Source organism: Pseudomonas sp. GM17 (genome assembly GCF_000282175.2).
Classification (GTDB): Bacteria; Pseudomonadota; Gammaproteobacteria; order Pseudomonadales; family Pseudomonadaceae; genus Aquipseudomonas; species Aquipseudomonas chlororaphis.
Genome location: NZ_CP124732.1, coordinates 5,594,201 through 5,816,575, shown reverse-complemented (window position 1 = coordinate 5,816,575; position 222,375 = coordinate 5,594,201). Strand labels below are relative to the sequence as shown.

General features: G+C 62.2%; 217 protein-coding genes, 8 tRNA genes, 3 pseudogenes and 2 riboswitches (2 of these 230 only partly in view). Of the genes and pseudogenes, 124 read left to right on the top strand and 104 right to left on the bottom strand.

All coding sequences use genetic code 11. The annotated features are described in order from the left end of the window. The 3 genes in view from PMI20_RS25905 to PMI20_RS25895 are tightly spaced (at most 55 nt apart) and all read left to right on the top strand, a layout consistent with a single transcriptional unit that may run on beyond the window. Window positions 1–66, top strand: the final stretch of a protein-coding gene (locus PMI20_RS25905; RefSeq protein WP_007925146.1) for a YciI family protein. It extends 279 nt beyond the left edge of the window; the window shows 66 of its 345 coding nt (coding positions 280–345); its start codon lies off the left edge, out of view; it ends in the stop codon at window positions 64–66. Window positions 67–121: 55 nt separating this feature from the next. After that, window positions 122–613, top strand: coding sequence for an SRPBCC family protein (locus tag PMI20_RS25900; protein WP_007925148.1), 492 nt, complete (start codon window positions 122–124; stop codon window positions 611–613). After that, window positions 613–1,863 carry an RNA polymerase sigma factor gene (locus PMI20_RS25895; protein WP_007925150.1) on the top strand — a complete coding sequence of 417 codons (1,251 nt, stop codon included), beginning with the start codon at window positions 613–615 and terminating at the stop codon, window positions 1,861–1,863. The genes PMI20_RS25900 and PMI20_RS25895 overlap by 1 nt, the downstream gene beginning before the upstream one ends. A 251-nt stretch (window positions 1,864–2,114) precedes the next feature. On the opposite strand, the gene PMI20_RS25890 is transcribed toward PMI20_RS25895, so the two are convergent. Continuing rightward, window positions 2,115–2,969, bottom strand: a complete 855-nt coding sequence (locus PMI20_RS25890; RefSeq protein ID WP_007925151.1) for a LysR family transcriptional regulator — start codon at window positions 2,967–2,969, stop codon at window positions 2,115–2,117. A 90-nt stretch (window positions 2,970–3,059) separates the two neighbouring features. On the opposite strand from PMI20_RS25890, the gene PMI20_RS25885 reads away from it, so the two are divergent. Next, window positions 3,060–3,503 (top strand): multidrug/biocide efflux PACE transporter, encoded by a 444-nt coding sequence (locus tag PMI20_RS25885; RefSeq protein ID WP_007925152.1) that lies wholly within the window; start codon window positions 3,060–3,062, stop codon window positions 3,501–3,503. Between the two features lie 12 nt (window positions 3,504–3,515). Here PMI20_RS25885 and PMI20_RS25880 read toward each other — a convergent pair whose 3' ends face one another. Further along, window positions 3,516–4,163: a TetR/AcrR family transcriptional regulator gene (locus tag PMI20_RS25880; RefSeq protein ID WP_007925153.1), complete on the bottom strand. Its 648-nt coding sequence runs from the start codon at window positions 4,161–4,163 to the stop codon at window positions 3,516–3,518. 144 nt (window positions 4,164–4,307) lie between these two features. Between PMI20_RS25880 and PMI20_RS25875 the strand changes: the two genes are divergently transcribed. The 4 genes from PMI20_RS25875 to PMI20_RS25860 are packed head-to-tail and all read left to right on the top strand — an operon-like array spanning window position 4,308 to window position 7,813. After that, on the top strand, window positions 4,308–4,916 hold the full coding sequence (locus PMI20_RS25875; RefSeq protein ID WP_007925154.1) for a paraquat-inducible protein A: 609 nt from the start codon (window positions 4,308–4,310) through the stop codon (window positions 4,914–4,916). After that, window positions 4,916–5,530 (top strand): paraquat-inducible protein A, encoded by a 615-nt coding sequence (locus PMI20_RS25870; protein ID WP_007925156.1) that lies wholly within the window; start codon window positions 4,916–4,918, stop codon window positions 5,528–5,530. The genes PMI20_RS25875 and PMI20_RS25870 overlap by 1 nt, the downstream gene beginning before the upstream one ends. Next, complete coding sequence (locus PMI20_RS25865; protein WP_007925158.1) at window positions 5,523–7,211, top strand: PqiB family protein; 1,689 nt, start codon at window positions 5,523–5,525, stop codon at window positions 7,209–7,211. Before PMI20_RS25870 ends, PMI20_RS25865 begins: the two co-directional genes overlap by 8 nt. Further along, the gene (locus PMI20_RS25860; protein WP_007925160.1) at window positions 7,208–7,813 is read left to right on the top strand and encodes a PqiC family protein; all 606 of its coding nucleotides are present in this window, start codon (window positions 7,208–7,210) and stop codon (window positions 7,811–7,813) included. The genes PMI20_RS25865 and PMI20_RS25860 overlap by 4 nt, the downstream gene beginning before the upstream one ends. 239 nt (window positions 7,814–8,052) lie before the next feature. Here the strand turns inward: PMI20_RS25860 and PMI20_RS25855 are convergent, their stop codons facing one another. Together PMI20_RS25855 and PMI20_RS25850 are read right to left on the bottom strand one after the other, a co-directional pair. After that, the gene (locus PMI20_RS25855) at window positions 8,053–9,669 is read right to left on the bottom strand and encodes an inorganic phosphate transporter (RefSeq protein ID WP_007925162.1); all 1,617 of its coding nucleotides are present in this window, start codon (window positions 9,667–9,669) and stop codon (window positions 8,053–8,055) included. A 228-nt stretch (window positions 9,670–9,897) separates the two neighbouring features. Further along, window positions 9,898–10,920: a transporter gene (locus tag PMI20_RS25850; RefSeq protein ID WP_007925164.1), complete on the bottom strand. Its 1,023-nt coding sequence runs from the start codon at window positions 10,918–10,920 to the stop codon at window positions 9,898–9,900. A 274-nt stretch (window positions 10,921–11,194) separates the two neighbouring features. Here PMI20_RS25850 and PMI20_RS25845 point away from each other — a divergent pair, with 274 nt between their 5' ends. Further along, window positions 11,195–12,820 carry a methyl-accepting chemotaxis protein gene (locus PMI20_RS25845; RefSeq protein ID WP_007925167.1) on the top strand — a complete coding sequence of 542 codons (1,626 nt, stop codon included), beginning with the start codon at window positions 11,195–11,197 and terminating at the stop codon, window positions 12,818–12,820. A gap of 63 nt (window positions 12,821–12,883) precedes the next feature. Here the strand turns inward: PMI20_RS25845 and PMI20_RS25840 are convergent, their stop codons facing one another. Next, window positions 12,884–13,201 (bottom strand): PepSY domain-containing protein, encoded by a 318-nt coding sequence (locus PMI20_RS25840; RefSeq protein WP_007925169.1) that lies wholly within the window; start codon window positions 13,199–13,201, stop codon window positions 12,884–12,886. Between the two features lie 152 nt (window positions 13,202–13,353). On the opposite strand from PMI20_RS25840, the gene PMI20_RS25835 reads away from it, so the two are divergent. Further along, the gene (locus PMI20_RS25835; protein ID WP_007925171.1) at window positions 13,354–14,241 is read left to right on the top strand and encodes a sterol desaturase family protein; all 888 of its coding nucleotides are present in this window, start codon (window positions 13,354–13,356) and stop codon (window positions 14,239–14,241) included. A gap of 1 nt (window position 14,242) precedes the next feature. Here PMI20_RS25835 and PMI20_RS25830 read toward each other — a convergent pair whose 3' ends face one another. Then, window positions 14,243–14,923: a helix-turn-helix domain-containing protein gene (locus PMI20_RS25830; RefSeq protein WP_007925173.1), complete on the bottom strand. Its 681-nt coding sequence runs from the start codon at window positions 14,921–14,923 to the stop codon at window positions 14,243–14,245. Window positions 14,924–14,933: 10 nt separating this feature from the next. Beyond that, entirely contained in the window at window positions 14,934–16,058 is a 1,125-nt protein-coding gene (locus PMI20_RS25825) for a glycerophosphodiester phosphodiesterase (protein ID WP_007925174.1), read from the bottom strand. 250 nt (window positions 16,059–16,308) lie between these two features. Here PMI20_RS25825 and PMI20_RS25820 point away from each other — a divergent pair, with 250 nt between their 5' ends. Then, window positions 16,309–16,641: a DUF2025 family protein gene (locus tag PMI20_RS25820; RefSeq protein ID WP_007925175.1), complete on the top strand. Its 333-nt coding sequence runs from the start codon at window positions 16,309–16,311 to the stop codon at window positions 16,639–16,641. Window positions 16,642–16,736: 95 nt separating this feature from the next. Here PMI20_RS25820 and PMI20_RS25815 read toward each other — a convergent pair whose 3' ends face one another. Both PMI20_RS25815 and PMI20_RS25810 read right to left on the bottom strand, forming a co-directional pair. Beyond that, window positions 16,737–17,060: an antibiotic biosynthesis monooxygenase family protein gene (locus tag PMI20_RS25815; RefSeq protein WP_007925176.1), complete on the bottom strand. Its 324-nt coding sequence runs from the start codon at window positions 17,058–17,060 to the stop codon at window positions 16,737–16,739. Further along, a complete protein-coding gene (locus PMI20_RS25810) occupies window positions 17,057–17,776 on the bottom strand; it encodes a CTP synthase C-terminal region-related (seleno)protein (protein ID WP_007925177.1) in 720 nt (239 codons plus the stop codon). The genes PMI20_RS25815 and PMI20_RS25810 overlap by 4 nt, the downstream gene beginning before the upstream one ends. A gap of 88 nt (window positions 17,777–17,864) precedes the next feature. Between PMI20_RS25810 and PMI20_RS25805 the strand changes: the two genes are divergently transcribed. Continuing rightward, the gene (locus PMI20_RS25805; RefSeq protein WP_007925178.1) at window positions 17,865–18,752 is read left to right on the top strand and encodes a LysR family transcriptional regulator; all 888 of its coding nucleotides are present in this window, start codon (window positions 17,865–17,867) and stop codon (window positions 18,750–18,752) included. A 1-nt stretch (window position 18,753) separates the two neighbouring features. Here the strand turns inward: PMI20_RS25805 and PMI20_RS25800 are convergent, their stop codons facing one another. The 5 genes and pseudogenes from PMI20_RS25800 to PMI20_RS25785 form a co-directional block, all read right to left on the bottom strand. Further along, window positions 18,754–19,293, bottom strand: coding sequence for a DUF1003 domain-containing protein (locus tag PMI20_RS25800; protein WP_007925179.1), 540 nt, complete (start codon window positions 19,291–19,293; stop codon window positions 18,754–18,756). A gap of 87 nt (window positions 19,294–19,380) precedes the next feature. Next, window positions 19,381–19,818, bottom strand: a pseudogene (locus PMI20_RS31055) (methyl-accepting chemotaxis protein); the annotation flags it as partial. Between the two features lie 117 nt (window positions 19,819–19,935). After that, a pseudogene (locus tag PMI20_RS31050) lies at window positions 19,936–20,700 on the bottom strand (PAS domain-containing protein); the annotation flags it as partial. Window positions 20,701–21,012: 312 nt separating this feature from the next. Beyond that, window positions 21,013–22,089 carry a diguanylate cyclase gene (locus PMI20_RS25790; protein ID WP_007925181.1) on the bottom strand — a complete coding sequence of 359 codons (1,077 nt, stop codon included), beginning with the start codon at window positions 22,087–22,089 and terminating at the stop codon, window positions 21,013–21,015. A gap of 212 nt (window positions 22,090–22,301) precedes the next feature. After that, complete coding sequence (locus tag PMI20_RS25785; protein ID WP_007925182.1) at window positions 22,302–22,910, bottom strand: TetR/AcrR family transcriptional regulator; 609 nt, start codon at window positions 22,908–22,910, stop codon at window positions 22,302–22,304. Between the two features lie 202 nt (window positions 22,911–23,112). Between PMI20_RS25785 and PMI20_RS25780 the strand changes: the two genes are divergently transcribed. Continuing rightward, window positions 23,113–24,171, top strand: coding sequence for an MBL fold metallo-hydrolase (locus tag PMI20_RS25780; RefSeq protein ID WP_007925183.1), 1,059 nt, complete (start codon window positions 23,113–23,115; stop codon window positions 24,169–24,171). Between the two features lie 103 nt (window positions 24,172–24,274). Further along, window positions 24,275–24,832 carry an AAA family ATPase gene (locus PMI20_RS25775; protein ID WP_007925184.1) on the top strand — a complete coding sequence of 186 codons (558 nt, stop codon included), beginning with the start codon at window positions 24,275–24,277 and terminating at the stop codon, window positions 24,830–24,832. On the opposite strand, the gene PMI20_RS25770 is transcribed toward PMI20_RS25775, so the two are convergent. Then, window positions 24,814–25,131 (bottom strand): helix-turn-helix transcriptional regulator, encoded by a 318-nt coding sequence (locus PMI20_RS25770; RefSeq protein WP_007925185.1) that lies wholly within the window; start codon window positions 25,129–25,131, stop codon window positions 24,814–24,816. The two genes, PMI20_RS25775 and PMI20_RS25770, sit on opposite strands and share 19 nt — an antisense overlap. 96 nt (window positions 25,132–25,227) lie before the next feature. Continuing rightward, the gene (locus PMI20_RS25765; RefSeq protein WP_037034511.1) at window positions 25,228–26,010 is read right to left on the bottom strand and encodes an AraC family transcriptional regulator; all 783 of its coding nucleotides are present in this window, start codon (window positions 26,008–26,010) and stop codon (window positions 25,228–25,230) included. Between PMI20_RS25765 and PMI20_RS25760 the strand changes: the two are divergent. Continuing rightward, a pseudogene (locus tag PMI20_RS25760) lies at window positions 26,006–26,707 on the top strand (sulfite exporter TauE/SafE family protein); the annotation flags it as partial. The gene PMI20_RS25765 and the pseudogene PMI20_RS25760 sit on opposite strands and share 5 nt — an antisense overlap. A 3-nt stretch (window positions 26,708–26,710) precedes the next feature. On the opposite strand, the gene PMI20_RS25755 reads toward PMI20_RS25760, so the two are convergent. Continuing rightward, window positions 26,711–27,688 carry a hypothetical protein gene (locus PMI20_RS25755; RefSeq protein ID WP_007925189.1) on the bottom strand — a complete coding sequence of 326 codons (978 nt, stop codon included), beginning with the start codon at window positions 27,686–27,688 and terminating at the stop codon, window positions 26,711–26,713. Between the two features lie 143 nt (window positions 27,689–27,831). On the opposite strand from PMI20_RS25755, the gene PMI20_RS25750 reads away from it, so the two are divergent. Both PMI20_RS25750 and PMI20_RS25745 read left to right on the top strand, forming a co-directional pair. Beyond that, a complete protein-coding gene (locus PMI20_RS25750; RefSeq protein WP_007925190.1) occupies window positions 27,832–28,443 on the top strand; it encodes a phage holin family protein in 612 nt (203 codons plus the stop codon). A 365-nt stretch (window positions 28,444–28,808) separates the two neighbouring features. Further along, window positions 28,809–29,522, top strand: a complete 714-nt coding sequence (locus tag PMI20_RS25745) for an acid phosphatase (protein ID WP_007925191.1) — start codon at window positions 28,809–28,811, stop codon at window positions 29,520–29,522. A gap of 133 nt (window positions 29,523–29,655) precedes the next feature. On the opposite strand, the gene PMI20_RS25740 is transcribed toward PMI20_RS25745, so the two are convergent. Both PMI20_RS25740 and PMI20_RS25735 read right to left on the bottom strand, forming a co-directional pair. After that, the gene (locus tag PMI20_RS25740) at window positions 29,656–30,903 is read right to left on the bottom strand and encodes a ribonucleotide-diphosphate reductase subunit beta (RefSeq protein ID WP_007925192.1); all 1,248 of its coding nucleotides are present in this window, start codon (window positions 30,901–30,903) and stop codon (window positions 29,656–29,658) included. Window positions 30,904–31,776: 873 nt separating this feature from the next. Next, window positions 31,777–32,040: a DUF2790 domain-containing protein gene (locus tag PMI20_RS25735; RefSeq protein WP_007925194.1), complete on the bottom strand. Its 264-nt coding sequence runs from the start codon at window positions 32,038–32,040 to the stop codon at window positions 31,777–31,779. Between the two features lie 412 nt (window positions 32,041–32,452). Between PMI20_RS25735 and acs the strand changes: the two genes are divergently transcribed. From acs to astE, 14 genes are all read left to right on the top strand, one after another. Beyond that, window positions 32,453–34,408 carry an acetate--CoA ligase gene (acs, locus tag PMI20_RS25730; protein ID WP_007925196.1) on the top strand — a complete coding sequence of 652 codons (1,956 nt, stop codon included), beginning with the start codon at window positions 32,453–32,455 and terminating at the stop codon, window positions 34,406–34,408. Between the two features lie 695 nt (window positions 34,409–35,103). Next, a complete protein-coding gene (gene aotJ, locus PMI20_RS25725; RefSeq protein WP_007921537.1) occupies window positions 35,104–35,880 on the top strand; it encodes an L-arginine-binding protein AotJ in 777 nt (258 codons plus the stop codon). 91 nt (window positions 35,881–35,971) lie between these two features. Further along, window positions 35,972–36,661: an ABC transporter permease gene (locus PMI20_RS25720; protein ID WP_007921541.1), complete on the top strand. Its 690-nt coding sequence runs from the start codon at window positions 35,972–35,974 to the stop codon at window positions 36,659–36,661. After that, a complete protein-coding gene (locus PMI20_RS25715) occupies window positions 36,658–37,356 on the top strand; it encodes an ABC transporter permease (protein WP_007921542.1) in 699 nt (232 codons plus the stop codon). Before PMI20_RS25720 ends, PMI20_RS25715 begins: the two co-directional genes overlap by 4 nt. Before the next feature lies 1 nt (window position 37,357). Next, complete coding sequence (locus PMI20_RS25710; RefSeq protein ID WP_007921544.1) at window positions 37,358–38,470, top strand: succinylglutamate desuccinylase/aspartoacylase family protein; 1,113 nt, start codon at window positions 37,358–37,360, stop codon at window positions 38,468–38,470. 23 nt (window positions 38,471–38,493) lie between these two features. After that, window positions 38,494–39,258, top strand: coding sequence for an ABC transporter ATP-binding protein (locus tag PMI20_RS25705; RefSeq protein WP_007921545.1), 765 nt, complete (start codon window positions 38,494–38,496; stop codon window positions 39,256–39,258). A gap of 114 nt (window positions 39,259–39,372) precedes the next feature. Continuing rightward, window positions 39,373–40,353, top strand: coding sequence for a transcriptional regulator ArgR (argR, locus tag PMI20_RS25700; RefSeq protein WP_007921547.1), 981 nt, complete (start codon window positions 39,373–39,375; stop codon window positions 40,351–40,353). Window positions 40,354–40,680: 327 nt separating this feature from the next. After that, a complete protein-coding gene (locus tag PMI20_RS25695; RefSeq protein ID WP_007921549.1) occupies window positions 40,681–41,901 on the top strand; it encodes an aspartate aminotransferase family protein in 1,221 nt (406 codons plus the stop codon). Window positions 41,902–42,034: 133 nt separating this feature from the next. Next, window positions 42,035–43,054, top strand: coding sequence for an arginine/ornithine succinyltransferase subunit alpha (gene aruF / locus PMI20_RS25690; protein WP_007921551.1), 1,020 nt, complete (start codon window positions 42,035–42,037; stop codon window positions 43,052–43,054). An 82-nt stretch (window positions 43,055–43,136) separates the two neighbouring features. Next, on the top strand, window positions 43,137–44,162 hold the full coding sequence (gene astA, locus PMI20_RS25685; RefSeq protein WP_007921553.1) for an arginine N-succinyltransferase: 1,026 nt from the start codon (window positions 43,137–43,139) through the stop codon (window positions 44,160–44,162). Next, window positions 44,159–45,628, top strand: a complete 1,470-nt coding sequence (astD, locus tag PMI20_RS25680; RefSeq protein WP_177323774.1) for a succinylglutamate-semialdehyde dehydrogenase — start codon at window positions 44,159–44,161, stop codon at window positions 45,626–45,628. The genes astA and astD overlap by 4 nt, the downstream gene beginning before the upstream one ends. 207 nt (window positions 45,629–45,835) lie before the next feature. Beyond that, window positions 45,836–47,182: an N-succinylarginine dihydrolase gene (gene astB, locus PMI20_RS25675; RefSeq protein WP_007921558.1), complete on the top strand. Its 1,347-nt coding sequence runs from the start codon at window positions 45,836–45,838 to the stop codon at window positions 47,180–47,182. Window positions 47,183–47,245: 63 nt separating this feature from the next. Further along, a complete protein-coding gene (locus PMI20_RS25670) occupies window positions 47,246–47,533 on the top strand; it encodes a hypothetical protein (RefSeq protein WP_007921560.1) in 288 nt (95 codons plus the stop codon). 13 nt (window positions 47,534–47,546) lie between these two features. Beyond that, window positions 47,547–48,557 (top strand): succinylglutamate desuccinylase, encoded by a 1,011-nt coding sequence (gene astE / locus PMI20_RS25665; protein WP_007921561.1) that lies wholly within the window; start codon window positions 47,547–47,549, stop codon window positions 48,555–48,557. Between the two features lie 186 nt (window positions 48,558–48,743). On the opposite strand, the gene PMI20_RS25660 is transcribed toward astE, so the two are convergent. Beyond that, a complete protein-coding gene (locus PMI20_RS25660; RefSeq protein WP_007921563.1) occupies window positions 48,744–49,250 on the bottom strand; it encodes a 6,7-dimethyl-8-ribityllumazine synthase in 507 nt (168 codons plus the stop codon). 122 nt (window positions 49,251–49,372) lie between these two features. After that, a riboswitch (FMN riboswitch) is annotated at window positions 49,373–49,544 on the bottom strand. A 211-nt stretch (window positions 49,545–49,755) separates the two neighbouring features. Between PMI20_RS25660 and ltaE the strand changes: the two genes are divergently transcribed. From ltaE to mgtE, 8 genes are all read left to right on the top strand, one after another. Further along, window positions 49,756–50,760, top strand: a complete 1,005-nt coding sequence (gene ltaE / locus PMI20_RS25655; RefSeq protein WP_007921565.1) for a low-specificity L-threonine aldolase — start codon at window positions 49,756–49,758, stop codon at window positions 50,758–50,760. A 146-nt stretch (window positions 50,761–50,906) separates the two neighbouring features. After that, a complete protein-coding gene (gene alaS / locus PMI20_RS25650; RefSeq protein ID WP_007921567.1) occupies window positions 50,907–53,531 on the top strand; it encodes an alanine--tRNA ligase in 2,625 nt (874 codons plus the stop codon). 96 nt (window positions 53,532–53,627) lie between these two features. Continuing rightward, window positions 53,628–54,869, top strand: a complete 1,242-nt coding sequence (locus tag PMI20_RS25645) for an aspartate kinase (RefSeq protein ID WP_007921569.1) — start codon at window positions 53,628–53,630, stop codon at window positions 54,867–54,869. A gap of 185 nt (window positions 54,870–55,054) precedes the next feature. Beyond that, window positions 55,055–55,243, top strand: a complete 189-nt coding sequence (gene csrA / locus PMI20_RS25640; RefSeq protein WP_002554426.1) for a carbon storage regulator CsrA — start codon at window positions 55,055–55,057, stop codon at window positions 55,241–55,243. 62 nt (window positions 55,244–55,305) lie between these two features. Further along, window positions 55,306–55,396: transfer RNA gene (locus tag PMI20_RS25635), tRNA-Ser, on the top strand. Window positions 55,397–55,503: 107 nt separating this feature from the next. Next, window positions 55,504–55,580, top strand: a tRNA-Arg gene (locus PMI20_RS25630). Window positions 55,581–55,652: 72 nt separating this feature from the next. Continuing rightward, window positions 55,653–55,729: transfer RNA gene (locus PMI20_RS25625), tRNA-Arg, on the top strand. Window positions 55,730–56,203: 474 nt separating this feature from the next. Beyond that, window positions 56,204–57,646: a magnesium transporter gene (gene mgtE, locus PMI20_RS25620; protein WP_007921578.1), complete on the top strand. Its 1,443-nt coding sequence runs from the start codon at window positions 56,204–56,206 to the stop codon at window positions 57,644–57,646. Window positions 57,647–57,788: 142 nt separating this feature from the next. On the opposite strand, the gene PMI20_RS25615 is transcribed toward mgtE, so the two are convergent. Beyond that, complete coding sequence (locus PMI20_RS25615) at window positions 57,789–58,115, bottom strand: Arc family DNA-binding protein (protein WP_003178899.1); 327 nt, start codon at window positions 58,113–58,115, stop codon at window positions 57,789–57,791. 381 nt (window positions 58,116–58,496) lie between these two features. Between PMI20_RS25615 and phnN the strand changes: the two genes are divergently transcribed. Continuing rightward, window positions 58,497–59,081 (top strand): phosphonate metabolism protein/1,5-bisphosphokinase (PRPP-forming) PhnN, encoded by a 585-nt coding sequence (gene phnN / locus PMI20_RS25610; RefSeq protein WP_007921583.1) that lies wholly within the window; start codon window positions 58,497–58,499, stop codon window positions 59,079–59,081. Here phnN and PMI20_RS25605 read toward each other — a convergent pair. Both PMI20_RS25605 and PMI20_RS25600 read right to left on the bottom strand, forming a co-directional pair. Next, window positions 59,056–59,235 (bottom strand): PA3371 family protein, encoded by a 180-nt coding sequence (locus tag PMI20_RS25605; RefSeq protein WP_007921585.1) that lies wholly within the window; start codon window positions 59,233–59,235, stop codon window positions 59,056–59,058. The genes phnN and PMI20_RS25605 overlap by 26 nt on opposite strands. Before the next feature lie 25 nt (window positions 59,236–59,260). After that, window positions 59,261–59,503 carry a hypothetical protein gene (locus PMI20_RS25600; RefSeq protein ID WP_007921587.1) on the bottom strand — a complete coding sequence of 81 codons (243 nt, stop codon included), beginning with the start codon at window positions 59,501–59,503 and terminating at the stop codon, window positions 59,261–59,263. 297 nt (window positions 59,504–59,800) lie between these two features. Here PMI20_RS25600 and PMI20_RS25595 point away from each other — a divergent pair. Continuing rightward, a tRNA-Arg gene (locus PMI20_RS25595) sits at window positions 59,801–59,877 on the top strand. A gap of 98 nt (window positions 59,878–59,975) precedes the next feature. Continuing rightward, entirely contained in the window at window positions 59,976–61,154 is a 1,179-nt protein-coding gene (locus PMI20_RS25590; protein WP_007921589.1) for a formyltransferase family protein, read from the top strand. Between the two features lie 19 nt (window positions 61,155–61,173). On the opposite strand, the gene PMI20_RS25585 is transcribed toward PMI20_RS25590, so the two are convergent. From PMI20_RS25585 to PMI20_RS25570, 4 genes are all read right to left on the bottom strand, one after another. Beyond that, window positions 61,174–62,295: a DegT/DnrJ/EryC1/StrS family aminotransferase gene (locus PMI20_RS25585; RefSeq protein ID WP_007921599.1), complete on the bottom strand. Its 1,122-nt coding sequence runs from the start codon at window positions 62,293–62,295 to the stop codon at window positions 61,174–61,176. Beyond that, a complete protein-coding gene (locus PMI20_RS25580) occupies window positions 62,292–62,690 on the bottom strand; it encodes a sugar 3,4-ketoisomerase (RefSeq protein ID WP_007921600.1) in 399 nt (132 codons plus the stop codon). The genes PMI20_RS25585 and PMI20_RS25580 overlap by 4 nt, the downstream gene beginning before the upstream one ends. Continuing rightward, window positions 62,687–64,255, bottom strand: a complete 1,569-nt coding sequence (locus PMI20_RS25575; protein WP_007921609.1) for a glycosyltransferase family 61 protein — start codon at window positions 64,253–64,255, stop codon at window positions 62,687–62,689. Before PMI20_RS25575 ends, PMI20_RS25580 begins: the two co-directional genes overlap by 4 nt. A gap of 77 nt (window positions 64,256–64,332) precedes the next feature. Then, window positions 64,333–65,265 carry a phytanoyl-CoA dioxygenase family protein gene (locus tag PMI20_RS25570; RefSeq protein WP_007921611.1) on the bottom strand — a complete coding sequence of 311 codons (933 nt, stop codon included), beginning with the start codon at window positions 65,263–65,265 and terminating at the stop codon, window positions 64,333–64,335. A 387-nt stretch (window positions 65,266–65,652) separates the two neighbouring features. On the opposite strand from PMI20_RS25570, the gene PMI20_RS25565 reads away from it, so the two are divergent. Both PMI20_RS25565 and PMI20_RS25560 read left to right on the top strand, forming a co-directional pair. Further along, window positions 65,653–67,257: a tetratricopeptide repeat-containing response regulator gene (locus PMI20_RS25565; protein WP_007921613.1), complete on the top strand. Its 1,605-nt coding sequence runs from the start codon at window positions 65,653–65,655 to the stop codon at window positions 67,255–67,257. Continuing rightward, entirely contained in the window at window positions 67,254–67,946 is a 693-nt protein-coding gene (locus tag PMI20_RS25560; protein WP_007921615.1) for a sensor histidine kinase, read from the top strand. The genes PMI20_RS25565 and PMI20_RS25560 overlap by 4 nt, the downstream gene beginning before the upstream one ends. On the opposite strand, the gene PMI20_RS25555 is transcribed toward PMI20_RS25560, so the two are convergent. Together PMI20_RS25555 and speB are read right to left on the bottom strand one after the other, a co-directional pair. Further along, the gene (locus PMI20_RS25555; protein WP_219735409.1) at window positions 67,934–68,863 is read right to left on the bottom strand and encodes a LysR family transcriptional regulator; all 930 of its coding nucleotides are present in this window, start codon (window positions 68,861–68,863) and stop codon (window positions 67,934–67,936) included. The two genes, PMI20_RS25560 and PMI20_RS25555, sit on opposite strands and share 13 nt — an antisense overlap. A 50-nt stretch (window positions 68,864–68,913) precedes the next feature. Next, entirely contained in the window at window positions 68,914–69,870 is a 957-nt protein-coding gene (gene speB, locus PMI20_RS25550) for an agmatinase (protein WP_007921619.1), read from the bottom strand. Window positions 69,871–70,348: 478 nt separating this feature from the next. Between speB and PMI20_RS25545 the strand changes: the two genes are divergently transcribed. Continuing rightward, the gene (locus PMI20_RS25545) at window positions 70,349–71,590 is read left to right on the top strand and encodes a glutamine synthetase family protein (protein WP_177323775.1); all 1,242 of its coding nucleotides are present in this window, start codon (window positions 70,349–70,351) and stop codon (window positions 71,588–71,590) included. A gap of 70 nt (window positions 71,591–71,660) precedes the next feature. Then, on the top strand, window positions 71,661–73,043 hold the full coding sequence (locus tag PMI20_RS25540) for an MFS transporter (RefSeq protein ID WP_007921621.1): 1,383 nt from the start codon (window positions 71,661–71,663) through the stop codon (window positions 73,041–73,043). A 57-nt stretch (window positions 73,044–73,100) separates the two neighbouring features. Here PMI20_RS25540 and PMI20_RS25535 read toward each other — a convergent pair whose 3' ends face one another. From PMI20_RS25535 to flgA, 4 genes are all read right to left on the bottom strand, one after another. Beyond that, entirely contained in the window at window positions 73,101–73,847 is a 747-nt protein-coding gene (locus tag PMI20_RS25535) for a flagellar brake protein (protein ID WP_007921622.1), read from the bottom strand. 95 nt (window positions 73,848–73,942) lie between these two features. Beyond that, window positions 73,943–74,410, bottom strand: a complete 468-nt coding sequence (locus PMI20_RS25530) for a flagella synthesis protein FlgN (RefSeq protein ID WP_007921623.1) — start codon at window positions 74,408–74,410, stop codon at window positions 73,943–73,945. A gap of 50 nt (window positions 74,411–74,460) precedes the next feature. Continuing rightward, window positions 74,461–74,781, bottom strand: a complete 321-nt coding sequence (gene flgM, locus PMI20_RS25525; protein WP_007921624.1) for a flagellar biosynthesis anti-sigma factor FlgM — start codon at window positions 74,779–74,781, stop codon at window positions 74,461–74,463. Between the two features lie 150 nt (window positions 74,782–74,931). Further along, window positions 74,932–75,693, bottom strand: coding sequence for a flagellar basal body P-ring formation chaperone FlgA (gene flgA / locus PMI20_RS25520; protein ID WP_007921625.1), 762 nt, complete (start codon window positions 75,691–75,693; stop codon window positions 74,932–74,934). A gap of 73 nt (window positions 75,694–75,766) precedes the next feature. On the opposite strand from flgA, the gene PMI20_RS25515 reads away from it, so the two are divergent. The 6 genes from PMI20_RS25515 (at window position 75,767) to flgE (ending at window position 80,770) form a co-directional block, all read left to right on the top strand. Then, complete coding sequence (locus PMI20_RS25515) at window positions 75,767–76,699, top strand: chemotaxis protein CheV (protein WP_007921626.1); 933 nt, start codon at window positions 75,767–75,769, stop codon at window positions 76,697–76,699. A 44-nt stretch (window positions 76,700–76,743) separates the two neighbouring features. Further along, window positions 76,744–77,571: a protein-glutamate O-methyltransferase CheR gene (gene cheR, locus PMI20_RS25510; protein WP_007921627.1), complete on the top strand. Its 828-nt coding sequence runs from the start codon at window positions 76,744–76,746 to the stop codon at window positions 77,569–77,571. A gap of 244 nt (window positions 77,572–77,815) precedes the next feature. Then, window positions 77,816–78,223 (top strand): flagellar basal body rod protein FlgB, encoded by a 408-nt coding sequence (flgB, locus tag PMI20_RS25505; RefSeq protein ID WP_007921628.1) that lies wholly within the window; start codon window positions 77,816–77,818, stop codon window positions 78,221–78,223. A gap of 3 nt (window positions 78,224–78,226) precedes the next feature. Next, a complete protein-coding gene (flgC, locus tag PMI20_RS25500) occupies window positions 78,227–78,670 on the top strand; it encodes a flagellar basal body rod protein FlgC (protein WP_007921629.1) in 444 nt (147 codons plus the stop codon). Between the two features lie 15 nt (window positions 78,671–78,685). Further along, entirely contained in the window at window positions 78,686–79,414 is a 729-nt protein-coding gene (gene flgD, locus PMI20_RS25495) for a flagellar hook assembly protein FlgD (protein WP_007921630.1), read from the top strand. A 30-nt stretch (window positions 79,415–79,444) separates the two neighbouring features. Continuing rightward, window positions 79,445–80,770 (top strand): flagellar hook protein FlgE, encoded by a 1,326-nt coding sequence (flgE, locus tag PMI20_RS25490; protein WP_007921631.1) that lies wholly within the window; start codon window positions 79,445–79,447, stop codon window positions 80,768–80,770. A 368-nt stretch (window positions 80,771–81,138) separates the two neighbouring features. On the opposite strand, the gene PMI20_RS25485 is transcribed toward flgE, so the two are convergent. Then, window positions 81,139–84,030: a ribonucleoside-diphosphate reductase subunit alpha gene (locus tag PMI20_RS25485; protein WP_007921632.1), complete on the bottom strand. Its 2,892-nt coding sequence runs from the start codon at window positions 84,028–84,030 to the stop codon at window positions 81,139–81,141. 199 nt (window positions 84,031–84,229) lie between these two features. On the opposite strand from PMI20_RS25485, the gene PMI20_RS25480 reads away from it, so the two are divergent. The 3 genes from PMI20_RS25480 to PMI20_RS25470 all read left to right on the top strand — a co-directional run bounded on the left by PMI20_RS25480 (window position 84,230) and on the right by PMI20_RS25470 (window position 87,094). After that, a complete protein-coding gene (locus PMI20_RS25480) occupies window positions 84,230–84,397 on the top strand; it encodes a hypothetical protein (RefSeq protein ID WP_155738300.1) in 168 nt (55 codons plus the stop codon). Window positions 84,398–84,761: 364 nt separating this feature from the next. Continuing rightward, window positions 84,762–85,487, top strand: a complete 726-nt coding sequence (locus tag PMI20_RS25475) for a winged helix-turn-helix domain-containing protein (RefSeq protein ID WP_007931765.1) — start codon at window positions 84,762–84,764, stop codon at window positions 85,485–85,487. Further along, window positions 85,484–87,094: an ATP-binding protein gene (locus PMI20_RS25470; protein ID WP_007931766.1), complete on the top strand. Its 1,611-nt coding sequence runs from the start codon at window positions 85,484–85,486 to the stop codon at window positions 87,092–87,094. Before PMI20_RS25475 ends, PMI20_RS25470 begins: the two co-directional genes overlap by 4 nt. A gap of 27 nt (window positions 87,095–87,121) precedes the next feature. Here the strand turns inward: PMI20_RS25470 and PMI20_RS25465 are convergent, their stop codons facing one another. Then, entirely contained in the window at window positions 87,122–87,847 is a 726-nt protein-coding gene (locus PMI20_RS25465) for a 4'-phosphopantetheinyl transferase family protein (RefSeq protein WP_007931768.1), read from the bottom strand. 103 nt (window positions 87,848–87,950) lie between these two features. Further along, on the bottom strand, window positions 87,951–88,742 hold the full coding sequence (locus PMI20_RS25460; protein ID WP_007931770.1) for a dienelactone hydrolase family protein: 792 nt from the start codon (window positions 88,740–88,742) through the stop codon (window positions 87,951–87,953). A gap of 143 nt (window positions 88,743–88,885) precedes the next feature. On the opposite strand from PMI20_RS25460, the gene PMI20_RS25455 reads away from it, so the two are divergent. The 3 genes from PMI20_RS25455 to PMI20_RS25445 all read left to right on the top strand — a co-directional run bounded on the left by PMI20_RS25455 (window position 88,886) and on the right by PMI20_RS25445 (window position 91,627). Next, complete coding sequence (locus PMI20_RS25455; RefSeq protein WP_007931772.1) at window positions 88,886–89,488, top strand: hypothetical protein; 603 nt, start codon at window positions 88,886–88,888, stop codon at window positions 89,486–89,488. A gap of 118 nt (window positions 89,489–89,606) precedes the next feature. Then, window positions 89,607–90,284 (top strand): response regulator, encoded by a 678-nt coding sequence (locus PMI20_RS25450; protein ID WP_007931776.1) that lies wholly within the window; start codon window positions 89,607–89,609, stop codon window positions 90,282–90,284. Beyond that, the gene (locus PMI20_RS25445; RefSeq protein WP_007931779.1) at window positions 90,281–91,627 is read left to right on the top strand and encodes an ATP-binding protein; all 1,347 of its coding nucleotides are present in this window, start codon (window positions 90,281–90,283) and stop codon (window positions 91,625–91,627) included. Before PMI20_RS25450 ends, PMI20_RS25445 begins: the two co-directional genes overlap by 4 nt. Before the next feature lie 9 nt (window positions 91,628–91,636). Here the strand turns inward: PMI20_RS25445 and PMI20_RS25440 are convergent, their stop codons facing one another. Further along, on the bottom strand, window positions 91,637–92,635 hold the full coding sequence (locus tag PMI20_RS25440; protein ID WP_007931781.1) for an AraC family transcriptional regulator: 999 nt from the start codon (window positions 92,633–92,635) through the stop codon (window positions 91,637–91,639). Between the two features lie 346 nt (window positions 92,636–92,981). Between PMI20_RS25440 and PMI20_RS25435 the strand changes: the two genes are divergently transcribed. Next, window positions 92,982–94,316, top strand: coding sequence for a dicarboxylate/amino acid:cation symporter (locus PMI20_RS25435; protein ID WP_007931783.1), 1,335 nt, complete (start codon window positions 92,982–92,984; stop codon window positions 94,314–94,316). A gap of 151 nt (window positions 94,317–94,467) precedes the next feature. Continuing rightward, entirely contained in the window at window positions 94,468–95,649 is a 1,182-nt protein-coding gene (locus PMI20_RS25430; RefSeq protein ID WP_007931785.1) for a CaiB/BaiF CoA transferase family protein, read from the top strand. A 16-nt stretch (window positions 95,650–95,665) separates the two neighbouring features. On the opposite strand, the gene PMI20_RS25425 is transcribed toward PMI20_RS25430, so the two are convergent. Beyond that, window positions 95,666–96,157: a SprT family zinc-dependent metalloprotease gene (locus PMI20_RS25425; RefSeq protein ID WP_007931787.1), complete on the bottom strand. Its 492-nt coding sequence runs from the start codon at window positions 96,155–96,157 to the stop codon at window positions 95,666–95,668. Between the two features lie 144 nt (window positions 96,158–96,301). Continuing rightward, a complete protein-coding gene (locus PMI20_RS25420; RefSeq protein ID WP_007931790.1) occupies window positions 96,302–96,904 on the bottom strand; it encodes a Yip1 family protein in 603 nt (200 codons plus the stop codon). Window positions 96,905–97,183: 279 nt separating this feature from the next. Between PMI20_RS25420 and ttcA the strand changes: the two genes are divergently transcribed. Then, entirely contained in the window at window positions 97,184–98,008 is an 825-nt protein-coding gene (ttcA, locus tag PMI20_RS25415; protein ID WP_007931792.1) for a tRNA 2-thiocytidine(32) synthetase TtcA, read from the top strand. Between the two features lie 76 nt (window positions 98,009–98,084). Beyond that, complete coding sequence (locus tag PMI20_RS25410) at window positions 98,085–98,756, top strand: DNA-3-methyladenine glycosylase I (protein ID WP_007931794.1); 672 nt, start codon at window positions 98,085–98,087, stop codon at window positions 98,754–98,756. A gap of 111 nt (window positions 98,757–98,867) precedes the next feature. Here PMI20_RS25410 and PMI20_RS25405 read toward each other — a convergent pair whose 3' ends face one another. From PMI20_RS25405 to arsC, 3 genes are read right to left on the bottom strand one after another with little or no spacing between them, the layout of a single operon-like run. Continuing rightward, on the bottom strand, window positions 98,868–99,293 hold the full coding sequence (locus PMI20_RS25405) for a DUF2069 domain-containing protein (RefSeq protein WP_007931795.1): 426 nt from the start codon (window positions 99,291–99,293) through the stop codon (window positions 98,868–98,870). Then, a complete protein-coding gene (gene wrbA / locus PMI20_RS25400) occupies window positions 99,286–99,891 on the bottom strand; it encodes an NAD(P)H:quinone oxidoreductase (protein ID WP_007931797.1) in 606 nt (201 codons plus the stop codon). The genes PMI20_RS25405 and wrbA overlap by 8 nt, the downstream gene beginning before the upstream one ends. Beyond that, window positions 99,888–100,241: an arsenate reductase (glutaredoxin) gene (gene arsC / locus PMI20_RS25395; protein WP_007931799.1), complete on the bottom strand. Its 354-nt coding sequence runs from the start codon at window positions 100,239–100,241 to the stop codon at window positions 99,888–99,890. The genes wrbA and arsC overlap by 4 nt, the downstream gene beginning before the upstream one ends. Before the next feature lie 128 nt (window positions 100,242–100,369). Between arsC and PMI20_RS25390 the strand changes: the two genes are divergently transcribed. Beyond that, entirely contained in the window at window positions 100,370–100,834 is a 465-nt protein-coding gene (locus PMI20_RS25390; protein ID WP_007931800.1) for a TlpA disulfide reductase family protein, read from the top strand. Between the two features lie 116 nt (window positions 100,835–100,950). On the opposite strand, the gene PMI20_RS25385 is transcribed toward PMI20_RS25390, so the two are convergent. The 4 genes from PMI20_RS25385 to PMI20_RS25370 form a co-directional block, all read right to left on the bottom strand. Beyond that, on the bottom strand, window positions 100,951–101,355 hold the full coding sequence (locus PMI20_RS25385) for an META domain-containing protein (RefSeq protein ID WP_007927741.1): 405 nt from the start codon (window positions 101,353–101,355) through the stop codon (window positions 100,951–100,953). Beyond that, the gene (locus tag PMI20_RS25380) at window positions 101,352–101,789 is read right to left on the bottom strand and encodes a hypothetical protein (RefSeq protein ID WP_007927743.1); all 438 of its coding nucleotides are present in this window, start codon (window positions 101,787–101,789) and stop codon (window positions 101,352–101,354) included. The genes PMI20_RS25385 and PMI20_RS25380 overlap by 4 nt, the downstream gene beginning before the upstream one ends. 90 nt (window positions 101,790–101,879) lie before the next feature. Further along, entirely contained in the window at window positions 101,880–102,869 is a 990-nt protein-coding gene (locus PMI20_RS25375; protein WP_007927745.1) for a 2-hydroxyacid dehydrogenase, read from the bottom strand. A 66-nt stretch (window positions 102,870–102,935) separates the two neighbouring features. After that, the gene (locus PMI20_RS25370) at window positions 102,936–105,689 is read right to left on the bottom strand and encodes a response regulator (protein WP_007927747.1); all 2,754 of its coding nucleotides are present in this window, start codon (window positions 105,687–105,689) and stop codon (window positions 102,936–102,938) included. A 220-nt stretch (window positions 105,690–105,909) separates the two neighbouring features. Here PMI20_RS25370 and PMI20_RS25365 point away from each other — a divergent pair, with 220 nt between their 5' ends. The 7 genes from PMI20_RS25365 (at window position 105,910) to PMI20_RS25335 (ending at window position 114,257) form a co-directional block, all read left to right on the top strand. Continuing rightward, window positions 105,910–106,632 carry a response regulator transcription factor gene (locus PMI20_RS25365; RefSeq protein ID WP_007927756.1) on the top strand — a complete coding sequence of 241 codons (723 nt, stop codon included), beginning with the start codon at window positions 105,910–105,912 and terminating at the stop codon, window positions 106,630–106,632. Next, window positions 106,619–108,031: a sensor histidine kinase gene (locus PMI20_RS25360; RefSeq protein ID WP_007927758.1), complete on the top strand. Its 1,413-nt coding sequence runs from the start codon at window positions 106,619–106,621 to the stop codon at window positions 108,029–108,031. The genes PMI20_RS25365 and PMI20_RS25360 overlap by 14 nt, the downstream gene beginning before the upstream one ends. Window positions 108,032–108,111: 80 nt before the next feature. Next, a complete protein-coding gene (cysM, locus tag PMI20_RS25355; protein ID WP_007927760.1) occupies window positions 108,112–109,014 on the top strand; it encodes a cysteine synthase CysM in 903 nt (300 codons plus the stop codon). Beyond that, window positions 109,014–110,366: a 23S rRNA (uracil(1939)-C(5))-methyltransferase RlmD gene (gene rlmD, locus PMI20_RS25350; protein WP_007927761.1), complete on the top strand. Its 1,353-nt coding sequence runs from the start codon at window positions 109,014–109,016 to the stop codon at window positions 110,364–110,366. The genes cysM and rlmD overlap by 1 nt, the downstream gene beginning before the upstream one ends. 120 nt (window positions 110,367–110,486) lie before the next feature. After that, entirely contained in the window at window positions 110,487–112,730 is a 2,244-nt protein-coding gene (gene relA, locus PMI20_RS25345; RefSeq protein WP_007927768.1) for a GTP diphosphokinase, read from the top strand. A gap of 126 nt (window positions 112,731–112,856) precedes the next feature. Then, entirely contained in the window at window positions 112,857–113,690 is an 834-nt protein-coding gene (gene mazG / locus PMI20_RS25340) for a nucleoside triphosphate pyrophosphohydrolase (RefSeq protein ID WP_007927769.1), read from the top strand. Between the two features lie 27 nt (window positions 113,691–113,717). Further along, a complete protein-coding gene (locus tag PMI20_RS25335) occupies window positions 113,718–114,257 on the top strand; it encodes a DUF2058 domain-containing protein (RefSeq protein WP_007927770.1) in 540 nt (179 codons plus the stop codon). A gap of 103 nt (window positions 114,258–114,360) precedes the next feature. Here the strand turns inward: PMI20_RS25335 and PMI20_RS25330 are convergent, their stop codons facing one another. The 4 genes from PMI20_RS25330 to purM form a co-directional block, all read right to left on the bottom strand. Further along, window positions 114,361–114,540, bottom strand: a complete 180-nt coding sequence (locus tag PMI20_RS25330; RefSeq protein ID WP_007927771.1) for a hypothetical protein — start codon at window positions 114,538–114,540, stop codon at window positions 114,361–114,363. A gap of 329 nt (window positions 114,541–114,869) precedes the next feature. Next, the gene (locus PMI20_RS25325) at window positions 114,870–115,583 is read right to left on the bottom strand and encodes a DUF3108 domain-containing protein (RefSeq protein ID WP_007927772.1); all 714 of its coding nucleotides are present in this window, start codon (window positions 115,581–115,583) and stop codon (window positions 114,870–114,872) included. Window positions 115,584–115,591: 8 nt separating this feature from the next. Further along, window positions 115,592–116,242, bottom strand: coding sequence for a phosphoribosylglycinamide formyltransferase (gene purN / locus PMI20_RS25320; RefSeq protein ID WP_037035096.1), 651 nt, complete (start codon window positions 116,240–116,242; stop codon window positions 115,592–115,594). Window positions 116,243–116,253: 11 nt separating this feature from the next. After that, window positions 116,254–117,312, bottom strand: coding sequence for a phosphoribosylformylglycinamidine cyclo-ligase (gene purM / locus PMI20_RS25315; RefSeq protein ID WP_007927774.1), 1,059 nt, complete (start codon window positions 117,310–117,312; stop codon window positions 116,254–116,256). Between the two features lie 386 nt (window positions 117,313–117,698). Between purM and PMI20_RS25310 the strand changes: the two genes are divergently transcribed. The 6 genes from PMI20_RS25310 to PMI20_RS25285 all read left to right on the top strand — a co-directional run bounded on the left by PMI20_RS25310 (window position 117,699) and on the right by PMI20_RS25285 (window position 122,992). Then, window positions 117,699–118,730, top strand: a complete 1,032-nt coding sequence (locus PMI20_RS25310; RefSeq protein ID WP_007927775.1) for a DUF2066 domain-containing protein — start codon at window positions 117,699–117,701, stop codon at window positions 118,728–118,730. Between the two features lie 32 nt (window positions 118,731–118,762). Then, complete coding sequence (locus tag PMI20_RS25305; RefSeq protein ID WP_007927776.1) at window positions 118,763–119,836, top strand: AI-2E family transporter; 1,074 nt, start codon at window positions 118,763–118,765, stop codon at window positions 119,834–119,836. Between the two features lie 228 nt (window positions 119,837–120,064). Beyond that, a complete protein-coding gene (gene hda / locus PMI20_RS25300) occupies window positions 120,065–120,769 on the top strand; it encodes a DnaA regulatory inactivator Hda (protein ID WP_007898944.1) in 705 nt (234 codons plus the stop codon). A 213-nt stretch (window positions 120,770–120,982) separates the two neighbouring features. After that, window positions 120,983–121,606, top strand: coding sequence for a C40 family peptidase (locus PMI20_RS25295; protein WP_007927777.1), 624 nt, complete (start codon window positions 120,983–120,985; stop codon window positions 121,604–121,606). 165 nt (window positions 121,607–121,771) lie between these two features. Then, entirely contained in the window at window positions 121,772–122,305 is a 534-nt protein-coding gene (locus PMI20_RS25290) for a C40 family peptidase (RefSeq protein ID WP_007927778.1), read from the top strand. A gap of 24 nt (window positions 122,306–122,329) precedes the next feature. Beyond that, window positions 122,330–122,992 (top strand): class I SAM-dependent methyltransferase, encoded by a 663-nt coding sequence (locus PMI20_RS25285; protein ID WP_007927780.1) that lies wholly within the window; start codon window positions 122,330–122,332, stop codon window positions 122,990–122,992. Window positions 122,993–122,994: 2 nt separating this feature from the next. Here the strand turns inward: PMI20_RS25285 and PMI20_RS25280 are convergent, their stop codons facing one another. Together PMI20_RS25280 and PMI20_RS25275 are read right to left on the bottom strand one after the other, a co-directional pair. After that, window positions 122,995–124,314, bottom strand: a complete 1,320-nt coding sequence (locus tag PMI20_RS25280; RefSeq protein WP_007927782.1) for a PQQ-dependent sugar dehydrogenase — start codon at window positions 124,312–124,314, stop codon at window positions 122,995–122,997. A 72-nt stretch (window positions 124,315–124,386) separates the two neighbouring features. Next, a complete protein-coding gene (locus tag PMI20_RS25275; RefSeq protein WP_007927784.1) occupies window positions 124,387–124,968 on the bottom strand; it encodes a hypothetical protein in 582 nt (193 codons plus the stop codon). Window positions 124,969–125,131: 163 nt separating this feature from the next. Next, window positions 125,132–125,367: riboswitch (cobalamin riboswitch) on the top strand. A gap of 80 nt (window positions 125,368–125,447) precedes the next feature. Here PMI20_RS25275 and cobO point away from each other — a divergent pair. From cobO to PMI20_RS25205, 14 genes are all read left to right on the top strand, one after another. Further along, on the top strand, window positions 125,448–126,059 hold the full coding sequence (gene cobO, locus PMI20_RS25270; protein WP_007927786.1) for a cob(I)yrinic acid a,c-diamide adenosyltransferase: 612 nt from the start codon (window positions 125,448–125,450) through the stop codon (window positions 126,057–126,059). Beyond that, complete coding sequence (locus PMI20_RS25265; protein ID WP_007927788.1) at window positions 126,056–127,381, top strand: cobyrinic acid a,c-diamide synthase CobB; 1,326 nt, start codon at window positions 126,056–126,058, stop codon at window positions 127,379–127,381. The genes cobO and PMI20_RS25265 overlap by 4 nt, the downstream gene beginning before the upstream one ends. Next, on the top strand, window positions 127,378–128,028 hold the full coding sequence (gene bluB / locus PMI20_RS25260; protein ID WP_007927790.1) for a 5,6-dimethylbenzimidazole synthase: 651 nt from the start codon (window positions 127,378–127,380) through the stop codon (window positions 128,026–128,028). Before PMI20_RS25265 ends, bluB begins: the two co-directional genes overlap by 4 nt. Beyond that, window positions 128,025–128,933, top strand: a complete 909-nt coding sequence (gene cbiB / locus PMI20_RS25255; protein ID WP_007927792.1) for an adenosylcobinamide-phosphate synthase CbiB — start codon at window positions 128,025–128,027, stop codon at window positions 128,931–128,933. Before bluB ends, cbiB begins: the two co-directional genes overlap by 4 nt. Next, complete coding sequence (cobD, locus tag PMI20_RS25250; RefSeq protein WP_007927793.1) at window positions 128,926–129,918, top strand: threonine-phosphate decarboxylase CobD; 993 nt, start codon at window positions 128,926–128,928, stop codon at window positions 129,916–129,918. Before cbiB ends, cobD begins: the two co-directional genes overlap by 8 nt. Next, the gene (locus PMI20_RS25245; protein WP_007927795.1) at window positions 129,915–131,366 is read left to right on the top strand and encodes a cobyric acid synthase; all 1,452 of its coding nucleotides are present in this window, start codon (window positions 129,915–129,917) and stop codon (window positions 131,364–131,366) included. The genes cobD and PMI20_RS25245 overlap by 4 nt, the downstream gene beginning before the upstream one ends. Before the next feature lie 61 nt (window positions 131,367–131,427). Beyond that, on the top strand, window positions 131,428–131,949 hold the full coding sequence (gene cobU / locus PMI20_RS25240; protein WP_007927797.1) for a bifunctional adenosylcobinamide kinase/adenosylcobinamide-phosphate guanylyltransferase: 522 nt from the start codon (window positions 131,428–131,430) through the stop codon (window positions 131,947–131,949). Next, window positions 131,946–133,001: a nicotinate-nucleotide--dimethylbenzimidazole phosphoribosyltransferase gene (cobT, locus tag PMI20_RS25235; protein ID WP_007927799.1), complete on the top strand. Its 1,056-nt coding sequence runs from the start codon at window positions 131,946–131,948 to the stop codon at window positions 132,999–133,001. The genes cobU and cobT overlap by 4 nt, the downstream gene beginning before the upstream one ends. Further along, window positions 132,998–133,573: an alpha-ribazole phosphatase family protein gene (gene cobC / locus PMI20_RS25230; protein ID WP_007927801.1), complete on the top strand. Its 576-nt coding sequence runs from the start codon at window positions 132,998–133,000 to the stop codon at window positions 133,571–133,573. Before cobT ends, cobC begins: the two co-directional genes overlap by 4 nt. A gap of 2 nt (window positions 133,574–133,575) precedes the next feature. Further along, window positions 133,576–134,307 carry an adenosylcobinamide-GDP ribazoletransferase gene (locus PMI20_RS25225; RefSeq protein WP_007927802.1) on the top strand — a complete coding sequence of 244 codons (732 nt, stop codon included), beginning with the start codon at window positions 133,576–133,578 and terminating at the stop codon, window positions 134,305–134,307. Between the two features lie 82 nt (window positions 134,308–134,389). Next, window positions 134,390–134,794, top strand: coding sequence for a MarR family winged helix-turn-helix transcriptional regulator (locus PMI20_RS25220; RefSeq protein WP_007927803.1), 405 nt, complete (start codon window positions 134,390–134,392; stop codon window positions 134,792–134,794). A 51-nt stretch (window positions 134,795–134,845) separates the two neighbouring features. Next, window positions 134,846–136,048 carry an MFS transporter gene (locus PMI20_RS25215; protein WP_007927804.1) on the top strand — a complete coding sequence of 401 codons (1,203 nt, stop codon included), beginning with the start codon at window positions 134,846–134,848 and terminating at the stop codon, window positions 136,046–136,048. Beyond that, complete coding sequence (locus PMI20_RS25210; protein WP_007927805.1) at window positions 136,045–136,206, top strand: hypothetical protein; 162 nt, start codon at window positions 136,045–136,047, stop codon at window positions 136,204–136,206. The genes PMI20_RS25215 and PMI20_RS25210 overlap by 4 nt, the downstream gene beginning before the upstream one ends. Window positions 136,207–136,236: 30 nt before the next feature. Beyond that, window positions 136,237–136,788 (top strand): glutathione peroxidase, encoded by a 552-nt coding sequence (locus PMI20_RS25205; protein WP_007927806.1) that lies wholly within the window; start codon window positions 136,237–136,239, stop codon window positions 136,786–136,788. A 73-nt stretch (window positions 136,789–136,861) separates the two neighbouring features. Here PMI20_RS25205 and PMI20_RS25200 read toward each other — a convergent pair whose 3' ends face one another. From PMI20_RS25200 to PMI20_RS25190, 3 genes are all read right to left on the bottom strand, one after another. After that, window positions 136,862–138,148 carry an OmpP1/FadL family transporter gene (locus tag PMI20_RS25200; protein ID WP_007927807.1) on the bottom strand — a complete coding sequence of 429 codons (1,287 nt, stop codon included), beginning with the start codon at window positions 138,146–138,148 and terminating at the stop codon, window positions 136,862–136,864. Between the two features lie 145 nt (window positions 138,149–138,293). Next, window positions 138,294–138,776, bottom strand: coding sequence for a hypothetical protein (locus tag PMI20_RS25195; RefSeq protein WP_007927808.1), 483 nt, complete (start codon window positions 138,774–138,776; stop codon window positions 138,294–138,296). Window positions 138,777–139,049: 273 nt separating this feature from the next. Continuing rightward, complete coding sequence (locus PMI20_RS25190) at window positions 139,050–139,274, bottom strand: hypothetical protein (protein WP_007927809.1); 225 nt, start codon at window positions 139,272–139,274, stop codon at window positions 139,050–139,052. A gap of 941 nt (window positions 139,275–140,215) precedes the next feature. On the opposite strand from PMI20_RS25190, the gene PMI20_RS25185 reads away from it, so the two are divergent. After that, window positions 140,216–140,539 carry an SEL1-like repeat protein gene (locus PMI20_RS25185; protein WP_037035088.1) on the top strand — a complete coding sequence of 108 codons (324 nt, stop codon included), beginning with the start codon at window positions 140,216–140,218 and terminating at the stop codon, window positions 140,537–140,539. Between the two features lie 175 nt (window positions 140,540–140,714). Then, window positions 140,715–142,082, top strand: a complete 1,368-nt coding sequence (locus PMI20_RS25180; RefSeq protein WP_162136176.1) for a DNA recombination protein RmuC — start codon at window positions 140,715–140,717, stop codon at window positions 142,080–142,082. Between the two features lie 15 nt (window positions 142,083–142,097). Here PMI20_RS25180 and PMI20_RS25175 read toward each other — a convergent pair whose 3' ends face one another. Next, window positions 142,098–145,568 carry a hybrid sensor histidine kinase/response regulator gene (locus tag PMI20_RS25175; RefSeq protein ID WP_007927812.1) on the bottom strand — a complete coding sequence of 1,157 codons (3,471 nt, stop codon included), beginning with the start codon at window positions 145,566–145,568 and terminating at the stop codon, window positions 142,098–142,100. 196 nt (window positions 145,569–145,764) lie between these two features. After that, on the bottom strand, window positions 145,765–146,310 hold the full coding sequence (locus PMI20_RS25170; protein ID WP_007927813.1) for a TetR/AcrR family transcriptional regulator: 546 nt from the start codon (window positions 146,308–146,310) through the stop codon (window positions 145,765–145,767). 91 nt (window positions 146,311–146,401) lie between these two features. Between PMI20_RS25170 and PMI20_RS25165 the strand changes: the two genes are divergently transcribed. The 3 genes from PMI20_RS25165 (at window position 146,402) to PMI20_RS25155 (ending at window position 150,866) form a co-directional block, all read left to right on the top strand. Then, complete coding sequence (locus PMI20_RS25165; RefSeq protein WP_007927814.1) at window positions 146,402–147,607, top strand: MFS transporter; 1,206 nt, start codon at window positions 146,402–146,404, stop codon at window positions 147,605–147,607. 151 nt (window positions 147,608–147,758) lie between these two features. Next, window positions 147,759–148,907 carry a TDT family transporter gene (locus PMI20_RS25160; protein ID WP_007927816.1) on the top strand — a complete coding sequence of 383 codons (1,149 nt, stop codon included), beginning with the start codon at window positions 147,759–147,761 and terminating at the stop codon, window positions 148,905–148,907. An 84-nt stretch (window positions 148,908–148,991) separates the two neighbouring features. Then, entirely contained in the window at window positions 148,992–150,866 is a 1,875-nt protein-coding gene (locus tag PMI20_RS25155) for an MFS transporter (protein WP_007927817.1), read from the top strand. Window positions 150,867–150,930: 64 nt separating this feature from the next. Here PMI20_RS25155 and sugE read toward each other — a convergent pair whose 3' ends face one another. The 3 genes from sugE to rdgC all read right to left on the bottom strand — a co-directional run bounded on the left by sugE (window position 150,931) and on the right by rdgC (window position 153,376). After that, window positions 150,931–151,248 carry a quaternary ammonium compound efflux SMR transporter SugE gene (gene sugE, locus PMI20_RS25150; protein WP_007927818.1) on the bottom strand — a complete coding sequence of 106 codons (318 nt, stop codon included), beginning with the start codon at window positions 151,246–151,248 and terminating at the stop codon, window positions 150,931–150,933. A 118-nt stretch (window positions 151,249–151,366) separates the two neighbouring features. After that, window positions 151,367–152,332 carry a bile acid:sodium symporter family protein gene (locus PMI20_RS25145; protein ID WP_007927819.1) on the bottom strand — a complete coding sequence of 322 codons (966 nt, stop codon included), beginning with the start codon at window positions 152,330–152,332 and terminating at the stop codon, window positions 151,367–151,369. A 123-nt stretch (window positions 152,333–152,455) separates the two neighbouring features. Then, a complete protein-coding gene (gene rdgC, locus PMI20_RS25140; RefSeq protein ID WP_007927820.1) occupies window positions 152,456–153,376 on the bottom strand; it encodes a recombination-associated protein RdgC in 921 nt (306 codons plus the stop codon). Window positions 153,377–153,536: 160 nt separating this feature from the next. On the opposite strand from rdgC, the gene PMI20_RS25135 reads away from it, so the two are divergent. The 4 genes from PMI20_RS25135 to PMI20_RS25120 all read left to right on the top strand — a co-directional run bounded on the left by PMI20_RS25135 (window position 153,537) and on the right by PMI20_RS25120 (window position 154,066). Then, window positions 153,537–153,612: transfer RNA gene (locus PMI20_RS25135), tRNA-Val, on the top strand. A 19-nt stretch (window positions 153,613–153,631) separates the two neighbouring features. Continuing rightward, a tRNA-Asp gene (locus tag PMI20_RS25130) sits at window positions 153,632–153,708 on the top strand. Window positions 153,709–153,894: 186 nt separating this feature from the next. Next, window positions 153,895–153,970, top strand: a tRNA-Val gene (locus tag PMI20_RS25125). 19 nt (window positions 153,971–153,989) lie between these two features. Next, window positions 153,990–154,066: transfer RNA gene (locus PMI20_RS25120), tRNA-Asp, on the top strand. 129 nt (window positions 154,067–154,195) lie between these two features. On the opposite strand, the gene PMI20_RS25115 is transcribed toward PMI20_RS25120, so the two are convergent. After that, window positions 154,196–155,332 (bottom strand): catalase family protein, encoded by a 1,137-nt coding sequence (locus PMI20_RS25115; protein WP_007927821.1) that lies wholly within the window; start codon window positions 155,330–155,332, stop codon window positions 154,196–154,198. Between the two features lie 28 nt (window positions 155,333–155,360). Continuing rightward, entirely contained in the window at window positions 155,361–157,169 is a 1,809-nt protein-coding gene (locus PMI20_RS25110) for a di-heme-cytochrome C peroxidase (RefSeq protein ID WP_007927822.1), read from the bottom strand. A 259-nt stretch (window positions 157,170–157,428) separates the two neighbouring features. On the opposite strand from PMI20_RS25110, the gene bamJ reads away from it, so the two are divergent. The 5 genes from bamJ (at window position 157,429) to PMI20_RS25085 (ending at window position 160,136) form a co-directional block, all read left to right on the top strand. Next, window positions 157,429–158,142, top strand: coding sequence for a BamJ family beta-barrel-assembly machinery protein (gene bamJ, locus PMI20_RS25105; RefSeq protein ID WP_007927823.1), 714 nt, complete (start codon window positions 157,429–157,431; stop codon window positions 158,140–158,142). A 289-nt stretch (window positions 158,143–158,431) separates the two neighbouring features. Continuing rightward, window positions 158,432–158,887 (top strand): YkvA family protein, encoded by a 456-nt coding sequence (locus PMI20_RS25100; protein ID WP_007927824.1) that lies wholly within the window; start codon window positions 158,432–158,434, stop codon window positions 158,885–158,887. Window positions 158,888–158,994: 107 nt separating this feature from the next. Then, window positions 158,995–159,336, top strand: a complete 342-nt coding sequence (locus tag PMI20_RS25095; protein WP_081502448.1) for a helix-turn-helix domain-containing protein — start codon at window positions 158,995–158,997, stop codon at window positions 159,334–159,336. Beyond that, complete coding sequence (locus PMI20_RS25090; RefSeq protein WP_007927825.1) at window positions 159,333–159,704, top strand: hypothetical protein; 372 nt, start codon at window positions 159,333–159,335, stop codon at window positions 159,702–159,704. The genes PMI20_RS25095 and PMI20_RS25090 overlap by 4 nt, the downstream gene beginning before the upstream one ends. After that, window positions 159,705–160,136, top strand: a complete 432-nt coding sequence (locus tag PMI20_RS25085; RefSeq protein WP_007927830.1) for a hypothetical protein — start codon at window positions 159,705–159,707, stop codon at window positions 160,134–160,136. It abuts the gene before it with no gap. Here the strand turns inward: PMI20_RS25085 and PMI20_RS25080 are convergent. Together PMI20_RS25080 and PMI20_RS25075 are read right to left on the bottom strand one after the other, a co-directional pair. Beyond that, the gene (locus tag PMI20_RS25080; RefSeq protein ID WP_007927833.1) at window positions 160,072–161,898 is read right to left on the bottom strand and encodes a bifunctional diguanylate cyclase/phosphodiesterase; all 1,827 of its coding nucleotides are present in this window, start codon (window positions 161,896–161,898) and stop codon (window positions 160,072–160,074) included. The genes PMI20_RS25085 and PMI20_RS25080 overlap by 65 nt on opposite strands. Before the next feature lie 133 nt (window positions 161,899–162,031). Then, on the bottom strand, window positions 162,032–164,116 hold the full coding sequence (locus PMI20_RS25075; protein WP_007927834.1) for a carboxy terminal-processing peptidase: 2,085 nt from the start codon (window positions 164,114–164,116) through the stop codon (window positions 162,032–162,034). Window positions 164,117–164,254: 138 nt separating this feature from the next. Between PMI20_RS25075 and PMI20_RS25070 the strand changes: the two genes are divergently transcribed. Beyond that, window positions 164,255–165,217 (top strand): zinc-binding dehydrogenase, encoded by a 963-nt coding sequence (locus tag PMI20_RS25070; RefSeq protein ID WP_007927835.1) that lies wholly within the window; start codon window positions 164,255–164,257, stop codon window positions 165,215–165,217. A gap of 113 nt (window positions 165,218–165,330) precedes the next feature. Here PMI20_RS25070 and PMI20_RS25065 read toward each other — a convergent pair whose 3' ends face one another. The 6 genes from PMI20_RS25065 to PMI20_RS25040 form a co-directional block, all read right to left on the bottom strand. Beyond that, entirely contained in the window at window positions 165,331–165,984 is a 654-nt protein-coding gene (locus tag PMI20_RS25065; protein ID WP_007927836.1) for an HAD family hydrolase, read from the bottom strand. A 37-nt stretch (window positions 165,985–166,021) separates the two neighbouring features. Continuing rightward, window positions 166,022–167,011 carry an ABC transporter ATP-binding protein gene (locus PMI20_RS25060; RefSeq protein WP_007927837.1) on the bottom strand — a complete coding sequence of 330 codons (990 nt, stop codon included), beginning with the start codon at window positions 167,009–167,011 and terminating at the stop codon, window positions 166,022–166,024. After that, the gene (locus PMI20_RS25055) at window positions 167,008–167,808 is read right to left on the bottom strand and encodes an ABC transporter permease (protein WP_007927838.1); all 801 of its coding nucleotides are present in this window, start codon (window positions 167,806–167,808) and stop codon (window positions 167,008–167,010) included. The genes PMI20_RS25060 and PMI20_RS25055 overlap by 4 nt, the downstream gene beginning before the upstream one ends. Next, entirely contained in the window at window positions 167,795–168,658 is an 864-nt protein-coding gene (locus tag PMI20_RS25050) for an ABC transporter permease (RefSeq protein WP_164523771.1), read from the bottom strand. Before PMI20_RS25050 ends, PMI20_RS25055 begins: the two co-directional genes overlap by 14 nt. Then, entirely contained in the window at window positions 168,637–169,443 is an 807-nt protein-coding gene (locus PMI20_RS25045) for an alkaline phosphatase family protein (RefSeq protein WP_007927840.1), read from the bottom strand. Before PMI20_RS25045 ends, PMI20_RS25050 begins: the two co-directional genes overlap by 22 nt. 126 nt (window positions 169,444–169,569) lie before the next feature. Next, on the bottom strand, window positions 169,570–170,637 hold the full coding sequence (locus tag PMI20_RS25040) for an ABC transporter substrate-binding protein (RefSeq protein ID WP_007927841.1): 1,068 nt from the start codon (window positions 170,635–170,637) through the stop codon (window positions 169,570–169,572). Window positions 170,638–170,989: 352 nt separating this feature from the next. Here PMI20_RS25040 and phnR point away from each other — a divergent pair, with 352 nt between their 5' ends. Then, window positions 170,990–171,703: a phosphonate utilization transcriptional regulator PhnR gene (gene phnR, locus PMI20_RS25035; RefSeq protein ID WP_007927844.1), complete on the top strand. Its 714-nt coding sequence runs from the start codon at window positions 170,990–170,992 to the stop codon at window positions 171,701–171,703. Window positions 171,704–171,757: 54 nt separating this feature from the next. On the opposite strand, the gene PMI20_RS25030 is transcribed toward phnR, so the two are convergent. The 9 genes from PMI20_RS25030 to minC all read right to left on the bottom strand — a co-directional run bounded on the left by PMI20_RS25030 (window position 171,758) and on the right by minC (window position 180,930). Beyond that, window positions 171,758–173,104: an amidohydrolase gene (locus PMI20_RS25030; RefSeq protein WP_007927849.1), complete on the bottom strand. Its 1,347-nt coding sequence runs from the start codon at window positions 173,102–173,104 to the stop codon at window positions 171,758–171,760. Between the two features lie 108 nt (window positions 173,105–173,212). Further along, window positions 173,213–175,369 carry a mechanosensitive ion channel family protein gene (locus PMI20_RS25025; RefSeq protein WP_007927851.1) on the bottom strand — a complete coding sequence of 719 codons (2,157 nt, stop codon included), beginning with the start codon at window positions 175,367–175,369 and terminating at the stop codon, window positions 173,213–173,215. A 78-nt stretch (window positions 175,370–175,447) separates the two neighbouring features. Beyond that, window positions 175,448–175,624 carry a hypothetical protein gene (locus PMI20_RS25020; protein WP_007927853.1) on the bottom strand — a complete coding sequence of 59 codons (177 nt, stop codon included), beginning with the start codon at window positions 175,622–175,624 and terminating at the stop codon, window positions 175,448–175,450. 198 nt (window positions 175,625–175,822) lie between these two features. Next, window positions 175,823–177,112, bottom strand: coding sequence for a M18 family aminopeptidase (locus tag PMI20_RS25015; RefSeq protein WP_007928670.1), 1,290 nt, complete (start codon window positions 177,110–177,112; stop codon window positions 175,823–175,825). 105 nt (window positions 177,113–177,217) lie between these two features. Further along, entirely contained in the window at window positions 177,218–178,054 is an 837-nt protein-coding gene (locus PMI20_RS25010) for a hypothetical protein (protein WP_007928668.1), read from the bottom strand. A gap of 152 nt (window positions 178,055–178,206) precedes the next feature. Continuing rightward, on the bottom strand, window positions 178,207–178,842 hold the full coding sequence (locus PMI20_RS25005) for an RluA family pseudouridine synthase (RefSeq protein ID WP_007928667.1): 636 nt from the start codon (window positions 178,840–178,842) through the stop codon (window positions 178,207–178,209). A gap of 117 nt (window positions 178,843–178,959) precedes the next feature. After that, window positions 178,960–179,214, bottom strand: a complete 255-nt coding sequence (gene minE, locus PMI20_RS25000) for a cell division topological specificity factor MinE (RefSeq protein ID WP_007928666.1) — start codon at window positions 179,212–179,214, stop codon at window positions 178,960–178,962. Then, window positions 179,214–180,026: a septum site-determining protein MinD gene (gene minD / locus PMI20_RS24995; protein WP_007928664.1), complete on the bottom strand. Its 813-nt coding sequence runs from the start codon at window positions 180,024–180,026 to the stop codon at window positions 179,214–179,216. The genes minE and minD overlap by 1 nt, the downstream gene beginning before the upstream one ends. A gap of 166 nt (window positions 180,027–180,192) precedes the next feature. Next, window positions 180,193–180,930: a septum site-determining protein MinC gene (gene minC / locus PMI20_RS24990; protein WP_037035302.1), complete on the bottom strand. Its 738-nt coding sequence runs from the start codon at window positions 180,928–180,930 to the stop codon at window positions 180,193–180,195. Window positions 180,931–181,051: 121 nt separating this feature from the next. On the opposite strand from minC, the gene PMI20_RS24985 reads away from it, so the two are divergent. Beyond that, a complete protein-coding gene (locus PMI20_RS24985) occupies window positions 181,052–181,984 on the top strand; it encodes a lipid A biosynthesis lauroyl acyltransferase (RefSeq protein ID WP_038576968.1) in 933 nt (310 codons plus the stop codon). Window positions 181,985–182,177: 193 nt separating this feature from the next. Next, on the top strand, window positions 182,178–183,350 hold the full coding sequence (locus PMI20_RS24980; RefSeq protein WP_007928770.1) for a patatin-like phospholipase family protein: 1,173 nt from the start codon (window positions 182,178–182,180) through the stop codon (window positions 183,348–183,350). 90 nt (window positions 183,351–183,440) lie between these two features. Here the strand turns inward: PMI20_RS24980 and PMI20_RS24975 are convergent, their stop codons facing one another. The 9 genes from PMI20_RS24975 to puuE form a co-directional block, all read right to left on the bottom strand. Further along, on the bottom strand, window positions 183,441–184,295 hold the full coding sequence (locus PMI20_RS24975; protein ID WP_007928767.1) for a pirin family protein: 855 nt from the start codon (window positions 184,293–184,295) through the stop codon (window positions 183,441–183,443). 142 nt (window positions 184,296–184,437) lie between these two features. After that, a complete protein-coding gene (locus tag PMI20_RS24970; RefSeq protein ID WP_007928765.1) occupies window positions 184,438–185,223 on the bottom strand; it encodes an outer membrane protein OmpK in 786 nt (261 codons plus the stop codon). A 384-nt stretch (window positions 185,224–185,607) separates the two neighbouring features. Next, complete coding sequence (locus PMI20_RS24965) at window positions 185,608–186,393, bottom strand: outer membrane protein OmpK (protein ID WP_007928764.1); 786 nt, start codon at window positions 186,391–186,393, stop codon at window positions 185,608–185,610. 145 nt (window positions 186,394–186,538) lie between these two features. Further along, complete coding sequence (locus tag PMI20_RS24960) at window positions 186,539–187,897, bottom strand: nucleobase:cation symporter-2 family protein (protein WP_007928763.1); 1,359 nt, start codon at window positions 187,895–187,897, stop codon at window positions 186,539–186,541. A gap of 178 nt (window positions 187,898–188,075) precedes the next feature. Continuing rightward, window positions 188,076–189,395 (bottom strand): urate hydroxylase PuuD, encoded by a 1,320-nt coding sequence (locus tag PMI20_RS24955; RefSeq protein WP_101338764.1) that lies wholly within the window; start codon window positions 189,393–189,395, stop codon window positions 188,076–188,078. Between the two features lie 51 nt (window positions 189,396–189,446). After that, complete coding sequence (locus PMI20_RS24950) at window positions 189,447–189,950, bottom strand: ureidoglycolate lyase (RefSeq protein ID WP_007921785.1); 504 nt, start codon at window positions 189,948–189,950, stop codon at window positions 189,447–189,449. Between the two features lie 150 nt (window positions 189,951–190,100). Next, a complete protein-coding gene (gene alc / locus PMI20_RS24945) occupies window positions 190,101–191,096 on the bottom strand; it encodes an allantoicase (protein WP_007921784.1) in 996 nt (331 codons plus the stop codon). 77 nt (window positions 191,097–191,173) lie between these two features. After that, window positions 191,174–191,689: a 2-oxo-4-hydroxy-4-carboxy-5-ureidoimidazoline decarboxylase gene (gene uraD, locus PMI20_RS24940; RefSeq protein ID WP_007921783.1), complete on the bottom strand. Its 516-nt coding sequence runs from the start codon at window positions 191,687–191,689 to the stop codon at window positions 191,174–191,176. After that, on the bottom strand, window positions 191,686–192,612 hold the full coding sequence (gene puuE, locus PMI20_RS24935) for an allantoinase PuuE (RefSeq protein WP_007921782.1): 927 nt from the start codon (window positions 192,610–192,612) through the stop codon (window positions 191,686–191,688). The genes uraD and puuE overlap by 4 nt, the downstream gene beginning before the upstream one ends. A 420-nt stretch (window positions 192,613–193,032) precedes the next feature. On the opposite strand from puuE, the gene uraH reads away from it, so the two are divergent. After that, window positions 193,033–193,386, top strand: coding sequence for a hydroxyisourate hydrolase (gene uraH / locus PMI20_RS24930; protein WP_037033843.1), 354 nt, complete (start codon window positions 193,033–193,035; stop codon window positions 193,384–193,386). Window positions 193,387–193,570: 184 nt separating this feature from the next. Here uraH and PMI20_RS24925 read toward each other — a convergent pair whose 3' ends face one another. The 3 genes from PMI20_RS24925 to PMI20_RS24915 all read right to left on the bottom strand — a co-directional run bounded on the left by PMI20_RS24925 (window position 193,571) and on the right by PMI20_RS24915 (window position 196,388). Continuing rightward, window positions 193,571–194,197 carry a LysE family translocator gene (locus PMI20_RS24925; RefSeq protein ID WP_007921780.1) on the bottom strand — a complete coding sequence of 209 codons (627 nt, stop codon included), beginning with the start codon at window positions 194,195–194,197 and terminating at the stop codon, window positions 193,571–193,573. 64 nt (window positions 194,198–194,261) lie between these two features. Then, on the bottom strand, window positions 194,262–195,611 hold the full coding sequence (locus PMI20_RS24920; RefSeq protein WP_007921779.1) for an NCS2 family permease: 1,350 nt from the start codon (window positions 195,609–195,611) through the stop codon (window positions 194,262–194,264). 342 nt (window positions 195,612–195,953) lie between these two features. Next, window positions 195,954–196,388, bottom strand: coding sequence for a MarR family transcriptional regulator (locus tag PMI20_RS24915; protein ID WP_007932281.1), 435 nt, complete (start codon window positions 196,386–196,388; stop codon window positions 195,954–195,956). Window positions 196,389–196,469: 81 nt separating this feature from the next. Between PMI20_RS24915 and PMI20_RS24910 the strand changes: the two genes are divergently transcribed. Then, a complete protein-coding gene (locus PMI20_RS24910; protein ID WP_007932279.1) occupies window positions 196,470–197,636 on the top strand; it encodes an aminotransferase-like domain-containing protein in 1,167 nt (388 codons plus the stop codon). A gap of 12 nt (window positions 197,637–197,648) precedes the next feature. Next, the gene (locus PMI20_RS24905) at window positions 197,649–198,251 is read left to right on the top strand and encodes a glutathione S-transferase family protein (protein WP_007932276.1); all 603 of its coding nucleotides are present in this window, start codon (window positions 197,649–197,651) and stop codon (window positions 198,249–198,251) included. Window positions 198,252–198,357: 106 nt separating this feature from the next. On the opposite strand, the gene PMI20_RS24900 is transcribed toward PMI20_RS24905, so the two are convergent. The 5 genes from PMI20_RS24900 to PMI20_RS24880 form a co-directional block, all read right to left on the bottom strand. After that, window positions 198,358–198,729 (bottom strand): glutathione S-transferase N-terminal domain-containing protein, encoded by a 372-nt coding sequence (locus PMI20_RS24900; RefSeq protein ID WP_007932274.1) that lies wholly within the window; start codon window positions 198,727–198,729, stop codon window positions 198,358–198,360. A 100-nt stretch (window positions 198,730–198,829) separates the two neighbouring features. Then, the gene (gene folE, locus PMI20_RS24895) at window positions 198,830–199,375 is read right to left on the bottom strand and encodes a GTP cyclohydrolase I FolE (RefSeq protein ID WP_003204506.1); all 546 of its coding nucleotides are present in this window, start codon (window positions 199,373–199,375) and stop codon (window positions 198,830–198,832) included. 77 nt (window positions 199,376–199,452) lie between these two features. Next, on the bottom strand, window positions 199,453–200,010 hold the full coding sequence (locus PMI20_RS24890) for a Smr/MutS family protein (protein WP_007932272.1): 558 nt from the start codon (window positions 200,008–200,010) through the stop codon (window positions 199,453–199,455). A gap of 75 nt (window positions 200,011–200,085) precedes the next feature. Further along, complete coding sequence (locus tag PMI20_RS24885) at window positions 200,086–200,406, bottom strand: hypothetical protein (protein WP_007932271.1); 321 nt, start codon at window positions 200,404–200,406, stop codon at window positions 200,086–200,088. Window positions 200,407–200,547: 141 nt separating this feature from the next. Further along, window positions 200,548–201,138 carry a cysteine hydrolase family protein gene (locus PMI20_RS24880; RefSeq protein WP_007932270.1) on the bottom strand — a complete coding sequence of 197 codons (591 nt, stop codon included), beginning with the start codon at window positions 201,136–201,138 and terminating at the stop codon, window positions 200,548–200,550. Between the two features lie 237 nt (window positions 201,139–201,375). Between PMI20_RS24880 and prmB the strand changes: the two genes are divergently transcribed. Next, on the top strand, window positions 201,376–202,284 hold the full coding sequence (gene prmB / locus PMI20_RS24875; protein WP_007932269.1) for a 50S ribosomal protein L3 N(5)-glutamine methyltransferase: 909 nt from the start codon (window positions 201,376–201,378) through the stop codon (window positions 202,282–202,284). A 129-nt stretch (window positions 202,285–202,413) separates the two neighbouring features. On the opposite strand, the gene PMI20_RS24870 is transcribed toward prmB, so the two are convergent. After that, complete coding sequence (locus PMI20_RS24870) at window positions 202,414–203,202, bottom strand: hypothetical protein (RefSeq protein ID WP_007932268.1); 789 nt, start codon at window positions 203,200–203,202, stop codon at window positions 202,414–202,416. Window positions 203,203–203,300: 98 nt separating this feature from the next. Continuing rightward, window positions 203,301–204,254 carry an alpha/beta hydrolase gene (locus PMI20_RS24865; protein ID WP_037036160.1) on the bottom strand — a complete coding sequence of 318 codons (954 nt, stop codon included), beginning with the start codon at window positions 204,252–204,254 and terminating at the stop codon, window positions 203,301–203,303. 141 nt (window positions 204,255–204,395) lie between these two features. Here PMI20_RS24865 and aroC point away from each other — a divergent pair, with 141 nt between their 5' ends. The 5 genes from aroC to mtnC all read left to right on the top strand — a co-directional run bounded on the left by aroC (window position 204,396) and on the right by mtnC (window position 208,620). Then, on the top strand, window positions 204,396–205,487 hold the full coding sequence (gene aroC / locus PMI20_RS24860) for a chorismate synthase (protein WP_007932265.1): 1,092 nt from the start codon (window positions 204,396–204,398) through the stop codon (window positions 205,485–205,487). Between the two features lie 34 nt (window positions 205,488–205,521). Beyond that, window positions 205,522–206,670: an MFS transporter gene (locus PMI20_RS24855; protein WP_007932264.1), complete on the top strand. Its 1,149-nt coding sequence runs from the start codon at window positions 205,522–205,524 to the stop codon at window positions 206,668–206,670. Next, a complete protein-coding gene (locus tag PMI20_RS24850) occupies window positions 206,667–207,287 on the top strand; it encodes a methylthioribulose 1-phosphate dehydratase (protein WP_007932262.1) in 621 nt (206 codons plus the stop codon). The genes PMI20_RS24855 and PMI20_RS24850 overlap by 4 nt, the downstream gene beginning before the upstream one ends. A gap of 99 nt (window positions 207,288–207,386) precedes the next feature. Further along, window positions 207,387–207,932, top strand: coding sequence for a 1,2-dihydroxy-3-keto-5-methylthiopentene dioxygenase (locus PMI20_RS24845; RefSeq protein ID WP_007932260.1), 546 nt, complete (start codon window positions 207,387–207,389; stop codon window positions 207,930–207,932). A gap of 4 nt (window positions 207,933–207,936) precedes the next feature. Further along, entirely contained in the window at window positions 207,937–208,620 is a 684-nt protein-coding gene (gene mtnC, locus PMI20_RS24840) for an acireductone synthase (RefSeq protein WP_007932259.1), read from the top strand. Window positions 208,621–208,719: 99 nt separating this feature from the next. Here mtnC and PMI20_RS24835 read toward each other — a convergent pair whose 3' ends face one another. Next, entirely contained in the window at window positions 208,720–208,998 is a 279-nt protein-coding gene (locus PMI20_RS24835) for a DUF3509 domain-containing protein (RefSeq protein WP_009045039.1), read from the bottom strand. A gap of 657 nt (window positions 208,999–209,655) precedes the next feature. Here PMI20_RS24835 and PMI20_RS24830 point away from each other — a divergent pair. From PMI20_RS24830 to PMI20_RS24810, 5 genes are all read left to right on the top strand, one after another. After that, window positions 209,656–211,488 (top strand): long-chain-acyl-CoA synthetase, encoded by a 1,833-nt coding sequence (locus PMI20_RS24830; RefSeq protein WP_007932255.1) that lies wholly within the window; start codon window positions 209,656–209,658, stop codon window positions 211,486–211,488. A gap of 97 nt (window positions 211,489–211,585) precedes the next feature. Next, window positions 211,586–212,104 carry an ankyrin repeat domain-containing protein gene (locus PMI20_RS24825; protein ID WP_007932254.1) on the top strand — a complete coding sequence of 173 codons (519 nt, stop codon included), beginning with the start codon at window positions 211,586–211,588 and terminating at the stop codon, window positions 212,102–212,104. Window positions 212,105–212,218: 114 nt separating this feature from the next. Then, window positions 212,219–212,749 (top strand): hypothetical protein, encoded by a 531-nt coding sequence (locus PMI20_RS24820; RefSeq protein ID WP_007932253.1) that lies wholly within the window; start codon window positions 212,219–212,221, stop codon window positions 212,747–212,749. Between the two features lie 96 nt (window positions 212,750–212,845). Continuing rightward, window positions 212,846–213,037, top strand: a complete 192-nt coding sequence (locus PMI20_RS24815) for a PLDc N-terminal domain-containing protein (RefSeq protein WP_007932252.1) — start codon at window positions 212,846–212,848, stop codon at window positions 213,035–213,037. A 322-nt stretch (window positions 213,038–213,359) separates the two neighbouring features. Continuing rightward, the gene (locus PMI20_RS24810; RefSeq protein ID WP_007932251.1) at window positions 213,360–215,453 is read left to right on the top strand and encodes an LTA synthase family protein; all 2,094 of its coding nucleotides are present in this window, start codon (window positions 213,360–213,362) and stop codon (window positions 215,451–215,453) included. Window positions 215,454–215,534: 81 nt separating this feature from the next. Here PMI20_RS24810 and PMI20_RS24805 read toward each other — a convergent pair whose 3' ends face one another. Then, the gene (locus PMI20_RS24805) at window positions 215,535–215,687 is read right to left on the bottom strand and encodes a DUF3309 family protein (protein WP_003226960.1); all 153 of its coding nucleotides are present in this window, start codon (window positions 215,685–215,687) and stop codon (window positions 215,535–215,537) included. A gap of 304 nt (window positions 215,688–215,991) precedes the next feature. Between PMI20_RS24805 and PMI20_RS24800 the strand changes: the two genes are divergently transcribed. Together PMI20_RS24800 and PMI20_RS24795 are read left to right on the top strand one after the other, a co-directional pair. After that, the gene (locus PMI20_RS24800; protein ID WP_007932248.1) at window positions 215,992–216,807 is read left to right on the top strand and encodes an SDR family oxidoreductase; all 816 of its coding nucleotides are present in this window, start codon (window positions 215,992–215,994) and stop codon (window positions 216,805–216,807) included. A gap of 64 nt (window positions 216,808–216,871) precedes the next feature. Next, window positions 216,872–217,204 carry a YnfA family protein gene (locus PMI20_RS24795; RefSeq protein WP_007932246.1) on the top strand — a complete coding sequence of 111 codons (333 nt, stop codon included), beginning with the start codon at window positions 216,872–216,874 and terminating at the stop codon, window positions 217,202–217,204. 50 nt (window positions 217,205–217,254) lie between these two features. Here the strand turns inward: PMI20_RS24795 and PMI20_RS24790 are convergent, their stop codons facing one another. From PMI20_RS24790 to PMI20_RS24775, 4 genes are all read right to left on the bottom strand, one after another. Beyond that, window positions 217,255–217,482, bottom strand: a complete 228-nt coding sequence (locus PMI20_RS24790; protein WP_007932245.1) for a YheU family protein — start codon at window positions 217,480–217,482, stop codon at window positions 217,255–217,257. Between the two features lie 101 nt (window positions 217,483–217,583). Next, entirely contained in the window at window positions 217,584–218,768 is a 1,185-nt protein-coding gene (locus PMI20_RS24785) for an osmoprotectant NAGGN system M42 family peptidase (protein ID WP_007932243.1), read from the bottom strand. 99 nt (window positions 218,769–218,867) lie between these two features. After that, window positions 218,868–220,613 carry an N-acetylglutaminylglutamine synthetase gene (gene ngg / locus PMI20_RS24780; protein ID WP_007932242.1) on the bottom strand — a complete coding sequence of 582 codons (1,746 nt, stop codon included), beginning with the start codon at window positions 220,611–220,613 and terminating at the stop codon, window positions 218,868–218,870. Window positions 220,614–220,615: 2 nt separating this feature from the next. Beyond that, on the bottom strand, window positions 220,616–222,375 hold the 3' portion of the coding sequence (locus tag PMI20_RS24775; RefSeq protein ID WP_037036148.1) for an N-acetylglutaminylglutamine amidotransferase. 13 nt of this gene lie beyond the right edge of the window; the window shows 1,760 of its 1,773 coding nt (coding positions 14–1,773); its start codon lies off the right edge, out of view — the gene reads right to left on this strand; its stop codon occupies window positions 220,616–220,618.

Sequence of the window (222,375 nt, the reverse complement as noted above, 5' to 3'; positions counted from 1 at the left end):
GGCAACATTCCGGCGGCCCGGGTCGGCAGCGTCGAGGTACGCCCGGTGCGCGAGTTGAATCCCTGATCGCCACCCTGGAAAAACGAGCCCTGAAAAAACAAGCATAAGCAGGAGTTTCGCCATGACCGAGCACAGCGTGGGCCGTGCGCCCGCCCAATATGAGTTGTCCATCAGCCGCCTGATCGATGCACCGCCCGGCAAGCTGTTCCGTGCCTGGACCGAACCGCAGTTGCTGGTGCAATGGTGGGGACCCCACGGCATGACCACCCCGGAGTGCGAAATGGACCTGTGGGTCGGCGGCCAGTTTCGCACCCTGATGCGCGCCCCGGACGGCAACGAATACTCGACCATGGGCGTGTTCCTGGAGATCGTCGCGCCGCGGCGGCTGGTGTTCACCGATGCCTTCCTGCCGGGCTGGATTCCTTCGGGCAAGGCCTTCATGAGCGCCGAAGTGACCTTCGACGACCTGGACGGCAAGACTCTCTATACCGCTCGCGCCATGCACTGGAGCGAAGAGGATCGCCAGGCCCATGAAGCCATGGGCTTTCACGAGGGCTGGGGGCAGAGCCTGGATCGCCTGGAAAGCCTGGTGACCCGAGGCATGCCGGACTGATGCCGGCGGTGGCGCAAGACAGCGTCAAGGCGCTGGTGGAAACGGTCTACCGCAACGAGTCGCGGCGGATCCTGGCGACCCTGATTCGCCTGCTGGGGGATTTCGACCTTGCCGAAGAGGCCTTGCACGAGGCGTTCTTCGTCGCGGTCGAGCGCTGGCAGCGCGACGGCGTACCGGACAACCCGCGGGCCTGGCTGGTGTCGGCCGGGCGTTTCAAGGCCATCGACGGTTTGCGTCGGCGGGCGCGTTTCGCCGCGTCCCAGGCGGCGCTGGTCAGCCAGCTCGAAGAGCTGGAGCAGGCAGACTGGAGCGAGGAGGACCTGGAAGACGACCGCCTGCGCCTGATCTTCACCTGCTGCCACCCGGCGCTGGCGGCGGACGCCCAGGTACCGCTGACGTTGCGGGAAATCTGCGACCTGACCACCGAGGAAATCGCCCGGGCCTTTCTCTCGACGCCAGCCACCATCGCCCAGCGCATCGTGCGCGCCAAGGCCAAGATCCGCGATGCGCACATCCCTTATCAGGTGCCGTCCCTGGGCGAGCTGCCCGAGCGCCTGGACAGCGTGTTACGGGTGATTTACCTGGTGTTCAACGAAGGCTATTCGGCGTCGATGGGCGCCGAGCTGACCCGCGAAGACCTGACCCATGAGGCGATCCGCCTCGGCCGTCTGTTGCTGGAACTGCTGCCGGAACCCGAAGTGATGGGCCTGCTGGCCTTGATGCTGCTGCATGAGTCGCGGCGCCTGGCGCGGACCTCGGCCACCGGTGAGCTGGTGTTGCTGGACGAACAGGACCGCTCGCTGTGGGACTGCGAACTGATCGCCGAGGGTTGCGCCCTGGTGGAGCACGCCCTGGGCACCCGCCGTTTCGGCCCGTACTGCCTGCAGGCGGCGATCGCCGCGGTGCATGCCGAGGCGGCGACCGCCGGGGAAACCGACTGGCAGCAGATCGTCGGCCTGTATGACGTGCTGTTGCGCGTCATGCCCTCGCCGGTGATCGAGCTGAACCGCGCGGTTGCCATCGCCCAACGGGACGGACCGCTGGCCGGCCTGGAGCGGGTCGAGGCGATCCTCGCCCGGGGCGAGTTGCAGGATTACCACCTGGCCCATTCGGCGCGGGCCGAGTTCTGTCGGCAATTGGCCCGGGTGGAGCCGGCGCGCCAGGCTTATCTGCGCGCCCTGGAACTGACCCGCCAGGAACCGGAGCGGCGTTTTATCGAGAACAGGCTCGAAGCCCTGAAAACCCTCTGAACGCCTGTCGATCCGAAGACTGTGGTCGGCCTAGCGGTCGTGGTCTATTGACGATCGTTGAAGGCCTGCGGCCTTATCGCAGCCTACGGCAGCGGCTACAGGGATTGTGGCGCGAGCAGGGGCCGGGAGCGACCTCGGAAACGTCGCAACGATGCGCTTTTCTTCAGATCAGCCGAACCCTGTAGCCGCTGCCGCAGGCTGCGATCGGGCGCGGAGCGGCCGCCAGCGGGGCGAGCCTCTGCAAAAAACGCTTATTCCAGCATCCGCCCCAGCAACCAGCTGCCCGCCGGGCCTGGCGGATGCAGGCGCGACCACAGGGCATCGACCGCCACGTTGCGCGGCCAGCCACGGGCATCGAGTTCCACCAGGCTGTCGGCGCCGAAACGTTCCACCAGCCAGCGCGGCAGGGGCGCCCAGCCAAAGCCGCCCTGGGCCATTTCCAGCAGCATCAGGTAGCTCGGCGCCGACCACACCCGGCCCCGGGCCCGGCTGTCGTAGGGGTTGACGATGGTCGCCAGGCGCAGCTCGCGGTGCTGTTGCAGGCGTGCCTGATCGATATTTTTCAGTGCCGCCAAGGGGTGGTTGCGCGACACGAACAGGGCGATTTCGGTGCGCTCGTCCACCGTCGAATGGTCGAGGTCCGCCGGGTATTCGGGCTGCATCTCGGCAAAGGCGATCTGCGCCCGACCGCGCTGGACCAGCTCGATCAGGTCGTCGCATTCGGCGATCAGGCATTCCAGCTCCAGGTCCGGGTAGCGTTGTTCGAAGGCGCTCAGCGAGGTCTCGAAACGATCCGACTGATAGGTGTCGGACAGGGCCACCGTGAGCTTGGCTTCCACGCCCTGGGCCAGCTGGCTGGCGGCCATTTCCAGGCGGCTGGTGGCGGCCAGGATGTCTTCGGCCCGCTGCAGCATGACGTGGCCTTGCGGGGTGAGGGCGGGCTTGCGGCTGCTGCGGTCGAACAGCTGCAGGTCGAGGTCGATCTCCAGGCTTGCCACCGCTGCGCTGATGGTCGACTGGCTCTTGCCGAGCTTGCGCGCGGCCGCGGAAAACGAGCCTTGGGTGGCCGCCTGGACAAAGGCCAGCAGTACTTCGTATGAGGCCATGAGCTATCGCCTTGATCGATGGTTAATGATTATGAAGTATCGGAACATAAGGTGATCATGGCAACCACATTCACTGGCGGGAGCCGGATCATGAGCAACACCAAATCCTTGACCGAACGGGTTTTCCAGGCCGTGGGCTTCGAGCTGCTGGCGTTCGCGCTGTGTACGCCGCTGCTGGCCTGGATCATGGACAAACCCTTTGTCGACATGGGCGTGGCGACTATCGCCATCGGCCTGATCGCCCTGGCCTGGAACGTGGTCTTCAATGGTCTGTTCGACCGCCTGCTCAAGCGCCTGGCCCTGGCACCCAGCGGCTGGACCCGGGTCGCCCATGCGCTGCTGTTCGAAGGTGGCCTGGTGGCGGTAAGCGTGCCGCTGATCGCCTGGTGGCTGCAGGTCAGCCTGATGCAGGCGTTGATTCTCGACATCGGCGTGCTGCTGTTCTTCCTGCCGTACACCTATGTCTATCACTGGGGTTACGACCTGGTGCGGGAACGCTTGATGCTGCGTCGCCCGCTCGATCGCGCCAGTTGAAAACCGCAAGGGTCAGCGGGCGGCGTGGGGCCGCTCGATGGCCTCCAGGTAGGCTTTCATCGCCCGGGGGACTTCCTGCAACAGCAGGATGCTCTTGAGCTGACTATTCTCCAGAGCAACCTGGAACAGGCCGATGGGCAATCCGCGCATGGCCGTCACGTAAGCGTCGCGCTCCGCGGCGCTGGCGGTGGGCAGGCGCAGGGCGAGCATACGGTCGTAGGTTTCCTGGATGCGCGCATGCACGTCCGGGGCCTGGAGCTGGCCGGGGGCGAAGGTGGGGCTGATCATCTGCAGCAGGTCGGGATGGGTCTCGAGGTATTCCATGATCGGCATGATCATCCGGTCGATCACCTCCTGGCTGCTCGATTCGACCCAGGTGGCCGGGTCGATGGCCAGGAGGTTGGCGGTGATCCGGTCGATGGCGTCGATATGGCGCTGGCCCAGGGCATCGAGCACGCTCTGCTTGTCGCTGAAGAAGTGGTACAGCGAACCGATGGAGGTGCCGGCTTCGCGCGCGAGGCCATGCATGGTCAGGCTGGCCACTCCCTGGCTGACCAGCAGGTGGGCGCAGGCGTCGAGAATCGCCGTGACCCGTTCATGGCCACGAGTCTGTTTCGGCGAGCGCGAGTTTTTGGCCGGGAGCATTTTTGAATCGTTCATGGTCTGAGAGGCAGAAAGGGGCATACATTATGGCGCACCAGGGTGTTTGCAGTCCTCAGGTAAAACTAGACACCATCCTCTACTTTTGCAGAGAATACGCGCCATGGATTAGCGCCCTCCGCTGTCCCACCTGACTCGAAGACCATGACACTCTCTCCCAACTGGATCATCTGCGAGCATTGCGATTCGCTGTACGAATCCGTACCGCTTGCAAAAGGCCAGACCTCCCAGTGCTCGCGCTGCGGGGCGGTGCTGGAGCGCGCCCGGCACCTGAACGTGCAGCAGCTGCTTGCCCTGTCGATCACTGCGGCGCTGCTGTTCGTGTTCGCCAACGCCTTTCCGGTGATCGGCATCAGCCTCGAAGGCCTGAGCAACGAAGCCACCCTCTGGCAGTCGGTCGAAGCCCTGGCCCAGGGCCGCATCAGCCTGATCGCCGCCGTCACCGGCCTGGCCATCATCCTTGCCCCCGGCCTGCAGATTGCCCTGCTGTGCTGGGTGCTGGGCTTTGCCAACATCGGGCGCGCGGCGCCGGGCTTCAAGGCCTGCATGCGGGCCCTGGAACATCTGCGGCCGTGGAGCATGCTGGAGGTGTGCCTGCTGGGCATCCTGGTGGCCATCGTCAAGCTGGCCGGCATGCTCGACGTGCACCCGGGCCTGGGGCTGTGGTCGCTGGCGATGCTGACGGTGCTGATCATCCTGATTTCCGGCAAGGGCATCCGCCGCCTCTGGGACGACTTGGAGGGCCGTTACTGATGAATCAGCCTCCCTATGCCCGCGACCTGGGCCTGATGCTGTGCCACACCTGCGGCCAGACCTGCCCCCAGGACGCTCACTACTGCCCGCGCTGCGAGGCCGTGGTGCATGCGCGCAAACCCAACAGCCTGAGCCGTACCTGGGCCTTTCTCGTGGCCAGCCTGATTCTCTACATCCCGGCCAACGTGCTGCCGGTGATGTATACCCAGATCTTCGGCAGCGGCAGCGAAAACACCATTCTCAGCGGCGTGCTGGAGTTCTGGCAGCACGGCTCCTGGGACATTGCCCTGCTGATCTTCATCGCCAGCGTGGTGGTGCCGTGCAGCAAGTTCCTGGTTCTGGGGATGCTGCTGATCACCTGCCAGCGCCGCAGCCATTGGGCGATGCGCGAGCGCGCCAAGCTGTACCGCTTTATCGAGGTGATCGGCTACTGGTCGATGCTCGACGTGCTGGTGGTCGCCCTGGTGGCGGCGCTGGTGCAATTCCACGCCCTGAGCTCGATCGAACCGCGCATGGGCATCCTGTTTTTTGGTTTGGTCGTGGTCCTGACGATGTTCGCGGCCATGAGTTTCGATCCCCGGCTTATCTGGGATGTAGAGGTTGAAGATGTCTGATCATCCAGGTTCCAACGCTTCAAGCGCGCCAGCGAGACCGGGCACCCCCGCGGTCAGGACGCGCCGGTTCAATATCTCGCTGGTGTGGATCGTGCCCATAGTCGCGGCCCTGGTCGGCCTGTCGATGCTGGTGCACAAGTCGCTGTCGGCCGGGCCCGAGATCTCCATCAGCTTCCAGACCGCCGAAGGCCTGGAAGCCAACAAGACCCAGGTCAAATACAAGAACGTGGTGATCGGCAAGGTCACCTCCATCGCCTTGAGCAAGAACCGCAGCAAGGTGATCGCCAAGGTCGAGCTGGACCAGTCGGCGGAATCCTTCACCGCCGCCGACTCGATGTTCTGGGTGGTGCGCCCGCGCATTGGCGCGGGCGGTGTGTCCGGGGTCGACACCCTGCTGTCGGGGGCCTTTATCGGCGCCGACGCCGGCCAGGAAGAAAAACGCAAGAAGAGCTTCGTCGGCCTGGAAACGCCGCCCCCGGTGACTTACGGGCAAAAGGGCAAGCGCTTCACCCTGCGTACCGATGACCTGGGCTCGCTGGACGTCGGTTCGCCGGTCTATTACCGGCGCATCGAGGTGGGCCAGGTGATTTCCTACAAGCTGTCGGAAAACGGCAAGGGCGTGGACGTGCGGATCTTCGTCAATACCCCCAACGACCAGTTCGTCACCACCGACTCGCGTTTCTGGAACGCCAGCGGCGTGGACGTGACCCTGGGCGCCAACGGCCTGAAGGTCAACACTGAATCCATATCGTCAATCCTCGCCGGCGGCATCGCCTTCGTCGAACCCAAGTACAGCCCCAACGCCAAGCCGGCCGAGGAAAACGCCAGCTACCAGCTGTTCGCCGACCAGGACACCGCGCTGGCGCCGCCCGATGGCGACCCGTACTACATGCGCATGCGTTTCGACCAGACCCTGCGCGGCCTGGCGCTCAATGCGCCGGTGGAGTTCCTCGGGGTGAACTTCGGCCGGGTGGTGTCGATGGACCTGGATTACGACGAGCAGAAAAAGACCTTCTCCACCGTGGTCGGGGTGGTGATCTACCCGGCACGCCTGGGCAAGGTCCATCAGCAACTGGAGAAGCTCAGCGGCGCCGACGAAAGTCGCGCGGGTTACCTGATCGGTGCCTTCGTCCAGCATGGCCTGCGGGCCCAGGCGCGCAGCGGCAACCTGCTGACCGGCCAGCTGTATATCTCCATGGACTTCATCCCCAACGCCAAGCCGGTGGCTTTCGATGCGACCGCGCGGCCGTTGGAAATCCCCACCGTACCGGGCGGGCTCGACAAGTTGCAGGAGCAGTTGCAGCGAGTGGTGGAGAAGATCAGCAAATTGCCGATCGATACCATCGCCAACAACCTCAACGGCAGCCTGACCGAGATGCAGAAGACCTTGCAGAACGTCAACGGCAAGGTATTGCCAGAAATGCGTGACACTCTGGAGCAGACCAAGAAAACCCTGACCACGGCCAACGACAGCTTCTCCGAGGACTCGCCGCAGCGGCTGCAACTGGGCCAGGCGATGGACGAAGTGCAGCGCACCGCCCGTTCGGTGCGGGTACTCACCGACTTCCTCAGTCGTCATCCCGAAGCACTGATCCGTGGGCGGCTCAAGGACAATCAGCCGGACGCCTACAAATCCTCGACCTCGTCTTCTCGTGAGCCTGAATCGGAAGTCCAGCCATGAAAAAAACTCTAGTGTTGCTGATCGCGTCCCTGGGCCTGGCGGCCTGCAGCTCGGCGCCGACCCATTACTACACCCTGATGCCGCCGGCGCCCGAGCCGGCGGCGGCTGGTGGCACGGCGTCGGGCCTGCAGTTCGAGATGGCCGGGGTGCGCATTCCGACGCAGGTCGACCAGCCGCAAGTCGTGGTGCGCCAGGACGGCGGCACCCTGGCGATCCTGGAAACCGCGCGCTGGAGCGCGCCGCTGGTGGACGAGTTCCACGACGCCCTGGCCAGCCAGATGGAGCAGCAATTGGGCACGCGCAACCTGGAAGGCCTGCCCAAGTCCGCGGGGCAGCCGATCCTGTCGTTGCAGACCGATGTGCGCCGCTTTGAGTCGGTGCCGGGGCGTTATGCGCTGATCGACGTGGTGTGGAACCTGCGCCTGCGCGGCGATGGTGTCGATCGTCGCAGCCTGACCTGCAGCAGCCGCATCAGCCAGCCGGCCAGCGTCGAGCTGTCGAGCCTGGTCCAGGCCCACCAGCGGGCCATCGACGAGCTGGCCAAGCGCATTGCCGGCACCGCCAAACGCTGGGCGCAAAACCCTGGCACCCGCTGTTCCTGAATCTCCCGGCGCCGTGGCGTTCAACCGCTCAGGGTTGAGCGCCTGGCTCGGCAGGACCGCCCCAGACAGCCATAGTCCATGTAGCCGCTGCCGAAGGCTGCGATGGGCTTGGGCAGCATTCCGACGCAGCGGCCCCAAAACCTGACCCCGCGATTTTCCTGATATTGCACGTTGTCCCGTTGGCCAGTCCTGCGGACTGGATCGCAGCCTGCGGCAGCGGCTACGGGTGATCGCGGTGTTCAGAACAATTGGGTGAACAGCCAGTACAGGCTGCCGGACAGCAGGATCGCCGCCGGCAGGGTCAGTACCCAGGCCATCAGCAGGTTGCGGATGGTCTGCATCTGCAGGCCGCCGCCGTTGGCGACCATGGTCCCGGCCACACCTGAAGACAATACGTGGGTGGTGGACACCGGCAGGCCGAACAGATCGGCGGCGCCGATGGTCAGCATCGCCACGGTTTCCGCCGAGGCGCCCTGGGCGTAGGTCAGGTGGGTCTTGCCGATCTTCTCGCCGACGGTGACCACGATGCGTTTCCAGCCGACCATGGTGCCCAGGCCGAGGGCGATGGCCACGGCAATCTTCACCCACAGCGGAATGAAGCGCGTGGCGTTGTCGATCTGCTGCTTGAACAGTTGCAGCTTGCCCTGGGTGTCGGCGTCGAAATCGCCGACCTGGTTCTTGTCCATCAGGCGGATGGTTTCGCTGCTCAGGTACATGTCGTTGCGCACGTTGCCCATGGCTTCGGCCGGCACCTTGGCCAATGAGCCGTAGCCCTTCACTTCGTCACCGATATGACCGGTCAGGGCGGCCAGGGCCGGGACCAGCTGCGGCGTGGCTTCCTTGTTGCGCACATAGTCGGAAAGCACCGCGCGCGGGTCGGCGGGGGCCGGTTGCGGGGCGTTTTTCACCAGGGCTTGCTGGGTGACCTCGGCCACCGCGGCGAACTGCAGGGCCTGGTCGGCCGGCATGGTGCGATTCAGCGCGTAGGCCATGGGCAGGGTGCCGACCAGGATCAGCATGATCAGACCCATGCCTTTCTGGCCGTCGTTGGAACCATGGGCGAAGGACACGCCGGTGCAGGTGACGATCAGCATGCCGCGAATCCACCACGGCGGCGGGGTGTTGCCCTTGGGCGCCTTGTACAGCGCGCGGTTCTTGACGAACAGGCGCAGGGCCAGGAGCAGCAGGGCGGCGAAGGCGAAGCCGATCAGCGGCGAGAACAGCAGGGCGTAGCCGACCTTGGTGGCCTGGCTCCAGTCCACGCCGCTGGTGCCGTCGCGGCCGTGCATCAGGGCGTTGGCCACGCCGACGCCGATGATCGAGCCGATCAGGGTGTGGGACGACGAGGCTGGCAGGCCCAGCCACCAGGTGCCGAGGTTCCACAGGATGGCGGCGATCAGCAGGGCGAAGATCATGGCGAAGCCGGCCGACGAGCCGACCTGCAGGATCAGCTCCACCGGCAGCAGGGCGATGATGCCGAAGGCCACCGCGCCGCTGGACAGCAGCACGCCGAGGAAATTGAAGAAGCCCGACCAGACCACCGCGAAATGTGGCGGCAACGAGTGGGTGTAGATCACCGTGGCCACGGCGTTGGCGGTGTCGTGGAAACCGTTGACGAACTCGAAGCCCAGGGCGATCAGCAGCGCCACGCCGAGCAGCAGGAACGGGGTCCAGGTGGTGACCGTGGTGCCCAGTTCGTGCACGTCGTGCATCAGGCTGTAGGCGGTGAACAACAGGCCCATGGCGAGTACCGCGAAGAACACCACCAGGGTGAAGGGGCTGGCTTTTTTGTCCAGTTGCGGTCTGGCTTCGAGGGCGGGTGAAGGGGAGGTGGCGGTCAGGGAAGGGGTGGCCATTGCCGGACAATCCTGTGGCAGGGAGGAGTGTCGCCCATGATCGTTGCCAAATATTACAGAGAGGCTGCCTCAGGTCAGTGTTTGGGTGAATCCTTTAACCTCTGGTCGTAGGAGCGAGGCTTGCCCGCGATGAGGTCATGACAAACGCTACCGGGCCAGGCTCCTGGCACGGTTGGGTAATCACCGGCGCCATCGCGGGCAAGCCTCGCTCCTACGACATGCGGCGGCCTACATATCCTGGCGCTTGCGAAACGCCCAGCGGCCGGCGATGACGGTGAAGGTGGCGACCAGCGCGACGAGGATCCAGAAGCCCTCCGGGTCCTCGGAGAAGGGAATGCCGCCGACGTTCATGCCGAAGAAGCCGGCGATGATGTTGATCGGCAGCGCCAGCACCGTGACCACGGTCAGGGTGAACAGGGTGCGGTTGGTCTGTTCGTTGATATTGGCGGCGATCTCTTCCTGCAGCAGCTTGATCCGCTCGCCGAGGGCGGTGAGGTCGTTGATGATCAGGGCGAACTCCTCGGTGGACTTGCGCAGCTCCTTGACGTCCTCCTTCTGCAGCCATTGCGGCGGCCGGTTGAGCAGCCGCAGCAGCGAGCCCGGCTCCAGCGCCAGCAGGCGTTGCAGGCGCACCAGCACCCGGCGCATGGCCCCCAGCTCGGCACGGTTGGTGGCGATCCGCGCGGCCAGCAACTGGTCTTCGATCTGGTCGACGTTGAGGCTGGTCTTGCGCACGATCTGTGTCAGCACTTCGCCCTGGTCGCGCAGCAGGTGCACCAGCAGTTCCAGGGGCGAGCGGAAACGTTCGCCGGCCTTGACCGAGGAGCGCAGCTTGTCCACCGAGTGCAAGGGTTGCAGGCGCGCGCTGACGATCAGCCGGCTGCGCACACAGACCCACAGGGTGGAGATGTCCGAGGAAACCATGCTGCCAAAGTTGAACACCACGTCGTTGACCACCGCCAGCAGGGCCGAATCCACATGCTCGATACGGGTCGAGCGCGAGCCTTCGTGCAAGGCCTCGAAGAATTCCTCGGGCAGGGCCAGGTGCGTCTGCATCCAGCGTTCGCAGGCGGCATGGGCCAGGTTCAGGTGCAGCCAGAGAAACGCCTCGCCATCGTCCGGCTGTTGCAGGGCTTGCAGGGCCCTGGCCGAATCCAGTTCGCGACCCCGCTCGCCGGGGCGAAACGCAAAGCCGTAGAGCAGGCCGAACAGATCCGAATCGCGATGGGCATGGTCGATGCTGTGGTTCATGGAGGCTCGCAGGAGGGAAGGCACCTGTAGGCGGTTTTACAGGTTCACTTGAGCCCGATCATCGCAAGGCTTCATGACTGTTTTGTGACGATTCGAAGTGCAATATTCGGCGGTTATAACCGGTTGTCGGAGGCGCTCAAGAATGCCTCTTTCAGGCCGATCATGCCTACGACGACTGCGCGATCGGCTTGCCCCGGTTAGCCTGACAGGGATGTTCGCACGCTACCCATGCCCGCCTCGGGCGTGCTCTATCCCTGTTGAGAGATCTCATTCGATGTCCTTGCAAAAATCCCTGAGAGCGCAAGTTCTGGCTTTGTTGAGCGGCAGCCTGCTGGCGGTGCTGTTGATCGCGCTGGCGTGTTTTCACTTCCTGTCCAGCGGCGTGCAAAGTTATCGCGAACTGATCGAGGGGCCGTTGCGCACCTCGCAGTTGATCGATGAAGCCAACCTGCAATTCAAGGTCCAGGTGCAGGAATGGAAAAACGTGTTGCTGCGTGGCAAGCAGAGCGCCGACCTGAGTAAATACTGGCAGCAGTTCGAGGATCGCCAGCGCGATGTGCAGGGTATTCTTGGCCAGCTGGCGGCCGAGCCCGGCATCGATGCGGCGCTCAAGGGCCGTATCGAGCGCTTGCGTGAAGAGCACTGGGTGCTGGGCACGGCCTACCAGAAAGGCCGCGATGCCTTTGTCGCCGCCGGTGCCGATCCGGCCGCCGGCGATGCCGCGGTCAAGGGCGTGGACCGCGCCACCAGCGAGCAGATGAGCGAACTGGTGAGCGAGTTGCGCAAGCAGGGCAGCGAGCGGTCGCGCGACATCAGCGCCGCCGCCCAGCGCACGGTGTGGATCGGCCTGCTGGTGATGCTGGCCTCGGGCTTGTTGATCGGCCTGCTGAGCCTGTGGCTGGTCAACCGTAGCCTGGTGGAGCCGATCCGCCAGTTGATCGACTACGTGGCGCAACTCAGCCGGGGGCGGATTGCCGAGCGCGTGGCCAGCAGCCGTCAGGACGAGCTGGGCAAGCTGGCGGTGGCCGCCAACACCTTGCGGGATTTCCTCGCCGAAACCTTCAGCCGCCTGCAGCGCAGCGCCACCGACCTGGACAGCTCCAGCGGCGAGCTGAATGCGATTGCCACCCTGATGTCCCAGGGCACCAACGATCAGTTCAATCGCACCGACCAGGTCGCCACGGCGATGAATGAAATGTCCGCCACCGCCCAGGAAGTGGCGCGCCATGCGGCGGATGCGGCGCGCGCCGCCGATGACGCCGACCAGTCGGCCCAGCAGGGCGAGCAGGTGATGCAGGGCACCATCCACACCATCACCCTGATGCGTGGCGAAATCGCCAACACCGCCGAGGTGATCCGCCGCCTGGAAGCCGACAGCGGACGTATCGGCAAGGTGCTGGAGGTGATCCGCGGCATCGCCGAGCAGACCAACCTGCTGGCGCTCAACGCGGCCATCGAGGCGGCCCGGGCCGGCGAAGCCGGGCGTGGTTTCGCCGTGGTCGCCGACGAGGTACGCAGCCTGGCGCAGCGCACCGCGGCGTCGATCATCGAGATCAACCAGATTATCCAGAGCGTGCAGACCGGCGCGCTGGACGCCGCCCATGCGATCGAGAGTGGCCAGGCGCGCAGCGATGCCAGCGTCGAGCAGGTGACCCAGGCCGGCGCCATGCTGGAGCGGATCACCGAGGCGGTCGAGGCGATCCGCGACATGAACCGGCAGATCGCCACGGCGGCGGAAGAGCAGACCTCGGTGGCCGAGGACATCTCGCGCAACCTGACCGAGATCACCACGATCGCCAGCACCAACCTGGATAACGTGCAGCGCACCGAGCGCGCCAGCCAGAACCTGCACGAGCTGTCGGGGCAGTTGAACGAGGTGACGGCACGCCTGAGTGCCTGATGCGCCAGGGCATGAAAAAGCCGCGTGGCCTTTCGGTCGCGCGGCTTTTTTTGTCCTGAAGAATTACTTGTCTTGCTTGTTGCTCAGGACCTTGCCGGTCTTGGCATCCAGATCGACGTCCCACTCGACGCCTTTGGCGTCACGCAGTTCCACCTGGTAGACGTAGGCGCCGGCCGCTGTTTGCTCAAGCTCGGTGTCGGTGATGTTGGCGGCGGTGGTGCCAGGGTGTTCGGCCAGTGCTGCCTGGTTGAGTTTTTCCAGGTCCATGATGGTGCCGGCCTTGAGCAGGCCCGGGATCAGGTCCGGGCGCACGTCGGCCTGGGCCAGGCCGGCGGTCAGGGTCAGGGCGGTAGCGGCGAACAGGGCAGTCAACGTTTTCATAGGGTCTTTCCTTGGGGTGATTCGTTTAAGTGGGTTCAGGTTAGCCGGTACAACTTAATTCACCCTTAATTCAGCGCAAGCTTTGCGCCGTTTGTTCAATCACCGTCGCCCTCGGGTCTTTCAAGCTGTGCTCTCGAACAGGAGAGGCAGTGATGAAAGCAATGATCAAAGGTTTGTACGGTCCCGCGTTTTTCGCCGGCTTCATCGGCGCTGGCGTGTGGGTGATGGGCACGCCGGGGCTGGCCCCGGGCTGGTTGCTGCTGGTGTTCGCCGGGGCGCTCGGGGTGTCCTTTCTGGCGGAGTGGTGGTTGCCCTATGAGGTGGACTGGAACCGCCCGCGGCAGGATCGCTTGCGCGACGTGTTGCACGCGCTGGTCAATGAAAGCCTGAACGCCCTGGGGTTGCTGCTGTTGCCGGGGCTGGTGAGCCTGCTGGCGTTCGATGGCCTGTGGCCGCGCAGCTGGTCGCTGTGGGCGCAGTTGGCGCTGGCGATGGTCATCGCCGACTGCGGCCTGACCCTGGCGCATTACTTCAGCCATCGGCTGCCCTGGCTGTGGCGCCTGCATGCGGTGCATCACAGCGTGCAGCGTTTGTATGGCTTCAACGGCTTGATGAAGCACCCGCTGCATCAGTTGCTGGAAGCCAGCGCCGGACTATTGCCGCTGCTGTTCTTGGGAATCCCCTTGCCGGTGGCGCAACTGCTGGCGTTTGCCATTGCCATCCAGCTGTTGTTGCAACACTCCAATGTCGACATCCGCCCCGGTCCCCTGGGCTGGGTGTTTGCCTGGGCGCCGATGCATCGCTTTCACCACATGAAGTACGGCACCGCCGGCAATGTGAATTTCGGCCTGTTCCTGAATGTCTGGGACTGGTTGCTGGGCACGGCGTTTTATTCTTCGGCCTACCCGATCCGCCAGGGCGACCTGGGCATCGGCAGCCAGCCGGATTATCCGCAGGCGTATTGGCGACAATTGCTGGCACCCTTCAGCAGGCAAGCCGTGCAGGAGGAACCGCCGGTGCCCTTGCCGTTGCGTCGTTGAGTCAGTCCAGCAGGCGCAGCTCGATATGTTGCAGGGCCTGGCGCGCGGTGACGCCGAACAGGGTTTTCAGGGTGCGGGAGAAGTGCGCGGAGTCGGCAAACCCAGCGCCATGGGCGGCCTCGGTGATGGCCTGGCCCGCCAGCACCAGGCCCATCGCCAGGCGCAGGCGCCGCCACAGCACCAGGCGCCGCACCGGCAACCCAAGCTGGCCGCTGAACAGCCGTTCCAGCTGGCTCAGGGACAGGTGCGCGTGGGCTGCCAGGGCACTGGCCGAGACCTTGCCTGCCAATTGTCGGTCGAGGGCGGCCAGGGCCTTTTCGATCCGCCGGTCCTGCAAGATTCGGCGCGGGCAACGCCGCAGCGCCTCGGTCAGCGCCGGCAGCGTCAGCTCGACACCCAGCAGGCTGTCTTGCAGGGCCTGGGCGTCAATCGTCAGCGGTTCGGCGTAGAGGGTGAACAGGGTCCCGGGCGCATCGAGGATGGCATGCCGTTGCATGGCCGGGATAAACACCTGTCGGGCGGTGCAGGGCAGGCCGTCGAGGCTGACGGTGACCGGTGCGGTGGGGGCGAGGATCAGTTGATGGGCGTAGTGGGCGTGGGGCGCGGTACGCCCCAGCTCGCCCTGGATCAGTCCGTAGTCACGCCCGAGCCACAGCTGGCCTGTCCACTCGGGCGTGCGCACGGCGACCGGCTCAGTAGCCGTTGGCCTCGAGCAACTGGCTGACGCTGCCGCTGGCCGGGCGCTTGACGTACTTGAGCAGTTCCGCGGCGCGGTTGGTGAAGATGCCGTCGACACCGGAGTCCAGGACCTTCTTGAAGTCCACTGGCTCGTCGATGGTGTAAACGTGCACCAGCAGGCCCTGGTCGTGGGTGAACTGGTTCATCCAGGGTTGCACCAGGTCGAAATAGCTCTGGTCGCCACCGTTGGCCAGTGCCGCCGACGGGCCGGTGCCGATGGCGCCCTGGGCCTTGGCGTAGCTGACCCACTGCTCGAACTCGGCCTTGTCCTTGGGCTCCTGCTTGGCGTAGTAGGCCGCCTTGTCCTTCTCGCCGCTGTTGGCGAAGGTCACGTCGGACTTGGGCTGCATGCCGCCTTCACCGATCCACAGCAGGAGGATCTTCGGCACTTTCGGCATTTCTTTCTGCAGCAGTTCCAGGCTGCTCTTCTCGAAGGTCTGCAACACCACCTTGCCTTTGCCCTGGCCTACCGCCAGGTCGCTTTTCGCCAGCTTGGAGCCGGCCGGGCTGAGCCAGCCGCGGTCCTGGAGTTTTTCCTTGAGGTCGTGCTCGATGCCGGGGAACTGCTTGGGCTCCTTGGTCTCGATGTACAGGCCGGGCTTGTGATGCGGGTTGCTCTGGGCGATGTCGATGATTTCGTCGAGGGTCAGGATCTTCAGGCCGACGTAGCTCGCACGGGCACGGTCGGGATAGGCCTGGTTGAACCAGCTGCCGGCGTCGAGGGTTTTCAGCTCGGCCATGGTGAAGGCGTTGGCCGGGCTGTCCTTGCGCTCGGGAAACTTGCTGGCGACGTCGGTGGTGCGTTGCAGGTTGTTGTCGTGCAGGGCGAACAGCACGCCGTCCTTGCTGCGTTGCAGGTCCATTTCCAGGTAGTTGGCGCCCAGGTCGCGGGCCAGTTTGTAGGCGGCGGCGGTGGACTCCGGTGCATCGAAGGACGCGCCCCGGTGAGCGATCACCGCGGGGTGTGGAATGCCTTGGCTGACAGCCAGTGCGGTGGGGCTTGGGCTGGCGGCCTGTGCCTGGCCCAGGCCAAGCATCAGGCTCAGCATCAGGGCGCTTTTGGTGAAGGTGGCAGGCATGGTCGAGGTCCTTTCGTGGAGGGCGATTTTCAAAGGACTACCTTTTAACAATTGAATGGCCGTTGTGCTATCGCGAAACCGACATAAATCTGCACCTGCGGCAAATTTTCCGACGCTTTTGTGGGGTGCTTTGCAGTACGCTTGCGCCCTGAAGTTTCCCCGTCAGAGGGAAGCCCGAAAACATTTCCACTCTTGCCTGGCGTGTAAACCATCGATCACCTGTCCTTCGGGACACTCAGTGAGGTTTACCATGCGCATCACATCCGAACTCATCTGCCAGGCTGCCGACCAGCTCAAGGGGTTTGTCGGTTTCAACCGCAAGAGCGGCCAGCACATCGTGCGCTTCAGCGAAGACTCCTTCGGCATGGACGTCGCCGACGACGCCATCACCCCCGCCAGCGAATTCGTCTGGGCCAGCGCCGAGGGCCAGGTCATGGTGCTCAAGCGCGAGCTGATCCAGCTGCTGCTGGAACAGAACATCGACGACCGCATCAACATCAGTGAACCCTTGCGCGTGTACATGCGCCGCACCGACCTGCCGGAGATTTCGGCGGTGCGCAATCTGCTGCCGGCGGCGCAATAACCGGGATGCGCGGTGGCCGGGCTGGCGCTATCGCGAGCAAGCTCGCTCCCACAGGGGGCGGTTTCTGTAGGAGCGAGCTTGCTCGCGATCAGGTCTCAGCGTTCGAACAGGTAGGCGCGTTCGACCTTGCACACCCGGGTGTGGCAGGCCGCGTACCAGTCGCTGCGCCCGCGTTCGCGGGCGATGCGGTGTTCGGCATGCTGCTTCCAGGCGAGGATTGAGGCCTGGTCCCGCCAATAGGAGACCGTGATGCCGAAGCCCTCCTCGTTACGCGCGAACTCCAGGCCGAGAAACCCCGGTTGCTGCCGCGCCAGTTCGACCATGCGTTCGGCGGTCTGCTCGTAGGCCGGGTCCGGTTCGCGGCGTTGGGCGCTGAAAATCACCGCGTAATAGGGCGCCTCGGGTGTGCGGGCGATCATGCGTGACGCTCCAGGCAAGCGGCGAGCAGGGCGCTGACCAGGGGCGGCACGACGCCTTTGAGCGCTGCCCGTTCCGGCTGGAACAGGGTGGCGACAAAAAACCGCTGGTCGCACAGTTCCACCGCCCGCAGGTCGCCGGCCGAGTCGTAGCCGCTGGGGCGCAGGTTGTGCTTGAGCAGTTGCGCCGCGAACTGCGGATTGACCCCGTAGCGACAGCGATAACCTTCGCTGATCAGGCGCTCGCCATAGGCTTCGGCGATGCGGCTGCCTTCGCTCAGATGAATGCTGTCGGTGGCTTCCACCAGGGCGCAGGTCAGCGGCGTGAGCAAGGCGCGCTCGGCCTCGGGATGGGTTTCGCCGTGTTCGGCATCGGCCCAGCCCAGCACGTTGCGCGCGTACTCCAGCACTGCGTGCTGAAAACCGCCGCAGGTGCCGAGGAAGGGCCGCTGCTGTTCGCGGGCAAAGCGGATGGCGCGCAGGGCGCCGTCCATGCAGCGGTAGGGGCTGGCGGGCACACACCAGATGCCGTCGACCGCTTGCAGTGGCGCGTCGCTGGTCAGGCTGTCGGTGGCCAGCCAGCGATAGTGCACCTTGAGGCTGGTTTCCTCGGCGGCCATTTCCAGGGCCAGGGGAATGGCCTGGTGCGCGGTGACCTGAGGGTCGTAGTCGCCCACCAGGGCGATGTGCAGGGTCGGCGAATGTGCGATGTGCGGCATGGATTTCTCCTGGTAGGGCCAACGCTTGTCGGTTGCTGGATGCCACTATAGATTGGCGCTCACGCACTCAATATTGGCGTTTATCCAAGTGATCAATGCAGCCACGCACTATCGGCTCGACTACCCCGACCTGTCGCTGATCCTCGCCCTGGTGCGCGGCGGCTCCCTGGCCCGCGCGGCGGCGTTGTTGAAAGTCGATGTGTCCACGGTGTTCCGTGCGGTGCGCCGCCTCGAGGCTGCGCTGGGCCAGCAGCTGTTCGACAAGAGCCGCGCCGGCTACCTGCCCACCGGCCTGGCCCGCACCCTGGCCGAGCAGGCCGAACGCGCGGAACAGGCACTGGACGCGGCACGGGTCGGGGTGGAGCAGGGCGGCGCGGTGGTCAGCGGCACGGTGCGTTTGACCTGTACCGACTCGGTGCTGCAGGGCCTGTTGTTGCCGGCGCTGGCGCACTTCATGCCGCGCTATCCGGCACTGGCCCTGGAGCTCAGCACCTCCAATGATTTCGCCAACCTCAGCCGGCGCGACGCCGACCTGGCCCTGCGCCTGACACGCACGCCGCCCGAGCACCTGGTGGGCCGGCAGTTGCGGGCGGTGTCTTACCGGGTCTGTGCCAGCCCGGCCTACAGGCAGTCGGCCGCCTCGACGGATCTGGCCGGGCTGACCTGGATCGCCCCGGACGATTTTCTCCCGGACCACGCCACGGTGGCCTGGCGCCGGCAGGCGTTGCCCGGTGTGGTGCCAGGCTATCGCTGCAACAGCATGCTGGCGGTCAGCGAACTGGTGAAGGCCGGGCTGGGGGTGGCGGTGTTGCCGGATTTCCTGCTCGACGACACCACCGCCCTGCAATCCCTGAGCGACCCGCTGCCGGGGTGCGACACCGCGCTCTGGTTGCTGACCCGGGCCGACTGCCGGGCGCTGCGCGCGGTGGTGACGCTGTTCGACGAATTGAGCCAGCGTCTGCGCGCGCCGCAGTGAGTCATGCCTGGGGCGGGTCCTTGTGCAGGACGTGCCGGTGCATTTCCGAGGTCAGGCCCTCGATGCGTTCGCTCAGCTGTTTGGTCATCTCGGTCAGGCGGGTGTTCTGCTCCAGCAGTTCGAGCAGTTGCGCGCTGTGTTGCGCGGCTTGCGCCTGACGTTCGCTGTTGGCGATAGCGATGGCTTCGCGGTGCTGGGCATCGGCGTCGGTCTGGGCTTTGTCGCGCGCGGCCTGGCGAGTCTGGGCCAGCAGGATCAGTGGCGCGGCATAGGCCGCTTGCAGACTGAAAGCCAGGTTGAGAAGGATGAAGGGGTAGACGTCGAAGTGCGTCACCCCGCTCAGGTTGAGCCCGATCCAGATCAGTACGATCAGGGTTTGCGCGCCGAGAAAGGTCGGGGTGCCGAAAAAGCGGGCGAAGGCTTCGGCCTTCAGGGCAAAGCGGTCGGTGCCGAAGGTCGGGGCCAGATGGGCGTGGGGGCGGTGGAAACGCAGGTGGTCGACAGGGGCGGCTGAGGCTGTTTCGGATGGAGTCGGGTTCATGGCGGGCTCGGGGCGATGGGACTGCCGGTCACTATAGAGCCCTGTCGGCGTCGACGCCTTCCCTGGCATCGATTCAGAAACGCCGGTTCAGAACGCTGCACGTTCGTTGGCGAACATGCTCACGGCCTGTACCGCTTCGCTGGTACCGTCACGAATCTGCAGGATCACCGTGCCGGCCTGATCCGCCAGGTCGACGCCCTTGGCCGCCCGATCCCGGGTGCCGTCCATGCTCTTGATGGCTTGCTGGGTTTCGGTCTGGATCATGTCGATCATCTCGGAGATTTCCGCAGTCGAACCGCTGGTACGGGCGGCCAGTTGCCGGACCTCGTCGGCGACTACGGCAAAGCCGCGCCCCTGTTCGCCGGCGCGCGCGGCTTCGATAGCGGCATTGAGCGCCAGCAGGTTGGTCTGGTCGGCGATCGCCCGGATGGTGTTGACGATCGCGGTGATCTGTTCGGAGCGCTCGCCGAGCTTGGCGATCAGGGTCGACGACGCTTCGATGTTGGCGGCAATCTGGCGCATTTCGCTGGCCGCTTGCTGGATCACCTCGGTGCCCTGTTCGGCGACATGCCGGGTTTCGACCGAGATGTGATAGGCCTGGGTTGCGCTTTGGGCGTCCTGGGCATGTTTTTCCACCATCGCGGTGACGTCGGAGGCGTACTTGACCACTTTGCACAAGCGCCCGGCGGCGTCGTACACCGGGTTGTAGTTGGCTTCGAGCCACAGCGATTGCCCATATTTGTCGATGCGCTCGAACTGACCACTGAAGAACTCGCCCTGATTGAGACGCCGCCAGAAATCCTGATAGGCGCTGCTGTTCACCAGCTCGGGCTTGCAGAAAATCCGGTGATGTTTGCCCTTGAGTTCGGCGAGGGTATAGCCGAGGCGATTGAGGAAGTTCTGGTTGGCGGTGATGATGCTGCCGTCGAGATTGAATTCGATCATCGCCATAGCGCGGTCAATAGCATGCAGCTTGCCCTTGGACTCGCTCTCCTGCTGGACTTTCAGAGTGACGTCGAGGGCGTATTTCACCACCTTGATGACGTTGCCGTCGGAATCCTTGATCGGGTTGTAGCTGGCCTCAAGCCACACCGATTGCCCTTTGGCATCGATGCGTTCGAAGGTGCCCGCTTCGAACTGGCCGTTTTTCAGGCGCGCCCAGAGTTCGCGGTATTCGTTGCTGCGGGCAAACTCGGGGCGACAGAACTGGCGGTGGTGGTGGCCGACGACCTGTTCTGCGCGATAGCCCATGGTTTTGAGGAAATTGTCGTTAGCCCGCAAGGCTATGCCCTCCAGGTCGAACTCGATCACCGCCATCGAGCGTTCGATGGCATCGAGCAGGCTGGCTTGTTGGGCGATGGTGCGCTGCAAGGCGTCGATCCTTTTATTCTGGCGGCTAAATAGCATGATGGCCGGTACTCCGTGGGAAAAACCTGAAGGCAGTCCCTGTTGCGCGCCTGAATGCCGAAAGCCAAGGGACCTCGGCATTTTCCGCTCAATGCCAGCATTCCATGACTGGCAGATAAACGCTTAAGTGATACGTGCGTACTTTTGGATATCTGAACACTTGGAAAGACACTGTGACTTTGAGTGTAGAGGGTTTATTTTTTGTGACCGAAGGGTTTTATCTGGTTTTTGGAATAGTGTTAAGAACAATTATTCCGAAATGACCTGAATGATGCTGAGTAAAGTTATACCGAATGTTTTTTGTACAACTTCTCAGGAGTCATTCATTGCGGCGAGGAAGGCGTGGCTTTCCTGGCTGGCGCTTGCGACTTTGTTACGCCCGGAGTTTTTCGCGGCATACAAGGCTTTGTCCGCTTCGATGAGCCACATCGCTGCATCGCTCAGCCCCGGGTGCCAGGCGGCCAGGCCAATGCTCAGGCTGACCCTGAGTTGCGGTATGTCCGGATGGCGATAGTGGCTGAAGACCTCACGCAGCCGCTCCATGACTTCGTGGGCCTGCTGGAGTGAGGTCGCGGGGAAGATGACGCAGAACTCATCTCCGCCATAGCGACCGGTCAGGTCGCCTTGGCGCAGGTTGTGCCTGAGGTCGCAACTCAACTGATGCAGCACGGTATCGCCCAGGATATGGCCGTGGCAGTCGTTGATGCGTTTGAAATGATCGATGTCGATCAAGGCAATGGTGCCCTGGCAGCGTTGCTGCTGGCACTTGGTGAATTTGAGGTGCAGCAGATCTTTCCAGGCGCCGTGGTTGAGCAAGCCGGTGAGGCTGTCGGTGCGACTCAATGCGCGCAGGGCATGCTTGTGTTCGAACAGTTTGATCGCCAACTGATAGCAGACCATGCCCAGGGCCATCGGGTAGAGGGTCAGCATGGGCAGGCAAGCATAGATCTGCCACTGAGTGGTGTGCCCGGTGAAGGCCGGGCCGAGCAGCAACCAAGCGAGCAGCACACCGCCGAGCTGGGCGAAAAAGCCGCGGATGAACAAGCGCAGCCCTCCGGCCGCAAGGTTGTTCATGGCCATCATCGCCAGGATGGTCACCGTGGGTAGCGGATTGAACTGCATCGCTGCCGCCCAGAAGCCCCCGAACAGCGAGTCGCACCACAGGTTGCGGCGTTCAGCCTGGTAGGGAAACTCGGCCCGGGTCGAGATCAGGTACGCCAGGTGCGGCCAGAGAAAACCGTTGAACAGCAGGAGCGCCCAGACCCAGGACGGTTGCTGCACCGGGTACAGGCCGGCGAATACGCTGACGCAGCCGATTCCCATCCCGACCACCCTGGGCAGGTAAATACGTTTGGCAAACGACAGCCCTTTGCCTTGTTGGTTATCCATAAAATTCCGTGTCAGCCGGTATTGAAATACCTTGTGATGTTTTTACTGGCCGCCATCCTTCCGCGGGCGAGGCGGCGAACATTGTCATTTATTCCAGGAAGAATAATCAGTGTCCTTGCAGGCCATTTAATGGCACGGGCGTACGCAAACGCCCATTGCAGAGCGGTCGATCAGCACCGTTGCAGCACGGCGGATTCGCTGTCGAGGGGGGATCAGGCCTGATAGGTGGCCAGGAACATGTCTATCGCGGATTCGACGACACGGTGCCGTTCCTCCACGTCGAGAGGCGGCCGGTTCATGGTGATCTGCGGCCAGAAGGCAAAGGTCTTGAGCATGCCGTGGATCTGTTGGGCGGCGAAATCCGGGTCGAGCGGCTTGAGCTGGCCGTCCGCCTGGGCCGAACGAATCCACACCATCAGGCCTTCCTCGCGCTCGCCCATGCGCGCCACCATGTACTGGGCGCGCTCGGGGGAGTGGAGGGTGGCGGCAATGGCAACCTGTGCCAGGTTGAGGAAATTGTCGTCGGCCAGCAGTTGCAGCTTGGCCATCAACAACTCGCGCAACTGTTCACGCAGGCTTAATCCCGGACGGTAAAGAATGTCCGGTCGCGCCCTGATGCTGGCCCATAACTTGTGCAGGATCTCGGTGAACAACTCTTCCTTGCTGGGGAAATGGTTGTACACCGTGCGCTTGGAAACTCCGGCCGTCGCCGCGATCTTGTCCATGCTGGTGATATCGAACCCGCTGGCATGGAATTCGGTGATCGCCGCCTGGATGATGGCTTCGCGTTTGAGGTCGGTCAGGCGCTTCGGAGCTGTCATAAGTTGGGTTCGATGGCGGTCGTTGGCAGTTATCCGGGGGCAGTTTACTTAGTCCCGGGTTTGTTGCAATCTAGAAAAACTACACTGTGCAGTGTAGTTCATGACAGAAAAACGATGGTCGGCTGACGCTTGCGTGCATTGGCCTTTGTCGTTCCGCAGAGAATCACCGGAGCCTTTTCGGGTTCCTTGGAGTCACTGATTCATGGCCACTCTCTCTTCCCGTGCAGACAGCGCCTCACGTCCCGAAACGTCCCTGCAGGAACAAGGTGCGTTCCGTAATCACACGCCGGTCCGGCGTGCCGGGCTGGGCAAGACGCTGGGTATTTTCTGGCGCATGCTGTTCCACAAACCGCGCAACACTCGCCCCACCGGGGCCATTCCGGTGCAGCCATTGACCCACGAACAGCTGCTGGCGGCGCCGAACCAGAGCGTCTACCGCCTGGGGCATTCGACGGTGCTGTTGAAGCTGCATGACAAGTTCTGGATCACGGATCCGGTATTCGCCGAACGCGCATCGCCGGTGCAATGGGCCGGTCCCAAACGTTTCCACCAGCCGCCTATCAGCCTGGAGCAATTGCCACCGATCGAAGCGGTGATCCTGTCCCATGATCACTACGATCACCTGGACCACCAGACCGTGCTCAAGCTGGCGGACAAGACCCGCCATTTCCTCACCCCCCTGGGCGTGGGCGATACCCTGGTGAAGTGGGGTGTGCCGGCCGACAAAGTGCGTCAGCTGGACTGGTGGGAAGGCACGGAAGTCGATGGCATTCGTTTTATCGCCACGCCGTCCCAGCATTTCTCCGGCCGTGGCCTGTTCGATGGCAACAGCACGCTGTGGGCCTCCTGGGTGATGATCGATGGCGACAGCCGGATCTTCTTCAGCGGTGACACCGGTTACTTCGACGGCTTCAAGCGGATTGGCGAGCGTTATGGCCCTTTCGACCTGACCCTGATGGAAACCGGCGCCTACAACGTCGAGTGGCCGGGCGTGCACATGCAGCCTGAGCAGACCCTGCAGGCGCACATCGACTTGAAGGGCCGCTGGTTGTTACCCATCCACAACGGCACGTTCGACCTGTCGATGCATGCCTGGTACGAACCGTTTGACCGCATCCTTTCGCTGGCCTGGGAACGCAGCATCGCCATTGCCACGCCGCAGATGGGCGAGGCCTTCAACCTGTCGCACCCGCAGCGGGGGCACGCCTGGTGGATGGAGGTCGACCCCGTGGCCGAGCAGGTAACGGCAAGCGATCTGTAGACCCTTCATCGGCTACTCCCCGAGCCCGGCTATCGCCAGGTTGCCGTGTCCGGGCCTGGGGAGTATCTAGAGAATTCCCCCAATACCCTCGACGGACCTGGTGATGGCTTATCGGCTTCATCTGTTTGGCGCATCTGGTTCCGGCACCACAACCTTGGGCCAGGCGCTGGCCCAGCGTTTGGATATTGCCCACTTCGATTCCGATAACTTCTTCTGGCGCTCCAGTGCACAGCCTTTCAGCCTGCGCCGCCCCCGGGACGAGCGCATCCAGCTGTTGCAGCAGCAGGTGGCCGGGTTGGACAGCTGGGTGTTGTCCGGCTCCTTGTGCGGTTGGGGCGACCCGATGATTGAGGCTTTCACCCATGCCATTTTCCTCCGCCTGGACCCCGAGGTCCGCCTGCAGCGTTTGCGGGTGCGCGAGTTTCAGCGTTACGGCGAGCAGATCCATGAGGGCGGCGAACGCCATCTCGCGACTCAAACCTTCCTTGCCTGGGCGGCTGGCTACGACACGGGTGGACAAGGTACGCGCAGCCTGCGCCGGCATGAGAGCTGGATCACCGGGCTGAGCTGCCCGGTAATCCGCCTCGATGCCACTCACCGCTCGGTGCAGGCATTACAGGAAGAGGTATTGAGCGCCCTGGATCACTCGATCATGGCGTAGTCGGGCCGTTCCATCGGGTTGGGCGTCGCACCCTTGATGTTCATGCCACGCCCCGGAGCGAAACCGGGGAAGAACACCAGGCCTTCTGCTTCCAGGCGAAAGGCCAGGGCCAGTCGGGTCACGTCGAGCAATTCGCCGCCCGCCTCGAAGCGGTGAATGGCGGCAATCGAGACGCCGGATTCCTGTGACAGCTGTTCCTGGCTCCACCCCAGCATGGCGCGGGCCTGAATGCAGTGTTCTGGGGTGAACTGGAAGAGGGCGATACGTTCCAGGGTGACTTTCATCGCGAGTGAGGCCATGGGATTTCTCCGGAAGCGGGTGAAAATGAGTCAATAAAGTACTGTTTATTTGTACAGTTGTTTTGCTCCCGGATCAAACTCATTTTGCCGATCGCCTCAACGTCTTCGTGACAAGTCTTGTCCCGGCGCTATGTCCCCGGTTTCCAGGTAGGCGCTGGGCGGTTGCCCCGCTACCCGGCGGAACATGGTGGAAAAGGCGGCGGGGCTGTCATAGCCGAAATCGAGGGCGATTCGCGTCACCGACTCGCCTGCGGCCAGTCGGGGCAAGGCCCTGACCACGCAGGCGCGCTGGCGCCACTGGACGAAACTCATGCCGGTCTGCTCGCGGAACAGGCGGTTGAAGGTGCGCAGGCTGATGTGCAGCTGTTGTGCCCATTGCTCGGGAGACTGGTGGGCATCGGGTTGTTGCAGGAAGGCCTGGCACAGGGTGAGCAGGCGTGGCATTTCGGGCAGGGGAATGTGCAGGGGCAGGCGGGTGGTACGGCTCAGTTCATGCAACAACAGGCTGACCAGCACACCGTCGCGTCCGTTCTCGTCGTACGCCAGCGGCAGATCCACCGCCTCCATCAGCAACTGGCGCATCAGTGGCGACACGCTGATCACCTGGCACTCATCGTCCAGGGTCGGCATGGCCGCAGGTTCGATGTACAGGCTGCGGGTACTGACCCCGAGCATCAGCACCTCATGGGCCACCCGGGGCGGAATCCATACCGCACGCTGTGGCGGCACCACCCAGCGGCCATTCGTGGTGCTGACCTGCATCGCCCCGGTGGCGCCATACAACAGTTGCGCGCGACGATGGCTGTGGCTCGGCAACAGGTGGCCCTGGGGGTAATCGGTGCCGATCGCCACCACGGCGCGTGGGGTGTGATCCAGCAGCCATGGCGCTGACGATGCTGTCGCTCAGTCGGCCATGCATATAGCGGTCGCCACCTCGACCTGCGTGATGATCGTCAACGTGCTGATGGCCACCGGCAAACACCGCCGCGCGGGCAACCTGATTCGACATTATCTGTGGCCGCTGGGTGGCTACATCGGGCTGGGAGCTATAGCGGGGGCGGTCCTGGCAATGGCGGTGAGTGGTGAGGCGATGCGCTACGCCTTTATCGCCTACCTGGCGCTGACCATTGCCGATTGCCTGATGCGTCGTGGCTTTCTTGAACAGAGCGACACCCGTGCGCCGCGCTGCTTGGGGCGACTGGAAAACACCGGAGGCCTGGGCATCGGGGCCATTGCTACCTTCCTGGGTGTCGGCGGTAGTGTGATGACCGTGCCCCTGCTACGCCGTTGTGGCTTGAGCATGACCCAGGCCACCTCCATGGCCAACCCGCTGAGCGTGCCGGTAGCCCTGGCCGGGGCCTTGACCTATATGGCCATGGCCGGCTTCAGTCGCTTCGATCTGGGCCCCTGGTTTATCGGCTATATCGACCTGCTGGCGTTTGCCGTGCTGACCCTCGGCTCATTGCTGGGCATGTGCCTGGCCTCACCGTGGATCGGGCGCATTCCCGACCGGCTGCATGCGCGGGTGTATATCGGCCTGCTGGTGCTGGTAATGCTCGGCATGCTGGTTCGCTAAGGGTTAGCCCAGCGCCAACCCCGGCGCTTCACGAATGATGAAGTGGTCGAGGTTCTCGATGTTGGCGCTGAATACCCCGAACGTCTGTTCGGGGTGTTTTTTGCTTGGCACCTGTTTCAGCTCCGGGGTCACGCCATAAAAGAAGCAATACAGCTCTTGTTCGCTGTCGATCGCATGCTTGATCTCTTCGAGGAAGGCTTTGCGCTTGCGGTAGCTCTCGATCAGTTTTTTGCTCAGGTAGACATTGACCGAGTAGGGCTTCTTTTTCGCCTCGTCCGCCTGTTTGAACCAGACCTTCTGTTCGAAGTCGATGCGAAAGCTCTGGGTGTAGTCCTTGATCTCCTTGATCTTGCCCCAGTAGATCAACCCCTTGTTGTCCAGCAGGTATTCGATCTTCTTGAAGAACGAGGCATAGGACGCCGTGTGTTCGCCGATCTTCAGCGGCATGCGCTTGAGCAGCTCCTTGTCGTCGATATTCGACACAAAACACTCCACCGGATGAGCGAAGACACTGGTCTTGTCTGGGGTGCCGGCCTGAGCCGGGGCCGGCGTGCGCAGACTGGAGGAGGGGGCTGGCGCGGCAGTTCCTGGCGTATCGCCATCCGCTGCCGGGCTGGCGGGCTTGCGCACATATTCGCGGCGGGCCAGCAGCAATTCCGATGGGAAATGCTCCTCCCGATCATCCTCGCTACCCTCCACTCCGGCTGCCAGCGTCCTGCTGGTGCCATACGGGCAGCCTTCGATATGCCGGGTGCCAGGCAGGTTCTTAAAATGCGGGGTGCGGATGTAATTGACGTTCTTGGCATTGAAGGTCCCCAACTGATTGTCAGCGGCAAAGGTGGCGCGACAGGCATCGTTGGGGCACTGGAATTGTTCCTTGGCTGAGTCGAAGGCCATGGTCTCGTCGAAATTCAGATCGCGCACGTCATAGATCGACAGCTTGTCGTCGAGGCTGATGCAGTAGGCGGTGTCGAATTTCATGGGGGCTCGGGTCCTTGAGTGAAGAAGGCTATTAATAGCGGGTGGCGCAGGGGAGTGCACTGATCTTTTCAAGCATGGGCGCTGATCTCGGCATAACCTTGTAGGTAGCACGTTCCACTCATCACCGGAAAAGGCTCAGGTTCATGTCTGACGGTAATCGCATCAATATCGGCTCCATTGGTGATGCCAACCACATCAACATTGCCCAGAATCAGGCGCCTGAACGCACCAGCATTCAGTTCGTCATCGATCCCAGGAGTGTCGAGCGGGTTAGCCGGGGCAGCGTCATCAAAGGCGCGGTGGCGTTTTTTCTATCGCTGCCGGCGCTGGCGCTTTCGGTCATGTCGATCCTGGCCGACGCGTTGGGCATCCTTTCCTACTTCAATGTGGAGTCGCGGATCCTGGCCTACCTCATCATGGCCGCCGCCATGGGCGGGGTGATGCTGTGCAACGGCAAGCGCAAGATGGCCACCGCCAGCATTGCGCCTGACCAGGCCCGATTCATCGATGGGCGTTGGGTCGAGCGTGATGAAAGTGGCGATTACCTGCTGTATCGCAATACCGCGCCCTGCAATTACGAAAACTGCCACGGTACCGTGCGTATCCAGACGCCACCGCCGCGCGAACAGCATAACCACGATCTGATCGGCGTCTGCGATATCGGCGGCAAGCAACACACCTATCGCGTCGACTTCAATGGCGTCGGCGAACGGCAGCATTTCGACTGGCGTCCGCTGGAACAGAACAAGCCATGACCCCGTTCCAACCACGCCCTTGGTAGGGCGGGCGTGCTCACGAAAAATCCCCCGTCGGGACCAATCAAACTGACAGCCTTCCTGAGTCTTGCCAGGTCATGGCGGCTGCATGAGGGGCATGAAATTTCCTACAGTTCTAATTAACAAAACTCTCACCATATAGAGACGAGTCCTACGCGTTAAAGCTTGTAAAAACAAAAGCTTAGCTGTCTTGAACAGTCCTGGCAGAGAACGTCACACCTTTGGCAAGGAGGGACAAGTAAGCCTCGAACAAATGGCCGATAAGAAGGCGCCGGCCTCATGAATGAAGGCCCGGTGGGAACCAGCCAGACGGCTTTTCCCCTCACAATAACGAGGACCTCCATATGCCTGTTCTTGCGCGTTCATTGTTGTTTTGTCTGGCCCTGTCCGGCACCGGGGCCGTCCTGGCGGAACAGGCAGCCTTGCCTTATCTGCCGGCCAATCAGTTCCGGCTGGCTGACTACCTGCCACCACCTCCAACTGTTGATTCATCGTTGCAACAAAGCGATTTGACAGCCGTGCTGGCGGCCCAGGCAGCACGCAGTAGCGCTCAGGTGAGCCGGGTCCAGCAGGATGATGAATGGGAAGACAGCGTGTTCCACTTCGCCAGGGAATCCCTCGGCGCCGGTTTCAGCATTGAGCGCCTGCCCCTGACCCGGGCCTTCTTCCGGCGGGCCCAGGAAGACCTGGTGCAATTCCTGATGCCGGCCAAGCACAGCTATGGTCGGCCGCGCCCTTACGAAGCCTCGGCACTGGTGAAGCCGGTATTGCCGCCACCGGAGGGCGATTCCTACCCCAGCGGTCACTCGATGAATGGTTATCTCAATGCCACCTTGCTGGGCATGGCGCTGCCGGAGAAACGCAGCGAGTTGTTCAGCCGCGCACAGATCAATGCCGACAGCCGGGTCATCGCCGGTGTGCATTTCCCCAGCGACCTGGAGGGCGGAAAGATCAGTGCCGCGGTGTTGGCGGCCCGGCTGCTGGACGATCCCCGCGCGGTGGCGGATTTCGAGGCGGTGAAAAAGGAGATTCGTGGTGCCCTGGCCTCCGCCGATTGAGTTCCGCGTTGGATGATTTGCCTGGAGTCGGGGATACCGGGTCCCAATAAAAAAGCCCTGAGCAAGTCAGGGCTTTTTTGATCTTTCGTTGTGCCGATTCAGATCGAGATCGGCACAGGGCAGGAGCTCGGAATCAATCCCAGCTCAGCGCGCCGCCAGTCTGATACTCGATCACGCGAGTCTCGAAGAAGTTCTTCTCTTTCTTCAAGTCCATGATTTCGCTCATCCATGGGAACGGGTTGGTGGTGCCTGGGTATTCTTCTTTCAGGCCGATCTGCGACAGGCGACGGTTGGCGATGAACTTGAGGTAGTCCTCCATCATCGCCGCGTTCATGCCCAGTACGCCGCGCGGCATGGTGTCGCGAGCGTATTCGATTTCCAGTTGGGTGCCCTGGAGGATCATCTGGGTGGCTTCTTCCTTCATCTCGGCATCCCACAGGTGCGGGTTTTCGATCTTGATCTGGTTGATCACGTCGATACCGAAGTTCAGGTGCATGGATTCGTCGCGCAGGATGTACTGGAACTGCTCGGCGACGCCGGTCATTTTGTTGCGGCGACCCATGGACAGGATCTGGGTGAAGCCGCAGTAGAAGAAGATGCCTTCCAGAACGCAGTAGTAGGCGATCAGGTTGCGCAGTAGCTCCTTGTCGGTGTCGACGGTGCCGGTTTCGAACTTCGGATCGGAGATCGAACGGGTGTACTTCAGGCCCCAGGCCGCTTTCTTGGCGACCGATGGAATCTCGTGGTACATGTTGAAGATCTCGCCTTCATCCATGGCCAACGATTCGATGCAGTACTGGTAGGCGTGGGTGTGGATCGCCTCTTCGAACGCCTGGCGCAGGATGTACTGGCGGCATTCCGGGTTGGTGATCAGGCGGTACACGGCCAGTACCAGGTTGTTGGCAACCAGGGAGTCGGCGGTGGAGAAGAAGCCCAGGTTGCGCATCACGATGCGGCGCTCGTCGTCGGTCAGGCCTTCCGGGTTTTTCCAGAGGGCGATGTCGGCGGTCATGTTGACTTCTTGCGGCATCCAGTGGTTTGCACAACCGTCCAGGTACTTCTGCCAGGCCCAGTCGTATTTGAATGGCACCAGCTGGTTGAGGTCGGCGCGGCAGTTGATCATGCGCTTTTCATCGACGGCGACACGGGCGGAAGCACCTTCCAACTCGGCCAGGCCTTCGGCGATGTCGAGCTGGTCCAGAGAGGCCTTGGCACGGGCAACGGCAGCGGAATCACTGGCGGTTACGGCGCGGGCTTCGAGAGCGGCGGCACCACCGGCGCTGTCGAGTTTGTCCATGGCAGCTTCGGCAGCGTGGCCGGCGTTGGCGCCTTTAACGGCGACTTCGCCTTCTTCTTTGTCGAATTCGTCCCAGCTCAGCATGACGTGTCGTCTCCTGCGTGAGGGCCAGATGCCCGTGTGAAAACTGATGGTTGGCTTTTCACACGGCCGAACTGGCCGCGTTGGATCTTAAGGAATCGTTTGTTGCGGCAGCTAACGCAGGCAATAAACAAAAATATGTACGGGAGTTCCGAGGCGGTTATGGGCGCAGAGGACCGAGTCGACTCCTGCGCTGGCTTCGGATTGGCTGTTTATCCCTGTAAGGGAATATTGCAGGCCCGTTTTAAGGCCGCATTATAGGGATTTTTTTGCCGCTGTGGTGCGACGAAGTGGCTCACGATTCGGTTGGCGAGGGGCGTGATCGCGGCGGAGCGAGGGTTTACAAGGCTTTGGCCAGCAAAGATTTTTTTTCACCCGGTTTTGCGGTTTTTTGCCGCCTGGAAGCGATCCGAGACCTCGGCTTTTTCGCGCAATGCTCTGCAAGCCCCGTAGTACAAGGCTTACAGGGAAGGTCGTGGGCTTTGGTAGACAGGATTGTGTTCAATTCATGGTGCAAATTGTCAGTCGGATAATTTGCTCAAAAAATAAGCAAAAAAACGCTTTTGCCACTACATCTTGTGTTGGATGGTCAATTTTTGACCTTTGAAACACTACTGTCCCGGGTTGCCACCCGAGGTCGTTCTTGATGCTCGAGAAGGCATTTTCGGACCATCATCAAGCCCCTTGGGGCGATATGGAAACGCTCCCCGCAATGTGGCTCGACAGATGAAAAAGGGGAGTGCGAAAGCCGTGGTCGCACTGCATTGGGCGATGGCTTGCAACCAGTCTGGATTCAGTTATGCATCTGGCCATCTTTGCCGCAAGAAAGATCTCTTGCGGCCGGCAATTGTTGGAACTTGAAGAGCAACTTTGGTATCAGCCGTTAGAGCAGCCGTTACCCATGACGCGGTATTGCAGAATGTGCCGCAGACCTTTCGAGTCTTCATATTCCATACGTGCAGGTACAACTTCGCATACATTTGGAACTTCGCTCATGGATATAACTTTGGCGATGTCCAGGTCGGACGAATAAGAGTATTCCTCTACTGCCGGTTGCTGGCTTGCGACATCAGTCGGGATCTCGTCGGCCATTGCTGTAACGCAAAGACTGCTGAGGGCCAGAATTAATAAAGCTTTCATTTTGATTTCACCTTTCTAAGGTCGTGTAGGGTCACGCAGCCTTTGTGGGGCTGCGTGTGGAACTTGAGTAGAAGTCTGGATTAACTGCCTTCGTGGGGGCTGTAACTTGGTTAATCACATTGCCTTGTTGGCGAGGTTGATTTTAGGCGCCTGAGTAGGCGCTATACAGGCGTGCTTTTGATAAACACTATTGACGGTTTTTGTAACAATCCCGGTAAAAACGACCCCCAGCGGCCTGGCAGCGGTCTTCTACTTACTGCAGAAACTACCGCAAGTCCCGTAATAGAGGGGGTAAAGCACTTTTCAGGGGGGGCGGCTGGGGGTTGTTACTACCATCGTCGAATGGTTCTATAGGCCCGCCCCGGCTACAACGGGGTCATACAACAACAACTATGTCACCGAGGTAAGAAAGATGAGTGCGGCTTCTCTGTATCCCGTTCGTCCCGAGGTTGCGGCCAACACGCTGACTGACGAGGCGACCTACAAGGCCATGTACCAGCAGTCGGTCGTCAACCCGGACGGCTTCTGGCGCGAGCAAGCCAAGCGTCTCGACTGGATCAAGCCTTTCACCACGGTGAAGCAGACCTCTTTCGACGATCACCATGTCGATATCAAATGGTTTGCCGACGGCACCCTCAACGTTTCCTACAACTGCCTGGATCGCCATCTGGCCGAGCGCGGCGATCAGATCGCGATCATCTGGGAAGGCGACGATCCTTCCGAAAGCCGCAACATCACCTACCGCGAACTGCACGAACAAGTCTGCAAGTTCGCCAACGCCCTGCGTGGCCAGGACGTGCACCGCGGCGACGTGGTGACTATCTATATGCCGATGATTCCCGAAGCCGTGGTCGCCATGCTGGCCTGTACCCGGATCGGCGCGATTCATTCGGTGGTGTTCGGCGGCTTTTCGCCGGAAGCGCTGGCCGGGCGGATCATCGACTGCAAATCCAAAGTGGTGATCACCGCCGACGAAGGCATTCGCGCGGGCAAGAAGATTCCGCTCAAGGCCAATGTCGACGATGCGCTGACCAACCCGGAAACCAGCAGCATCCAGAAGGTCATCGTGTGCAAGCGCACCAATGGCCAGATCAAGTGGAACCAGCATCGCGACATCTGGTACGAAGACTTGATGAAAGTGGCCGGTACCGTCTGTGCGCCTAAAGAAATGGGTGCCGAGGAAGCGCTGTTCATCCTTTATACCTCCGGCTCCACCGGTAAGCCCAAAGGCGTGCAGCACACCACTGGCGGCTACCTGCTGTACGCGGCCCTGACCCACGAGCGCGTATTCGATTACCGTCCGGGGGAAATCTACTGGTGCACCGCCGACGTCGGCTGGGTCACTGGCCACACCTATATCGTCTATGGCCCGCTGGCCAATGGCGCGACCACCGTGCTGTTCGAGGGCGTACCGAACTACCCGGACGTGACCCGCGTGGCGAAGATCGTCGACAAGCACAAGGTCAATATCCTCTACACCGCGCCGACCGCGATCCGCGCCATGATGGCCTCGGGTAACGCCGCCTGCGCAGGCGCCGATGGCAGCAGCCTGCGCCTGCTGGGTTCGGTGGGTGAGCCGATCAACCCGGAAGCCTGGGACTGGTACTACAAGAATGTCGGTCAATCCCGTTGCCCGATCGTCGATACCTGGTGGCAGACCGAGACCGGCGCCACCCTGATGAGCCCGCTGCCGGGCGCCCATGCCCTCAAGCCGGGTTCGGCGGCGCGTCCGTTCTTTGGCGTGGTGCCGGCGCTGGTGGACAACCTGGGCAACATTATCGAGGGCGCCGCCGAAGGCAACCTGGTGATCCTCGATTCGTGGCCAGGCCAGGCGCGCACCCTGTATGGCGACCACGATCGTTTCGTCGATACCTACTTCAAGACCTTCCGTGGCATGTACTTCACCGGTGACGGTGCCCGTCGCGATGAAGACGGCTACTGGTGGATCACCGGGCGGGTGGACGATGTGCTCAACGTCTCCGGCCACCGCATGGGGACCGCGGAGATCGAAAGCGCGATGGTCGCTCACCCGAAAGTCGCTGAAGCGGCGGTGGTCGGTGTGCCCCATGACATCAAGGGGCAGGGCATCTATGTCTACGTCACCCTCAACGGTGGCGAAGAACCGAGCGAAGCATTGCGCCTGGAGCTGAAGAACTGGGTGCGCAAGGAAATCGGTCCGATCGCCTCGCCGGATGTCATCCAGTGGGCGCCTGGCCTGCCGAAGACCCGTTCCGGGAAGATCATGCGCCGTATCCTGCGCAAGATCGCCACGGCGGAGTACGACAGCCTGGGGGATATCTCCACCCTGGCGGACCCGGGCGTGGTGCAGCATCTGGTCGATACCCACAAGACCATGAACGTCGCCTAAGGCGAATCGGTCTCAGTGAAAGCCCCGTCCGGCCTTGTGCCGGGCGGGGTTTTTTTATGGGTGTTAGTGCCGCCCCCTGTAGCCGCTGCCGCAGGCTGCGATCGGCTCCGCAGGAGACGCGCTCTTGAAGGCCCTGAAAGGCCCTTCGGGCCTTATCGCAGCCTGCGGCAGCGGCTACAGGCAGCGGCTACAGGCAGCGGCTTTTCGATCGAATAAATATCGGTATGTCCATCAGGCGTATCTGAATGTTACCGGAGGAGGGGAATGTGTAACCCGCTGCCCGGATTCGGGGCAATGAGAAACGCCAAGCCCTGTTTCAGGGCCTTTGCGGGGGTGGTAAAAAATAAGTCATAACGCTGCGCTTGCCGGAATAGAAGGCTTTGCGAATAATAGGCCCGCAATTTGCAGCACAGATTGGTTTACCGTCTTTTGCTCTTGCATAAATCTGAAGAGCTGTCAATGTGCTCGACCTGGTTTCTCAGTGCTTCTGTAATTTGTTGTCGCATTGAGGAAATATCGGCTTCGGGCCTGTCGTTAGAATGCCGATCACTCGCTCGTCGTTGCCTGTCCGGGAACCCGCATGAGGTTCGTGGCCAGGTCCTCAAGGACGCAGCACCGCTATCAGGTTCCACCCATTCGCATATTGGGCTGTCGCTCACTCTGCCGTTTTCGCCCTTTACCGATGGAGTCCTAAGATGAAGAAACTCGTGCTTCTTGGCGCCCTGGCACTGTCCTCCGTACTTTCCCTGCCGACGTTCGCCGATGAAAAGCCTCTGAAAATTGGTATCGAAGCGGCTTACCCTCCATTCGCCTCCAAGGCTCCGGACGGCAGCATCGTCGGTTTCGACTACGACATCGGCAACGCCCTGTGCGAAGAAATGAAGGTCAAGTGCGTGTGGGTCGAGCAGGAGTTCGACGGCCTGATCCCCGCGCTCAAGGTACGCAAGATCGATGCGATCCTGTCATCCATGTCGATCACCGACGACCGCAAGAAGTCCGTGGACTTCACCGGCAAGTACTACAACACCCCTGCGCGCCTGGTCATGAAGGCCGGTACCCAGGTCAGCGACGGCCTGACCGAACTCAAGGGCAAGAACATCGGCGTGCAGCGTGGTTCGATCCACGAGCGTTTCGCCCGTGAAGTGCTGGCTCCGCTGGGTGCCGAGATCAAGCCATATGGCTCGCAGAACGAGATCTACCTGGACGTGGCGGCCGGTCGCCTCGACGGCACCGTGGCAGACGCTACCCTGTTGAATGACGGCTTCCTGAAAACCGACGCCGGCAAAGGCTTCGCGTTCGTCGGCCCGGCGTTCACCGACAGCAAATACTTCGGCGACGGCGTGGGTATCGCCGTACGCAAAGGCGATGCGCTGAAAGACAAGATCACCGGTGCGATCGCTGCCATTCGCGAGAACGGCAAGTACAAGCAAATCCAGGACAAGTACTTCGACTTCGACATTTACGGCCAGTAAATCGTCGAATCAGCAAGTCCGAGATGGCGCAAGCAGCAGAATCTCTGAAGTTTGCGCCATTTTTTCATCCGAATTTTCGAGGACCTGAATCATGTTGAAAGGCTACGGGGCTGTCATCCTCGATGGCGCTTGGCTGACGCTTCAGCTTGCCTTGTCGTCCATGGCCCTGGCCATCGTTCTGGGTCTGATCGGGGTCGCGCTGCGTCTCTCGCCGGTGCGCTGGCTGGCGTGGCTGGGCGACCTGTATTCCACGGTGATCCGCGGGATTCCCGACCTGGTGCTGATCCTGCTGATCTTCTACGGCGGCCAGGACCTGCTCAACCGTGTCGCGCCCATGCTGGGTTACGACGACTACATCGACCTGAACCCGCTGGCTGCCGGTATCGGCACCCTGGGCTTCATCTTCGGTGCCTACCTGTCGGAAACCTTCCGCGGTGCCTTCATGGCGATTCCCAAGGGGCAGGCGGAAGCGGGCATGGCCTATGGCATGAACAGCTTCCAGGTGTTCTTCCGGGTGCTGGTGCCGCAGATGATCCGTCTGGCGATTCCGGGCTTTACCAACAACTGGCTGGTACTGACCAAGGCCACCGCGCTGATTTCGGTGGTGGGCCTGCAAGACATGATGTTCAAGGCCAAGCAGGCGGCTGACGCCACCCGTGAGCCTTTCACCTTCTTCCTCGCGGTGGCGGCGATGTACCTGGTGATCACCAGTGTCTCGTTGCTGGCATTGCGTCACCTTGAGAAGCGCTACTCGGTAGGCGTAAGGGCGGCTGATCTATGATCTTCGACTACAACGTCATCTATGAGGCCTTGCCGCTGTATTTCAGCGGCTTGCTGACCACCCTGAAACTCTTGGCCCTGTCGCTGTTCTTCGGCCTGCTGGCGGCGCTGCCCCTGGGGTTGATGCGGGTGTCCAAGCAGCCGATCGTCAACCTCAGCGCCTGGCTCTACACCTATGTGATCCGCGGCACGCCGATGCTGGTACAACTGTTCCTGATCTACTACGGCCTGGCGCAGTTCGATGTGGTGCGTCAGAGCTTCCTCTGGCCTTGGCTGTCCAGTGCGACCTTCTGTGCGTGCCTGGCGTTCGCCATCAACACCAGCGCCTACACCGCCGAAATCATCGCCGGCAGCCTCAAGGCCACGCCGAACGGCGAGATCGAAGCGGCCAAGGCCATGGGCATGTCGCGCTACAAAATGTATGCCCGCATCCTGCTGCCGTCGGCCTTGCGCCGGGCGCTGCCGCAGTACAGCAATGAAGTGATCATGATGCTGCAGACCACCAGCCTGGCCTCCATCGTGACCCTGATCGACATCACCGGTGCGGCCCGTACGGTCAACGCGCAGTACTACCTGCCGTTCGAGGCCTACATCACCGCCGGCGTGTTCTACCTGTGCCTGACCTTTATCCTGGTGCGCCTGTTCAAGCTGGCCGAAGGCCGCTGGCTGCGTTACCTGGCGCCGCGGAAGCACTGATATGGAGCGCATTGACCACGCATTGCCATGGAGCCACCTGGGCAGCGAGCGGCAGATCTCGGTGTTCCGTTTCGGCCACGGCGAGCGCAAGGCCTATATCCAGGCCAGCCTGCATGCGGACGAACTGCCCGGGATGCGCACCGCCTGGGAGCTGAAAAAGCGCCTGGCCGAACTGGAAGCCCAGGGCGCGCTGAACGGCGTGATCGAACTGGTGCCGGTGGCCAACCCGATGGGCCTGGGGCAGCTGTTGCAGGGCAATCACCAGGGGCGGTTCGAGGCCGGTAGTGGCAAGAACTTCAATCGCGATTTCGTCGAGCTGAGTGTGCCAGTCGCGGCTCGCCTGGAAGGGTGCCTGGGGGATGACCCGCACGCCAATATCCAGGTGATTCGCCAGGCCATGAGTGATGTGCTGGCTGAACTGCCGGCGCCATCGAGCCAGCTGCAAGGCATGCAGCGTATTCTCCTGAGTCATGCCTGCACCGCGGACGTGGTGCTGGACCTGCACTGTGATACGGAAGCGGCGCTGCATATGTACGCCTTGCCGCAGCATTGGCCGCAGTGGCGTTCGCTGGCAGCCCATCTGAACGTGCGGGTCGGCTTGCTGGCGGAAGACTCCGGCGGCAGCTCGTTCGACGAGGCCTGTTCGCTGCCCTGGCTGCGCCTGTCGCGCCAGTTCCCGCAGGCGCAGATTCCGCTGGCCTGCCTGGCGACCACCCTCGAGCTGGGCGGTCAGGCCGACACCGGTCGCCCGCAAGCCGAGGCGCACGCCGAAGGCATCCTGGCGTTCCTCGCCGAGCAGGGGCTGATCGCGGGCGAATGGCCGGCGCCGCAGCATGAAGCGTGTGAGGCCATGCCTTTCGAAGGCACCGAATTGTTGTTTGCGCCGCATCCCGGCGTGGTGAGTTTTCTGCGTCCGGCCGGTAGCTGGGTGGAGAAGGGCGAGCCGATTTTTGAAGTGATTGATCCCTTATCCGATCGGGTCAGCACCCTGTGTGCTGGCACCAGCGGCGTGTTGTTCGCCGTTGAGCGGCTGCGTTACGCCCAACCCGGTTTCTGGCTGGCCAAGGTGGCGGGGCGCGAAGCGCTGCGGCACGGGCGCTTGCTCAACGACTGACTGCTTTTGTGAGAACCGACAGCATGTACAAACTTGAAGTCCAAGACCTGCATAAACGCTATGGCAGTCACGAAGTGCTCAAGGGCGTGTCCCTGAAAGCGGCGGCTGGCGATGTGATCAGCATCATCGGCTCCAGTGGCTCCGGCAAATCCACCTTCCTGCGTTGCATCAACCTGCTGGAGCAGCCGCACGCCGGCAAGATCCTGCTGAACAATGAAGAGTTGAAGCTGGTGGCGAACAAGGATGGCGCCCTGAAGGCGGCCGATCCAAAACAGTTGCAGCGCATGCGTTCGCGCCTGTCGATGGTGTTCCAGCATTTCAATCTGTGGTCGCACATGACCGCCATCGAAAACATCATGGAAGCGCCGGTGCATGTGCTCGGCGTACCCAAGGCCGAAGCCCGTGAAAAGGCCGAACACTACCTGGCCAAGGTCGGCGTGGCGCATCGCAAGGATGCCTACCCGGGCCACATGTCCGGCGGTGAGCAGCAGCGCGTGGCGATCGCCCGGGCGCTGGCGATGGAGCCTGAGGTCATGCTGTTCGACGAGCCGACTTCGGCGCTCGACCCCGAGCTGGTGGGCGACGTGCTGAAAGTGATGCAGGCCCTGGCCCAGGAAGGCCGGACCATGGTGGTGGTGACCCACGAAATGGGCTTTGCCCGTGAAGTCTCGAACCAGCTGATATTCCTGCACAAGGGCCTGGTGGAAGAGAGCGGCAACCCGCGCGAAGTGCTGGTCAATCCGCAATCGGAACGTTTGCAACAATTCCTCTCGGGCAGCCTGAAGTAAATCGCTCCCGTAATGCACCAAATTAGGTCATGCTGCGCGCCGCGCGCCAGATGGTCTAATTTGGTTGCAGCCGCCTTTGGCCTCTAACACTGTTTTCGTTTCGGATTGCCCGCCATGACTGCCCATCGAATTGGTTTCCTGATTTGGCCCAGCACTAAAGCCTTGACGCTGGCGCTGGCCGAGGAGGCCTTGCGTGTCGCTCAGCGCGTGCATCCGGAAGTGGTCTACGAACTGGCCTTCCTGCAGGCCGAGGCTCCGGCCGACGGCGCCTGGCAACTGCCCGGTGAGCCCTGGTCGGGCAAGCTCGAAGGCTGCCAGAAACTGTTCCTGCTGGCCGATGAGCCGCCTGCCACCCTGGCGCCGGCCCTGAGCAGCGCGCTCAAGCAACTGGTGCGTGCCGGCTGTGTGATCGGCGGCTTGTCCGCCGGCGTGTACCCCCTGGCGCAGTTGGGGTTCCTCGACGGTTATCGGGCGGCGGTGCACTGGCGCTGGCAGGACGATTTCGCCGAGCGTTTCCCCAAGGTCATCGCCACCAGCCATCTGTTCGATTGGGATCGCGATCGCCTGACGGCCTGCGGCGGGATGTCGGTGCTGGATCTGTTGCTGGCGGTGCTGGCCCGTGACCACGGCGCGGAACTGGCCGGCGCGGTCTCGGAAGAACTGGTGGTCGAGCGGATCCGCGAAGGCGGCGAGCGCCAACGCATTCCGTTGCAGAACCGCCTGGGCTCCAGTCACCCGAAGCTGACCCAGGCGGTGCTGCTGATGGAGGCCAATATCGAGGAGCCGCTGACCACCGACGAAATCGCCCAGCATGTGTGCGTCTCGCGTCGGCAGTTGGAGCGGATTTTCAAGCAATACCTCAATCGTGTGCCGAGCCAGTACTACCTGGAATTGCGCCTGAACAAGGCGCGGCAGATGCTGATGCAGACCAGCAAATCGATCATCCAGATCGGCCTGTCCTGCGGTTTCTCCTCGGGGCCGCATTTCTCCAGCGCCTACCGCAACTTCTTCGGCGCCACGCCGCGGGAGGACCGCAACCAGCGGCGCAGCAGCAGCCCGTTCGAACTGTCTTCGGTGCCTTCCGAGCGCGGTTAATCCACCTCTTCGTTTTACCTGTCAAATTGCTATCGCGAGCAAGCTTCGCTCCTACACGGAATGCATTCTTCTGTAGGAGCGAAGCTTGCTCGCGATGGCGCCGTAATGTGTGGCGCAAATCGTTGGACAATCCTGCCGTTAAAGCCTCCAGCAGTTTAAACTGCGCCTTTGCGACGCTATTTGTCGCATTGCCGTAAACCCGCGTAAAACCGGGGTTGGCGCTATAAGAAGTTGTCGCTTGGCGACAAGGCCGGGCAGAAAACTGTCCTTACAATCCCCCCCATCGCTCGCCAGTTTCAGGCAGGCGTTCCTCTTCAGGAGACTCCGATGTCCGTTGAGCAAGCTCCGGTGCAACGCGCCGATTTCGATCAGGTCATGGTTCCCAACTATGCACCTGCGGCTTTCATTCCTGTGCGTGGCGCGGGTTCCCGAGTCTGGGATCAGTCGGGCCGAGAGCTGATCGACTTTGCCGGCGGGATCGCGGTCAACGTACTGGGCCACGCCCATCCGGCGCTGGTCGCGGCGCTGACCGAGCAGGCCAACAAGCTGTGGCATGTATCCAACGTCTTCACCAACGAGCCGGCCCTGCGCCTGGCCCACAAGCTGGTCGATGCCACCTTTGCCGAGCGCGCGTTCTTTTGCAACTCCGGGGCCGAGGCCAACGAGGCCGCCTTCAAGCTGGCCCGTCGTGTTGCTTTCGATCGTTTCGGCGCGGAAAAATACGAAATCATCGCGGCCCTCAACAGCTTCCACGGTCGCACCCTGTTCACCGTGAACGTCGGCGGCCAGTCGAAATACTCCGATGGCTTCGGTCCTAAAATCACCGGTATCACCCACGTTCCTTACAACGATCTGGCGGCATTGAAAGCGGCGATTTCGGACAAGACCTGCGCGGTGGTACTGGAGCCGATCCAGGGCGAAGGCGGTGTGTTGCCGGCCGAGCAGGCTTACCTGCAAGGCGCCCGCGAGCTGTGCGACGCGCACAACGCGCTGCTGGTGTTCGACGAAGTGCAGACCGGCATGGGCCGCAGCGGCGAGCTGTTCGCCTATATGCACTACGGCGTGACCCCGGACATCCTGACCAGCGCCAAGAGCCTGGGCGGCGGTTTCCCGATTGCTGCGATGCTGACCACCGAGGCGCTGGCCAAGCACCTGGTGGTCGGTACCCACGGCACCACCTACGGCGGCAACCCGCTGGCATGCGCGGTGGCCGGCGCTGTGATCGACGTGATCAACACGCCCGAAGTGCTGAACGGTGTGAAGGCCAAGCACGATCGCTTCAAGACCCGCCTGCTGCAGATCGGCGAGAAGTACGGCCTGTTCACCGAAGTGCGTGGCCTGGGCCTGCTGCTCGGTTGCGTGCTCAGCGATGCCTGGAAAGGCAAGGCCAAGGACGTGTTCAACGCCGCTGAAAAAGAAAACCTGATGATCCTCCAGGCCGGCCCGGACGTGGTGCGTTTCGCCCCGAGCCTGGTGGTCGAAGAGGCGGACATCGAAGAAGGCCTGCAGCGCTTCGAGCGCGCGGTCGCCAAGCTGACCCAGGCCTGATTCGGGCCGCGGTACTCCTCGGCGCTTGCTTTCAGGGCAAGCGTCGAGCCCTATTTTCGGTGCCGGGCTGTCCCGGCATTTTTTTCCCTGAGTCGGCCTCCTGGCCGGCCTGTTTCGAGTAAGGAGTGACACCATGCTGGTGATGCGCCCCGCGCAAATGGCTGATCTGGGCGAGGTACAGCGTCTGGCTGCGGACAGCCCGATTGGTGTCACTTCCTTGCCGGATGACGTGGAACGCCTGAGCGACAAGATCGCCGCAAGCGAGGCTTCGTTCGCCGCCGAGGTGAGCTTCAATGGCGAGGAGAGCTACTTCTTCGTCCTTGAGGACACCGAAACCGGCAAGCTGGTCGGTTGCTCGGCCATCGTCGCCTCGGCCGGTTACTCCGAGCCGTTCTACAGCTTCCGTAACGAGACCTTCGTGCACGCCTCCCGCGAGCTGAAGATCCACAACAAGATCCACGTGCTTTCCCAGTGCCACGACCTGACCGGCAACAGCCTGCTGACCAGCTTCTATGTGGTCCCGGAGCTGGTGGGTTCGCCGTGGTCGGAACTCAATTCCCGCGGTCGCCTGCTGTTCGTCGCCAGCCACCCGGAGCGTTTCGCCGATTCGGTGGTGACCGAGATCGTCGGCTACAGCGACGAGAACGGCGACTCGCCGTTCTGGGACGCCATCGGCCGCAACTTCTTCGACCTCAACTACGCCGCCGCCGAGCGTCTGTGCGGGCTGAAAAGCCGCACCTTCCTCGCCGAGCTGATGCCGCACTACCCGATCTATGTGCCGCTGCTGCCGGATGCCGCGCAGGAAGCCATGGGCCAGGTGCACCCGCGGGCGCAGATCACCTTCGACATCCTGATGCGCGAAGGCTTCGAGACCGACCATTACATCGACATCTTCGACGGTGGCCCGACCCTGCACGCCCGGGTCTCGGGGATCCGCTCGATCGCCCAGAGCCGCGTGGTGCCGGTGAAGATCGGCGAGGTCGCCAAGGGCGGCGGACGCCAGTACCTGGTCGCCAATGCGCAGTTGCAGGATTACCGCGCGGTGATGCTGGAGCTGGATTACGCGCCGGGCAAGCCGGTGACCCTGGATCTGCAAGCGGCCGAAGCCCTGGGCGTCGGCGAAGGTGCCAGCGTGCGCCTGGTGGCGGTTTAACGGCTGCGGCAAATGCCGGAAGAATCCTGGAAAGCAGCGAGTTTCGCGGGGGCCGTCAGCGGCGCCCGTCTGAGGAGATAGCATGATCGTTCGTCCCGTACGCAGCAGCGACTTACCCGCTCTGATCGACCTGGCCCGCAGCACCGGTACTGGCCTTACCACCTTGCCGGCCAACGAAGAACGCCTGAAACACCGCGTGGGCTGGGCGGAAAAGACCTTCCGTGGCGAAGCCGAGCGGGGCGATGCGGATTATCTGTTCGTGCTCGAGGACGACAACGGCCGCGTGGTGGGGATTTCCGCGATCGCCGGCGCCGTTGGCCTGCGCGAGCCCTGGTACAACTTCCGGGTCGGCCTGACCGTCAGCGCCTCCCAGGAGCTGAACATCTACCGCGAGATTCCGACGCTGTTCCTGGCCAACGACCTGACCGGCAATTCCGAGCTGTGCTCGCTGTTCCTGCATGCCGATTACCGCACCGGCCTCAACGGCCGCATGCTGGCCAAGGCACGCATGCTGTTCATCGCCGAATTCCCGCAGCTGTTCGGCAACAAGATCATCGCCGAGATGCGCGGCATGTCCGATGAAGCCGGGCGCTCGCCATTCTGGGAAAGCCTGGGCCGGCACTTCTTCAAGATGGAGTTCAGCCAGGCCGACTACCTGACCGGCGTGGGTAACAAGGCGTTCATCGCCGAACTGATGCCGAAGTTCCCGCTGTACACCTGCTTCCTCTCCGAGGGCGCGCGCAACGTGATCGGCAAGGTGCACACCGATACCGAGCCGGCACTGGCCATGCTCAAGAGCGAGGGCTTCAGCTACCAGGGTTACGTCGACATCTTCGACGCCGGCCCGGCGGTGGAGTGCGAAACCGCCAAGATCCGCGCGGTGCGCGACAGCCAGGCGCTGGTGTTGGCCATCGGCACGCCGGGCGACGACGCCACGCCTTTCCTGATTCATAACCGCAAGCGCGAGGATTGCCGGATCACCGCCGCACCCGCGCGCTTCGCGTCGGGCACCCTGGTGGTTGATGCACTGACCGCCAAACGCCTGCAACTCAATGCGGGCGATCAGGTCCGTGCCGTTGCGCTGTCTGCTTCCCGGGAGTCGAAATAATGAACACGCTGTACATCGCAGGCCAATGGCTGCCAGGCCAGGGCGAAGCCTTTGAATCCTTGAATCCGGTGACCCAGCAGGTGCTGTGGTCGGGCAACGGCGCCACCGTCGCCCAGGTTGAAAGTGCGGTGCAGGCCGCGCGCCAGGCATTCCCGGCCTGGGCCAAGCGGTCGCTGGACGAGCGGATCGCGGTGCTGGAAGCCTTTGCCGCCAGCCTGAAAAGCCATGCCGACGAACTGGCGCGCTGCATCGGCGAGGAAACCGGCAAGCCGCTGTGGGAAGCCGTCACCGAAGTGACCAGCATGGTCAACAAGATCGCGATTTCGGTGCAGAGCTACCGTGAACGCACCGGTGAGAAGAGCGGCCCGCTGGGCGACGCCACCGCAGTATTGCGCCACAAGCCCCATGGCGTGGTGGCGGTGTTCGGCCCTTACAACTTCCCAGGCCATCTGCCTAACGGGCATATCGTTCCTGCGCTGCTGGCGGGTAACAGCGTGCTGTTCAAGCCCAGCGAGCTGACCCCGAAAGTCGCCGAGCTGACCGTCAAGTGCTGGATCGAAGCCGGCCTGCCGGCGGGCGTTCTGAACCTGCTGCAAGGTGCGCGGGAAACCGGCATCGCCCTGGCTGGCAACCCGGGGATCGACGGTCTGTTCTTCACCGGTTCCAGTCGTACCGGTAATCACCTGCATCAGCAGTTTGCCGGCCGCCCGGACAAGATCCTCGCGCTGGAGATGGGCGGTAACAATCCGCTGGTGGTGGACCAGGTCGCGGACCTGGACGCGGCGGTCTACACCATTATCCAGTCGGCCTTCATTTCCGCCGGCCAGCGTTGCACCTGCGCGCGCCGCCTGCTGGTGCCGCAAGGCGCCTGGGGCGATCAGTTGCTGGAGCGCCTGGTGGCGGTCAGCTCGACCATCGAGGTCGGTACGTTCGACCAGCAGCCGGCACCGTTCATGGGCTCGGTGATTTCCCTTGGCGCTGCCCGCGCACTGATGCAGGCCCAGGAAAACCTGTTGGCCAATGGCGCCGTGGCGCTGCTGGAAATGACCCAGCCGCAGGCCCAGGCCGCGCTGTTGACCCCGGGCATTCTCGACGTGACCGCGGTGGCCGAGCGCCCGGACGAAGAACTGTTCGGCCCCTTGCTGCAAGTGATTCGCTACGCCGATTTCGCAGCGGCGATCGCCGAGGCCAACGACACCCAATACGGTCTGGCAGCGGGTCTGCTGTCGGATTCCGAGGCGCGTTACCAGCAGTTCTGGCTGGAAAGCCGGGCCGGTATCGTCAACTGGAACAAGCAGCTGACCGGTGCCGCGAGCAGCGCGCCGTTCGGCGGTGTGGGTGCCTCGGGCAACCATCGCGCCAGTGCCTATTACGCGGCGGATTACTGCGCGTACCCGGTGGCGTCGCTGGAAGCCTCGAGCCTGACCTTGCCGAGCGCGCTGACGCCGGGTGTACGCCTGGGGTGATGGGTTGCACCGTAGATTGCCGGAAGGTCTTGTGGACCTTATCGCAGCCTGCGAAGCGGCTACAGAGAGCGGTGGGGCGTCGGTGGTTGTGGTAACCCTGTAGCCGCTGCCGCAGGCTGCGATCGTCCCGCGAAGCGGGCGCCGACGGCCTCAAGACATGTACTGATACCGATGCCTATAACAACAGATTCTCGTGGAGCCTCGCTGATGAAATCCTATGAAGTCAATTTCGACGGTCTAGTGGGGCCTACCCATAACTACGGCGGCCTGTCCTACGGCAACGTCGCGTCCCAGAGCAACAGCCAGCAGTCTTCCAATCCCAAGGAGGCCGCGCTGCAGGGCCTGGCGAAAATGAAAGCGCTGATGGAAATGGGTTTCCAGCAAGGCGTGCTGGCACCCCAGGAACGCCCGGACGTGGCCGCCCTGCGTCGGCTGGGTTTTGCCGGCAGCGATGCGCAGGTCATCGAGCGCGCCGCCAAGGATGCGATGCCGCTGCTGGTCGCCAGTTGCTCGGCGTCGAGCATGTGGGTGGCCAACGCCGCCACGGTCAGCCCGAGCGCCGACACCGCTGACGGTCGCGTGCATTTCACCGCCGCCAACCTGAACTGCAAATATCACCGCAGCATCGAGCACCCGACCACCAGTCGCGTGCTGGGGGCGATGTTCGCCGACCAGAAACACTTCGCCCATCACGCGGCGTTGCCGGCGGTGGCGCAGTTCGGCGATGAGGGTGCGGCCAACCACACCCGTTTCTGCCGTGACTACGGCCAAGCCGGTGTCGAGTTCTTCGTCTTCGGTCGCAGCGCCTTCGATACCCGCTACCCGGCACCGCAGAAGTACCCGGCGCGCCAGACCCTGGAAGCCTCGCAGGCCGTCGCCCGCCTGCACGGCCTGAGCGACGACGGTGTGGTGTATGCCCAGCAGAACCCGTCGGTGATCGACCAGGGTGTGTTCCACAACGATGTGATCGCGGTGGGTAACGGCGAAGTGCTGTTCTATCACGAGGACGCGTTCCTCGAGACCGACAAGATGCTCGCCGAGCTGCAGGCCAAGCTGGGCAAGCGCGGCGGCAACTTCCAGTCGATCTGTGTGCCGCGCTCGCAGGTCACGGTGGAAGACGCGGTGCGTTCCTATCTGTTCAACAGTCAACTGCTGTCCCGCGCCGATGGCTCGATGCTGCTGATCGTGCCGGAAGAGTGCCGCGGCAACGAGCGTGTCTGGCAGTACCTGCAAAGCCTGACCAGCTCCGGCGGCCTGATCCGCAAAGTGAAAGTCTTCGACCTCAAGCAGAGCATGCAGAACGGCGGTGGCCCGGCGTGCCTGCGGCTACGGGTCGCGCTCAATCAAACCGAGCTGGCGGCGGTCAACCCAGGGGTTATCATGACCGCGCCGTTGTACGGCACGCTGACCCAGTGGGTCGACAAGCACTACCGCGACCGCCTGAGCGAAAACGATCTGGCGGACCCGCAATTGCTGCTTGAGTGCCGGACGGCACTGGATGAACTGACGCAAATCCTTAAACTGGGCGCGGTTTATCCATTCCAGATCAATTAAAAGCCCGCGCCTGCTTCTGCTGATCCAGGCGCGCCGCTTTACCTCCAGATGAGAGCGTAATAAATGAGCGATACCCTGCAGCTGATCCTTGAAGACACCGACGGCACTCAACTGGAAACTTCCTGCACCCGCGTTGCCGTGATGTGGCAAGGCAAGGAACTGTGGATCCAGCAGGACGGCCGCGGCCAGCTGCTGATCGGCGTGGACGTCGAGGAAGGCGACGAAGAATACGCCAACCTGCTGCTGCGCCCATTGGCGACTAATCTGGTAAGTCTGCAACTGGAAATGGAACCGGCCGACGCTGGTGACGACGATCACGTGCACGGCCCTGACTGCCAGCACGACCATTAAGGAATAACGTTCTATGCTCGCCCTCGGCAAACTGCTTGAACTGACCCTCGCCGGTCGTGAACCGGCGGAGAAGACTCAACTGACTGTCGACGGCGTGCGGATGCGCTGGCTAAGCGAAGGTGCGCTGGAAGTCCGGCCACCCCAGGCGCGGGACAATGGCATGGATGTGCTGTTGTCGGCCGGCATCCACGGCAATGAGACGGCACCGATCGAGTTGCTCGACCGTCTGTTGCACGACATCGCCCGCGGCGACCTCAAGCCGTGCGCACGCATTCTGTTCCTGTTCGGCAACCCCGAGGCCATGCGCCGCGGCGAGCGTTTCATCGAGCAGGACATCAACCGGCTGTTCAATGGCCGGCATGAACAAAGCAGCGGCAATGAAGCCTTGCGCGCCTGCGAGCTGGAGCGCCTGGCGGCGAGTTTCTTCAGCCTGCCGGAGCGTACCCGCCTGCACTACGACCTGCACACGGCGATCCGCGGTTCGAAGATCGAACAGTTCGCCCTGTATCCGTGGAAAGAAGGTCGCCAGCACTCGCGCCGGGAACTGGCGCGCCTGCGGGCCGCGGGCATGCAGGCGGTGCTGCTGCAGAACAAACCGTCCATCGTGTTCAGCTCCTATACCTACGACAAGCTGGACGCCGAGTCTTTCACCCTGGAGCTGGGCAAGGCCCGGCCGTTCGGGCAGAACCAGGGGGTGAATGTCGAGCGTCTGGAAACCCGCCTCAAGCAGATCATCGAAGGCCGCGAACCGCCTATGGCGGAGGAGAAGCTGGATGGCTTGCAGCTGTTCAGCGTCGCTCGGGAAATCATCAAGCACAGCGATACCTTCCACCTGCATCTGCCGGCGGACATCGAGAACTTCTCCGAACTGGAAGTGGGTTACCTGCTGGCCGACGATATCGCCCAGACCCGCTGGATAGTCGAGGAGGAGGGCGCGCGGATCATTTTCCCAAACCCCAAGGTGAAGAACGGCCTGCGTGCCGGGATCCTGATCGTGCCGACCACGGCTGACGGCCTGGCCTGATACGGCAATCTGTAGCCGCTGCCGAAGGCTGCGATCGACCGCGTAGCGGGCGCCGCTTTTGAGGTTGATTAGAAGGCCCTGCGGGCCTTATCGCAGCCTGCGGCAGTGGCCACAAAAAGCATCGCGAGCCAGCTCGATCCCTGTAGGAACGAACTGGCTCGCGATTTTGCTTTCAGCGTCTGACGCTTACACCGCTACCCGCTGCTCAGGACGACGCAGGGCGCGAGTCTTGTGCAGGGTGTCGGCGCAGGTCTTCGCCGCTTCCTGGCCCTTGTGCACGAAATGCTCGAAGAAGAACTTCTGATGTTCTTCGCCGGCGTGGAAGTGGTGCGGGGTCAAGACCACCGAGAACACCGGCACTTCGGTTTCCAGCTGGACCTGCATCAGGCCACTGATCACCGACTGGGCGACGAATTCGTGGCGGTAGATACCGCCGTCCACCACCAGGCCCGCGGCGACGATGCCGGCATAACGACCGGACTTGGCCAGCAGCTTGGCGTGCAGTGGAATTTCAAAGGCGCCGCCGACTTCGAAGAAGTCGATATCACTTTCCTGATAACCCTGGGCGAGCATTTCGCTGACGAACCCTTTGCGGCTCTGGTCGACGATTTCCTTGTGCCAGCAGGCCTGGATAAACGCCACACGTTCGCCGTGATGCTGTTTGCTTTTGCTATCGATTGCGGTGGGTTGCATCTGTTCTGACTCCTGTTTGTGTGAAAAACAGGGCGTTATGAATCGAAAGGGATTTAAGGGTACGTACCGGCCAGGCGCACAAGCAGTCGCGTGCAGGTCTGTAGACGGCCCTTTGGTGCCAATCCCGTTCTCTCTTCATCCGGACTATGACCGTCGGCCCCGGGATCACACCGGGTCTGCTGACCTTGCCGTCATTCGCCGCCGAAGCGGTGCCTGTCGCCAAGCGCTCGCGGGCTATGCGCATTGCGCGCAATTACCGCCGGTGGGGAATTGCACCCCGCCCTGAGAACGTTGCCACCGGGCTTTGCGGCGGCGGTGAGTTTGTAACACATATTTTTCGGCGGTGCATTGCGGCGTTTGGATGATAAACATCGGTTTTTCATGTCCATCGCTGGGCTTTTCCCGGGTGGGCCTTGATAAATCGCGGTTGTGCCCGTAGTAATTCAGTTCGAAAGAATTTCCTTATCCGCAGCGACGTTCGCGTCCCCTTGCCGAGGCCTGATTCATGAGCGTTATCGATCTTCGTAGTGACACCGTTACCCAACCCACGGCAGGCATGCTGGAAGCTATGGCCACGGCGGCCACGGGCGATGATGTCTACGGCGAAGATCCAACGGTCAACCGCCTGGAAGCTGAACTGGCGCAGCGCCTGGGGTTCGCCGAAGCGCTGTTCGTGCCGACCGGCACCATGAGCAACCTGCTGGGCTTGATGGCCCATTGTGAGCGTGGCGACGAATACATCGTCGGCCAGCAGGCGCATACCTATAAGTACGAAGGCGGCGGCGCGGCGGTGCTGGGTTCGATCCAGCCACAGCCATTGGAAGTCCAGGCCGACGGCTCGCTGGACCTGGCCCAGGTGGCCGCGGCGATCAAGCCGGATGATTTCCACTTTGCCCGTACCCGCCTGCTGGCGCTGGAAAACACCATGCAGGGCAAGGTGCTGCCATTGAGCTATCTGGCGCAGGCCCGGGCCTTCACCCGTGAGCATGGCCTGGCCCTGCACCTGGACGGCGCGCGACTGTACAACGCGGCGGTCAAGCTGGGTGTCGATGCGCGGCAGATCACCCAGCACTTCGATTCGGTTTCGGTGTGCCTGTCCAAGGGCCTGGGCGCGCCGGTGGGCTCAGTGCTGTGCGGTTCGGCGCAGCTGATCGGCAAGGCCAGGCGCCTGCGCAAGATGGTCGGCGGTGGCATGCGCCAGGCCGGAATCCTGGCCGCGGCGGGCCTGTATGCGCTCGATCATCACGTAGCGCGCCTGGCCGATGACCACGCCAATGCCCAGTTGCTGGCGGAGGGGCTGCGTGAGGCGGGCTATGGGGTCGAGCCGGTGCAGACCAACATGGTCTATGTCGCGATGGGCGACAGGGCAGAAGCGCTCAAGGCCTTCGCCGGCGAACGCGGGATCAGGCTGAGCGCCGCGTCGCGGCTGCGGATGGTCACCCATATGGACGTCAGTCGTGCACAAATCGAGCAGGTCGTCGGGACTTTTATCGATTTTTCCCGCAACTGACAGTGTTAGCCGTCCAATTGACCGTCTCTATCGTATAAACACGCTGTACCCCAAGCTCAGGGCCGATATAATGCGGCCCTTTGCCGTCGTTTCGTCTGATGACGTTTCGCACAGGCCTTTGGCCGCAGTCTCCGTGGAAGAACCTAATGAAAAGCGCAGAAATCCGTGAAGCCTTCCTTCGCTTCTTCGAAGAGCAAGGCCACACCCGTGTAGCCTCCAGCTCTTTGATTCCGGGCAACGACCCAACCCTGCTGTTCACCAACGCGGGGATGAACCAGTTCAAGGACTGCTTCCTGGGCCAGGAAAAGCGCGCCTATACCCGCGCCGTAAGCAGCCAGAAATGCGTACGCGCCGGCGGCAAGCACAACGACCTGGAAAACGTTGGTTACACCGCCCGTCACCACACGTTCTTCGAAATGCTGGGCAACTTCAGTTTCGGCGATTACTTCAAGCGTGACGCCATCACTTTCGCCTGGACGTTCCTGACCTCCGACAAGTGGCTGAACCTGCCGAAAGAAAAGCTCTGGGTCACCGTCTACGCCAGCGATGACGAGGCCTATGACATCTGGACCAAGGAAGTCGGGGTTCCGGCCGAGCGCATGGTCCGTATCGGCGACAACAAGGGTGCGCCATACGCCTCCGACAACTTCTGGACCATGGGCGATACCGGCCCGTGCGGTCCTTGCACCGAGATTTTCTACGATCACGGCGCCGACATCTGGGGCGGCCCACCGGGCTCGCCGGAAGAGGACGGCGACCGTTACATCGAGATCTGGAACAACGTATTCATGCAGTTCAACCGCACCGCCGATGGCGTGTTGCATCCGTTGCCAGCGCCGTCGGTGGATACCGGCATGGGTCTGGAGCGGATCAGTGCGGTCCTGCAGCATGTTCACTCGAACTATGAAATCGATCTGTTCCAGAGCTTGCTGAACGCGGCGGCCAAAGCCATCGGTTGCACCAACGATGCCCAGGCGTCTTTGAAAGTCGTGGCCGACCACATCCGTTCCTGCGGCTTCCTGATCGCCGACGGCGTGCTGCCTTCCAACGAAGGCCGCGGTTATGTCCTGCGTCGCATCATTCGCCGCGCTTGCCGTCACGGCAACAAGCTGGGCGCCAAGGGCAGCTTCTTCTATCAGATCGTGGCCGCGCTGGTCGCCGAGATGGGCGAAGCCTTCCCGGAACTGAAATCCCAGCAGGCACACATCGAGCGCGTGCTGAAAGCCGAAGAAGAGCAGTTCGCCAAGACCCTGGAGCAGGGCCTGAAGATCCTCGAGCAGGACCTGGCCGAACTCAAAGGCACGGTGGTACCGGGCGACGTGGTGTTCAAGCTGTATGACACCTACGGTTTCCCGATGGACCTGACTGGCGACATCGCCCGTGAGCGTGAACTGACCCTCGACGAGGAAGGTTTCGAGCGCGAGATGGAAGCCCAGCGCGTACGTGCCCGCTCCGCCAGCTCCTTCGGCATGGACTACAACAGCCTGGTCAAGGTCGATGTGGCCACCGAGTTCACCGGTTATCACGTCACCAGTGGTTCGGCCAAGGTGGTTGCTCTTTATAAGGAAGGGCAATCGGTCGACGTGCTGAGTGAAGGCGAAGAGGGCGTGGTCGTTCTCGATCAGACGCCTTTCTATGCCGAGTCGGGCGGCCAGATCGGCGACTGCGGTTACCTGCAAGCGGGTAATGCGCGTTTCGACGTGCGCGATACCACCAAGACCGGCGGGGCTTTCCTGCATCACGGCGTCTTGGCCAGCGGCAGCCTGACCGTTGGTGCACCGGTGCAAACCCAGGTGGATGCGGAAGTGCGTCACGCCACTTCGCTGAACCACTCGGCCACCCACTTGCTGCACGCCGCTCTGCGCCAGGTGCTGGGCGAGCATGTACAGCAGAAGGGTTCGCTGGTCGACAGTCAGCGCCTGCGTTTCGACTTCAGCCATTTCGAAGCGATCAAGCCAGAGCAGATCAAGGCCCTGGAAGACATCGTCAACGCCGAGATTCGCAAGAACACCGCGGTGGAAACCGAAGAAACCGATATCGACACCGCCAAGCAGAAGGGCGCCATGGCGCTGTTCGGCGAGAAGTACGGCGACAGCGTGCGTGTCCTGAGCATGGGCGGCGATTTCTCCGTTGAACTGTGTGGCGGTATCCACGCCAACCGCACCGGTGATATCGGCCTTTTGAAAATCATCAGCGAAGGTGGCGTCGCTTCGGGTGTACGCCGTATTGAAGCCGTCACCGGTGCCGCGGCACTGGCGTACCTGAACGCTGCGGAAGAGCAACTCAAGGAAGCGGCGACCCTGGTCAAGGGCAGCCGTGACAACCTGATCGATAAGCTGTCGGCCGTGCTGGAGCGCAACCGCCTGCTGGAGAAACAACTCGAGCAGCTGCAGGCCAAGGCCGCCAGTGCCGCTGGCGACGACCTGTCGGCGCAGGCGCTGGATGTCAAAGGCGCGAAAGTGCTGGCGGCGCGCCTGGACGGCCAGGACGGCAAGGCGCTGCTGGCGTTGGTCGATCAGTTGAAAAACAAACTCGGTCGCGCAGTGATCCTGCTCGGCAGTGTCCATGAGGAAAAGGTCGTACTGGTTGCGGGCGTAACCAAGGACCTGACTGGCCAACTCAAAGCCGGTGATTTGATGAAGCAAGCCGCTGCGGCAGTGGGCGGGAAGGGCGGTGGTCGTCCGGACATGGCGCAGGGCGGTGGTGTCGATGCCGCTGCGCTGGATGCCGCGCTGGCCCTGACCGTTCCGTTTGTCGAGCAGGGGATTTAAGGTTCCAAGCCGAGCCCGTCGTCTAGTGGCGGGCTTTGGAGCTGCGCAGTTTGATTGATTAATGGGCGCCCCTTTACGGGCTGAGGCGGCTTAGAAATGGCTTTGATCGTACAGAAATTTGGAGGTACCTCGGTCGGTTCCGTCGAAAGAATCGAGCAGGTCGCCGACAAGGTGAAAAAATTCCGCGAAGCCGGTGACGACCTGGTGGTTGTGCTGTCGGCCATGAGCGGCGAAACCAACCGTCTGATCGACCTTGCCAAGCAAATCAGCGGCGACGGTCAGCCGGTTCCTCGCGAGCTGGACGTGATCGTTTCCACCGGTGAGCAGGTGACGATCGCACTGCTGGCCATGGCGCTGATCAAGCGCGGCGTGCCGGCAGTCTCCTATACCGGCAACCAGGTGCGGATTCTGACCGATAGCGCGCACAATAAAGCGCGCATTTTGCAGATCGACGATCAGAAAATTCGCGGTGACCTGAAGGCTGGTCGCGTGGTTGTGGTCGCAGGTTTCCAGGGCGTCGACGAGCACGGCAACATCACTACCCTCGGTCGTGGCGGTTCCGACACCACCGGCGTGGCACTGGCGGCAGCCCTGAAGGCTGACGAATGCCAGATCTACACCGATGTCGACGGCGTCTACACCACCGATCCGCGCGTGGTGTCCGTGGCCCAGCGCCTGGACAAGATCACCTTCGAAGAAATGCTGGAAATGGCCAGCCTGGGTTCCAAGGTGCTGCAGATCCGTGCGGTCGAGTTCGCCGGCAAGTACAACGTTCCGCTGCGCGTACTGCACAGCTTCAAGGAGGGTCCGGGCACCCTCATTACTATTGATGAAGAGGAATCCATGGAACAGCCGATCATTTCCGGCATCGCTTTTAACCGCGATGAAGCCAAGCTGACCATCCGTGGCGTGCCAGACACTCCCGGCGTGGCCTTCAAGATTCTCGGCCCGATCAGTGCCGCGAATATTGAAGTCGACATGATCGTGCAGAACGTTTCGCACGATAACACCACCGACTTCACCTTCACCGTGCACCGCAACGATTACCTGGCAGCCCAGCAAGTGCTGGAAAACACTGCCCGTGAAATCGGCGCCCGGGAAGTGGTAGGCGATACCAAGATCGCCAAGGTCTCGATCGTTGGCGTCGGCATGCGTTCCCACGCGGGTGTTGCCAGCCGCATGTTCGAAGCACTGGCCAAGGAAAGCATCAACATCCAGATGATCTCGACCTCGGAAATCAAGGTTTCCGTGGTGATCGAAGAGAAGTACCTGGAACTGGCTGTGCGCGCTCTGCACACGGCTTTCGAACTGGACGCTCCGGCCCGACAGGGCGAGTGATGCGTTGCCCGAAGGGCGCGGTTTACCGCGCCCTTTGTTTTTTTGATCGGCGTGACAGAAAACTGTTCTTTTGCTCGCGCTAGTCAATACTTAGGCGTGTAGGGCTACGGCCGTCCTGGTTGTAGGTCGATACCCTTTTTTTTGCAGACTGTTGTCCCTGAAATGAAATGCGTGAGGAGAAAGGTATGCTGATTCTGACTCGTCGGTGCGCAGAAAGCCTGATTATTGGTGATGGCGAAATCACCGTGACCGTGCTTGGCGTCAAAGGAAATCAAGTGCGTATCGGTGTCAACGCCCCTAAAGAGGTAGCGGTGCACCGGGAAGAAATTTACCTGCGGATAAAGAAAGAGAAGGACGAAGAACCAAGCCATTAATTTTTATCGTTTTTTTTGTTTGCAAACGGGGAGAAAGCTGGTTAATATACGCCCCGTGTTGCGGAGAGCTGGCCGAGTGGCCGAAGGCGCTCCCCTGCTAAGGGAGTACACCTCAAAAGGGTGTCGGGGGTTCGAATCCCCCGTTCTCCGCCATTATTTGCTTAGTTCGTTGTAATCTGGCTTCTTCTGTAAGTTGTTGAAATTGCTAGAAAAAGTGCTTTACAAAAAGATTTAACGGCCTATAATGCGCGGCAACAAATGCACTCGTAGCTCAGCTGGATAGAGTACTCGGCTACGAACCGAGCGGTCACAGGTTCGAATCCTGTCGAGTGCACCATTTAAGAGTTGTTTGCAGTAATGTGAATAACTTGGCTTCAACCAGTTGTGGTCTGGTCTAAAAACACAAATTGCACTCGTAGCTCAGCTGGATAGAGTACTCGGCTACGAACCGAGCGGTCACAGGTTCGAATCCTGTCGAGTGCACCATATACCAAGAAGCCCGCATTTATTGCGGGCTTTTTGCTTTCTGCCGTTTGGGTTTTCTCCCTTCTTTATTGGTTCCTCTGTTTGAACGTCGCAATCATTCTGGCGTCGTATTCAGCGTGTGCCTGTCCTTTTGATGTGGCCTTTCGAAGGCTCCCGGCAATTGTGAATCGATAACGGGAGCGAGTTCCGGGCGCAGTTTTTTCGTCTGGGGTGTGTTTTCTTTTTCGGATGGTGCGTCGCAGCTTTATAGATTCAGCGCTTCTTCAGCTTTGCGCCGCAAGCGCTTGTTCTTGCCATGATTTTTTAACGTTTAAAGCCGTCAAGCGGTGTATGATTGCGCCCGTCAGCCCCGCCGGGGCTTGTGGAATACCTCCATGGACTTACCCAGTAGTTACTCAGTATCCCGTTTTTACAATCATGAATTGACTGATTGATCCTTCCGGCGTGCTCCTCTGCTGGGAGTGGAGTTCGCCTATGACCGAAGTAGAAGTAAAGAAAACACAAGACAGCCTGCAGGATCGCCTCGCTCAAGTCGTTGAGCTGCTGCAGCGCCAACGGGTGGTCGAAGACCTGACTCATCGTCAGGAAGGTCATCATCAGGATCGGGTCGAGAACCTGGTCCACCGGCAAAACCTTGTCGAGCTGCAACGCAAGCTCGACGATCTGCACTCTGCCGACGTTGCCTATATCCTTGAAGCCTTGCCGCTCGACGAGCGTCTGACTGTCTGGCAGTTGGTCAAGGCCGAGCGTGACGGCGACATCCTGCTCGAAGTATCCGATTCCGTACGTGAAACCCTGATCGCCGACATGGACGATCATGAGCTCCTGGCTGCTGCCAAGGAGATGGACGCCGACGAACTTGCTGACCTGGCCCCCGAGCTGCCGCGAGACGTTGTCCATGAGCTGATGGAGGCGTTGGACGGCCAGCAGCGCGAGCGCGTTCGCTCCGCCTTGTCGTATGACGAGGAGCAGGTCGGTGCGTTGATGGACTTCGAGATGGTGACCATCCGTGAGGATGTCAGCCTTGAAGTGGTTCTGCGTTATCTGCGTCGCCTCAAAGAGTTGCCAGGCCATACCGACAAGCTGTTCGTCGTCGACTATGACGGTGTGCTCAAAGGTGTGCTGCCCATCAAGCGGTTGCTGGTGAATGATCCGGAGAAACAGGTTTCGGAAGTCATGGCCAGCGACCCGGTAAGTTTCCATCCGGACGAAGATGCCTACGACGCTGCGCAGGCATTCGAGCGCTACGACTTGATCTCGGCGCCGGTGGTCGACAAGAACGGCAAATTGATCGGCCGTCTGACCATCGATGAAATGGTCGACCTGATTCGTGAGGAGAGCGAGACCGAAGTCCTCAACATGGCCGGTCTGCGTGAAGAAGAAGATATTTTTGCCTCGGTCTGGCGTTCCCTGCGCAACCGCTGGGCCTGGCTGGCAATCAACCTGATCACCGCATTTGTCGCTTCGCGAGTGATCGGTCTGTTTGAGGGCTCCATCGAAAAGCTGGTGGCCCTGGCGGCCCTGATGCCGATCGTGGCGGGTATTGGCGGCAACTCGGGTAACCAGACCATCACCATGATCGTTCGCGCCATGGCGCTGGACCAGGTCAGCACCGGCAATACCTCGCGTCTGATGCGCAAGGAGCTGGCGGTAGCCTTGATCAACGGCCTGGTCTGGGGCGGAGTCATTGGCGTGGTGGCTTACCTGCTCTACGGCAGTTGGTCGTTAGGTGTGGTGATGACGGCGGCCATGACGCTCAACCTGTTGCTGGCGGCGCTGATGGGGGTTCTGATTCCGATGACGCTGGCGCGCCTGGGGCGCGACCCGGCCATGGGGGCCAGCGTCATGATCACGGCCATGACCGACAGTGGCGGCTTCTTCATCTTCCTTGGGCTGGCCACCATCTTCCTGCTTTGATCCCGCATGCAGCCCCTCTAATGGGGCTGTATCGTTTTCTCCATCCCCTTGCCATCCAGGCTTCTGTGTTTGTAGCGTTCGAGCAGCAAATTTCGCGCAAAAAAAAGCCAGCACAAGGCTGGCTCTAGCTTTCGAGGTCGAATCAAGAAGCGTCTGCGGCCATTTCGGCGTCATGGGCGATCAGCGAAACAAGAGCGTTCTGCTGGCGGTGGGAAAGTTGACGGAAACGTTGAAGCAGTTCGCGTTCATGCAAGGAGAGTTCTGGGCTGTCCAGGCGCATGCTCAACTCTTCACCCAAGGCGCCTTCCTGAATAAGACTCTGTTCCAGGCGCGCGATGATTTCGGAGTTCATGCTGCGGTGATGATTGCGAGCCACCTCGGCAATGCGTTCACGCATCCCGTCGGGTAGACGTACGACGAACTTGTCAGCCGTACGGCTGGAATAAATTGCCTGTTTCAATGGGCGCATATATTTAACCGGTTAGTTCAGGGGAGCGGTTCTCGGAATTGGCCGCGGGATGTCAGTTAGGACAAGCGTTGCTGCCAAATGTTCAACCTGAATTGTTAAGAGGCCCGCATCATGCCTCAAAGTAGCCAGATCCTTGGCGTCAATTCTGTGACAAATATTGAACTGGGTAAAGGCGTTATGCCAGCACCAATTATCAGAAATGCGGACTGGTTTGAAAAGATTGCCTGGTCCGCCTATCTGCCCGCGTCCTGATGTCCGATGGTGGTGCGCTTGTGCGTCGCCAGACGGGCATGCATGCGGATCCGATCATTGTTTCCTACCTTGTACAGGATAGTGGCAAATTGCCGATTTACTAGGCTGCGAGTGCCATGGAGTCTTCAAATGCCAGGCAGACTGATTTATTTGATGGGACCTTCCGGATCGGGAAAGGACAGCCTGATCGAGGCTGCGCGCCGTCCTTTGGCGCAACTCGGCTGTGATGTGGTGCGGCGGGTGATCACCCGTTCCGCGGAATCCGTGGGGGAGGCGGCCCATGGGGTAAGTGCTGACGAGTTCGAGCGTCTTGAGCGGCAGGGCGCCTTTGCCTTGTGCTGGCGGGCCAATGGCCTGGCCTACGGAATTCCCGTGCAGATCGACGAATGGCTGGCCAGTGGGCGTCATGTCCTGATCAATGGCTCCAGGGCTCACCTGGATCAGGCTCGCCAGCGTTATCCGGAGCTTTTGGCGATTCTGTTAACGGTGGATATCGACGTGCTGCGGCAAAGACTGATGAACCGCGGTCGCGAAAGTGCGGCGCAGATCGAGGCGAGACTCAAGAGAAGCGCTCTTTTTTCCGCTGAGGGCGGGCCCGTGCTGGGAGAGTCCGTGTTTTTTCTGGACAACTCGAGCGAGCTGTCCGTGACGCTTGAGCGTTTTCTGAAGCTATTGAGATCGCAGGGGATCAGCGCAATACAGGGTCGAACTTGATCTTACGTCCCAACACCAGCGCCAGCAGAAACAGGCCGGAAAAAACACCACAGGCAACCAAGAGCGCATCACCCAGGGTATTTTCAGTGGTGAAGCAACCCAGTGTGGCACTGAGTACTGCCAGGATGAGAAGGCCTTTGGCAAGTCGGGACATTAACAGGCTCCTGATGGGGTGATATTCAAAATACCCAGCTTTCGGGTCTTGGGTTGGCAGGTAGAACAACGGCTTCTGGGGCATCGGCGACCTGTGCCATGCCAGGATTCTCCGATGCGCTGCTTATCACAGCCAATTGCGGGGCCTGGTGTTGCACGTAGTGGGCCTTGTACTGGGGGCTCTGATCCGCGCGGCCATCAGGCTGAAAGTGGAAGACCACCAGTACGGCGATGGCAATGGCATTCGATAGAAGAAGGGCGCTGTTCATGGGCTTGATCTCCACTGTTCTTTCATAGAGAGGAAGCAGCGCTCATGCCAAGAGTCTAACCTCTAATAAACCCTTTAAAAACAATGATTTGATAGGGTTTTTAGACGATGGCGGATTGCATTCTGCAATGATGGCTTTTTGCAGTGATGCAATTTGCACGGCGGCTCTGGCAAGTTGCCTGATGATCAGAGGCCGCCACCGGTTAAAAAGCCCTACTCACAACATGACAAAAGCAGGGCTGACCGTTAACATGCACGCCGTCCTTTGCGCCGTGGCAGTACACGCGGTGGTCAATTTGTCCCAGTAGCTCAATTGGATAGAGCATCCCCCTCCTAAGGGGAAGGTTGGCAGTTCGAACCTGCCCTGGGACACCATCTATTTCCGGGCTTTCAGGCCAAACGTGGTTTTCGTCTTTATTTCCTGGTAACGGCTACGTTTGGTACACGCAGTTCTCGATGCTGTGGAGTCACCCATGATTGTCATTGCTGGAAAAAACAATATTTCGGTATTTGGCCTGGAGCGGGCTCTGCGACAATTTTCGCCCGACGAAATTGCCGTGGTCTGCAACCGTAACGATACAGGCGTCGATGGTTGGCAGCGTTCGTTGCGGGCGGCCGCGCAAAAGTATGGTGTGCGTGAGATCAGCCTGGAGGCGGCTTATGAAGTCGCGTCCATCGCGTTCATTTCCCTGGAGTTCGACCGGATCGTCGTGCCTGGGCGCTTCTCTATCAGTCGTGTGTTCAATATTCATTTCTCGAGGCTGCCCGAATACAAGGGTATGTTTACCTCGGTCTGGCCGTTGCTGGAGTCCAGGGCCGAGGCGGGCGTGACCCTGCATTTCATCGACCGGGGTATCGATACCGGGGACATCGTCGCGCAACAGGTATTCCCAATCCCGTCCTGGTGGACCTGCCGCGATCTCTATTTCGCCTTTAACCAGCATGCCGGCCAGTTGCTGGAGCAGTGGTTTGCCAGGCTGGTCGATGATGGCGTCAGAGCGCAGCCACAGAGTGCGGCGGGATCCAGCTACTTTTCAAAGGACGCCATCGACTATGGGGCGTTGAAGATCGATCCGCTGTCGACGGCCTGGGCGCTACGCAACCAGATCAGGGCGTTCGCCTTTCGTGAATATCAATTCTTGCGCTGGGATGGGAAACCGGTGGTCTCGGCGACGATTCTGCCTGGGCGTTCGCAATTCAAGGCCGGGACCCTGATCAGCACAACTGACGATTATGTCGAGCTCTGCACCATCGACTATGACGTCCGGCTGAATTTTGATCGGTTGCCGGAGATGCTCAAGGCTTGTGAACGAGGCGATCTGGAGGCGGTGGTGGCACTGCAGGCCAATATTGCCGGTTACAACGATGCCAACCCGCAAGGCTGGACGCCGCTGATCGTCGCCAGTTATGCGGGTGCCTATGAGGTGGTTGACTGGCTGTTGCAGCAAGGTGCCGACCCGGAGCGGTCCAACAACAAAGGCACGACGCCCTTAATGTATGCCAAGGATGCCTACCTGGCCGGGCGTTGTCGTAGAACCTTTCCGTTGTTGTTGCGCAAGGGCGCTAGGCTGGAGGCTGCCGACCATTGCGGTCGGGCACTCGCCGACTATGTGACTGACGAGCAGTTTGCTCAGTTGCGAGGTGCTTTCTAGGCACCTCGCAACAGGCGCATCAGTGGGCGGTGAACTGGTTGATGGCGGTGACAATGTGTTGCTGTTGTTCCAGGTCCAATGTCGGGTAGATCGGCAATGACAGGATCGAGTCATGCAGCGGCGCCCGGGATGCCTGGGAGGTCCTGGCCAGATCGCGGTAGGCCCGCTGCTCGGTGATCGCCAGTGGGTAGTGAACCAGGCATTGGATGCCACGCTCGGCCAGATGCGCCTTCAGCTGATCGCGCCATGGGCAGGTAATGACATACAGGTGCCAGACATGGGCGCTCGCAGTCGTCACCGAGGGCAGGGTGATTCCCGGGTGCCGGATGTGTTCGCCGTAGTAGTGGGCGATGCTGCGTCGACGGGCAGTATCGTTGTCCAGATGCGCCAGCTTCACTCCCAGCATCGCGGCCTGGATTTCATCGAGGCGGCTGTTCACCCCCTGATGATCGTGCTGGTATTTGACGCGCGAACCGTAGTTGCCCAGCGCCCGGACCAGGGTTGCCAGCTCGGCGTCGTTGGTAGTGATGGCTCCGCCGTCGCCCAGGGCTCCGAGGTTCTTCCCGGGGTAGAAGCTGAACGCCGCGGCATCGCCCCAGTTGCCGGCCTTGCGCCCGGCCAGCTCGGCGCCATGGGCCTGAGCGGCATCTTCGAGCACCAGCAGGCCATGCTTGTGGGCCAGCGCCATGATCTGCGGCATCGGCGACAGCTGCCCATAAAGATGCACCGGCAGGATCACCCGGGTTTTTTCCGAGATGGCCCGTTCGACGGCTTCGATCTCCAGATTGTGGGTGGCAGGGTCGACATCTACCAGGATCGGCGCCAGATCGTTTTCCAGAATGGCCGAGATGGTGGCGATAAAGGTATTGCTCTGCACTATCACTTCATCACCGGCCTGCAGCCGGCCTTGCTCTTTCCAGGCGCGCAGGATCAGGGTCAGAGCATCCAGGCCGTTAGCGACGCCGATGGCATGCCGGCTGCCGCAGTAATCGGCGAACGCGGCCTCGAATTGCTCAAGCTCACGCCCCATCAGGTACCAGCCGGAGTCGATCACACGGCTGCAAGCGGCTTTGAGCTGATCGGCATATTCGTGATTGATGCCTTTCAGATCCAAAAACGGAATATTCATCATTTGGGTCATTGTCCGAGCATGTCCATGAACTGGGCATAGTCTCGAACATAGTCGCCTTCTTCGTAGAGTTGATCGGCCAGGACCATCAGCACACAGTCTGGAGAGAAGTCATACATCTCACGCCAGATAAAGGATTCGATCAGCAGGCCCTGGCAAGGATTGTCCAGGGTGATGTCGATTTTTTCCCGACCGTCGTCCAGCAGAAAACGGCACGAGCCGCGTACGGCGATGGCCACCTGTTTGAGGGTCTTGTGGGCGTGGTAGCCGCGGCGAACCCCTTCACCGGTATTGAACATGTAGTACACCCGCTTCACCGGGAAGGGGATGTTTTTCCCTTCTTCCAGGGCGATCAGCGAACCACGGTCATCGCCGTGGGTCTGCAGCGGCAGAATGTGAATTTTCATCGCGTCTCCCCTTCGAGCCGTTTCGACAAATGCTGTTGCAGCCAGTTTTCAACGCTCTTGGCGTCGACCCGATAATTCCGGTAATACAGTTCTCGGGAGTCGGTCGAGCCTACCCGGTAAGCGATGTAGTCCATTTCCACGCCGACGACCGCCGCCAGGTTGGAAAAGCACGACAGCTCTGCGTATTCCTCGGCCATCCAGCACAGTGCGCGGGCGTTTTTCGAGGCGAAAATCAGATTGGTCCAGGCTGCGCCGGTGGGGCCGACTATGACTTCGGCATTGGCCATGATCGCCACCTGATGGTTGATGTCCTGTTCTTCCATGTACACGCAGGTAAACCCATAGGGTTCCAGCAGCTTGAGGATCTCGGCCTGGTTGTAGTGCCGGAGAAAGCCTTTGCGGGCCAGGAATACTCGTTTGGGGAGTTCGCCGATGGGAATGTCATGGGCCAGATGCAGCGCCTTTTTCCGCAGGAAATGGATCGACTCCGGGCGGACGAAGCCGCTGCTGGCACTGTTCTGTGCCGCGCCTTTGAAGTTCGGGATCATATTGTTCGGAGCACTGATCAGCAGCAGGTCGGCCACCTGATAGCTGGTGATGTTGTCCAGGAGCACCAGCGGGCGGCCAACGCCGATCGCCTCGATCAGGGCCTTGATCGAAGGAATGTTCTGGCTGCTCTTGGAGATCAGCAGAGGATAGTCCGCATATTGCGGCGGCAGTTCGGCCACGAATTGCAGTTGCGACAAGACTTCTACCGTCCAGTGGTAATAGTTCTGCTCGTTGCAGCCGCTGATCAGCAGGCCTTTTTCCAGCTCTACAGGTGTGCCGGTCCTGACCAGGGCCAGGCGCTGGCCGTGGTAGAGCAGGTGCGCGGCACTATAGTCGGCCTGCAGGGATTTCGCCGTGGGCACTCGCTCCAGCACCAATTGCCCGCCGGGCAGTATCACCGAACGGGACACCGAGCAGACTTGTCCCTGCCGGAAGTGATACAGGGCGATCTCGGGTAACGCCAGGGTGATCGCTGGTGTCGATTGATGGAGGAACCGTGGGGGCTGGCTGGTGCCCGGTTGGCTCGGGCGAAACACATGGACCTTGTGCTCGTCGCTTTCATCCAGCCAGCGCAAGGCCAGGCGCCGGGTATCCTGGCGTCGAAAAAACAGTCGATACAGCAGGTCGCTGATCAGTCCCGGCTTTCTGCACAGTCGTTCATAGCCCAGTTGCTCGAGGCGTTTGCCAATACGCTGGAACCATGGGAGCTGCGAGCTGATCTGCGCGCCATGGAACACTTCGACTTTTTGCTCGTTGATGGCCAGCTTCTCAGTGAGCTGCGGATGGATCTCGCGGTAGTAATCACTGGCGATGATGATCTTGTCGAAAGCCAGCGAACTCAATTGTTGAGGCGCGTGGATCAACTTGCCGAACAGGCGCTGGCCCTGCTTCTGCTGATTGTTATCGACGAAGCCGATCACCCGGTAGCGGCGGCGGTTGTACTTGTAGAAGTTGACCCCGCCGGCGCCGGTGCCGAATATCAGCACCCGCGCTTTTTGTCCAAACCCTGTCGACACATTGACCTCGTCTTGCTGGTGCTGCCGGTGGTAGATCGTCACCCGAGCGGTTCGCCCGCTCGGTAAAGGCGGTGACGCTAGCCATTGTTATTGATGATGTTGCCCTTGATCTGGGCGATACCCTTGGCGTTCAGGTCGCGTCGGGTCCTTATCGGTTGCAGCTCGCCCTGGATTGCGGCGTTGATGGTATCAATCGCGGTCTTGCCGGTGTTACTCCGGGACTTGCCCAGCAGGTAGCGCAGCGACAGGCGGAACTGCTCTGACTCGTTGGCCACTGGCCGCGTACCGTGCAAGGTACAGTTGTGCCAGAGCCCGACGTAACCCGGCCCGCCTGTCAGCCGGTAATCCTGGCAGGCCATCTGCTGCCCCTGATCGTCGGCGTAGGTCCATTGGTCGTGCTCCTGATGTTCCAACTGATGAGGGAACAGCGTGGCACCAAAGCGGTGAGTGCCGGGCATCAGGTGCAGGGGCGAGTCGTTTTCGGTGACGTCGTGCAGGTACACATACAGGGTCAGAAAGGTCGAGGGGTCGAGTTCCACCCGGCCCTGGGGCCAATCGATGATGTCCTGGTGGAAGTCGATCCCGCGAAAGTAGGTGATGTCGCGAAAGGGTTTTTTGATATAGGGCCCCAGGTTCGCCACATTCACATCGCGGATCTTTTCCCGCACCCAGTCCGGCAGCCACGAATCCGGTACGCCGCACACCGCTTTCTTGATCACTACCTCATAGTCGGCGCCTAGCACTTCATCGAGGACCGCAGTGAGGCGCGGATCCTGCTCGATGAACTGCAATTGCGACTCGAAGCCATTGAGGAAGTTGAAGGTCTTGTTCGGGTTGGCGTTGAGGTGGTTTTCCTGGGCCAGGTATTCAGCCTCGTCCATGAACAGCCCGGCCCCGAAGGCCCGTGCGGCGATCATTTCGCGGTACAGCGCCTGCGTGCGGTCAGCGTCCAGGATCTCGCCGAAGATATGGGCGCCCTGGTCGATGAGGTTTTGGATACAGGTTTGCATGTTGCGCTCGTTTTGACTGTTGCTGTCTGTCTGCAAGGTATCGGCGTGGCTGGCTTAAAGTTGATGCCGCGCGGCTGATATTCCCGATGGAGTTTGCCGCAACCGGAGCTGGCGGGCGGCGCGAGCAAGGATATCGAATGCTTTTGGCAACTATCTATAAGGGAACGCCAGAATCGGCCGATAACCCCATGGATGTTGTTGCAGGTCAAATGGCGGGGCCATGGACCGAGTGTCCGGCGAGAGCGGGCGGGCGCCATTGTGGGTTGATGTAGAATGCATTGATGGCCTGTGGCCATTATCGTTGTCCGGGGGCAACAAGGGTGACGACCTTGAGCGTGTCCTGCTGTTGCCGCGGACTTCATCTTTTTTACGGGTCTGGAATCTTCGATGCTGGCGTACCACCAAAAAAGCTTTTTGATCGTCGATGATTTCTCGGATTTTCGCAGTTCTGTCCGGTCCATGCTGCGTGAGCTGGGCGTCAAGGACGTAGACACTGCCGATACAGGCGAGCAGGCGCTGCGCATGTGCGCGCAAAAGCGTTATGACTTCATCCTGCAGGATTACCACCTGGGCGACGGCAAGAAGAATGGTCAGCAGGTGCTCGAAGACCTGATGACCGACAAGCTGATCAGCCATGAAAGCGTGTTTCTCATGGTCACCGCCGAGACCAGCCAGTCGATGGTGCTCAGCGCCCTCGAGCACGAGCCGGACGCCTATCTGACCAAGCCTTTCAACCGCTCCAGTCTGGCTCAGCGGCTGGAGCGGCTGCAGCAGCGCAAGTCGTTGCTCAAGCCGATCCTGCAGGCGCTCGATCGCGGCAAGCCACTCGAGGTGCTCAATGCCTGCATCGCCCTGTGCAAGCAGGATCCGCGTTATGCGCCGTTGTGCCTGCGCTACCGGGCCGATGCCTTGCGTGACATGAATCAGAACGAGGCGCTGGAGCGGTTGTACGAGAGCATCCTGGCGGATCGCCCGTTGCCGTGGGCCTATGTCGGCCTGGGGCGTCTGCTGTTCAAGCGTGGCCAGGTGACCCAGGCCAAGGCCATCTATGAAAAGGCCTTGAAGGCGTTTCCGATGATGCCGGCGCTCTACGATGGCATGGCCGATGTGCTGCTCGCCGAGGGTGATTCCAAGCGCGCCCAGAGTGTGCTGGAGGAGGCGGTGCGCCTGTCGCCGCTGGCCGTGCGCCGGCAAGCGCTGCTGGGCAAGCTGGCGATGACCAACGAAGACTTCGAGACCGCATCCAAGGCGTATCGCCAGGCGGTGTCGCAAGGCGCGCAATCGCGTTTCAAGGATCCGGAAAGCAACCTTGGCCTGGCCCATGCGTTGATCAGCAAGGGCAGCGAGAGGGGCCTGGATACCCGCACGCGCCTGGAAATCAACAGCACCCTGAGTGCGGTGGCCAAGGAAAACCCCAGCGATCCGGGGCTGCAGATTCGCGCGCGCCTGATGAAGGCCACCAGCCTGTTGCTCAACGATGCTGAAACGGCGGAAAAACTCACCGAGCAGGCGATGCTGCGTCTGGACGGGATGGAGCAGTTCATGAGCCCGGAAGCGGCGTTGCTGGTGGCCAAGCAACTGCAGATGCTGGGACAGGCCGATGCCGGCGCATCGATGCTGAAAAACTGTGCGGAAATCTACGGCGACGACCCGAAGGTGATGGAAGGTATTGCCAAGCTCACCGATGACCCGGCGATCCTCAACTCCGCCAACGCGGCGGCGGACATGAACCGTCAAGGCGTGCGCAGCTACAAGGCCGGCGCGTTGGGCGAAGCCCGGGATCTGTTCCGTCGGGCCCTGGCCATGCAACCGAAGAACATCAGTATTGCCCTGAACATGGCGCAGTCGCTATTGCACGGCACCGACATCACCCAGGACACGGCACTGCTGGATGAGTGCCGGACCTGCCTGAAAATGGTCGGCCTGATGCCCGATACCGACGCGCGTTATCCGCGTTATCAGAAGCTGCGAAGCAAGGCGTTTGGCGAATGAATACCCACGAACAGGCTCTCGACTTTTCCACGGTGATCGCCTCTACCGTGCACGACATGAAGAACTCCCTGACCCTGCTCATGCAGGCCCATGCCCAGTGGCTGGCGGCACTGCCGCAGGCGCACCAGGGCACGCTGGAGCAGGGCGTGATGGAGTTCGAGTTTGCCCATCTCAACGGCATGCTGGTGCAACTGCTGGGGCTCTACAAACTGGGGGTCAACCAGTTGCCGGTGCAGCCGGGTTACCACGAACTGGATGACTTCATCGAGGCGCAACTGGTCAGCCATCAGGATGTGTTCGCCAGTCGTGGCATTGCCGCGACCTATGAAGTCGATCCCTTGACCCCACTGGGGTTCTTCGATCGGGAATTGATCGCCTCGGTGCTGGACAACTGCATCAACAACGCCATTCGTTATGCGCGCCATGCGTTGCTGGTCAGCGTGCACGATGAAGGTGGGCAGACGGTGCTGACCATCAATGACGATGGCGAGGGTTATCCGCAGCCGATGATCGATAACCAGGCCGACTACGTGCAAGGCATCAATCACAGTAGCGGCAGCACCGGCCTGGGGTTGTACTTCGCCGGGCGCATTGCCGCGCTGCATCAGCGCAACGGTGTCTGCGGACGTACCGAGATTCGCAACGGCGGGCCTTTGGGCGGCGGTGTGTTCAGTCTCTACCTGCCCTGAGCCAGCTGCTGTTGCGCTTGCTCCAGGGCCTGTAGAAAGCAGGTCAGGGCGGCTTTCGGCTCCTGGCCCTGACGGGTGATGCAGTGAAAGGTCGAACGATAGGCCAGGCGCTGCGGTAACAGGGCGCGCATTTGGCCCCTGGCCACCCAGTTGGCGGCATAGTGGCTGGGCAGGTAACCCAGATAGCTGTCGGAAAACACCAGGGTGGCAATCGCTTCCATGGTGTAGACGGTGGCGCTCTGCAAAAAATACAGGCCATGGGGGCGTTGGTTCTCAGCCATGTAGCCACGGCCAACATAGGGTGTGTTGCATATTTCTTCCAGGGTCAGGTCAGTGTCGCTGCGTTGAAACAGCGGGTGCCCAGCAGCGCAATAGAGGTTTTGTTCCTCCTCGAACAGCGGCTGGTAGCGCAGCCCGGAGAGCTGGTGGTGGAAGGCTCCGATGGCCAGGTGCAGGCGCTCGTCGAGCACGGCCTGTTCAAGCTCGTCGGGACGCAGTATGTGCAGGCCCAGGCGGACTTCCGGCAGGCGCTGGCGGAACAGGTTGATGGCCAGGGGCAATGGCGCATAGGACAGGCTGAGCATGCTGTCGACATTGCCGATCTGCAGGTGGTCGCGTGCCGGCCCGCCGAGTTGGTTGGCCTGCTGCCGAAAGCGCTCGATGTCGCGAAACAGCAACTGCGCAGCATCGAACAGTTCCAGGCCTTCCTCGGTCAATTGGAAGCCACTGCTACCACGTCGGCACAGCGAGCAGCCCAGGCGCTCCTCGAGATCGCGTACCACCACGCTCAGGCGCGACAGGCTGGTATTGAGCCTGGCCTGAGCCGCGGTGAAGCCGCCGGCGTCGACTATGGTGCAAAAGACCCGCAGCATGCGCAGGTCGATATCGGATAGGCTGCCCAGCACATTGGCCTCCATCAGGCGCGGCAAGGGGATGGGCAAAGCCTACACCGGTGCGGATCTGCGAGTCAGCGGCGAGAGGCGATGGATTCGGCCAGCAGGCACATCAGCTCGAACATCATGGTCGCCCCTACCAGCGCCGTGGCGCCGCCGACGTCGAAGGGCGGCGACACTTCCACCACATCGGCTCCGATCAGGTTCAGGCCGCGCAGGCCACGGATCAACTGCTGGGCCTCCAGGGTGGTCATACCGCCTATTTCCGGGGTACCGGTGCCGGGGGCGAAGGCTGGATCCAGCACGTCGACATCGAAGCTGACATAGGTCGGGCCGTCACCGACCACGCGTCGGACCTCGGCCAGGGTGGCGGCGACGCCGATCTCGGCAAACTCTTCCATATGGATCACGCGGATGCCGGTCTCGGCAGCGAAGGCCTCGTCATCGGCCGAATAGACCGAGCCACGGATACCGATCTGCACGGTGCGTCGCGGGTCCAGCAGGCCTTCCTCCACGGCACGACGGAACGGTGTGCCGTGGGTGTAGGGATTGTTGCCGAAATAGCGGTCGTTGGTATCGGAGTGAGCGTCGAAATGCACCATGCCGATTGGCCGCTGGCGGGCCAGGGCGCGAAAGATCGGCAAGGTCACCAGATGGTCGCCGCCAACGGCCAGGGGCACGGCACCGGCTTCGTGCAAGTCGCGGAAAAAGGCTTCTATGCGCGACAGCGAGTCCAGCAGGTCGATGGGGTTGACGGGAGCGTCGCCGAGATCGCCGATGCGCACCAGGTCATAGGGGGCGATACGGCTGACATGGTGCACCTTGCGCATCAGGCTGGAGAGGTTGCGCACTTCTCGCGGGCCATGCCTGGCGCCGGCGCGGTTGGTGGTGCCGCCGTCCCAGGGCACTCCGACCAGGGCGATCTGCACCTGGGCCGGGTCATCAAAGACCGGCAGGCGCATGAAGCTCGGAATCCCGGCGAAGCGTGGCACCAGCGCTGCGTCCACGGGTTGGGGAAAATCATTGGGCATGGTGGAGCTCCTGTGGCGAATGGGAGCGGCATGTGGCTGCTCCCTGGGTAAGCGCTGTCAATGGGTTTCGATGGACGGCGCGACGGTCGGGCTGGTCAGCAGGGGCCTTGCGCATGCCTCACCAGCCGAGCCCGGCCAAGCGAGTTGGCGGGGGCGAAAAAATCATAGGGCGGGCGTGGCAGGCCGATAAATCATCAGCTCGGCAAGCTGGCTTGTGTTTTGTGACAAGTTCCTTGAGAGCGCTCCTTGCGAAGGCATGCCGGATGATGGTTGTTTATCCGGGTATTTCGAGTGTCCCTGCTTGATATTCCGAACAGCCGGAGCCTATTTTGTACGGGTCGCCGTTCTCGGCTCGTACAACAACAAGGATTGAGTCATGACAACCGATGGCCGCAGTTCACTCGCTCAGCGATTGACGGGCATTGACGAGATTGAATGTGTCACTCCGGATCTGAACGGCGTGCCACGGGGCAAGGTGATGACCGCCGAGGGGTTCCTCGAAGGGCGGCGTCTGCAGATGGCCCGTGGGGTGCTGTTGCAATGCATCATGGGGGGTTATCCACCCGCGCGTTTTTACGGCAGTGACGACGGCGACCTGGCGCTCACTGCCGACCCGCAACAGATTCATCGCCTGCCCTGGAGTTCGCAGCCGCGTGCGCTGGCGATTTGCGATGCGGACGAGCTGAGCGGTGAAAGCTCGCGTCTTTCCACCCGGGGCCAGCTCAAAGAGGTCATCGCGCGGTACGCCGCTCACGGCCTGGCGCCGGTGGTGGCGACCGAGCTGGAGTTTTTCGTGTTTGCTCCCAATACCGACCCGACCCAACCTTTCCAGCCGCCCCTTGGCCTGGACGGTCGTCGCGAGGATGGGCATTCGGCGTTCAGCGTCAGTTCCAACAACGGTTTGCGGCCGTTCTTCAGTGAGGTCTATGCCTGCATGGCGGCATTGGGCTTGCCGCGCGATACCTTCATGCATGAAATGGGCGTCAGTCAGTTCGAGATCAATCTGCTGCACGGTGATCCGCTGTTGCTGGCCGACCAGACATTCCTGTTCAAGCACCTGCTCAAGGAAGTGGCGCTCAAGCATGGTCTGACCGTGGTGTGCATGGCCAAGCCGCTGGCGCACACACCGGGCAGTTCGATGCATATTCACCAGAGCCTGGTGGAGTCGGCCAGCGGGCGTAACGTGTTCAGTGATGAGGCCGGAGAGCCGACCGCGATGTTCCGCCACTTCATTGGCGGGCTGCAGGCGGGGATGGCGGATTTCACTGCGCTGTTCGCACCGAACGTCAATTCCTACCAGCGCCTGTGCCATCCTTACGCGTCGCCGAACAATGCCTGCTGGTCCCATGACAATCGGGCGGCAGGCCTGCGCATTCCGGCCAGTTCGCCGGTGGCGCGGCGGGTCGAGAACCGCTTGCCGGGTGCCGATGCCAACCCGTATCTGGCGATCGCCGCGAGCCTGGCGGCAGGTTTGCACGGTATCGAAAACGAGCTGGAACCGACGCCGGCGATTCAGGGTGAGTTTGCCGTGCCGGACAGTTTATCTCTGCCTTGTACCTTGCATGCCGCTCTTGAGCGTCTGAAACGTAGCCAGTTGGCCAAGGAATTGTTCGGCAATGAGTTCGTCGAAGGTTACGTCGCTTCGAAGACCATGGAGTTGACCAGTTTCTTTGATGAAATAACTCCCTGGGAGCGGCGCGTCTTAGCGGCCCAGGCTTAACCGAACCGTCGCAGTCGGGCTATCGTCCAGATGGCCCGACACTCAATTCAAGGAGCCGCTCGGAACGCCGATGCGCCAAATCTGGAAATCCTTTCGAGCGCTTTATTTCGCCTCGCTGATGATGTTGATCGGCTCGGGCTTACTCAGTACCTACCTGGCGTTGCGCCTGGCCGCCGATCATGTCGACGGGTTATGGGTGGGGGCCTTGATGGCGGCCAACTATTTCGGCCTGGTGCTGGGCGGGAAAATCGGCCACCGCCTGATTGCCCGGGTCGGCCATATCCGTGCGTACGCCACCTGTGCCGGGATCGTCGGTGCGGCGGTGCTGGGGCATGGCTTAGTGGACTGGTTGCCGGCCTGGTTGGTGCTGCGGATGATCGTCGGCCTGGGCATGATGTGCCAGTACATGGTCATCGAAAGCTGGCTCAACGAGCAGGCCGATGCCAAGCAGCGCGGGCTGGTGTTCAGCGGCTACATGATCGCCTCGTATCTGGGGCTGGTCCTGGGGCAGTTGATTCTGGTCATGCATCCGGCCCTCGGGCTTGAGTTGCTGATGCTGGTGGCCCTGTGTTTTGCCCTGTGCCTGGTACCGGTGGCCATGACCCGGCGTATTCACCCGGCGCCTTTGCATCCGGCGCCCATGGAACCGCGCTTCTTTATCAAGCGCGTTCCGCAGTCGCTGAGCACGGTGCTCGGGTCGGGGCTGATTGTCGGTTCGTTCTATGGTCTGGCACCGCTGTATGCCTCCCAGCAGGGCTTGAGTACCGAGCAGGTCGGCCTGTTCATGGGGAGCTGCATTTTTGCCGGGCTGGTAGTGCAGTGGCCATTGGGATGGCTGTCCGACCGTTATGATCGGGCCCTGCTGATTCGCTGCTTTGCCTGCTTCCTGGCAGTCGTGGCCTTGCCGTTGGCGATTCTGCCCCAGGTGCCACTGGAGGTGCTGTTCGCCCTGGGGTTCCTCTGTTCGCTGGTGCAGTTCTGCCTGTACCCGCTGGCGGTGGCGTTCTCCAACGACCATGTCGAAGGCGATCGGCGGGTTTCGCTGACCGCGATGCTGCTGGTGACCTATGGCGTCGGGGCCAGTGTCGGGCCTTTGGTGGCGGGGGTGCTGATGAAGTTGTTCGGCAGCCAGATGCTCTATGCGTTCTTCAGTTTCTTTGCCCTGGTACTGGTCTGGCGCATCCGGCCGAAAGCCGTGACCAACCTGCATCAGGTCGATGATGCGCCGCTGCATCACGTGGCGATGCCGGACAGCATGTCCAGTTCGCCATTGGTGGCCGCGCTCGATCCGCGGGTCGATGAGCAAGTGGTGCAAGATCAGATGCAACAGACCAGCGCGCCGGAAGCCGAGCCTCCGGTCGAGACGCCGGCCACGGATGAGGTTGAGGCTGAGGAGCCGGTAGTGAAGCCGGATGAGCCAGGGCCGGACCAGTTCAGTGGGGCCAGGCCCTAGAAACGAAAAACGGGCAGCCCCGCAAGGGACTGCCCGTTTTTTATCGACGCTCGAATCTCAGAGGTCGTCTTTGTCGAAGCGCCGGGCTTCGCGTTGCAGCTGATAGACAAAGCGCTCGACCTGGCGTTGAACCAGGCCGCTCATGTTATGAAAGCGCACACCGGCGAAAGTCGTGTCGATCTTCTCTTCGTGGTGCAGGTAACGCAGTTCCACTGGCGCAGTCATGCTGCCGAAGGGCAGGGCGGCGATAAAACGCTCGTAGACCTGGCCCAGTTGCAGGCGGCTGGAGATGTCGCCCTCGAAGCGCAACTTGCAACCGGTGGCGGAGATATCCAGCAGCTTGCCGACGATCGGCGCCTTGAGTTTTTCGCCGCCCAGTTCGATGTTGACCAGTTGGGCCAGCTTCAGGGCTGCGCGAAAGGCATTGCGGCGCTGGTGATAGACCACTTCGTCTGGCAGGGTGCCGCGGTAGCATCGCCCACCATTGGATTCGTCGATAGTCGGGATGCCATTGCTTTCCCAGGCGATGCGCACGCCTTCGTGAAAGCCTTCGACGCGAAACGGTTCGCCGGCGAGCATGAAGCGTTCGCCATCGCGGGGGATCATTTCGTCCAGGGCAATCATGTTGCTGTCACGATCGATCTCGACCAGATAGCTTTGAAAGCGCTGGCTGCGTTCATGGAAAGTGATGATCAGCGGGTCATGGCTGTCTTGCAGCAAGCGCAGCGTGGAGTTGATTTCCAAGGGGGTGGTCAGCACCTTGGGTGGCTGCGGCGCATCTTCTGCGTTTACGGCATTGAACACGGTTCATCAATCTCCAGACAAAATACGACTACACGCAAGAGCCAGCATTTTGCCAGCATGTTCCGCGACTTGATAGGGCGCGCTCATCTCTGGGGTCAGGCCTGGCTAAGCGGGCGAGGCTTGGCCAGTTTGGCGGTTGAGCCACGGGCATCATAGAGGGCTGGAGGCTCGCCACCGGTGAGGATTTTCAATTGATTGGCGGTGGTGGCCTGTTGAACCTGGATCGAGCGACCGTTGAGTTCGTTCGCCGCCTGGCAATCGGCAAGCATTTGGGTCAGCACGTCGCTCTGGGCCAGTAACTGGTCGCCGATCGAGGAGTGGCTGGCCAACTGTTCCAGGCCGGCGCGGCTGGCAGGAAGGTTCAGGCTGGCGAGGAGTTCGCTGCGTTTGCGGCCATGCTGCTCGAGCAAAATGATCAGGGCTTGCTTCTGCGCGAGAATCTCTTCCAGCAGCGGCATGTCGCGACCGTGCAGGGCTAGGGATTCGGTGCGCAGCAATTCCAGCAATTGTTGAGCTGGAGCAAAGTCGTCGGTGATCAGTTGCAGCAAATTAGTGTCGTGCATGTATGGCCTTGGGTTTTAAGCGTCCAAAAAACTGGCGCAGGCCTTATTGGCTAGCGCTGGGCTTCGAAATTAAGCAGTTTGCTGGCTACACGGTTGCTGTCGACTTTATAGCTGCCATCGGCAATCGCTTGCTTCAGCTCGGCCACGCGGGCGTTGTCGACGGCAGGCTGGTCGCGCAGCTTGTCAGTGATCTTCTGCAACTGTTGAGCCTCATTACTGAGGTGTACCGACTCCCCGCTGGTGCTGGCCTGTTCGGCCGGAGCGTTCAGCGGCGCGGATTTGTCGGCGTCGCCGGTTTCCTTGCTGGCGCTGGTGCGCGTGCTGCCGGTGAGTGAGGGAGAGCTGTTTAAACGGCTGAAATCGATGGCCATGGTAAAAAAACCTCTGGGTATTTGGACGCTTGACTTGTTTTCGGCAATACGCCGGAAAACTTTAGGCTCAAATATCGATAAGCCCGCACGCGCCGCTGTTGCCCTGCATGGGCCACAGTTTAGGGGGCAACAGTGCACAGCGCCAGTCGTCTACATGGCGACTTCCACCTGTCCCGGCGCGGTGATCCGCGCTTTGATGATCCGTTGTGAATTGAGGTTCTTGACCCGTATCTGCTCGCTCATGCCGCCATTGGACAAGGCTTCGCCGGGCATTTTCACGTTCAGCGTGCCGCTACGGGCAGAGATCACCACCTGATCGCCCTTGCGCACCACTTCCGCCTGTTCCAGGTGAACCAGGGTGACGAGCTGGTCGGCGACCATTGGTCGGACAAGCTTCTGCCCAATGGCCTGGTCCACTGAAGTCAGATAGCCCTGGTTGATCTGGCCGATATCGCGCTCGCGCAGCATTACGTCTTCGGGGCTGATGATGCCGGCGCGCTTGAGTGGCCGGGTGGTGGTCACCACCTCGCGGAACAGCTTGACCTGGGCGGGCACGAATACGGTCCAGGGCGAGGCGCCGTCGCAACGGACGCGAACGGTCACGCGTCCCAGCGGTTGCGCCGGGCTTTCCAGGGTCGCTGTCAATTCCTTGTCGCAGTGCGGCATGCGCAGCCGCGGGTCGAGTTGATTGACCTGGATCTCGTAGCGCCCAGGCGTTTGACTGGTGGCTAAATAGTCTTCTACGGTGAATTCAAGAAACCCCTGAGTGACGCCGATAAGTAGATCAGGCAGGGTTACCGAGTCAGCAACGGCAGGATGGCCAGGGTTTAAAAAAAACAAAGCCGACAGCCCGTACAGCAATCTGCGGTAGTTTGATGTCAGGCGTCGGGAAAATGTCGTTTTGGCGTTCATAACAGTTAAAAAGCAAGCGCCGTGCCGTTTAGCGATGAGCGCGCGTCGGAACTTAAGCTTTGGGGAGTCTGGCATGGCTGGTGTAATGGATTCGGTGAACCAGCGCACGCAACTGGTAGGGCAGAATCGCCTTGAGCTGTTGTTGTTCCGTCTCGACGGGCAGCAGCTCTATGGGATCAACGTGTTCAAGGTTCGGGAGGTGCTGCAATGCCCCAAACTGACGTTGATGCCCAAATCCAGTCCTGTGGTGTGCGGTGTCGCGAATATTCGAGGGGCGACCATTCCGATCCTGGACCTGGCGATGGCCACCGGTTCAGGCGGGTTGCAGGATCTGAGCAACCCCTTTGTCATCATCACTGAGTACAACACCAAGACCCAGGGGTTTCTGGTGCGGTCGGTCGAGCGCATCGTCAACATGAACTGGGAGGAGATCCATCCGCCACCCAAGGGGACGGGGCGCGATCACTACCTGACGGCGGTGACGCGGGTCGACAATCAGTTAGTGGAAATCATCGACGTCGAGAAGGTGCTGGCCGAGGTCGCGCCGACGCCCGAGACCATTTCGGTCGGCGTGGTGGATGTCGAGACTCAGCATAAGGCTGTTTCACTGCGGGTGCTGACGGTCGATGACTCGTCGGTGGCGCGCAAGCAGGTCACGCGTTGCCTGCAGACCGTGGGGGTCGAGGTGGTGGCCTTGAACGACGGCCGACAGGCGCTGGATTACCTGCGCAAGCTGGTCGACGAGGGCAAGAAACCTGAAGAAGAGTTTCTGATGATGATCTCCGACATCGAGATGCCGGAGATGGACGGTTACACCCTCACGGCTGAAATACGCAACGATCCACGCATGCAAAAGCTGCATATCATCCTGCATACTTCGTTGTCAGGTGTATTCAATCAGGCGATGGTGAAGAAGGTCGGTGCCGATGACTTCCTTGCCAAGTTTCGTCCTGATGACCTGGCATCCCGGGTTGTCGACCGGATCAAAGCAGCAGATAACAGCTAGGGATATCCATCCCTGGCGGTCACACGATTTAAGAGGCGGCATCATTGTCTACGGGTAATTTGGATTTCGAACAGTTCCGGGTGTTCCTGGAAAAAGCCTGTGGGATCTTGCTGGGTGAGAACAAGCAATATCTGGTGTCGAGCCGTCTCAACAAACTGATGGAACAGCAAGGCATCAAGTCCCTCGGGGAGCTGGTTCAGCGCATTCAGTCCCAGCCGCGCAGCGGTTTGCGAGAGATGGTGGTCGACGCCATGACCACCAACGAGACCCTATGGTTTCGCGATACCTATCCATTCGAGGTGTTGAAGAACAAGGTCTTGCCGGAGGCGATCAAGGCCAGCCCCAACCAGCGCTTGCGCATCTGGTCGGCGGCCTGTTCCTCAGGGCAGGAACCCTATTCGTTGTCCATGTCGATCGACGAGTTCGAGAAGACCAACATGGGGCAATTGAAGATGGGGGTGCAGATCGTTGCCACCGACCTGTCCGGGACCATGCTGAACAACTGCAAGACCGGCGAGTACGACAGCCTGGCGATCGGTCGCGGTTTGTCGGCCGATCGCTTGCAGCGCTATTTCGACCCCAAGGGGCCGGGGCGCTGGGTGGTCAAGGCGCCGATCAAGAGCCGGGTCGAGTTCCGCTCGTTCAACCTGCTGGACAGCTATGCCAGCCTGGGCAAATTCGATGTCGTGTTCTGCCGTAATGTGCTGATCTACTTCTCCGCCGAGGTGAAGAAGGACATCCTGATGCGCATTCACAGCACCCTGAAGCCGGGTGGTTACCTGTTTCTCGGCGCTTCCGAGGCGCTCAATGGATTGCCCGACCACTACCAGATGGTCCAGTGCAGCCCTGGGATCATTTACCAGGCGAAGTAAGATTGTCGTTGTTGAAAAAGAGAGGCCTTCGGGCCTCTTTTTTTGTGCCCGCAATTGCGCCAGCGCAGGAGAGGCGGCAACCGCTGCATTGCCGCTTTGCTGACGTTTCGCGGAAATGCCTTGCCGCTTTTCTGGCATTGCCGCTTTGCCGCTGCCGGCAAAGCCTTGATTTACGGGCTTTTAGCACTTGGCACGCAGCTTGCTATATCCCGTTTACGAAAAATCTGGTCGAAGGTTTCCCGACATGAGCATCAGCTTCGATAAAGCGCTCGGCATTCATGAGCAGGCTCTTGGCTTTCGCGCCAAGCGTGCCGAGGTGCTGGCCAACAACATCGCCAACGCCGACACCCCGAACTACAAGGCTCGGGATCTGGACTTCTCTGCCGTGCTCGCCGAGCAGAACGAGAAAGCCAAGAACGGCACCTTTGCCCTGAACATGACCAACAGCCGGCACATCGAAGCTGAAGGCCTGGGCAGCGGCGACGAATCGCTGCTGTACCGCACACCGATGCAGCCGTCGATCGACCAGAACACCGTGGATGCCCAACTGGAACAGTCGAACTACGCCGAGAACTCGGTGAACTTCCAGGCCAGCTTCACGCTGCTCAACAGCAAATTCAAAGGGCTGGTGTCAGCCCTGCGCGGAGAGTAATCCATGTCCCTCGCCAGTGTTTTCAATATTGCCGGTAGTGGCATGAGTGCCCAGACCACTCGCTTGAACACCGTCGCCAGTAACATCGCCAACGCCGAGACAGTCTCCTCGAGCATCGACCAGACCTACCGTGCGCGCCATCCGGTATTCGCCACCATGTTCCAGGGCGCGCAAAGCGGTGGCAGCGAGTCGCTGTTCCAGAACCAGGACGCGGCCGGTCAGGGCGTTCAGGTGCTGGGTGTGGTCGAGGACCAGAGCAACCTAGAAGCGCGTTACGAGCCTAACCATCCGGCCGCCGACGCCAAGGGGTATGTCTACTACCCCAACGTCAATGTGGTGGAAGAAATGGCTGACATGATTTCTGCCAGCCGCTCGTTCCAGACCAACGCGGAAATGATGAACACCGCCAAAACCATGATGCAGAAGGTCCTGACCCTCGGTCAGTGATAAGGGGCGACTCAGATGAGTGTTACCGATACCACCAGTGGCCTGACGCTCAAGGAGGTCCTTGCGAACTCCTCGAAGAAGACCCCGACCACCAGCAATGACGGCCTGGCGGCGGCCACCAATAGCGTCAAGGGCAAAAATGAGCTGGGCAAGGACGCGTTCCTGAAGTTGCTGGTGACCCAGCTGAAAAACCAGAACCCGCTGGACCCACAGGACAACAGCGCATTCGTTGCCCAGTTGGCGCAGTTCTCCACCCTGGAAGGGATCACCACCCTCAATACCTCGGTGAACTCCATCACTGGCAACTACAAGTCGTCCCAGGCCCTGCAGGCTTCGTCCCTGGTGGGTCGTTCGGTGATCGTCCAGACCGGTACCACTCAGGTCGACACCACCAAGAGCATGACCGGTTCGGTGACAGTGCCTACCGGAGTCAGCGGCGTCACCGTGACCATCACCGACAAGGATGGCAAAACGGTCAAGACCCTCGACCTGGGAAGCCAGAAGGCCGGCAGTACCAGCTTTGTCTGGGACGGCACCAAGACCGACGGCACCAAGGCCGATCCGGGCAATTACACCTTCAAGGCCAGCACAAAGATCGATGGCAAGGCGACCGATCTGGTCACCTACCTGCCGGCGACGGTCAACAGCGTCACCATCAGCCAGACCGGCGGTGAGCTGATGTTGAACCTTGCGGGACTGAGCAGCCCCGTGGCGCTCTCCAAAGTTCAAACCATTGGTATCTAGAGCCGACTAACACGGCACAAGGAGTGGAATATGTCTTTTAATATCGGCCTTAGCGGTCTCTATGCTGCCAACAAGCAACTGGACGTGACCGGCAACAACATCGCCAACGTGGCGACCGCCGGCTTCAAATCGTCCCGTGCCGAATTCGCCGACGTCTACTCGGCCACCAAATTGGGCACCGGTAGCAAGACCATAGGTAATGGCGTGCGCCTGGCCAACGTTTCCCAGCAGTTCGGCCAGGGCGACGTGAACAACACCGGCAACGTACTGGACATGGGTATCCAGGGTTCGGGTTTCTTCGTGCTGAGCGACAACGGCTCGCTGACCTACACCCGCGCCGGTACCTTCAAGACTGACAAGGACGGCTACATCACCAACACCGATGGCACTGCCCGCCTGCAAGGCTATGCGGTCGATGCCAATGGCAAGATCGTCAACGGCGTGCTGACCGACTTGCGTATCGACACCTCGAACCTGTCGCCGAAGGCCACCAGCTCGGTGTCCTCGACCATCAACCTGAACTCCACTGCGCCGGTCATTGACCAGAGCGTGACAGGTTTTGCCTTCGATCCGACCAAGGTGGAAACCTACACCAAGCAGTTCAGCACACCGATCTATGACAGCCAGGGCAACGAGCACAAGCTGGACCAGTACATGGTGAAAACCGGTGCCAACACCTGGAAAACCTACACCCTGGTCGATGGTCGTAACCTCGATGGTTCCGCTCCGACCACCACCGGCGCTACGGCTCCAGTCGCATCGACCATGAATTTCGACTCCGCCGGCAAACTGGTTTCGGTCATCACTCCGCCTGCCACTACGCCTAATCCGGGCAACAACCTGACCCTGGCGGGTTGGGTGCCTGGCACTGTGACCAACGGTACGTGGACGGCCAACGGTGCCAGCGCCAATCCCGGCGGCGTGACCATCTCCATGACCAGCACCACTCAGTTCAACGCCGATACCGCGCGTTCGCTGCCGGTGCAGGACGGCTACGCCACTGGCCAGATCACCAACCTGACCATCGACGGCACCGGTACCCTGTTCGCCAACTTCAGCAACAGCCAGAACAAGGCCATCGGCCAGATCTCCCTGGCCAGCTTCACCAACGAACAAGGCTTGCAGCCGGTAGGCGGCACCAGCTGGAGAGAAACCTACGCTTCGGGCGTACCGGGTTACGATGCTCCACAAACCGGTACCCTGGGTTCGATCATGTCCAACTCCCTGGAAGAGTCGAACGTCAACCTGACCAACGAACTTGTGGACCTGATCAAGGCCCAGAGCAACTACCAGGCGAACGCCAAGACCATCTCCACCCAGAGCACCATCATGCAGACCATTATTCAGATGACCTGATAATGGCTGGCTGACAGCGCTCGAAAAAAGCCCCTCACCGTAGGGGCTTTTTTGTGCCTGCAAGATTCATCGGCCGTGGCCTGCTTCTGTAGGAGCGAAGCTTGCTCGCGATGAGGGATATGGCATGCGGAGGAGGTGTATCGGTCCTGCTGCGGCTGCCTGGCCCGCAGGGCTGTATTCGGCGGGTTCATTCCCGCGAAGCTGGCGATGGGGGCTTCTGGCAAATCGCGTGCAGCAAGTTGTGGGAGGGCTTCGTCCTCGGGTGCCGTCCGGCGCTGTGGCTTTTCCCAGGCAAAAGAAAACCCCCGGCAGGCCAGGGGCCTGTCGGGGGGTTCGGATAAGCGCCGACAGGCGCCTATCGGCTCAGCTTATTGGCAAGCTTCGCAATCCGGCTCGTCGATGGCGCAAGCCTTCGGCACTGGAGCTGGACCGGCTGGAGCCGCCAGGACCGAGTCGTCTCCGTGGTTGCCGCCGCTGGAAACAGCGTTCAGCTTGCCGGTGTTGATGGTCGACTTCTCGGTGCTGGTCGCGGCCAGGGCACGGAGGTAGTAAGTGGTTTTCAGACCACGGTACCAAGCCATGCGGTAGGTCACGTCGAGCTTCTTGCCCGAAGCACCGGCGATGTAGAGGTTCAGCGACTGAGCCTGGTCGATCCACTTCTGGCGACGGCTGGCGGCGTCGACGATCCACTTGGTTTCCACTTCGAAGGCAGTCGCGTAGAGCTCCTTGAGTTCTTGCGGGATACGCTCGATCTGCTGCACGGAACCGTCGTAGTACTTCAGGTCGTTGATCATGACCGAGTCCCACAGACCGCGAGCCTTGAGGTCGCGAACCAGGTACGGGTTGATCACGGTGAATTCGCCCGACAGGTTCGATTTCACATACAGGTTCTGGTAGGTCGGTTCGATCGACTGCGACACGCCGGTGATGTTGGCGATGGTTGCGGTCGGCGCGATGGCCATGATGTTGGAGTTACGAATACCTTTCTGTACACGGGCGCGCACCGGTGCCCAGTCCAGGGTTTCGTTCAGGTCGACATCGATGTACTTCTGGCCACGGGACTCGATCAGGATCTGTTGCGAATCCAGCGGCAGGATGCCTTTGGACCACAGCGAACCCTGGAACGTCTCGTAGGCGCCACGCTCGTCTGCCAGGTCGCAGGACGCCTGGATCGCGTAGAAGCTCACCGCTTCCATGGACTTGTCGGCGAAGTCGACAGCGGCATCGGAACCGTAAGGGATGTGCTGCAGGTACAGCGCGTCCTGGAAGCCCATGATCCCCAGGCCGACCGGACGGTGCTTGAAGTTGGAGTTCTTCGCCTGCGGTACCGAGTAGTAGTTGATGTCGATCACGTTATCGAGCATGCGTACCGCGGTGTTCACGGTGCGTTGCAGCTTGGCGGTGTCCAGCTTGCCGTCGACGATATGGTTCGGCAGGTTGATCGAGCCCAGGTTGCAAACGGCGATCTCGTCCTTGTTGGTGTTCAAGGTGATCTCGGTGCACAGGTTCGAACTGTGGACCACGCCCACGTGCTGCTGCGGGCTGCGCAGGTTGCACGGGTCCTTGAAGGTCAGCCAAGGGTGGCCGGTTTCGAACAGCATGGACAGCATCTTGCGCCACAGGTCTTTGGCCTGGATGGTCTTGAACAGCTTGATCTTGCCGTATTCGCACAGGGCTTCGTAGTACTCGTAGCGCTCTTCGAAGGCCTTGCCGGTCAGGTCGTGCAGGTCCGGCACTTCCGATGGCGAGAACAGGGTCCACTTGCCGTCGTCGAAGACGCGCTTCATGAACAGGTCAGGAATCCAGTTGGCGGTGTTCATGTCGTGGGTACGACGACGATCGTCACCGGTGTTCTTGCGCAGCTCGATGAACTCTTCGATGTCCATGTGCCAGGTTTCCAGGTAGGCACACACAGCGCCTTTGCGCTTGCCACCCTGGTTCACAGCTACTGCGGTGTCGTTCACCACTTTCAGGAATGGCACGACGCCCTGGGACTTGCCGTTGGTGCCCTTGATGTACGAGCCCAGCGCACGCACTGGAGTCCAGTCGTTGCCCAGGCCGCCGGCGAATTTCGACAGCATGGCGTTGTCGTGGATGGCGCCGTAGATGCCCGACAGGTCGTCCGGCACGGTGGTCAGGTAGCAGCTCGACAGCTGTGGACGCAGGGTGCCGGCGTTGAACAGGGTCGGAGTCGAAGCCATGTAGTCGAAGGACGACAACAGGTTGTAGAACTCGATGGCACGGTCTTCGCGTTGTTTTTCTTCGATCGCCAGGCCCATGGCCACGCGCATGAAGAAGACCTGTGGCAGTTCGAAGCGCACGCCATCCTTGTGGATAAAGTAACGGTCGTACAGGGTCTGCAGGCCCAGGTAGGTGAACTGCTGGTCGCGCTCGTGGTTGATCGCCTTGCCGAGTTTCTCCAGGTCGAATTCGGCCAGCACAGGGTTCAGCAGTTCGAACTCGATACCTTTGGCGACATAGGCCGGCAGTGCCTTGGCGTACAGGTCGGCCATCTCGTGGTGAGTGGCGCTCTCGGCCACTTCCAGGAAGCTCAGGCCTTCGGCGCGCAGGGTGTCCATCAGCAGGCGGGCAGTCACGAACGAGTAATTCGGCTCGCGCTCTACCAGGGTGCGCGCGGTCATCACCAGGGCGGTGTTGACGTCCTTGAGCGCTACGCCGTCGTAGAGGTTTTTCAGGGTTTCGCGCTGGATCAGGTCGCCGTCGACTTCTTCCAGGCCTTCGCAGGCTTCGGTGACGATGGTGTTCAGGCGGCCCATGTCCAGAGGCGCGAAGCTGCCGTCGGTACGGGTGATACGGATCGACGGGTGAGCCTGCACCGGCTCTTCGCCTGGGGTGCGGGTGGCGCGCTCTTTGGCGCGCGAGTCACGGTAGATCACGTAGTCGCGGGCAACTTTCTGCTCGCCGGCGCGCATCAGGGCCAGTTCGACCTGGTCCTGGATCTCTTCGATATGGATGGTGCCGCCCGAAGGCATGCGACGCTTGAAGGTGGCGGTGACCTGCTCGGTCAGGCGAGCGACGGTGTCGTGGATTCGCGACGAAGCGGCAGCGGTGCCGCCTTCAACTGCGAGAAACGCTTTGGTGATGGCGACGGTGATTTTGTCATCGGTGTAAGGAACGACAGTGCCGTTACGCTTGATCACTCGCAGTTGGCCAGGCGCGGTGGCAGACAGATCCAGGTTGGAATCGGCAGCCTGCGGCGCTTTGGCCTGCGGGTTCTCGCGAGTTGTGTCGGTTTGCATGGGTGTCTCCACGTTCTCTATGTTTGTTTGGGCACCCTTTGGGTGCCCACCGTTCCGTCCTGAAGCACTACAACCGGCGCACGCCGGGCATAACGACTTCGGGACAGTTCAGGAAGGGGGGCTGTTGGCGCCGCTTCCATGCCGAAGTCATAGGTCGCGAGCCAGTGGCTCGTGACCGTATTCCTGATGGGTGACAGTCATGTACTGCAACACCCGTACCGTTTTCCTCGCCGTGGGCTGGAAAACCGCAGCCATCCGCATGCGCGGTTTGGCTTCTGAAAATCCGATTGGTTCCACCAAACGAGTGCAAGAAAAGCGCTTGAGTTTCTTGTCTGATTTGTGTTTGGTTTTTGGCCTGAAACCCTAGATGTAGGGTTTTTTTGCAGCCGAGCTACAAGATAATGCGTTTTTGGGGGTGATTGCAACGTACAGCCTGTGGATAAGGTTGTGCGTAAATTGTGTATGAAGCAGGTAAACCTCACGCAGGCCGCAGCAGGGCTGGATCCTACCGTTTGTCACTGTTTTTTACCCTGCAAAACTGCCCGGGGCGGATTTTTGCGGGCGCGAACCCTATCACAAAAAAACGCCTTTACCGAGCGCATTCAGCGCCTTGTGTTCACGGCCTTTGCCGTTGCTACAATCGGGCCTTCCAGACATTGTTTTATCCATCTCACATTACAAAAAGACGGGCGGATTCTTCCTGAGCCCGTATCTGGCAAGCAGAGGTCACCGTGGAGCAAGAAGCGTGGCAGATATTGATCGTCGAGGACGATCAGCGACTGGCCGAGTTGACCTGTGAATATCTGCAGAGCAATGGATTGCGTGTCGCCATCGAAGGCAATGGCGCCCTGGCTGCGGCGCGGATCATTGCCGAACAACCCGATCTGGTGATCCTCGACCTGATGCTGCCCGGCGAGGATGGCCTGAGCATTTGCCGCAAGGTCCGCGATCGCTACGACGGGCCGATCCTGATGCTGACCGCGCGCACCGACGACATGGACCAGATACTGGGGCTGGACACCGGTGCCGACGATTACGTGTGCAAACCGGTCCGTCCGCGCCTGTTGCTGGCCAGGATCCAGGCCCTGCTGCGGCGCAGCGAACCCGTGGAAAGCAGCGCGCCGGAGAAATCCCGGCGCCTGCAATTCGGCCCGCTGGTGGTGGACAGCGCCTTGCGCGAGGCCTGGCTGCACGACGCCGGGATCGAGTTGACCAGCGCCGAGTTCGACCTGCTCTGGCTGCTGGTGGCCAACGCCGGGCGCATTCTGTCCCGCGAGGAAATCTTCACCGCCCTGCGCGGCATCGGCTATGACGGCCAGGACCGCTCCATCGATGTGCGCATTTCGCGGATCCGTCCGAAAATCGGCGACGACCCGGAGCACCCGCGGCTGATCAAGACCATCCGCAGCAAGGGTTATCTGTTCGTCCCCGAAGCCGCTGCCGATCTGTTGCCGTGAATTCCATATTCCTGCGCATCTACGGCGGCATGTGCGCCGCCCTGATTCTGGTGGCGCTGTTGGGCGTACTGGCGCTGCACCTGCTCAACCAGGTGCGTAGCGAGCAATACCGCGAGCGCCTGGCCCACGGTACGTTCTCGCTGATGGCCGACAACCTGCAACCCATGAGCGAAATCGAGCGCCGCCGCGCCCTGGCGGTGTGGGAACGCCTGTTGGGCATCCCGCTGACCCTGCAGACCTTCACCCAGACCGGCCTCGACCTCGGGCAGCGCAACCGCGTTTTGCGCGGCCAGGCCCTGGTGGAGCAGACCGGGCCTTACGCGGCACGGGTCTACCGTCTGGTCAGCGAACCTGAGCAATTGTTGCTGACCGGTGAAGTGCAGCAGATCAGCGAACAACTGGCGCGGGCGACTATCTATCTGCTGGCCGACGAGCTGGTGCGCTTTCCGGTGGCCGAGCAGCCGGAACGCCTGGCGGCACTGAAAAAGAACAAGGGCTTTGGCTTCGACATGCACCTGGTTACCCAGGACGACGCGGACATGGACGAGGACCAGCGTCGCCGGGTTGCCGAGGGCGATACGGTGATGGCGCTGGGCAAGGGCGGCGATTCGATCCGCGTGTTCGCAGGGATGGTGGGCACGCCCTGGGTGCTGGAAATCGGTCCGCTGTACCAGATGAATCCCTACCCGCCGCAATGGCTGGTGTTGATCGCGGTGCTGGGCCTGAGCCTGATCGGCCTGATCGTCTATTTATTGGTACGCCAGCTGGAGCGGCGCTTGCGTGGCCTTGAGTCGGCGGCCACGCGCATTGCCAAGGGCAGCCTGGAAGCCCGGGTGCCGGCCGGTGGCGCCGATTCCGTGGGACGGTTGGCGGCGGCCTTCAACGGCATGGCCGAGCATTTGCAGCGCTTGCTGGCGATCCAGCGCGAGCTGGTGCGCGCGGTGTCCCATGAGTTGCGCACGCCAGTGGCGCGCCTGCGCTTTGGCCTGGAGATGATCGGCTCGGCGACTACCCCACAGGCCCGGGACAAGTACATGGAGGGCATGGACAACGATATCCAGGACCTCGACCGGCTGGTGGACGAAATGCTCACCTATGCGCGGCTGGAGCAGGGTTCGCCGGCGCTGAACTTCCAGCGCATCGACCTGGACGCGCTGATCAACCAGGTGATCAGCGAGCTGGCGCCGTTGCGCGCGCAGGTCAAGGTGCAGCGTGGTTCGTGCCTGTCCGCGGCGGATTGCGATGGCGCCTGGGTCGAGGCCGAGCCGCGCTACCTGCATCGGGCGTTGCAGAACCTGGTGAGCAACGCCATGCGCCACGCCGAGTCGCAGGTGCTGGTCAGTTACCAGGTGGGGCAGATGCGTTGCCGGGTCGATGTCGAGGACGATGGTCCAGGGGTTCCGGAAAGCGCCTGGGAGCGGATCTTCACCCCGTTCCTGCGCCTGGATGACAGCCGTACCCGCGCTTCGGGTGGGCACGGCCTGGGGTTGTCGATCGTGCGGCGGATCATTCACTGGCACGACGGCCGGGCATTGATCAGCAGGAGCAAGACCCTCGGTGGCGCCTGCTTCAGCCTGAGCTGGCCACGGCATCAGGATAAAGGTTGAAGGCTTGCGCTCAGGTTCGTCCGGGCATCAAGCCCGGATGCTGACCAGGCTCAGCAGTTGCCCGTCCTGCAGGGCGAATTGCGCGTCCAGTTCACTGCCATTGCGCCATTCGCTGGACAGGTCGGTCAGCAGGCGCAGGCGGACCTGGCCGCTGGCCGTCCACTCCAGCACTTCGGCATGTTCGAAATAGAAGCGTTGCCGGACGATCGGGTACAGCGCCTTGAACAGGCTTTCCTTCACCGAAAAGGTCAGGGTGACCCAGAGCGCCAGTTGTTCCCGCGGGGCGGCAGCCATGCGCTGCATTTCGGCCGGGATGAGGATTTCCCCCGCCAGGCGTTCCGCCCGTTCGCTGTTGAGCAGGTTCTCCAGGTCCATGCCCAGCCCGCGCCAATGCTCCTTGCGCGCGACAATCGCCGCGGCACGCCCGGTGCTGTGGGTAATCGAGCCGCTGATGTGCGTCGGCCAGACCGGCGCCCGGTCCTCGCCGATCGGCGGAATGCAGTCCAGGCCATCCAGGCGATGCAGGGCGGCGCGGGCGCAGAAACGACCGGCGAGAAACTCGGCCTGCCGTTTCGCCACCGAACGTTGAATGCTCGCGGGCGGCTCGATGGCGCTGCGCTGGAAGTCGTTGCTGGCCAAGCGCGAGGCATCGAAATGGGTGCCGAGCAGGACGGTGTCCGGCAGGGCGTCGGGCAGCGGCCACTGGTCGTCGAGTGGGGTGCAGCAGGCGGGGAGGGTGGGGATGTGATTCATGCCAGGCATTTTGCCGGGTTGTAAGGCTGGAGGGTAGCCTGGCAAGCGTCGGCCTCGATGCCGCCGCCCCGGGAATTGAGGTCTCGGGGCGGTCGACGCGGGGTCAGTCGAACAGCTTTTTGAAAAACTCTCGCATGTCCGCCCATGAGCGTTCATCGGCGGCCTTGCTGTAGCCGATGTCCAGCCCGCCATGTTCGCCGTGGCTCATGCGGTCGGCATCCGGATTGCTGAAGCTGTGCTTGGCGCCCTCGAGGTTGACGAACCGGTAGTCGGCGCCGGCCTTGTCCATTTCTGCCTTGAAGGCGCTGACGTTATCGGCGGTGACCATGCTGTCGAGGGCGCCGTGCTCCACCAGGATTTTCGCCTTGACGCTGCCGGGAGTGGCCGGGGTACTGGTGACCAGGGCGCCATGGAAACTCACCACACCGAGCAGGGGCAGGCCCTGGCGCGCTGCGTCCAGCACCACCTTGCCGCCGAAGCAGTAGCCGATCGCGGCCAGCTTGGCCGGGTCGGTCTGCGGTTGTTTCTTCAGCAGGTCGAGCCCGGCCTTGAAGCGCGCGCTGGCGGCGGCACTGTCTTTCGAGGCGGCCTGCATGAAGGCCATGGCGTCTTTCGGGTGCTCGGTGTTCTTGCCGTCGCCGTACATATCGATGGCCAGGGCGCTGTAACCCAAGGCCGCGAGATCCCGGGCCCGGCGTTTGGCGTAGTCGTTCAGGCCCCACCACTCATGCACCACCACGACGCCGGGACGTGGCCCTTGCAGGCTGTCGTCATAGGCGTAGTAGCCGATGAGCCGGGTACCGTCGGGGCTCTGGTAGGGGATTTCCTGGGTCTTGATGGCTGCCTGGCTCAAGCCGCAGAAAGCCAACAACAAGCAAGCGAAAAGCGCGCGCATGGTCCGTTCTCCTTTTAAAAGACTGCCAGACAGCCTAGTCGATTTGATTCAGCCGAGGTTCAGAGTGTGTTCAGGGGGAGTTCAGGGCGGGGTCGGTAGTCTGGCTCCGTACCCAAAAACACATAGCGAATGAGGAAATACCCATGACTACTTTCAAGAAGATGATCCTGGCCTTCACTGTTCTCGGCGCCAGCGCTGTCGTCCAGGCCGCCGACAGCAACTTCGCCAGCCTTACCTATGGCCAGACCAGCGACAAGGTCAAGAAGTCCAGCCTGCTCAACAGCAACCTGAACAACCCGAACGCCGACGGTGTGATCGGCAAGGACAACACCTGGGGCGTGCGCCTGGGTCAGCAGAATGACCAGCACCGCTACTACGCCACCTACGACAATGTCTCCGGCTCGCACAATGGCATTAAACTGCGCCAGGAAAACCTGCTCGGCAGCTACGATGTGTTCCTGCCGGTGACCAGCAGCACCAAGCTGTTCGGCGGCGGTACCGCGGGCCTGACCAAGCTGACCCAGGATTCCCCAGGCTTCAGCCGCGACAGCGATATCGGTTATGCCGTCGGCGTGCAGGCCGGTGTCCTGCAGCAGGTTTCACAGAACACCTCGGTCGAACTGGGTTACCGTTACCTGCGCAGCAATGCCAGCACCGAGATGAGCGAGCGCAGTGGCAGCAAGCAGGGTTCGCTGAGCCTGACCAGCAGCGCCCAGACCTACCTGTCGGCCAACTACGCTTTCTAAAATATTGTCCTGGTTCTGAGCGCGCCGGATCTGCCAAGGCAAGATCCGGCGTTGCCATATATACGATCAGGGCGCCTGAGCGCCCTTGGAGATGTCGAATTTTGCCTGGGAGAGCTGTATGAAACTGCTCGTCGTTGAAGATGAGGCGCTGCTGCGCCATCACTTGCAAACCCGCCTCACGGACAGCGGCCATGTGGTCGAGTCCGTGGCCAATGCCGAGGAGGCGCTGTATCAGACCGAGCAGTTCAACCATGATCTGGCGGTGATCGACCTGGGCCTGCCGGGCATGGGCGGGCTGGACCTGATCCGCCAGCTGCGCTCGCGGGGCAAGGCGTTTCCGATCCTGATCCTGACGGCACGCGGCAACTGGCAGGACAAGGTCGAAGGGCTGGCCGCCGGCGCCGACGACTATGTGGTCAAGCCCTTCCAGTTCGAGGAGCTGGACGCACGCCTGAATGCGCTGCTGCGTCGCTCCAGCGGGTTCACCCAGTCGACCATCATCGCCGGCCCGCTGCTGCTCGACCTCAATCGCAAGCAGGCCTCGCTCGACGAACAGCCGCTGGCGTTGACCGCCTACGAGTACCGGATTCTCGAGTACCTCATGCGCCACCATCAGCAGGTGGTGGCCAAGGACCGGCTGATGGAGCAGCTGTACCCGGACGATGACGAGCGCGATCCGAACGTGATCGAGGTGCTGGTCGGCCGCCTGCGGCGCAAGCTGGAAGGGCCGTCGGGCTTCAAGCCCATCGATACCGTGCGTGGCCTGGGTTACCTGTTCAACGAGCGCTGCCGATGATCCGATCGTTACGCCTGCGCCTGATGCTGGCGGCCACGACGCTGGCGGTGCTGTTCATGCTGGCGTTGTTGCCGGCCATGCAAGGCGCGTTCAGCCTGGCGCTGCAGGACTCCATCGAGCAGCGCCTGGCCTCCGACGTGACCACGCTGATCTCGGCGGCCCGGGTCGAGAACAATCACCTGCAAATGCCGGCGCAACTGCCGGACGAGCGTTTCAACCTGACCGACAGCCGTCTCCTGGGTTACATCTACGACCGGGAAGGGCGGCTGGTCTGGCGCTCCAAGGCGACCCAGGAAGAGAACATCAACTACAAGCCGCGGTATGACGGGCGCGGCAACGAGTTCGCGCGTATCCGCGAGGTCAACGGCCAGGAGTTTTTCGTCTACGACGTCGAGGTCAAGCTGCTGGGCGGTAAAAGCGCGGCGTTCAGCATCGTCGCCTTGCAGCCGGTGCGTGAGTACCAGTTGACCCTGGAAGGGGTGCGGGAAAACCTCTACCTCGGGTTCGGCGCCGCGTTGCTGGTGCTCCTGGCGCTGCTCTGGCTCGGCCTGACCTGGGGCCTGCAGGCATTGCGCCGGCTGAGCCAGGAGCTGGACGAAATCGAGAGCGGCACCCGGCAAAGCCTCAGCGAAGAACATCCACGCGAACTGCTGCGCCTGACCGGCTCGTTGAACCGCCTGCTGCACAGCGAGCGCGAGCAACGCAGCCGTTATCGCGATTCCCTGGATGACCTGGCCCACAGCCTGAAGACCCCGCTGACGGTGTTGCAAGGGGTCAGCGAGGACATGGCCCTGCGTCCTCAAGACCGCGAACAGGCCTGGGTGCTGCAGACCCAGATCGAACGCATGAGCCAGCAGATCAGCTACCAGCTGCAGCGCGCCAGCCTGCGCAAGAGCGGCCTGGTGCGCCACCAAGTGCGTTTGCGTCCGGTGCTGAAAAGCCTGTGCGACACCCTGGACAAGGTCTACCGCGACAAACAGGTGCGGGTCTCGTTCGATCTGCCGGAGCGCTGCTATGTGCCGATCGAGCATGGAGCCTTGCTCGAATTGCTGGGCAACCTGCTGGAGAACGCCTACCGCCTGTGCCTGAGCGAGGTGCGCATCAGTGTCCGCCAAGACCTCCACGGCGCGCAGTTGTGTGTCGAGGACGACGGGCCGGGCGTGCCGCCGGACCAGCGGGCGCGGATTCTCCAGCGCGGCGAACGGCTGGATCGCCAGCATCCGGGGCAGGGGATCGGCCTGGCGGTGGTCAAGGACATCATCGACAGCTACGGCGCGCAACTGACCCTTGGCGATTCCACCCTGGGCGGGGCCGCGTTCCGCATTCACTTCCCGGCGATTTGATCGGCGCGCTCAGATTTCCTGGGCGCGGTAGGCGCCCGGGGTCAGCCCGGTCCACTTCTTGAACGCGCGGTGAAAGGCCGATGGCTCGGAAAAGCCGGTCTGCTCGGCGATCTGTTGCAACGACAGGTCGGCCCGACGCAGGTGGTAGATGGCGATATCGCGCCGCAACTGATCCTTCAACCCCTGAAAACTCGTGCCTTCTTCGCGCAAGTGCCGGCGCAGGGTCTGCGGGCTGATGTGCAGGTGCTGGGCGATGCTTTCCAGGTCCGGCCAATGGTTGCTGTCGCGGCTGAGCAGGCGGCGCAGCTGGCTGCTCAGACTGTCGCCGTCGTCCGGGCGGGCCAGCAGGTCGGCGGGGGAGCGTTCAAGGAAGTGCTTGAGGGTTCGTTCGTCCTGCAGCAGCGGCATGCTCAGGTAGCGGCTGTGGAACAGCAGGCTGCTGCAGTCGCGGGAAAACATCAGGGGGCAGGGGAACAGCAGGTCGTATTCGTTGCCGTGCTCGGGTTTCGGGTAGCTGAAACAGGCCTGCTCGAGGCGGATGCGCTGGCCGATCAACCAACTGCCGAGGCGATGCCAGATCACCAGCAGGCTCTCGCTGAGGAAATGGTCCGGGTCCCACAGTGCGGCGTCGTCCAGGCTCAGGCGGGTCATGTCCCCTTCGCGCGTCAGGCTCAGCCGCGGTGCCTGGGGGAACAGGCTATAGAACAGCAGGCCGCGCTGCAGGGCCTTTTCCAGGTTGCTGCAGTGGATCAGGGCGTGGCACATCATGGCGAAGGTGCCGCGCTTGCTCGGGCCGTCGCCAAACCCCAGGTACTCGTCGTCCAGGATTTGCCAGAGCTGTTGCAGCAGGCTGGCGAACTGCTCGGGGGCGATACGGGCCTTGGGTTCGTTGAGCAGTTCGAGGCTGATGCCCAGGGTCTGCAGCAGCTCCGAATAGTCGTAGCCCCGTCGGCGCGCCCCGCCCAGGGCGGCGCGGGCGAAATGACTGGCGATGGTGCGTTCGCGCATGAAGGTTGATCCGTCCATTAAGTGGCGGATGTTAACAGCCGACAACGACTGGGCAAGGCGGATATCCGCCAAATTGTAGGACGAGCGTCGGGCGATGGGCGGAAATCCGCCACTTCATGTAGGGGCAGGGAGAGCGAAGGCGAGCGCAAACCCTGATGTCCAAAGGCCTTCAGGGTTTTTTGGCAAGCTGGCACGGGCTTTGCGATAGCGAGCAAGGAGAAGGGAGCAGCGAAAGGTGTTCCCCGCGGTTCTACACAACAAATCCCTCCAGTGCAGGAGGGTTCGCACTTTAGGCGTCGTGTGCATCGATGGATGGTGTGCAACGGTGCTCTTGAGGAACTTTGCAATGACGACTCGTCAGCCACTGTACAAATCCCTGTATTTCCAGGTGATCGTTGCCATCGCCATCGGCATCCTGCTCGGTCACTTCTACCCGCAGACCGGTGTGGCCCTCAAGCCCCTGGGTGACGGGTTCATCAAACTGATCAAGATGGTCATCGCGCCCATCATCTTCTGTACGGTCGTCAGCGGTATCGCGGGCATGCAGAACATGAAATCGGTGGGCAAGACCGGTGGCTACGCGCTGCTGTACTTCGAAATCGTTTCGACCATCGCCCTGCTGATCGGCCTGGTTGTGGTCAACGTGGTGCAGCCGGGCAACGGCATGCACATCGACGTGTCCACCCTGGATGCCTCGAAAGTGGCGGCCTACGTCACCGCCGGCAAGGATCAGAGCATCGTCGGCTTCATCCTCAACGTCATTCCGAACACCATCGTCGGCGCCTTCGCCAACGGCGACATCCTGCAAGTGCTGATGTTCTCGGTGATCTTCGGTTTCGCCCTGCACCGCCTGGGTGCCTATGGCAAGCCGGTGCTGGACTTCATCGACCGTTTCGCCCATGTGATGTTCAACATCATCAACATGATCATGAAGCTCGCGCCGATCGGTGCGCTGGGCGCCATGGCCTTCACCATCGGCGCCTATGGCGTGGGTTCGCTGGTGCAGCTGGGCCAGCTGATGATCTGCTTCTACATCACCTGCGTGCTGTTCGTGCTGGTGGTGCTGGGCGCCATCTGCCGCGCCCACGGTTTCAGCGTGCTGAAGCTGATCCGCTACATCCGTGAAGAACTGCTGATCGTGCTGGGTACTTCCTCCTCGGAATCGGCCCTGCCACGCATGCTGATCAAGATGGAACGCCTGGGCGCGAAGAAATCGGTAGTGGGCCTGGTGATCCCCACCGGTTACTCCTTCAACCTCGACGGTACTTCGATCTACCTGACCATGGCGGCCGTGTTCATCGCCCAGGCGACCGACACCCACATGGACATCACTCACCAGATCACCCTGCTGCTGGTGCTGCTGCTGTCCTCCAAAGGCGCCGCAGGCGTGACCGGTAGCGGCTTCATCGTGCTGGCGGCGACCCTGTCGGCCGTGGGTCACCTGCCGGTGGCCGGCCTGGCGCTGATCCTGGGTATCGACCGTTTCATGTCCGAAGCCCGTGCGCTGACCAACCTGGTGGGTAACGCGGTAGCCACCGTAGTGGTCGCCAAGTGGGTCAAGGAGCTGGACGAAGACCAGTTGCAGGCCGAGCTGGCTTCCGGTGGTCGTGCTATCAGCGACACTCGCGAAGAAGATGACCTGGGCGTTGCCGAAGGCCCAACCCCGACGTCCGTGAAGTAACTTCACCACGTCGATGAAAAACCCGCTGCGGCGGGTTTTTTCATGCCCGGGGTTTGAGCGCAACGGTCAGCCCGGGTGGCGCTTGCGGTGATTGCCGGGCCTCGAGACGCTGCCTACTCTGTGGGCAGTCAATCGGCAAGGGAGGGTACTCATGCACGGGCCACTGGCGTCACTCAAGGTATTGGATTTCTCCACGCTGCTGCCGGGGCCGTTCGCCTCCTTGCTGCTGGCGGACATGGGCGCCGAGGTGCTGCGCATCGAATCGCCGACCCGCACGGACCTGCTGCGGGTGCTGCCGCCCCACGATCAGGGCGTCTCCGCCAGCCATGCCTACCTCAATCGCAATAAGCGCAGCCTGGCGCTGGACCTCAAGCAGCCCGAGGCGCTGGAGGTGATCCGCCAACTGGTGCTGGAATACGACATCGTCCTGGAGCAGTTCCGCCCCGGGGTGATGGAGCGCCTGGGGCTGGGCTACGAGGCGCTGAAGGCGCTGAACCCGAAGCTGATCTATGTCTCGATCACCGGTTACGGCCAGACCGGCCCGTACCGGGATCGCGCCGGCCACGACATCAATTACCTGGCCCTGGCGGGCTTGGCCAGCTACACCGGGCGCAAGGACAGCGGGCCGCTGCCCCTGGGCATCCAGGCGGCGGACATCGCCGGCGGTTCGCTGCATGGGGTCATCGGCCTGCTGGCGGCGGTGATTGCCCGCCAGCACAGCGGCCTGGGGCAGCACCTGGACGTGAGCATGACCGATTGCGTGTTCAGCCTGAACGCCATGGCCGGGGCCGGCTACCTGGCGTGCGGGATCGAGCCCGCGGCGGAGCAGCAGGTGCTCAATGGCGGCAGCTTCTATGACTATTACCGCAGTCGGGATGGTCGCTGGCTGTCGGTGGGCAGCCTGGAGCCGCCGTTCATGCAGGCGCTGTGCAAGGCCCTGGGGCGTCCGGAACTGGCGGCCCAGGGGCTGTCGCCGCAGCCGGAACAACAGCAGGCGCTCAAGCAGGCCTTGCAGGTCGAGTTCGAGAAGCACGATTTTGCCGAGCTCTGCGAATTGTTTGCTGGGGTCGACGCCTGCGTCGAACCGGTGCTGGGCCTGGCGGAGGCGGTGGCGCATCCGCAGTTGCAGGCACGGCAACTGGTCAGCCAGGTGCCGCGTGGCGATGGCAGCTACCAGGCGCAGATGGCCTGCCCGCTGAAGTTTTCCCAGGGGCTGCCGGAGCCGCGGCATATCGGGGCGGAACTGGGGGCCCATAGCGACCAGGTGCTGGCCGAGCTGGGTTACAGCGCGCAGCGCATCGCTGAGCTACGCCAGGGCCGGGTCATCCTGTAGGGCGCCAGGACCGGGTTCATTCCACCCGCATCTCGCCGCTGAACACCAGGGTGTGCCGGCAACGCCGGCACAGATAACGCCGGCCCTGGGCGACCAGGCGATGGCGCTGGGCGGAAAACGGAAAGTCGTTGTCGCAGGGGCAGCGGTAGATGTAGCGGGTCACGCTGCGGCGCTGGATCTCGTAGGTGTGGCAGCGATTGGGCGGTAGTTCGTACACGCCGCGCATGATCAGTTGCCATTCTTCGCCGTGGGGCTGAATGCGCTCGCCGAACAGTTGGTGGGCGATCAGGTGCGCGACTTCATGGGCCACGGTCTGCTTGAGGAAGTCTTCGGTGTTTTCCCGGTACAGCTGCGGGTTGAAGCGCAGCAGGTTCTCGTGCAGGTGGGCGACACCGGCTTTCTGGCCGCGCAACTTGAGGCTGACCACCGGGCGTTTGAAAGGTCGTTTGAAAAAGGATTCAGCGAGTTGGAAACAGTCTTCGACGCGGGTATTGAGTTGCTCGGGCATGCTTAACGGCTCTCCAGAGCGGGTGAGTATGCCGCAAAGCCGATGCATTCCGAATCGTCCAGGCGCCGAATGGTCGTTGCGCAGATTAGAAGGCCGCCTTGCGGCGGCCTGTGTTGGCAGATTGTGTTGGTTTTTTGAGCGACGTCAGTTGGTGTAAACGGGGCCGACGCCAAGACCCCAGACGATCACGGTAAACGCCATGATCGCGACCAGTACCACCAGCCCAACGGCCAGTACGGAGCTTGAGAACAGGAAACCTTCGTCCGAGGGAATGTTCATGAAGGTCGGCAACCCGACATACAGCAGGTAGACGGTGTAGCAGATGGCGGCCGTGCCGACGATCATACCGAGCCACATGTGCGGATACAGCGCCGCCAGGCCACCGATGAACAGGGGCGTCGCGGTATAGGTGGCGAACGCGATGCAGCGCGCCAGGCTCGGGCTGGCGTCGTAGGTGCGGGCCATCCAGTGGACGAAGGCGCCCATGACCGCAACCCCGCCCAGCATTGCCAGGTACGACATGATGGTCATCCACAGCGCGCTTTCCATGGTCAGCATGACCGGTGCTCGATTGCCGATGACCCAACCGACCTGGGTGGTGCCGATAAACGCCGAAATCGCCGGAATCGCCGCGAGAATCAGCGTGTGGGTGAGGTACATGTGGCTGATGCTTTCCTCTTCGTCGCCACGTATTTCTCGCCATTCCTGATCGGGGTGGGTGAAGAGTCCCACGACATGATGAATCATAGTCAGTCACTCCTTTGTTATTGCCATCGCCCCCCAACGGAGCGCCTACGGGCCAGCGGCCAAGTAAGTAAAGGTCTGAATATGCGTGCGACCTTATGTCGCAGTATAGAAAGGACTGACCTGCAAAGGTCATGGGTGTTAGAGCAAATCGCGCTGTCGGCGCGGCTGGTAATCGCATTCGGCGATTTGATCGGTCGACTGGCGCCCGGCGCTTCGCCCGCGCGCGGTTTTTGCGTAAAATGACCGGCTTTTCGTCACACACCGCGGATTTCAAGCGCCATGGGCACTCTTACGGTCAACCAGAACAAACTGCAGAAACGCTTGCGCCGTCAGGCCGGGGAAGCGGTCGCCGACTTCAACATGATCGAAGACGGCGACAAGGTCATGGTCTGCCTGTCCGGCGGCAAGGACAGCTACACCATGCTCGACGTGCTGATGCACCTGCAGAAGGTTGCACCGATCAAGTTCGACATCGTCGCCGTGAACATGGACCAGAAGCAGCCCGGGTTCCCCGAGCACGTGCTGCCGGCCTACCTCGAGACACTGGGTGTGGAGTACCACATCGTCGAGAAGGACACCTATTCGGTGGTCAAGGAACTGATACCGGAAGGCAAGACCACCTGTTCGCTGTGCTCGCGCCTGCGTCGCGGCACCCTGTACACCTTCGCCGACGAGATCGGCGCGACCAAGATGGCCCTGGGTCACCACCGGGACGACATCGTCGAGACCTTCTTCCTCAACATGTTCTACAACGGCTCGCTCAAGGCCATGCCGCCCAAGCTGCGGGCCGACGACGGGCGTAATGTGGTGATCCGCCCCCTGGCCTATTGCAGCGAGAAGGACATCCAGGCCTATTCCGACCTCAAGCAGTTCCCGATCATCCCGTGCAACCTCTGCGGCTCCCAGGAAAACCTGCAGCGCCAGGTGGTCAAGGAAATGCTCCAGGAATGGGAACGCAAGACCCCGGGCCGTACCGAAAGCATTTTCCGCGGCCTGCAGAACGTGGTGCCGTCGCAGCTGGCGGACCGCAATCTGTTCGACTTCACCAGCCTGAAGATCGATGAAACCGCGGCTTCGCGTTTCGTCAATGTGGTAAACCTCTGAGTCGTCTCGCGGCTCTGTATCGTGGAATCACGGCGCTCCTTCGAGCGCCGTTTCTTTATCGTCATTAGGAGAGGGCATGCGCGATTACAAGTGGCTGCACGAATACTGTCTGAACCGCTTCGGTTCGGCGGCCGAGCTGGAAGCCCATCTGCCGGTGCCGAAAACCCCGGCGCAATTGCGCAAGATCAGCGATGACCGTTATCTCTCGACCCTGGCCTTGCGGGTATTCCGCGCCGGCTTGAAGCACAGCCTGGTGGACGCCAAGTGGCCGGCCTTCGAAGAGGTGTTCTTTGGCTTCGACCCAGAGAAAGTGGTGCTGATGGGCGCCGAGCACCTCGAGCGGCTGATGCAGGACACGCGGATCATTCGCCACCTGGGCAAGCTCAAGAGCGTGCCGCGCAATGCGCAGATGGTGCTCGACGTGGAAAAGGAGAAGGGCAGTTTCGGCGCCTTGATCGCCGACTGGCCGGTGACCGATATCGTCGGCCTGTGGAAGTACCTGGCCAAGCACGGTCATCAGTTGGGCGGCCTGTCGGCCCCGCGCTTTCTGCGGATGGTCGGCAAGGACACCTTCGTGCCGACCTATGACGTGGTGGCGGCACTGAATGCGCAGCAGATCATCGACAAGGTGCCCAGCAGCCTCAAGGACCTGGCCACCGTGCAGAGCGCCTTCAACCAGTGGCACGCCGAAAGTGGCCGGCCGCTGTGCCAGATCTCGATGATGCTGGCGTATACGGTCAATCACTGATCGGGGCTTGTTCCCTGGAGTACCGCGTCATCGTTCATCGCGAGCAAGCTTCGCTCCTACAGAAGCATTCGGTGTTCTGTGGGAGCGAGGCCTGCCCGCGATAGCTCGCCGTCAGGCGGCGCTGACCTGGCCTTCGCCCGCCAGTTTGCGGTTGAGCTGGAAGCGCCAGCGCACGTAGAGCAGGGCCGAGCAGAACACTGCCAGGCTGGTCAGCATTTCCAGGATGCCGAACAGTTGCCGGTTCGGGTCGTAGGCGGCCAGCGCGCCCTTGATGAAATACAGGTTCACCACAAAGCACATCCAGGAATGCCCGCGGGCGCTGCCCACCAGCATGCCCGGCGCCATCAACAGCAGCGGCACCAGTTCGATCAGCAGGATCACCCAGGGCCGGGCGCCGTGCAGGTCGGCGACGAACAGGTAGTAGCCGCAGAGCAGGCCGACCAGGCCGAAAAAACAGATCAGGCTCAGCACCCGGGTGATGCGTACGCGCGGCTCCAGCCATTCGATGGCCGGCAGGATCTTCGGCTTTTTAGCCACGGCTGCTCTCCAGTTGCAGGGCAGTCTTGGCCAGGCGCAGGCCCAGGGCGCGGCAGAGGGCGACCTCGTGCTCGTTCAGCGGGCTCTTGCCGTCGGCGCCGGCATGGTGGCTGGCACCGTAAGGCGTGCCACCGCCACGGGTTTCCAGCAGGGCCGATTCGCTGTAGGGCAGGCCGGTGATCAGCATGCCGTGGTGCAGCAGCGGCAGCATCATCGACAGCAGGGTGGTTTCCTGGCCGCCGTGCAGGCTGGCGGTGGAGGTGAACACCCCGGCCGGCTTGCCCACCAGGGCGCCGGTCAGCCACAGGTTGCTGGTGCCGTCGAGGAAGTACTTCAGCGGCGCGGCCATGTTGCCGAACCGGGTCGGACTGCCCAGAGCCAGGCCGGAGCAGTGCTTCAGGTCGTCGAGGCTGGCGTACAGCGCGCCGTCTTCCGGGATGCTCGGGGCCACGGCCTCGCAGTCGGCGGATATCGCCGGCACGGTGCGCAGGCGCGCTTCCATGCCACCTTGTTCGATGCCCCGGGCGATCTGCCGGGCCATCTCGTTGGTCGAGCCGTTGCGGCTGTAGTAGAGAACCAGGATGTACGGCGTACTCAAGGCAGGATCTCCAGCACGTTTTCCGGCGGCCGGCCGATGATGGCCTTGTCGCCGACTTCGAGAATCGGCCGTTCCATGAGTTTCGGGTGCGCGGCGATGGCGGCGATCAGCTGCGCTTCGCTCAGGCTGGCGTCGGCCAGGTTGAGGGTCTTGTACTCGTCTTCGCCGGTGCGCAGCAGCTGGCGGGCGCCGATCCCGAGCTTGCCCAGCAGGCTTTGCAGCTGGGCGGCATCGAGCGGGGTTTCCAGGTAGCGGACCACGGTCGGGGTCAGGCCACGGGCTTCCAGCAGTTCCAGCGCACCGCGGGATTTCGAGCAGCGCGGGTTGTGATAAAGCGTCAGATCGGTCATGGGCGGGTCGCATCTTGCGTAAGGTGGCGGCTATTCTACCTGTGCGACGGGCAGTCCTGAACCTTGCGAGGCGATGGGTCGCACGAGAAAGCGGGTTTGACGGTTTTTTTCAATACAAGGATCAAGGCATGGCAAGGCAACTGGCAGCGGCATTGGCGATCATCGGCACCTTGTTGCTGAGCGGCTGCGGTAACGATTACGGGGTCGATCAATATGGCCGGAAAGTCGCCGCCGAGCGCGTGGACAAGCAGTGGCTGGTGCTCAATTACTGGGCCGAATGGTGTGGGCCGTGCCGCACCGAGATTCCCGAGCTCAATGCATTGGCCGAAGGGCTCAAGGGCCAGCCGGTGAGTGTGCTGGGGGTCAATTTCGATAACGTCCAGGGCGAAGAACTGAAGAGCGCCAGTGAAAAACTGGGGATCAAGTTCACCGTGCTGGCACAGAATCCGGCGGAGATTTTCGATTTGCCACGCAGCGAAGGCTTGCCGGTGACCTACATCATCGATGACCAGGGCAAGGTGCGTGAGCAACTGATGGGCGAACAGACCGCGGCGGGCGTGATGGCGAAGCTGGAAGCCCTGCGCGGGCATTGATCTGTAGCCGCCGCCGCAGGCTGCGATCGGCCTGCAAGGCCGTTGCGATCTCGGGATCGCTGAAGGTCCTGCGGACCTTATCGCAGCCTGCGGCAGCGGCTACAGGAGGGGCGGTATCAACCTTCCTCGAGCCACCAGCGCAACGGCTTGCCTTCGGCCGGCCAGAAGCGCACTTGCTCGATTGGGGAAATGTCCCAGCGCTGGACGGTTTCCAACGCCTGCAGGAAGCGTCGTTCCTGCTCCATCAGGGCTGGCGCGCACAGCTTGCGGGTACTGCCGACCTTGCCGAAGCTGAGCTTGTCGCCGTCCAGGGTATAGGGCGCGAACCAGTGGTTGCAGCCGCCGTTGCCGTAAGCGCGACCGTCTTCACCGAGGGTGATGGTCAGGTGGCTGTAGTCGATCAACGGACGTTCGCCGATCCACTCCAGGATGTAGCTGCGGTCCTGCTGCAGTTTCACCGGCTCCGCCGCGCAACCCAGCAGGCCGGCGCCGAACGCGGCGGTCAACGCCAGGCGTTTCATTGGGCGGCTCGCTGGCATTTCGGGCAGAGGTGTTTTTCCCCTTCGCTGATCCAGCCCAGCTCGGCGATCCGCGCGCTGGCCGCGGGCTTTTGCGCCTTGCTGCCCAGCTTGGCGTCCACCGCGAACTCGAAGCTCAGCTCGGCCGCGCAGCTGTCGCAGTTGACCTGCCACAGATGGATCGCCAGCTCGCCGAATACCGGACCACGGGCCACGGCGACCCACTGGCCGACCGGGTTGATCAGGTGCCGCACGGTTTCCACCGTCAGGCGCATCGACAGGTCCTTGCTGCCCTTGAGGGTGACGATCAGCACGTCGTCGTTGCGGATGGAACCACCGTTGCCGGTGACCTGATAGCGGCCGGGCACCAGGGCGCGGCATTCGATCAGGGTGTGTTGCGGGTTCATCAGGCTGTAGCGGAAATCGTGTTCGACCATGGGTCCTCCAAATCTGGCGCGTATGCTAGCACGCACCCCGATAGCTCAGGTTGCAGGCAGATGACCTTCGCTTACCGCCGGTCCGTCGACTCAGCCTTCCACCCGGTTGCAGGGCGCACCGGCGGCCCAGGCGACGATGTTGTGCAAGGTGGTGTCGGCGATCGCCGCCAGGGCCTCGCGGGTGAGGAACGCCTGGTGGGCGGTGACAATCACGTTGGGGAAGGTCAGCAGCCGCGCCAGCACGTCGTCCTGTAGCGGCAGGTCGGAGCGGTCCTCGAAGAACAGCTGCGCCTCCTCTTCGTAGACATCCAGCCCCAGGTAGCCCAGTTGGCCGTTCTTCAGGGCCTCGATCAGCGCCGGGGTATCCACCAGGCCGCCGCGGCCGGTGTTGATCAGCATCGCGCCCGGTTGCATCCGGGCCAGGCTCTGGCGGTTGATCAGGTGTTTGCTGTCGGCGGTGAGCGGGCAGTGCAGGCTGATGATCTGCGCCTGGGCCAGCAGCTCCGGCAGGCTCAGGTAACGTGCGCCCAGGGCCTCGACTTGCGGGTTGGGGAAGGGGTCGTGGGCCAGCAACTGGCAGCCGAAGCCGGCCATGATCCGGGCAAAGGTGGCGCCGATCTGCCCGGTGCCGACGATGCCGACGGTTTTTCCCACCAGGTCGAAGCCGGTCAGGCCGTGCAGGCTGAAGTCGCCTTCGCGGGTGCGGTTGTAGGCGCGGTGCAGGCGGCGGTTCAGCGCCAGGATCAGGGCCACGGCATGCTCGGCCACGGCATGGGGAGAATAGGCCGGGACCCGGACCACGCTCAGGCCCAGGCGTTTGGCCGCGGCCAGGTCGACATGGTTGTAGCCGGCCGAGCGCAGCGCGATCAGGCGCGTGCCGCCGGCGGCCAGTTGCTCCAGCACTGGGGCGCTCAGGTCGTCGTTGATAAAAGCGCAGACCACCTCGTGGTGCTCCGCCAGGGCCGCAGTGTCCAGGCTCAGGCGCGCGGCCTGGAACTGTAGCTCGATGCCCGGCGGCAACTCGGCACCGAGGAAGCTGTCGCGGTCATAGTTCTGGCTGCTGAAGAGAATCGTGCGCATGGCGTCGTCCTTGTGGGAGGTTGCCCCGAGCATGAACCTTCGGGGCAAACCTGTCGTTGCCCTGGGTCAGGCGTTGATGCGGGCCTCCGTGGCCAGGCGGTTGATGGCCCGTTCGAGTTCGTCGAGGGCGGCGAAAGCCTTGACGTCTTCCTGCTTGAGCAGGGTTTCGCTGCGCTGGCAGGCGGCGCGCAACTGCGGCACTCCGCAGTAGCGGGTCGCCCCGTGCAGACGGTGGACCCGTTCGATCAGCGCATTGTGGTCGTTGGCGGCACGGGCGGCGCGAATCGCTTCACGGTCGGCCTCCAGCGAGGCCAGGAGCATCGCCAGCATGTCGGCGGCCAGGTCCGCCTTGCCGGCGGCCAGGCGCAAACCTTCGTCGTGATCCAGCACTTGCAGCTCGAGGCCGTTGCCGGACGGTTCGCCAGTGCGTTCCGGCCCCTGGTTGCGCAGGGCCAGACCGGTCCACTTCAGCACCACCTGAGCCAGTTGCCGCTCACTGATGGGCTTGGTCAGGTAGTCGTCCATGCCGCTTTGCAGCAGTGCGCGTTTTTCGTTGGCCATGGCGTGGGCGGTGAGGGCGATCACCGGCAGCGGCGTGCAGTTGCGCTCGCTCTCCCACTGGCGAATCGCCTCGGTGCTCTGGCGGCCGTCCATGCCGGGCATCTGCACGTCCATCATCACCAGATCGAAGGATTCGTTCTGCACCGCCTTGACCGCCGCATAGCCGCTGTCGACCGCGAGCACCTTGGCGCCCATGTCTTCGAGCAGGGTCTGCACCAGCAGCAGGTTGGCCGGGTTGTCATCGACACACAGCACCCGTGGCGGGCGACTGGCGATCGGTTCGCTCGGCTCGTTGCGCACCACCTTGGGGTTGACCAGGTCGGCCAGGGCGCGCCGCAGTTTGCGGGTGCAGGCCGGTTTGGCCTGCAACTGGCTGTGAGGGTTGGGCACCGACAGATGGAAGAGCGTCTGTTCGGTGGTCGGGCACAGCACCAGTACTTTGCAGCCCAGGTGTTCGAGGTCCCAGATGTGCTGGTTGAGGCGTTCCGGCGGCATGTCGTTGGTGGTGATGCCGAGCACTGCCAGATCGATCGCCTGTTCGGTCTGATGCACTCCGGTCACGCCGTTGGTCAGGGCTTCCAGGGTATTGAACGGCGTCACTTCCAGGCCGCAGTCCTCGAGTTGATGCTGCAGGGCCTGGCGCGCCAGTTCATGGTTCTCCAGGACCGCGATCCGCCTGCCGAGCAGCGGCGGGGCTGGCAGGTCTTCGGCGTCGTCGCGGGTTTTCGGCAGGCGCAGGCTGATCCAGAACTCCGAACCTTCGCCGGGCGTGCTGTCGACGCCGATCTCGCCACCCATCTGTTCGATCAGGCGCTTGGAAATCACCAGCCCCAGGCCGGTACCGCCAGGCTGGCGCGACAACGAGTTGTCGGCCTGGCTGAAGGCTTGGAACAGGGCACGCACGTCCTGGTTCGACAGGCCGATGCCGGTGTCCTGAATGCTGATGCGCAGTTGCACGCTGTCTTCGTGTTCTTCTTCGAGCATGGCGCGGGCGACGATGGTGCCTTCGCGGGTGAACTTGATGGCGTTGCTCACCAGGTTGGTGAGGATCTGCTTGAGGCGCAGCGGGTCGCCCACCAGCGACAGCGGGGTATCGCGATACACCAGGCTGACCAGTTCCAGCTGCTTGGCGTGGGCGGCCGGGGCGAGGATGGTCAGGGTGTCCTGCAACAGGTCGCGCAGGTTGAACGGAATACTGTCGAGCACCAGCTTGCCGGCTTCGATTTTCGAGAAGTCGAGAATTTCGTTGATGATTCCCAGCAGGCTGTCGGCGGACTTTTCGATGGTGCCCAGGTAATCCAGCTGGCGCGGGGTCAGTTCGCTTTTCTGCAGCAGGTGGGTGAAACCGAGGATGCCGTTGAGCGGCGTGCGGATTTCGTGACTCATGTTGGCCAGGAATTCCGATTTGATCCGGCTGGCCTCCAGGGCCTCCTTGCGCGCCAGGTCCAGTTCGATGTTCTGGATCTCGATGGTTTCCAGGTTTTGCCGGACGTCCTCGGTGGCCTGGTCGATGCTGTGTTGCAATTCTTCCTGGGCATTCTGCAGGGTGCCGGCCATGCGGTTGATGCCCGAGGCCAGCTCGTCCAGCTCCTGGCTGCCGAGCAAGGGCAGGCGGGTTTCCAGGTTGCCGTCCTTGAGTTGGGTAACGGCATGTTTGATCTGGCTCAGCGGGTTGTTGATGGTGCGCCCCATGCGCAGCGCCAGCAGGCCGGTGCAGATCAGCCCGGCGATAATCAGCAGCAGGCTGGCGAACAGGCTGCGGTAGCCGCGCAACAGCATGCTGTTATGGGACAGCTCCAGCTCGACCCAGCCGAGCAGGCGGTCGGACTCGTCGGGAATCAGGTCGCCGGCCAGGTTGCGGTGGCGGCCGAACACCGGCAGCAGATAGCGGGTGGCGTCGCTGCCGGTGCGTTGCAGCATCTGGCTGCCGTTACCGGTCGGCGCCTGGTTGAGCATGCTCGGGCCAGCATGGGCCAGGGGCGTGCGGTCGGGCGCGAGGAAGGTCACTGCGCGCACGTCCTGCTGTTCCAGGGACTGGGTGGCGATGCGTTCCAGCAGGGCGCTGTTCTTGTGGGCCAGGGCCGGTGCCACCAGGGGCGCCAGTTGCTCGGCGATCATTTCGCCGCGTTGCAGAAGCTGGGTTTGCAGGTCCGACTGCTGCATCCAGGTGAAATAACCGCCCAGCACCAACGCCATCAGGCTGGTTGGCAGCAAGGTCAGTAACAGCACGCGGCCTTTGATCCCCAGTTTCTTAAGCACGCAACTCTCCTGCTACCACGCCGTTTTGAATGAACCCTGCGCACATCCGGTGCGCACCACCTGCGCAGTGTAGCCATTTGCTTTGCCGCAATCTTCGCAAAATTAACCGTCGAACCGCTCAGGTGCCGCGGGTTAGCGAGCGCTTTGTCGACCGGTGTCGGTTGCCCGGCCGCGGACAATCTTGAATAATCGCCCAACTGAGAATTACTTGCAGAAGCTAATGAATCCCGTATCTGTCGGCCATCCCCGGATCCTGAGTATCGAAGACGACCTGGTGCTCGGTGCCTACGTGCACGAGCAATTGGGCCGTTGTGGGTTTGATGTCACCTGGTGCCAGAACGGCCAGGAAGGCCTGGCGATGGCTAGCCAGCAACCTTACGATGTGGTGCTGATGGACATCCTGCTGCCGGGGATGGACGGGCTGACGGTGCTCACCCATTTTCGCCAGAGCCATTCCACGCCGGTGCTGCTGATGTCGGCGCTGGGGGCCGAGGCCGATCGCATCAGCGGTTTTCGCCTGGGGGCCGACGATTATCTGCCCAAGCCCTTCAGCATGGCCGAGCTGCGGGTACGGATCGAAGCCATCCTGCGGCGCGTGGCCCTGGATCGCCGGCCGGCCCCGGCGCCGCTCAGGCAGGAAGCCCAGGGCCTGCGTTTCGACGACGAGCTGTGCGACGTGCATTACGGGCAACAGTGGGCCGGGCTGACCCGCAGCGAATACCGCCTGCTGGAGACGCTCAACCGCAACGGCGACGAGGTCCTGAGCAAACCCTTCCTTTATCAGCATGTGCTGCAGCGCGGCTATGCGCCCCATGATCGCAGCCTGGACATGCACATCAGCCAGATCCGCCGCAAACTCAAGGCCATCGGTTATGTCGCGCGGGAAGTGCGCACGGTCTGGGGCAAGGGCTATGTGCTGAGTGCCGTCGATGAAATGGCCTGAGCTGCCCGGCAGGCATTCGCTGTTCTGGAAGCTGGCCTGCCTGTTGGTCGCGTTCTGCCTGCTGATGATCTGGCTGAGCTGGTCCTGGGGCCGCTACATGGAACAGAAGAACCTGTTCCTTTCCGACGAGGCCCGCGGCACGCTGACCGGCTACGCCGCCGAAGCCGAACGGGCCTGGAACCAGGGGCAGAGCGCCGGGGTCGATGCCTGGCTGCAGGGCATGGCCGAGCGCGAGCGCCATTGGGTCGGGGTCATCGGCCGCGACCTGCAATCGCTGAGCAGTTATCCGCTGAGCGAAGCCGAGAGCCAGCACCTGACGTTCCTGCGCGGCCTGGATTGGCCGGTCAGTCGGCATACCCGTGGCTTGCCCTGGCTGAAGATTGCGTTTCCCAACGACCCGTCCGCCGGCAGCCTGGTGATCGAGTTGCCCCAGCGCTTCATGCCCGGGCGCTACCGGGTGTTCTGGCGGGTGCTGACCAATGGCGTGATTCCCGGCCTGTTCACCCTGCTGCTGTGTGTCGGGCTGTATCGACTGCTGGTAGTGCCGCTGAACCAACTGCGCGAACAGGCCAACGCCTGGCGCGCCGATCAACTGAATGCGCGGCTGTCGAGCCAGACCACCAGTCGCCAGGACGAGTTGGGTGAGCTGGGCCGGGCGTTCGACCAGATGTCCGAGCGCCTGCAGGGCACCGTGGCCTTGCAGCAACAATTGCTGCGCGATCTTTCCCATGAATTGCGCACGCCCCTGAGTCGCCTGCGGGTCGCCTGTGACGGCGAGCAGAGCCTGCCAGCACTGCGCGAGCGGCTGGCGCGGGAAGTCGATGGCATGCAGCGGCTGGTGGACGACACCTTGCAACTGGCCTGGCTCGACACCGAGCGGGCACCGCTGGCCGAGGAAGACATCCAGATCCAGGCCCTGTGGGAAATGCTCACGGAAAACGCCTGCTTCGAAAGCGCCTGGTCCGCCACGCAACTGCATTGCGCGCTGGACGCCTCGTGCTGGGTCCGGGGCAATCTGAATACCTTGGCCCAGGCCTTGGAAAACATTCTGCGCAATGCCATTCGCCATTCGCCCGCGGGCGGTCGTGTGCTGCTGGACGGCCAGCGCCAGGGCGAGCATTGGTTGCTGTGGCTGGAGGATGAAGGGCCTGGCGTGGCCGACGCCGATCTGCAGCGGATCTTCGATCCCTTTATCCGCCTCGACGGCTCGCGCCCGGGCCATGGCGGTTTTGGCCTGGGGTTGAGTATTGCGCGCAACGCCGTGCAGCGTCAGGGCGGCCAGCTGTGGGCGGAAAATACCGGGCGTGGGCTGCGTTTGAACATGCGCCTGCGGGCTACGGTTGTGATGGAAGCGCCTTCGCCCGAAGCTGATTCGCTGCCTTATATCGTTAAGCCATAAGACCCTCACTTTGCGTGATATGGCCTGCGAACGTTTGCCGGTATGATAGTCGCCCCCGCAGTCCGGATTGCGAATACGCCATGACCTTGCAGTACCCCACCATCGCCGATTGCGTCGGCAACACCCCGCTGGTCCGTTTGCAGCGCCTGCCTGGCGTCACCAGCAACACCCTGCTGCTCAAGCTCGAGGGCAATAACCCGGCGGGTTCGGTCAAGGACCGCCCGGCGCTGTCGATGATCACTCGCGCCGAGCTGCGTGGGCAGATTCACCCCGGCGATACGCTGATCGAAGCGACCTCGGGCAACACCGGGATTGCCCTGGCCATGGCCGCGGCGATCAAGGGCTACAAGATGATCCTGATCATGCCCGACAACTCCAGTGCCGAGCGCAAGGCGGCGATGACCGCCTATGGTGCCGAACTGATCCTGGTCAGCCAGGAAGAGGGCATGGAAGGCGCGCGCGACCTGGCCGAAAGGATGCAGGCCGAAGGTCGTGGCAAGGTGCTCGACCAGTTCGCCAACGGTGACAACCCGGAGGCGCACTACACCGGCACCGGCCCGGAAATCTGGCGGCAGACCGAGGGCACCATCACCCATTTCGTCAGCTCCATGGGTACCACTGGCACCATCATGGGCACCTCGCGTTATCTGAAGGAACAGAACCCGAACGTGCAGATCATTGGCCTGCAACCGATGGAAGGCTCGGCCATTCCCGGCATTCGCCGCTGGCCGCAGGAATACCTGCCAAAGATCTACCAGGCCAGTCGCGTCGATCGCATCGTCGACATGGCGCAAAGCGAAGCCGAAGAGGTGACCCGGCGCCTGGCCCGCGAAGAAGGCATCTTCTGCGGCGTGTCCTCGGGCGGTGCGGTGGCGGCGATGTTGCGCCTGTCCCGCGAAGTCGAAAACGCGGTGATTGTCGCGATCATCTGTGACCGTGGCGACCGTTACCTGTCGACCGGCATCTTCGATGCGCCCAACTGATGGCTAAGCCAGTCAGAGGCCTGCGCTTCCAGCCTTCGGGCGGCAGCCGGGCTGCGCAGATACCCGTCGGTAAAAAACAGCGCCTGACCATCGAGCGCCTGGCCAATGACGGTCGCGGCATTGCCTTCCTGGAAGGACGTACCTGGTTCGTCGCTGGCGCATTGGCGGGCGAAGAGGTCGAGGCGCGCGTGTTGGGCGCCCACGGCAAAGTGGTGGAAGCTCGTACCGAGCGGGTGTTCAGCGCCAGCGATTTGCGGCGCCCGGCGCCATGTGCCCATGCCGGCCGTTGCGGTGGCTGCAGCGTGCAGCATCTGCCCCATGACGAACAGCTTGCCCTGAAACAGCGCATGCTCGCCGAGCAGCTGTCGCGGGTCGCCGGTGTCGAGCCAGAGGCGTGGGCGGCGCCCTTGAGCGGTCCGGAGTTCGGCTACCGGCGCCGGGCGCGGGTCGCGGTGCGCTGGGACGCCAAGGCGAAAAAGCTCGAAGTGGGTTTTCGCGCCGCCGGCAGCCAGGACATCGTCGCCATCGACGAATGCCCGGTGCTGGTACAGCCCTTGCAACCGATCATGAGCCGCTTGCCGGCCATGCTGCAGCGCCTGAGCAAACCGCAGGCACTGGGGCATGTGGAATTGTTCAGCGGTTCGGCGATTGCCGTGCTGCTGCGCCATATGGCGCCGTTGTCCGCGGCCGACCTGGAGATTCTCCAGGCGTTCTGCGCATTCCATGAGGCCCAGTTGTGGCTGCATGGCGAAGGCGAGCCGCAACCAGTGGACCCGGACCAGGCCCTGGGCTATCGCCTGGAGCCCTGGAATCTGCAGCTGGCTTATCGGCCGGGAGACTTTGTCCAGGTCAACGCCGGGGTCAACGAGGCGATGGTGGCCCAGGCCCTGGAATGGCTGGCGCCACAGGCCGACGAGCGCGTGCTGGACCTTTTTTGTGGCTTGGGCAACTTTGCCTTGCCGCTGGCGCAGAACGTTCGGGAAGTGGTGGCGGTCGAAGGGGTAGCGACCATGGTCGCGCGTGCGGCGCAGAATGCTGCTAGCAACAATTTGCATAACACCCGGTTTTTTCAGGCCGATTTATCGCAGCCCCTGAGCGACGCCGAGTGGGCCCGCGAAGGCTTTTCTGCGGTACTCTTGGACCCACCTCGGGACGGTGCTTTCGAGGTGGTACGCAAGCTTGCGAGCCTGGGCGCCAAGCGCCTGGTTTATGTGTCATGCAACCCTGCCACTCTGGCGCGTGACACAGTCGAACTGGTCAGACAGGGCTACCGGTTAAAACGTGCCGGGATCCTCGATATGTTTCCTCAGACGGCACATGTCGAGGCCATGGCGTTATTTGAAGCGAGCTAGGATGGCTCGTCTAATCCGTTGGCCCGTCAGGCAGCACTCGCCGGCCCAGCGAGGAAATACTGGCAGTGAAGGTCAGCGATTTGACGCATTGAATGTGCGTCGTAGGGAAGGTAAAGCAAGATGGTACAGGTGAGAGCGCACCAGCCGATCAACACCGACGGCAGTATCAATCTCGAGGCGTGGCTCGATCATGCGGTCAGCGTCGACATGGCACTGGACCGTGAAGCCTTGAAAGAAGCCTGCGAGTTTGCTCGTGAGGCAGAGCAACAACACATCGCGGCGAAGAATCTCAGCGGCGAGGACATGTCGAGTTTCAGCACTGGCCTGGAGATCGCGGAGATCCTCGCCGACCTCAAGCTGGATCAGGATTCGCTGGTGGCCGCGGTACTCTACCGTGGCGTCCGCGAAGGCCAGATCCCGCTGCCGGCCGTCAGCCAGCGCTTCGGCCCGGTGGTGGCCAAACTGATCGACGGCGTGCTGCGCATGGCGGCGATCAGCGCCAGCCTCAGCCCCCGCCAATCCCTCGTGCTCGGCACCCAGGCCCAGGTGGAAAACCTGCGCAAGATGCTGGTGGCGATGGTCGATGACGTGCGTGTGGCCCTGATCAAGCTGGCCGAGCGGACCTGCGCGATCCGCGCGGTGAAAAACGCCGACGACGAGAAGCGCAACCGGGTCGCCCGGGAAGTTTTCGACATCTATGCACCGCTGGCGCATCGCCTCGGTATCGGCCATATCAAATGGGAGCTGGAGGACCTGTCCTTCCGCTACCTGGAGCCTGAGCAGTACAAGCAGATCGCCAAGTTGCTGCACGAGCGGCGCCTTGATCGCGAGCGTTTCATCTCCGACGTGATGAATCAGCTGCAGAATGAGCTGCGGGCCACCGGCGTCGACGCCGACATCAGTGGCCGGGCCAAACATATCTATTCGATCTGGCGCAAAATGCAGCGCAAGGGCCTGGAGTTCAGCCAGATCTACGACGTGCGCGCGGTGCGTGTGCTGGTCCCGGAAATGCGCGACTGCTACACCGCGCTGGGGATCGTCCACACCCTGTGGCGGCACATTCCGAAAGAGTTCGACGACTACATCGCCAACCCCAAGGAGAACGGTTACCGCTCGCTGCACACGGCGGTCATCGGCCCTGAGGGCAAGGTCCTGGAAGTGCAGATCCGCACCCACGCGATGCACGAAGAGGCCGAGCTGGGGGTCTGCGCCCACTGGCGCTACAAGGGCACCGACGTCAAATCCGGTTCCAACCACTACGAAGAGAAAATCTCCTGGCTGCGTCAGGTGCTCGAGTGGCATGAGGAACTGGGGGATATCGGCGGCCTGGCCGAGCAACTGCGGGTGGATATCGAGCCGGACCGGGTCTACATCTTCACCCCCGACGGTCACGCCATCGACTTGCCGAAAGGCGCGACCCCGCTGGACTTCGCCTACCGCGTGCACACCGAGATCGGTCATAACTGCCGGGGCGCGAAGATCAACGGGCGCATCGTACCGCTCAACTACAGCCTGCAGACCGGCGAGCAGGTCGAGATCATCACCAGCAAGCACGGCACGCCGAGCCGCGACTGGCTGAACCCGAACCTGGGGTATGTCACCACCTCGCGGGCGCGGGCGAAGATCGTCCACTGGTTCAAGCTGCAGGCGCGGGATCAGAACGTGGCGGCGGGCAAGACCCTGCTCGAGCGCGAACTCAATCGCCTCGACCTGCCGCAGGTGGATTTCGACAAGCTGGCCGACAAGGCCAACATGAAAACCGCCGAGGACATGTTTGCCGCCCTGGGCGCGGGCGACCTGCGCCTGGCGCAACTGGTCAACCTGGCTCAGCAACTGGTGGAACCGGAGCGCGGCAACGAACAGCTGGAACTGATCCCGCGCAAGGCCACCGGCTACAAGCCCGGCAAGCGCGGCGACATCCAGATCCAGGGCGTCGGCAACCTGCTGACCCAGATGGCCGGCTGCTGCCAGCCGCTGCCGGGGGATGCGATCGTCGGTTACATCACCCAGGGCCGTGGGGTGAGCATTCACCGCCAGGACTGTGCCTCGGTGCTGCAACTGGCCGGCCGCGAGCCGGAGCGGATTATCCAGGTCAGCTGGGGCCCGGTGCCGGTGCAAACCTATCCGGTGGACATCATCATTCGCGCCTACGACCGCTCCGGCCTGCTGCGTGACGTGTCCCAGGTGCTGCTCAACGAGCGGATCAACGTGCTGGCGGTCAACACCCGCTCGAACAAGGAGGACAACACTGCGCTGATGTCCCTGACCATCGAGATTCCGGGGCTGGACGCGTTGGGGCGGTTGCTGGGGCGTATTTCCCAGTTGCCGAACATCATCGAGACCCGCCGTAACCGTACCCCTTGAAAGTCGGAGCGTAGGAGCGAGCGGACGGCGATCCGGCTTGCCCGCGGTGGCGATTTGTCTGACATACCGCTATCGCGGGCAAGCCTCGCTTCTACAGAAAACATGGTTTGGCAATGAGAGTGAGCGATGTACAGCCTTGAAGACCTGTTGCACCTGATGGCGCGGCTGCGGGACCCGCAGTACGGCTGCCCTTGGGATATCAAGCAGAGCTACGCCACCATCGTCCCCCACACCCTGGAAGAAGCCTACGAAGTGGCCGATGCCATCGAACGAGGCGATTTCGAGCATTTGCAGGGTGAGCTGGGCGATCTGCTGTTCCAGGTGGTGTATTACAGCCAGCTGGCGCGGGAGGAGGGGCGTTTCGAGTTCGATGGCGTGGTCGACAGCATCACCCGCAAGCTGATCCGTCGCCATCCCCATGTATTCCCTACCGGGGACCTGTACGCGCCGCTGGATATTCCGCGGCTGGATGAAGAACAGGTCAAGCAGCGCTGGGAAGAGATCAAGGCCGAGGAGCGTTCCGAGAAGTCGGCGCAGCCTTTGCAGTTGTCCTTGCTCGACGATGTGCCCACGGCGCTGCCGGCCCTGTCCCGTTCGGCCAAGCTGCAAAAACGCGCGGCCCAGGTCGGTTTTGACTGGCCGGACGCCTTGCCGGTGGTGGACAAGATCCGCGAAGAGCTCGATGAAGTGCTCGAAGCCATGTCCGAGAATGACCCGCAGGCGATCGCCGACGAGGTGGGCGACTTGCTGTTCGCCGTGGTCAACCTGGCCCGACATCTGAAGGTCGATCCGGAAACCACCCTGCGTGGCGCCAATGCCAAGTTCGAGCGACGGTTCCGATTTATCGAGCAGGCATTGCGCGATACCCGCCGACCCATGGAAGATTGCACCCTCGAAGAGTTGGACGCCTTGTGGGGCGAAGCCAAACGTCAGGAAAAGAATTTGCCCAGCTGTGGCTGAGGCTGTTGCCTAAGTGAGTGAGCACCAATGAGCCTTTCCCTTCGCGACCAGTTGCTCAAAGCAGGGCTGGTCAACCAAAAGCAGGCCAAACAGGTCAGCAAAGAGAAGCAGAAGCAGCAACGTCTGGTCCATAAAGGCCAGGTCGAGGCGGACGATACCCAGGCGCGCCTGGCCCAGGAGGCGCAGGCCGAGAAGGTCAAGCGCGACCAGGAACTCAACCGCCAGCAGCAGGAGAAGGCCGAGCAGAAGGCCCGTGCCGCGCAGATCAAGCAACTGATCGAAGTGTCGCGCCTGCCGAAGCTGACCACCGAGGACTACTACAACTTCGTCGATGACAAGAAGGTCAAGCGCCTGTCGGTGAACACCCTGATGCGCAACAAGCTGAGCAGCGGCTCGCTGGCCATCGTGCACCATGCCGGCGGTTATGAGGTCATCCCGCGTGAAGCCGCGCTGAAGATCCAGGAGCGCGATCCACGGCGCATCGTTCAGCTCAACACGCCGACCGAGGCGCCGGACGAGGACGATCCGTACGCGGCCTACCAGATCCCTGACGATCTGATGTGGTAAACCCGCAGAAACAACAAACCCCGCCATGAGCGGGGTTTGTTGTTTCTGAAGCGCCTGCCGATGCGTGGCGGCAGGCGCGGCAGTCGTTGTGAGGTCAGGAGCTTTACGGTGCGCGGTTCTGCTCCAGCTTCTCCAGTTCGGCCTTGTAATTATGGGCATCGCTCTCGGAATGAAACATTCCCACCAGCAAGTCTTGTTGATGCACGTCCCAGATCCGTACACCTGCGGCTACGCCTTCATGGGACATGTGTGAATCGTCGCGTTCAGTTACTTTTACAGTCATCTGCTAGCTCCAATCTCTATTGATCTGCAGCAAGGCGTGTGCAGGACTCTGTTATATATTTTGTTAGCTGGCTAAGTAAATTGCTTTCAAATGCAACAATCTTTTGCAGATTTCGAAACAGTCCCGCAGGCCGCGGAAACTGTGGCATTCGGTCGCAGGGGCCGGAGTTTTATGACAAAAGTTTCATGTTGGGCGGCTGTCGTACTGGGTGTTTTTGCCCGGCGAGAGAGCCTGTTGGGTCGCCAGGAGGGCTGTGCTTGAGCGGCTAAATGGAAGCACCAGGCGAAAAAAAGCCCCGCATCGGCGGGGCTTTTTCATTGTCGTGCGGCTTAGCTGCCTTTGACGGTCTTGCCGTTGACGGTGCCGTTCAGGAGCATGATGTTGTACTCCTTGCCGTCGGTTTCGACCTGTTGCAGGCGAACCAGCAGGTAATCCCAGTCCTTGGCGAACCACATGACGGTGATGCGTTTGCTTTGTGTCGGGTCGCGCACGCGCTCGACCTTGATCGCATCGATCTGGCCGGCCTTGGTGTCGACTTTTTCTGAGCCCAGGACACGGAAGTCGTAGGTATCGACTTCGCCATCATCGACGACCTGGTAGCTCATGCTTTTCTTGCCGGCGGCTACATCGTGCTGCAGAGCGAGCTGGTAGGTGGATTTGTCGACCATGCCGCGATTGAGCGGGATCTTGACTGCATCGCCGCGATCGGTGCCGGTGACCATCTTGGCATTCCAGTCGAAGTCCAGATCGGCCTTCTTGGCTTTGCCCAGGCCGCCGCGCTCGAAGTGATAGGACTGCGGCAGCAGGGTGTCCTTGTCGAGCGTCAGGGTGCTTTCTTCAGTCAGGCTGGCGATCATCATTGAAGCCTTGAAGCTCAGCTTCCAGGTGCCATCGCCTTTCTTTTCCAGGCTGCGTTCGGCGGTACCGCTCATCGGCAGCTGTTTCCAGTCGGCGGTATAGCTGGCGGAGAAGGGTTGAAGGTCCGCAGCCTGCGCGAAGGGCAGGGCGAGCAGAGCACAAGCGAAGAGCAGGGCGCGACGCATAAAATCTCCTAATTACGAATCAAGTGGCCACTGGCGGCCAGTAACTGACCATCCAGTAAAGCACCCTGTTCGCCGAGTGTGAGTCGACCTTCGGCAAACCAGCGTACGGCCATCGGGTAAATCCGGTGTTCCTGGACGTGGACCCGCTGCGCCAGGCTTTGCGGCGAGTCGTGCAACTCTACCGGGATCACTGCCTGTACGACCAGTGGTCCGCCATCGAGTTCCTCTGTCACAAAGTGCACGCTGCAGCCGTGCTCGGTGTCTCCGGCCTCCAGCGCTCGCTGATGAGTGTGTAACCCTTTGTATTTGGGTAGCAGCGAAGGATGGATATTGAGCAGGCGACCCTGATAGTGCCGCACGAAGTCCGCGCTGAGAATGCGCATGAATCCGGCAAGCACCACGAGCTTGGGCTGGAAGGCGTCGATCAGTTCGATCAGTGCGGCATCGAAGGCCTCGCGGCCTTCGAATGCCTTGTGATCGAGGGCGCGGGTATCGATACCCGCGTCCTGGGCGCGTTGCAGGCCGTAGGCGTCGGCGCGGTTGGATATCACCGCGCGGATGCGTACCGGGCTGTCGTCGCCCTGGGTACTGTCGATCAGGGCCTGCAAGTTGCTGCCGGTACCGGACAACAGCACCACTACATCACAGGTGGCTGGCATCAGCTCTTGCATCAATGTGCCTTGAGGTTTTTCAGCTCGACCTGGGCAGCGCCTTCGGCGGCGCTAGCGATCTGACCAATGACCCAAGGTTGTTCGCCGGCTTCACGCAGGACGTTCAGGGCGCTTTCAACGTGCTCCTGAGCCACGCAGATCACCATGCCCACGCCGCAGTTCAGCACGCGGTGCATTTCGTGTTCGTCGACGTTGCCTTTCTCTTGCAGCCAGTCGAATACCGCCGGGCGCTGCCAGCTGGCCACGTCGACCACGGCCTGGGCGCCTTTTGGCAGGACACGCGGAATGTTGTCCAGCAGGCCGCCGCCGGTGATGTGGGCCATGGCCTTGACCGCGCCAGTGTCCTTGATCAGCTTGAGCAGTGGCTTGACGTAGATGCGGGTCGGGGCCATCAGCAGTTCGGTCAGCGGCTTGCCGTCGAGCTGGACGGTTTCGATATCGGCACCGGAGACTTCGATGATCTTGCGGATCAGCGAGTAGCCGTTGGAGTGCGGGCCGGACGATGGCAGGGCGAGCAGGGCGTCGCCGGTGGCAACCTTGGAGCCGTCGATGATTTCGGCTTTTTCCACCACGCCGACGCAGAAGCCGGCCAGGTCGTAGTCTTCGCCTTCGTACATGCCGGGCATTTCAGCGGTTTCACCGCCGACCAGGGAGCAGCCTGCCAGTTCGCAGCCCGCACCGATACCGGTAACCACGGTGGCGGCAACGTCGACGTTCAGTTTGCCGGTGGCGTAGTAGTCGAGGAAGAACAGCGGCTCGGCACCGCAGACCACCAGGTCGTTGACGCACATGGCGACCAGGTCCTGGCCGATGCTGTCGTGTTTGTTCAGGTTCAGTGCCAGGCGCAGCTTGGTGCCCACGCCGTCGGTACCGGAGACCAGTACTGGCTGCTTGTAGCCGGCCGGGATTTCGCAGAGGGCGCCGAAACCGCCCAGGCCGCCCATGACTTCCGGGCGCGCAGTGCGCTTGGCGACGCTCTTGATGCGTTCGACCAATGCTTCACCGGCGTCGATGTCTACACCGGCGTCTTTGTAGCTCAGGGAGGGTTGCTTGCTCATGATCCAGGCCTTTAGGGGGGATTCAGGGGGTATCGACCGAGTCCAGGGAGGCCATTGAAACAGTCGCGGCGGCAATGCTGCGCAATCATTTCAGCGACCCCGGCTGTTGCCGGTCTGCGAAGGCGCGCGATTTTATCAGGCTTGAGGTGTAGCGGCCATCCTCGGGCCGACGGGCAGGGCATATCCGCTTAAAAAAAACCGCAATTGCGCGTGTCGATCGCGCCGCTCGGGGCTGTATAAGGTATAGCCTTGTACCCGCTGTCGTTATGACAGCACGAAAACTTCCATCGACCGGGTGAATGTTTGCCCAGGCTTTGTGGTCACAGCCTGGGTCAATCCTGTTCATGCGGTCTGTTCCAGCCGCCTTTTGTCGTCGGGAATCCTCCATGCGTTTGGGTAAATTTCTTTTTGTGGGCTGTTTGTCATTGGTCAGCCTGGCGAGTCATGCCGAAACCCTCAATAACCTGTATCAGGTCCGCGAACCGGTCAGCAGCCAGGCCCCTGGCGAGCGCGATCAGGCCACCCAGCGGGCCCTGGAAACCCTGGTATTGCGCCTGACCGGCGATAGCAAGGCCCTGCAGAACCCGGGACTGGCGGCGATCCGCAAGGACCCGCAGCAGATCATCAGCCAGTACGGCTACGACGCCGGTCCTCCCGAAAGCCTGCAGGTCGACTTCGACCCGGCCAGCACCGACCGGGCGTTGCGCCAGGCTGGCCTGTCGCTGTGGGGCAGTAATCGCCCGTCGATTCTCGGCTGGTGGCTGACCGACTCCAGTGAAGGTTCCAGCCTGGTGGGCGATGGCCAGGCCAGCGCCACACCGTTGCGCCGCGCTGCCCTGCACCGCGGCCTGCCGCTGCGTTTGCCGCTGGGTGACCTGAATGAGCAGATTGTCGCTACGGCGCCGAATCTCGAAGGTTCCGATCCGGCGCCATTGCGCGCCGCGTCGGAGCGTTACGGCGCGGACGCCCTGCTGGCGGTGCATGCCAGTGAAGAGGGCGGTCAGTGGCAGGCCAAATGGCGCCTGTGGCTGGGTGACCAGAAGGAACAGGGCAGCGTCCAGGGAGCTGATGTGCCGGCCTTGGCCGATGCCGTGCTGTTGGCGGTCAGCCAGCGCCTGGCCCCGCGTTTCGCGGTCAAGCCGGGCGCATCCAGCGAGCAGTTGCTGGAAGTGCAGGGCATGAACCTGGAGCGCTATGCGGCGTTGGGTCGTTTGCTCGAGCCCTTCGGTGGGCGTTTGCAGAGTGTCGATGGTGATCGTTCGGTGTACCGGGTCAGCGGCAGCGCCGAGCAGTTGCGTGCGCAACTGAGCCTGGCACGGTTGCAGGAAGTCCCGGCGGGCGCTGTGCCTGTCCAGCCGACTGTCGAAGGCGCGACACCTGCGCCTGCACCGGCCGCGCAGCTGCGGTTTCGCTGGTAGGTTTTCTTTATATAGAAGCAATGGAGTGGTTCATGGCTGATACGCGTCGATGGGTCTGGTTGGGTGGGTTGGTCCTGCTTTGTGGATTTGTGTACCTGTTGCATCCGATCCTGACGCCGTTCCTGGTGGCCTTGCTGTTGGCCTATCTGTTCGATCCGCTGGTGGACCGCCTGGAAAAGCTCGGGTTGTCGCGCACCTGGGGCGTGGTGGCGGTATTTGCCCTGTTCACCCTGATCGTCATGGCGTTGTTGCTGGTGCTGGTGCCTATGCTCGCCAAGCAACTGCTGCGCCTGTACGAACTGGCGCCGCAGATGCTCGATTGGCTGCAGCACACGGCAATGCCCTGGGCGCAGTCCAAGCTGGGCTTGTCCGATGGTTTCTGGAAGTTCGACAAGGTCAAGGCGGCGATCAGCGAGCACATGGGGCAGACCACCGATATCGTCGGCGTGGTCCTGAGCCAGGCAACGGCCTCCAGCCTGGCGCTGATTGGCTGGCTGGCCAACCTGGTGCTGATTCCGGTGGTCAGCTTTTACCTGCTACGCGACTGGGACCTGATGATGGCGAAGATCCGCAGCCTGTTGCCCCGTGATCGCGAGGAGCGTGTGGTGGCGCTGGCGGGGGAATGCCATGAAGTGCTGGGGGCGTTCGTCCGTGGTCAGCTGCTGGTGATGGTGGCCCTGGGGATGATCTATGCGGCGGGCCTGATGCTGGTCGGGCTGGAACTGGGGCTGTTGATCGGTCTGATTGCCGGCCTGGCGGCCATCGTGCCGTACATGGGGTTTGTCATCGGCATCGGCGCGGCGCTGATTGCCGGGTTGTTCCAGTTCGGTGGCGACCTGTACCCGATGATCGGTATCGTGGCCGTGTTCATGGTCGGCCAGGCCCTGGAGGGCATGGTGCTGACCCCCTTGCTGGTGGGCGACCGGATCGGCCTGCACCCGGTGGCGGTGATCTTCGCGATTCTCGCCGGTGGCGAGCTGTTCGGTTTCACCGGCATCCTGCTGGCCTTACCGGTGGCGGCGGTAATCATGGTGCTGGTGCGCCATGTGCACGACTTGTACAAGGATTCGGACATCTATAGCGGTGTAGAGGAGTCCGAGCTGTAACGTCCACTGTTAATGCTTTCGGGGCGCCTGCGTTTCAGGCGGGTGCCATCGAGAGTCTTTACAGCTGTCACATCCACCGTCAAAGAAACCCCCGTGATTTCATCAGGCTAACGCAAACCTTTGATTTTGCTTGTGGTCTGCTACATTGTGCGCCCGGCGTCACGGGTATAAACTTTGCAAACTTTACACAGAGGCCACTAACGGTTCGTTTGGAACTGTTCAGTCAGCATGAAACCGATTCAGCTGCCCCTAGGTGTGCGTCTGCGTGATGACGCCACCTTCATCAACTACTACCCAGGCGCCAATGCCGCTGCACTCGGCTATGTCGAGCGGCTTTGCGAAGCCGACGCCGGCTGGACCGAAAGCCTGATCTACCTCTGGGGCAAGGATGGGGTAGGGCGTACGCACTTGCTGCAGGCGGCCTGCCTGCGGTTCGAGCAGTTGGGGGAGCCAGCGGTCTATTTGCCCCTGGCGGAATTGCTGGACCGCGGCATCGAAATCCTCGACAACCTGGAACAGTACGAACTGGTCTGCCTGGACGACTTGCAAGCGGTGGCGGGCAAAGCTGACTGGGAAGAGGCGCTGTTTCATCTGTTCAACCGCTTGCGTGACAGCGGCCGGCGCCTGTTGATCGCGGCTTCGACCTCTCCACGAGAGCTGCCGGTGAAGCTGGCGGACCTCAAATCCCGCCTGACTCTGGCGCTGATCTTCCAGATGCGCCCGCTCTCCGATGAAGACAAATTGCGTGCATTGCAGTTGCGCGCCTCGCGTCGCGGGCTGCATCTGACCGACGAAGTCGGGCACTTTATCCTGACGCGCGGTACCCGCAGCATGAGTGCCTTGTTCGAGCTGCTGGAGCGCCTCGATCAGGCGTCCTTGCAGGCTCAGCGCAAGCTGACCATTCCCTTTCTCAAAGAAACCCTGGGCTGGTAAAACCGCGGGCGGTAGTGGCTTTTTGGCATATTCCAGGCGCCAGAAACCCGCATCCGGAAGCGGTTCCAGAGGCGCGTGCGTTTAAAATGGGCTTAAGGCCTTAGATGTTGAGTAGAAACCGATAAGTCACATTTCAATCGATTGAATTTGCAAATTAGAGCGATAGAAGGCATAGTCGCGGCTTCTTTATAACTTTAAGCCACGGTCGTGCCCATGCTGAAGCGCTTCGCACCCCTCGTGCCTCTTGCACTCGTTACCCTGTTGTTTGGTTGCGCCACCCACTCTCCGGTGAGCCAACAAGAGCAGCAACAACAGGTTCAAAACTCTTCAAAAGCCCAGTCTTCCACTATTTTCCAGGAAGAGCTGGCAACCGAAAAAGAACTCGCCGAGTTTGCTGACAGCAAGCCTTACCAGCTGCCAGTGCTGGCTGACAGTATTCTCGAACGTGGCATGTCCCTGATCGGTACCCGTTACCGTTTCGGCGGTACCTCTGAAGCCGGTTTCGATTGCAGCGGTTTCATCGGCTATCTGTTCCGTGAAGAAGCCGGCATGAATCTGCCGCGCTCCACCCGTGAAATGATCAACGTTGATGCTCCGCTGGTTGCGCGTAACAAGTTGCAGCCGGGCGATCTGCTGTTCTTCGCCACCAATGGCCGCCGCGGTCGCGTAAGCCACGCTGGCATCTACCTGGGCGATGACCAGTTCATCCACTCCAGCAGCCGCCGCAGCGGTGGCGTGCGGGTGGACAGCCTGGGCGACAGCTACTGGAGCAAGACCTTCATCGAAGCCAAGCGCGCCCTCGCCATGGCCCCGACCGTGGTCACCGCACGCAAGTAAGCGGACTTTTTGTAAGGTGAAGTTAAAGTCTTACTTGAAGTTTGGCGCGTAGACGCTAGAATCCTGATCTATTGTTGAAAACTAACCGCGTAAGTCCTGCTTACGCGGTTTTGTTTTCGGCCTCACGGCAGAGAAAGCCGCATCCAGATCAGGATTGTTCTGCATATGTCGACGTCGGCCCGCCTTGCATTGATCGTTCTCGCCGCGCTGCTCAGCGCGTGCGCCAGTCGTACCCCGCCACCCGCGCCCGTGGTACGTGCTCCCGTATTCAACACTCCCCAGACCTTCTCGCCGGCTGCCGAAGACGTGCTGTTTCGTGCGTTGGGCCTGGTGGGCACGCCTTATCGCTGGGGCGGCAACACACCGGACTCCGGTTTCGATTGCAGTGGCCTGATCGGCTACGTCTATCGCGACGCAGCCGGTATCTCGCTGCCGCGCTCGACCCGCGAAATGATCGGCATGCGGGCACCGAATGTCGGCAAGAACGCCTTGCAGACCGGCGACCTGATATTTTTTGCCACCAATGGCGGTTCCCAGGTCAGCCATGCGGGCATCTATGTCGGCGAAGGCCGCTTCGTCCATGCGCCGGCCACCGGCGGCACGGTGAAGCTGGACAGTCTGTCCAAGGCCTATTGGCAAAAAGCCTACCTGAGCGCCAAGCGCGTGCTGCAACCAGAGCATCTGGCGCACAATCCTTAGTCCTGTCTCTGCGTCGAGGTTGCCATGACCGCTCGTACCCTCAACCTCGACGACGCCCTCTATCACTACCTGCTCGACGTTTCCCTGCGCGAAACGCCGCTGTTGCGCCGTCTGCGTGACGAAACCCAGGCGCTGCCCATGGCGCGCTGGCAGGTGGCGCCCGAGCAGGGTCAGTTCCTGGCGTTGCTGATCAAGCTGATCGGTGCCCGGCGTGTGCTGGAGGTGGGGACCTTCACCGGCTACAGCGCCTTGTCCATGGCCGCGGCCTTGCCGGAGGATGGTCAACTGATCTGCTGTGACATCCCGGGCGACTACAACGCCACCGCGCGCCGTTACTGGCAGGAAGCAGGTGTCGCCGGACGGATCGAGTTACGCCTGGCACCGGCCCTGGAGACCTTGGCCAGGATCGAGCAGGAGGAGGGCGAGGGTGGTTTCGACCTGGTCTTCATCGACGCCGACAAGGCCAATTACCCGGCTTACCTGGAAAGTGCCCTGCGCCTGCTACGCGTGGGCGGGTTGGCGGTGTTCGATAACACGCTGTGGAGCGGTCGGGTGCTGGAGGAAAATCCCCAGAGTGAAGACACCCGGGCCATCCAGGCACTCAATCGCGCCTTGAAGGATGACCCGCGTGTCGACCTGTCGCTGCTGCCCCTGGGGGACGGCTTGACCCTGTGCCGCAAGCGCTGAACCTATTGCGCCTTGGTTGCTGACACGCGCCAGACTTTGTTGCCGACATCATCGGCTACCAGCAGATCCCCTTGCTTGTCGATCACTACGCCGACCGGGCGGCCCATGGCTTTCTCGTCAGCGTTGAGGAAACCGGTCAGGACGTCCACCGGTTGGCCTACCGGCTTGCCGTTGGCGAAGGGTACGAAGATCACTTTGTAGCCGCTGTGGGGCTTGCGGTTCCACGAGCCATGCTGGCCGATGAACACGCCTTGGGTGAACGGCGCCGGCAGCTTGCTGCCTTCGGCGAAGGCCAGGCCCAGGGAGGCGGTATGCGGGCCGACGGCATAATCCGGGGCGATGGCCTTGGCCACCAGGTCCGGGTTTTGCGGAGTGACTCGCACGTCCACATGCTGGCCGTAATAACTGAATGGCCAGCCATAGAAGGCGCCGTCCTTGACCGAGGTGATGTAGTCCGGCACCAGGTCGCTGCCGATCTCGTCGCGCTCGTTGACCGCGGTCCACAGCTGGCCGCTTTGCGGCTCCCAGGCCATGCCGTTGGGGTTGCGCAGGCCTGAGGCGAAAATCCGTTGCTTGCCGCTGGCGCGGTCGACTTCCCAGATGGCGGCACGGCCTTCTTCCTGGTCCATGCCGTTTTCGCCGACGTTGCTGTTGGAGCCGACCGTGACGTACAACTTGCTGCCGTCCTTGCTGGCAATCACGTTTTTGGTCCAGTGGTGGTTCAGCTTGCCACCAGGCAGGTCCACCACCTTGGTCGGCTGGGCGCTGATCCTGGTGTCGCCGTCCTTGTAGGGGAAGCGCAGCAGGCGATCGGTATCGGCGACGTACAGGTCATTGCCCACCAGGGTCATGCCGAACGGCGAGTTGAGGTTTTCCAGGAATGCCGTACGGGTTTCCGCCACGCCATCGTGATCCTTGTCCCGCAGCAGGGTGATGCGGTTCGGGCTGGGCACGCCGGCCCCGGCGCGGCTCATGATCTTGCTGGCTATCCAGCCACGAATACCTTTGCTGTCATCGGGGGAGGGTGGGGCGTTGGTCTCCGCCACCAGTACGTCGCCGTTGGGCAGCACGTACAACCAGCGCGGATGGTCCAGGCTTTCGGCGAATGCGGCGACCTGGGTGCCGGCGGCGGCCACCGGTTTGGCGCCTTGCGGCCAGCCGATTGCGGGCGCGATGTTCACGGTCGGGAACAGGGTCTTGTTCGGTTCGGGCAGTTTCGGCGAGGGGCCGGTGCCGTCGGAGACCTGGAGGGTGGAGGTCTCGCCACAGGCGGTGAGGCCTGTGGCGACGACGACAAGGATTGCGTATCGAAGCTTGAGCATGCTGATTTCCCTATGAATGCACGAAGTCGGTGTAGTCATAGAGAAGCACAGATGGACGATGGTTCCACCTGCTCAGCGTGCTTCCTTGAACAGCACGGCAACGCCGGGGTGATAGTTGCCGGCTTCGTTGCGCAATTTGCGGTACGCATAGGGGAAGTACCAGGCCACGGCGCAGCAGTGTTCCTTTTGCAGGTCGTCGACCATGTCCTGCAATTCTTCCGGAGTGGCACTGTGCTGGGTTTTCTGTGGCGTGACGAACAGGCAGCCGAGTTTCAGGTCGCTGGGGTAGCTGGCTTTTTTCGCGTCGCTGGCGGCATCCAGCAACGGTTGGGTCAGGTGCAGGCTGTTGACCCGGGGCCAGCGCTGGGTGGTCTGGATATAGACGCGTTCCTCCTGCGTGGCGATGTACAGGTCGGTGCGGCCGCTGCGGTCGCCGTCCTCGAGCTGTTTTTTGCTCGGTGCGTGTTCCAGGGTGACCATCTCCGCCATCCAGGCTGCCGCCGAGAGCATTCCCAGGTTGGCTTTTTCGTCGAACCAGTACGGGCTTTCGTTATCGCCGCGCACGGTGTTGTAGCGGTCGATGCAATCGAACCAGCGTTCCAGGGCAGGGCGCAGGAATTCCAGTTTCGGATTGCTGATGATCATGCCTTGCATCGGACTTTTCCTATTATTGTTCAGATATTGGAGTTTTTTAACGAGATTATGGCTATTTGATATCACTGCACTGAGTGTGGCACAAGATTGGCGTCATTTTTCCGATATGCAGCATTCGCCGATCTGCGGGGCTTTAATTGACGCTCCACCCCCAACCCTCTAACCTTCGCGACTTGTTTCAGGTGCTCTGTGGCCTTGGGTCGACAGAGTGAAACAGGGAAGCCGGTGAGTACGCGTGCCGAAGGCGCACGCACGATGATTCCGGCGCTGCCCCCGCAACGGTAAGTGAGTCAAGACTGCGCCTGATGCCACTGTGTCGACTGTCGACATGGGAAGGCGCGCAGTTGGGCATCCCAGCCACTCACAAGCCCGGAGACCGGCCTGATCCATCCAACGGCATCACGGTGGGCGATGCCAGGCTTGCGCCGTCTATTCCTATTCCTGCCCCCCGTTATCCAGCCCCAACGGAGAGCTGCCCCATGACTGAATCCCCCGATCGTGACGAACGCCATCTGGCGCGCATGTTGCGCAAAAAAGCCGTGATCGATGAACGCATCGCCAACTCGCCGAACGAGTGCGGTTTGCTGCTGGTGCTGACCGGCAACGGCAAAGGCAAAAGCAGCTCGGCCTTCGGCATGCTCGCGCGGGCCATGGGCCACGGCATGCAATGCGGCGTGGTGCAGTTCATCAAGGGCCGCAACAGCACTGGCGAGGAATTGTTCTTCCGGCGCTTCCCGGAGCAGGTGCGTTTCCATGTCATGGGCGAAGGCTTCACCTGGGAAACCCAGGACCGCCAGCGCGACATCGCCGCGGCCGAAGCGGCCTGGGCGGTTTCCCGCGAACTGCTGAGCGATCCGACGATCGGCCTGGTGGTGCTCGATGAACTGAACATCGCCCTCAAGCACGGCTATCTGGACCTGGATCAGGTGCTCAGCGACCTGCAGGCGCGACCGCCGATGCAGCATGTGGTGGTCACCGGACGTGGCGCCAAGCCAGAGATGATCGAGCTGGCCGACACCGTCACCGAAATGGGCATGGTCAAGCATGCCTTCCAGGCCGGGATCAAAGCGCAAAAAGGCGTCGAACTGTGAGTGATGCCCGTCATTGCCCGGCGGTATTGATTGCCGCGCCGGCTTCCGGTCAGGGCAAGACCACCGTGACCGCCGCGCTTGCCCGCCTGCATCGCAATCAGGGGCGCAAGGTGCGCGTGTTCAAGTGCGGCCCGGATTTTCTCGACCCGATGATCCTCGAGCGCGCCAGCGGTGCGCCGGTGTATCAACTGGACATGTGGATGGTCGGCGAGCAGGAAAGCCGCCGCCTGTTATGGGAGGCCGCCGGCGAGGCGGACCTGATCCTGATCGAAGGCGTGATGGGGCTGTTCGACGGCACGCCGTCCAGCGCCGACCTGGCGCGGCATTTCGGGGTGCCAGTGCTCGCGGTGATCGATGGCACCGCCATGGCCCAGACCTTCGGCGCCCTGGCGCTGGGGCTGGCGCGTTATCAGCCGGACTTGCCGTTCGCCGGCGTGCTGGCCAACCGCGTCGGCACCCTGCGGCATGCGCAGTTGCTCGAAGGCAGCCTGACCGAGGGCTTGCGCTGGTACGGCGCGCTGTCCCGGGAGACCGGCATCGAACTGCCCAGCCGCCATCTGGGGTTGGTGCAGGCCAGCGAACTCAACGATCTGGATCTGCGTCTCGACGCCGCCGCGGCCGCCTTGGCTGACAGCTGCGAAGTGGCCTTACCGCCCGCCGTGGCGTTCGCCGCTCCCCAGGTGGTTGCCGTCGAACCGTTGTTGGCCGGCGTGCGCATTGCCGTGGCCCGTGACGAAGCCTTTGCCTTTACCTATGGCGCGAGCCTGGATCTGTTGCGGGCCATGGGCGCCGAGCTGGTCTTTTTCTCGCCGATCCATGACGCGACGCTGCCGGAGGCGGACAGCCTGTATCTGCCGGGCGGTTACCCGGAGCTGCATCACCGGGCGCTGGCGGCGAACGGCTCGATGCTCAGCGCGATCCGCGCGCATCATGCCGCAGGCAAACCCTTGCTCGCCGAGTGTGGCGGCATGTTGTATCTGCTGGATTCCCTGACCGACGTCGACGGCGAGCGCGCCGAACTGCTGGGCCTGTTGCCCGGCGATGCGGTGATGCAAAAGCGCCTGGCGGCCCTGGCCTTGCAGGCGGTGGAGTTGCCGGAAGGTTCGTTGCGCGGGCATACCTATCATCATTCGTTGACCAGCACCGAGCTTGCGCCGATCGCTCGCGGCCTGAGCCCGAATGGCGGGCGCGGCGCGGAAGCGGTTTACCGCGAAGGGCGGATGACCGCCTCTTATGTGCATTTCTATTTTCCGTCCAACCCCGAAGCGGTGGCGTCCCTGCTGGCGCCGGCAGGAGCGAGCGTGCTCGCGCGGCGCCCATGAGCGACAACGCCTTTTCCGCGGCCGAGCGCGACGCGGTCTATCGCGCGATCGCCGAGCGTCGTGACATGCGTCACTTCGTCGGTGGCACGGTCGAGCCGCAGGTCTTGTGTCGCCTGCTGGAGGCGGCGCACCAGGCGCCCAGCGTCGGCCTGATGCAGCCCTGGCGGTTCATCCGTATCAGTGACCGGTCGTTGCGCGGGCAAATCCAGCAACTGGTGGAAGAGGAGCGGGTACGCACCGCCGAGGCCCTGGGCGAACGCTCCGATGAGTTCATGAAGCTCAAGGTCGAAGGCATCAACGACTGCGCCGAGGTCCTGGTGGCGGCGCTGATGGACGACCGTGAGCGGCATATTTTCGGCCGCCGCACCCTGCCGGAAATGGACCTGGCCTCGCTTTCCTGCGCGATTCAGAACCTGTGGCTGGCGGCCCGGGCCGAAGGGTTGGGCATGGGCTGGGTGTCGCTGTTCGAGCCTGCTGCCTTGGCTGAGCTGCTCGGCCTGCCGGCCGGGGCCAAGCCGCTGGCGGTGCTGTGCCTGGGCCCGGTCGGCGAGTTTTACCCGGCGCCGATGCTGGTGCTCGAAGGCTGGGCGCGGGAGCGTCCGCTGAGTGAATTGCTGTATGAAAATTACTGGGGAGTGAGTCAATGAGTGTGGCGTTGCTGAGTGTCGCCGGAGTGGCGCTGGATGCGTTGCTGGGCGAACCCAAGCGCTGGCATCCACTGGTGGCGTTCGGTCGTTTTGCCGATCGCATCGAGCAACGCTTCAACTCCGGTGGCCGCGGCTGGCGCAGTCATGGCGTCACCGCCTGGGTCATCGCGGTGCTGCCGCTGACCCTGCTGGCAACCCTGTTTTCCTGGCTGCCCTACATCGGCTGGTTGTTCGAGATCCTGGCGCTGTATTGCGCCCTTGGCCTGCGCAGCCTCGGCGAGCATGTCGAGCCGGTGGCCCAGGCCTTGCGCAGCGACGACCTGGACCAGGCGCGGCAGCGGGTCGGTTATCTGGTGAGCCGGCAGACCAGCGAGCTGGATGCCACCGAAGTCGCCCGCGCCGCCACCGAGTCGGTGCTGGAAAACGGCAGCGACGCGGTGTTCGCCGCCTTGTTCTGGTTTGCCGTGGCCGGCGCGCCGGGCGTGGTGCTCTATCGCCTGAGCAATACCCTGGATGCGATGTGGGGCTATCGTAATGAACGTTTCGAGCGTTTCGGCTGGGCGGCGGCGAAGATCGACGACCTGCTCAACTACATTCCAGCCCGCCTGGTAGCCCTGACTTATGCGTTGCTGGGCAAGACCCGCCTGGCGCTGAAATGCTGGCGCCGCCAGGGGCCGACCTGGGACAGCCCGAATGCCGGGCCGGTGATGGCGGCCGGGGCCGGTGCCCTGGGCGTCGAGCTGGGCGGCGCGGCGATCTATCACGGCGAACTGCACCAGCGCCCGCAATTGGGCGAAGGCGTGGCGGCCGATGCCTCGTCCATCGATCGCGGCTGGCAACTGGTGCAGCGCGGGGTCTGGTTATGGCTGCTGATTCTCTGCGTGGGAGCTGAGTTCTATGCTTGAGCATGGTGGTCGCCTGCGCAAGGCGGCCGAGCAATACGGCATCGCCGAGGCCGACTGGCTGGACCTGTCCAGCGGCCTGGCACCCTGGCCGTGGCCGATTCCCGAGATCGGGATGCGGGCCTGGGCGCGCCTGCCGGAAACCGACGATGGCCTGGAGCAGGCGGCCCGCGACTACTACGGCGCGGCCCATGTGTTGCCGGTGCCCGGTTCCCAGGCGGCGATCCAGCTGCTCCCGCGTTTGCGCCGCGCCGGCAAGGTCGGCGTGCTGTCGCCCTGTTATGCCGAGCACGCCGAAGCCTGGCGCCGCAGCGGCTACATCGTGCGGGAAGTGCTGGAACAGGAAGTGGACTTTTTCCTCGACAGCCTGGACGTGCTGGTGGTGGTCAACCCGAACAACCCCACGGGCTTGAGCCTGACCCCGGAGCGCCTGCTGGACTGGCATGCGCGCCTGGCGCAGCGCGGTGGCTGGCTGGTGGTCGACGAAGCCTTCATGGACAACACTCCCCAGCTGAGCCTGGCGGCCCAGGCCGATCAGGTGGGGTTGATCGTCCTGCGTTCCTTCGGCAAGTTTTTCGGCCTGGCCGGGGTGCGCCTGGGCTTCGTGCTGGCCGAGCGCAAGCTGCTCAAGCTGCTGGCCGAGCAGGTCGGCCCCTGGGCCGTCAGTGGGCCGACCCGGGTGCTGGGCCAGGTGTGCCTGCGTGACAGCCAAGGCCATGAGCGGCAACGCGTGCGCAGCGAAGCGGCGAGCCTGCGCCTGGCGCAGTTGCTCGAGCGCCATGGCCTGAAACCCCAGGGTGGCTGTGCGCTGTTCCAGTGGCTGATCACCGATCGCGCCGAGCTGTTGCATGAGTTCATGGCGCGCCGGGGCATCCTGCTGCGGCTGTTCACCCACAACAGCAGCCTGCGCTTCGGCCTGCCGGCCGACGAAGCCGACTGGTCGCGTCTCGAACAGGCCTTCGTCGCCTACGCCAAGGAACATCCATGACCACCCTGATGGTGCAGGGCACCACTTCCGACGCCGGTAAAAGCACCCTGGTGACGGCGCTCTGCCGCTGGCTGACGCGCCAGGGCGTCAGCGTCGTGCCCTTCAAACCGCAGAACATGGCCCTCAACAGCGCGGTGACCGCCGACGGTGGCGAGATCGGCCGGGCCCAGGCAGTACAGGCCCAGGCCGCGCACCTGGAGCCGCACACCGACATGAACCCGGTGCTGCTCAAACCCAACAGTGACACTGGGGCCCAGGTGATCATTCACGGTCGCGCGGTGACCACCATGAACGCGGTGGCCTATCACGACTACAAGGCTATCGCCATGCAGGCGGTGCTGGCCTCTCACCAACGCCTGAGCGCGGCCTATCCGGTGGTGATGGTGGAAGGCGCGGGCTCGCCGGCGGAGATCAATCTGCGGGCCGGCGACATTGCCAACATGGGCTTTGCCGAAGCGGTGGACTGCCCGGTGCTGCTGATCGCTGACATCAACCGTGGCGGGGTTTTCGCCCATCTGGTGGGCACCCTGGAGCTGTTGTCGCCAAGCGAGCAGGCGCGGGTCAGAGGTTTCATCATCAACCGTTTTCGCGGCGATATCGCCCTGTTGCAACCGGGCCTCGACTGGCTCGAAGCGCGTACCGGCAAGCCGGTGATCGGCGTGTTGCCCTATGTGCTGGACCTGCATCTGGAAGCCGAAGACGGTATCGACCAGCGTCAGGCCGACAAGGCCGAGCAGGTGCTGAAAGTACTGGTGCCGGTATTGCCGCGCATCAGCAATCACACCGACTTCGACCCGCTGCGCCTGCACCCCCAGGTGGACCTGCAATTCATCGGTCCCGGCCAGGCGATTGCGCCGGCCGACCTGATCATCCTGCCCGGCTCGAAAAGCGTGCGCAGCGACCTGGCGTACCTGCGCGCCCAGGGCTGGGACACGGCCATCGCCCGGCACCTGCGCTACGGCGGCAAGCTGCTGGGCATCTGCGGCGGTTTGCAGATGCTCGGCGAGCAGCTGCACGACCCTTTGGGGTTGGAAGGCGCGCCAGGCTCCAGCGCGGGGTTGGGGCTGCTGGCGTTCGAAACGGTGCTGGAACAAGAGAAGCAGCTGCGCAATGTGCGTGGACGTCTGGCGCTGGAGGAAGCCGAGGTCAGCGGTTATGAGATCCATGCCGGCGTCACGACGGGGCCTGCGCTGGAACTGGCCGCCGTGACCCTGGACGACGGTCGCTGCGACGGCGCGCGCAGCGACGACGGGCAGATTCTCGGCACCTACCTGCACGGTCTGTTCGAGGCGCCGGCGGCCTGCAGTGCGTTGCTGCGCTGGGCGGGTTTGCGCGAGGTGCAGGCGGTCGACTACCACGCCTTGCGCGAGCGCGATATCGAGCGCCTGGCCGATCTGGTGGAGCGGCACCTGGACACCGAGCACCTGCGCCAGCTTTGCGGGCTTTAGAGCGTCGGTGCCGGCATTGCCGCGCCGCTGTGGCTGTACCTCAATTCAAGGGTTTCCAAGCATGTTGCAACTGATCCTCGGCGGTGCCCGTTCCGGCAAGAGTCGCCTGGCGGAAAAGCTCGCCGGCGGGAGCGGCCTGGCCGTGACCTATATCGCCACCAGCCAGGCGCTGGACGGCGAAATGAATCAGCGCATCGCGCATCACCGCGAACGGCGTCCGGCCCAATGGGCATTGATCGAGGAGCCGTTGGAATTGGCGCGGGTGCTGCGCGAAAGCGCGAGCGCCGAGCGCTGCCTGCTGGTGGATTGCCTGACCTTGTGGCTGACCAACCTGTTGCTGCTGGAGGATGCCCAGCGGCTCGCCAGTGAGCGCGAAGCGCTGCTGGAGTGCCTGGCGTCGCTGCCGGGCGAAATCATTTTTGTCAGCAACGAGACCGGAATGGGTGTCGTGCCGCTGGGCGAATTGACTCGCCGTTATGTCGATGAAGCCGGTTGGCTGCATCAAGCCCTGGCCGAGCGTTGTCAGCGGGTAGTGCTGACGGTGGCCGGCCTGCCCCTGACTCTGAAAGGAACTGCGTTATGAATGACTTCTGGTGGCTGCGGCCGTGCAAGGCGCTCGACACTCAAGCCCTGGAGGCGGCGCAGTCGCGTCAGCAGCAATTGACCAAGCCCGCGGGTTCGCTGGGGCAGCTGGAGCGGGTCGCGGTACAGCTGGCCGGCTTGCAGGGGCGGGTCAAGCCTGGCCTGGAGCAGCTGTGGATTGCGATTTTCGCCGGCGACCACGGGGTGGTGGCCGAGGGTGTTTCGGCTTATCCGCAGGCAGTCACGGGGCAGATGCTGCACAACTTCGTCAGCGGCGGCGCAGCCATCAGCGTGTTGGCGCGGCAGCTGCGGGCACGCCTGGAAGTGGTCGATCTCGGCACGGTGACGCCCGGCTTGAACCTGCCCGGCGTGCGGCATTTGAACCTGGGGGCGGGCACCCGGAACCTCGTCGAGGGGCCGGCCATGACCCAGGTCCAGGGCGAGCAGGCCCTGCAGGCCGGACGTGACAGTGTGCTGCGGGCCGTCGAGCAGGGCAGCGAACTGTTTATCGGCGGCGAGATGGGCATCGGCAACACCACCGCGGCCAGCGCCGTGGCCTGCGCCTTGCTGGATATTCCGGTGGCGCACCTCGCGGGGCCGGGCACCGGCCTGGATGCGGCGGGTGTCAGCCACAAGGCGCAGGTGATCGAGCGGGCCTTGAGCCGGCATGCCGCCCAGCGTGGCGATGCCTTGCAGACTTTGTTCAACCTTGGCGGTTTCGAGATCGCCGCGCTCGTTGGGGCCTACCTGGCCTGTGCCCAGGAAGGCGTCGCGGTGCTGGTCGATGGTTTCATTTGCAGCGTGGCGGCGCTGGTGGCGGTGCGGCTGAACCCCGAGTGCCGCCCGTGGCTGCTGTTCGGCCACCGTGGGGCCGAGCCGGGGCATCGGCATATCCTGCAAACCCTCGAGGCCGAGCCTTTGCTGGACCTCGGCCTGCGCCTGGGTGAGGGCAGTGGCGCGGCGCTGGCGGTGCCGTTGCTGCGCCTGGCCTGCGACCTGCACGGGCAGATGGCGACTTTTGCCGAAGCGGCCGTGGCGGATCGTCCGGCATGACCTTGCGCCTGGACCTGCTGCGCCACGGCGAAACCGAGCTCGGTGGTGGCCTGCGCGGCAGCCTCGACGATGCCCTGACCGATGCCGGATGGCAGCAGATGCGTGCTGCTGTTGCAGGCCGGGGGCCCTGGGATCGGCTGGTGAGTTCGCCCTTGCAACGCTGCGCGCGTTTTGCCGAGGAACAGGGGGCGCGCCTGGCGCTGCCGGTGACCCTGGACCCGGATCTGCAGGAGCTGCATTTCGGTGCCTGGGAAGGGCAGAGCGCGGCGGCGCTGATGGCGACCGACGCTGAGGCGCTGGGGCGGTTCTGGGCCGATCCCTATGCCTTTACCCCGCCGCAGGGCGAGCCGGTGCTGGCGTTTTCCGCGCGGGTGCTGGGGGCGGTCGAACGTCTGCATCAGCGTTATGCCGGCGAGCGGGTGCTGCTGGTCAGTCATGGCGGGGTGATGCGCTTGTTGCTGGCCCGGGCCCGAGGTTTGCCGCGCGAGCAGTTACTGAATGTCGAGGTTGCTCACGGTGCCTTGTTCGCCCTGACTGTCGAGGCTGGCCTGGTATTGAGCGAAGGAGTCTGAGCGTGCTGCCATTCTGGATCGCCCTGCAATTTCTCAGCAGTTTTCCGGTGCGTTTGCCGGGCATGCCGTCGCCCGAGGAAATGGGCCGGTCGTTGTTGTTCTACCCGTTGATCGGCCTGCTGTTCGGGCTGCTGCTCTGGGGGCTGAACCAGTTGTTGATGGGCGCGCCGCTGTTGCTGCATGGGGCGTTGTTGCTGACGGTCTGGGTGCTGCTCAGCGGTGCCTTGCATCTGGATGGGCTGGCCGACAGCGCGGATGCCTGGCTGGGCGGCTTCGGCGATCGCGAGCGCACGCTGACGATCATGAAGGACCCGCGCAGCGGGCCGATTGCCGTGGTCACCCTGGGGCTGGTGTTGCTGCTCAAGTTCGCCGCGCTGGTGGCGCTGATCGAGCAGCAGGCCGGCGTTGCCTTGCTGCTGGCGCCGCTGATCGGTCGCGGCGCCTTGCTGGGATTGTTCCTCTGCACGCCTTATGTGCGCCCTGGTGGCCTTGGGCAGGCGTTGGCGAATCATCTGCCGCGTCTGGCCGGCAAGTGGGTGCTGGCGCTTACTGTGTTGGTGTGCGTAGTGCTCGGTGGCTATAGCGCGGTGTTGGCGTTGCTGCTGGCGGGCCTGGTGTTTGCCGGTTTGCGTCAGTTGATGCTGCGCCGTCTGGGCGGCACCACCGGGGACACGGCGGGCGCTCTGCTGGAATTGTTGGAGGTGGCGGTCCTGGTGGGGTTGGCGCTGTTGTAGAAAGGCGGAGCGCGGGTTTTATTTGCGCCCTGAACTATGCAAATTTCTTGCATTCCCTTAATCGCGGGTATATACACGCACCATGCTTCCTTCTCAATGTCTGTGCACCAACCTGCGGCGCGCCGCCCGTGGCGTCAGCAGGTTCTACGACGGCGCTCTCGACGGCTTCGGGATCAACGTTGCCCAGTATTCCTTGCTGAGTAACCTGCAGCGCCTGGACCAACCGAGCATTTCCAGCCTGGCCGAGGCCATGGGCCTGGACCGCAGTACCCTGGGCCGTAACCTGCGGGTGCTGGAAGGCGAGGGCCTGGTCCGGTTGTCCGAAGGCGAGGATCAACGCAATCGCATCGTCCAGCTGACCGATGAGGGCCAGCAGCGACTGCTGGCGGCCTTGCCGGCCTGGGAAGCGGCGCAACAGCGCTTGATCGATCGTCTGGGTGCAGAAAAACGCGAAACCTTGCTGGCCTTGCTGAACGAACTGGCGTGAAGGCCTTTCGTTCGATGATAAGCGGGTATATACCCGTAAATGGAGAATAAAATGACTTCGATGTGGCGTACCAGCGGTTGGGTTCTTCTCGGGAGTGCGCTGATCCTGGCCTTGTCCCTGGGGATAAGACATGGCTTCGGGCTGTTTCTGCCGCCCATGAGCGCGGAGTTCGGCTGGGGGCGCGAGGTGTTTGCCTTTGCCATTGCCCTGCAGAACCTCATCTGGGGCCTGGCCCAGCCCTTCACTGGAGCCCTGGCCGACCGCTTCGGTGCGGCGAAGGTAGTGCTGGTCGGCGGTGTGCTGTACGCCGTGGGCCTGTTGTTCATGGGGTTGGCCGATTCGCCGCTGTCGCTGTCGTTGAGCGCCGGCTTGCTGATCGGTATCGGGCTTTCGGGGACCTCGTTTTCAGTGCTTCTCGGCGTGGTGGGGCGCGCGCTGCCGGCGGAGAAACGCAGCATGGGCATGGGAGTCGCCAGTGCGGCCGGTTCGTTCGGTCAGTTCGCCATGCTGCCGGGTACCCTGGGTTTGATCGGCTGGCTCGGCTGGTCCTCGGCACTGTTGGTGCTGGGGTTGCTGGTGGCATTGATCGTGCCGCTGGTGAGCATGCTCAAGGACAAGCCGCTGCCCAGCCTGGGCCATGAGCAGAGCCTCTCTGAGGCCTTGCGTGAGGCCTGTTCCCATTCCGGGTTCTGGCTGCTGGCGTTCGGCTTTTTCGTCTGCGGTTTCCAGGTGGTATTCATCGGCGTGCATTTGCCGGCCTACCTGGTGGACCAGCACTTGCCGGCCACGGTGGGCACCACGGTGTTGGCGCTGATCGGCCTGTTCAATATCTTCGGTACCTATACCGCCGGCTGGCTGGGTGGGCGCATGTCCAAACCGCGCTTGCTGACCGGTTTGTACCTGTTACGCGCGGTGGTCATCGGCCTGTTTCTCTGGCTGCCGGTGACGCAAGTCAGTGCGTATCTGTTCGGCATGGCCATGGGCTTCCTGTGGCTGTCGACGGTGCCGCTGACCAATGGCACGGTGGCCACCTTGTTCGGGGTGCGCAACCTTTCCATGCTGGGCGGCATCGTGTTTCTGTTTCACCAGTTGGGCTCGTTCCTCGGCGGCTGGCTCGGCGGGGTGGTCTACGATCGAACCGGGAGTTATGACTTGATCTGGCAGGTGGCGATTCTCCTCAGTCTGCTGGCCGCGGCCCTGAACTGGCCGGTGCGCGAGCGTCCGGTTGCCCGTCTGCAGGCGAGCGCGGCATGAGCCGGACAGGCTTGCGCTGGGTCAGTCTGGTGGCTGTCGTCGCGCTGTTGGCGGTGGCCTGGTGGGGCTGGCACCAGGGTGGGCTGGCGCTGATGCAGTTGGGCATGGGCGTCTGCCAGGAAGCGCTTGCTAGGGCGTCCGCCGGGCGAGTAGTTTGACCCCCTGACGGTACTTTCAAGGAGTTGAATATGTTAGTGCGCTGGCTTGCTGTTCCAGCTGTACTCATGGTGTTTGCCGGTTCGGCCTGGGCGGGCGAATGCCCGTCGCTGTTGCAGGGTTCGCTGCCCAAGCTGCGCGCCAAGGAGTCCATCGACCTGTGCCAACGCTTTGTCGGCAAGCCGCTGGTGGTGGTCAATACCGCGAGCTTTTGCGGCTTCGCCCCGCAGTTCAAGGGGCTCGAGGCGTTGTACCAGCGTTACAAGGATCAGGGGCTGGAACTGGTAGGCGTGCCGTCCAATGACTTCAAGCAGGAGTCCAAGGATGGCGCGGAGACGGCCAAGGTCTGTTATGCGAACTACGGCGTCACCTTCACCATGACCGAGCCGCAGCAGGTCCGAGGCCCGGACGCGGTGCACCTGTTCAAGGTTCTGGCCGAGCAGAGCAGTGCGCCGAAGTGGAATTTCTACAAGTATGTGGTCGATCGCCAGGGCAAGGTGATCGCCAATTTCTCCAGCCTGACCAAGCCGGACAGTCCTGAACTGATCGAGGCCGTGGAACAGGCGCTGGCGTCCAAGCCTTGAGGGTTATCCACGGTCAATAAAAAAGCCCCTGCATCCTTGGATGCGGGGGCTTTTTCGTTCAGACCGTCAGGCTTTAGAAGCGGTAGGTTGCACCCACGCCGAAGCCGTTCGCGCTGTTTTCGTACTCGGCGCTGTAAGACTGGCCGAGCTGCTGGTTCCTGTTGTTGACCTTGACCTTCTCTTCCTTGAGGTAGGAGTAAGCCACGTCGATGGTCAGGTCTTCAGTTGGGCTCCAGCCGGCGCCGAGGCTGAAGATGGTCCGGTCGCCGGTAGGGATGCGTGGCGAACGGTTGGTGTTGTTGGCCGGCGACTGGTCGAAGCTCAGGCCGGTACGCAATACCCACTGCTTGTTCAACTGGTAGGAAGTACCGATGGCATAGGCCCAGGTGTCGTGCCAGTTCTGCTTTTCCTCGACGGTGCTGAGCGCACCCGGGGCCAGAAGACCACCGGCGCTGGCGGTTACGCCTTCGTTTTGCACGGTGATGTCTTTCAGGCGGCTCCAGCGGGTCCAGGTCGCACCGGCGTAGAGTTTCCAGGCATCGTTGAGGTCCTGGGTCACCGACAGGTCGGCCGACTCAGGGGTGGTGATGTCCAGCGAGGCGTCGTAGCGAGCACCGCGCAGCAGGGCGCCCGGAGTACCGGCGCCTGGGCTGACTTCGGTGTGGCCTTCCAGCTTGTACTTGACCTTCGAGTGATAAGTCAGGCCCACGCGAGTGGTATCGGTCGCCTGGACCAGCACACCGATGTTGTAGCCGTAGCCGATATCGTCACCCTTGATCTGGACATTGCCATCGTTAGGCGACAGTGGCGTGGTCAGCGCGGATTCCAGGGTGCCGGAGATGCGGTTGATGGTCGGGCCGAAACCGATCGACACCTTGTCGTTGAAGGCATAGCTGACGGTTGGCTGGAAGGTGACGACTTTAACTTCGCTTTTGCTGCCGAAGTTACGGCCCTGGAAGCCGCTTTCATAGTCGGTGATCAGGCCGAACGGGGCGTAGACACCCAGGCCGAAGGCCCACTGGTCATCGATAGGCTTGACGTAGTAGGCCATTGGGACGGCGGTGAACGGCACCATATCGCCTTTGTTGGTCCCTCTCTGGCTACCGCTGGCGTCGTTGATATCGGTGGACGCGTCGATGGCCGCGAGGCCGCCAGTGACTTGCTGGCGTTTCAGGCGCGACATACCGGCAGGGTTACCAAAAACTGTGCTTGCATCGTCGGCAGCAGAGGATCGACCGGCGAAACCAGTACCCATGCCGCTGATGCTTTGTTCGTTCAGGGCAAAGCCGCTTGCGAAAAGTTGGGTGGATGCCATGGTAACGGCAAGGCTAAGACTGGTTTTGAGTATTACTTTTTTCATTATTAGAACTCCTGGTGATCACCGGAGCGAAAATTACCAACATTTCCTCCTCAACGCTATAGGCTGTATGGCTTGAGATAGAGCGGTTTTGTAGGACAATCCGACCAAAATTGCGCTTGTTTGCGCGATCTTGCAAAAAGTCCGGTCAGCAGGCGACCTGATTCAGTGGCGCAACACAGGTCTGCCAGGCATCGGCGAAGTCCCGCAGACGTCCTTGTGGCTGGAAGATCTGCTTCCAGATACGAGCCATGCCGACCAGGTCATCGGCTTCGGGGAGCGGGGTGTTCTGCTCTTCTACCAGCAGCCAGGCGATGGCGGTGGCGTAACGCAGGTTGACGGTCAGTTCCAGATGCGGCCCGCTGAGGAATGCATGCTGGCTGGCCAGGCCGCGAACCAGGCTGGCGCGTTCCGGGTCCAGGGCCAGGTAGTGGTCCCAGAGTGCCTGGTGGCGGGGTTCGGCGATGCGGTAGAGGCCGTGGCCTCTGCGGTCGTGCAGGGCGGAGCCGAGGGCGGATTGACTGGCGGCGATGCCTAGCAGCAATGATTCTGCGGTGCGACTGTGGTTGCCCAGATAGATCAGGGTCGGGCGGATCACGTAGCGGCACAGTTCGCTGGCGGCGATACCCATAAAGCCCTCGAAGCGTGAAGTGGCCGGCGAGGCCTGATGGGGGAGCTTGGCAGCGATGGATCGGTCAGGCTCGCCGGAAGCGGATCATGCCGCTTGAGTTGAAGTGTAGTGTCATATCGTTGCTGTAAAGGCCTGTTTTTAAAATATTTCCGGCTTCCTGTTATAACCGTTATACCGGATGGTGCTTTAGCCGAAGGCGGGAAAATCGAAATAACAGGTAATAAAAAGCCCCGCTATTCAGGCGGGGCTTCGGGTTTTCAGCGCTCTGGCGTCTCAGGCGGTCAGGGCCTGACGGGTGCGCTCGATCACCGCTTGCAGCGGCTCGGCGCTGGAATACTGATCGGGGTACAGGCGTTCGCTGTGACGAGCGATACCGTGTTCGTTGACCAGGGTGAAGCTGAAGCAGCCTTTGCGAGCGGCCATGATCAGGCAGTTCATTGGAGCAAAAGCATTGGTAAGGGTGCGAATGGCATCCTGAGTCTGGATTTGAGTAGACATAGTTATTGGGTGTTCCTACAAATGACACGGTTAAGAACCGTGCAACGTTAAAACGTTCCAGTAACGCCGACCACCATTGGTCGAACGAAGAACCCGACTGGAACAAAGCAGCCAGTTGGAAGCGCTTTATCAAGTGCGCGCTAGGGCTGGCAGGTAGGTACTTAGGAGGGCAGGCAATCACAGCAGGGGTTAAGGTTCTGGGCCCCAGGTGAAGATCCTGATCAATTTGCAGGTTGGTTCGGTCAGAGTAAAAAGGGCTTCGCGACATCCTTTGCAATGTGTTCAAAGGCAGTGTCGGCGAAAGCTTTACCTGGAAACCAGCGAGGTGGTCGATCCCATGTAGTCGGTAGAAACTTCTCTTCAGGGAAGCTGAACCGGGGGACTTGTTCGACCAGAATTGACTTTCAGCTTGGTACTAACGCTGTGGATGATAACGGATTGATGTAGCTGGTGCAAGTGTGTTAGGCAAAATGGTTATGAGCGTCACAGGGGCGAGGTCGTGAACGAGGCAGGCCGGCCTTTCCACCATAGTTGAGCAGAAAGTTGTTACTGGAGCTTTGGTCTTCGCTGCCGTTCTCCCGTGAACGGGCGAAAAAGGTGCACCGATATAACCGGATCAAGGGCACTTGTGCACAATAGTTGCGCGGACTGTCACCGGCCTGTCACCTCACCTGTCGGGCCCTCCAATGCCTGCGATGAAAATTTAAGTCAATGAAAAACATCGGTTTTTTTTACTGGTGAAAAAATCGTCAGTTTGACTGCGGGCCCCGTCCCATGCGGCTTTCGGAGACTTGTAGGGCGGTTGTCCACTGAGTTATCCACAGCTTCTGTGGATTGTCCCAAGCGCTTGCTCTAGCACGGGCGTGCCGAGTTTTTTCGACTTTACGCGTGTGAAAAAAGGAGTAGAGTGGCGCGCCTTCCGATCTGCCCTACAGTGCTTTATGAAGTTTCGCTCAGTGTCACCTTCTGTTACCTCTGCCTCTTCCAGTGTTACCGAGCCCAAGCGTTTTTCGTTACGTGTGGCCATGTGGCTGCTCGACAGCCCGCGCCTGGGTGATAACCGGAACGTCAAGCACTTTGCCGGGCATTTGCTCAAGCAGCCTGCCCGGGAAGGGGTAGTGGCGGCGCAGAGCCGTCTCGGCCAACTGATGTGCCGCGAATGCGGCAACGCCCGCGATCGGCGGATCGGTCATGACCTGCTGCGCCAGGCGGCACGGGCTGGCGATCGCCGCGCCCAGCTGGAGCTTGGCCAGATCGAGGACTGAGCTGTCCAAGCCTCGGTCCCTTGGTTAACCTTCAAGCTTTATTTCACTGTCTGGAGTGGCTATGGCTATGGACTTGACCAGCGTACTGCTCGGTCTGGCAGGCGCGGCATTGCCCTTGGTGGCGCTCGCCTGGCAACTGCAACGCCGTCTGAGCTCCCGCCAAACCGAACTGTCCCTGCTGGAGGAACGCCTGGCCACGGCGTTGCTGGCGCAGGATGGCTTGAACGCCCAGCTGGATGCCTGTCGCGACGAGATCAGCGACCTGGGCCAGGCCAATGCCGTGAAGCAGGCCGACCTGGCGGCGGTGCGCCGAGAAGTCGAGTTGTTGCAGATCGAGCGCGACAACGCCCGTGATGCCGCCCACGCCTGGAACCTTGAGCGGACCAACAAGGAAGCTGAACTGCGGCGCCTGGACGCCCAGGCCGCGTCATTGAATGCCGAGTTGCGCGAGCAGCAGGAAAGCCACCAGCAGCGCCTGAGCGACCTGCAAGGCTCGCGGGACGAGCTGCGGGCGCAGTTCGCCGAGCTGGCGGGCAAGATCTTCGACGAGCGTGAGCAGCGTTTTGCCGAGAACAGCCAGCAGCGTCTCGGACAATTGCTCGACCCGCTCAAGGAGCGCATCCAGTCCTTCGAGAAGCGGGTCGAAGAGAGTTATCAGGCCGAAGCGCGCGAGCGTTTTTCCCTCGGCAAGGAGCTCGAGCGCCTGCAACAGCTGAACTTGCGCTTGAGCGACGAGGCGACCAACCTGACCCGTGCGCTCAAGGGCCAGAAAACCCAGGGCAACTGGGGCGAGCTGATTCTCGAGCGGGTACTGGAGCATGCCGGCCTGGAGAAGGGCCGTGAGTACCAGACCCAGGTCAGCCTCAAAGGGCCCGACGGCGAGCGTTTCCAGCCCGACGTGCTGATCATGCTGCCCGGCGACAAGCAGGTGGTGGTGGACTCCAAGGTCAGCCTGACCGCCTACCAGCAGTTTGTCGCGGCGGACGATGAAGTGATCGGCCAGGCGGCGCTGAAGCAGCACGTACTGTCCTTGCGCAATCACGTCAAAGGCCTGGCCGGTAAGGATTACAAGCGTCTGGAAGGCTTGCACAGCCTGGATTTCGTGTTGCTCTTCGTGCCCATCGAGGCAGCTTTTTCCGCTGCCTTGCAAGCCGAGCCCAACCTGTTCCAGGAAGCCTTCGACCGCAATATCGTGATCGTCAGCCCGACCACCTTGCTGGCTACCCTGCGAGTGATCGACAGCCTGTGGAAGCAGGAGCGGCAGAGCCAGAACGCCCGGGAAATCGCCGAGCGCGCCGGTTGGCTGTACGACAAGTTCGTGTTGTTCATTCAGGATCTGGATGAAGTCGGCAATCGTCTGCAGCAACTGGACAAGGCCTACAGCGCCGCGCGCAACAAGCTGACCGAGGGGCGTGGCAACCTGGTCAGCCGCAGCGAGCAACTGCGGTTGCTCGGGGCGCGTGCCAGCAAGAGCCTGCCGGCGGACCTGCTGGAGCGGGCGATGACCGATGCCGACGGCGCGTTGCTTGAACTGCCGGATTGATTCGAGAGCGGGCTATCAGAGCGGCAGGTGCCGGCTCAGCAGCGCCCTCAACGCCGCGGGCTTCACCGGCTTGGCCAGGTAGTCCAGCCCAGCGGCGTGCACCTCGGCGACCATCTCGGGGCGCCCGTCGGCGCTGATCACCACGCCTGGCACCGGGTCACCCAACTGGGTACGCAGCCAGGCCATGACCTCGGTGCCGGTTTCGCCATCGTCCAGGTGATAGTCCACCAATGCCAGTTGCGGGCGCACGCCATCATTGAGCAGCGCCGCGCATTCTTCGCGGTTACGCGCGGTCCAGACCTGGCAGCCCCAGCGGCTGAGCAGGCTGTTCATGCCGATCAGGATGCTGTCTTCGTTGTCGACACACAGTACCTGGGCGCCGGACAGCAGATGGCCGTTAAGTTCGGCCACTTGCCTCGGTGCGCTGACGGCCGCCTTGGCCAAAGGCACGCTGACACTGAAGACGCTGCCCTTGCCCGGCCAGGAGCGTACTTGCAGGCCGTGACCGAGCACGCGACACAGCCCGTCGGCGATCGCCAACCCGAGGCCCAGGCCTTTTTCGGCGCGGGTCTGGTGGCTGTCGAGGCGTTTGAATTCTTCGAAGATCACTTGCTGCTTATCCAGTGGAATCCCCGGTCCACGGTCCCAGACTTCCAGGCACAGCTGATTGCCGCGGCGGCGCACGCCCAGCAACACAGGCCCCTTGGCGTAACGGAAGGCATTGGTCAGGAAATTCTGCAGAACCCGACGCAGTAGCTTGATGTCGCTGTCGACCCTGAGGCGGCTGCCGCGCAGGCGGAATTTCAAGCCTTGCTCCTGGGCCAGCACCTTGAATTCGGCCCCCAGGGTATCGAACAGTTCGTTGAGCACGAACGGCTTGCGCTCCGGATTGATCTTGCCGTTTTCCAGGCGGGAGATGTCCAGCAGGTCGCTGATCAGGTCTTCGGCAGAGCGCAGGGAGCTGTCCAGGTGCTGGACCAATTGCTGGGCTTCGGCGGACAAACCGTCGTCCTGGTGGGAGAGGGCGGCAGAGAACAGCCGGGCGGCATTCAGTGGTTGCATCAGGTCGTGACTGACCGCCGCCAGGAAACGCGTCTTGGACTGGTTGGCGGCCTCGGCGGTGCCCTTGGCCTCGGTCAGCGCGGCGTTCAGTTGCGACAGTTCGTGGGTCCGCTCGGCGACCCGCTGCTCCAGGCCTTCGTTGGCTTCAGTGAGGGCCTGTTCGGCCTCGCGGAACGGGGTGATGTCGGTGAAACTCATGACAAAGCCGCCGCCGGGCATCGGGTTGCCGATCAACTCGATCACCCGGCCATTGGGGAACAGCCGTTCGGAGGTGTGGGCGCGGCCCTGACGCATCCAGTGCAGGCGGCGGGCGACATGCACTTCGGCCTCGCCCGGCCCGCACAGGCCTCGTTCGGCGTTATGGCGGATGATGTCGGCGATCGGCCGGCCGACGCTGATCAGCCCGTCGGGGTAGTTGAACAGCTCCAGGTAGCGACGGTTCCAGGCCACCAGCCTGAGGGACTGGTCGACCACGCTGATGCCCTGGCTGATGTTCTCGATCGCGCCTTGCAACAAGGCCCGGTTGAATTGCAGCACTTCCGAGGCTTCGTCGGCGATGCGCACCACGTCTTCGAGCTGCATCTCCCGCCCTTCGATGGCGGCCTTGACCACCGCGCGGGTGGACGATGCGCCGAGCACGCCAGCCAGCAGGCGTTCGGTGTGGGCGATCCATTCGCCGTCGGCGTTCTGGTTGGGGTTGAAGCCTTTGCCCTGGCGGTAGGCAAAGCGGATGAAGCTCTGGCGGGCCCGTTCTTCCCCGACAAATCGCGCGGCGAGCTTGAGCAGGTCGTCGATCTGCACCGAGAGCATCGATCGAGAGCTGGGGCGGCCGCTGATTTCCTGGCCGATGAAGCGCCCGGCCTGCCAGTGCTCCGAAACCCGGGTACGCGACAGTACCGAGACCCAGGCGAACAGGGTGAAGTTGCCGGCCAGCGACAGCACCACACCTTGGGTCAAGGGTGTGATCGGCAGGTTCAGCGGGTTGCCGTGCAGCCAGGCCAGGCCCGGGAAGCTGCTCAGCGACCAGCCCAGGCTGTGGGCGGCGATCGGCAGGACGAGGGTGTAGAACCACAGGAAAGTACCGGCCGCCAATCCGGCGAAGACGCCGCGGCGGTTGGCCTGCTTCCAGTACAGCGCGCCGAGCATGGCCGGGGCCAGTTGGGTCACCGCGGCGAAGGCGATCTGGCCGATGGTCGCCAGGCTCGCGGTGGAGCCTAGCAGGCGGTAGCTGACATAGGCCAGCAGCAGGATGACCACGATGCTGACCCGGCGCACCGAGAGCATCCAGTGGCGGAACACTTCGAAGGGCCGTTCGGCACTCTGCCGGCGCAGCAGCCAGGGCAGCAGCATGTCGTTGGAGACCATGGTCGACAGGGCCACGCTGGCGACGATCACCATGCCGGTGGCGGCCGACGCGCCGCCGATGAAGGCCAGCACGGCCAGGGCCGGATGGGCCTGGGCCAGGGGCAGGCTGATGACGAACGAATCCGGCAGCACCGAGCTGGGCAGCAGCATCTGCCCGGCCAGGGCGATCGGCACCACGAACAGCGCGGCCAGGGCCAGGTAGGCGGGAAACACCCACTTGGCCAGGCGCAGGTCCTGGGGTTCGATGTTCTCCACCACGGTGACGTGGAACTGCCGCGGCAGGCAGATGATCGCCATCATGGCGACGCCGGTCTGCACCACCATCGACGGCCAGTTGATGGTTTCTTCCCAGTACTGCTCCAGGCGCGGGGCGAGCATGGCCTGGCTGAACAGGTCGTCGAAACCGTCGTACAGGCCATAGGTGACAAAGGCGCCGACCGCGAGAAAGGCCAGCAGCTTGACCAGGGATTCGAAGGCAATCGCCAGCACCATGCCGCGGTGGTGCTCGGTGGCGTCGAGGTTGCGGGTACCGAAGACGATGGTGAACAGCGCCAGGATCAGCGACACGATCAGCGCCGTGTCCTGGGCGCGGGTGCCCATGGTATCGGCACCCGCGCCGATCAGCAGGTCCACGCCAAGCACGATGCCCTTGAGCTGCAGGGCAATATAAGGAAGCACGCCGACCAGGCAGATCAGCGCCACCACCACCGCCAGGGTCTGGGACTTGCCGTAGCGCGCGGCGATGAAGTCGGCGATGGAGGTGATGTTTTCCTGCTTGCTGATCATCACCATCTTTTGCAGGACCCAGGGCGCGAGTACCAGCAGCAGGATCGGCCCCAGGTAGATCGGCAAGAACGACCAGAGTTGCTCGGCGGCCTGGCCGACGGCGCCGAAGAAGGTCCAGCTGGTGCAATACACCGCCAGCGACAGGCTGTACACCCAGGCACGCACCCGCGGCGGCAAGGGCGCGCTGCGACGGTCACCGTAAAAGGCGATGGCGAACATGATGGCCATATAGGCCAGGGCGACGATGGCGATCAGCCCGCTGGACAGCGACATGGAAACTCCGAACATAAAGGCGCGCCGGGCGCTTCAACCCGGTCAGACAGTCTCGCACGATGTTCGGGGTTCGTCAGTGTCGACCAAGGTATTGGCGCGGCCAGGTGTCGCAGGGGGAAGAGGGCTGCCTATCAGGTTTTATCGCGGAAGGCGCGCTATGGAAGGTGGCTCGGAACCGGTCGGCGCGAGAGCGGCCTCAAGGCCGCAGCGCGATGTCGATCAGTTCATGCAGTTCCTGCACTTCAAGCGGTTGCGCGGCGAACAGGATGCGGAACACCGTTGGCGCCACCAGCATGTTCAACAGCCGGTCGATGCTGGGCAGGGCCGCTTCGCTGTGCCGGTGACGGTCGAGGATGATCTGCAATTGCCCGCTGAGAATGCTCACGCAATAGCCGGGCGTGCTGCTGCATTGCACGTCGCGCATCATGTTGCGCCCGGGTTCGGAGCTCATTTCGTCGAGGTACTGTTCGGCCCAGGCCCGCAGGTCGCCGCGCAGGCTGCCGGTGGCGGCCGGTTCGCTGTCCGGGCGCATGCGTTCCAGGGCGACATCCGCCAGCAGTGCCGACAGGTCGCCCCAGCGCCGGTAGATGGTCGAGGGCGTAACGCCGGCGCGGATGGCGATTTGCGGCACGGTCAGGGTCGAGCGCTCCTGTTCTTCGAGGAGTTCCCTGACTGCCGAGTGGATGGATTCCTGCACCCGGGCACTGCGCCCGCCCGGGCGTAAACCTTCTTTAATAGCCATGGATCGAACCTTAACACAAAGAATTTGCTTTAAGAGCGAGGCGGTAGCACACTCCGCAAAAGCAAAAAATTAGCTTTAATGGAGCGTGCCCATGTCCAGTAGTGTCGACTCTTCACGGTCAAACCGTTCCAGACTGTTGTTTCTGGCGATCACCTTACTCAGTTTTCTCGCCGCTTCCAGTGTGCCGACGCCGATGTATCACCTGTATCAGGAGGCGCTGCAATTCTCGTCGGCGACCTTGACCCTGATCTTCGGCGTCTACGCCTTGAGCCTGCTGGCGGCGCTGCTGACCGTCGGCTCGCTTTCGGATTATCTGGGACGCAAGCCGGTGATCTTCGTGGCGTTGCTGCTGGACATACTGGCGATGCTGCTGTTCATCCAGGCCGACAGCGTGGCCTGGCTGATTGCTGCCCGGGTGATGCAGGGCTTCGCCACCGGCATGGCCACCAGTGTGCTGGGGGCGGCGCTGCTGGATACCGACCGCCAGCAGGGGCCGTTGGTCAACAGCGTGGCGCCCTTGCTGGGCATGGCGTGCGGGGCGATGGGCAGTGGCTTGCTGGTGGAATATGCGCCGTTGCCGCTGCAACTGGCCTACTGGTTGCTGCTGGGGCTGTTTGTCGCCCAGGCGCTGTACGTCTGGCGTTTGCCGGAGACGGTCACTGCCCAGGCCGGTGTCTGGGCTTCCCTGCGGCCCTCGCTGCATGTACCGCCCCAGGCGCGACGGGCGCTGTGGTTGGCGTTACCGGTGGATGTGGCGGTGTGGGCCGTGGGCGGGTTCTTTCTGTCATTGGCGCCATCGCTGGTGCGCGCTGCGACGGGCTCGACCTCGAACCTGATCGGCGGCGGCCTGGTGGCGGTGCTGACGCTGAGCGGTGCCCTGATGATTGTTTCCCTGCGCCATCGTCCGGCCGACAAGGTTTTGCGGTTGGGCGCGAGCCTGTTGGCCGTCGGCATCAGCCTAATTCTCATCGCCGTGCATACCGCCAGCCTGCCGCTGTTCTTCCTCGGCACCCTGGTCACGGGCGGAGGTTTTGGCTCCGGGTTCCTCGGCGCTCTGCGCAGTGTGATGCCGCTGGCCTTGCCCCATGAGCGGGCGGGGTTGATGTCGGCGTTTTATGTCCTGAGTTATCTGGCGTTCTGCCTGCCATCCCTGTTGGCGGGAAACCTGACGCGCAGTTTCGGCCTGATCGCGACCACCGATGGTTATGGCGCGGTGTTGATCCTGTTGTCCCTTGGCGCTTTGCTGGGGTTGCTGCGTCAGCGAACCGCCAAGGCCTGCGTCGCGCAAGAGAGTTGAGCGCGACGCGGATGCCGGTGGTTGAAACGCAGGCAGTGTCTAGCTCTTATATTTGCAAAATAGATAACAGATAGAGAAATTACCCGTTATATAGATATTCGATCTGGTTCTACCATGGGCTCCACCTCATCGGAGGACAGGAGATCACACCATGACATGCCCCAATACCCTCAGAACCGGACGGCCCTTGAGCCAGCTGCAACATCCTCGCGAAGCCATCCGCCATTTCACCCCCAACTGGTTCGCGGCCACCATGGGCACCGGCGTGCTGGCCCTGGCGCTGGCCCAGTTGCCGCTGCGGATCCCGGGCCTGCACCTGTTGGCCGAGGGGCTGTGGCTGTTCACCATCGGGCTGTTCGTAGTGTTCAGCGTCGCTTATGCGGCACGCTGGGTAATGTTCTTCGACGAAGCCCGGCGGATTTTCGGGCACTCCACGGTCTCGATGTTCTTCGGCACCATCCCCATGGGCCTGGCCACCATCATCAACGGTTTCCTGCTGTTCGGCGTACCGCGCTGGGGTGACGGCGTGGTGCAGTTGGCCGAGCTGCTGTGGTGGCTGGATGTGGCGCTGTCGCTGGCTTGCGGGGTGTTGATTCCCTACATGATGTTCACCCGCCAGGAGCACCGTATCGACCAGATGACCGCGGTCTGGCTATTGCCGGTGGTCGCGGCCGAAGTCGCTGCCGCCAGTGGCGGGCTGCTGGCGCCGCATCTGGTGGACGCGCATTCGCAACTGGTGATGCTGGTGACCAGCTATGTGCTCTGGGCCTTCTCGCTGCCGGTGGCTTTCAGCATCCTGACCATTCTCCTGCTGCGCATGGCCTTGCATAAGCTGCCTCACGAAAGCATGGCTGCCTCCAGCTGGCTGGCCCTGGGGCCGATCGGCACGGGGGCCCTGGGCATGTTGCTGCTGGGCGCGGACGCTCCAGCGATCTTCGCCGCCAACGGCATGGCCGCAATGGGCGAAATCGCCGAGGGCCTGGGCCTGGTGGCCGGTATCACCCTGTGGGGTTTCGGCCTGTGGTGGATGCTGACGGCGCTGCTGATCACCCTGCGTTACCTGCGCGACGGCATTCCGTTCAACCTCGGCTGGTGGGGGTTCACCTTCCCGCTGGGGGTCTATGCCCTGACCACCCTGAAACTGGCCGCTACCCTGAACCTGACGTTTTTCGCGGTGTTCGGCAGCCTGTTGGTCCTGGCGCTGGCACTGATGTGGCTGTTGGTGGGCAAGCGCACGCTGCTGGGCGCTTATCGGGGTGAGTTGTTCGTTTCGCCTTGCATCGCAGGATTAGCGAAATAATCCGCGAACTTTAGGTAAGGTTGTGGCCTGGATCGAAGATCGATAATCCAATAACAGCATCCAAGCCACTCAGGGACATGGAAGATGAGTCACCCCTCACAGTTCACCTTGCTTCGTACGCGGCGTTTCCTGCCGTTCTTCATTACCCAGTCCCTCGGTGCGTTCAACGACAACATCTTCAAGCAGTCGCTGATCCTCGCCATTCTCTACAAGCTGGCCATCGAGGGTGACCGCTCGATCTGGGTCAACCTCTGCGCCTTGCTGTTTATCCTGCCGTTCTTCCTGTTCTCGGCGCTGGCCGGGCAATTCGGCGAGAAGTTCGCCAAGGATGCGTTGATCCGCCTGATCAAGCTCGGCGAGATCGTGATCATGGCCGTGGGGGCGGTGGGGTTTGTCTTCGATCACCTGTCGCTGATGCTGCTGGCGCTGTTCGCCATGGGCACCCACTCGGCGCTGTTCGGCCCGGTGAAATATTCGATCCTGCCCCAGGCGCTACGGGAGGAAGAGCTGGTGGGGGGCAACGGCCTGGTGGAAATGGGCACTTTCCTGGCGATTCTCGCTGGCACCATAGGCGCCGGGATCATGATGTCCTCCGCCCATTACGCACCGATTGTCTCGACGGCGATCATTGCTGTCGCCGTGCTTGGTTACCTCGCCAGCCGGGGCATCCCCCGGGCTGCGGCGGCCACCCCGGACATGCGTCTGAACTGGAACATCTTCAGCCAGTCCTGGGCCACCCTGCGCCTGGGCCTAGGGCAGACGCCGGCCGTGTCGCGCTCGATCGTCGGCAACTCGTGGTTCTGGTTTGTCGGGGCGATCTACCTGACGCAGATTCCGGCCTATGCCAAGGAGTGGATGCACGGCGACGAGACAGTGGTCACGCTGATCCTCACGGTGTTCTCGGTGGGCATCGCCGCCGGCTCCATGCTGTGCGAGAAGCTTTCGGGACGTAAGGTCGAGATCGGCCTGGTGCCTTTTGGCTCGTTCGGCCTGACGGTGTTCGGTCTGCTGCTGTGGTGGCATTCCGGCGGGATTGCGCCAAGCGAGGCGGGGTACAGCTGGCTCGAGGTACTCGGTCATGGCCATGCCTGGTGGGTGCTGATCGATATTCTCGGCCTGGGCATCTTCGGTGGTTTCTACATCGTGCCGCTGTATGCACTGATTCAGTCGCGGACCCCGGAGAACGAGCGGGCGCGGGTGATTGCCGCGAACAACATTCTCAACGCGCTGTTCATGGTGGTGTCGGCGATTGTCTCGATCGTCTTGCTGAGCCTGGCCAAACTGTCGATCCCGCAGCTGTTCCTGGTGGTGTCGCTGCTGAACATCGCGGTCAACGCCTACATCTTCAAGATCGTCCCCGAGTTCAGCATGCGTTTCATGATCTGGCTGCTCAGCCATTCCATGTATCGGGTCGAGCACCGCAACCTGGAGGCGATCCCGGACGAAGGCGCGGCGTTGCTGGTATGCAATCACGTGTCCTTCGTCGATGCCTTGCTGATCGGCGGTGCGGTGCGGCGGCCGATTCGTTTCGTGATGTATTACAAGATCTACAACCTGCCGGTGCTCAACTTCATCTTCCGTACCGCCGGGACCATTCCGATTGCCGGGCGCAACGAGGACATCCAGATCTACGAAAGGGCGTTCACCCAGATTGCCCGCTACCTCAAGGATGGCGAGCTGGTGTGCATTTTCCCGGAAGGCAAGCTGACCGCCGATGGCGAGATCAATGAGTTCAAGGGTGGGCTGACGCGGATTCTCGAAGAGACGCCGGTGCCGGTGATTCCGCTGGCGTTGCGGGGGCTGTGGGGCAGCTTTTTCAGCCGCGATCCAAGCAAGGGACTGTTCCGCCGCCTGTGGTCGCGAGTGACCCTGGTGGCGGGTTCGGCCGTGACCGCCGACAGTGCCGAACCGGCCCGTTTGCAAACCCTGGTGGGCGAGCTGCGCGGTAGCGTGCGCTAGGTTTCCAGCGCCTATAAAAACGCCCACAGAGTTGTGGGCGTTTTTGTTGGGGCGTTTGCTTGTATCAGGCCGCGCTGACCTTCAAGCCGATCAGCCCGGTAATGATCAGCGCTACGCTGGCCAGGCGGAACAGCGCCATGGACTCACCGAACAGAATGATCCCGGCGATCACCGTGCCGACCGCGCCGACCCCGGTCCAGATGGCATAGGCAGTGCCCAGCGGCAGCTCTTTCATGGCCAGCCCCAGCAGGCCGAGGCTGACCGCCATGGCGGCGATGGTCAGGGCGGTGGGGAGAGGGCGACTGAAACCGTCGGTGTACTTGAGGCCGACGGCCCAGCCCACTTCAAACAGGCCGGCGAAAAACAGAATGATCCAGGACATGATGACCTCCATCGATTGACGGGGTCGTCCCCAGATTAATGACTCGATCGAGCCGCGGGGTCGTCCCCGCGTTGCGCAGTATAGTGCCCATCATTAATCCGGGGATCAAGGTTTCTCCTCAGTCGCTCGCCTGCTGGACAGCCAGTGCGCGGTCGTCCTTTTCGCTCATGCGGCGGAACCAGGTGGAAAGCAGCGCCCCGGAAATGTTGTGCCAGACGCTGAACAGGGCGCTGGGCACCGCCGCCAGCGGCGAGAAGTGCGCGCTGGCCAGGGCGGCGCCGAGGCCGGAGTTCTGCATGCCGACTTCCAGGGCCAGGGACTTGCGTTGCGCCAACGGCAGTTTGAACAGGCGGCCGGTGAAATAACCCAGCAGGTAACCGAAGCTGTTATGCAGCATCACCACGGCCATGATCAGCAGGCCGGACTCGGCGATTTTCGCCTGGCTGGCGGCCACCACCGCGGTGACGATGATCACGATGCTGACCACCGATACCAGCGGCAACACTTCCACCGCATGCCGCACCCGGTCGCCGAGCACACGCTGGGCAATCACCCCGAGCACGATCGGCAGCAGCACCACCTGCAGGATCGACCAGAACAACTCCATGAACGAGACCGGCAGCCAGGCCGAGGCCAGCAGCCAGATCAGGGCCGGGGTCAGCAGTGGCGCCAGCAGGGTGGTGACGGCGGCGATCGCCACCGACAGCGCCAGATCGCCGCGGGCCAGCCAGGTCATGACGTTGGACGACGTACCGCTCGGGCAGCAGCCGACCAGGATCACGCCGACGGCGATTTCCGGCGGCAGGTGGAAGACCTGGCACAGCAACCAGGCCACGCCCGGCATGATCACGAAGTGCGCGACCACGCCCAGGGCCACGCGCCACGGATGGCGCGCGACTTCGGCGAAGTCTTCGAGCTTCAGGGTCAGGCCCATGCCGAACATCACCAGGCCCAGCAGCGGCACGATGGCGCCCTTGAGGCCGATGAACCAGTCTGGCTGCAAGAACGCCACTACCGCGAAAATCAGAACCCAGTAGGCAAAGGTATTGCCGACAAAACGACTTAATGCTGCCAGTGCACGCATGGCCTGTTCCTTCTTATATGAAAACGCCACCGAAAGCGGTGGCGTCTGTGGTGCTCCTGCAGGAGCGAGCGGGTTGGCGATAAGGCCGGGCGGCCCGTCGCCAGCAAGCGGGCTGCTACAAGGTTAGATGCCTTGTGGAATCTCTTCGCCACCCAGGGCTTCGAACAGCGCCGGGAGGAAATCGCCGAAGGTCAGCATCATCAGGGTAAAGCTGGCATCCAGCTGGCCGAGGGCTTCGTCGCCACCGTCCTGCTCCGCCTGATCCTGCAGCAGGTCTTCGAACTTCAGGCGCTTGACCGTCATCTTGTCGTCGAGCATGAAGGACAGTTTGTCCTGCCAGGCCAGGGACAATTGGGTGACCACCTTGCCGGTGCTCAGGTGCAGCTGGATTTCTTCGCTGGTCAGGTCCTGGCGCTTGCAGCGGACGATACCGCCGTCTTCATGGGTGTCGCGCAGCTCGCACTCGTCGAGCACGAAGAAGTCGTCGGCGACTTGTTGGGTTTTCACCCAGTCGGTCATGATCGCGGTCGGCGCGGTCTTCACGGTCAGCGGGCGCACCGGCAGGGTGCCGAGCACTTCGCGCAGGGTGGAAAGCAGGTCTTCGGCGCGTTTCGGGCTGGCCGAGTTGACCAGGATCAGGCCCTGTTTCGGCGCGATGGCGGCGAAAGTCGAGGAGCGGCGGATAAAGGCGCGCGGCAGGAATGCCTGGATGATTTCATCCTTGATCTGATCGCGTTCCTTTTTATAGACCTTGCGCATTTGCTCGGCTTCGATCTCTTCGACCTTTTCCTTGACTGCGTCGCGCACCACGCTGCCAGGCAGAATACGTTCTTCCTTGCGCGCGGCGACCAGCAGGAAGTCCTGGCTGACGTGCACCAGCGGCGCATCTTCGCCTTTGCCGAATGGCGCGACGAAACCGTAAGTGGTCAACTCCTGGCTTGCACATGGACGCGCCAGTTTGGTGGCCAGTGCGGTTTCCAGCGCCTCAGCATCAAAGGGCAGATCTTGGGTCAGGCGATAGATAAGCAGGTTCTTGAACCACATGGGGTGAATCTCTCCTTTATACAAAGGGGGGCATTATTCTCCGCGCAGCTCCATAGGCCAACCCTCCGCTAAGCCTTTGGAAGGCCTGAAAAAATTATTTTAAAAAGTGCTTGCCAGAGTAGGGGGCGCTCCGTAGAATGCGCGCCACACCGAACGTGAAGGGTGATTAGCTCAGCCGGGAGAGCATCTGCCTTACAAGCAGAGGGTCGGCGGTTCGATCCCGTCATCACCCACCATTCGCTTTCAGTGTTACGCGCAGCGGTAGTTCAGTCGGTTAGAATACCGGCCTGTCACGCCGGGGGTCGCGGGTTCGAGTCCCGTCCGCTGCGCCATATTCGATGATCTGGAACACTGAACGCCAGGTCATCACAGAAAGCCCGCTCACGCGGGCTTTTTTGTGCCTGTGTTTCGCGCGAGGCGCCCGATACATCGTAATTCAGCTTTTTTTAATAATTTTTTTATTTAAATCAGCACGTTATGAATTTCTGTGTAATAATGCGCCCCGCAACGAAGGTAAAGGGTGATTAGCTCAGCTGGGAGAGCATCTGCCTTACAAGCAGAGGGTCGGCGGTTCGATCCCGTCATCACCCACCACTTGCTTTCAACGCTACGCGCAGCGGTAGTTCAGTCGGTTAGAATACCGGCCTGTCACGCCGGGGGTCGCGGGTTCGAGTCCCGTCCGCTGCGCCATATTCGATGAGCTGGAACACTGAACGTCAGCTCATCACAGAAAGCCCGCTCACGCGGGCTTTTTGCTGTCTGGAGTATGTAAAAGTTCCCCAAAAAAGCGGCCCGCGGGCCGCTTTTTTCGTTTCTGGATCACTGCTCGGCGTTGCGGCTGTGCCGGTAGTCGCTGACCGCTTCGTACACCGCCTTGCGCAGGCGGTTGATGCCGCCGATGGGGCGGTGCGCTTCCAGCCCGAACCAGGGGTTGAAGGACAGGTTGTCGCATTGCAGGTTCTGCCGCGGGGTATCGAAGTCCTGGGCAGGAATTTTGATCCGCGCCACTGTTTCGAAGGGCGCATCGCTTTCCCGCCATTCGATGCTGGTGTCTTCGATGGGCATGTAGTGGCTTGGGTCCTGGCGCTGCACCTGCAACACGAAGCAGGCCGGCACGCGGTCGGTCGACAGCTGCTGGTTCAGGGCGTTGCGTAGAAAGTTGGGCAGGGCCTGGTTTTGTGCGGGCAGGTTGTACACCGGGCAGCTGTCGGGATCCGGCGCGACGCGGAACTTGGCGTTGGCGCTGCCGAACTTGTAGGGCGAAACCGAAAAATAGCGGGTTTGCGTCGGGCTGGCCGGGGGCGGCGACAGGGTGGCCAAGGCGATGAACAGATGACGAACCTGCCAGGTGCGTGGGTCCCAACCGGGGAAAAAGGCTCCGACCTTTTTTCCGTCCGCCTGCGCGGCGACATTCTGCCGGTACTCGGCGACATCGCTGACGAAGAAGTTCGGATGGTTGAACATCACGAAATCCTGTTCGCCACGGCCCTGCTGTTCCTTCAATAGCTGGGTGCCGGGCACATTCAACAACTTGATCGCCATCCCGCGTGCGTCACGAATGCTGTCGAACTGTGGATAAGCATTGCCGTTGGACAGCCGCACCATGGCTTGCCAGGTCTTGCCGGGTTCGGCGAATACGCCCTGGCGCAACGGCGGCGCCAGTTGCTCGAGCACCTGGACCTCGGCCTTTACGCAGCCGTGGGCCTTGGCATGGGCGTCGCGCAGGTAACGGGTGTTATCCCGGTGCTGATCGACGATGCGCACGGCGGTCTGGATGATGTCCTGGGCCATGGCGGCTTCGCCGGGCGGAACCTGTTCTTCGGTCGAGACCGGCCCCTGGTAGCGCCAGATTGACCAGGCGCTGTTCAGCGCCCAGCCGAGCAGGGCGATCAGCACCAGCAGCAGAAGTGTCTTGAGCAGCAGCGCACCGATGCGCAGCCATAAGGTGATCAGCATGAAACCGTCCTTTCGATGAGGGCCAGGGTCATGGCAGTTGCGCCTCCAGCGGCCCGCCCAGCACTTTCAGGTACTCCAGCAGGGCCCAGCGTTCCTCGGGTTGCAGCAGGCGGCCGATCACCCCGTCGCCACGCTTGCCCGAACGGAATTCATGGCCGCTGTTGTGATTGCCGCTGATCCTGGTATCGAACAGGAAGCCGTTCTTGAACGGCTCGGTACGATAGCCCAGATGCTTCGGATCGTATTCGAAGGTGCCTTTATAGAAGGTGCTGGCGCGTTCGTCCTGAGGCGAAAGCAACTGGTACAGGCTGGGCACCGAGCCGTTATGCAGGAAGGGCGGGGTAGCCCATACCCCGGCCAGCGGCCGGGCCTTGTAGGCGCGCAGTTCGCGGACGCCGATCGGCAAGCCATAGCCGTCGAGTCGCGGGCGTTCCTCCGGAGTCACCTGGGCGTCCCGGTAAGCGTGCTCCTCAACGAAGGCAGTGACATAGGCCAGGCCCTTGGCCGCTGACAGCTGGCGCATGTCCAGCGGCTCCGTGGGCGTGGGGTGCAACTGGACATTTGATTGCGCCAGTTCGGCGGCGTCCCATTGCAGCGCGCTCAGGTCGTAACGCTGATCGGCAATATTGTTGGCCGTATTCGAGTCGGTACCGATCACTGCAACCGGCAGCATCTTCAGTTGTTGTACCGGGCGCCCGTTGATCTCGGTGACCGGCGGGACATGGCAACCTGCGCAGTTTTCCGCGAACAGCGCTCGCCCCTTGGCCGCCAGGGGCTTGTCGATGTCGCCGAACAGTTCTTCTGGCCAGGTCGGCGGTTTCAGTCGTTGCAGGGTTTCTTCGATGCGATTGAGGTCGCGCACCCGAACGCTCGACGGGTAGCGGGCGTCGCCCTTGAGCGGCTGGCCCTGGGCATCGAAGAAGTTCAGGGTGGCGCCTACACCCAGCGCCTCGCCGATATTGCGGGCCATGGGTTGCTGGGCCGAGCCGTTCCACTGCACCCAGTCGAAGGTCCAGATGTCCCATAGCTGCGGATAGTCCACCGGTGCGTTGGCTACCCGATAATTGTCAGGGGAAATGGCGTCGCCGAAGCTGGCATTGGCGATCCGGCCAAAGGCATCGGTACGTCCGGGGCCTTCCTCGGTGGGATAGAGGCCGCGGTGAGTGTCGTTCCAGGCGACGTGCAGGAAGGTGTCCAGCGACGCCTTGAAGTCCTTGCGCAGTTGTTCATGCTCGGCGTCGTAGTTCTGGCCCAGCACGTTGCGGGCGAAGCGCTCGAATTTCCACGGGTTGTAATAGGTCGACGCCAGGCTGGCGACCAGCGCCTGGCCGAAGCTGCCGCCGCGCAGGGTGGGCACGCTGGAGGGCAATACATGTTGCGCCGAACCGCCGTCGACCCGCAGGGCCTGCTGGTTGTAGCGCAGCTCGCCGGTGTGGCAGGCGGCACAGGTGATGTCCAGGTACTGCTGCGGGCTGCCAGGGTTCTGATGGCGGGTGAAGCCGACCGGCAGGTTCGCCGGGTTATCGGCGCTGGCCTGTTGCGCCGGATCCACCAGGAAGCCGAAGCGGGCCAGGTACTGCGGCGCGGCGAAGCGTTGCGTGGAGAAGGGCAGTTCCAGGGCGGCGAACCACTCATAACGCAGGCCCTTCACCTGAGTGCCCTGGGGGGTGAAGTAATAGGTCTGGCGGTCGGCGGCGCTCCATTGATCCTGATAGTGCACCTGCCGGGCGGGCATATAGTCGGGCAATTTCGGATTGGCCACGTAATACAGGACCACGGCCAGGGCGACGCCGATCAGGGCGAGGATCAAGAGCAAAACACGGGATAAGAGGCGCAAGATAAACATCCTTGTCGAGTTGTGGCTCTCTTATGCCTCAAGGGCAAACTGCCGGGCAAGTGGCCATTACGTCCGCTGTCATTACTTTGCGGTCGGGGTGTTCTTTCCCGCGCTCGTTGTAATGGCTGGCGAAATGCTTTTAAACACGTGAACTTATCGGGCTAATCCGGCTCTCATGCCGGTAGCCATTGGTCGTGGCCGCCTGATAAGCTCGCGGCTTTACTCGATTGCCCTTTAGGCGCATGAACAAGGAAATAGCATGAAACAGCATCGGTTAGCGGCGGCGGTAGCCCTGGTTAGCCTGGTACTTGCGGGTTGTGACTCGCAGACCAGCGTGGAGCTGAAAACCCCGGCGCAGAAAGCTTCCTATGGTATCGGCCTGAACATGGGCAAAAGCCTTGCCCAGGAAGGTATGGATGACCTGGATTCCAAAGCGGTAGCCCAGGGCATCGAAGATGCCATCGGCAAGAAAGAACAGAAGCTGAAAGACGACGAACTGGTCGAAGCCTTCGCCGCGCTGCAAAAGCGTGCTGAAGAGCGCATGGCCAAGATCAGCGAAGAGTCGGCAGCAGCCGGCAAGAAATTCCTCGAAGAAAACGGCAAGAAGGCTGGCGTGACCACTACCGCCTCCGGCCTGCAGTACGAAGTGCTGAAAAAAGCCGATGGCGCCCAGCCTAAGCCGACCGACGTGGTGACCGTTCACTACACCGGCACCCTGACCAACGGCACTGTGTTCGACAGTTCGGTCGAGCGCGGCAGCCCGATCGATCTGCCGGTCAGCGGCGTGATTCCGGGGTGGGTCGAAGGCCTGCAACTGATGCACGTCGGCGAAAAGTACAAACTGTACATCCCGAGCGATCTGGCCTACGGCGCACAGAGCCCGAGCCCGGCCATTCCGGCCAACTCGGTTCTGGTGTTCGAGCTGGAACTGCTGGGTATCAAGGATCCAGCGAAACAAGACGACGCCAAGTAATCTTCGTCTGGTTCAATGACAACGCCCCGTCCTTACGGGGCGTTGTCGTATCTGGTCGTTGGTCCGGGAAAAAATGCGAACCCACGGCATAAGGCATAGTCTTAACAGCATGTGTTGCGGCTAGCCGCATGAGGCTGCCAAGTCAATGAAATTATGGGTTTTTTTATGTGAGTAAAAAACGCCCGATCTGAGCCGAGCCCTTGTAAAACGGGGCTTTCAGCTGTGAAAAGCGGCTCTGTTCACAAGGTTATCCACAATTTGTGTGGATAACATTTCAGTGGGAGTGACGATGAAAGCACCCTGGAATTTTGCCCGCTTCCTGCCCCTGGCCGGCCGCTTGCTCAGCCGTGGCCGACTGCCGACCCTGTTGTTCGCCGTGGCCAGCAAAGGCGCCTTGCAAGGCGGCCGTCTTGGCAAGCTCAAGGACGATCTGCGTCTGCTGCAGGCCCTGTGCCTGGCTTACTGGCGTGGCGAGTACCGCGCCATCAGCCCCAAGGCGCTGCTGTCGGTGGTCGCGGGCCTGATGTACTTCCTCAGCCCGCTGGATGCCATCCCGGACTTCCTGCCGATGTTCGGCATGCTCGACGATATCGCCGTTCTGGCCTGGATCATGAAAACCCTGGACGGCGAACTCAGCGCCTTTCGCGCCTGGCGCAATCGCCAGCAACCGGAGAAGCTGGCGGTAGTGGAACGTTTGCCCGACACCCCGGAACAACTGCAATTGGAAGGTCCGAAGAAAAACTGAGGTGAATTCGGATCCATACAACGATGCCCCCGCGACCTTAGTGACTGTTAGGATTACACTTCATAAGGAAAAGTCCGACTCGTTATGTGTCGTCCTACGGGGTAGTAATGGATATTCAGATAATTGCACGCGATGGCGAGCCCGAATATGCGGTTCTGCCATGGGCTCAGTATCAGGCTTTGCTAAAAGCCGCAGGTATCACCGAACAATCTCCGCGAGAAGCCAGGGGGGGTATCGCGACCACAGCCGACCAGCCGCTTCCAGGTCTGGATCAACTTCGCAGTTTGCGTGAAGCCAAGGGCATCGCCATTGAGGCGCTTGCCCGTACGGTAGGTATCAGTCCGTCATATCTGGCCATGATTGAAAGCGGTGAGCGTCAACCCGACGCCGCTATACGCCGTAGCCTGGCCTGGGAATTGACGGTTCCGGGTTGGAGGGATGAATCGTGAGCGTAAGGATCAGTCGTCAACATTGGGATGGCCTGTTGGGGGAACTCGACCAGGCCCGTCGGCAACGCCATCTTTTGACCTATCGCGCTCTGCTTGAGCGCTTGCAGCTACCCAGCCCCGCCATGCAGACCCTGACGGCGGCCCTTGAACATCTGGCCGCGCTGGATGCGCGTGCGGAGCAGCCGTTGCGCAGTTCGCTGGTGATCAGCCAGGGGGCGAGTCGATTGCCGCGCACCGGTTTTTTCGAGTGTGCGGAGCGCCTCGGGCGTTTTTCCGGGCCTTCCGATGGGGTCGCGGCCGCGTCGTGGCACGCCTCGGAAGTGGTTCGTGTGTTCGAGTACGAATACCCCGAGTCGGTGGAGGCCTGAGTGTTCTGGCGCCTCAAGGCGCGAGCCGGCTACTGGCTGGCTCGCCGGTTGTTTCATTGGCCCTGGTTTGTGCGTCAACCTCGGGGCTGGCACTGGTTGGAGGGGCAATTGGCGCGCATGGCGAACCTGGGGGACGTCGACGCACAGAGCTTTTATGGCCATATCCTGACCTTTCGTGGCCAGGGGCTGGGGGCTCGCGAAGAAGGCATACGCCTGTTACGTCTTGCCGGCTTGGCCGGGGACGCCAAGGCGGCCTATCAGATGGGCGTCATCAGCCTGGCCGGTTCGCCCAGCAAGGCCGCGGATGCGGCGCAAGCCGCCCGTTGGTGGGCCCTGGCGGCGAAAGCCGGGCATCCCCTGGCCGAGGTCAAGCTGGCGCAGCTGAATCAGTCGAGTACGCCGGACCCGCAAGCTGGTCCGCGTCAGCCGTAAAGCCGTCTGCCATCTGGCGGCTGTCGATCACATGGATGCTGTAGCCCGGCACGTTCTTGGCGTGGTGCTTGGCTTGCGAGGCCAGCTCGGCCAACTGGCTGGCATCGAGTTGTCCACAGGCCTGTGGATACAGGTGCACCACGCCAATGGACAGTGACAGCAAGGCGAACTCCTGGCGAATGCCCTGGCGGTTGGGGGCGATGAAGCAGCCGGCTTCCAGGTGTTCGCTGCGATAAAAACGCCGGCACTGGCTATGGAAGTCGTCCAGCAGCTGGTTCAGGCGTTTTTGCCAGTCCTCGGGGCCCAATACCAGGAGAAAGTCGTCGCCGCCGATATGGCCGACGAAATCGCGGCTGGGGTCCACCCGGTCATTCAGGCACTGCGCCAGGCACAACAGCACTTCATCGCCACGGCCGTAGCCATAGATATCGTTGAAGGGTTTGAAGCTGTCGATGTCCACGTAACAGATCAGCGATTCCCGTCCTTGTTGCAGCAGGTGGGTCAGGCACTGCTGGATCGGCACGTTGCCAGGCAGCAGGGTCAATGGGTTGGCATAACGCGCCTGCTGGATCTTCAGCTCGGTAATCAGCTTGAGCACATCGATCACCCGCCCCAGGCCCAGGTAGCTACCGTTGAGGGTGATGATGAAATCCTCTTCGATCCGTTGCCGGGCACGACTGGTGATCAGGCGGCTGACTTGTTGCAGCGACTGGCTGATCTCTACCGCGAGGAAGTCATCGTTCATCAGGCGGCTGATGGGCTTGCGGGCAAACAGGTCGGTGGCGAAGGGCTTGAGCAGGGCATCGGACAATGAATGGCGGTGCACGATGCCGCAGGGCTGGCCCTGTTCGTCGAGCACCGCCAGCGAGTTGAGGTTGGCCTGGCGGCGGAAGGCTTCCAGCACCGTGGCCGTCGGTATGTCGCGTGCTACCGCTGGTTGTTCGTTGAGCAGGGCACTGAGGTCGCTGCCTTCGTCGTTGAGCGTCGCGGGAGTGCTTTCGCGCTTGGGCAGCAGGTTGCGGCCATCGCGGGGCGGATGTTCCTGGGGGCGGCAGAGCAGGTAACCCTGTAGCAGGTCCACGCCCATTTCCGTGAGCACCTCCAGCTCTTCCGCCACTTCGATGCCCTCGGCGATCACCTGGGCGCGGGAGGCCTTGGCAATTTGCAGGATCGAACCGACGAACTCGCGCTTGAGGGCATCCTGATGAATGCCGTCGATAAAGTGCCGGTCGATCTTCACGTAGTCCGGGCGCAGCTCGGACCACAGGCGCAGGCTCGAGTAACCGGCGCCGAGGTCGTCCAGGGCGATCGAGAAACCCATGTCACGATAATGATGCAGCGCATTGTGCAGCAGCTGGAAGTCATCGATTGGCGTCTGCTCGGTGAGTTCGATCACCACCTGGCTCGGCGGAATACCGAAGTTTTGCAGCAATTGCAGGGTGCGCCCGGGCTGGTGGGCAGCCTCCAGCAGCGATTCCGGAGAGACGTTGAGGAACAGCTTGCCGGGCAACTGCTGCTCGCTGAACCCCTTGCAGGCGCTCTGGCGGCAAGCGATTTCCAGCTCGTTGAGGCGTCCGGCCTGGCGGGCCACGGCAAACAGGGCGACAGGGGAGTGCAGCGGGCTGTTGGACGGACCACGGGTCAAGGCTTCATAGCCGAGAATGCGTCGTTCGGAGAGGCAGATGATCGGCTGGAACAGACTGTGCAAACCGCTTTGAGCCAGGATTGAACTCAAGGCACTCAGCTGTTCGGTCGTGGTCATGGCGATCTCTGTCGATAAAAAAAGGACCGGGCGCGCCCTTGATTCAAGAGCAGCGCCCGGTCCTTTATTTCACGACAGAACGATGACTGTTTGATGACGCTCCGAGGAGCGTCAGCATTAAATTGCCATCATCTCAGTGCTTGGCGACCGCGGTGTTGAGCTTCAGGTAATCGAGGAGGATTCGCCCGGTTTCGCTGAGGTAAGCGTCGTCTTCCGGCTTGGTCTTGTCCGGATCGGCGGCCGCAATGGCGTCCTCGTCTTCTTTCTTCAGCTCCTTGAGTGGCTCTTCACCCTTGGCCTTGCGGCGGATGTTTTCCAGCGCCAGCTGCTTGGCCTCGATGTCGGCGTGCTGCGCCCGACGTTCGGCTTCGTTGAGGCTGACGGTTTTTTCCGCCATCAGCTTCTTGGCCAGGGCCAGCTTGTCGCGGATGAAGACGAACTCGGCGTCCTTGGCCGAGCGCACGTCATGCTCGGATTTCAGCTGCGCGAGGAACGGCTTGAACGGATCCACCGCTGGCTTGATGGCCGGGCGAATGGTGTCCCATGGCATGGCTTCGGGCAGGGCGCTTTCGCCGATTTCCTTGGTGTCGATGATCGACGGGTAATCGATGTCCGGCAGCACGCCCTGATGCTGGGTACTCTGCCCGGAAACCCGGTAGAACTTGGCCAGGGTCAGTTTCAGCTCGCCGTGGTTGAGCGGCTGGATGGTCTGCACGGTACCTTTGCCGAAGGTCTGGCCACCGATGATCAGGGCACGGTGATAGTCCTGCATCGCACCGGCGAAAATCTCCGAGGCCGAGGCCGAGAGACGGTTGACCAGCAGCGCCATCGGCCCTTTGTAGAAGGCGCCAGGGTTTTCATCTTCGAGCACGTCGACCCGGCCGTCGGCGTTACGCACCAGCACGGTAGGGCCCTTGTCGATGAACAGGCTGGTCAGCTCGGTGGCTTCCTGCAGGGAACCGCCGCCGTTGTTGCGCAGGTCGATGACCACGCCGTCGACCTTGTCTTTCTGCAACTCGGTCAGCAGTTTCTTCACGTCACGGGTGGTGCTCTTGTAGTCCGGATCGCCGGCACGGAAGGCCTTGAAGTCCAGGTAGAAGGCCGGGATCTCGATCACCCCGAGCTTGTAGTCCTTGCCGTCCTGCTTGAGGTTGAGGATCGACTTCTTCGCCGCCTGCTCTTCCAGCTTCACCGCTTCGCGGGTGATGGAGACGATCTTGCTGGTCTGGTCGTTCGGCGCGTTGCTCGCCGGGATGATTTCCAGGCGCACCACCGAGCCTTTCGGACCACGGATCAGTTTGACCACTTCGTCCAGGCGCCAGCCGACCACGTCGACCATTTCCTTGTCGCCCTGGGCCACGCCGATGATCTTGTCCGCCGGGGCCACCTGCTTGGTCTTGTCGGCCGGGCCGGCCGGCACCAGGCGCACGACCTTGACCTGGTCGTTGTCGCTCTGCAACACGGCGCCGATGCCTTCCAGCGACAGGCTCATGTTGATGTCGAAGTTCTCCGCGTTATCTGGCGACAGATAGTTGGTGTGCGGGTCGTAGGACATGGCGAAGGTGTTGATGTACGCCTGGAAGATATCTTCGGCGCGGGTCTGGTCCAGGCGGGCGAGCTGATTCTTGTAGCGCTTGGTCAGCGTTTCCTGAATCTGCTTGGGTTCCTTGCCGGCGATCTTCATGCGCAGGACTTCGTCCTTGACGCGCTTGCGCCACAGGTCGTCGAGTTCCGCGGTGGTCTTGAGCCACGGCGCGTCCTTGCGATCGATCAGCAAGGACTCCTTGGTGGTGAAGTCGAATTTGTCGACACCTTTGCCCAGCTCGGCCAGGGCAAAGTCCAGGCGCGCCTTGACGCGGTCCAGGTAGCGTTTGTAAATGATGAAGCCGGCGTTCAGGTCACCGCTTTTCAGGAAGTCGTCGAACTGGGTTTTCCACTTGTCGAATTCCGCGATGTCGCTGGCCATGAAGTAGCTGCGCGACGGGTCCAGCAGCTTCAGGTAGCTGTCATAGATGATCGCCGAGCGCGCGTCGTCCAGCGGTGGCTTGCTGTAGTGATGACGCTTGAGCAGCTCGACGACATTGAGGCTGGCAATTACCTCGTCGCGATCCGGCTGAAGTTTGTCCCAGCTATTGGCTGCGAACGTATTGGTCGACATCGGCAGCAGACCGAGACCAATGAAAAGAGCGAGGGCGGTGCTGGGGAACAAATGCTTCATGCTGATTCGACGCGGGGGCAATTGATAACGCATATTAGGCCGTCTTTGAAGTCGCCGGTTCCACAAGGACCGGTCGCATAATGCAAAAAGCCCGGTGCTACAGCTCCGGGCTCAGTCCAGACTCACTATGGAGGCACTGTGAAAGCATTGCAAGGCGTTGAAGGTCATGTGGAGTGGGTTGAAGAGCCCAGTCCGACGTGCGACGTAGGACAAGTGCGAATCCGTGTGGCGGCCGCGGGACTGAACCGGGCCGACCTGTTGCAACGGGCCGGGCTCTATCCGCCGCCACCGGGCGCCAGCAAGGTGCTGGGCCTTGAGTGCTCGGGGGTGATCAGCGAGGTCGGCCCGGGTTCTGCGTGGCAGGTCGGCGATCGGGTCTGCGCACTGCTGGCCGGGGGCGGCATGGCCGAGGAAGTGGTGGTCGATGCCCGTCATGTCCTGCCGGTGCCGGAAGGGCTGTCCCTGGCGCAAGCGGCGGTGCTGCCCGAGGTGTACAGCACCGCCTGGCTGAACCTGTTCCAGCTGGCGGCCCTCAAGCCGGGGGAAAAGGTCCTGCTGCACGCCGGCGCCAGTGGTGTCGGTTCGGCCGCGATCCAGTTGTGCAAGGCATTCGGCAACCCGTGCTGGGTCAGCGTCGGTTCCGCCGACCGCCTGGCCTACTGTGAAGCGCTGGGGGCCCAGGGTGGCGTGGTGCGCACCGATGGCCTGGAAGGCCTGCGGGATTTCGGGCCGTTCGATGTGATCCTGGATCCGGTCGGCGCCAACTATGCCGCGCATAACGTCAAGCTGCTGGCTCTGGACGGGCGCTGGGTGCTGATCGGCTTGATGGGCGGGCGCGAGGCCCAGTTGGACCTGTCGCAGATCCTCGGCAAGCGCATCCAGTTGCTGGGTTCGACCTTGCGCAGCCGCGACGAGCAGTTCAAGGCCGATCTGTTCAGCGACCTCAGCCAGCATGTCTGGCCACTGTTCGCCGAAGGGCGCCTGAGCCCGCAGCTGGCCATGACCTTCCCGATCAAGGACGCCGAAGCGGCCTTTGCCGAGCTGGCGACCAACCAGGTGTCGGGCAAGCTGGTGCTGCTGATCGACGAGACCTTGGCCTGATCCTGTAGCCGCTGCCGAAGGCTGCGATAAGCCCGAAGGGCTTTTTAGCGATCTTCAGATCTTGCGCCCACGTTGTGGGCGATCGCAGCCTGCGGCAGCGGCTACAGAGGCACCTACTTCCACTGATGAATCGGCCAGCCGGCCTTTTCCGCGTGTTCGCGCAGTACCGGGTCCGGGTTGACCACATGGGGGTAGTCGACCTTCAGCAGCAACGGCAGGTCGTTGCGCGAGTCGGAATAGAAGCTCGCGCCTTCGAGGTTTTCTTCTTCGGCATCCAGCCATTCCAGCAGGCGGGTGACCTTGCCTTCGCGGTAGGTCAGGGTGCCCAGGGTATTGCCGCTGTAGACCCCGTGCAGCACCTCCAGCTCGATCCCCAGGACTTCATCGATGCCCAGGCGTTCGGCAATGGGCTGGACCAGGTGAGTACCCGAGGCCGAGATCACCAGGATCCGGTCGCCGGCCTTGCGGTGTGCGGCGATGGCCTTGCAGGCATCGCTGAAAATGATCGGTTCGATCACGTCCTCGACCCAGGGGCCGACCAGGTGCCCGACCTCTTCCGGGGTGCGTCCGGCTATCGGCTCCAGGCTGAAGGCCATGAACTCCTCCATGGCCAGCTTGCCGTGGCTGTAGGCGTCCATCAGCTCGTTGTTGCGGCGCATGAAAGACTCGCTGTCGACCCAGCCCAGGCGCCCCATCTGTTCGCTCCAGAGGGTGGCGCAGTCGCCGTGGATCAGGGTCTCGTCCAGATCAAAAATTGCCAGGGCCATTAGTACCGCTCTCTCTTAATCGTTTGCGTCAAAGTCATCAGGCTACCTCACAGAGGGCCGTGGGATCGATGGAAAGTGCCAGGCGTTGGCCGTCGGGGTGCAGATCGTCCGGCGAGCGGTTCAGCACATCCACCACCAGTTCCACGCCACGGGCTTCGACCCGGTAGCGGATCACGTTGCCCAGCAGGCTGTGGCTGCGGATCAGCGCGTCGGGTTCGCCATCCTTGCGCAGCTCGATGGCTTCGGGACGAATCGCGATACGCCCGTTGATCGGCCGCTGCAGCAGCCTGCTGGCACTCTCGGCATCCAGCAGGTTGTAGTTGCCGATGAAGCCGGCGGCGAACACATCCACAGGTGCGGTGTAGAGCGTCTCGGCGTCGCCGCTCTGGACGATCTTGCCCTGGTTCATCAGGAAAATGCGGTCGGACATGGTCAGGGCTTCTTCCTGATCGTGAGTCACGAAAATCGTGGTCAGCCCCAGTTCGCGCTGGATCTGCCGGATCTGTTCGCGCAGGTGCTTGCGGATCCGCGCGTCCAGCGCCGACAGCGGCTCGTCCAGCAGCAACAGGCGCGGACGGGTCACCAGCGAGCGGGCCAGGGCCACGCGCTGGCACTGGCCCCCGGACAGTTGATGGGGATAACGGCTGGCGAAGTCGTGCAGTTCCACCAGGCGCAGGACTTCGAGCACGCGCTGGTGGCTCTCGTCGGCGTTGACCTTCTGCATGCGCAGGCCGAACGCCACGTTCTGCTCCACGGTCATGTTGGGGAACAGCGCATAGCTCTGGAACACCATGCCGATCCCGCGTTTTTGCGGGCTCAGGGGCACGATGTCGTGGCCGTCGAGGAGGATCTTGCCGGCGTCCACCGGGGTCAGGCCGGCGATGCAGCGCAGCAGGGTGGACTTGCCGCAGCCGGACGGGCCGAGCAGGGTGACGAATTCGCCCTTGTGGATTTCGCAGTTGATGTCGCTGAACACCGGGGTGCCACTGTAATTTTTCTGCAGGTGTTGGACGCTGACGAAGCTCATTGGCTTTTGTCCTTGTTCAAGATGTTGGCGGCCCAGGTCAGAACCAGCACAAAGAAGAAGTAGGAAATCACCAGCGCGCTGGTGAAGTGGCCGCTGCTGTTGCGCATGTTGTTCAGGTAGACCTGCAGGGTTTCGTAGCGGGTGCCCACCAGGATGTTGGCGAACACGAACTCGCCGAACAGGAACGAGAACGACAGCAGCAGGGCCACCATCAGGCCCTTGCGCAGGTTCGGCAGCACCACCAGGAAAGCCGCCTGCCAAGTACTGGCGCCCAGCAGCTGGGCGGCGTCCATCAGGTCGCGCAGGTTGATCGCCTGCAGGTTATTGGTGATCGCCCGGTACATGAACGGCAGGGCCACGGTGAAGTAGCAGCCGACGAGGATCCACGGTGTGCCGACCATGGCGAACGGTCCCGAACCGTAGAGTTGCAGCAGGCCCACCGAGGACACCACCGGCGGCACCGCGAACGGCAGCAGGATCAGGATGTTCATCAGCGCATCGAGCTTTGGGAAGTGGTAGTGCACCACGAACAGCAGGGGCAGGATCAGCACCACCGACAGGATCAGGGCGCCGACGCAGACCAGCAGCGACTGGCCGAAGGCGTGCAGGAAGCGCGGGTCGCTCCACAGCTGGATGTACCACTTGAAGGTAAAGCCGCTGGGCAGGATGGTCGCCGACCAGTTGCTGGCGATGGAGTAGATCAGGGTCCCGGCCAGCGGCAGCAGGAGGATGGCGAACAGCAGGTACACCACGACCCGGTGATAGAGGGCGGCGGAGCCGGGTTCAGCGCGAGACATGGTAGCTCCTCTTCAACAGCAGCTGATGGACGATGGTCACCAGGGTCATCAGCGCCACCAGGACCACGGCCAGGGCGCTGGCCATGTTCGGGTCGAGGGAGATGTCGCCGGAAACCATGGCGGCGATGCGGATCGGCAGCACGTTGAAGTTGCCGGTGGTCAGTGCATAGACCGTGGCATAGGCGCCCAGGGCGTTGGCCAGCAGGATGACGAAGGTCCCCAGTAGCGCCGGGGTCAGCACCGGCAGGCCGATGTGGCGCCAGAACTGCCAGCCACTGGCGCCAAGCAGTGCCGCGGACTCGCGCCAGTCTTCGCGCAGGGCATCGAAGGCCGGGTAGAGCAGCAGCACGCCCAGGGGGATCTGGAAGTAGGTGTAGAGGATGATCAGGCCGGTCTTGGAGTACAGGTTGAAGTCCTGAATGATCCCCGCCTGCTTGAGCATGATGGTGATGCTGCCGTTGAAGCCCAGCAGGATGATGAAGGCGAACGCCAGGGGCACGCCGGCGAAGTTGCTGGTCATGTTGGCGAAGGCGTTGACGAAGTTGCGCAGCTTCGAGTCGACCCGGCGCAGCGAGTAGCTGCCGAGAATCGCGATGACGATGCCGAACACGCTCGACCAGAAGCTGATTTCCAGGCTGTACTGGATGGCTTGCAGGTAGAACCTGGAACTGAAGATCTTGTTGAAGTTGGCCAGGCCCCAGCCGAACTCTTCCGATTGCAGGCTGTTGATCAGCACCCAGAGCAGCGGGGCGATCTGGAACACGATGAAGAACAGGGCAAAGGGCAGCAGGCACAGGATCGCCAGCCATTTGCCGCGGGTGAATGCATTCACTTCAGCAACTCCCGGCATACAGGTTTGTCGTGGGGCGCGCCGAGCAATTCGCAGATGGTGCCGCACAGCTCGGTCTGATCCGGCGTGGCGACGGGGCTGAAACTGAACGCATCGCCGAGGACGAACAGCGGCACTTCCCGCTCCTCGGGCAGCAGGCCGTTGTGGGAACGGTCGTTGTTCATGCCGTGGTCGGCCGTCACCAGCACCTGGTAGCCGGCGTCGAGCCAGCCTTGCAGGTAGTCGGCGAGGATGATGTCGGCCGAGCGTGCGCTGTTGCGGTATTGCGGGCTGTCGAGGCCGTGCTTGTGCCCGGCGTCGTCGATGTTCATCGGGTGCACCAGCAGAAAGTTCGGCGCATGGCGCAGCCGCAGGTGTTCGGCGTCGGCGAACAGGTGGGAATCGGGGTAGTGGTCGTTCCAGTAGAAATGCCCGTGCTGGATCGGCAGCTTCTTGTTGTCGGTATGCCGGTCCCGGGCCGGGTTGAACGGCGAGCGGTTGTACAACTCACTGATCCAGTGATAGGCCGCGGCGGCGGTGCCGAGCCCGGCGGCGCTGGCGTAGTGGAAAATGCTGCGCTGGTTGGACAGGCGCGAGACGTTGTTGTGCACGATGCCGCTGTCCAGCGGTGGCACCCCGGTCAGGATGCATTCGTAGAGCGGTCGGGACAGGGCCGGCAGTTCGCATTCCAGCTTGTACAGCGCCGCGCGTCCTGCACCGACGTAGGCCTGAAGGTGCCCCATGGCATGGCGGGCGACCTCATGGTTGAGGCCGTCGAGCACGACAAGGATGACGTTGTGTGACATGGGGGAGGACTCCGCAAGACAACCAGGTGCCTGTAGGAGCGAGCTTGCTCGCGATGGCATCTCTGCGGTTCCAGGACAGACCGCAGCGCCTGGATCGCGAGCAAGCTCGCTCCTACAGATGCAGCATTACTGCATGTTGATGATCACTTCTTCCTGCCATTTCTGTGGCAGGCCCTTGGAGGTTTTCTCCCAGGCGTCGGCGTCCTTGATCGGCGTGACTTTCTTGTACTGCTCGTTGGGCAGCAGGTTGGCCTGGACTTCGGCGGGCAGGGTCAGGTGCTCGGCGCGGATCGGACGGGCATTGCCGCGCGCCAGGTTGATCTGGCCGGCATCGCTGAAGATGTATTCACGGGTCAGCTTGGCCGCGTTCGGGTGCTTGGCGTATTTGTTGATGATGGTGGTGTAGCCGGAGATCACCGAACCGTCCGACGGGATCAGCACGATGTAGTCGTCCTTGTTGACCATCTTGTTGCGGTAGCTCAGGCCGTTGAAGTCCCAGACCACGCCGACTTCCACTTCACCCTTTTCCATGGTGGCGATGGTCGGGTTGGCCAGGGACAGGCGCCCCTGCTTGGCGATCTCGGCGAACATCAGCAGCGCCGGCTGGATGTTCTTTTCATCGCCGCCCTTGGCGATGGCCGCGGCCAGCACGCCGTTGGCGGCCTGGGCAGCGGTGCTCACGTCGCCGATGGAGACCTTGTATTTGCCTTTCTCCAGGTCGGCCCAGCTTTTGGGGGCTTCGGAGCCGTGCAGCAGCTTCTTGTTGATGATGAAAGCAATGGTGCCGGTGTAGGCCAGCGCCCAGTTGCCGTCCTTGTCCTTGGCCCAGTCCGGGACCTGTGCCCAGGTGCTTGGCTTGTAAGGCTGGACCACGCCCTGCTTGACCGCGATCGGGCCGAAGGCCGCGCCGACGTCGCCGATGTCGGCGCTGGCGTTGTCTTTCTCGGCGGCGAACTTGGCGATCTCCTGGGCCGAGCTCATGTCGGTGTCGATGTGCTTGAGGCCGTAGTGCTTGGCCAGGTCTTCCCAGGTCCCTTTCCAGTTGGCCCAGTCGTCGGGCATGCCGACGCTGTTGACGGCGCCTTCGGCTTTCGCCGCGGCTTCCAGGGTCTTCAAGTCGGTATCGGCGGCCATGGCGGCGGTGCACAGGGCAATGGTCGAGCCTAACAGTGATGCCAGGAAAAGCTGTTTCATCCGAAGCTCCTTTGGGCGTGTTCAACGCTGGGTTTGTCTAACGTTGTTGGTCTAGGTCAGCAATACCTGAGCCAATTTAAGCCGGCTGGATGACACTTTGATGTCGGTATCAGTCCTGCAAGGCGTTTGCGAGTGTCAGGCACGGGTCTGCGAGATAAGCGTAGCCCAGGGCTAAACAGCTGATATGAAAGGACTTGGCCAGCCAATTGCAGGTGTCTGGCACAGCGATTTGGCGGCGTTGTCATCTGTCAGTCATATGCAGTGCCTAGGCTCTCGGTGAAGGCTGAGTGCCTTTTTCCCAGGCACGTTTTGCCCTGAAACAGTGCTGGTCTAGTCCAGATAGGTAACGTTGATGCGCGAAGAGGCAGTCAAGGCGGTGACAGCCATTGGGCAGGTCCTGCAGGAACAGATCGATCACGGGTTGTTGGCACCCGGTAGCAAGCTGCCGGCCGAGCGCAAGCTCAGCGAGTTGTTCGGCACTACGCGGATTACCGTGCGCGAAGCCTTGTTGCAGTTGGAGGCCCAGGGCCAGATCTACCGCGAGGAGCGGCGCGGCTGGTTCGTCTCGCCGCCACGGCTGGCCTACAACCTGATGCAGCGCAGCCATTTTCACGCGATGGTCAGCGCCCAGGGGCGGGTGCCGTCGACCGAGATGATTTCGGCGCGCCTGCAACCGGCTTCAGCGGCGGTCTGTGCCTGGCTGCAACTGCCGGCGCTGTCCAGCGTGATCCAGATCCGTCGGGTACGGCGCATCGACGAGCGTCTGGTGCTGTATGTCGAGCACTACCTCAATCCGCAGTACTTTCCGGGTATTCTCGAGTTCGACCTGAACCAGTCGATCACCGAGCTGTATGCCCGGCACTACGACCTGCATTACGGGCGGGTGCGTTTCGAGATCGTGCCGACCTCCTTGCCGGTGGAGGCCGCGGCGGCGTTGAAGGTTTCGGCCGGCAGCCCCGGGTTGCGGATTGCCCGGGTCAATTACGACCAGCACCAGCGCCTGATCGACTGCGACCTGGAGTTCTGGCGCCACGACGCGATCCATGTCGGTGTCGATGTGGCCTGAGCCCGCTCCCGGTGCGGGAGCGAGCTTGTTCGTGATGACGCCCGGGGCCAGTCCTTAAGGTTTGGCTCCGGCAAACAGATAATCGGTGGTCAATGACGCCAGGGTACGCACGCCCACCACCAGCGCCGATTCATCGACAAAGAACCCCGGGTTGTGGTTCGGCGCGGCCTTGGCCATGTCCTGGTCCCGCGGTGTCACGCCGAGAAACACGAACAGCCCCGGCGCCTCCTTGGCATAGAAGGAAAAATCTTCCGCGCCCCCCACCAGCGGGCCTTGCACCACGTCGTCCCTGGCCGCCCAGCGCAGGCTCGGCAGCATCTTTTCGGTCAGGGCCGGGTCGTTGATGGTCGGGTCGTACTTCTCGATGATGCTCACCTCGGCCTTGGCGCCGCCGCTTTCGGCGATCTTTTCCACGGTCTGGCGCACATCGCTGTGCAGCTTCTGGCGAATGCCGTAGTCGTACGAGCGGATGGTGCCGCTCATGTCCAGCGACTCGGGAATGATGTTGTAGCGCGTGCCACCGTTGATGGTGCCGATGCTGACCACCGAGGGAAACGACGAGATGTCGGTGCGGCGGCTGACCACGGTCTGCAGTCCGACTATGGCCTGGGCACCGACCGTGATCGGATCGATGCCGTCCCAGGGGCGGCCGGCGTGGGTCTGCTTGCCGAGAATCCTGATGCGCAGGTCGTCGGAGCTGGCCAGGGTCGGGCCCGGGCGGTAGGCGATGCGTCCGGCCGGAATCCCGGCCCAGACATGTAGGCCGAACACTGCGTCCGGCTTGGGCGATTTCATCACGCCTTCCTGCACCATCATCTTCGCGCCCCAGGTGTTCTTGCCGTCGGGGATGAAATCGCTCGGGCCTTCTTCGGCGGGCTGGAAATAGAACACCACGGTGCCGGGCAGGCGCTCGCGCATGTCACTGAGGACTTTCGCCGTGCTCAGCAGGATGGCGGTGTGGGCGTCGTGGCCGCAGGCATGCATGACGTCCACTTCCTTGTCCAGATAGCGCCCCTTGGCCTTGGAGGCGAACGGCAGGTCCGCGACTTCCTTGACCGGCAGTGCGTCCATATCGGCGCGCAAGGCCACGGTGGGGCCGGGCAGGGCACCCTTGAGCACCGCCACCACGCCGGTGCGGGCGACGCCGGTCTTGACCTCCAGGCCCAGGGCGCGCAATTGCGTGGCTACCAGTTGTGCGGTGCGCTGTTCGGTGTTGCCGAGTTCCGGGTGGGCGTGGATATCGCGACGGGTTTCCAGCAGCACTGGCTCCAGGGCCTTGGCCTGTTCGGCGATGTGCTGGCGGGCCTGTTCCATGGGGCTGTCGTCGACAGCGTTGGCGGCCTGGCCGGACAAGGCCAGGACGCCGATCAGGCAGGCTTGGGCGATAGCGGATAGCTGCATGGGGGGCTCTCTCCATGATTAGTGTTGGGCTGCTCAGGTGCCAGAACCTGTGACCGCCCCAACCCTGGAGAGTGCGGCCGCGCCCTTGCCGAGACGCGGCCGGACGCCTTACTCCTCTTGCTGGGGCCCGCCGCCGGCGGTGATCACTTGCACGCTCATGCGTGGCGTGGCCAGGTCCATTCCGGCTTCGTCGAGGTGACGCTTGAGGGACAGGTTGAAGGCTCGCGACACTTCCCATTGCTTGATCGGCGCGGTCTTGAAGCGGGCGCGCAGAATCGCGTTGCCGGACTCGAAGCTTTCCACCCCCTGGAACTCCAGCGGCGACCAGATGTTGCGCCGTTGCAGCGGGTCGGTGCGCATCTTCTGGCCGACATCGCGCATCAGTTTGATGGCTTCGTCTATGTCCATGTTGTACGGAATGGCCACCCGGAAGATCGCGTAGCCGAACTCCCGGGAGTAGTTCTTGATGCTCTTGATTTCGCTGAACGGGATGGTGTGCACGATGCCGTCGATATCGCGCAGGCGCACGGTGCGGATGGTCAAGCCTTCGACGGTACCCAGGTGGCCGCCGACGTCCACGTAGTCGTCGATGGCCAGGGAGTCCTCGATGATGATGAACAGGCCGGTGATCAGGTCGGCCACCAGCGACTGGGCGCCAAAACCGATGGCCAGGCCGATCACACCGGCACCGGCCAGCAGCGGCGTGACGTTCATGCCCATGTTCGCCAGGGCGACGATCAGGGCAATGATGAAGATCGCCACGAACAGCACGTTGCGGATCAGCGGCATCATGGTCTGCGCCCGGGCATTGGCCAGGCCTTTGCGCGAGCGGGTCAGGGCGTGGTGCACCGCGGTGTCGCTGAGGATCCAGATCAGCCAGGCGAACAGCAGGGTACCGCCGAGGCTGAACAGCTTGACGCTGATTTCGTGGCCGTCGCCTTCGGTGAAGCGGATCAGCGACATGCCCCAGACCCGCAGGCCGAGTTCGATGAACACCAGCCACACCAGCAGGTGGGCGAGGGTGTAGAAGAAGCCTTTGAGGCGCTCGGAATACAGGGCGTGGCGCTTGTGCCCGCGCTGGGGCTTGAGGGAATGGCGGCGCACCAGGCCGTTGATCACCATGCACAGCACCAGCAGCACGGTGCAGATCAGCGACTGGCGCAGGGCCGTGCTGGTGTCGCCGGCGGAAATGAAGGTGGCGAACAGGGAAATGGCCACCAGCACCAGCGCTGGCAGATACCAGAAGGTGCCGATGATCTCGATGGTGTCGCTCAGGGCGCGGCGGGTCAGGCGGCGGGACAGCGGCTGGTTGCGGATCAGGTGAGCGATCGGCCGGCGGAAACGCAGGATGAACACCCCGGTGGACAAGGCCGCCATCACATTGGCGAAGGTGGCCGCGGTGTGCGCCAGGTGGCTGCCCAGGCTGGCGATCAACCGTGGGTCGTTCAAGGCCTCGCCGAAGGCGGCGAAACTGCCGATCAGCCACAACGGCCGGAAAGCCTGGCGACGCAGGATGTACAGCGCGCGGTGACGGTTCGGACCGTCCAGCACGGAAAAGGCGATCACGCAGATCGCCGAGAAGCAGGTGCCGACCACCAGCGCATAAGCCAGGACCATGGCCAGGTCCTTGCCCAGGGACGAGGGCAGTTTGTAGGTCATGTACACGGTCATGATCAACGCGATCAGCCAGGGCCCCAGTTTGCGCAGGGCGAAGCGCAGCAGGTCCCAGGTCTTGGGGTGTTGCGGCAGTTCTTCGGTGAGGCCGAAACGCTCGCGCAGGCGGTGGCTGAGCCAGATCAGCGCCGCGGCGAGAAGGCTCCAGACCATCAGGATCAGGGCGAAGGCGAAGATGATCGGCAGCCATTCGCTGGCCGGCAGCATCAGGGCCGCCAGTTCATCCTGGGCCTGATCGAATTCGTTCGACCAGCGAGTGATCGGGCTGTCGGCGCCGGAGAACTGTTTTTCGAAGCTGGACAGGGTGCCGCCGATAAGGCCGAGCACGCCTTCTTCGGCGGGCGTCTGGGCCTTCTTCGTGGCGTCGCGGAGTTTTTTCAGGTCGGTCAGCAACTGGGTGCGTTGCTGGTCGTTTTCCAGGGACTTGATCACTTCATCCAGCGACTGCCCCAGGGGCTGCTCGGCTTGTGGCTGGGTTTTGCTGCTGTTGAGCAGGCCCGGCAAGCCCACTGCCTGGGCCGATGACAGCGGCAACAGTGTCAGGAGACAGAGAAACAGGCAGTAGGGCAGAACGGAAAGACGAGCAAACACTGGGCGGTCAACCTCAGAAAAAGCGGATCGACCGAGTGTACGAGGCAGCCAATACCAATGCGAGCCTGGACGGCGGATTTATTCGGCGAGTTTGGCGAGGATCTTGTAGATCACGGTGCCGAGGATCAGCAGCATACCGGCCCACATGCTGAAGATGCCGGCGTTCTTGTCGCGGAAGTTGTAGCCGATGGCCAACAGGATCATTCCCGAGAGAATGGGAATGAGCATGGCGTGGAACGAAGACATCGAGATCATGGCGACAGCCTTGTCGGAAGGGGATAGTCCTAAGTCTAGGTGGCTTTGGCGAGGTTCGGGTTGATGTGCATCAGAAATGCTGCGGCACCCTGTAGCCGCTGCCGCTGGCTGCGATCACCTGTAAAAACAGGCGCAGGATCTTGAGATCGCTGAAGCCCTTCGGGCTTGTCGCAGCCTGCGGCAGCGGCTACATGGGGCTTACGGCAGATCGCGGCTGGCGTAGAACGCGCTCAAGACCTTCACCAGGTGGGCCAGGTCGTGGCTGCCGCACAGTTCGCGGATCGAGTGCATGGCGAAAGTCGGCAGGCCGATATCCACGGTGCGCACGCCCAGGTGGCTGGCGGTGATCGGGCCGATGGTCGAGCCACAACCCATGTCGCTGCGCACCACGAAGCTTTGCACCGGCACTTCCTCGGCCATGCACAGGTGGCGGAAGAAACCGGCGGTTTCGCTGTTGGTGGCGTAGCGCTGGTTGCTGTTGACCTTGATCACCGGGCCGGCGTTGAGTTTCGGGCCGTGGTTGGCATCGTGCTTGTCGGCGTAGTTGGGGTGCACGCCGTGGGCGTTGTCGGCCGAGACCAGCAGCGACTTCTGGATGGTACGCACGAATTCGTCGCCTTCGGGCAGCAGGCGGCGCAGGGTTTGCTCGAGCATCGGGCCGTCGGCGCCGCAGGCCGAGCAGGAGCCGACTTCTTCGTGGTCGTTGCAGACCAGCACGCAGGTTTCCTCGGTGTCGGCGTTGAGCAAGGCTTGCAGGCCGGCGTAGCAGGACAGCAGGTTGTCCAGGCGCGCGCCGGCGATGAAGTCGCCGTGCAGGCCGATCACCGCCGCGCTTTGGGTGTCGTAGAAGCTCAGCTCGTAATCGAGCACCACATCGGCGTTCAGGCCGTGTTCGCGGGCCAGCTGGTCGGTCAGCACCGCGCGGAAGTCGACCCGCTCGTCGCCGGCGAATTGCGCGAGGATCGGCGGCAACTCGGTCTGGGCATTGATGGCCCAGCCCTGGTTGGCTTCGCGATTGAGGTGAATCGCCAGGTTGGGGATGATCGCGATGGGCGCCTTGAAGTCGATCAACTGGCTTTCAACCTTGCCGTCGCGACGGAAGGTGACGCGGCCGGCCAACGACAGGTCGCGGTCGAACCAGGGCGCCAGCAGGGCGCCGCCATAGACTTCCACGCCCAGTTGCCAGAAGCCCTGGCGTTGCAGCTCCGGTTGCGGCTTGACCCTCAGGCACGGGCTGTCGGTGTGCGCGCCGACCATGCGGATCCCGCCTTGCAGAGGCGAATGCCGCCCCAGCTTGACGGCCACGATGGAGGAGTCATTGCGGGTGACGTAGTAGCGACCGTTGGCTTCGGTGGTCCACGGCTCGCGCTCGTCGAGACGCTGGTAGCCCGCGGCCTCCAGGCGTTGTACGAGGCTGGCGGTTGCATGGAAAGGGGTAGGGGAGGCCTTGAGGAAGTCGATCAGGCCCTGGTTCAACTCTTCGCGCATAAGTAACTCCAGACAGCAGTGGCGCGAGTTTACCGTATCGGCTCGCGGCATTGCAGGCGCAATGCCGTTGAGGGAGACAACATTCATCGCGGCAGGGAAAACGGCTCAACCAGTGATCAGGTTGCCTTTGAGGAACACTTCGCGGCGTTGCTTGCGACCCACATATTCATGCTTGCTGGCCTGGTAAACCTCATTGAATTTCTCTGCGCAAATGCCTGGCAGTTGATCGAGGTACTCCTCCACCAGCGCGTCGTACTGCGCTTCGGTGATCAGTTTGTAGACTTCGCGGCGATAGAAGAACCCCAACTGAAAACCCAGGGTTTCGCTGGCATGGGGCGTGATGGTCGCGAAGCAGTTCTCGAAGTCGATGGCCTTGAGCGGAGCCTGGGGGCTGATCATGATGTTGCCGGCCCAGAAATCCATGTGGGTGATGTTCTTTTGCGCGAGGGAGTGCAGCAGGCCGAATGCATCGCGGATAAAAGGCTCGATCTTGTCCGGGTTGTTGCGCAACCACTGTACGCCGTCGACGTAATCATCCAGCAGGCGGGTAATGATGAAGTATTCCTGTACCAGCCCCAAGCGATCCCGGGTGTAGCCGAATCCTTCAAGGTCGGACATCTGTACGCCGCGTCGCTGGGCTTCGACGGTGTTGATCAGTTCTTCCAGCGGCCAGTCGAAGCGGCCGTTGCGCTGGGGCTTGCCCAGGGTGACGCGAACTTTCGCCTTGAGCGTATCCAGGGGTTGCACCTTGGCGAACAGCGGTGTCTCGCCGGTCGCCAAGGGGGTGCTGGCGCGGGTCTGTTTGTGGGCGTGACGTTGGCGGATGAGTTGCTCGAGGGCTGTGCAGGCGTCTGCCGAAGGTTTTTCGCGAAGGTGCAGGGTGGTATTCAGAAAGCAGAAGGTGAAAGGGTAATCGCGTTGAAATGGCTGACTGCTGAGCACGAGGGCTTCCTGCCTTAATGTCGAATAGCCACTATTTTAATATTATTTTCACAAATTCATAACAAATTGTTCAGATTAATCTTCATTTCTGATCAGATTTTTCCTGCTTGCCCCTCAATCGAGGGGCGTCCCGCTACGGTGGCCGCTCTCGATCAGAACGGTGCCGGGCACTCGAAGCGCAGGCGTTCGCCACTCTGCGGATGGGTGAAGCTGAGCATGCTGGCGTGCAGGCACAGGCGTGGCCAGGCGGCCAGCGCTTGCGGATGCGCGTACAGGCCGTCGCCCAGCAGCGGGTGGCCGATGGACAGCATATGCACCCGCAACTGGTGCGAGCGCCCGGTGATCGGGGTCAGCTCGACGCGGCACCAGTCGCCGCAGCGTTCCAGCACTCGCCAGAAGGTCAGGGCGTTCTTGCCGAATTCGTGGTCCACCACGTGCCGCGGTTTGGTCGGCGGGTCGTAGCGCAGTGGCAGGTCGATGCTGCCGCTGTCCAGTTCCGGTTGGCCCCAGCACAGGGCGGTGTAGGCTTTTTCGGTCTCGCGGTCGTGAAATTGCCGGGACAGTTCGCGATGGGTATCGGGGTCGCGGGCCAGCAGGATGATGCCGGAGGTTTCCCAGTCCAGGCGATGGACGATGCGGGCTTCCGGGTAGCCGTTTTCCTGCAGGCGGGTGATCAGGCAATCCTTGTTGTCATCGGCCCGGCCGGGCACGGAGAGCAGCAGGGTGGGCTTGTCCACCACCAGGACGGCGGCGTCCTGGTGAATGATGCGGATATTCGACAGCGGCATTAAAACAGCCTCGTAACAAACGCCAACGGCGGCTCGATCGACCCGGCTTCTACAGGAGCACCTGTGCTCCTGTAGAAAAACCGAGGGACCGAGCCGCCGTGGCTCCAGCCGAATCGATCAGCGATCAGGCAGGGTGATATTGAGTTCCAGGATCGAGCAGCTGCCCTGGTTTTCCAGGGCGACATGCACGTCATCGGACCCGATATTGACGTACTTGCGGATGACTTCCACCAGTTCCTTCTGCAAGGCAGGCAAGTAATCAGGGGTAGTGCGCTGGCCGCGTTCATGCGCCACGATGATCTGTAGACGCTCTTTCGCTACCGACGCGGTGCTTACTTTTTTGCTGGCACGAAAGAAGTCAAAAAGATTCATTACCTACCTCCAAACAGGCGCTCGAAGAATCCCTTCTTCTCAACATCAAGGAACCGGTGTTCCACGGTTTTACCCAGCAGACGGTCGACAGCATCGCTGTACGCCTGGCCGGCGTCGCTCTGGTCATCGAGAATCACCGGAACGCCTTGGTTGGAAGCCTTGAGTACTGCCTGGGATTCTGGAATCACGCCCAGCAGCGTTACTGCAAGAATCTCTTTGACGTCTTCGACGCCAAGCATTTCGCCGTTGCTGACACGCGAAGGGTTGTAGCGGGTCAGCAGCAGGTGTTCCTTGATCGGGTCTTCGCCGTTCTCCGCGCGCTTGGACTTGCTGGCCAGCAGGCCCAGCATGCGGTCGGAGTCACGTACCGAGGAAACTTCCGGGTTGGTCACGACAATCGCTTCGTCGGCGAAGTACATGGCCAGGTGAGCACCTTTCTCGATACCGGCCGGGGAGTCGCAGACCACGAATTCGAAGGTTTCCTTGAGCTCCATCAGCACTTTTTCCACGCCTTCCTGGGTCAGCGCATCTTTGTCGCGGGTCTGACTGGCGGCCAGTACGTAGAGGTTTTCCAGGCGCTTGTCTTTGATCAGGGCTTGCTGCAGGTTGGCTTCGCCGTTGACCACGTTGACGAAGTCATACACCACGCGACGTTCGCAACCCATGATCAGGTCGAGGTTACGCAAGCCGACGTCGAAGTCGACGATGACAGTTTTGTGGCCGCGCAGAGCGAGGCCGGTACCGATAGCGGCGCTGGTGGTGGTCTTACCCACACCACCCTTGCCGGATGTAACCACGAGAATCTTGGCCAAGGTGTTTCACCCCTAAGGAAAAAGGACTTTTAGCCCCTGAAAAACATCTCTTGAAAACTACTGCAGTCGGACAGCCTTGGCTGGAGGTCGGTTAACACCTGCTCCTACTTCGTTTGAGCCGTATTCGCTACGTTTTAGAGATGCTTGGAAAATGCGGCAGTATCCGTTAAAGACGTGTGATGTTCAACACGTCACCCGACAGGCTGACCTGGACCCCGGCACCCCACAACGGATCGCGGCGCAGGTCCTCGGAAACCTTGTACTGGCCGGCGATGGACACCAGTTCAGCGCTCAATTGCTGACAGAAAATCCGTGCCTTGGTATCTCCCTTGACCCCGGCCAGCGCTCGACCGCGCATCGGGCCGTATACATGGATGTTGCCATCGGCCAGAAGTTCCGCACCCGGACTGACCGAGGAGGTCACGACCAGATCGCCACCCTGGGCATAGATCTGCTGCCCGCCGCGTACTGGCGAAGTGATGATTCGGGTGGGCTTGACGGTCGGCTCAGGCGGCTTTTCAGGCTTTTTCCGGGCTTCGTTTTCCTGCGGTTCCAGCGGTCGTTCCCGGGCGCCGGAAGGCGGCAGCACGGGCAGATCGACGGCGATCGCCGCGGCGATGTCTTCGATGCGGCTGGCGCGGATCGCCAGGGTGCGCAGACCATGGTGACGGCAGACGCGCATCAGGCCGGGCAGATCGACGGCGCCTTCGCTGGCCGGCAGTTTGTCCAGCGCCAGCACCAGCGGGGCGTTGCTGAAGAAATTCGGGGCTTGCGCGACCTTCGCCGCCAGTTGGCGATCGAGGCCCTCGAGGTCGTTGCGGGCCAGTTCCAGCACGGTGATGGCCAGCATGCTGCCCTTCAACTGGAACACAGGATCCAGGTCTTGCGATTCGGTTTGGCTCATGGTCGGCATAAAGCGGCTTGTCACTAAAAGTGCCGAGACTTATAACGAGAACGCCCGCGGGCCGCAAGCCGGGTCGAACCGATGTAGAATGCGCGACCTTGTTGTCTGTCCGGAATCTGTAATGGATCGCCCGCGTTTTCGAGCTGCATTTCTTTATCCCCGTTTTTGGCCGCTGTGGCTGGGCCTGGGTCTGCTATGGCTGGTGGTTCAACTGCCTTATCCGTTGCTGCTGTGGATCGGTCGTGCCCTGGGCGCGCTGATGTACCGGGTGGCCGGTGAGCGTCGGCGGATCGCCAAGCGCAACCTGGAACTGTGTTTCCCCGAAAAGTCCGCCGCCGAGCGCAAGCGCCTGCTCAAGGAAAACTTCGCCTCCACCGGCATCGCCTTTTTCGAAATGGCCATGAGCTGGTGGTGGTCCAAGCCGCGCCTGGCGCGCCTGGCCCATGTCGAAGGCCTGGAGCATCTCAAGCAGGCGCAGTTGGAAGGCAAGGGCGTGATCCTCATGGCCCTGCACTTCACCACACTGGAGATCGGCGCCGCCTTGCTGGGCCAGCAGCACACCATCGACGGCATGTACCGCGAGCACAAGAACCCGCTGTTCGATTTCATCCAGCGTCGTGGCCGCGAGCGGCACAATCTGGATTCCCTGGCGGTGGAGCGTGAAGACGTGCGCGGCATGCTCAAGCTGCTGCGCGCCGGGCGGGCCATCTGGTACGCACCGGACCAGGATTACGGCGCCAAGCAGAGCGTGTTCGTGCCGCTGTTCGGCATCCAGGCGGCGACGGTCACCGCCACCAGTAAGTTCGCCCGGCTGGGCAAGGCCCTGGTGGTGCCTTTCACTCAGCAGCGGCTGGCCGATGGCAGTGGTTATCGGCTGGTGATTCACCCGCCGTTGCAGGATTTCCCGGGTGAGACCGAAGAGGCCGATTGCCTGCGCATCAACCAGTGGATCGAAGGTGTGCTGCGCGAGTGTCCGGAGCAGTATCTGTGGGCGCACCGGCGCTTCAAGAGCCGTCCGCCAGGCGAGCCGAAGCTGTATAAGAAGCGCGGTTGAATTTATCGCGTTAGGCTCTAGGACGAAAAGTCGGCGAGCGAAGGTCAGGCAAGGCAAAAACAGGCGAGGAAGCGGAGTTTAGGGGCCTAAATGAGCATTCCGAGCCTGTTTTTAACGCAGCATGGCCGAGTGTAGCCACTTTTCGTACAGAGCCTAGATTGAAAGCCCTTTATCAGCGCCATGGAGTGTAGCGATGAGCCCAGCGGAACCGGTCACAGGATTGATTCTTTCCGGCGGCGGGGCTCGTGCGGCATATCAGGTGGGGGTGCTGGCGGCGATTGCCGAATTGCTGCCGGCGGGGGCGAGCAATCCCTTCCCGGTGATAGTCGGAACCTCGGCCGGGGCGATCAATGCGGTCAGCCTGGCCAGCGGCGCGCTGGATTTCACCGCGGCCATCGAGCGTCTCACGGCGTTCTGGCAGGGTTTTCGCAGCCATCAGGTGATTCGCAGCGACTGGCCCGGGGTGATCCGCCAGGCCACCCGGTTCGTTGGCCACAGCCTGCTCGGCCTGGGCGCGCAAGTGCCGGTGGCGTTGCTCAACAGCTCGCCGCTGCGGCAGTTGTTGAACGATAAATTGCAGCTGTCCGGTATTCGTCATGCCATTGCGCAAAAGCATCTGCAGGCGGTGGCGGTCACGGCCTTCGGTTATGAATCGGGCCAGGCGGTGACCTTCTATCAGGGCGGCGGCACCATCGAGGCCTGGTTGCGCCATCGGCGTATCGGCCTGCCCACCGAACTCACGGTCGAACACTTGCTGGCCAGCTCGGCGATTCCACTGCTGTTCGCGCCGGTGAAAATCGACCAGGAGTTTTTCGGCGACGGCGCGGTGCGGCAATCGGCGCCCATCAGTCCGGCCTTGCACCTGGGGGCCAGCCGGGTGCTGGTGGTCGGGGTCAGCGGCAACCCCCGCGGCATCGATCCGCAGGCGCCCCAGCAACGCAGCTACACCGGGCAGCAGCCGACGCTGGCGCAGATCGGTGGCCACATGCTCAACAGTACGTTCATTGACAGCCTGGAGAGCGACATCGAGCTCTTGCAGCGACTCAACCAGTTCAGTCATCTGCTGCCGTCGGGCACGCCCGTCCGTACCCTGGGCGTGGCGCCGGTGGAGGTGCTGGTGATCGCCCCCAGCCAGCCGATCGACGAGATCGCCGCGCGTCACCGGCATGAGCTGCCGGCGGCATTGCGCCTGTTCCTGCGCGGGCCGGGGGCGACCAAGACCAGCGGTGCCGGGGTCTTGAGTTACCTGCTGTTCGAGGCGGGGTATTGCAGCGAATTGATCGAGCTGGGGCGCAGCGATGCCTTGGCCAAGCGCGACGAGCTGCGGCGGTTCCTGGGCTTGGCGGCCGCGGTCGAGACGGCCTGAAAAAGCATCGCGAGCAAGCTCGCTCCTACAGGGAATTCATTATCTTTGTAGGAGCGAGCTTGCTCGCGATAGCGTTTCTAAGGGCAATGCTCAGGCCGTCAGTTTGTCATCGCGAAAATCCCGCAATGCCTGCTCGATCTCTTCCCGGCTGTTCATCACGAATGGGCCGTACTGCACGATCGGCTCGCCCAGCGGCTTGCCGGCAATCAACAGCACGCGGGCGCCGGCGGCACTGCTCAACTGAATCTCGCCCTGGTCGGACAGGCGCACCAGCTTGCTGCTGGCGACCGGTTGCGGATGCCCGGGCAGGTCGATCTGACCTTCATAGACGTACAGCAGGGCCCGATGCCCTGCAGGCAGCCGCGGGCTGATGCTGGCGCCCGCAGGCAGGCGCAGGTCGAAGTAGTGGGGCTCGGTGTCCGGCCGTTCGACGGCGCCGGTCTGCTGCGCTTGGCCGTCATCGAAGCGGCCGGCGATCACCACCACTTCCACGCCATTGGCGGTGGTCAGGCGGGGGATGTCCTGGGGTTGAATGTCCCGGTAGCTGGCCTTGTCCAGCTTGTGCTTGCCCGGCAGGTTCAGCCAGAGCTGGAAGCCGCGCATCACGCCTTCTTCCTGTTCCGGCATCTCGCTGTGGATGATGCCCTTGGCGGCGGTCATCCATTGCACGCCACCGCCTTCCAGCAGGCCGACGTTGCCCAGGTGATCCTCGTGGCGCATGCGGCCTTCGAGCATGTAGGTGACGGTTTCGAAGCCGCGATGGGGATGGGGCGGGAAGCCTGCGATGTAGTCGTCGGGGTTTTCCGAGCCGAATTCATCGAGCATCAGGAACGGGTCGAAGCGCTCGACACCCTGGCCACCGAAGACCCGGGTCAGTCTGACGCCGGCGCCGTCCGAAGCGGGCTGGCCGGTATGGACGCTGAGTACTGTGCGAAATTGAGTCATCGATGCAACTCCTGATCAGGTTGGGATGAGCGACATGCTATGCCAGCTCAACTGATTGATGGTTGCGAATATCGGCGCGTTGCTATCGATTTATTCGATGTAATCCGTTCCCGCGACCCGCACGGGAACGGCGCTCACTGCATCAGAAGTGGTACTTGAGCAGCAGGCTGGCGGTGTTCTGGTCGGTGTCGAAATACGGGGTGTCCTTGACCCCGTACTTGTTCTTCCAGTAGTCGTACTCGATACCCACATACAGCTGTTTGTCGCCCAGTTTCAGCGCCTTGCCCAGGTCGTACTTGATCTGCGGGTTGATGTGCAGGTTGGAGTGATACTCGCCTTTGGAGTTTTTGTCGTTGTCCACCACCCAGTCGATGAAACCGTCGATCAGGATGTCCGAACGGCCCACGGGAATGGTGTAGGACCAGACCGGGGTGATCTGCCAGACATTGTCGCCGGCACGGCTGCCTTCGGTCTGGCGGTTGTAGAAGTTCAACTGGAAGTAATCGAACCCGGGGATTGCCAGGTCGAAGCCCGGACCGATCAGGTAGGACTCGTTATCGCCTTCGCCGAACTCGTAAGTCATGGCCAGCAATACATCCTTGATCGGGCCGAACTCCAACTTCTGATCGAAGATCTTGCCGAACGAAAGACGCGGGCTGAACTCGCCGTAATAAGTGTTCGGGCCGACGTTGCCGTCCTTTTTACCGTTGTAGAAGATCTTGTCGATAAACAGGAAGTTGTCGCCGTACTTCCAGGCATCGGCATGTTCGAAAGTCACGGTTTGCTGGATCTGCGGGTTGATCGTGAAGTCTTTGCCGTAGAGGTAGGTCAGGCTGTTGTTTTGCCATTGCAGCAGGTCGCCGGCGGTGGCCTGGGCCCCTGCCAGCAAGGATCCGGCAAGCATCAGGCCTTTACAGATGCGGTTCATTCGGTTGCTCCCAAAAAGTAAGTGGTTCTACGTTTTTCTTTAAAAGCCGGTGCTCTGGTGTGGCACCTTTTAGTGGCTGAAAAATCATCCGATCGGTCAGCTTTGTTGCTGATAGCAAGAGCTGAGCCAAGGCGAAAAAAAAGCGCAAAAACTCCCACGCGCCTGTACGAATACAGTCGATCGAGAGTGAATTCGGTTTTAACTCGGTACGCCTTGGTACTTTCCGGAGGCCGGGATAAGTTGGCTTTCCGGTCAGGTTTTAAATCCGGGCTTTTTTTTTCACCGGATTCAGGCGGCCGCGGAGAATACTGACTCCCACGGCCTTGCTCAAGTGCTCTGCAATAGCGCACTTGAAACAACTTTGGGGCACGTTTGCCGGTCATTCTAGAAATGCACCTTCACCAGCAGGCTGGCGGTGTTCTGATTGGTGTCCAGGTTGGTGCTGTTCTGAATGCCGTATTTGTCTTTCCAGTAGCTGTATTCGAGACCGACATACAGCTGCTTTTCGCCCAGGCGCAGGGCCTTGCCCAGGTCGTATTTGATCTGCGGATTGATATGCAGGTTAGCGTGGTAGGTACCGCGGTCGTTCCGGTCGTTGTCCACCACCCAGTCCAGATAGCCGTCGATCAACAGGTTCGAACGGCCCAGCGGGATGCTGTAGGACCAGGAAGGGGTGATCTGCCAGACACCGTCGCCGGGGCGCGGGCCTTCGGTCTGGCGGCGATAGACGTTCAGGGTGAAATAGTTGAAGCCCGCAACGGCCAGATCGAAACCGGGGCCGATCAGATAGGCCTCGCTGTCGCCTTCGCCATATTCGTAGGTCATGGCCAGCAACACATCCTTGACCGGGCCGAAGGCGAATGAGCGGTCGAGGATCTTGCCGAACGACAGCCTGGGGCTGAACTCGCCGTAAAAGGCGTGGGGACCTTTGTTACGGTCTTCCTCGCCGTTGTAGAAAATCTTGTCGACGAACAGGAAGGTGTCGCCGTATTTCCAACGGTCGGCGTGCTCGAAGGTCACCGTCTGCTGGATCGACGGGTTGATCGCGAAGTTCTTGCCGTACAGGTAGGTCAGGCTGTTGGTCTGCCACAGCAGCAGGTCGCCGGCCATGACCTGGGTCGTGGCCAGCAGTGCGCCGCCGAGCAGCAGGCGTGCGTGTGCATGTCTCATCGTGTTGCTCCCTGTTTGTTTTTATTGTCAAGGCGCAGGCAGCCGCCGACTGCGACCGGGCGCGGTGCCGGGTCTGCCTGTCGTGCGTGTATTTCGGGTATCGACGGTCAAGCAGGGGCGGCTGTCGGGCCGCCCCGTCCAGGCTTCAATGCTGGTGGGCGTGTCGGGCGTTGCTGGCGGCCCGTTCGGTGCCGCCCAGAATGTTGAACAGCAGGTTCAGGGCCAGCGCACTGAGGGTGGCCATGGCGATTCCGCTGTGGGTGATCGGGCTCATCCACAGGGGCAGGTGGGCGAAGAATTCCGGACGGACCACCGGAATCAGGCCCATGCCGATGCTCACCGCCACCAGCAGTTGATTGCGCCGGTCGGCGATATCGGTTTCCTGGAGGATCTTGATCCCGGTCGCCGCCACCATGCCGAACATGGCGATAGCCGCGCCACCCAGGACCGCCGGGGGAATCGAGGCCACCAGGAAAGCCGCCTTGGGCAGCAGGCTGAGTACGATCAGCAGGCCGCCGGCGACTATGGTCACCGAGCGGCAGCGCACGCCGGTCATCTGCACCAGGCCGATGTTCTGGGCGAACGAAGAGTGGGTGAAGGTGTTGAGGAAACCGGCGAAAAACGAGGCGCCGGCATCACACAGCAGGCCACGGCGGAGCATGCGCGGGGTGACTTCCTGGCCGGTGATTTTCCCCAGGGCGAGGAACATCCCGGTGGACTCGACGAAGATGATCACCACCACCAGGCACATCGAAAGAATCGGCGCCAGATGGAACTGCGGCATGCCGAAATGCAGCGGAGTGACCACCTGCACCCAGGGCGCCTGGGCCATGTCGCTGAGGTCGACCATGCCGATCAGGCCGCAGAGCACGTAGCCCAGGCCCATGCCGATCAGCACGGAAATGTTCACCCAGAAACCGCGCATGAACCGATGCACCAGCAGGATGGTGCCCAGCACCAGCGCGGCGATGGTCAGGTAGATGGGGGAACCGAATTCGGCATTGTGGCTACCACCGCCCGCCCAGTTCACCGCGACCGGGAACAGCGACAGACCGATGGAGGTGATGACGGTGCCGGTGACCAGGGGCGGAAAGAAGCGCACCACCTTGGACATGAAGGGCGCGATGAGCATGCCGAAGAAACCGGCGGCGATGGTCGCGCCGAAGATCCCCTGCAGGCCGATGCCCGGCATGCCGGCCATGGCTACCATGCTGCCCACGGCGGCAAAGCTGGCGCCCATCATCACCGGCATGCGGATGCCCATGGGGCCGATGCCGAGGGATTGTACGAGGGTGGCGATGCCGGCGACCAGCAGGTCGGCATTGATCAGGAAGGCGATTTCTTCACGACTCAGACCCGCGGCCTGTCCGATGATCAGCGGCACCGCGATGGCGCCTCCGTACATCAGCAGAACATGCTGCAACCCGACCAGGATCAGTTGCAAAAGGGGCAGTCGCGCAATGGCGGGTGCGTCGGGGATGCGCGGTTCGTTTAACGCGGACATGCAACACCTCGGATCTTCTTATTCTTGTGATTAGAAAGCTGTGTGGTTGCGAACAGCTTTTTTGCAGCAGGCCAACCGCGTGGCGGTCGATCGCGAGCAAGCTTCGCTCCTACAAAAGCAATACACATGCTGTAGGCGCGAGGCTTGCCCGCGATAGCGGTCGTCGGGCATCGCGGTACTAGTTGGTGCGTGCCCCCTGGTTGATCCAGGCACCGATCAGGTCACGTTCCTGCTGGGTCATCTGAGTAATGTTGCCCAGTGGCATGATCTGGCTGGCGACTGCCTGGGCCTGGATGCGTGGGGCCTGGAGCTTGATCTGCTCCGGGGTGTCGAACATCACGCCGGCCGGCGCGGCACTGAACAGCGGGCTGGTGGGCTTGGCCGAGTGGCAGACGGTGCAACGTTCCTGGATCACGTTATGCACCTTGTCGAAGCTCGGGCCCTGGGTTGCCGTGGACGCTTGTGCCGGGGCCACTTCGGGAGTCGCCGAAGCTGCTGGAGTTGCTGCGGTTTCAGGCTTGGCGCCACCGCCAATGGCGGTTTCCGGCAGTGGCTGGTACTCGATCTTCGCCGGCGCCTTGGCCACTTCCGGGCTGTTGGCCATTTGCGCGGGGCCGGTGACATAGGCCAGGCAGATCATGCCCAGGGCGGCGACCGGCAGGGTCCAGGCGAACTTGTGGCTGTCGTGGCGGGTGTTGAAGTAGTGACGCACCAGTACCGCCAGCACCGCGATCCCGGCCAGGATCAACCAGTTGTACTGGCTACCGTAGGTGCTCGGAAAGTGGTTGCTGATCATGATGAACAGCACGGGCAGGGTGAAGTAGTTGTTGTGGCGCGAACGCAGCAGGCCCTTGGCCGGCAGGGTTGGGTCCGGTGTGCGGTTTTCCGCGATGGCGGCCACCAGCGCGCGCTGGGCCGGCATGATGATGCGGAACACGTTGCCGACCATGATGGTGCCGATGATGGCGCCGACGTGCAGGTAGGCGCCGCGACCGCTGAACACCTTGCTGAAGCCATAGGCCGCGGCGATCAACAGTACGAACAGGATGAAGCCGAGCAGGGCAGGTTTCTTGCCCAGGGGCGAATCGCAGAGGAAGTCGTAGACAAACCAGCCGGCGATCAGCGAACCGATGCCGATGGCCACGCCTTCAGGGCCGGTCAGGCCGCTGCCGGGCGCTACCAGGTAGAGCATCGGGTTGTAGTAGAACACCAGGCACAGCAGGGCGATCCCCGACATCCAGGTGAAGTAGGCTTCCCATTTGAACCAGTGCAGGTTTTCCGGCATGGACGGTGGGGCCAGTTTGTATTTTTCCAGGTGATAGATGCCGCCACCGTGGATTGCCCAGAGGTCGCCCGACAGGCCGTCCTTGGGGTTGACGCGATTGAGGTTGTTTTCCAGCCAGACGAAGTAGAACGACGCGCCGATCCAGGCCACGCCAGTGATCATGTGAACCCAACGCACGCTCAGGTTGAGCCATTCCAACAGATGTGCTTCCACAGTCTTTACCTCTCGTCTGTCACCCTTGTTTTCGGGTGATCAGACCTTCTCTTATTGGTGGGGGGCGAGGATCAAACACTCATCCTCTTCAAAGAAATGCTCATCGCAGTTGTTGCCTGTGCCACTGCGATCAACCACCAGGAAGTCATCCCGCTTTTCGATCGTCAGCACCGGGTGGTGCCAGACGCCGCGATGGTAATTAATGCCCTGCCTGCCATTGCTGACAAAGGCGCGGACCAAGCCCGATACAGGTGCATCGCCAAGTGGCGCGACCACGATCAGAAAGGGATTGCCGAGCAGCGGAATGAAAGCCTGGCTGCCCAGCGGATGGCGCTCCAGCATGCGGACGGTCAAGGGCATGTCCAGCGCGTCGGCGCGGAAGATGCTGATGATCGCCTTGTCGTCCGGCGTGGCGGTTTCCACGGTAGCCAGACGATGGAAGCGCATGGTCGAACCGTTGTTGATCATGAAGTGATCGCTGCCGTCGGTTTCGATCACGTCACCGAAGGGGGCGAAGGCTTCTTTGCTCAGCGGTTCGATCATCAATGTGCGCATGCTGTTCTTCTTAATCTGTGAATTCGTTGTTGTCGTCTTGTGCTGTCCTGTAGGAGCGAGCTTGCTCGCGATGCGGTTGTCCGGTGTTCATCTATCGCCCGGTCTGACGCTATCGCGAGCAAGCTCGCTCCTACACCTACAGGCTCGGCATTACCGAGCGACCTTGCCCAGGATCCGCAGGCGGCTGACGCCACCGTCCGGGAACACGTTCAGGCGGATATGGGTGATCGGGCCCAGGGCCTTGATCTGCTCGGCGAAGGTGTGTTCGGCGTGCATTTCCAGCTTCTGGCTCGGCAGCAGTTCACGCCAGAACAGCGACTGGGTTTCGATCTGGCTGTCGGTACCGCCCTTGACGAAGGCGCCCTGGATCGAGCAGCTGTCCGGGTAGTTGCCCTTGAAGTGCAGGGTGTCGACGATGATTTTCTCGATCTCGCCCGGATGGCCCAGGGCGACGATCACCCAGTCATTGCCTGGCGTGCGGCGGCGTGCGGTTTCCCAGCCATCGCCCATGTTGATGCCGCGGCCCGGGTTGAGGATGTTGCTCATGCGGCCGAAGTGTTCGTCGGAGCAGGCCAGGGCGCGGCCGCCGTTGAGGGCGGCTGCCAGGTCGATCTGCTCGTTGTCGCCGACCGCCGACCAGTCGCGGTACGGAATGCCATACACGCGCAGGCGGGCCACGCCGCCATCCGGGTAGATGTTGAAGCGCAGGTGGCTGAACGCCTGGTCGTTGCTGATCTCGTGGTAGTGGTGGCTGTTGCCTTGCAGCTCGACGGCCGACAGCACTTCCACCCACTGGGTGTTTTCATTCGGTTCGCCTTCGGCCAGGAAGCAGGCTTCCAGGGAGGCCGATGGCGGGAAGTTGCCGGTGAAGAATGAGGTGTCGATGTCCACGCCTTTGATCTGGCCAGGCACGCCCAGGCGGATCACCGCGCTGTCGTAGCCTTCGAAGCGCTTGCGGCGCGACTCCCAGCCGTCCATCCACTTGCCGTTGTCATCGAAAACGCCCTCCTTCCATACGGCCGGGGTCGGCTGGAACAGACGGTTGGCGTCAGCGAACCAGTCATCGGTCACCGAAATGATCTTGGTGCCCAGGCGGGCGTCGGCCAGGTTGACGAACTTCTCGAAAGGTACGGCGTAAGCTTTCATTCTTCTTGTCTGCCTTTATAGAGTGGCTTGGGATGCTTGCAGGGCCCTGGGTACGTTTCGTACTCGGGCCAGGCTTGCTAGAGAGTCAGTAATCGGAACAGGGCGATCTTGTTGATCTCCGCCAGCGCGCACCTGAATTCGGTGTCCACCGAGTTGTGGATGCGGGCTTCGAACGCCGCGAGGATCTGATGCCGGTTGCTGCCTTTTACCGCCATGATGAAGGGAAACTTGAACTTGGCCTTGTAGGCGTCGTTCAGCTCGGTGAAGCGCTGGAACTCTTCGGCCGTGCATTGGTGAATACCCGCGCCAGACTGTTCTTCAGTGCTGGCCGCGGTCAGTTGCCCCTGGACGGCGGCTTTGCCGGCCAGGTCCGGGTGAGCGTTGATCAGGGCCAGCTGGCTCTGGTGGTCGGCGCTCAACAGGATGTCGCTCATGCGCTGGTGCAGGGTGTCGATCCGGTCGATCGAGGCATCCTGGCCCAGGTCGAAGGCCTTTTCGGCGACCCATGGCGAATGTTCGTAGATGTCGGCGAAGGCGTTGACGAAGGCGTCGCGGCTCAGGGTCGAGGGTTTCAGGGTTTGGAAGGTGCTCATTTCGCCGCCCCCGGGAACGGATGGGTTTGCTGCCAGTGGCGGGCGATGTCCACGCGGCGGGTGAACCAGACCTGATCGTGACCTTTGACGTACTCGATAAAACGCTTCAGGGCGGCCAGGCGTGCCGGGCGGCCGATCAGGCGGCAGTGCAGGCCGATGGACAGCATCTTCGGTGCCTCGGCGCCTTCGGCGTACAGCACGTCGAAGGCATCCTTGAGGTACTGGTAGAAGTCGTCGCCCTTGTTGAAGCCCTGGACCTGGGTGAAGCGCATGTCGTTGGTGTCCAGGGTGTAGGGGATCACCAGGTGCGCCTTGCCGGTCGGGTTGTTGGCTTCCCAGTAGGGCAGGTCGTCGTCGTAGGTGTCGCAGTCGTAGAGGAAACCACCTTCTTCCATCACCAGGCGCCGGGTGTTCGGGCCAGTGCGGCCGGTGTACCAGCCCAGCGGGCGCTCACCGGTGATTTCGGTGAGGATGCGGATCGCCTCGAGCATGTGCTCGCGTTCCTGGGCCTCGTCCATGTACTGGTAGTCGATCCAGCGGTAGCCGTGGCTGCAGATCTCGTGGCCGGCCTCGACCATGGCGCGGATCACGTCCGGATGGCGCTGGGCGGCCATGGCGACGGCGAAGATGGTCAGCGGAATGTCGAATTCCTTGAACAGCTTGAGGATCCGCCAGACGCCGGCACGGCTGCCATACTCGTACAGCGATTCCATACTCATGTTGCGTTCGCCCTGCAGGGGCTGGGCGGCGACCATTTCCGAAAGGAAGGCTTCCGACTCCTTGTCGCCGTGCAGGATATTGCGCTCGCCGCCTTCTTCGTAATTGAGCACGAACGACAGGGCGATGCGGGCATTGCCCGGCCAGTGAGGGTGAGGAGGGTTGGAGCCGTAACCGATCAGGTCGCGTGGGTAGTCAGCGCTCACTGCAGTCTTCCTTCTTATCGTGATAACGGTGGCGTGGCGGGGCCTGGGGAGAAGGACAGGCTGGCGTCACAGCGATGGACTGATTGTATACAACTTTTCATTCGGTTTGTAAGCCCGATTTTTTGCATTTTTCATCGATTGTGTTCGTGTCTGGGTATTGCAAGAAACCTGCCTGGTTGGTCAGCTAATGGATGAAAAGTCTTCTGTCTTCATGGTGTAGCCGCTGATCAAGGGAATACGGGGGCTTGTTCGAAGTACCCGGAAATGGGTGATTTTTATTGTGTACAATTTTTTTGAAAAGTGTCTTAATAAATTCCTCGCCGCATCCTTTCGTGCTCCGAAACGGTGCGGTCTCCTTATCAACTGACTTCAGGAGGCGCGAGGTCTGGACGTGTGAGCGCGCACAGACACGCAGAATCAATGGGACGTTTGACTACACACGTATTGGATGCCGCGCATGGCTGCCCAGGCAGCGCCATCAAGGTCGAGTTGTACCGGGTCGAAGGTACGCAGCTGGAACTGGTCGCCAGTGCCCTGACCAACAGCGACGGCCGTTGCGATGCGCCGCTGCTGCAAGGCGATGACTACCGCACCGGGGTTTACCAGCTGCAATTCCATGCCGGTGATTACTACCATGCCCGCGGCGTACAACTGCCCGAACCTGCGTTTCTCGATGTGGTGGTGCTGCGCTTTGGCATCTCGGCCGAGCAGGAGCATTACCACGTACCGCTGCTGATCTCGCCCTACAGCTATTCGACCTACAGAGGAAGCTAGGACTTTCCCCCCACGAAGCCTGCGCAAATAGCTTCTTTGGTCTTTCGCCCGCTCACACTGCGGGCTTTTTTTCGTTCCCAGAAAGGTGGTGCTTGTGAGGACGCTATCGCGGGCAAGTCGGATCGCCGCCCGCTCGCTCCTACAGGATTGGCTTCTGTAGGAGCGAGGCTTGCCCGCGATGCTTTCAGCGGCTCAACAGCGACGCGGCACCGGCGCCGCTGAACAGCCCGGCGCTGACCCGGTTGAACCAGCTCTGGCCCTTGCCGCTGCGCAGGTAGCGCGCCGCGCCGTGGGCACCCAGGCCGTAAGCCAGCTTGCACAGCAGGTCGAGTACGGTCCAGGTGGCGATCATGATCAGCAGCTGGGGCAGGAAGGGCTGCTCGGCGCTGAGAAACTGTGGAAGAAACGCGGCGAAGAACAGAATGTCTTTCGGGTTGCTGGCACCCAGCACAAAAGCGCGCCCGAACAGTGCGCGAAAGCGTGGTTTCGGTGCGGCCTCGGGCACTTCGGCGCCATGAGACGGCTGCCGCGATTGCTGCCAGCTTTGCCAGGCGAGATAGAACAGGTACAGCGCGCCGACGATTTTCAGGGCGCTGAACAGCTGTTCCGAGGCCAGCAGCAGGGCGCCCAGGCCCAGGGCCGAGGCGCTCAGCAGGCAGATCGAGGCAAACACGCCGCCGAGAAACGCCGGGTAGGACCGGCGCAAACCGTAATTCAGACTGTTGCTGATCATCAGCAGGGACAGCGGGCCCGGAATCAGGATTACCACCAGTGCCGCGCCGCTGAACAGCAGCCAGGTTTCCACGCTCATTGCCTTTCTCCTTATGCGCAAAAGCCTCACCCGACGGGGGTGAGGCCGTTTGAAACCGATGTACCTACAAGAAAATGAACTTGGCGATAAAGATCGCGCACAGCACCCACAGGCTGATGGAGATTTCCTTGTACTTGCCCGTCCCGGCCTTCAAGGCCACGTAGGTGATGAAGCCCAGGGCGATACCGTCGGCGACCGAGAAGGTCAGCGGCATCATGATGGCGGTCACGATCGCCGGGATGCTGTCGGTGGCCTCTTCCCAATCGATGTGGGCCATGCCGCCCATCATCAGCATCGCCACATAAATCAGCGCGCCGGCGGTGGCATAAGCGGGGATCATGCCAGCCAGCGGTGCGAAAAACATGGCTGCGATAAATAGCACACCTACGGTCACTGCGGTAAGACCAGTCCGACCACCTGCGGCGACGCCCGAGGCACTTTCCACGTAGCTGGTCACGGGCGGAACGCCGACCACCGCGCCAAATACGCTGGAAGCGCTGTCCGCCTTCAGGGCGCGGGAGAGGTTCTCGATCTTGCCGTCGGGGTTGACCAGGCCGGCGCGCTGGGCCACGCCCATCAGGGTGCCGGCGGTATCGAACATGTGCACGAAGAGGAACGCCAGCACCACGCTGATCATGCTGACGTTGAACACCCCGGCGACGTCCATGGCCATCCAGGTCGGTGCCAGGCTCGGCGGGGCCGACATGATGCCCTCGTAGTGCACCAGGCCCAGGCCCCAGCCGGCCAGGGTCACGGTGATGATGCTGATGAGGATCGCGCCGAACACCCGGTGATAGCTGAGCACGGCAATCATCAGGAAGCAGACCGCCGCCAGCAGCGGGCCAGGTTCACGCAGGGAGCCGAGCTTGATCAGGGTGGCCGGGCTATCGACCACGATGCCCGCGGTTTTCAAGCCGATCAGCCCCAGGAACAAACCCACGCCGGCGCCCATGGCAAAACGCAGGCTGGCCGGAATGCTGTTGAGCAGCCATTCGCGGATCCGCGAGAAGGTCAGGAACATGAACAGCACGCCGGAGACGAACACCGCACCGAGGGCGGTTTCCCAGTTGTAACCCATGGTTCCGACCACGGTGTAGGTGAAAAAGGCGTTCAGCCCCATGCCGGGCGCCAGGCCTACCGGCCAGTTGGCGTACAGCCCCATCAACAGGCAACCCAGGGCGGCGGCGATGCAGGTGGCGACGAAGGCCGCGCCGTGGTCAATGCCAGCGTCGGCCATGATGTTGGGGTTGACGAAGATGATGTAGGCCATGGTGATGAAGGTCGTCAGACCGGCGATCAACTCGGTCTTCACCGTGGTGCCATGCAACCTGAGTTTGAAGATGCGCTCCAGCCAGCCACTGTTCAGCGGCGGCGAGAGTTCCAGCGTAGGGGCTTCGGATTTGCGGCTTTCCACAGCGAGTACTCCTCAAGAGTTTTATTATTTTTTCCAGAGCCGGGCACGTGAGGGTGGGCAGCGGCTCTTTGAGGCATGTAAGGCTTGCGGGCTTTTATTGACCTTTAGGTCAGGAACTCGCACGTGGCGAATTATGCTTTTGTATACAAAGAAAGCAAATAATGTTTTTTAGGTTGTGTGCGAAAAGTCCGCCAGAAAGGCTATATGCCCTGTAGCCGCTGGCGCAGCCTGCGATCGGCTGCGCAGCAGTCGCCTCGGGTCAACGCAGGCATTCAGACATATATCGAGGACACAGGTTACGACCGCTGCGCGCTCGATCGCAGGCTGCGCCAGCGGCTACGGTCAGCGGTTTTCGCCCAGAGCCTTGTTCACCGCCAGCCAGCCATCCACTGCCGCCTCGCCGGCCTCGGCGAATACCCGTTGCAGCAGCTTGACCTGCTCGCGCCGCAGCGATTGCTCAAAGCGCGCGCCGTCTTCCGTCAGCTCCAGCAGGCGTTTGCGCTTGTCACTCTGCGAGGCAACGCTGTTGACCAGGTGCATCTCCATCAATTGGCGCAGCGGGATATTCAGCGCCTGCTTGCTCACGCCCAGTGCCGTGAGCAGTTCTTTCACGCTCAGCCCCGGATAGCGGGCGATGAAAAACACGATGCGCTGGTGCACGCGACTCAGGCCGCGACGCTCGAGCATTTCGTCGGCCTTGGCGGTGAATGCCTGGTAACCAAAGAAGAAGGCTTCCATGGCGGCTTGTTGGGTGGTCTGGTTTTTAAGGTCAAGCATATTGACGTATCTGCGAAAGTCGGCGTAATTTCGGTCAAGCAGTTTGACGTATTTTCCTCCGCCTTTGCTACCGGTGACCTCATGGCCTTCTCCGAACGTGTTTCGCGTCTTAAAAGCTCACTGATCCGTGAAATCCTTGCCGCCGCGCAGCGTCCGGAAGTGATGTCGTTCGCCGGAGGCCTGCCCGCCGAGGCGATGCTGCCGAAGGTCGATTGGCAGGCGATGCCGGTGTCCATGGGCCAATACGGCATGAGTGAAGGCGAGCCACAGCTGCGCGAGGCCCTGGCGGCACAGGCCCGGGGGCTGGGCGTGCCGTGCGAGGCCAGCCAGGTACTGGTGGTCAGCGGCTCCCAGCAGACCCTCGATCTGGCGGCCAAGCTGTACATCGACAAGGGCACCGAGATCATGCTGGAAGCGCCGACTTATCTCGCGGCACTGCAGATCTTCCAGCTGTTCGGCGCCGATTGCCTGACCGTGCCGCTTCAGGCCGATGGGCCGGATCTGGCGCAATTGCGCGCCTGCCTGGAGCAGCATCGTCCCGCGTTCATCTACCTGATCCCGACCTTCCAGAATCCTTCGGCGGTGCGCTACAGCGAGGCCAAGCGCGATGCCGTGGCGGCGCTGCTCGACGAGTTCGGAGTGACCCTGATCGAAGACGAGCCTTACCGCGAACTGACGTTCGATGGCGGCAACGCCACGCCTATTGTCGGGCGCCTGCGCAAGGCCAGTTGGATCTACACCGGCACGGTGTCGAAGACCCTGCTGCCAGGGTTGCGGGTCGGTTACCTGATCGCCAGCCCGGACCTGTTTCCCCATCTGCTGCGGTTGAAGCAATCGGCAGACCTGCACACCAACCGCGTCGGCCAATGGCAGGCGCTGCAATGGATAGGTACCGAGCAGTACCAGCAGCACCTGGGCGAATTGCGCGATTTCTACCGGGTGCGCCGCGATGGTTTTCAGGCCGCCCTGCAACGTCATTTCGGCGATCTGGCCGATTGGCAGGTGCCCCAGGGCGGGCTGTTTTTCTGGTTGACCTTGAAACAGCCGCTGGACACCCGCACTTTGCTGAAAGCGGCGCTGGAGCAGGACGTGGCATTCATGCCGGGCGAACCCTTCTTCTCCGAGCCGGACCGCAATCCAGGTCACCTGCGGTTGAATTTCAGTCATATCGATCCGGCGCGTCTGGACGAAGGTCTCAAGCGGCTGGCCACCGTGGTACGTCAAGCACAGGCTGCACAGGCAGCCTAAGGGGAGAGGGCCATGTACAAGGTTTATGGGGATTACCGGTCCGGCAACTGCTACAAGGTCAAGCTGATGCTCAATCTGCTCGGCCAGCCTTACGAGTGGCATGCCGTGGACATCTTGAACGGGGATACGCAGACCGAGGCGTTTCTGGCGAAGAACCCCAACGGCAAGATCCCGGTGCTGGAGCTGGAAGACGGCACCTGCCTGTGGGAGTCGAACGCGATTCTTAACTTTCTCGCCGATGGCAGCGAGTTCCTGCCGAGCGAGCCGCGTTTACGCACGCAAGTGCTGCAATGGCAGTTTTTCGAGCAATACAGCCATGAGCCGTACATTGCCGTGGCACGTTTCATCCAGCTCTATCTGGGGTTGCCGCAAGAGCGCCAGCACGAATACGAGAAACTGCAAAAACGCGGTTACAAGGCCCTGGATGTGATGGAACACCAGTTGGCGCGAACGCCGTATCTGGTGGGCGAGCAGTACTCGATTGCCGATATCGCGCTCTATGCCTACACCCATGTCGCCCATGAAGGTGGCTTCGACCTGGCGCGCTACCCGGGCATCCAGGCGTGGATGCAGCGGGTGGAAAGCCACCCGCGGCATATCGGGATGCTCGACTGAGTCTCTGCGGGAAACAAAAAACCGACCCTTGGGTCGGTTTTTTATGGTCTGGATCTTGTGGGGGCTGTTCTGGCGCGATGACGTCCTTCAGAACGCCACCAACCATTCAAGCTGTTGCAAAGCGCCTGTCCAGATAATCGATGATCACCTTGGACTCGTACATCCAGGTGGTCTGGCCGTTTTCTTCGATACGCAGGCACGGCACCTTGATCTTGCCGCCTTGCTCCAGCAGGGCCTGGCGATCCTGTTCGTTGTTTTTCGCGTCACGCAGGGCCACCGGAACGTTCAGGCGGTGCAGGGTGCGGCGGGTTTTCACGCAGAACGGGCAGGCGTGGAACTGGTACAGGGTCAGGCCCTTGGCGGCCTGTTCGACCTGGGCTTGAGCGGCGGCGGGGCGCTGCTGCTTGCGTGGGCGGGTGATGAAGTCGATGAAGATGATGAGCTGGCCCAGGCCGACTCGAAGCGCTTTGACGATCACGATATTGCCTCTTGCCCATGAAAGAAGGGGCGGCAGCTTACCTGATTTTTGCCAGGCGAAAAAAAACCGGCGATGAACGCCGGTTCTTTCGGGCAGCCGTTTACTTGATCAGGCTGAGAAACTCGCTGCGGGTTGCCGCGTTTTCGCGGAACTCGCCCAGCATCACCGAGGTGATCATCGACGAGTTCTGCTTCTCCACACCGCGCATCATCATGCACATGTGCTTGGCCTCGATCACCACCGCGACGCCCAGGGCGCCGGTCACTTGCTGGACCGCGTCGGCGATCTGGCGGCTGAGGTTTTCCTGGATCTGCAGGCGGCGCGCGTACATATCGACGATGCGCGCGACTTTCGACAGGCCCAGCACCTTGCCACTCGGAATGTAGGCGACGTGAGCCTTGCCGATGAAAGGCAGCAGGTGGTGCTCGCACAGCGAGTAAAGCTCGATGTCCTTGACCAGCACCATCTCGCTGTTATCGGAGCTGAACAAGGCACCGTTGGTGACTTCTTCCAGCGTTTGTTCATAACCGCGGCAGAGGTACTGCATGGCTTTGGCGGCACGTTTTGGCGTGTCGAGCAGGCCCTCGCGGGAGACGTCTTCGCCCAATTGGCCGAGGATCGCCGTGTAATTCTGTTCCAGGGACATGAAACTACCTGTGGGATTTTACGCAAAGGGCAAGGGTACGGTGGCGGACCGGGCGCTGCAAGCGCGACGAAGCGGCTTTACTCGTCGCGGCCTTCCATCATGGTGCGTTTGAGCATCACGTAGACCGCCCCGGCACCACCATGTTTGGCCTGGCACGAGGTGAAGCCGAGCACCTGGGGATGCTGGCGCAGCCAGGTGTTGACGTGGCTCTTGATCATTGGCCGCTTGCCGTCCAGGCGCACGGCCTTGCCGTGGGTGACGCGCACGCAGCGGATTTCGAACTTGGTGGCTTCGGCGAGGAATGCCCAGAGGGTTTCCCGGGCCTTTTCCACGTTCATGCCGTGCAGGTCGAGGCTGCCCTCGAAAGGGATCTGGCCGACCTTGAGCTTGCGCATCTGGCTTTCCTGAACCCCGTCGCGGGCCCACATCAGCTCGTCTTCCGGGCCGACGTCGATCACGAACTGATCGGACAACCCGTCGACGGTCGTGGTTTCGGTGCGCACGCTCGCAGCCTGGCGCAGCTTGGCGATCTGCGCCCGGTCAGCCTTGGGTTTGCCGGTTTCGGCGCGATCGTGCTTGATCGGCTTGACGCCTTGGATCGCGCTTTTGAACAGGGAAAAATCGTCGTCTTGCATGTCAGCCTCCGCGAAGACCGAGCAGTTTACCCAACTCGACGGGAGAGGGGCGGGACAAAACGTGTTGCCGTCGATTCAGTCATGCTTCTTCATCAGGTGGGGAGCCATGTTCAGGGTCTGCGGCTGGCGCATGCGCCGCCGGCAGCGACGCCACAGCCAGACGCCGACATACAGCAGTAACAGACCGACCGCTAGAATCACCGCGGAACCCGCCGGACTTGCATTCAATTCGCCCAGCGCCGGAGGGCGCCCCAACAGGCTGGCGGCCCCGGCCATCGCCAGCAGCACACCGAAGGTCGCCAGCAACGCGGAGAATCCCGCGCCCAGGCGCAAACGCCAGTTCCGCGGGCCTTTGGGCCGCAGACGACGTGCGTCAAAACCATCGGATATCTTCATTCCGACCTTCCTCAATGGGTATCGGCCCTTCGACCGAAAGATGACCGGGTGGTTCCTGAGGCTAAGGCAATTACGGCAAATGAGAGGCTTTTACGGATGAGCGGCTTTGCCCCTGAAGGCGCGCCGCTCATTGCAGGTCGATCAGATCAGATCTTTGGTGGCGGCGAGGGTGGCGAAGTTGTCCGCCATGATGGCCATTTCGGTCTGCTGCACGTGCTCGGCGCTGAGGATGCCGCCCTTGTAGGGCAGGTCGCGAGTGGCGCAGGCGTCTTCCACCAGGGTGCAGCGAAAGCCCAGGTTCTTCGCCGCGCGCACGGTGGTGCTGACACTGGAATGGCTCATGAAACCGCAGACGATCAGGTCCAGGGAGCCCAGGTCCTGCAGGCGCTTTTCCAGTTCGGTGCCATGGAAGGCGCTCGGCAGCAGCTTGCCGATGATGGTCTCGTCGCCCTGGGGTTCGAGGCCGGGGATGAACTCACCGCGCTCGCCCTGGGGGTCGAACAGGCCGCCGACGGTGCCGAGGTGGCGCACATGCACAACCGGGCGGCTGGCGGAGCGGGCGGCAGCGACCAGTTGCTTGATGTTGGCGACCGCAGCGTCCATGCCGGACAGGGCCAGTGGACCGCTGAGGTACTCTTTCTGGGCGTCGATGATCACAAGGGTCGCGTGGCTCAAATTAGCCGCTGCATAACCACGACCGCTGAGTTGAAACATCGTCTTTGGAACGGACATTCTGGGGCTCCTGTGAGTGGGGCTTTTGCGACATTGTCCTCTGGCGGAGCGCTTCTGTGAATCGCTACTAACGTAAGGTGCGTGGTTGCTGGCCTACAGCCGTGTCAAGGGCTATGGAGAATCAGGCCGAATGTGGAGAAAACCGCCTGAACGCCCCGCAGACTCAGATTTTTCATGCGTCGTCCTCAGACGTTTTGGCTGTTAGAATCGCCAGTCGTTTTTTCAGGAGTCTGTCCCGTGATCACTTCCCGCCTGCGCACCCTGCGCGACCACATCCGTTGGGCTGTCAGCCGCTTTCATGGGGAGGATCTGTTTTTCGGCCATGGGACCGACAACGCCTGGGACGAAGCCCGCCAATTGGTACTGGGTGCCTTGCACCTGCCGTGGGAAATCGCCGACAGCTATCTGGACTGCGCCCTGGAAGACGACGAACTGGTCAACCTGCAGCGTCTGCTCAAGCGGCGCATCGAAGAGCGCGTACCGACCGCCTATCTGCTGGGCGAGGCCTGGTTCTGCGGCCTGTCGTTCATTGTCGATGAGCGGGTGCTGATCCCGCGTTCGCCGATCGGCGAGCTGATCGAAAAACGTTTCGAGCCCTGGCTGGGCGCCGAGCCTACGCGCATTCTCGATCTGTGCACCGGTTCCGGCTGCATCGGCATTGCCTGCGCCTACGAGTTCCGCAAGGCCGAAGTGGTGCTGGCCGACCTGTCGTTCGAAGCCCTCGAGGTGGCGAACCAGAACATCGAGCGTCATGGCGTCGATGAGCGGGTGTTCACGGTGCAGGGCGACGGTTTCGACGGCTTGCCGGGCCAGCGCTTCGACCTGATCGTGTCGAACCCGCCGTATGTGGATGCCGAGGACTTCGCCGACATGCCCGAGGAATACCAGCATGAACCGGAGCTGGGCCTGGCCTGTGGCGACGATGGCTTGAACCTGGTGCGGCGCATGCTGGCCGAGGCGGCGGATCATTTGACCGAGAAGGGCCTGTTGATCGTCGAGGTCGGCAACAGCCAGGTTCATGTCGAAGCGCTGTACCCGGAAGTCGATTTCGCCTGGCTGGACTTCGCGCGCGGCGGTCATGGCGTGTTCATGCTCACCGCCGAGCAGTGCCGACAGCACCAGGCACTGTTCAGCTCCCGGGTCTGATCGGCGTTTCTGTAGGAGCGAGCGGGCGGCGATCCGACTTGCCCGCGATCCAGGCACCGGGGTGTGCCTGGACGGACGCTATCGCGAGCAAGCTTCGCTCCTACAGTTGTCCGTAGAGGCGGCCAGGGGTCAGCGGTGGGTCGCGATCCAGATCAGCAACCCGGCCTGGAACACCGCAAACGCCACCAGGCAGGTGATGGTAAAGCGCAGCCCGGTGTCTTCGCGCTTGTACTTGGCGACCTTTTCTTCGTGCTTGCGCAGCTTCACTTCCTGTTCTTCGAGGTTCTGCTCGGCCTGCTGCAGCATTTGCGCGGCTTCGAGGATCTCGACGAATTGCAGCTTTTCGGTGTTCCAGTTGGGCAGCAGTTCACCGACCTGCACATGCTTGACGCTGCCCTTGAGATGCTGGGCATCGGCGTAAACCACATCGAAACCCTGGACCCGCAGGAAATGATCGCGCCGCAGGCGCGTGGCCTCGTTCAGCGCATCCTTGTTCGCCAGTTCGAAACCGTCCACGCGGTAGTGCGGCCATTTCTTCTGGGCCCAGCTTGCCCCCTGCGCCAGCAGAAAGCGGCCGATGCCACGGTTCGCCGGCTCGATCTGCAGGTTTTCCGGTTCGAAGCGCACCCGACGAGTCGCGTGGTCGACCCAGACATCCAGGTGATTCTGTTCCTTGCGCACCCGTTGGCCCGGCAGTTGGAGGGTCATGCGCAACAGGCTGTGTTCCTTGTTGCTGCGCTCGGCATAACCGAACTCGATAAAGCGCAGGGGCCGTCCGCCCGTGGCGCGATCGGTTTGCAGGGGGGCCAGGCGAAGCATCCGGTGATGCTCGGCATGGACGTCCGACCACGGCAACGCCACGGCTTCGGGAGCGGGGGTTTCAACCTCGGTTTCGGGAGGGTTCTGGGTATCGGTCATAACGGCGAGATCCTGTCCAAGCGCTACTTGCCGACGGCAAGTGAACGGCCGGCAAAGGCTTATCGGCCGTTTTTTTCAGGACTGGAGGGGAAAACGCGTCAACGGGCGTGAAGTCCGTCAATAAAGCTGATGATGCGGGTGCCGAGTTCCGAGGCCAGGGGCAGCTGCGGATCCTTGTAGGAGGCCAGTTGCCGCTTGACGTCGTTGGGCACGATACGCAGGACATGGTTCATGCCTTCGATCAGCGCCAATTGGGCGTCCGGCTTGGCGGCCTTGAGCATCTGCGCATCGCCGACACCGACCTGGATGTCATTACTGCCCTGGACGATCAGCGCCGGCATCTTCAGGCGGGCGAACGCGGCGGCCGGGTCTTGCCTGAACAGGGTTATCAGGTACGGCTGCACGCTGGGGCGGAAGATCACTTCCAACTGCGGCGGCACGTCAGTGTCGACCCGGCCAGCCTTGAGACTGTCGAGCAGTTCGTTGCTGCGCAGCATCAGCGGCGCCGGCAGGCGATAGCTCAGTTGCTGGCGCAGCACCTGGTCCACTGGGCGGGCGGTGCCGGAGATGGAAATCACCGCCGCTGCATCGACCTGGGGCGCCGCCAGGGTGGCGATCAGCGCGCCTTCGCTGTGGCCGAGCATGATCAACGGGCCCAGGCGCGGGTCGCTCTTGAGCTTCTTGCCCCAGGCCACGGCGTCGGCGACATAGGCGTCGAGGGTCAGGTTGCGCTCGTCCGGGGTGGCGGCGAGGCTGGCGGCCACCCCGCGCTTGTCGTAGCGCACGCTGGCGATGTTGTGCTTGGCCAGCACCCAGGCCAGGCGCTTGAGGCTGTCGTTGCGCCCGCCGTCGGGGTTGTTGCCGTTGCGGTCGGTGGGGCCGGAGCCGGAGACGATCAGGACCACCGGCACCGGGGCGTCGGACTTGGGCAGCAGCAGCGAGCCGTATAACTCGCCAGTGCCGGTGTCGAGGCTGATGGGACGTTGCAGTACGGCCGCCTGGACCAGGCCGGTGAACAGGGTAAGGCTCAAGAGAATAACTCGCAGCATCATCACGCCATCATGGAGAAGGTGCCGGTTGGACTTCCGGACACGGATAAGGTTCGAGGATGAACTAGTTGGGGAGCCTGCGTATACTTCCCGGCTCAGTAATCCAGATTGAGTTATTTCGGCTGATTTCATGGAGCGTCCTGCATGTCCGGCAATACCTACGGCAAGCTGTTCACTGTCACCACCGCAGGCGAAAGCCATGGTCCGGCGTTGGTCGCCATTGTCGACGGCTGCCCACCGGGTCTTGAGCTGTCGCTGGACGATCTGCAGCGCGACCTGGACCGGCGCAAGCCCGGCACCAGCCGCCACACGACCCAGCGCCAGGAAGCCGATGAAGTCGAAATCCTCTCCGGCGTGTTCGAGGGCAAGACTACCGGCTGCTCCATCGGCCTGCTGATCCGCAACACCGACCAGAAGTCCAAGGACTACTCGGCGATCAAGGATCTGTTCCGCCCGGCCCACGCCGATTACACCTACCACCACAAATACGGCATCCGCGACTACCGCGGCGGCGGTCGCAGCTCGGCGCGGGAAACCGCCATGCGCGTGGCGGCCGGGGCCATCGCCAAGAAGTACCTGGCCAGCCAGGGCATCGTGGTGCGTGGCTACATGAGCCAGCTGGGCCCGATCGAAATCCCGTTCAAGACTTGGGACTCGGTGGAAGACAACGCCTTCTTCAGCCCCGACCCGGACAAGGTGCCGGAGCTGGAAGCCTACATGGACCAGCTGCGTCGCGATCAGGATTCGGTGGGCGCCAAGATCACCGTGGTCGCCGAGGGCGTGATGCCGGGCCTGGGCGAGCCGATCTTCGACCGCCTGGACGCCGAGCTGGCCCATGCGCTGATGAGCATCAACGCGGTCAAGGGCGTGGAAATCGGCGCCGGTTTCGCCAGCGTCGCCCAGCGTGGCACCGAGCATCGCGACGAGCTGACCCCGCAAGGTTTCCTCAGCAACAACGCCGGCGGCATCCTGGGCGGGATTTCCTCCGGCCAGCCGATCGTCGCGCACCTGGCGCTCAAGCCGACCTCCAGCATCACCACCCCGGGCCGCTCGATCGACATCGATGGCAACCCGGTGGACGTCATCACCAAGGGCCGTCACGACCCGTGCGTGGGCATCCGCGCCACGCCGATCGCCGAAGCCATGATGGCCATCGTGCTGATGGATCACCTGCTGCGTCATCGTGGCCAGAATGCCGACGTGCGCGTCAGCACGCCGGTGCTGGGCCAGTTGTAATGGCGTCTCTGCCAGTCGCCACGGTCTGACGGCCGTGGCGGCGCTCCCGTACTGGCGGCTCTCCAGTTTCTACCTGTTCTATTTCGCCTTGCTGGGGTCGACCGCGCCGTTTCTGGCGCTGTATTTCGATCACCTGGGGTTTTCCAGCGCGCGTATTGGCGAGCTGGTGGCGATTCCCATGCTGATGCGCTGCGTGGCGCCGAACCTCTGGGGCTGGCTGGGCGACTACACCGGCCGGCGCCTGGCCATCGTGCGTTTTGGCGCGATCTGCACGTTGCTGAGCTTTTCGCTGATTTTCGTCAGCAAGAGCTACGCCTGGCTGGCGATGGTTATGGCCCTGCATGCGTTCTTCTGGCACGCGGTATTGCCGCAATTCGAAGTGATCACCCTGGCGCACCTGCAAGGCCAGACCGCTCGCTACAGCCAGATCCGCCTGTGGGGCTCGATCGGTTTCATCCTCACGGTGGTGGCGCTGGGGCGGCTGTTCGAGTGGTTGAGCCTGGACATCTACCCGGCGGCGCTGGTGCTGATCATGGCCGGCATCGTGCTCAGCAGCGCCTGGGTGCCCAATGCCCAGCCAGCGGCCCAGGGCAGCCGCTTGGCCGCCGGGGGCTTTCTTGGCCAGCTGCGCAGCCCCGGCGTCCTGGCCTTCTATGCCTGCGTGGCGCTGATGCAAATGAGCCACGGTCCTTACTACACCTTCCTGACCCTGCACCTGGAACACCTGGGCTACAGCCGCGGCTTGATCGGCCTGTTGTGGGCGCTGGGGGTGGTCGCCGAAGTCTTGATGTTCCTGGCAATGAGCTGGATTCTCTCGCGGTTTTCGGTACGCCGGGTGCTGCTGGCGAGTTTCCTGCTGGCAGCCCTGCGCTGGTTGCTGCTGGGCGCCTTTGCCGAACACCTGTGGCTGCTGTTGTTTGCCCAGGTGCTGCATGCCGCGACCTTCGGCAGCTTTCATGCCGCGGCCATTCATTTCGTGCAACGCAGCTTCGGCGACCGTCAGCAAGGCCAGGGCCAGGCCCTGTACGCGGCCCTGGCCGGCACCGGCGGCGCATTGGGCGCGTTGTATTCCGGCTACAGCTGGAACGCCCTGGGCGCGACATTGACCTTTAGTATTGCAAGCCTCGCAGCGCTGGCGGCAGCCGTTATCATTGCCACACGTATGCAAGAGGAGAGGCCATGAGCCTTACCCGCGAACAGCTGGCACAGGACATCATCGAGGTCGGACGCTTTCTGTATGCCCGCGGCTGGTCCCCGGCCACCAGCAGCAACTATTCCACGCGCCTGTCGCCGAGCGCGCTATTGCTCACGGTTTCGGGCAAGCACAAAGGCCAGTTGGGCCTGGATGACGTGCTGGCCACCGACTTGTCGGGCAACAGCCTGGAGCCGGGCAAAAAGCCGTCGGCCGAAACCCTGTTGCACACCCAGCTGTACAGCTGGAACCCGCAGATCGGCGCCGTGTTGCATACCCACTCGGTGAATGCCACGGTGCTGTCACGCCTGACCGCCGAGGACTTCATCGAGTTCGAGGGTTACGAGCTGCAAAAGGCTTTTACCGGCATTGCCAGCCACGAGTCGCGGGTGCGCGTGCCGATTTTCGACAACGATCAGGACATCGCCCGGCTGGCGACCAAGATCCAGCCCTGGCTCGACGCCCATGCCGATTGCGTCGGCTACCTGATTCGTGGTCATGGCCTCTACACCTGGGGCGCGCGCATGAGTGACGCGCAGCGCCAGATCGAGGCCTTCGAGTTTCTGTTCGAGTGCGAGTTGCAGACTCGCGCCCTGTTAAACCGTTAAGGCTTGCTTCGACTGAAGTAGCCAGCGCCTGATGATATGCACTGCCTGACCGGCCTGGAAAAAGCCGGAAGGCACTGCCGATAACGAGGAATTGCCAAGATGAGCAGCCTGTCCGTTTACCACGTATCCAGCCCGGACCTGCCGAACAAGGTGCTGACCCATTTCGACGATATCGCCGCGACCCTGGCTGAGCAGGGCGTGCGTTTCGATCGCTGGCAAGCCGCCACCAGGATCCAGCCGGGCGCCAGCCAGGAGGAAGTGATAGGCGCCTACCAGGAACAGATCGACCGCCTGATGACCGAGCGCGGCTACATCACCGTCGATGTGATCAGCCTCAATGGCGATCACCCGCAGAAGGCCGAGCTGCGCGCCAAGTTCCTCGACGAACACCGGCATGCCGAGGACGAGGTGCGCTTTTTCGTCGCCGGCCGCGGCCTGTTCAGCCTGCATATCGGCGACTACGTGTACGCCGTGCTCTGCGAGAAGAACGACCTGATCTCGGTGCCGGCCGGTACCGCGCACTGGTTCGACATGGGCGAGAACCCATACCTGGTGGCGATCCGCATGTTCAACAACCCGCAAGGCTGGGTCGCCAACTTCACCGGTTCCGATATCGCCAGCCAGTTCCCGCTTCTGGAGGATTGAGCGGATGCCGATCAAGGCCATTCTCACCGACATCGAAGGCACCACCAGCGCGGTGAGCTTTGTCTTCGAGGTGCTGTTCCCCTACGCGGTGCGGCACCTGCCGGACTTCGTGCGCAAGCACGCCAGCCGGGCCGACGTTGCCGAGCAGTTGCAGGCGGTGCGCGAGGCCAGCGGCGAGCCGGCGGCGGACGTCGAGCGGGTGATCGGGATTCTGTTGGGCTGGATCGCGGAAGATCGCAAGTCCACGCCACTCAAGGCGCTGCAAGGCATGGTCTGGGAGCAGGGGTACCGGGCCGGACAGCTCAAGGGCCATGTCTACCCGGATGCGGCGGCGGCGTTGCAGCGCTGGCACCAGGCCGGCTATCGGCTGTACGTCTATTCGTCGGGTTCGATCCAGGCGCAGAAACTGATTTTCGGTTGCTCCACTGTCGGGGACCTGTCGCCGCTGTTCAGCGGTTTCTTCGACACCACCTCGGGACCGAAACGGGAAGTGCAGTCTTACCAGCGCATTACCCAGGCCATCGGCTGTGCGCCCGGGCAGATTCTCTTTCTGTCCGATATCGTCCAGGAGCTGGATGCGGCCCGGTCCGCCGGCCTGGCCACCTGCGGCCTGGTGCGCGAAGGCGGGGTATTGGCGGGGCATGCGAATGTGGCGAGCTTTGCCGATATCGATCCGCAGGGTTTCTGAAAGCAATCAGGCCGTGTCAGCGCAAGGCTGGCACGGCCTGATTGGGGTTATCTGTTATCCAGTTGCCGGTGATCATCGCGAATCCGCAGCGGTGCGGATTTAAAGCGAGTGATACGACGGCAGGGCAAAACGGTTCTGGCTTTGCAGCAGGGAAATCTGTGGCAATTCGCTGGCCTGTTCGGCCAGGTCGCGACGCAACGCGCTGATCACCCACGACAACTGATCGCCCGCATGTAACTGCGCATAAGAGATCGAGCGCTTGAGCTGTTTACCTTCGCTGTTACGCAGCGTCAGCAGGATGCCGCCATCGGGCCGTGGCTGAGTGGTCACTTCGTAGTTGGAGAACAGGGAAGCGAATTTTTCTTGGATCAGGCTCATGTCTATCAGCTCCATTGGTTCTTGAATGGCAAACCTGGAGTGATAGGTGCAGCGATTGTGCCAGCCTCGATTTTTATAAAAATCGTTATAAATCATATCGTTATAAAAAATCGCCGTTTGCGTGTCCGTGCAATTTGCATGAATGGCCATCGTGCATCCTGCATTTTGCGAGATCGTGGGCCTGGGCAAGGGCAGTGGCGTAACGCTGTGACTGCCGGTTCACGCAAAAGATTCAGCCGGCAAGCCCGGCCCTCAAGCGCGAGGCACCTGGCGGCGCGGAGGAGATACAAAACTTTGCAAAAACTCCATGTACAGGCCAGGAAGCGCTGACGTATTTTTTTGCCAGCGACAGGCTTGGCGCAGACTCTTTGCACAAGCCCAAGCCCTGATGTTCCGGGCTGTACAGGTCAATCAGACGTTTCACCGACATGGACAGTCATGCGTCGTGATCCCTTGGATCATGGGCGCCTGATAATAAGAAAATAGGACGTCATCCATGAACGCCATGCTCTGCGTTACTGCCAATAGCACGCCCCTGTTTCTCCTGTTTGCCGTCGCGGCCCGCCCTCGGGCCCCAGCTGAATAGCCCCATCGACCCTTGTCCGCCTGCCCGGCCTGGTCCCGTGCAGGATCCTTTTGCGTCGAACAGGAGCCGTCATGAGCACTCATCAGCACGACATGATCACCTGGGGCATGATGCTACGGAAGTTGCCCTCCATCGCCCGGGCGTTGCCGCGGGTCATCAAGGGCATGCAGATAGCCAACGTCAAGCGCGCCGATCAGCCCTGCGGGCTGGGCTGGACCTTCGAGCAGGCCACCCAACGCAACCCCGACGGCCCGGCGCTGCTGTACGGCGACCGGGTGTTGAGTTATGCACAGGCCAACCAGTGGGCCAACCGGATCGCCCATTACCTGGCGAGCCAGGGCATCGGCAAGGGCGACGTGGTGGCGATCTTCGTCGAGAACCGTCCCGAGTTGCTGGTGAGCGTGCTGGCGGTGGCCAAGCTCGGCGGCATCTGCGCCATGCTCAATACCGCGCAGACCGGCAGTGTGCTGGTGCACAGCGTGAACCTGGTGAAGCCGGTAGCGATGATCGTCGGCGGCGAACTGCTGGATGCCTATTCGGCGATTCGCGATCAGGTCGCCATCGACGAGGCGCGCACCTGGTTCGTCGCCGATCCGGATGTGGCGCCCGGGCCAACGCCTGCCGGTTGCATCGACCTGATGACCGCCAGTGCCGCCAGCGAATCGTCCAACCCACCAAGTACCGCGCGGATCTACCTCGACGATCCGTGCTTCTATATCTACACCTCCGGCACCACCGGGCTGCCCAAGGCCGGTATTTTCAAGCACGGTCGCTGGATGCGCAGCTCGGCCAGCTTCGGCATGATCGCCCTCGACATGCAGCCGGCCGATATCCTGTACTGCACCTTGCCGCTGTATCACGCCACCGGGTTGTGCGTGTGCTGGGGCTCGGCCATCAGCGGCGCTTCGGGCTTCGCCATTCGCCGCAAGTTCAGCGCCAGCCGTTTCTGGGAAGACGTCCGCCGGTTCAAGGCCACCACCATTGGTTATGTGGGCGAGCTGTGCCGTTACCTGGTTGACCAGCCTGCCTGCGAGCACGACCGTGACAACAGCGTGGTGAAGATGGTCGGCAACGGCCTGCGCCCCGGCGTGTGGGGGCCGTTCAAGCAGCGTTTCGGCATCGAGCATATCTGTGAGCTGTATGCCGCCAGCGACGGCAATATCGGCTTTACCAACGTGCTCAACTTCGACAATACCGTGGGTTTTTCCCTGGCGCCCTGGGCGCTGGTGGAGTATGCCCACGACACCTGCGCGCCGATCCGCAACGGTTCCGGCTTCATGCAGAAGGTCGCCAAGGGTGGGCAAGGCCTGCTGCTGGCGAAGATCGACGACAAGGCACCGCTGGACGGCTATACCGAGCCGGAAAAGAACCTGAAGGTGATCCTCACCGACGTGTTCGAGAAGGGCGACCGTTACTTCAATACCGGCGACCTGCTGCGCGATATCGGTTTTGGCCATGCGCAGTTCATCGATCGCCTGGGCGATACCTATCGCTGGAAGGGCGAAAACGTCTCCACCACCGAGGTGGAGAACATCCTCCTGCAACATCCGCAGGTCGCCGAGGCGGTGGCCTATGGCGTGGAGGTGCACAACACCAACGGCCGTGCCGGGATGGCGGCGATCACCCCGGCCGAATCCCTGGCGACCCTGGATTTCACCGAGCTGTTGCAGTTCGCCCGCGAGCATCTGCCGGGCTACGCGGTGCCGCTGTTCCTGCGGGTCAAGGTGAAGATGGAGACCACCGGCACCTTCAAGTACCAGAAGACCCGGCTCAAGGAAGAAGCCTTCGACCCGTCGAAAACCGGCGGCGACCCGGTGTACGCCTGGTTGCCGGGTTCGGCGACCTATGTCCGGGTGACGGAGGCGGTCCTGGCGGATATTTGTGCCGGTCGGCACCGTTATTGATTCTGGCTATGGCCGCTCTTGAGAAAAAAGGGATGACAGGGCGGGAGCCGCTTGGGGACACTAGCGGCTTTCCGATTGGCCGAAAGTGGAGTTCCCGATGTCAGACAAAAGCCGCCAGATGACCGCAGAAGAAGCCGCCGAGTTCACCGAGCAGGTCTTCAACGTCGCACGTCAAGGCGACGCCCAGATGCTCGACAAGCTGGCGAGCAGCGGTCTGCCGGTCAACCTGCGCAATCACAAGGGCGACACCCTGCTGATGCTGGCCAGCTACTACGGGCATGTGGGCGCGGTACAGGTGCTGCTCAAGCACAAGGCCGACCCCGAGATCCGTAACGACAACGGCCAGAGCCCGATCGCCGGCGCAGCCTTCAAGGGCGACCTGGCGGTGGTCAAGGCGTTGGTGGAGGGCGGTGCCGAGGTGGAAGGCTCGTCCTTCGACGGGCGTACCGCGCTGATGATGGCGGCGATGTTCAATCGTACGGAAATCGTCGACTACCTCATCGGCAAGGGCGCCAACCCACGAGCCACCGACGCCAACGGCGTGAGCGCACTGGACGCGGCGAAGACCATGGGCGCCGTCGACACCACCGCGCAATTGCAGAAGTTGCTGGGCTGAGCTGAACGGCGCATACCGTCGGGCCTGGGCCATGCCTGGGGCGCGGCGGTAGGTTCGCGGGCCGGGTTTAGGCTATCCTGCGCGCCCGCCATTGACCCGTAACAGGATTCGCCCATGAAAAACGTCCTCGCCGAACTCATCACTAAAATCAGCTCCGGCTGCATGGGCGAAGAAGAAATCCTGCGGATCGCCGACGAGGCCGCCCAGGCCTACGCCGATCCCCAGGCCTTCCTGGCCGCCAATCCGGACATCAACTACGACGACAGCTTCCCGATCCCGCTGGGCGAATGGGTGGTGGTCGGCAGCCTGCCGGACACCGTGCTGTTCCAGGCCGACACCTACATGGACCTGTTCGCGCAGATCGTCGCGTCTTTCGGCCCGGGCGTGGCGTTCAATATCAAGCCCAAGCAACTGGCCAAGACCGAGGCCCTGACCGCGCTCAACCGTATCCAGATCCAGATGGGCAGCATGAACCCGGAAAACGGCGGTTACGTGCTGATGAACTTCAGCCAGTTGCTGGACGACGAGCTGCAAGTGGTGCTGGTCTACGGCAACGACGTGCCGCGGGTGCTGCAGCTGTGCGCCGAAGCCGGCATTGCCGCCGCGCCGTCCCTGGAAGCGCTCAAGGTCGCGGTTCACGTCTGAGCTGCGGGCCACAGGCCGACCGCGCAGGCAATAAAAAGGAACCCCGCTGCTAGCCGGCTATCCTAAGTGGGCAAGCCCTCATTTAGGAGCGACACCATGGGTTCCACTTTCAATACGCTGGTTGGACTGATCATCCTCGCGCTGGACATCTGGGCGATCATCAATGTGCTTAAAAGCAGTGCCGAAACCGGGATGAAAATCCTCTGGGTGTTGCTGATCATCCTGTTGCCGGTGCTGGGCCTGATCATCTGGGCGATTGCCGGGCCGCGCGGCAACGTACGGCTCTGAAGGCTGGCGTGGGGTTCAAAAGGGGCCGCCAGGCCCTTTTTTATGTGACCAAATATGCGCTGCACGAAATTTTCACAAAGTCTCCATGACAATTCGCCAGCGCTGTTTTTCCGCTGCTCCCGTGCGATCTCCGATTGCGATCCCTGGCTCTGGGCCATTGCCGGCCAGGGGAGGACGCCTGCCAGTAATCAATGGCAATGCCGCTGCTGATCGTGCAACATTTGCGCACCGCGCCATCCCCCCAGCCTTGAATGGCTACAAGAGGGCAAAGCGCAGCTGCATTCTTTTCGCAACTTCAACTTCCATTGGGTCCTAAAACGATATGGCAAACCCGGACGTCCTGAGTCAGCAGCGAGCCTCGAGTCGCCTGCTGCAACCGACCGTCAAATCGCATCTGGCTTATACGCTGCTCTGCGCGCTGGCCATGATGGTCATGCTGTCTTTGCTGCGCGTGGCGCTGCTGGTCTACAACCGCGAGATGATCCTCGACACACCGGCCTCGACCTTCCTTGAAGCCTTCGCCAACGGCCTGCGCTTCGATGTGCGCCTGGTGGTCTACCTCAGCATCCCGCTGCTGCTGGCGCTGTTCAGTGCCCGGGCCATGGCGGCTCGCGGTTTCTTCCGCTTCTGGCTGACCATCGTTTCGAGCATCGCGCTGTTCCTCGGCCTGATGGAGATGGATTTCTACCGCGAGTTCCACCAGCGCCTCAACGGCCTGGTCTTCCAGTATGTGAAGGAAGACCCGAAAACCGTGATGAGCATGCTCTGGTACGGCTTCCCGGTGGTGCGCTACCTGCTGGCCTGGGCGGTCGGCACCTGGCTGCTGAGCCTGGCGTTCAAGGGCGCCGACCGCGCGACCCGGCCGCGTGGCCCGTTCAGCGGCGGCAGCATCGGCACCCGGCAGGTCGCCCCGTGGTACGCCCGTATCGGCGTATTCGTGGTCTGCCTGCTGGTCTGCGTGGTCGCCGCCCGCGGCACCCTGCGCCAGGGCCCGCCACTGCGCTGGGGTGACGTCTACACCACCGAATCGAACTTCGCCAACCAGCTGGGCCTCAACGGCACGCTGTCGCTGGTCGAGGCGGCCAAGAGCCGGATGGGCGAGGACCGCAGCAATATCTGGAAAGCCACCCTGCCGCAGCCCGAGGCGCAGCAAGTGGTGCGCGACCTGCTGGTGATGCCGGACGACAAGCTGGTGGACGCCGATATCGCCGCCGTGCGCCGCGACTACACGCCACCGGCCGCCAAGACCCTGCCGATCAAGAACGTGGTCGTGATCCTGATGGAAAGCATGGCTGGTCACTCGGTGGGTGCCCTGGGCGCTCCAGGCAATATCACCCCGTACCTGGACCAACTGTCCAAGGAAGGCCTGCTGTTCGACCGCTTCTTCTCCAACGGCACCCATACCCACCAGGGCATGTTCGCCACCATGGCCTGCTTCCCCAACCTGCCGGGTTTCGAATACCTGATGCAGACCCCGGAAGGCAGCCACAAGCTGTCCGGCCTGCCGCAGGTGCTGAGCGCCCGCAAGTATGACGACGTGTATGTCTACAACGGCGATTTCGCCTGGGACAACCAGTCGGGCTTCTTCAGCAACCAGGGCATGACCAACTTCGTCGGTCGCAACGACTTCGTCGATCCGGTGTTCTCCGATCCGACCTGGGGCGTATCCGACCAGGACATGTTCAACCGTGGCCTGGAAGAGTTGAAGGCGCGGGAAAACGGCAAGCCGTTCTATGCCCTGCTGCAGACCCTGTCCAACCACACCCCGTACGCCTTGCCGACGCCATTGCCGGTGGAGAAGGTGACCGACCGTGGCAGCCTGAACGAACACCTGACCGCCATGCGCTATTCCGACTGGGCCCTTGGCCAGTTCTTCGAGAAGGCGCGCAAGGAGCCGTACTTCAAGGAGACGCTGTTCGTGATCGTGGGTGACCATGGTTTCGGTAACGAGCGCCAGATCACCGAAATGGACCTGGGCCGCTTCAACGTGCCGATGCTGATGATCGCTCCGGGCATCCAGGAAAAATTCGGCCAGCGCAACCACACCGTGGGCACCCAGGTCGATATCGTGCCGACCATCATGGGCCGCCTCGGTGGCGAAGTGCGTCACCAGTGCTGGGGCCGCGACCTGCTCAACCTGCCGGAAGGCGACACCGGCTTTGGCGTGATCAAGCCGTCGGGCAGCGAGCAGACCACGGCTATCGTCACCGCCGACCAGATCCTGGTACTGCCGCGCGAGAAGGAAATGGCGCCGAAGATCTACCAGTACGAACTGGGCGCCAATCCGCATGCCGAAGTGGTGCCGGACGCACCGCGTACCGCCGAGTTGAAGCACAAGCTGGAAGCTTTCCTGCAAACCGCTACCAAGAGCCTGTTGGATAACACCGCAGGCGTGGTGCACGGCACGCCGGACTGATTCATTGCGCTAATGAAAAAGAGGCCCTCGGGCCTCTTTTTTTTGACGGTTATTAAAGTGCCGGACATGAACTGGCGAAACCTATATCCGGCCCAGTAACAGGAGAACCAGCAACACCACCAGCACCACACCGATGATGCCGGACGGGCCATAACCCCAGCTTCTGGAGTGCGGGAACACTGGAAGACCACCGATCAGCAGAAGAATTAGAATAATGATCAGGATTGTGCCCATGTCGTTTTCCTTATTGGAGGATCGAAGGCGCGGCTGGACTCGAAGGCAATTAATCCGTACCGCTTAATCATTCGGACTCTGTGCCTTGAAGGATGATTCCAAGTTTTTTTAATGCTTTTTGCACGCAGGCCTATTTCTTTTCGTACCTGCTGTCGGTGGCCATCGAGTTGAACGTGCAACACCGCGGGAAGTCGCACCGAGGCCCCGGTTTGCCTGGGGCATTCAGCAATCTGATGGTGCGTGGGCGGCACAAAATCCTTCGCTACACTCGCCTCATCTTCCCCGGAACAACAAGGCAACTCCTATGCAAAATCGCATGATGATCACTGGCGCCGGATCCGGCCTGGGTCGCGAAATCGCTCTGCGCTGGGCGCGCGAAGGCTGGCAGTTGGCGTTGTCGGATGTCAGCGAACCCGGCCTGCAGGAAACCCTCAGGCTGGTACGCGAAGCCGGCGGCGATGGCTTCGTGCAACGTTGCGACGTGCGTGACTACAGCCAGTTGACCGCCTTCGCCCAGGCCTGTGAAGTCAAGCTCGGCGGCATCGATGTGATCGTCAATAACGCCGGTGTGGCCTCCGGCGGCTTCTTCAGCGAATTGTCCCTGGAGGACTGGGACTGGCAGATCGCGATCAACCTGATGGGCGTGGTCAAGGGCTGCAAGGCGTTCCTGCCGCTGCTGGAAAAGAGCAAGGGCCGGATCATCAATATCGCCTCGATGGCGGCCTTGATGCAGGGCCCGGCGATGAGCAACTACAACGTGGCCAAGGCCGGCGTGGTGGCCCTGTCCGAAAGCCTGTTGATCGAACTGGCCCAGCAGGAAATCGGCGTGCACGTGGTATGCCCGTCGTTCTTCCAGACCAACCTGCTGGATTCGTTCCGTGGCCCGACCCCGGCGATGAAGGCCCAGGTCGGCAAGCTGCTGGAAAGCTCGCCGATCAGCGCGGCGGACATCGCCGATTACATCTACACCCGGGTCGCCGCCGGCGAATTCATGATCCTGCCCCACGAACAGGGACGCATGGCCTGGGCCCTGAAGCAGAAGAACCCGCAGTTGCTGTACGACGAAATGACCCTCATGGCCGACAAGATGCGCGCCAAGGCCAAGCAAAACGCCAGCTGAGCTTGCTCCTGCCCCGACGCGTCGTTAGGGTTGCCAGCATCTGGCATCCCTGACGAGACCTTGCATGCTCAATTACCTGTGGTTCTTCCTCGCCGCGCTGTTCGAGATCGCCGGCTGCTACGCCTTCTGGATGTGGCTGCGCCAGGGCAAAAGCGCCTGGTGGATGGTCCCGGCGCTGGCGAGCCTGATGCTCTTCGCCCTGTTGCTGACCAAGATCGAAGCGAGCTACGCCGGCCGCGCCTATGCGGCGTACGGCGGGATCTACATCATCGCCTCGATCGGCTGGCTGGGTATGGTGGAGCGGGTGCGGCCGCTGAGTTCGGACTGGCTGGGGGTGGCGCTGTGCGTGATCGGCGCGAGCATCATTCTGTTCGGGCCGCGCTTTACCAACGGTTAGGAACTTGCCGGGTTGCGGGCGCCGCGATGGCGCCCGGTCCCGGGCGGGAATCAGTCGAACAATTCCTTGGGCACGTCGTGCTTGAGCATCAACTGGCACTGCTCGCTGTCCGGGTCGAAGACGATCACCGCCTGGCCCTTGGTCAGCGCCTGGCGCACGCGCAGGACGCGGGTTTCCAGCGGGGTGTCGTCGCCATTGTCGGTGCCGTCGCGGGTGACGAAGTCTTCGATCAGGCGGGTCAGGGTGTCGACTTCTAGTTGGTCATGGGGAATCAGCATACGGGCCTCCGGCAAACAATCCCGGATCCTACTGCGCCGGGCCCCGCGCGGCTAGGCAAACCTCGCGCGGGGCCGGGCTTTTCCCTTCAGGGCTTTTCACCTCAGGACTTTTGCCCCACCAGGCTGTCCACCGACGGCACCCGGGTGTCGCTTTCCATCTGTGTGTCGTGTTCCAGCTGATGGCTGAAACGGTCCAGGGAGCCCTGGGCCGGCTGTGCGTCGCTGGCGAACACCGGCGGGCTGAGGATGTAGGCGCCCAGCAGGCGGCTGAGGGCCGCCAGGCTGTCGATATGGGTGCGCTCGTAGCCGTGGGTGGCGTCGCAACCGAAGGCCAGCAGGGCGGTACGGATATCGTGGCCGGCGGTGACCGCCGAATGGGCATCGCTGAAGTAGTAGCGGAACAGGTCGCGGCGTACCGGCAATTCGTGTTCCGTGGCCAGGCGCAGCAAGTGGCGCGACAGGTGATAGTCGTAAGGCCCGCCGGAGTCCTGCATGGCCACGCTCACCGCGTGCTCGCTGGAGTGCTGGCCGGGGGCGACCGGGGCGATGTCGATGCCGACGAATTCGCTGACGTCCCAGGGCAGGGCCGCCGCCGCGCCGCTGCCGGTTTCTTCGGTGATGGTGAACAGCGGATGGCAGTCGATCATCAGCGGCTCGCCGCTGTCGACGATGGCCTTGAGCGCGGCCAGCAGCGCCGCGACCCCAGCCTTGTCGTCGAGGTGGCGGGCGCTGATATGGCCGCTTTCGGTGAACTCCGGCAAGGGATCGAACGCGACGAAATCGCCGACGCCGATGCCCAGCGACTCGCAGTCGGCGCGGGTGGTGCAGTAGGCGTCCAGGCGCAATTCGATGTGGTCCCAACTGATGGGCATTTCGTCCACCGCGGTGTTAAAGGCGTGCCCGGAGGCCATCAGCGGCAACACGCTGCCACGCACTACGCCGTTGTCGGTGAACAGGCTGACCCGGCTGCCCTCGGCGAAACGGCTGGACCAGCAACCGACCGGGGCCAGGGTCAGGCGGCCGTTGTCTTTCACCGCGCGCACGCTGGCGCCGATGGTGTCCAGGTGCGCCGAGACGGCGCGGTCCGGGCTGTTCTTCTGGCCCTTGAGGGTGGCGCGAATGGTCCCGCGGCGGGTTAGCTCGAAGGGAATACCCAGTTCTTCCAGGCGCTCGGCCACGTAACGCACGATGGTGTCGGTGAAGCCGGTGGGGCTGGGAATGGCGAGCATTTCCAGGAGGACTTTCTGCAGGTAGTTGAGGTCCGGTTCGGGAATCGATCGGGTCATGGAAACTCCTGATGATGAAAAGGCATCGCGAGCAAGGCGGCGATCCCTGTAGGAGCGAGACTTGCCCGCGATGAGGCCGCGACGGTCAGCACAAGGCTTTCAGACCGCCGGCTGGCTGTGGGGAAACAACAGGTCGACAAAGCGCTCGGCCGTCGGCTGCGGTTCATGGTTGGCCAGGCCGGCGCGCTCGTTGGCCTCGATGAACACGTACTGCGGCTGGTCCGCCGCCGGCACCATCAGGTCGAGGCCGACCATCGGGATATCCAGCGCCCGCGCCGCGCGGATCGCTGCGTCCACCAGTTCCGGATGCAGAGTCGCGGTGACATCTTCCAGGGTGCCGCCGGTATGCAGGTTGGCGGTGCGCCGCACGAACAGCCGTTCGCCGGCCGCCAGGATGCTGTCGTAGCCGTGCCCGGCGGCCTGCAGGGTGCGCTGGGTTTCGTGGTCCAGGGGGATCTTGCTTTCGCCGCCGGTGGCGGCCTGGCGGCGTCGGCTTTGCGCTTCGATCAGCTGCCTGATGGAGTGCTGGCCGTCGCCGATCACCTCGGCCGGCCGGCGAATGGCGGCGGCAACCACCTCGAAGCCGATCACCAGGATGCGCAGGTCCAGGCCCTCGTGGAAGCTCTCGAGCAACACCCGGCTGTCGAACCGCCGGGCGTTGTCGATTGCCTGTTGCACTTCTTCGATGGTGCGCAGATCCACGGCCACACCTTGGCCTTGTTCCCCGTCGAGTGGCTTGACCACCACCCGTTCATGCTCGTCGAGAAACGCCAGGTTGTCGTCGGCGTTGCCCGCGAGTTGTTGCGCAGGCAGGTTCAGCCCGGCCTGTTTCAGTACTTTGTGAGTCAGGCTCTTGTCCTGGCACAGGCTCATGCTGATGGCGCTGGTCAGGTCGCTGAGGGATTCACGGCAACGCACCCGGCGGCCGCCATGGCTGAGGGTGAACATCCCGGCTTCGGCGTCGTCGACCTGCACGTCGATGCCGCGGCGATGGGCTTCCTCGACGATGATCCGCGCGTAAGGGTTGAACTGCGCCTCGGGCCCGGGGCCGAGGAACAGCGGCTGGTTGATGCCGTTCTTGCGCTTGATGGCGAAGGTCGACAGCGTGCGGAAACCCAGCTTGGCGTACAGGCACTTGGCCTGGCGATTGTCGTGCAGCACCGACAGGTCGAGGTAGCTCAGGCCACGGCTCATGAAGTGTTCGATCAGGTGCCGGACCAGCACTTCGCCGACCCCCGGGCGGGTGCAATGCGGGTCCACCGCCAGGCACCACAGGCTGCTGCCGTGCTCCGGATCGTGGAAGGCCTTCTGGTGGTCCAGGCCCATGACGCTGCCGATCACCGCGCCGCTGTCTTCGTCTTCGGCCAGCCAGTACACCGGCCCGCCGGCATGGCGCGGGGTCAGCAGGCTCGGGTCGACCGGCAGCATGTTGCGGGCCAGGTACAGCTGGTTGATGGCCTGCCAGTCCGCCGCGCTCTGCGCCCGACGGATGCGGAAGCCGCGAAACACCCGGGTGGCCTGGCGGTAGTCGCTGAACCACAGGCGCAGGGTGTCCGACGGGTCGAGGAACAACTGGGTCGGTTCCAGGCCGAGGATCTGCTGGGGTGCGGCGACATACAGGGCGATGTCGCGTTCGCCGGGGTGTTCGTTGAGCAGCTCCTCGGCCAGGCTCGTCGGGTCGGGAAAGGTATGGCCGATCAGCAGCCGGCCCCAGCCGCAATGCACGGCAATCGGGTCGGTGCCGAGGGCGCTGCGATCTTCGGCGAAACGCGCCTGCAGACGCTCGTAGGAGGGCGCCTGACCGCGCAGCAAGCGTTGGCTGTAAGCCGTGGCATGGGGTTTCATGGTCAGATTCCTTGTTCGCTGAGCCACAGGTTCAGCGCCGCCAGTTGCCACAGCTTGGAGCCGTGCAACGGCGTCAGCTGGCCTTGTGGATCGGTCAGCAGGCGGTCGAGCATCGCCGGGTTGAACAGGCCGCGGTCCTGGCTCGGGTCGAGCAGCAGTTCACGTACCCAGTCCAGGGTGGCGCCCTGCAGGTGCTTGAGGCCGGGCACCGGGAAGTAGCCTTTCTTGCGGTCGATCACCGCGCTGGGGATCACCAGCCGCGCGGCTTCCTTGAGCACCTGCTTGCCGCCATCGGGCAGTTTGAACCGGGCCGGCACCCGCGCTGACAGCTCCACCAGCCGGTAGTCGAGGAACGGCGTGCGCGCCTCCAAGCCCCAGGCCATGGTCATGTTATCCACACGCTTGACTGGGTCGTCGACCAGCATCACCGTGCTGTCCAGGCGCAGGGCTTTATCCACAGGCGCGGCAGCGCCGGGCTGGGCGAAATGCTCGCGGACGAAATCGCCGGCGGCGTCGTTGGCGGTCAGCCACTGCGGTTGTACGGTGGCCGCGTAGTCGTCGTAGCTGCGGTCGAAGAACGCCTCGCGGTAGGCCGCGTAGGGATCGCTGGCGCCCTCCACCTGCGGGTACCAGTGGTAACCGGCGAACAGTTCGTCGGCGCCCTGGCCGCTCTGCACCACCTTGCAGTGCCTGGCGACTTCCCGGGACAGCAGGTAGAAGGCGATGCAGTCGTGGCTGACCATGGGTTCGCTCATGGCGTGGAACGCCGCCGGCAACTGTTCGATGATCTCGCGCTCGTCGATGCGTAGCTGATGGTGATCGGTGCCGTAGTGTTGGGCGATCAGGTCCGAATACTGGAACTCGTCGCCGCGTTCGCCGCCGGCATCCTGGAAGCCGATGGAGAAGGTCGACAGGTTATCCACCCCGACTTCCCGCAGCAGGCCGACCAGCAGGCTCGAATCGACGCCGCCGGACAGCAGCACGCCGACATCCACTGCCGCCCGTTGGCGGATCGCCACGGCTTCGCGGGTGCTGTCGAGTACGCGGTCGCGCCAGTCTTCCAGGGTCAGCCCGGTTTCATCGGCGCGCGGGCCGTAGGGCAGGGTCCACCAGGTTCGCTGCTCGGTGCGGCCGTCGGCTTCGATGCGCATCCAGGTGGCCGGCGGCAGTTTCTCGATGCCCGCCAGCAGGGTGCGCGGCGCCGGCACTACGGCATGGAAGTTCAGGTAATGGTTGAGCGCCACCGGGTCGAGCAGCGGGTTGATGTCGCCGCCCTTGAGCAGCGCCGGCAAGGCCGAGGCGAAACGCAGGCGCTGGCCGGTGCGTGACAGGTACAGCGGCTTGACGCCCAGGCGGTCGCGGGCGATGAACAGGCGCTTGGCGTCCCGCTCCCAGATGGCGAAGGCGAACATGCCGTTGAGCCGCGGCAGCAGCTCGGCGCCCCAGGCGTGATAGCCCTTGAGCAGCACCTCGGTGTCGCCGCCGGAATAAAAGGCGTAGCCCAGGCTTTCCAGCTCGGCGCGCAGTTCTGGGAAGTTGTAGATCGCGCCGTTGAAGGCCAGGGACAGGCCCAGTTGGTTGTCGATCATCGGCTGGGCCGAGCCGTCCGACAGGTCCATGATTTTCAGGCGCCGATGGCCCAGGGCTATCGGGCCCTGGCTATGGAAACCCCAGGCGTCGGGGCCGCGAGGGGCGAGGTGGTGGGTAATTCGTTCAACCGCTGCCAGGTCGGCGGGTTGATGATCAAAACGTAGTTCTCCAG

Excerpts from the sequence above, each read along its gene's own strand:
- sugE (WP_007927818.1), bottom strand. The coding sequence starts at position 151,248 with ATGTCCTGGATCATTCTGTTTTTCGCCGGCCTGTTTGAAGTGGGCTGG.
- PMI20_RS25210 (WP_007927805.1), top strand. The coding sequence starts at position 136,045 with ATGAGCCGGACAGGCTTGCGCTGGGTCAGTCTGGTGGCTGTCGTCGCG.
- aotJ (WP_007921537.1), top strand. The coding sequence starts at position 35,104 with ATGAAGAAACTCGTGCTTCTTGGCGCCCTGGCACTGTCCTCCGTACTT.
- PMI20_RS25425 (WP_007931787.1), bottom strand. The coding sequence starts at position 96,157 with ATGCCCGAGCAACTCAATACCCGCGTCGAAGACTGTTTCCAACTCGCT.
- PMI20_RS25585 (WP_007921599.1), bottom strand. The coding sequence starts at position 62,295 with ATGACCCAAATGATGAATATTCCGTTTTTGGATCTGAAAGGCATCAAT.
- PMI20_RS25310 (WP_007927775.1), top strand. The coding sequence starts at position 117,699 with ATGCGTTTGGGTAAATTTCTTTTTGTGGGCTGTTTGTCATTGGTCAGC.
- relA (WP_007927768.1), top strand. The coding sequence starts at position 110,487 with ATGGTACAGGTGAGAGCGCACCAGCCGATCAACACCGACGGCAGTATC.
- PMI20_RS25200 (WP_007927807.1), bottom strand. The coding sequence starts at position 138,148 with ATGAAAAAAGTAATACTCAAAACCAGTCTTAGCCTTGCCGTTACCATG.
- PMI20_RS25075 (WP_007927834.1), bottom strand. The coding sequence starts at position 164,116 with ATGAAGCATTTGTTCCCCAGCACCGCCCTCGCTCTTTTCATTGGTCTC.
- flgM (WP_007921624.1), bottom strand. The coding sequence starts at position 74,781 with ATGGCCATCGATTTCAGCCGTTTAAACAGCTCTCCCTCACTCACCGGC.
- PMI20_RS24820 (WP_007932253.1), top strand. The coding sequence starts at position 212,219 with ATGAAAAACGTCCTCGCCGAACTCATCACTAAAATCAGCTCCGGCTGC.
- cobT (WP_007927799.1), top strand. The coding sequence starts at position 131,946 with ATGAATGACTTCTGGTGGCTGCGGCCGTGCAAGGCGCTCGACACTCAA.
- PMI20_RS25060 (WP_007927837.1), bottom strand. The coding sequence starts at position 167,011 with ATGAGCTTCGTCAGCGTCCAACACCTGCAGAAAAATTACAGTGGCACC.
- ltaE (WP_007921565.1), top strand. The coding sequence starts at position 49,756 with ATGAGCGTTATCGATCTTCGTAGTGACACCGTTACCCAACCCACGGCA.
- PMI20_RS24950 (WP_007921785.1), bottom strand. The coding sequence starts at position 189,950 with ATGCGCACATTGATGATCGAACCGCTGAGCAAAGAAGCCTTCGCCCCC.
- PMI20_RS25515 (WP_007921626.1), top strand. The coding sequence starts at position 75,767 with ATGGCTGGTGTAATGGATTCGGTGAACCAGCGCACGCAACTGGTAGGG.
- PMI20_RS25195 (WP_007927808.1), bottom strand. The coding sequence starts at position 138,776 with ATGGGTATCGCCGCCAGCGAACTGTGCCGCTACGTGATCCGCCCGACC.
- PMI20_RS25385 (WP_007927741.1), bottom strand. The coding sequence starts at position 101,355 with ATGAAACGCCTGGCGTTGACCGCCGCGTTCGGCGCCGGCCTGCTGGGT.
- PMI20_RS25740 (WP_007925192.1), bottom strand. The coding sequence starts at position 30,903 with ATGCTGAGCTGGGACGAATTCGACAAAGAAGAAGGCGAAGTCGCCGTT.
- phnN (WP_007921583.1), top strand. The coding sequence starts at position 58,497 with ATGCCAGGCAGACTGATTTATTTGATGGGACCTTCCGGATCGGGAAAG.
- PMI20_RS25750 (WP_007925190.1), top strand. The coding sequence starts at position 27,832 with ATGTCTGACGGTAATCGCATCAATATCGGCTCCATTGGTGATGCCAAC.
- PMI20_RS25775 (WP_007925184.1), top strand. The coding sequence starts at position 24,275 with ATGGCTTATCGGCTTCATCTGTTTGGCGCATCTGGTTCCGGCACCACA.
- PMI20_RS24790 (WP_007932245.1), bottom strand. The coding sequence starts at position 217,482 with ATGCTGATTCCCCATGACCAACTAGAAGTCGACACCCTGACCCGCCTG.
- cobO (WP_007927786.1), top strand. The coding sequence starts at position 125,448 with ATGACTGAATCCCCCGATCGTGACGAACGCCATCTGGCGCGCATGTTG.
- PMI20_RS24980 (WP_007928770.1), top strand. The coding sequence starts at position 182,178 with ATGAGCCCAGCGGAACCGGTCACAGGATTGATTCTTTCCGGCGGCGGG.
- minE (WP_007928666.1), bottom strand. The coding sequence starts at position 179,214 with ATGAATCTTTTTGACTTCTTTCGTGCCAGCAAAAAAGTAAGCACCGCG.
- PMI20_RS25420 (WP_007931790.1), bottom strand. The coding sequence starts at position 96,904 with ATGATTCATCATGTCGTGGGACTCTTCACCCACCCCGATCAGGAATGG.
- PMI20_RS24975 (WP_007928767.1), bottom strand. The coding sequence starts at position 184,295 with ATGACTCAATTTCGCACAGTACTCAGCGTCCATACCGGCCAGCCCGCT.
- PMI20_RS25715 (WP_007921542.1), top strand. The coding sequence starts at position 36,658 with ATGATCTTCGACTACAACGTCATCTATGAGGCCTTGCCGCTGTATTTC.
- PMI20_RS25835 (WP_007925171.1), top strand. The coding sequence starts at position 13,354 with ATGAAAGCAATGATCAAAGGTTTGTACGGTCCCGCGTTTTTCGCCGGC.
- PMI20_RS25040 (WP_007927841.1), bottom strand. The coding sequence starts at position 170,637 with ATGAAACAGCTTTTCCTGGCATCACTGTTAGGCTCGACCATTGCCCTG.
- PMI20_RS24925 (WP_007921780.1), bottom strand. The coding sequence starts at position 194,197 with ATGAGCGTGGAAACCTGGCTGCTGTTCAGCGGCGCGGCACTGGTGGTA.
- PMI20_RS25155 (WP_007927817.1), top strand. The coding sequence starts at position 148,992 with ATGAGTCACCCCTCACAGTTCACCTTGCTTCGTACGCGGCGTTTCCTG.
- PMI20_RS25590 (WP_007921589.1), top strand. The coding sequence starts at position 59,976 with ATGATTGTCATTGCTGGAAAAAACAATATTTCGGTATTTGGCCTGGAG.
- PMI20_RS25660 (WP_007921563.1), bottom strand. The coding sequence starts at position 49,250 with ATGCAACCCACCGCAATCGATAGCAAAAGCAAACAGCATCACGGCGAA.
- PMI20_RS25890 (WP_007925151.1), bottom strand. The coding sequence starts at position 2,969 with ATGGCCTCATACGAAGTACTGCTGGCCTTTGTCCAGGCGGCCACCCAA.
- PMI20_RS25875 (WP_007925154.1), top strand. The coding sequence starts at position 4,308 with ATGACACTCTCTCCCAACTGGATCATCTGCGAGCATTGCGATTCGCTG.
- PMI20_RS25705 (WP_007921545.1), top strand. The coding sequence starts at position 38,494 with ATGTACAAACTTGAAGTCCAAGACCTGCATAAACGCTATGGCAGTCAC.
- mtnC (WP_007932259.1), top strand. The coding sequence starts at position 207,937 with ATGCCGATCAAGGCCATTCTCACCGACATCGAAGGCACCACCAGCGCG.
- PMI20_RS24805 (WP_003226960.1), bottom strand. The coding sequence starts at position 215,687 with ATGGGCACAATCCTGATCATTATTCTAATTCTTCTGCTGATCGGTGGT.
- PMI20_RS25465 (WP_007931768.1), bottom strand. The coding sequence starts at position 87,847 with ATGAATCACATCCCCACCCTCCCCGCCTGCTGCACCCCACTCGACGAC.
- PMI20_RS24810 (WP_007932251.1), top strand. The coding sequence starts at position 213,360 with ATGGCAAACCCGGACGTCCTGAGTCAGCAGCGAGCCTCGAGTCGCCTG.
- PMI20_RS25695 (WP_007921549.1), top strand. The coding sequence starts at position 40,681 with ATGTCCGTTGAGCAAGCTCCGGTGCAACGCGCCGATTTCGATCAGGTC.
- PMI20_RS25175 (WP_007927812.1), bottom strand. The coding sequence starts at position 145,568 with ATGTCGCTGTCCAGCGGGCTGATCGCCATCGTCGCCCTGGCCTATATG.
- PMI20_RS25645 (WP_007921569.1), top strand. The coding sequence starts at position 53,628 with ATGGCTTTGATCGTACAGAAATTTGGAGGTACCTCGGTCGGTTCCGTC.
- PMI20_RS25080 (WP_007927833.1), bottom strand. The coding sequence starts at position 161,898 with ATGACCACGACCGAACAGCTGAGTGCCTTGAGTTCAATCCTGGCTCAA.
- PMI20_RS24965 (WP_007928764.1), bottom strand. The coding sequence starts at position 186,393 with ATGAGACATGCACACGCACGCCTGCTGCTCGGCGGCGCACTGCTGGCC.
- PMI20_RS25065 (WP_007927836.1), bottom strand. The coding sequence starts at position 165,984 with ATGGCCCTGGCAATTTTTGATCTGGACGAGACCCTGATCCACGGCGAC.
- PMI20_RS25280 (WP_007927782.1), bottom strand. The coding sequence starts at position 124,314 with ATGCTCAAGCTTCGATACGCAATCCTTGTCGTCGTCGCCACAGGCCTC.
- ttcA (WP_007931792.1), top strand. The coding sequence starts at position 97,184 with ATGGGCACTCTTACGGTCAACCAGAACAAACTGCAGAAACGCTTGCGC.
- phnR (WP_007927844.1), top strand. The coding sequence starts at position 170,990 with ATGCGCGAAGAGGCAGTCAAGGCGGTGACAGCCATTGGGCAGGTCCTG.
- flgA (WP_007921625.1), bottom strand. The coding sequence starts at position 75,693 with ATGAACGCCAAAACGACATTTTCCCGACGCCTGACATCAAACTACCGC.
- PMI20_RS25050 (WP_164523771.1), bottom strand. The coding sequence starts at position 168,658 with ATGCCGGGAGTTGCTGAAGTGAATGCATTCACCCGCGGCAAATGGCTG.
- PMI20_RS24845 (WP_007932260.1), top strand. The coding sequence starts at position 207,387 with ATGAGCAGCCTGTCCGTTTACCACGTATCCAGCCCGGACCTGCCGAAC.
- PMI20_RS25745 (WP_007925191.1), top strand. The coding sequence starts at position 28,809 with ATGCCTGTTCTTGCGCGTTCATTGTTGTTTTGTCTGGCCCTGTCCGGC.
- PMI20_RS24835 (WP_009045039.1), bottom strand. The coding sequence starts at position 208,998 with ATGAGCCTGATCCAAGAAAAATTCGCTTCCCTGTTCTCCAACTACGAA.
- PMI20_RS25430 (WP_007931785.1), top strand. The coding sequence starts at position 94,468 with ATGCACGGGCCACTGGCGTCACTCAAGGTATTGGATTTCTCCACGCTG.
- PMI20_RS25860 (WP_007925160.1), top strand. The coding sequence starts at position 7,208 with ATGAAAAAAACTCTAGTGTTGCTGATCGCGTCCCTGGGCCTGGCGGCC.
- uraD (WP_007921783.1), bottom strand. The coding sequence starts at position 191,689 with ATGAGCACCTTCCAAACCCTGAAACCCTCGACCCTGAGCCGCGACGCC.
- PMI20_RS25330 (WP_007927771.1), bottom strand. The coding sequence starts at position 114,540 with ATGACTGTAAAAGTAACTGAACGCGACGATTCACACATGTCCCATGAA.
- PMI20_RS24885 (WP_007932271.1), bottom strand. The coding sequence starts at position 200,406 with ATGAAGATATCCGATGGTTTTGACGCACGTCGTCTGCGGCCCAAAGGC.
- PMI20_RS25870 (WP_007925156.1), top strand. The coding sequence starts at position 4,916 with ATGAATCAGCCTCCCTATGCCCGCGACCTGGGCCTGATGCTGTGCCAC.
- PMI20_RS25455 (WP_007931772.1), top strand. The coding sequence starts at position 88,886 with ATGACTACTTTCAAGAAGATGATCCTGGCCTTCACTGTTCTCGGCGCC.
- PMI20_RS25770 (WP_007925185.1), bottom strand. The coding sequence starts at position 25,131 with ATGGCCTCACTCGCGATGAAAGTCACCCTGGAACGTATCGCCCTCTTC.
- cobU (WP_007927797.1), top strand. The coding sequence starts at position 131,428 with ATGTTGCAACTGATCCTCGGCGGTGCCCGTTCCGGCAAGAGTCGCCTG.
- PMI20_RS25840 (WP_007925169.1), bottom strand. The coding sequence starts at position 13,201 with ATGAAAACGTTGACTGCCCTGTTCGCCGCTACCGCCCTGACCCTGACC.
- PMI20_RS25790 (WP_007925181.1), bottom strand. The coding sequence starts at position 22,089 with ATGGATAACCAACAAGGCAAAGGGCTGTCGTTTGCCAAACGTATTTAC.
- PMI20_RS25615 (WP_003178899.1), bottom strand. The coding sequence starts at position 58,115 with ATGCGCCCATTGAAACAGGCAATTTATTCCAGCCGTACGGCTGACAAG.
- PMI20_RS24815 (WP_007932252.1), top strand. The coding sequence starts at position 212,846 with ATGGGTTCCACTTTCAATACGCTGGTTGGACTGATCATCCTCGCGCTG.
- PMI20_RS25885 (WP_007925152.1), top strand. The coding sequence starts at position 3,060 with ATGAGCAACACCAAATCCTTGACCGAACGGGTTTTCCAGGCCGTGGGC.
- PMI20_RS25335 (WP_007927770.1), top strand. The coding sequence starts at position 113,718 with ATGAGCCTTTCCCTTCGCGACCAGTTGCTCAAAGCAGGGCTGGTCAAC.
- PMI20_RS24985 (WP_038576968.1), top strand. The coding sequence starts at position 181,052 with ATGGATCGCCCGCGTTTTCGAGCTGCATTTCTTTATCCCCGTTTTTGG.
- PMI20_RS25825 (WP_007925174.1), bottom strand. The coding sequence starts at position 16,058 with ATGCCTGCCACCTTCACCAAAAGCGCCCTGATGCTGAGCCTGATGCTT.
- PMI20_RS25390 (WP_007931800.1), top strand. The coding sequence starts at position 100,370 with ATGGCAAGGCAACTGGCAGCGGCATTGGCGATCATCGGCACCTTGTTG.
- alc (WP_007921784.1), bottom strand. The coding sequence starts at position 191,096 with ATGAAAGCTTACGCCGTACCTTTCGAGAAGTTCGTCAACCTGGCCGAC.
- PMI20_RS25900 (WP_007925148.1), top strand. The coding sequence starts at position 122 with ATGACCGAGCACAGCGTGGGCCGTGCGCCCGCCCAATATGAGTTGTCC.
- PMI20_RS25170 (WP_007927813.1), bottom strand. The coding sequence starts at position 146,310 with ATGGCTATTAAAGAAGGTTTACGCCCGGGCGGGCGCAGTGCCCGGGTG.
- PMI20_RS25020 (WP_007927853.1), bottom strand. The coding sequence starts at position 175,624 with ATGATCTCGATGTCTTCGTTCCACGCCATGCTCATTCCCATTCTCTCG.
- PMI20_RS25205 (WP_007927806.1), top strand. The coding sequence starts at position 136,237 with ATGTTAGTGCGCTGGCTTGCTGTTCCAGCTGTACTCATGGTGTTTGCC.
- PMI20_RS25485 (WP_007921632.1), bottom strand. The coding sequence starts at position 84,030 with ATGCAAACCGACACAACTCGCGAGAACCCGCAGGCCAAAGCGCCGCAG.
- PMI20_RS25045 (WP_007927840.1), bottom strand. The coding sequence starts at position 169,443 with ATGTCACACAACGTCATCCTTGTCGTGCTCGACGGCCTCAACCATGAG.
- rlmD (WP_007927761.1), top strand. The coding sequence starts at position 109,014 with ATGGCTAAGCCAGTCAGAGGCCTGCGCTTCCAGCCTTCGGGCGGCAGC.
- PMI20_RS25720 (WP_007921541.1), top strand. The coding sequence starts at position 35,972 with ATGTTGAAAGGCTACGGGGCTGTCATCCTCGATGGCGCTTGGCTGACG.
- PMI20_RS25450 (WP_007931776.1), top strand. The coding sequence starts at position 89,607 with ATGAAACTGCTCGTCGTTGAAGATGAGGCGCTGCTGCGCCATCACTTG.
- PMI20_RS25005 (WP_007928667.1), bottom strand. The coding sequence starts at position 178,842 with ATGCCGCTGTCGAATATCCGCATCATTCACCAGGACGCCGCCGTCCTG.
- acs (WP_007925196.1), top strand. The coding sequence starts at position 32,453 with ATGAGTGCGGCTTCTCTGTATCCCGTTCGTCCCGAGGTTGCGGCCAAC.
- mazG (WP_007927769.1), top strand. The coding sequence starts at position 112,857 with ATGTACAGCCTTGAAGACCTGTTGCACCTGATGGCGCGGCTGCGGGAC.
- speB (WP_007921619.1), bottom strand. The coding sequence starts at position 69,870 with ATGCCCAATGATTTTCCCCAACCCGTGGACGCAGCGCTGGTGCCACGC.
- argR (WP_007921547.1), top strand. The coding sequence starts at position 39,373 with ATGACTGCCCATCGAATTGGTTTCCTGATTTGGCCCAGCACTAAAGCC.
- PMI20_RS25850 (WP_007925164.1), bottom strand. The coding sequence starts at position 10,920 with ATGAACCACAGCATCGACCATGCCCATCGCGATTCGGATCTGTTCGGC.
- PMI20_RS25460 (WP_007931770.1), bottom strand. The coding sequence starts at position 88,742 with ATGCGCGCGCTTTTCGCTTGCTTGTTGTTGGCTTTCTGCGGCTTGAGC.
- uraH (WP_037033843.1), top strand. The coding sequence starts at position 193,033 with ATGGGACGTTTGACTACACACGTATTGGATGCCGCGCATGGCTGCCCA.
- PMI20_RS24915 (WP_007932281.1), bottom strand. The coding sequence starts at position 196,388 with ATGCTTGACCTTAAAAACCAGACCACCCAACAAGCCGCCATGGAAGCC.
- bluB (WP_007927790.1), top strand. The coding sequence starts at position 127,378 with ATGAGCGACAACGCCTTTTCCGCGGCCGAGCGCGACGCGGTCTATCGC.
- PMI20_RS25445 (WP_007931779.1), top strand. The coding sequence starts at position 90,281 with ATGATCCGATCGTTACGCCTGCGCCTGATGCTGGCGGCCACGACGCTG.
- PMI20_RS25605 (WP_007921585.1), bottom strand. The coding sequence starts at position 59,235 with ATGTCCCGACTTGCCAAAGGCCTTCTCATCCTGGCAGTACTCAGTGCC.
- arsC (WP_007931799.1), bottom strand. The coding sequence starts at position 100,241 with ATGACCGATCTGACGCTTTATCACAACCCGCGCTGCTCGAAATCCCGC.
- PMI20_RS24865 (WP_037036160.1), bottom strand. The coding sequence starts at position 204,254 with ATGATGCTGCGAGTTATTCTCTTGAGCCTTACCCTGTTCACCGGCCTG.
- PMI20_RS25785 (WP_007925182.1), bottom strand. The coding sequence starts at position 22,910 with ATGACAGCTCCGAAGCGCCTGACCGACCTCAAACGCGAAGCCATCATC.
- alaS (WP_007921567.1), top strand. The coding sequence starts at position 50,907 with ATGAAAAGCGCAGAAATCCGTGAAGCCTTCCTTCGCTTCTTCGAAGAG.
- PMI20_RS25565 (WP_007921613.1), top strand. The coding sequence starts at position 65,653 with ATGCTGGCGTACCACCAAAAAAGCTTTTTGATCGTCGATGATTTCTCG.
- PMI20_RS25780 (WP_007925183.1), top strand. The coding sequence starts at position 23,113 with ATGGCCACTCTCTCTTCCCGTGCAGACAGCGCCTCACGTCCCGAAACG.
- purM (WP_007927774.1), bottom strand. The coding sequence starts at position 117,312 with ATGAGCAAGCAACCCTCCCTGAGCTACAAAGACGCCGGTGTAGACATC.
- PMI20_RS25100 (WP_007927824.1), top strand. The coding sequence starts at position 158,432 with ATGAAAGCACCCTGGAATTTTGCCCGCTTCCTGCCCCTGGCCGGCCGC.
- PMI20_RS25305 (WP_007927776.1), top strand. The coding sequence starts at position 118,763 with ATGGCTGATACGCGTCGATGGGTCTGGTTGGGTGGGTTGGTCCTGCTT.
- flgD (WP_007921630.1), top strand. The coding sequence starts at position 78,686 with ATGAGTGTTACCGATACCACCAGTGGCCTGACGCTCAAGGAGGTCCTT.
- PMI20_RS24970 (WP_007928765.1), bottom strand. The coding sequence starts at position 185,223 with ATGAACCGCATCTGTAAAGGCCTGATGCTTGCCGGATCCTTGCTGGCA.
- PMI20_RS24785 (WP_007932243.1), bottom strand. The coding sequence starts at position 218,768 with ATGACCCGATCGATTCCCGAACCGGACCTCAACTACCTGCAGAAAGTC.
- PMI20_RS25095 (WP_081502448.1), top strand. The coding sequence starts at position 158,995 with ATGGATATTCAGATAATTGCACGCGATGGCGAGCCCGAATATGCGGTT.
- hda (WP_007898944.1), top strand. The coding sequence starts at position 120,065 with ATGAAACCGATTCAGCTGCCCCTAGGTGTGCGTCTGCGTGATGACGCC.
- PMI20_RS25755 (WP_007925189.1), bottom strand. The coding sequence starts at position 27,688 with ATGAAATTCGACACCGCCTACTGCATCAGCCTCGACGACAAGCTGTCG.
- aruF (WP_007921551.1), top strand. The coding sequence starts at position 42,035 with ATGCTGGTGATGCGCCCCGCGCAAATGGCTGATCTGGGCGAGGTACAG.
- PMI20_RS25845 (WP_007925167.1), top strand. The coding sequence starts at position 11,195 with ATGTCCTTGCAAAAATCCCTGAGAGCGCAAGTTCTGGCTTTGTTGAGC.
- PMI20_RS25275 (WP_007927784.1), bottom strand. The coding sequence starts at position 124,968 with ATGCAAGGCATGATCATCAGCAATCCGAAACTGGAATTCCTGCGCCCT.
- PMI20_RS25215 (WP_007927804.1), top strand. The coding sequence starts at position 134,846 with ATGACTTCGATGTGGCGTACCAGCGGTTGGGTTCTTCTCGGGAGTGCG.
- PMI20_RS25030 (WP_007927849.1), bottom strand. The coding sequence starts at position 173,104 with ATGCAGCTATCCGCTATCGCCCAAGCCTGCCTGATCGGCGTCCTGGCC.
- PMI20_RS25480 (WP_155738300.1), top strand. The coding sequence starts at position 84,230 with ATGTACTGCAACACCCGTACCGTTTTCCTCGCCGTGGGCTGGAAAACC.
- PMI20_RS25290 (WP_007927778.1), top strand. The coding sequence starts at position 121,772 with ATGTCGACGTCGGCCCGCCTTGCATTGATCGTTCTCGCCGCGCTGCTC.
- PMI20_RS25865 (WP_007925158.1), top strand. The coding sequence starts at position 5,523 with ATGTCTGATCATCCAGGTTCCAACGCTTCAAGCGCGCCAGCGAGACCG.
- PMI20_RS24890 (WP_007932272.1), bottom strand. The coding sequence starts at position 200,010 with ATGCAAGACGACGATTTTTCCCTGTTCAAAAGCGCGATCCAAGGCGTC.
- PMI20_RS25165 (WP_007927814.1), top strand. The coding sequence starts at position 146,402 with ATGTCCAGTAGTGTCGACTCTTCACGGTCAAACCGTTCCAGACTGTTG.
- astA (WP_007921553.1), top strand. The coding sequence starts at position 43,137 with ATGATCGTTCGTCCCGTACGCAGCAGCGACTTACCCGCTCTGATCGAC.
- PMI20_RS25245 (WP_007927795.1), top strand. The coding sequence starts at position 129,915 with ATGACCACCCTGATGGTGCAGGGCACCACTTCCGACGCCGGTAAAAGC.
- PMI20_RS25380 (WP_007927743.1), bottom strand. The coding sequence starts at position 101,789 with ATGGTCGAACACGATTTCCGCTACAGCCTGATGAACCCGCAACACACC.
- PMI20_RS25560 (WP_007921615.1), top strand. The coding sequence starts at position 67,254 with ATGAATACCCACGAACAGGCTCTCGACTTTTCCACGGTGATCGCCTCT.
- flgE (WP_007921631.1), top strand. The coding sequence starts at position 79,445 with ATGTCTTTTAATATCGGCCTTAGCGGTCTCTATGCTGCCAACAAGCAA.
- PMI20_RS25325 (WP_007927772.1), bottom strand. The coding sequence starts at position 115,583 with ATGCGTCGCGCCCTGCTCTTCGCTTGTGCTCTGCTCGCCCTGCCCTTC.
- PMI20_RS24850 (WP_007932262.1), top strand. The coding sequence starts at position 206,667 with ATGAGCCTTACCCGCGAACAGCTGGCACAGGACATCATCGAGGTCGGA.
- PMI20_RS25220 (WP_007927803.1), top strand. The coding sequence starts at position 134,390 with ATGCTTCCTTCTCAATGTCTGTGCACCAACCTGCGGCGCGCCGCCCGT.
- cobD (WP_007927793.1), top strand. The coding sequence starts at position 128,926 with ATGCTTGAGCATGGTGGTCGCCTGCGCAAGGCGGCCGAGCAATACGGC.
- PMI20_RS25810 (WP_007925177.1), bottom strand. The coding sequence starts at position 17,776 with ATGCCGCACATCGCACATTCGCCGACCCTGCACATCGCCCTGGTGGGC.
- PMI20_RS24795 (WP_007932246.1), top strand. The coding sequence starts at position 216,872 with ATGCTCAATTACCTGTGGTTCTTCCTCGCCGCGCTGTTCGAGATCGCC.
- PMI20_RS25820 (WP_007925175.1), top strand. The coding sequence starts at position 16,309 with ATGCGCATCACATCCGAACTCATCTGCCAGGCTGCCGACCAGCTCAAG.
- PMI20_RS25435 (WP_007931783.1), top strand. The coding sequence starts at position 92,982 with ATGACGACTCGTCAGCCACTGTACAAATCCCTGTATTTCCAGGTGATC.
- PMI20_RS24880 (WP_007932270.1), bottom strand. The coding sequence starts at position 201,138 with ATGTCCGTTCCAAAGACGATGTTTCAACTCAGCGGTCGTGGTTATGCA.
- astB (WP_007921558.1), top strand. The coding sequence starts at position 45,836 with ATGAAATCCTATGAAGTCAATTTCGACGGTCTAGTGGGGCCTACCCAT.
- PMI20_RS25580 (WP_007921600.1), bottom strand. The coding sequence starts at position 62,690 with ATGAAAATTCACATTCTGCCGCTGCAGACCCACGGCGATGACCGTGGT.
- PMI20_RS25735 (WP_007925194.1), bottom strand. The coding sequence starts at position 32,040 with ATGAAAGCTTTATTAATTCTGGCCCTCAGCAGTCTTTGCGTTACAGCA.
- PMI20_RS25895 (WP_007925150.1), top strand. The coding sequence starts at position 613 with ATGCCGGCGGTGGCGCAAGACAGCGTCAAGGCGCTGGTGGAAACGGTC.
- PMI20_RS24800 (WP_007932248.1), top strand. The coding sequence starts at position 215,992 with ATGCAAAATCGCATGATGATCACTGGCGCCGGATCCGGCCTGGGTCGC.
- purN (WP_037035096.1), bottom strand. The coding sequence starts at position 116,242 with ATGCCAGCCACCTGTGATGTAGTGGTGCTGTTGTCCGGTACCGGCAGC.
- PMI20_RS25815 (WP_007925176.1), bottom strand. The coding sequence starts at position 17,060 with ATGATCGCCCGCACACCCGAGGCGCCCTATTACGCGGTGATTTTCAGC.
- astE (WP_007921561.1), top strand. The coding sequence starts at position 47,547 with ATGCTCGCCCTCGGCAAACTGCTTGAACTGACCCTCGCCGGTCGTGAA.
- PMI20_RS25570 (WP_007921611.1), bottom strand. The coding sequence starts at position 65,265 with ATGCAAACCTGTATCCAAAACCTCATCGACCAGGGCGCCCATATCTTC.
- PMI20_RS24830 (WP_007932255.1), top strand. The coding sequence starts at position 209,656 with ATGAGCACTCATCAGCACGACATGATCACCTGGGGCATGATGCTACGG.
- PMI20_RS25190 (WP_007927809.1), bottom strand. The coding sequence starts at position 139,274 with ATGTCTACTCAAATCCAGACTCAGGATGCCATTCGCACCCTTACCAAT.
- PMI20_RS25710 (WP_007921544.1), top strand. The coding sequence starts at position 37,358 with ATGGAGCGCATTGACCACGCATTGCCATGGAGCCACCTGGGCAGCGAG.
- PMI20_RS25855 (WP_007925162.1), bottom strand. The coding sequence starts at position 9,669 with ATGGCCACCCCTTCCCTGACCGCCACCTCCCCTTCACCCGCCCTCGAA.
- PMI20_RS25440 (WP_007931781.1), bottom strand. The coding sequence starts at position 92,635 with ATGCGCGAACGCACCATCGCCAGTCATTTCGCCCGCGCCGCCCTGGGC.
- PMI20_RS25375 (WP_007927745.1), bottom strand. The coding sequence starts at position 102,869 with ATGCGCACGATTCTCTTCAGCAGCCAGAACTATGACCGCGACAGCTTC.
- PMI20_RS25555 (WP_219735409.1), bottom strand. The coding sequence starts at position 68,863 with ATGGAGGCCAATGTGCTGGGCAGCCTATCCGATATCGACCTGCGCATG.
- PMI20_RS25145 (WP_007927819.1), bottom strand. The coding sequence starts at position 152,332 with ATGCGTGCACTGGCAGCATTAAGTCGTTTTGTCGGCAATACCTTTGCC.
- PMI20_RS25360 (WP_007927758.1), top strand. The coding sequence starts at position 106,619 with ATGAAATGGCCTGAGCTGCCCGGCAGGCATTCGCTGTTCTGGAAGCTG.
- PMI20_RS25670 (WP_007921560.1), top strand. The coding sequence starts at position 47,246 with ATGAGCGATACCCTGCAGCTGATCCTTGAAGACACCGACGGCACTCAA.
- PMI20_RS25365 (WP_007927756.1), top strand. The coding sequence starts at position 105,910 with ATGAATCCCGTATCTGTCGGCCATCCCCGGATCCTGAGTATCGAAGAC.
- csrA (WP_002554426.1), top strand. The coding sequence starts at position 55,055 with ATGCTGATTCTGACTCGTCGGTGCGCAGAAAGCCTGATTATTGGTGAT.
- PMI20_RS24910 (WP_007932279.1), top strand. The coding sequence starts at position 196,470 with ATGGCCTTCTCCGAACGTGTTTCGCGTCTTAAAAGCTCACTGATCCGT.
- PMI20_RS24825 (WP_007932254.1), top strand. The coding sequence starts at position 211,586 with ATGTCAGACAAAAGCCGCCAGATGACCGCAGAAGAAGCCGCCGAGTTC.
- aroC (WP_007932265.1), top strand. The coding sequence starts at position 204,396 with ATGTCCGGCAATACCTACGGCAAGCTGTTCACTGTCACCACCGCAGGC.
- PMI20_RS25410 (WP_007931794.1), top strand. The coding sequence starts at position 98,085 with ATGCGCGATTACAAGTGGCTGCACGAATACTGTCTGAACCGCTTCGGT.
- PMI20_RS25530 (WP_007921623.1), bottom strand. The coding sequence starts at position 74,410 with ATGCACGACACTAATTTGCTGCAACTGATCACCGACGACTTTGCTCCA.
- cbiB (WP_007927792.1), top strand. The coding sequence starts at position 128,025 with ATGAGTGTGGCGTTGCTGAGTGTCGCCGGAGTGGCGCTGGATGCGTTG.
- flgB (WP_007921628.1), top strand. The coding sequence starts at position 77,816 with ATGAGCATCAGCTTCGATAAAGCGCTCGGCATTCATGAGCAGGCTCTT.
- PMI20_RS25545 (WP_177323775.1), top strand. The coding sequence starts at position 70,349 with ATGACCGCCGAGGGGTTCCTCGAAGGGCGGCGTCTGCAGATGGCCCGT.
- bamJ (WP_007927823.1), top strand. The coding sequence starts at position 157,429 with ATGAAACAGCATCGGTTAGCGGCGGCGGTAGCCCTGGTTAGCCTGGTA.
- cysM (WP_007927760.1), top strand. The coding sequence starts at position 108,112 with ATGACCTTGCAGTACCCCACCATCGCCGATTGCGTCGGCAACACCCCG.
- flgC (WP_007921629.1), top strand. The coding sequence starts at position 78,227 with ATGTCCCTCGCCAGTGTTTTCAATATTGCCGGTAGTGGCATGAGTGCC.
- rdgC (WP_007927820.1), bottom strand. The coding sequence starts at position 153,376 with ATGTGGTTCAAGAACCTGCTTATCTATCGCCTGACCCAAGATCTGCCC.
- PMI20_RS25115 (WP_007927821.1), bottom strand. The coding sequence starts at position 155,332 with ATGCTGATCACCTTATGGCTGCGCATCGGTGCGCTGCTGCTCAAGACA.
- PMI20_RS24960 (WP_007928763.1), bottom strand. The coding sequence starts at position 187,897 with ATGTCCGCGTTAAACGAACCGCGCATCCCCGACGCACCCGCCATTGCG.
- PMI20_RS25185 (WP_037035088.1), top strand. The coding sequence starts at position 140,216 with ATGAAGTTTCGCTCAGTGTCACCTTCTGTTACCTCTGCCTCTTCCAGT.
- PMI20_RS25540 (WP_007921621.1), top strand. The coding sequence starts at position 71,661 with ATGCGCCAAATCTGGAAATCCTTTCGAGCGCTTTATTTCGCCTCGCTG.
- mgtE (WP_007921578.1), top strand. The coding sequence starts at position 56,204 with ATGACCGAAGTAGAAGTAAAGAAAACACAAGACAGCCTGCAGGATCGC.
- ngg (WP_007932242.1), bottom strand. The coding sequence starts at position 220,613 with ATGAAACCCCATGCCACGGCTTACAGCCAACGCTTGCTGCGCGGTCAG.
- PMI20_RS25600 (WP_007921587.1), bottom strand. The coding sequence starts at position 59,503 with ATGAACAGCGCCCTTCTTCTATCGAATGCCATTGCCATCGCCGTACTG.
- PMI20_RS25055 (WP_007927838.1), bottom strand. The coding sequence starts at position 167,808 with ATGTCTCGCGCTGAACCCGGCTCCGCCGCCCTCTATCACCGGGTCGTG.
- PMI20_RS24870 (WP_007932268.1), bottom strand. The coding sequence starts at position 203,202 with ATGACCGATACCCAGAACCCTCCCGAAACCGAGGTTGAAACCCCCGCT.
- folE (WP_003204506.1), bottom strand. The coding sequence starts at position 199,375 with ATGTCCCTGGAACAGAATTACACGGCGATCCTCGGCCAATTGGGCGAA.
- PMI20_RS25015 (WP_007928670.1), bottom strand. The coding sequence starts at position 177,112 with ATGCGCGAAGAGTTGAACCAGGGCCTGATCGACTTCCTCAAGGCCTCC.
- PMI20_RS24905 (WP_007932276.1), top strand. The coding sequence starts at position 197,649 with ATGTACAAGGTTTATGGGGATTACCGGTCCGGCAACTGCTACAAGGTC.
- PMI20_RS25295 (WP_007927777.1), top strand. The coding sequence starts at position 120,983 with ATGCTGAAGCGCTTCGCACCCCTCGTGCCTCTTGCACTCGTTACCCTG.
- PMI20_RS25285 (WP_007927780.1), top strand. The coding sequence starts at position 122,330 with ATGACCGCTCGTACCCTCAACCTCGACGACGCCCTCTATCACTACCTG.
- PMI20_RS25160 (WP_007927816.1), top strand. The coding sequence starts at position 147,759 with ATGACATGCCCCAATACCCTCAGAACCGGACGGCCCTTGAGCCAGCTG.
- PMI20_RS25880 (WP_007925153.1), bottom strand. The coding sequence starts at position 4,163 with ATGAACGATTCAAAAATGCTCCCGGCCAAAAACTCGCGCTCGCCGAAA.
- cobC (WP_007927801.1), top strand. The coding sequence starts at position 132,998 with ATGACCTTGCGCCTGGACCTGCTGCGCCACGGCGAAACCGAGCTCGGT.
- minC (WP_037035302.1), bottom strand. The coding sequence starts at position 180,930 with ATGAGCCAAACCGAATCGCAAGACCTGGATCCTGTGTTCCAGTTGAAG.
- PMI20_RS25800 (WP_007925179.1), bottom strand. The coding sequence starts at position 19,293 with ATGAACCCGACTCCATCCGAAACAGCCTCAGCCGCCCCTGTCGACCAC.